Genomic DNA, 230,686 nt, shown 5'->3' with positions numbered 1-230,686 from the left:
CGTCAAACGCTTCAATTGAAACAGCGGGTCCTCGTTGGGTGGGTTTGGTTACGGCCCAGACCTCGGCAATATAATCGGTGCGCAGATGCAGGTTGAAATCCGGGTCCAGCACGTTCAACCAAGGCCCCATCTGTTTCAGGGTTTTGACTGGGCCACCATGGATTTCAATGCAACCGCGATTGCCGACAAAGACCATGACTTCAAGCCTTTGGTCGCGCACCTGTTCGAACATTTGCGGAATTGTGTCTGGGTCAAGCGCCCGAACCAGAGGCGCACCGGCAATACGATATGCCCCCAACCGGTTCATCTTGAGCTTCGACGTCAAGCGCATGAACTGATGCGTGTCCGTCATCTTAGCCCACTCATTGCGCAGGACTTCAGTTTTGTCTGGATTGGCCTTGGGTGCCTCGGCTGGTTTGCGCTGCTCGACAGTCATCGTCTGTGATTGATCGTCTGCGGCCAGCATCTGTACCAGATGTGTCCAGTGATCCAGATCCGAGCCGTCTCGGAGGAAAATCTTGTGAACCGCGTCTCCGGCCGCATCAAAGACCTGAATCGAGCGGCGTGTTCCGGTTTCTGTTTCACGCTCGACCGCGAAGGCGTGAACCCAATGACTGGGGAATATGCGCATGTCAATCTCTTGGGTTAGGACCATCGCGGCATGAGCGCCTGGATGGTAGTTGTCGTACTGCCCGACTTTCTCGATCACGCAGGACGGGTTGCGAGTCAGCGCCATGACTTCGCCCAACCCGTTCAACTGGCCAAAAAGCGCATCCATGTCTGATCTCAGCCTTGTTGCGCCATGCCCAGTGAAGGCCGCCACCAGCTGCCCTTCGGACAAACCAAGTGATTCCGCCAGATCGCGATCACGTTTGCCAGCCTTCTCTGCATAGGCGGCACGAATATCCTGAGGGGCCGTAAGCACCTGTTCCATAGTGGATTTCCCATCTTCGAGTGGTTTTGTGAAGCGCTGGCCTGGCCCATGATCGCGTCATTGGCCCGCTGGCAGTGACTGCAAACTCAGTCACGGAAATATGTTGACTGTTTTAGTAAGCTTTATTAACGAGCACAAGTCATCGCTGAAAGGCGATTCCAAAAAACACCAAAAAAGACTGACCTTAGCCAGCGAACTGCAAGCATCTCCGGTCCTCAAACCACTCGAAGGGACAGAAATGCGTGCTTCAATTCGAAAGGCGGGCCAACTTGGCACCGCTTCTTGCCTCAGTTTGATCGCAGCGGCCTCTTGGGCGCAGGAACAGGATGATGGGTTCCTGGGCACACTTGAGCTGGGCGAAAGCAAACGGGAAATCCAGACCGACACCGCAGTACCTATTACCAATATCGATCAGGAAGAGATCAACGACCGTCAGGCCAACACGGTTGCAGAGCTGATCGATACGGTGCCTGGTGTGACTCTGGTGAATGGCTCGACACCGCAGGGGTCAGGTATCAACATTCGCGGCTTCGGTGCCAACAGCACCTTCGGCACCGACCAGAAGGTTCTCATTCTGATCGACGGGGCAACAACCGGTTCGGAAGAGCTGTATCGGATCGGCAACCAACTCTTCACCGATCCACAACTTTACAAAAGCGTGTCGGTGATCCGGGGCACTGTCGGGTCGTTTGAATTCGGCTCGGGCGTCGTCGGCGGTGTGGTTCAATTGGAAACCAAAGACGCCTCGGATTTCACCGGCGGTGAGCCCGGCTTCCGGTTCCGACAGACGTTGGAAGGGTATTCAAACGGCAACGGCTTTGCCTCGTCGTCGATTCTGGCGTGGCAGCCGAACGAGCAGACCGAGTTCCTGTTCAACTACACCTATCGCGATCAGGACGATCAGAAAGACGGGAATGGCGATACAATCGGCAACAGCGCCTTTACCCTGCCTTCCCTGTTGGCGAAGGGTAAATACAGCTTCGGCGACAACCTGGAGCATTCGATTACCGCGTCCTGGAACCAGTCGACCTCGGAAGAGCGCGACGTTCCATATGACTCATTCGGTACATCCGCAGACGCATTTGGCAATGTGGATCGTGATATCGAAACCCGGATTGGCATACTGCGGTATCAATACCGGCCAGCGGACAACGATCTGATCGATTTGGATGTGAACCTCAGTTATTCCGAGCAGTCCATCGACAGCAGCTATGTTCCTGGCTCCTCTAGCTTAGAGGGAACTCCGTTTTTCCCAAGCATTCGGGCTCTGGCGGACGCGTCACATAACTATGAAACCACCAAACTGACGATCAAGAATACCTCGTATTTCCAAACTGGAATCGCTTCGCATGATCTTCGAGCCGGGATCGAGTTCATCAATCGAGAGCGTCTGGATGCCCCGTCAGCTCCTGGTGGGACCGATCGTCGGATTGCCTTGTTCGCTGTCGATGACATTCAGATCGGCGATCAACTGACCATCACACCAGCGCTGCGCTACGAAACGCAGGACATCGAGGGGGATGGCGATACAGCAGCTTTCAATGAGAGCTACGATAACGATGCTCTGATGGGGGGTCTGTCGGCGCGGTACGAATTCGCAAATGGTTTCGGCATCTTTGGCGGCGGTGCATACACTGAAAGCCTGCCCATCATCGACGACCTTGGCACCCCGGTATTCATGACCCAACCCGAGAAATCGCGCACCTGGGAAGCAGGGTTTTCGTTCAATCGCGGAGATATCTTTGCCGAGGGCGACGTCGTGCGCGCCAAGGTGAATTTCTACGACACCAACTTGCGGGATGTCACATCGTACAATCAGTCGAATCCGATTACCGGAGCCTTAGTCCTTTTGGACAAGGTCGAAACGCGTGGTGTGGAAATCGAAGCCTCATACGCGAACGCTGGCGGGTTCTATGTCGATTTTAACGCCAATGTCGTAAGCGGCACGGAAACCAACGAAAATGGGCAGGAGTCCCGCTGGCGCAACGAACCGTCGGATTCGGCGCGGATCACATTCGGCAAACGGTTTGGCGAAACGCTTGATGTCAGCTGGGAACTTTTCGGAGCCAGATCTGGCTTTGATTCCTCAGGCGACCCGGTTGCCGGATATGGCGTGAACACATTGCGCGCGTCCTACTTCCCGCAAGAAGGCGCGCTTGCAGGGTTCGAAGTTAGGGCAGGTATCGAGAACATCTTCGACAAAAACTACCTGCCGAACCTGTCGACGCGCAATGCGCCGGGTCGGAACTTCAAGCTGACCGTGGCCAAAACCTTCTGATCAAGAAAAGAAAGGACCAGTTATGCGAATGGCGTCGAAAAGAAATGCTCGGTTGGTCCTGCTGGCCTTGCTCCCAATTCTGGGGGCAGGCCTTGCCTCTGCCGAAGAGACCGGTGGCGTTTCGGTAGAGCTGAGTTCTGCGGAAGAACGAGACCAAAGTTGCCTCCTCAGCTTCTTAGTCGAGAATACCTATAACGCCGATATCGAAAGCGCCGTCTACGAAATGGTCTTATTCGGCGCCGAAGGTGGCGTTGCTCTGCTCACGCTTCTGGATTTCGAGGATATGCCCGCAGGGCGTCCTAGGGTCCGCCAATTTCAGTTCGATGGAATGGCCTGCAACCAAATCACTCGTATCCTGATCAACGACGCTCAGGAATGTGCGCATCAAGGAGGCATGCAGAATGCCTGCATGTCGAACCTGACACTCAAAAGCCGCCTTGAAACGGAAATAATTGGATAGGCCAATGGATACGATCATTCAGAAATTGACAGACGTCCTTGCGCTTGGCGGGCCGGTTGTTGCGATCCTGATCACAACCTCGGTCGCAACCCTGTCGCTCGTAATTTACAAGCTTTGGCAATATGCGGCCGCCGGCGTCGGTCGCCATTTCGAGCTGTCTTTGGCGATTGAAGCCTGGGACCGCCGGGACCGGGTTGTTGCGATGGCGCATCTGGACAAAAGCCGCAGCTATCTGGCCCCGGTGATCGCCATGTCATTCAGTGGAGATAGCAGCACGCTGTCCGAGCGTGCCGATGCCGAGGCCGAAGCACGCTTTGCCGGGCTTGAACGGGGCCTCAACGTGCTTGATGTGGTGTCACAGCTTGCACCGCTACTGGGGCTATTCGGCACTGTTCTTGGCATGATCGAAGCCTTCCAGACCCTGCAAGGCGCAGGCAATTCGGTAGATCCTGCACTGCTTGCTGGCGGCATTTGGGTTGCCCTGCTAACAACGGCTGCGGGGTTAGCCGTCGCCATGCCAACCTCGCTTGTGCTGACTTGGTTCGAGTCACGCATGACGCGTGAGCGCATCTTTACCAACCGTGCCTTACGCACCGCTTTCGCACCTGGTCACGCCGCAGAATGCAAAGCGACCGAGATGCCAAAGGCAGCTCTTGCCCATGGCACTTGAGACCCGCACCAAGCGGCGCAAGCACCTGTCGATGACCTCGTTGATCGACGTTATCTTTTTGCTGCTGCTGTTTTTCATGCTTACTTCAACCTTCTCGAAATTCGGCGAGATTGAGTTTTCAACGGCTTCGGCAGGAGGGGCTAACCAAGACATCCCGATCCGCTTTGTGAAGCTTGAACAGGATCGTCTTCTGGTCGACGGGACCGTAACAACCCTGGATAGCGTTACAGAGCTTTTCGACGGGACTTCTGAACAAATGGCACTGATCAGTCTCGGCCAGAGCGCAACCTCGCAACAACTGATTGACCTGCTGACGGCTTTGAAAGGTGTGGCGCAGTTGCGGACACAGGTGATCGGATGATGCAACTGAAGCCAAGGGCGAGGCGAACCCGAGAACCCACAATTGCTCTGATCAACGTCGTCTTCCTGATGCTGGTTTTCTTTATGATTGCGGGTACGCTTGCCCCACCGCTTGGCAACTCGGTGCAACTGGTCGAAACGCAGAACCTTGAAGGGCGCGAGCCGCCAGATGCGCTCGTCATCCGTGCCGATGGTGTGCTCGAGTATCGCGGGGCCGAGCTGACAGATGTTGAAGCCTATGTTGAACGCGCTTCAATTGACCTGCCGCTGGAAGTAGTACGCTTGGTTCCCGACCGCGCGCTTCCAGCGGTACGGCTGAAAGCGGTTAGTGATGCCCTTCGTGCCTTGGGCGCAAACAAGGTCTTTGTGGTGACACAAAGGGCTCTGCAATGATCCCCAGTTCTCGCGCCATAGCCGTATCTGCTATCGTGTTGGCCGCCGCGACCCATGGTCTTGCTTTGCATGACTTTGGCACACAAACGACGACGCGAATCGAAGGTGGAAGCTCGGTCGACACTGCGGCGCTTGGGACGTCCTTTAAGGATTTCACTACTGGAACTATTGCATCTGCGCCGACCGTGGCACGGAAAACGACTGTAGAGCCTGATCAACCAGTAAAACGAGCAAACTCCGAGGTGCAGACAGCGAAGACCGCAAAACCTATCGCAAAACAGGTTGTGCCTTCGGCGAAAGGAGCATTGAAAGCGACGGTTCCTCAAAAGGCAAGCCGGCCCGAAGTGACCCAAGCCAAACAGTCTGAGTCTGAGCCCAAACGCAAACCTGCAACGCCTCCCGTGCAAACCTCAGAACTTGAGAAAAAGAAAGTCGCCCAGCAAGCTACGAAAGCAGGCAATGGTGAACGCACTCGAAAAAAGGGCAATACAACGGGCGAAACCAACAAGGGAGAAGCCGCCGCAGAAAAGACAGCCCGTACAACCTCGGCCCAGGGCAATGCCGATGCAAGCAACTACGCGGGCAAGGTCAAACGCAAGATCCTTCGCGCGAGACGCAAAAGCGTGAACATCCGCGGCGTGGTTCTAGTGACGTTTCGCATCGCTGACAGCGGAGCTTTGGTATCGGCCAACATTGCCCGCAGTTCAGGTTCAAAGCGTTTGGACCGGATCGCCTTGTCACAGGTGCGCGCGGCTGCACCTTTTCCAATTCCGCCTGCCGGGGCCCGTCGAGAATACACTATAGAAATTTTGAGCAAGTAGTGGTGAATGCACGAGGCCGGAAGGTTTCTGAGTACCATGAGATCAGCACCAGATCGCGACACCGCGAGTGTGAACGGTAAATTCAAATGCCCCACAGCACGCGTTAGATAGACTACGCAGCAGCCGTTCTGACGTTTCCGACAGGGGAGTTTTGCGAGCTTAGTTTCGCGTCATCCTTTTTGCTCAATCCTTTTGCAACTACAGCGAACGATCACTTGAATCCGTGGAGTTTTTTGTTTCGATTGAAGCGGCCGATTTGCCAGCAAGTGTTAACGGTGGTTTTAGTCCGCTGCGCGTAGGTTTAACCCACTACACATTTAGCTTCTGCATCGAATGTCGGGAAAGCAAATTGCGACCGCAGTTTCTAGTCAGGCCGTCGAGAATCTAGTTTGGGCCGTTGATAGGTGGTGGGAAAGCAGGGCAGGGGCTTATGCTGCGCCTGCTCAATGGTTCGCAAGGATCCAAAATCAGTATTTTTTATAAATACTTATAGAGTTTAAGCATCGCAGGCGGGCGGTCAGCATAAGCGCGATGATAGCTGCTTTAGGTGACCCCTAGATTTTTGAAAGTAAGCAAATGAGATTGTACTAGAGCTTGATGCGGAAAGCTGCGAAACCGTCTGTGCCATCTCCGGCGTCTTCGATTGAAACGCCTTTGACTTCGCCAATGTAGTCTCGGGCCTTAGGACCGGTCTCGAAAAGCACGGTTGTGTTCTCAAGAGGTGCAAAAGACCAATTGGCGTCCGCTTTTGGGTTGATCGTTCCCTGTTCAACAATATAGCGCACAATGACGTCGCGATTTGTGTCCGGGGCCTCGAATACAATTGTATCACCCAGTGCGCCGGGGAATGAACCTCCGCCCGATGCACGATAATTGTTGGTGGCGATGATGAACTCCATGTCATCAGTGACCGGTTTACCTTGGAAGGACAAATTCACAATTCTGGCTGCGTCTGGATTCACCTCTTCGCCCTTTGGTCCAAAGCGCGACGGTTGTGAAAGGTCGATCTGGTATGTCACACCATCCATTACATCGAAATTGTAGGACGGAAACTCAGGGTTCAGTAGAACCGCGTCCTCTGAGCCTGGCTCGATCTTGTTGAACATTCCGGCCGAACGCTCCAGCCAACCACGCAGTTGAACACCGTTCACGCGCACTGCGCGCACCGTATTTGGATAGAGATACAGATCAGCCACATTTTTGATAGCAACATCCCCGACCGGGACGTCGGTGTAGTAGTCGGGGCCTCCGCGACCACCCGCCTTGAACGGCGCCGCCGCTGACAGGATCGGCAAACCTGCGTGCTCGGTACCTTTCAGCATTTCTTCGACATACCATTTCTGTGCGATTGAAACGATCTGCACAGACGGATCGTCAGCAACCAGCGCGAAATAACTATGCAATGGAGCAGATGTCTTGCCGACTGCTCGACGGACATAGGCGAGCGTTTCGTCGTGATCCTTCGCAACCGAGTCGAGAACCTTCCGATCGTCTCCGACCAAAGCGGTGATTGAACGGTCTTCATTGCGTTGAGAAATCGCACGGGCCTCGGACGTCGTGGTAACCACGCGCCACTCGTTTCCGTCTCGTTCCAGCAACAGATCCAGCAAACCAAGATGTGATCCCCAGAAGCCGCCCATGACAGCAGGTTTGCCCATCAGGGTGCCCTTTTCGACATCGATACCGGGTCGGTCCGAAAATGTCGGCGAGGGGAAAACAAGGTGATTGTGGCCCGTGACCAACGCGTCGATCCCGTCAACACCCGCCAAAACGACGGATGCGTTTTCCATACCGTCGACATGATTGGCGTCGCCGATCCCAGAATGTGAAAGGGCGATGACTAGGTCACACCCTTGTTCTTTCATCTCTGGCACGTATGCGCGCGCGGTTTCGACGATATCGCGGGCTTGAACACTGCCTTCCAGGTGCTTTCGATCCCAGTTCATGATCTGCGGCGGTGTAAAGCCAATTACGCCGATTTTGATTGAGTGCTTGGCCCCGTCGCCAGTTTCGATTTCACGGTCGATCATTGCGTAAGGTTTGATCAGCGTTTTGTCGTCACGTGGAGTTGCGCCTTGTGCCTTTGAAACGTTAGCCAAAACGACCGGGAACTCCGCGCCCGCGAGTGATTTTTCCAGAAAATTCAGTCCGTAGTTGAATTCGTGATTGCCCAAAGTGGCGGCATCATAGCCAATCGTGTTGAACGCGGTGATAATCGGGTGGGCGTCCCCTTCTTTCATACCACGCTCATAGGCGATGTAGTCGCCCATTGGGTTCCCTTGAAGAAAATCGCCATTGTCGACCAAGATCGAGTTCGTCGCCTCAGAACGAATTTCGTTGATGATTGAGGCCGTACGGGACAAGCCCACGGTGTCACGGGTTTTGTCAGCATAGTAGTCATAGGGGAACACATGAACATGGATGTCCGTTGTTTCCATAATGCGCAGATGCGCTTGGTTGTTGGCAGCAAAAACTGAAAAAGGATGCAAGGTGATGGCCGCTGCACCGGCAGTTGTTGCAAGAAAGTGGCGACGCGAAATTGACGAGCGGCTGGAAAATGACATGGGTGACCTTTCGAATTGGCTGGCAACGAGAATTGTTGCCGCTTTTGCATAACGATCTTATGACAGTTTTTCCTACCACATTTTGCAGGCTTATTTCAGGGGGTTTGGACGAGCACCATGCACCTGCTCCCGAGAAGTTGCTCAGTGATTGTCTGAGGTGAAACCAAGCCAGAAATGTTTTGATAGCTTGTGGGTAACTTGCTCGGTGCTTCGCACCATTGTCCATGCTGCATTGACGGCGCAAAACTATTCTGAAGGTGATTGCTGGAGCCTGTTCTGGCCGGTGCGTTGCCCAGGCCTGCCAGTGACGTACACTAACCGATAGTCGGCTTAAGCGACATTGCCGGTGTTGCCTCCGCCTTGACCCATGAAGAACCCACTGACATGCGCCTCTTATTGTCGCTCGAACTCTGAACTTGAGACCCCGTGAAAGTTGTCTGTGAGCATTCGCCATCCGTCGATCCAGAGCAGGGGGCGGAACAATGTTTGGAGCCGCCGCGACACTTAGAATTTCTGGCGTTACTGACGGTGAGTTATGATGTTGAAACCTTCTACGGGTGATGGTGGCACGAAATGCCGCGCAATTCGGCGATATTGATCTTCCGTTGCTGCAAAGGCATGAGCGCCTTCTCTGTTGCGCTCGCGCAGCCGGTGCAGACAAACCTCATCTGGCACATCCAAAAAGTGAAGGTGGTGCTTCACGGCAGTGTCTTCCAGCAGGTCGCGCATCCAAGCTCTATTTTCAATTGTGTTCGCTGGGAAATCGAGAACGACGGAAACGCCAGCCTTCAGCAGAGAAGCTACGTGACCACCCATGACCGGCCGCAGTTTCAAAGCGCAATTCCTGTAGTCCTGAAGGGACTTCATCTGGTCGCCAAACAGGGCGCTGAGCCATTCATCTTCCGAAATGAGCACGGCCGCGTCTCTTTCCGCGAGTTCCGCTGCCAGAGTTGATTTCCCAGAAGCAACTTTGCCGCATAGCAAGTGAAGCGTTGGAATAGCCTGTGACATTAAGCGAACTCCCGGATTACCTGATGGTCCCTGCGCTAAGTTGGTCCGCCAGTTGATCAAACACCAACCTGATCCTTCTTGCGGTGTGTAACTCGGAGTGCGTCGCCAGCCAAATCGGGAACTTAAACGGCTCACGCTCGGGGAGCACGCGCTCCACACCCGGCGTTAAGGCAGCCACATCATCCGACATTACACTTATGCCAAAACCTTGGCGTACTAGTTCCCAGGATACAATCCCACTTTGTGAGCCAATCCTGAAGCTTTTTCGGGTGACTTTAATGCCCGCCGGATCGAGAAAACCGATCATCGTGTCGATGTCCCCGAACCCGACAAAGTCCAATTTCGCAAGTTCATTTTCATTTTTCGGCCGTCCCACCTGATCAAGATACGAAGGTGCTGCGTAAAAATGGGCGCTGGCCTCGGCGACAAGCTTTGCTGTCAGATCCGGCTGAGTTGGGCGTACATGTCTGATGGCGATATCAGCCTCACGACGCTGTATGTCTCTTATGTCATTTGCAGCAACGATGTCTATCTCTAGTCGCGGTGCCGCAAGTCTGATCTTTTTCAGTATCGGCGGCAGCTGGTAGGCAGACATCACATCGGATGCAGTAATCCTGACTTGCCCCTCAACAGCTTGCGACAGGCTTGTCGCAGTAAGAGAAATCCTGTTTGCTACATCCGCCATTTCTCTGACATGCAACAAAAGCTCGGCGCCAGCGGTCGTCAAATTAAGCGACTTGCCAACTCTTTCAAACAGGGTGATGCCAAGCGCCGTTTCCAGTGCCGCAACTTGACGACCGACAGTGGGTTGAGTTTGCTCAAGAACGCGCGCCGCTGCGGAAAATGAGCCTTCTTCGGCTGTCGCAAGAAAGGACCTTACTTGATTCCAGTCGAAATTGATGGCGTTCCAATTCATGCATTTATGCATAACAGTTCTGCGGATTGTGGCAATTCCATAAATGATTGTTTGGAAGTAAAGGGTACGGCAACAACCTTGTAAGAGAGAAATGAAATGACTGCTTTGTCCAAGGATGCGGCGTTCTGGAGCAAAATTTCGAAAAAGTATGCGGCAGACCCAATCCGCAACATGGAAGGGTATCTGAAAACGCTCGAGATTACGAAATCGTACCTGAAAGCGGACGACAACGTACTGGAAATCGGGTGCGGGACGGGTTCAACCGCGCTGCTGCTTGCACCGCATGTTGCCCATATCACCGCGACGGACCTCGCTCCGGGCATGATCGAGATTGCCGATGAGAAGCGTGCGAAAGAAGGATTGGAGAATGTCACTTTCAAGGTGGCCGAAGTTCTTGAGCACGGTCTTGACGAAGGGTCTTACGACGCGGTCCTGGCGCACAATTTGCTTCATCTCCTGCCCGATTTGGACCAAGCGCTTGAGCACATTTCCGCACTTACAAAACCCGGTGGGTTTTTCATATCCAAAACCGTTTGCGCACCTGAGAACGGTGGTTTTAAGTATGCGATGATCAGCCGGGTCGCGATCCCAATCCTGCAGGCTATTGGTAAAGCCCCATTTGTGCATTTTGTGCCTGGATCAGTGCTTGAAAGTAAAATTGCGTCCGCAGGTTTCGATATCCTCTATACGTCTGATCAAGCCTCAATGCTCCAAAGCCGCTATATTGTCGCGCAAAAAAAACTTGAAGGTTAAGTTCGTTCAGCGGCATCCATTGAACGATCTTTGCGTCACATTGCGCGTTACTTTCTTACTGGAATGAACGGAGTTACTTGGTTCTGCTACTGCCTAAAGAAAGATATTGCGAAAGGCTGTTTTGTCCGCCCCAACGCCATCTAAGTTCTTGTAGCCAGGGTTGGCTAATAGCCCAAAGTGGGTTCCTGTCGCTGTCGCAATTAATAGTCAGATAGGACAAAGTACTAGCGCGATGATCGAGTTGGCTATTTCGAAGCAAAAGTAGTGATGGGTGCTACGGTGTTTGTGACAACACCTGACCTCGACTTGTAAAAGAGATTCCTTGAGTGCCGCTTCCACCGACCATGATTGCTTCAACGATGGGGGGCTGTACTGGCACTTCTGCCGACCAGGTGACGACGAAGTTCGCGCCAATCCCGTCTCCGACACTACCAATAGGAACAAGCGCATTGATCGACCCAAATGGCATCAGTTGAACGGGCTCATTGATGAGAGTTTCCAGAAGCTGCCCCGCTCTGTCGTAATAGTCGACACGCTCAACTTTGATCTCTGATTGAGCACTAATGTTGTGCACAACAAGGGTAGAAGCGAGCGGTTCGCTGCGACCCTCCTGCGTGAAAACTCGCGAGTAAGATGGAACATAAATGACTTGAGAGGTTACAGTCTCTGCAACCTGTGCGAATGAAAGGCTTGGTACGGTCATCAACGAAGCCAAAACCATTGAGAATGCACAGAAAGTTCTGCGGGAGAAAAACTTCATGTAGGCGAATGCTCCGTTTCTTCTGTTGTCAAAATGAGCATACGGATGACAAGATTCGGCGCAAGAATATGTCTGCTTTGTCCCCCACCCCGTCATCTACGGGTCTTGCTGCTAAGGTCCTCACTTGAGCCTTTGTTGTAGTTGTCGGCATCGGAACATCAAGTGCTTTGACGGTCATCGAGGCACAGAAAGGGAATTGATTTGAGACGTAGGTTTGTTCTGCTGACAGGGTGATCTGGCGGCGGAAAATCAACCCCGCTAAAGGCTTTGGAAGAGCGTGGGTTCGATCCGGGTAATGGTCATGTTTTCTGTTCTCCCAGTATTGGAAATTTTTTGGGGGGGATTTAGGATAGGCCGCTTGCCAACTCGTTTTGGTACCCAAAGAGTGCAGGCAATCCACCCGTGTGCACCATGACGACTTTCTGTCCGGGTTGGATTTTCCCTTCGCTTACCAAATGCAACAACCCTGCGAAGGTTTTTGCGGTATAGACGGGATCAAGGAATATTCCTTCTTTGCGAGCCATCTTGTCCAATGCAGCCCGCGTGCCTCCACTGAGTTTGCCGTAGCCGGGAGGCAGCGCTTCGTCCATGACGTTAAGCCTGTCATGCAACGGCGCTGCGTCGATATCCAACAAATCCGCTAGTTTCTGCAGAACGGTTTTCATGCGGGCCATTTGCTTATCGCGATCGCGGCGTACGCAGACGCCAAACACAGAAGCGGTGTTTTCTTCCAAGGCTACTCCAGTCAACAAGCCGCCATGTGTGGCTCCACTACCTGAGGGTACAACAATCGCATCGATATCAGGCATCTGCTGACACAATTCTTGTCCAGCGACGACGTAGCCCAAAGCACCCAACGGCGGATGGTATAATCCCAGATGAATGACATAAGGTTTGCGCCCTTCTGCTTTCAACTCGTCGGCGCGAGCTTGCAACGCAGCGTCCGCACCGACTTCGTCCTCGCCCTCGGGGTAGGTCATGTGTTCGGCACCCAGAATTTGTGCCAAAAACACATTCCCAGAGCTGTAATACGCCTCGCCCATATCCGACACACGCTCTTCCAGTTGCAGGACGGATTGCATGCCCAGTTTTGCTGCGGCGGCTGCCGCAGACCGAACAAAGTTTGACTGAACTGCGCCGGTGATCAGAATGGTATCCGCACCTTTCTGAAGGGCATCACCGAAATAGAACTCAAGCTGCCTCGTTTTGTTTCCGCCAAACCCAAGCCCGGTTAGGTCATCGCGTTTCAGCCAGAGGTCGATGCCCAATTCCGAAGACAACCTGTCCAACCGCTCCAATGGGGTTGGGCCTGACATGAATTGGGCGCGAGGAAATCTGTCCAGTTTGTTGTCTTGTGTCATCGTCTGCCCTTCGAGTTTACGCGATCGCGAATGCGCGATGAAAGAGAACGCCACAGGCTATCAGAGATACCACGCGGATAGCGGTTGTGACCAAGGTCTGAGGCAAATAGGGACCCACTGCTCGACCAAAAAGGCTGCCGATCAAGGTGAGTGCCACGAAACCCCATAGCTGCGGGCCATAGGCCAATGCTTGCGTCTCGGACAGGCTGTGCAACAGGAATGCGATGCCGTACGCCACCAGCGCAATGGGTTGCACCAACTTGGCAACCTCTTTGGCGGTGCGGCCTTTCGCAATCAATCCAAAAACCATTAGCGGGCCGGGCGTCGCTACCCAAACAGTCGCCAGCCCGGACAAGCCGGAAACGGTCGAAAACCCTGCTGTTCCAAGTGAGCGACGCAGGGGCAGCAAGGTCGTCACAAACCCGATCAGCAACAGGCTGGCTGTTAGGGCAAGGACAAACGCTTCGCTCAGCCAAGGGTATACGACAAGGCCCGCGACCACTCCGATGAGGCATCCGATGATTGCCGTTCGAATGGTCTGTCGGTCGGCCTTCAGCACCTGCCGGTCTGTCGCGACCGCTGAAACGACAGTATTCAAAAGCAGCAGTATTGGAACGGCGGTTGATGTACCAAGCAAGATCATCATAGGCGGTCCGGCAAGGATGCTAAACCCGATGCCGACACCGACTTGCAGCATTGCGCCAAGGCCGATGGCAACCATCAGGATGGTTAGGTCGACGGACACTAAAATCCTCCAAGTCCCGCGCGATACTGCTGTTCCTTTAGGTCCAAGGCATGATGCCAACATAGGAATTGCGCGTCGCAACGGTATGCGCCATCTGCGCCAGTGTCGTCAAATCGAAGACGGGAAGTTGCAACTCGTCCTGAAGGCGCGCCGCATAAGGCGGCAGATCGGTACACTCCAACACAAGCGACCGTATGTCCGGCGCTTGGCGTTTAAGTCGCCGCGCCGCCTCAAGGACTTCTGCCTCAATGAGATCAGTGTCCATGCGGGTGCGCGTGTTTCGTAGGATCACCTCAGCGAATTCGTTGGTGTCCTCTAGGCCTTGTACCGCGACGGGAATGCCCGCCGCGCCGACGCCTTCGAAATGCTTCGGCGTCAGGGCAGATGCATCCGCGGTCAACACGCCCACCGGCGCATTCGCCCCGGACATGTGAAAGGCCAAAGGCACCTGTATCAAGCTGGATGCAAAGACGGGAACGGAAACCGCCGCAGCCAGTTCCTTTTGAAACAAAGCCAGAAATCCGCAGCTTCCCGTGATTGCCCGAACGCCCTCGGCCTCAAGCCGTTGCGCGCCCTTGATAAAGGGTGCCAGTAGATCGGGTGTCGGGTTGTTGAGTAGGGTCGGTACGGTGATGCCGTCGATCATTTCGTAGAGAACGGGAAACGGAAGGCTGGACGGATTCTTGATGTGCCCGGGCGGTTTGGGGAAATAGCTTTCAAGGCACAAAACCCCGATCGAAGCCCCACATATGTTTTGGCCACCTTCGTAAATTGGCATGGTGCTCAGGTCCTTTCGAATAGGAGATTTAGAAACGGGCCAGCGAGAACGGGTCCAAGTTGATATTCGGGCTGCGTCCGGACACCAGATCCGCCACAAGTTCTCCGGTCTTTGGCGCCATCATCAGCCCGTAATGAGAATGGCCGAAGGCGGCAAAAAGCCCGCCATTTCCGTTCAGCGGCCCAATCGCTGGCAGGCTATCGGGAAAAGAGGGGCGCCGGCCCATCCAGAACTGTGCCTCACCAGTGTTGAGGTCCGGCACCAAAGATTTTGCTTGATCGGTGAGTATTTTTTTCTTGCGCGGATCTGCTGGGGCATCGACACTGCCAAACTCCGCCGTACCGGCAACCCTGAGGCCGCCCTGCATCGAACTTGCGACAACCTTTGCGTCCACATCCATGACCGAGTTGTTCAGCACAGCCGAAGGGGCCGGGAATTCGACGTGGTAACCCCGCTCGGCCACCAACGGCACAGGTATGCCAAGGGGTTTGAGCAGGTCGGCAGACCACACTCCGGCCGAGAGGACAACATTGCGCGCGTGCAGCGTGTCATGTGACGTGGCAAGCTTCCAAATACCGTCTTCGGTGTGGCTCAGCTTGGTGACTTCGGACCGCACAAACTCGGCCCCTTGCGCACGTGCTTTTTCGGCCAATACAGCGCCCAAACGCCCGGGAGACGTTGCGCGAGCCTGACCTTTGATCACAATCGCAGCCTTGAGGTCTTTTGACAGCGCTGGTTCCAGGCGCCGCAATTCAACGCCATCGACACGCTCCAATTCACCGCCTTTTTCCTGGCGGATTAGATAGCCAAGATCATCGAGGTTGGCTTGTTCAGGGTTCCGGAATGCGTGGATATAGTAACTGTCCACGATCAGCGATTCGTGGCCCGTGCCCTGCAGGTGCCGACGGTACAGATCAATGGACGGACGACACAAAATCTCCATCGCATCCGAGATTTCGCGAACCGTCTTTTCGCCGGACTTACCCAGAAAGCGCAGCCCCCACGGGATCATCTTCGGCCAGAAGGACGCCCTGACCGAAAGCGCGCTTTTCGGGTCCAACAGCATTTGGGGCAGCTTTTTCCAAATCCCCGGAACGGCCTGCGGAATAATGGACCAAGGCGACACAACCCCCGCGTTGCCGAACGAGGTTTCCTGCCCGGGGTCGCTCCGGTCGATTAAACGGACCGGTATACCCCGCTCCTGCAGCGACAGCGCGCAACAAATGCCGACGATCCCTGCGCCGATGATAGTTACTTGCTCTGTCATCGTATCAGGCCGGGGAATGGCTGCGATTGCGCGCGATCAGTTGGCTGACAATAACCGGCGAGGCGACAGCAAGCGCGATTAGGTCAGCCGTCAGGCTGGGCGCAACAAAGATCACCCCCGCGATGGCCATCAGTATACGCGAAGCGATGTTCAGTGGTTTCAGCCAGTATCCGACCACAGCTGCGGACAGGGCGATGACCCCGGCGATACAACTCGTGGCGGTGTAGGTGAACTCCCACAGGTTGAACCCGGTTGAGGACACGAACAATAGGACAGGCGCATAAACGAAGGCCATTGGCGCGATCACCTTGCCCAACCCTAGGGTAAAGGCAGAGAGACCAGTTCGGAACGGGTTGGAGTTCGCAATGGCCGCTGCCGCATAGGCCGAGGTGCAGACGGGCGGCGTGATCTCGGACACCACACCGTAATAGAGTACGAACAGGTGGCTTGCGATCGGCGGGACACCCAGCTGCGCCAACGCGGGCTGTGCGACAGAGACTAGCATAATGTAAAGCGCAGTGGTGGGGATGCCGGCGCCCATCAGGATGCAAACAATGGCAATGAAGACCAGCGAGATGAACAGTTGCAGGTCTTCCATCGCAAACAGCTGCCAGCTGCCAAACGAGATCATATTGTAGAGGTCTGAGGCCAGGTTGCCTGCGCCCTGAGTGACCATGAACCCGATACGGAAGCCAATGCCGGTTGTGTTGATAACACCGACGACAATGCCGACGGCGGCAGCCGCGGCGCCCACGGCCAGCGAGTATTTCACTCCCAACTCAACCGCTTGCAGCATCTCGGGCACTTCGATCCGTTTCTGCGGGTTCAGCGTGGCGATCACCGACAAGGCACAAAGGATCGCCGTCATCGTCAGATCGAACCCGCCATCCGAGAATTTCCACAGCACGAAGGCTAGGAACGCCGCGGCATAGATCAGCGTGGGCGGTTGTTTGATGCGCGACATGCCTGCGATCACTGCCAGAGAAATCCCGCAGAAGGCGGACATGAACGGCGTATATCCTGTGAACAGCACGACCAGCAGACCGATCAGCGGTACAATGTTGGCCCAACCTTCGGCCCAGACGGCCTTGAGCTGCGGCAGTTGCTCTTTCGCCAAGCCCTGCAGGTTCAGCTTGCGTGCCATCAGGTGCACCACGGCAAAGACGCCGACATAGTGAAGGATCGCTGGGAAGATCGCGGCGATGACGATGGTGGTGTAGGGCACCTCAAGGAACTCTGCCATGATGAAGGCCGCTGCCCCCATGATCGGCGGTGTGATTTGCCCTCCGGCTGACGATGCGGCTTCGACGCCGCCCGCAAAATGGCCGGGGTACCCAAGGCGCTTCATGTTGGGAATGGTCAGCGCGCCGGTCGAAACGGTGTTGGCCACCGAAGATCCCGAGATCGTGCCGAAGAATGCCGAGGATACCACCGACACTTTTGCCGGCCCGCCGGTATAGCGGCCCGCCAAAATGGTTGCGTTGTCGATGAAGAGTTGCCCCAATCCGGTGCGCTGCGCGATCACGCCGAACAGGACGAAATGGAACACGATGGTCGAGACGACCCAGAGGGTGACGCCATAGATGCCTTCCTGCGGGAAATACATCGACGACACGAATGTTTTGAAGTTCACACCGGGATGCTGCAGCAAGCCGGGGAAGTATGGGCCCAACAGAGCGTATGAGATAAACACACAGATGATCAGCGGCAGCACCCAACCCAGCGTGCGGCGTGCGATGTCCAGAACCAGCAGGATGATGATTACGCCCAAAACCACGTCATAGGTGTTCGGGTTGCCCATTCGGAACGTCTGTTCCTCGATCCCCAGAAACGGAATGCCGCGCCATGCGACCCCAACATACAGCGCAGCGATGATCCCCAGCGCCATAAAAACCAAGTCGTACAGAGGGATGTTGCCGATACGGAACCGGCTGACCTTGAGCGCATAGAGGTTTTTGGAGCCGATGATAGGAATTGTCGCGTAGACCAGAATGAACAGCAACGCCAGATAGATACCCATGTGCCAATGGTCGGCGGGCAGGCCGAAACCGGCTGTGAAGAATTCGTAGAACGCAAGGATCAGGGCAACGACGCGCAGTACCTTGCCTGCGGTGGGCGTGACCTGCCGGACGGCGGCGCCTTCGTCGAACTGTTCTTCGATGGCGGCCAGTTCCTCGGCCGTCAGTTCGTGGTCATCAAGTTTCTGGGTCTCGGACATGATGGCCCCCCGATTTCGCATAATTCCAGAGTGCGGTGCCCCGCGCAGGGGCACCGACGACAATTGTCAGTAAGCTACGATTACTGAAGCAGACCGGCTTCCTTATAGAATTTCTCGGCCCCAGGATGCAGAGGCACACCCAGCGCCTCGACACCATCCAGCGCCGTATCGGGCGTGATCTGCTTGCCTTTGGCGTGACCATTGTCCAACAGCTTGCGGGTATTGTCGTTCCACAGCGCCTTGGTCAGGCCGTAGACCAGTTCGTCGGACAATTCCGAAGACACTACCAACATCGCGCTGACCGCCGGGGTTTTGGTTTCACCGTCGATACCTTCATAGACGCCACCCGGGATGGCCGAGGGGATGTATGCCGGAATGATCTCGTTGATCTTCGCCATGTCCTCGTCGCTGAAGGAATGCAGGTTCATGCCCTTGGTTGACGACAGCTGCACCATCGCGGCAACAGGCCAGCCTGCAGCGTAGAAATAGGCATCCAGCTGTCCGTCTGCCAGACGCTCGGCGCTTTGGCTGTTGTTCAGCTCGGCCTCATCCATGTTGTCACGGTTGACGCCCCAAGCGTCCAGCATCTGCAGCACGGCAACCTGTGTACCGGAACCGGCTTGCGCGATGCCGACGCGCTTGCCTTCCAGATCGCTCAGATCGTTGATCGTCTCACCGGCAGGCAGAACCAAGTGCAGGTCTTCGGGGAACAGGTTGGCCACGATGCGAAGATTGGGGTGAGGTTTGCCCTCGAACTTACCCTCACCCAGATACATCGAGCGGGTGACGTCGGCTGCGGCCAGACCGGCCTCAAGCTCTCCGTTCTGAACGGCGGCGTTGTTGAACACCGATGCGGTGGTGGATTGAGCGATAGCAATCAGTCCCGGTACGCCGCACTGGCCGCCCTCTTCGCAGGGGCGCGAACCTGGAGGGGCGGAGATTCCGTTTGCGATGGTGCCGCCAATGGGGAAGTAAGTTCCGCCTGCGCCGCCGGTGCCGATGCGGAAAAAAGTTGGGTCCTGTGCTAGTGCCGGGGCGGCAAGTGCGCCTGCCAGGGCCAGTCCCGTCAAACATTTCACAAATTTCATCATCATCTCCCTTGTTGGATCGTCGGATTCGGTTCGGCCGAATTTCGATCCTGCAAGCGTAGTAGCAATTTTCATAAATACAAATTTGTTATATTTCATAAAACTAAGGTTTAGCTTATATATTGACCATGAACCTTATGCAGTTGACCGTTTTTCGCGAAGTGATGGAGACCGGCTCTATCTCTCAAACAGCCAAAAAACTGAACCGCACCCAGCCTGCGATCAGTCTGGCCTTGAAGAACCTTGAAAAGACCCTTGGCCTGACACTGTTCGAGCGTAAGGGACGGCGATTGGTCCCGGTTCCCGAAGCGCATTACCTTTTGGCCGAAACAACAGGTATTCTGGATCGCCTCGCGACGATTTCCAGTACAATGGAAGGGTTGATTAAAGGGCATTCCGGCAGTCTGAATATCGCTACAATGCCGGGTCCATCCGCTTTCTTGTTCCCGCGTTTTATCAGCCAATCAGTCGGCGAAAACCCCGAGATACGTATCACATTGTCTACACGCAGTTCGCCTCAGATTATTGAGCTTGCAGGCACGCAGAATATTGATTTCGGCTTTGCAGACTTCGATCATTCAACCGGGAAAGAGCCTCAGTATTCAACAGAACTGATCCGGGCAGATTGTTTTTGTGCCGTCGATCGTGACAGCCCACTTGCTTCACGTGGGACCATATCCATTTCCGATCTCGACGGAGCGCCTATGGGTGGATTGCATGCCACGCACCCGTTCCAGCGTAAAATTCGGCAAGAGTTTCAAGATGTTTCAGCTGACTACAACCCAACAGTGACCTGTCAGTACTTTCTACCCTTGATACCCTTTGTGAGCTCAGGTCAATGTTATTCGATCGTGGATCCTTTGACCGTAGCGACTGAACAAGAACTAAACCTGTCCAACGGAAAAGTCGCGTTCGTGCCCTTCGAAAAGCCGCTCAGATATGAGTACGCGCTTCTTGAGCCAGACCACCGACCACCGTCTCAACTGGCATTAAAGATCAAAGCGGGCTGGAAAGCTGAAGTTTTAAAGATGTTGGCAGGGGTGAATGCCAACCCTCATGCAATTGGGATAGATGAAACAGGAAGAGAGCAAACCTGAATGGCATTGTTTTACATACAGAAAACTGATCGGAGGGAATGCCGACTTGGATCGACTTGCGACAAGTATACGAATGTTAGCTATGGGGCCGGAACCTCAAGTTTCTTGGACCGGACCAAAAGTTGGCTTTGTCCCGTACGCCGGACATTCGCATCAGATATCAACTGTCACCTTATTGCAAATTTGCGCCCGTCATGAAACGCATTGCTATTGGCGGCGGACGTTGCAGATCTGTTCGGTGATCAGCTATGCTTTGGCGCATTGCATGAGTTTCCTTTTAACTAAGTCATGAGATTTTACGCTCCCCACAGATCCTCCCTTACCCTGCCTTCCGGACATCGGTTTCCGCAGGACAAGTACAGAATGCTCCATACGCTACTGCTGAAAGACGGTGTTCTTCAGGAGGCGCAGCTGGCGGAGTCTTTGCCAGCCAGCGATGAATCGATACTGCGCGCGCACGCCCCCGATTTTGTCGCGCAGTTTGAAAACGGGGAACTGGAAGAAAAAGCCATGAAACGGATTGGGTTTCCGTGGAGTCCGGAACTCGTGAGGCGGGTTCGCGCCACAGCCGGTGGCGCAATTGCTGCTGCTGAGACAGCTCTGGAGTACGGTATCTCAGGGCAGCTCGCTGGGGGCACGCACCACGCCCATCCGACTTTTGGATCTGGCTATTGCGTCTACAACGATCAGGCCGTCGCGGCGCTCCAAATGCTTGCGGCTGGCATAGTCAAAAGAGTCGCGATCATCGATCTTGATGTCCATCAGGGCGATGGCAGCGCCGCCATTTTCGCTACCAACCCATCGGTCTTCGTCTTTTCGATGCACGGCGAAAAGAATTTTCCGTTCCGAAAGTTTCCGGCGGATCTCGATGTTGCCTTGCCGGATGGCACCTGCGACGAGGATTACCTTCGCGCCTTAGCCGATAACTTGCTGGTTGTGTTTGGATTTCGCCCCGATCTCATTCTATACCAAGCGGGCGTTGATCCGCTGGCAGAAGACAAACTAGGGCGGCTTGCGCTGACCCATGATGGCCTTATCCAACGCGATCAGGCGGTGCTGCATGCCAGCAAAGTTCGCGGCATCCCGGTCTCGATGGCAATCGGCGGCGGCTATGCCGATCCCATTGAGGCTTCCGTCACGGCTTACGCCAATACCTACCGGGTCGCAAAGAAGCTTCACCGATTTTGATGGCAGATATGATCACTGTGATTTGACATTTTTGCTGTATTTCCATGGACGGTTGTGAACCCAAAGTAAAATTGGATGCAAACGGCTCTTAGGTCAGCAATGCAAGATGTGCGTCATCAAATGCAGCTCAAACTGAGTTGGTACGAATAGTCACTATGCGCGCACCAACCCCAGTTGAATCTTGTCACGCCTCCACTATGACCTTTCCGACCGCAGATCCATTCGTCAGGTGCCCATAAGCTGCACCGACATCGGCCCACCCAAACTTATGTTCGTCAACGATCGGTTTGAGCGCGCCTTCATCCGCCAGATCCGCCAGTATCCGCAGGATGTCGCCATGTGTTTGACGCCCGACATCGTGCATCATCGGGATCAGCATGAAAACGACGTGCAGAGACAGACCTTTGAAATGCACAGGCGTCAAATCAATCTCGACCAGCGCGACCGTTGAGGCGACATGGCCATTGAGCCTGGCGGCTTCAAACGAGTTCGTCATGTTCGGACCGCCAACGCTATCGAACACTACATCGAAGCCCAAACCGCTGGTGTGCTCAGCCACGTAGTCCTGGACCTTTTGCGTTGTGAAGTCTATCGGCCGCGAGCCCAGCTCTTGGATCAGGGCCATCTGATCCGCGCCGCGACCCGTTGCGGACACTTTGGCGCCAAGATGGCGGGCGATTTGGATGGCAATGTGACCAACGCCACCGGCACCACCTTGCACCAGCACGGTCTGCCCTTCGCCAACATCAGCGCGGGTCAGCCCTTCGTAGGCGGTGATGCCGACGAGAGGCAGTGCTGCGGCTTCCCGCATGCTCAGTTTCTTGGGTTTGTGGGCAATCAGGCGCGCATCTGCATTAATGTACTCCGCCAAAGCGCCCGGGAGATCCATCAATCCACCTGCGCAGCCATATACCTCATCACCTACGGCGAAGTCTGTCACGCCTTCGCCAACTGCGACGACCGTCCCAGCGAAATCCATGCCAAGTACGGCGGGCAATTGAGGGGACAGAGGCAGGTCCGCGCCCATGCTTCGGATCATTGTGTCGACGGTGTTGACGCTGGTCGCGGCCACTTTGACGACAACATGTCCGGGTGTCGCGACCGGATCGGGAATTTCAGCAAGCTCGAACAGCGCATCGGGTCCGTAAGAGTTGAGAACCATTGCTTTCATTGGGATTTTCCTTTTGTGAGATGCTGTCAGGCCCACGTCGGAACCACGCACGCCTGACGAGATTATTGTCTTGGGGATGGTCAGTTGATGTCCTGCACCTGCATCACCAGATCGCCCCATTTGCGCTGGTTCTCGATGTCGTGTTCCAAACCTTGTTCATCCGCGATCATGAAACGTTTTACTGCCGGAGTTTTGCTGGTCGCCTGATACAGCCAATAGGCTTCGGCCTTCAGCGCCTCATCAATGGGCTTGTCGATGGATTCATAGGCCATCTGCTTGCAGGCATTTATCGACTCTGCAGGGAATTGGGCGATCCGTTCGGCCAGAGCAGTCACATACGGGCCGATTTCATCCGCTTCCAAAGCCTTGTTGATGGTGCCCAAACGTTCGGCGTCATCCGCGTCATAGTCTTGCGCGCTCAGGATGATCTCAAGCGCTTTGCCAAGGCCGGTTTGACGGGCCATACGCGAGGCGCCACCGCCGCAGGGCAGGATGCCCATTCCGACCTCCATCTGCATAAACTTGTATTTTCCCCGCGCGGCAAATCGCATATCCAACGCCAAGGCCAATTCGTGTCCGCCACCGCGCGCAAACCCTTCCAGCTTTGCGATGGTAGCCTGTGGTACCTTGCTGATCCGCTCGCAAACCGATTGCAGGTCCAGAAGCTGAGCGTCCTCGCGGGAGACGGCTGCGGTCGACATGTCCTTAAGTAGCTCGGTATCGTAGTGGCAAACCCAGATTTCCGGATTGGCCGACTGAAAGATAACGACCTTGGTGTCGCGGTCTCGCTCTAGCCGCATTGCCAGACTGTTGAGGTCGGCCAGCATTTCCTGGCCTTGCACGTTCACGGAGCCAAAGTTGAAGGTGACCGTGGCGATGCCGTTCTCAACAGCTACGTCAAAGGTTTGAAAGTTCTTGTATTTCATCAGGCAGTCCTTTCTTGGGCCTCGACGCAGGACGCGTGAGGGGTAGGGGAGTGTTGAAGGTGGAAGTGCTCGGCGTTTTCGCGCCGGATGGTCAGCCCGTCTGGCTGATCAAGTCTCTGATGGCGTTCATGACGTCGGCAGCGTGGTTTTCGTCGAGCGCTGCGGCATGGGGATCAGCGAAAGCCCCACTGTCATTGTCGAAATAGGCTCCTGCGGCATCCGCAAACCGCACACCCAAGGCTGCGTCAATCAAGATATCAGCGCCAATATTCATATCGTTCCCTGCGAGGCCAAAGCCTTCTTTCACCATTTTTGATGCCAAAAGAGATCCGGGATTCACCGCGACCATCACTGGTGCATTCGAAAGCGATTTGGCCCATTCGCGGGTCCAGATGGTGATCGCCAACTTACTTTGGGCATAGGCTTCCATGTCAGCCATTGGCACATAGCCCTGCATGGCCTTGAGGTTTACCGGGGCCTGTGCCGCCGATGACAGATTCACGACCCGCCCGTCAGCAGGAATGATCGGCAAAAGCAATTCGGTCAGCAGATATGGCGCAAGCGTGTTCACCACAAAGCGAATGTCCTGACCATTTTCAAGCACGGCTTGCGGGGCTTTCAGCACACCTGCGTTGTTGATCAACACATCCAGTTTGTCATGCTTGGCCCGAACGTTCTCGGCCAGTTTTCGAACCGCGGACAGATCGCTGAGATCAGCAGCATAGGTTTCAACATCGCCTCCGACGGCCGCTGCCGCGCTCTCCAGTTTTGATGCGCTGCGTCCATGGAGGAGCACCTTGTGCCCACCGGCAGCCAGCTTCTTCGCTGTCAGCAGGCCAATGCCGTCGGTTGAACCTGTAATGAGAATAGTCTTGGTCATCGGTCTGATCCTTCAGGAAAAGTCAGGCAGCAGAGTGTCCGCCAGATGTTCGAGGGTTGTGTCGATCGGTGCTTGATTGAACCTTAGGTTCAGCGCGACGTGATTGACCCCGAGCGTTTCAATCTCGCGCAGATAACTGCGCAGGAAGTCGGTGCCCGACTGAAACCCAAGATGGATTGGGCGTGGTGGTGCGGCAGCGTCGGCTACAACATCGACATAGAGCGATTGCATCACAGGCTTATCCGGTTGACCTGCAGCTTTCACGCGTCTGCGGTAATCTGCGATGACTTGACCCTGAGCCGCCGCATTGCGCGGATATGTCATCCAGCCATCTCCGTTCTGCGCGACCCAATCAGGTGATTGTTGGCTGCCACCGGTAATGAGCATAGGCAGACGCGTTCCATGCGGCTTTGGCAATAGATCAATCCCACCATGCAGTTTGCCCTGTGCATTTTCATGCGTCGGGTAAGCCGATCCAACGGCGCGGATGTACTCAACACTATCGCGGAAACGTGCCCCGCGATCTTCAAAGCTCTGGTTCATCGCCGGGTACTCCTCGGGCCGGTCGCCGGACGCGACACCCAACAACAACCGCCCGCCCGAGAGCACATCTGCGGTCGCTGCCGCCTTGGCAACATGAGCGGGGTGACGCAATGGCAGGATCACGCTCGACGTTCCAAGGGCAATCCGATCCGTCGCCGTTGCCAACGCTCCCAGATAGACAAATGGATCGAAAACCTGCCCGGGGTCGCCAAAGCTTGGAACATTGAAGGGCACGTCCCGCAGCCAAAGTGCTGCGAACCCAAGCTCCTCGGCTTTCTGAGCCGCTTCCAAATGCCCTCGTAGCGTCGGTTCTGCCCCGACGGCATAGGCTTCGAGAGGCAATACAAGGCCGACGCTCAGTCGTCCGGGACGGAACACCTGGTTGTAGGCCAAATTGATTTGCTCAAACCCAGCCGGCTGCGTTTCATCCAACATATCTGGCCCTCCTTTAATAGCGCACCAAAGTGCGGCTTTCGATGCTTTTGCGAATGGTAGTGATGTTTGGATCCTCGACCATATCGAGTGCGCTATGAGCAATCGAAGCCAGGCCTTGATTGTCATATATGTTGAAGACCGCGACCTCATCCGGTGTCATTTTGGATTGATAGATCCACTCATGTTTGGGGTTTCCCGCCAGCCCCATGATTTGCCCCACGCGGTCAGGATAGATCAGGTCCAGTAGAATCCAGTCAGACGGGTCGACAGACGACGGCCGTACAAAGCCCAAGGGTGCCGAATTGATCGCATGCTCTACAGGACGCCATACGTTGACAAAGGCAAAATGACCTTGCGCCCACTCCGCTGCGGTCTCGGCACCCAGCAAGTCGACAAGCCGTTGTTCGGCTCCGTCTTTGCTGTAGTCGCTATGAACATTGCGCGCCGGTTTACGTATTGCGTCGGGGTCATCCACCCGAACAGTGTGATCAAAAACCACGACCTCTCTCGCACCCAGCTTGTCCTTCAGCATAGCCTTAAGTTCCGCATCGTAATTCGGTTTCCAGCTGTCGCCTGCAAAGTCTCGGACCTGCGTTTCAAGTGGCATGATTTCAACAGCATCACATGCAAATGAAACTGATGAGGTCGTTGTGCGGTTGTCTGCTAGCACAACGGATGTCGCGACCAGCTCAGGGGAAATCAGGTTGCCAGCGACCCCGCCAGCATCAAGCTCGAAGGCTTGCCGGTAGGATTTGTGAACATGGTATTTGACGGTGGCTGTCCGTGTCATGTGCGCTTCCTGCCTAAGCTTTGCTGTCTCTGTGAAAGAGATTTAATCTCGATCAAATTGAAGATAAACAGCCCAATAATGTATTGATAATTCGGGAAATGAATATAATGGGTTTAGACACAGACGCTCTTCGATTGTTTATAAGGGCAGCAGACATGCTGAACATCAGCGCGGCGGGGCGTGATCTGGGCATGGCCCCAGCAGTCTCCAGCGCAAGGCTTGCCAAGCTAGAGCAGAACCTCGGTTTCGAGCTTTTGCACCGCACGACACGCAAAGTGTCGGTGTCGGTGGAAGGAGCGGATTTCCTGCCCTTCGCCCGTGAGATCATTGCACAGGAAGAGGCGGCATTTGCTGCCTTGGGCAAGCAAATGACAACGATCAAGGGTACATTGCGTTTTGCTGCGCCAAGCAGTTTTGCACAGCTTTACATCGCGCCAATCCTGCCAATGTTCCTTGAACAGCACCCCGATCTCACGCTCGATCTGCGCCTGTCGGATGTGCAGTTCGATCTGATCGAAGGAAGCTATGATCTAGCGCTCAGGAACGCGCCATTGGTCGACACCAGCCTGAAAGGCCGCAAGTTGGCTGATGACCAACGTATTCTTTGTGCTGCGCCACACTACCTCGACACGCATGGCGTTCCTGATACACCAGCCGATTTGACAAACCACCGTCTGATCGCTTTCCAAAACCTCCAACCGCGTTCACTGACAGGACCGGCGGGCGAAAACGCTGTTTTCGATCCCGCATCCGCCAAAGGCCAATTGATTATCGATGACGGTCAAAGTCAGGTTCGCGCCACATTAGCCGGAGCCGGTATTTCCTTGAACGCTCGATGGAGCGTGCATGACCAACTGAAATCAGGTCGTTTGGTACGGGTTCTTCCAAACTTTGAAGCCAGCGAAGACAATGTCTTGTGGCTGATCTATCCGAAGTCCAACGTACTGTCCCCCAAAGTGCGGGTTTTCATGGACTTTCTGGTTGCAGAGATAGGCGCTAAGCCTCCTTGGGAAACATGAGCGCTTTAGGATAATGCGCATTTAGACACTATTACACTAAAATTGGGGACAGGTGCCAAGCTGAAATGCCTTGTCCGATCGCAAGTTTCTGGATTGTCCCGTCCAGCCGTTTTCGCACCTTATCGAATTGCTGCACGGTTTCTGAATGACCGGTACGCGGGCTGCACCACTCCTTTCGAATAGAATTGCCACGCCCGCTCACGCGTTCGCCACGTGGCAGATCAGTCGGAAGCGGCGGCTTCGCCGTCTGGTCTACAAATCAACTGTGATTTCCGTAAGGAAGGTCAGATCGAACGCAACTGTCTTCGGGAGTATGAAAAGTTGGGGTTGGGTCAGTTTTTGACGCAAAGGTCAAATTCGTCTGACATCTAACAAGAAATGTAGAACGTCACCGACAACTGCCTAACCAAAACTCCCAAACCTCAGAAAATTGGTGAATCTCGTCATTCAATTCTGACCCAAACGTCAAGCATCTCTGACCTAAAAACAATGAAATATACAGAGGTTCACTAAACCCAATAAGACCCCTGAGGCAGCGCGCATTGAACAACATGCGTCTATGACCTCGTCCGGGCTTTACAAAGTTACTCAATCTCTAGGGTTTTTCAGGCTAGACCAGTCAGAGAGATCATCCCGCGCTACAAATCAACCGATCAAGCATTTCGAACTTCTGCTTTATGAACTCAAGCACGCGGTTCGACGAAGCAGGCATGCTTCTAGCGCTGAGCGTAACGCATCCCAAGTGTCGGTCGGGATCACCGATTTTTATCGGCAGTGCTGTCAGAGTTTTTTGCCGTTGCATCATAAAGACCACTGAAAAAGGTAAAACGGTCAAGGAGTCAGAACCCGTCAGAACGTTCACAACCGCACTCAAAGACCCGCCTGTGAAACTGATTTTGAGATCTCGCATACCAATACCGTCCAGCGTGTTTCTCAAATCACGAAACAGCGGGCTATTTGCAGGTGGCGCGATCCAGGAAAACTCAGTGATATCTTCCAGCTTCACCTCTTTTTTGCGCGCCAATGGGTGCCCAACACGGCACGCAATGACGTTTCGACCAGGCAGGATTTGACGAAATTCGTACTCATCAGACACGTCTGCCGGGCGCATGGGGAGAATGGCCAAGTCCAGAGTTTCAGCGGACAACTGGGACAAAAGTTCAGTGGGGTATCCATAGGATTGGTCGATCCGAATATTGGGATATTCGGCTTGAAACTCTGCAATCACGTTCGAGATGACACCGTCCATAAAGATCGGCGTACCCGCAACCCGCACTGCACCGGCAATGCCCTGACGGTGTTCGTCCACAACACGACTTGCATGGCGACCTGCGCTTAGGATTCTTTGACCTTCCTGAGCAAGCGCAAGACCAAGCTCAGTGGGTTGCAATGGCCTTCGGGTTGGCAGGAATAGGGGCTCTCCTACCCTATCCTCCAAGAGAGAGACGCTTCTGGAGACACTGGGTTGAGATTTCCCAAGTAAAGCAGCGCCTTCGGTCAAACCTCCGGCCTCGACAATGGCGGCAAGAATCTCGAGATGTCTTGGATCAAGCTTCATAACGCAAAGTTATATTGATGGTCGATAATTCGATCAAGAGTGCTGTCTTTGCCTGCTAGCTTTCCCTCCAGACCCGCAATCCATCGCTTGTCAGGAACGCGCCCAATGGCTCTCAGCACCACCAGCATCAATGGCCAGAAAGTCCGGTTCGGCGCAGGTTTGCGCAACGACATCTGCGCGGAGTTGGCGGAGCTGGGATTGAATAAGGCGCTGATCCTGTCGACACCTCAGCAAGTCGATATGGCAATGGAGCTTGCGACAACAGTTGGGGATCGTGCCGCAGGCGTCTTCACTCGGGCAACAATGCACACCCCGGTCGGCGTGACCGAAGAAGCGGTTGAACACGCGTTGTCAGTCAATGCCGATAGCATTGTCTCTATCGGTGGAGGTTCGACGATTGGCTTAGGCAAGGCGATTGCCCTTCGGACCGGTTTGCCACAAATCGCCATCCCGACCACATATGCCGGCAGCGAGGCTACTCCGATCCTGGGCCAGACTGAGGATGGCATCAAAACTACCCTGACAGACCCGAAGGTTCTGCCGCGGGTCATTCTGTACGATCCCGAACTTGTGGCGTCATTGCCGCCCGCAATGACCGTGACCAGCGCCTTGAACGCAATGGCTCATGCAGCCGAGGCGCTTTATGCCAAGGATCGCACGGATCAGACCACGGAATTGGCGATCGACGGCCTCAAGGCGTTTGCAGAGGGCCTGCCAACCGTTGTCGAATACCCCGACGACCTCAAAGCCAGAGAAGAAACGCAGCGTGGTGCATGGGCCTGCGGCACGGTACTTGGTCTGGTCGGAATGGCGTTGCATCACAAGCTTTGCCATACGCTGGGCGGGTCCTTCAATCTGCCGCACGCGGAAACCCACGCGGTCATTCTGCCCCATGCCATCGCCTACAACGCGGCGGGTGTACCGGATCTGTTGGCACCCGTGTCGGACATTCTTGGAGGTTCTGAGCCCGGCCAGGTTCTTTGGGATTTTTCCAAATCCATGGGCGCACCAATGGCTCTTAAAGACTTTGGCCTGTCAGAGTCCGATCTGGATCGCGCCACCGAAATCGCACTCAAGAACCCGTATTGGAACCCGCAGCCGATCACCGCTGATGGGCTGCGGGCGCTTCTTCAAAACGCGTGGGCGGGTAACGCCCCCAGCGTTTGACTTCACCGTGTCAAGGGAGGGACACATGATCACACGACGCAAATTGCTGCAATCCAGTGCTGCAACTGGCCTTGGCCTAGCCGCCGGCACGCTCGCCGCGCCCGCTATCGCTCAGGGTGCCAAGATCAAGCTGGGCTATGTCAGCCCGCAATCAGGTCCTCTTGCTGCCTTCTCTGAGGCCGACAAGTTTATTCTCGACAATTTCGCCGCATCTGAGGCCGGTGCGAATTTTGAAGTCATCGTCAAAGACAGCCAGTCGAACCCGAACCGGGCAGCAGATGTCGCGGGCGAGCTGATCGTGGATGATGAGATCGACCTGATGCTGGTCGCCTCGACACCAGAAACGACCAACCCGGTTGCCTCGACCTGTGAGGCCGAAGAAGTTCCGTGTATTTCCACTGTTGCCCCGTGGCAGCCGTGGTTCATCGGCCAGCAGGGCAACCCCGGCGATCCAGCCAGTTGGGAGCCGTTCTACTACGCCTATCACTTCTTCTGGGGCCTTGAGGACGTTATCTCAGTCTTTACGGCGATGTGGGGCCAATTGGAGACCAACAAGCAGGTCGGTGCATTGTTCCCGAATGACGGTGATGGCAATGCTTGGGGCGACGCGAATGTAGGATTCCCGCCAGTATTGTCAGAACTGGGCTATTCACTGACAGATCCCGGACGGTACCAGAACCTGACCGACGATTTCTCGGCCCAAATCAACGCATTTCGCCAAGCGAATGTCGAAATTGTAACCGGCGTGCCGATCCCGCCTGACTTCACCACCTTCTGGAACCAGGCCAAGCAGCAAGGCTTCACCCCCAAGGCGGCTAGCATCGGCAAAGCCATCCTGTTCCCGCAAGCGGTTGAGGCCCTGGGCAACGCAGGCAACAACCTGAGTTCCGAGGTGTGGTGGTCGCCAACCCATCCGTTCTCGTCATCGCTGACCGGCGCAAGCTCGGCTGAATTGGCGCAAGGGTACATGGCCGCCACAAGCCGCCAATGGACCCAGCCTATCGGCTTTGTACACGCGCTGTTTGAAATGGCCGCCAACGTTATGGGCCGCGTTGATGACGCGGGTGATGGCGATGCCGTAGCCGAGGCTATCGCAGCGACGCAGTTGGATTCCATTGTTGGCCGGATCGCCTTTGATGGTGCGGGCTTGCCACCGTTCGCTGCGCAGAATGTCGCGAAAACACCCTTGGTCGGAGGGCAGTGGAGGCTCTTGGACAATGGCAGCTATGACCTCGTGATCGTCGACAACTCTTCAGCACCCGAAATCCCGACCGCAGGTGTGATGGAAGAAATCTCCTGATCGCAATGAAACCAGCGCCCCGGACCCTGTCCGGGGCAGGAACTCCGGTATGACCATTCTTTCGCTCAAAAACGTCTCGAAAAGCTTCGGTGCGCTCACCGTCACTGACGATGTCAGTTTTGATGTCGCTCAGGGGCAGGCCCTTGGGATCATTGGCCCCAATGGGGCGGGCAAGTCGACGCTGTTCAATCTGATTACCGGCAACCTGACCTCTGATGCTGGATCAATCCATTTCGACGGGGTTGACGTGACGCGCGTGCCGCCCATGCAGCGCTGCTTGTCGGGCATAGGGCGTTCGTTCCAGATCCCTCAGCCGTTTGATCATCTGACAGTGTTCGAAAACCTGCTTGTGGCCGCGACACATGGGCAGAGCAAATCCGAACATGAGGTCGAACAGGACTGCGCCCGCATTCTCGAGAAAACGGAACTTTTGGATGTGTCTAATGACACGGCCGGTGGATTGCGGCTGTTGCAACGCAAACGGCTGGAGTTGGCCCGCGCGATGGCAACCAATCCAAAGCTATTGCTGCTGGACGAGATTGCCGGGGGGCTGACCGACGCGGAATGCACAGCACTGATCAACACGATCAAAGGACTGCACAGCAGTGGCGTCACGATCATCTGGATTGAACACGTTCTGCATGCACTCACCTCGGTCGTCGAACGGCTGCTGGTTCTGGATTTCGGCAAGGTCATCGGCCTCGGCGAACCGGATGAGATCATGAACAGCCGGGAAGTCAAAGAAATCTATCTGGGGATCGAAGTCTGATGAGCCTGTTAGAGACCCACGCGCTGACCGCCCATTACGGAGATTTCCAAGCCCTGTTCGGCGTGGATATCCATCTGGACGAAGGTGAAACCGTCGCCATCATCGGGGCAAACGGGGCCGGGAAATCGACACTCATGCGCTCGATCTCGGGCGTTCTGACCAACGGGTCGGATCAAGTGCGCTTTGACGGCCAACCCATTGGGGGCTTGGCTGCTGATGAGATCATGGCGCGCGGCGTGGCCATGGTGCCCGAGGGGCGCCGGCTGTTTCCTTCCCTAAGCGTCGAGGAAAACTTGCTGATCGGCACCTATGGCCGCAAGGTATCGGGCCATTGGTCATTGCAAACAATCTACGACCTGTTCCCGATTCTGAAAGAGCGCCGCAACCACCCCGGCACAGCCCTGTCTGGCGGGCAACAGCAGATGGTTGCAATCGGTCGCGCGCTGATGAGCAACCCCCGTGTTCTGCTCTGTGACGAGATCAGCCTTGGTCTTGCGCCAGTGGTCATCAAAGACATCTACGATGCCGTCCCCTGCATTCAGGAGGCCGGGGCCAGCCTGATCGTGGTGGAGCAGGACATTGGTCAGGCGATGAACGTCGCGGATCGCGTCTACTGCATGATGGAGGGTCGCGTCACGCTGGAAGGCACCGCCGAAACGCTCAGCCGTGAAGCCATTCACGACGCCTATTTCGGAGGAGCCGCCGCATGATCTGGATCGACACCATCATTCAGGGCGTTCTGTTGGGCGGGCTCTATGCGCTGTTCGCCGCAGGACTTAGCCTTGTGTTCGGGATCATGCGCTTGGTCAATCTGGCCCATGGCGATCTCATCGTCTTTGCCGCCTATCTGATCCTTCTGCTGGTCTCGCTGCTTGGGCTCTCGCCGTTTCTGGCAGCGATCATTGCCGCACCAATCATGTTTGGCGTGGGGTGGGCTTTGCAGAGACATGTGCTGAACCGCGTGCTGGGGCCTGATATCCTGCCGCCTTTGCTTGTGACATTCGGTCTGTCGGTCGTCTTGCAGAATGCTCTGCTCGAAGGGTTCTCAGCCGATAGCCAACGTTTGCCGGCGGGTGAGATTGCAACCGCTTCCGTTCAAATGGGCGGGCTAAACTTGGGTATTCTGCCGTTGCTGACCTTTGCCTCAGCAATCCTTGTGATCGTCGGTCTGAACCAGCTTTTCTACCGCACGGAGCTGGGCCGGGCGTTCCGCGCGACCTCGGATGATGCGGTGACAGCGGGTCTAATGGGTATCCGGCCAGAACGTATCTTCGCCACTGCGACAGCCATCGCAATGCTGGTCGTGACCTTGGCGGCGCTCTATCTGGGAATGCGGGCGAACTTTGACCCGAATATCGGCCCCGCACGCCTGATCTACGCTTTTGAGGCCGTGATCATTGGTGGTCTTGGCAGCCTGTGGGGCACGCTGATCGGAGGCATAATCATCGGCGTCGCGCAGACCGTTGGCGCGGCGATCAACCCCGAATGGCAAATCCTGGCTGGCCACCTGGCGTTTCTCATCGTGCTTCTGATCAAACCCAGAGGCCTGTTTCCGAGGGCGGTGGACTGATGGCTGATACTTCAATGTACCGCGTCCAAACTCAGACTCGCGCGTCCTACAGTGCAGGAGCCGTCTGCATCGCCCTGATCATCCTGTTCATCCTGCTGCCGACCTTTGCCAGCCGAGGATTGATTCAAGACCTGTTCTTCATCTTCACCACGCTTGTACTAGCTCAGTTCTGGAATTTGCTGGCGGGATATGGTGGCCTTGTGTCCGTCGGCCAGCAAGCCTTCGTGGGCATGGGGGCCTACGCCATGTTCGGCGGTGTCATCCTTTGGGGTATGGACCCGGTTCCGGCGATCCTGCTGGGCGGCGTTGCAGCCCTGATTGTCGCCATACCCACGGCCTTCTTCGTGTTCCGCTTGCAAGGGGCCTATTTCGCCATCGGAACATGGGTCATCGCCGAGGTCATGCGCCTTCTGGTGGCCCAATGGAAAGTGCTGGGAGGCGGCACCGGAACCTCTCTGCCGCGCGCAGCAACGCGTGAGATGTGGGCCACCGAGTGGATCCAGACAACGTTTGACGTTCGCGGAGCTGCAGCGCGCGATATCCTGACCTATTGGCTGGCCTTGGCGCTGGTGATCGCAACGATTGCGGGCATCTACTGGCTGCTCAGAACAAAGCGCGGGCTGGCATTGGCTGCGGTACGCGACAATGTCGAAGCAGCGAAATCCGTCGGCGTCGACGCGGTGCGGATGAAGTGGTTGGTCTACCTCGTCTCAGCCGCGGGAACCGGGCTGACGGGCGCTCTGATTTACGTTCAGAAACTGCGCATCTCTCCGGATGCGGCGTTCTCGGTCACCGACTGGACGGCTTACGTGATCTTCATCGTCGTGATCGGAGGCATCGGGACCATCGAAGGCCCGATCCTGGGCGTGCTGATCTTCTTCATCCTGCAAAGCCTGCTCGCTGACTACGGCTCCTGGTACCTCATGGTGCTCGGGCTGATCGGGATCGCCGTCATGCTCTTCGCACCGCGCGGACTGTGGGGGCTGATCACGGAAAAAACCGGACTTCAAATATTCCCTGTGCGCCGACGGCTGGTGATTGGCGCGCAATCGAACAAGGAGGATTGATCCATGAAAACACTCGCACTGACGGTCGCAGTCACAGCATTGGGAACTGGCGCATTTGCGGGCAGTTCCCTGCCGGGAATGACGGGCACAGACCACGTGGGATTTACAGTCCCGAGTGTCGATGAGGCCGTCACCTTCTTTCAGGACGTCATCGGTTGCAATGTGTTCTACCCGTTGGGACCGTTCTCGGGCGGTGACAGCACTTGGATGGCGGACCATCTAAACGTGGACGCCAAGGCCGAGATCCCGACGATGCGGCTGGTACGCTGCGGCAATGGCGCAAATTTCGAGATCTTCGAATATACCGCGCCGGATCAGGGTACGAAACTGCCGCGAAACTCAGATATCGGCGGGCATCATATCGCGTTTTATACCACCGATATGGAAGGTGCCGTCAGCTATTTGCAGGATAAGGGCATTGAGGTCCTGGGCAACCCGACCACCATGACTGACGGGCCAAGCGCTGGCGAGACCTGGGTCTATTTCCTCGCCCCCTGGGGCATGCAGCTGTAACTGGTCAGCTACCCGGACGGCAAAGCCTATGAGGCCGAATATGACGGCCGCCTCTGGGATCCGCGATCCTGAGAAATTCAAAGAACAAGGGAGAGAGCTTATGGCCACCATCACAACGGATGTCTTGATCATCGGGACCGGCCCGGCGGGGTCTGCAACGGCGGCTTTGCTGTCGAGCTATGGCGTCGAGAACATGGTCATCAACCGCTATCGCTGGCTGGCCAATACGCCGCGGGCGCATATCACCAATCAGCGCACGATGGAGGTGCTGCGTGACCTTGGTCACGAGGTCGAGGCCGAAGCCTATATGCATGCCGCGCATCAGGATCTGATGGGTGAAAACGTGTTCTGCGAAAGCCTCGCCGGTGAGGAAATCGGGCGGATGAAAAGCTGGGGCAATCATCCACTGTCCAAGGCAGAACATCTGCTGTCCAGTCCGACATTGATGAATGATCTTCCACAGACATTCATGGAACCGATCCTGTTCGGCACCGCTTGTCGCCGTGGCACGCAAGCGCGCATGAGCACCGAATACTTGCGACATGAGCAAGACGCAGATGGCGTGACGACGACGTGTTTGGATCGCTTGTCGGGCGAAGAAATCACGATCCGCTCCAAATACCTAGTCGGCGCGGATGGGGGCAATTCTCTGGTCGCCGAACATGCCGGTCTGCCTTTCGAAGGTCAGATGGGTGTCGGCGGATCGATGAACATCCTGTTCCGTGCGGACCTCAGCAAATACGTCGCGCATCGCCCATCGGTGCTCTATTGGGTGATGCAACCGGGTGCGAATGTCGGTGGCATCGGCATGGGTCTAGTCCGCATGGTCCGCCCATGGAACGAATGGCTCATAGTCTGGGGCTATGACATCAACCAACCGGCCCCCGAGGTTGACGAGGCCATGGCCACTCAGGTTGCACGGCAATTGGTTGGCGACCCCGAGCTTGAGATCGAACTGATCAGCGCAAACACCTGGACCGTCAACAATATGTACGCGACCCATATGCAAAAGGATCGCGTCTTCATCATGGGTGACGCGGCACACCGACACCCGCCGTCAAACGGGCTGGGGTCGAACACCTCAATTCAGGACAGTTTCAACTTGGCTTGGAAACTGGCCGCAGTCCTGAAAGGCCATGCCGGAGAGAACCTGCTGGATAGTTACAGCGAAGAACGCGCGCCTGTAGCAAAGCAGATCGTAACACGGGCCAATCAATCCATCGGTGAATTCGGTCCCATCTTTGAATCGCTCGGAATGGCCGAAGGCGTCGACCCAGAGGTCATGCAAAGCAACCTTGAGGCTCGAACAGGATCAACGCCTGAAGCTGCAGCACAAAGGCAGGCCATTCGCGAGGCGATTGCTTTCAAAAAATATGAGTTCGATGCGCATGGCGTTGAAATGAACCAGCGCTACGACTCCTGTGCGATTGAAACGGATGGTCAACCCAATCCCGGTTTTGATCAGGATGCTGAGCTGCACTATCAGCCGACGACTTGGCCCGGCGCGCGCATTCCACATGTTTGGGTGTTTGATCATGATACAGGGAACAAGCATTCAACTCTGGATTTGTGCGGTCGTGGGGAATTCACTGTGCTTACCGGCATCGGTGGTGAGGCGTGGGTGAATGCGGCGGAAACCGTCTCGAAAGAATTGGGTATGCCCATTCGCTGTCACGTCATCGGTCCGCGCCAGACCTATGTCGACCACACCGGAGATTGGGCGCGCGCGTCCGAGATTTTGGATACGGGCTGTTTGTTGGTCCGTCCCGATCAACACGTGGCGTGGCGCTCAGCCGATATGGCCGCGGATGCCGAAGCCGAACTGCGTCGCGCGCTGACCACAGTACTTTCGCGATGAGCCAATCTGGAGCAAACTTACACAAGTCAGGAGGCCACAATGGACTCGCATGAGATGGGATACTTTACCGAGGAAAACTCGGCCGAGGTCGTCACGGCACGCAACAAAAACGCAGAAAGCGAACGGCTGAAGCAGGTGATGGAGGTCATTACCAGAAAGCTACACGAAGCCGTTAAGGAAATCGAACCCACGCAGCAGGAATGGTTCGAGGCGATCATGTTCCTGACCAAGGTTGGGCATATGTGCGATGACTGGCGGCAAGAATACATTCTTCTGTCCGATGTTCTAGGCGTGTCGATGCTGGTGGATGCGGTGAACTCACGTCGCCCCACCGGGGCCTCCGAGAACACGGTGCTGGGGCCGTTCCACGTGGGAGGTGCCCCGGAATACGAGATGGGGCACAACATTTGTCTCGACCAAAAGGGTGAGGACATGGTGGTGCGGGGTCGTGTCACCGATGTTGAGGGCAACCCGCTGGAAGGTGTCAAGATTGATGTCTGGCAAGCCAATGATGACGGGTTTTACGACGTGCAGCAAAAAGGTATTCAACCTGATTTCAACCTGCGCGGCGTCTTCACGACCGGCGCTGATGGGACCTATTGGTTCCGTGCGGTGCGGCCAAAGAACTATCCAATCCCAGATGATGGGCCAGTTGGCGATCTGTTGAAGCGTCTTGGTCGACACCCGTACCGACCGGCGCATCTACACTACATCGTTTCAAAAGACGGATACGACGACCTGACCACGCATATCTTTGATCCCGATGACCAATATATCAACTCGGATGCTGTATTTGGCGTCAAAGAAAGCCTGATCGCCGAATTCAATCGCGTCGATGATCCGGCGCGATTTGCGGAAGTTGGCTTTGAAGGTCCCTATTGGGATGTCGAATTCGACTTTGTCCTCGCACCGAAAGAGGCCTGAAATGTCCGAACCCTGCATCATCTGCGTTGCAATAACCGGGTCGTTGCCAACCAAGGCCAACAACCCGGCTGTGCCCATCACAGTCGAAGAACAAATCGAAAGCACACAGGCCGCTTTTGAGGCAGGGGCATCCATCTGCCATGCCCATGTTCGAAATGATGACGAGACGCCTTCGAGCGACCCGGAAAAGTTCGCAAGGTTGAAAGAGGGGCTCGAGAAACACTGCCCTGGTATGATCATCCAGTTTTCGACTGGAGGGCGATCGGGGGCGGGCAAGACGCGGGGCGGCATGTTGCCGTTGCGGCCGGATATGGCGTCGTTGTCCGTGGGGTCGAACAATTTCCCCACGCGCGTCTACGAAAACCCACCCGATCTTGTCGACTGGCTCGCGGCTGAAATGGCGACATATGACGTCAAACCAGAGATCGAAGCGTTCGATCTGAGCCACATCCTGAAGGCGGCCGAGATGCACAAGAAAGGGCAAATCAAAGACACGCCTTATGTGCAATTTGTCATGGGTGTGAAAAACGCAATGCCTGCGGATCGGGACGTATTCGATTTCTACGTGAAGACCGTTGAACGACTGTTTCCGGGTGCGCCTTGGTGCGCTGCAGGCATTGGTGCGCAGCAGGAGGTTCTGAACCACTGGGCCATTTCCTCCGGTGGCCACGCGCGAACCGGCCTCGAAGACAACATGCGCCTGGATCGCAGTACGCTGGCACCGTCAAACGCGGCGCTTGTAACGCGGACTGCAGAGATCTGTGCCCAATACAACCGCCCGGTTGCGACTGCCAACCAGGCGCGTGAGATACTCGGGCTATGAACCGGAACTAGCTGTCTAATACAGCCGCCACACGTTCCGGCGTAAACGGCATGTGGCGCAGGCGCTTACCTTGCGCGGTATAGAACGCGTTTGCGATGGCCGCAGGCACCATCGGAGTTCCAACTTCGCCAACACCAACAGGCGGCGCATCGACCTCTGCGATGTAGATCTCGATTTCCGGCATCTGCGCCGCGCGTGTGATCTCGTAGTCCCAGAAGTTGCTCTGCACCACTTCGCCGTTTTCGATGTCGATCTTTTCGGAAAGAGCCATCGAGATTCCGAACACGATGCCACCTTCGATCTGATTGAGTGCGTTGTCTGGCGTGACGATCAGGCCCGCATCGATTGCGGCCCAGAAGTTGGTGATCTGGATCTCTCCACTGTCCGCGTCGACTTCAACTTCCGCCACACCTGCGGCCATGGACGAGCTGTAGCCTGCAAAAGAAAGCCCTAGGTTTCGATCTCCCCGATTTTGCCAATCGGACATCTCGGCCACCTTCTCAAGCAGGTGCCGCCCACGCGGGTTTTCGGAAACAAGGTCCAGCCGGAACTCCAATGGGTCCCGCCCGGCCTGTTCTGCCAGTTCGTCCATAAAACACTCTGCCGCAAAGGCCGTATAGGACGCGCCAATACCGCGATAGGGGGCAAGGCGGGCGTGCCGGTCCATGATGAGGTGATCGGCGCGGAAATCCTTGATCCCATAGAATTTGCTCTCTGCACCCCGCATCGAGATCACATCGTTCGGGTTCACCGCGTCCCAACGCAGCGGGTTGAAGAAACCAATGACCGTTGGTGTTGCGACCTTGTGATACCACCCGTCCAATGTTCCGTCCGCTGTCAGCCCTGCCTCAAGCTTTTGGGCCGCAGCGGGGCGGAAAGTCCCTTGCTTCACGTCATCTTCACGCGGCCAGATCACTTTTACAGGGCATCCAACGGCCTTAGAGCACAGCACCGCATCCCGCACATAGTTCTGCATCAGGGCTGTGCGTCGACCAAAGCCTCCGCCCATAGTCATCATGTTCAGACGAACGTTTTCGACGGGGATGCCCAACACCTCCGACACGGTGCGCGCGGTCCATGACTGCGTTTGCGTGCCTGCCCAAACCTCGGCACCTTGTCCGTCCGCGTCGACATCAGCGACAGCCGCCATCGGCTCAATCTGAGCGTGGTAGGCGTAGTCCGACAAATAAAGCTGCGAAAACTGACGGTCAGCGTTGCCAATAGCTGCAGCGGCGTCGCCTTTTTCAGCCCAGGTTGCCCCTGACGCGTCCGGGGCGCTGACAGCGGCGGCGTATTCGGCCAGCGTGTCTTCGCTGTTTGAGGTCCGGAAGGGTGAGGTGGTGGACCATTCGACCATAAGCAAACCTCGTGCTCCCAGGGCAGACCACAAGCTTTCCGCGACGACGGCGACACCGTCGGGTACAGTCACGATATCGATGACGCCCGGTACCTCGCGTGCGGCGTGGTCGTTGATGGAAAGAGGAATTTCGTCTTCGACTGGTGCGCGCAGAACAGCCGCATAGGCCATATTGGGCACTTCCACATCAATGGCATATTCAGCCTGACCTGTGCTCTTGGCCGGAACATCGCGACGCGGCAGGTCTTGCCCGATGATCCGAAACGCGGACGGGTCTTTCAGCGGCACGGTCTCAGCGTCTGGTACCGTCACATCCCTTGAACCAAGCGCCGCCAGTTCACCATACCCGGCCTGTTGGCCATCGGGGCCCAAAACAACACTTGGTTCCGTCCTGAGGCTGGCTTTGTCCACACCCCATTCGCGCGCTGCAATTTGCAGCAATACGTCGCGCGCCTGCGCGCCTGCCTTGCGCAGCGGATCGAAGTAGAACTGTGTTCCGGTGCTGCCAGCCGTATACAAAATCCCGCCAAACAGCTGATTTCCAAAGCGTCGATCATCAGCGTTTAGCTGTTCGATCTCAACGTCGTCCCATGCTGCATCCAACTCCTCAGCAAGGATTTGGGGTAACGTGGAGTAGCTGCTTTGCCCCATTTCGGTCGACGGGAAGACTACGCGGATGCTTCCATCAGCCCGGATCGTCAACCAGTGATTGACATCCAGCGTGCCGACCCCTGCCTCAGCACGCACGGAAGAGATGCCACCCGCACCGATGAAAAATGTCAATCCAGCTGCGCCTTGTAGAAACCCTCGGCGGTTCATGTTAATCGTCATCTCAAACCTCCCTGGCTGCGCGTTCGATGGCTTTGAAAATTCGGTTGTACGTTCCGCATCGACACAAGTTCGAACTCATCTCATCGACGATTTCTTCGCGCGTCGGGGATGGATTGTCCGCCAGAAGTGCTGCCGCGCGCATGATCTGACCCGACTGGCAATAGCCGCATTGGGCAACCTGCTCTTCGATCCAGGCCCTCTGAACAGGATGCGAGCCGTCTTCGGACAACCCTTCGATCGTCGTGACTCGCGCATCCTCCACGTCGCTAACCGACATCTGACACGCGAAGCTCGCCACACCATCCACATGCACCGTGCAGGCTCCACACATGGCAGCACCGCACCCGTATTTCGTACCCTTGAGTTTGAGCGTATCTCGAAGGACCAGCAGCAACATTTCGTCAGGGGGGTTATCAACCTCTACGGGTCGGCCGTTCAATTCGAATTTGATCATTTGGAACAGTCCTTGTGATGCCTGATGTTGAGGGGGTCTTGTGGGGTGGATTTCGTCATGGCCTGACCATGGAGTGGTCCTGCTCGGCGCCTGTGACTGGCTGGACAAAGGGCGTGACACGAACTTTCATTCCCGGTCGCAACGTTTGGTCGGGGTTTTCTAGATTTGCCCACACGCGAATTTTTCCGCTGTTTTCATCGAACCAAACCGCCGATCCGGTGAGCGGAATTGCATCAGCCAGAACCCGACCAATTTCCGTTTCAACACGGAACCAGCCAGAATTTGATAACTCCTCTGAGCGCGTATTGGTCCTGTTCAACCCTGAAACCCATTGGGCATAGGGAAGCTCGAACACAACGCGGAGGCGGTTCAGATTTACGAGTTGAAACAGGGGCGGGTCGCCGGAATTGAACTCAACCAGCGAACCCGGTCCAACACGCGGGTCTTCAACATTTCCCGAGATCGGCGCACGTATGAGGGTGTCTTCGTAGTTGGTTTGTGCGATCTCCAACTCGGTTTCCGCCAAGGTCCTTTCAGCCTCAGCCAAAGCTAGATTGGTTTCAGCGTCCAACAAAGCAACCTCTGTTGCCGCTCCACGCGTTGAGAGTTGGGCGGCGCGGGCCAACCTATCTTGGGCTTGAAGCAACAGAGCCTCGGCTTTGGCCAACTCTGCACTCGCGGCATCGACCGCCAGTTTCTCCAGATCGTTTCGAAGCTGCAGCAATGGCGTGCCCGCTTGGACATACTCACCTTGCTCAACCAGCACTTCTTCGACGATGCCCTCCGCCCGGCTATAAACGTCCGATCGGTCGACTGCTTCGATACGGCCTTCAAACTCCGCTCCAACCGCAGATGCCTGCTCAGGCGCATGGGCCCAGAACAGAGCCGCAAAGACTGTGGCCGAAAGAATGCGCCTTTGGGTGACCAAAATCGATAGCACCACAAACACTCTCATCATGGTGCGATCAGATGGCGAACGACGGGCCCGCTTTCACGAATGTCGAAGGCTGCGACAGTCTGTTGAAGGTCCCGATCCTGATGTGACACACGCTCATGCTGGGCCACATGTTCTTCCCAGGAAGAAACCATGAACGCTTCGACCCATAGCTCAGGCTCTTCTGCGCTTTGGAAAACGCGCCATTCATAGGCTCCGTCGCGCCAGCGCTCGCCTGACCATTCTTGAATCGCGGACAGGAACGCAGCTTCGTCCTCGGGTCGGATGCGATACTCAACTTCGACCATGACAGGACCGCGGGATGCCAAGCCGTCTTCTTCCAAGGCAACTTGCGGCGCAGGCCAATGCATAGAGGGCGTCAGTTCCAGATCTTCGCCCTGACCAAGCTGAAACTTGCGCGTAAGAAGCAAGCCGACGATCAAACCGCCTGCTGCGATCAGCAAGGTGACTGAAACAGATGTTGACGTTGCCACCTGGCCCCAGATTGCTGATCCAAACGCCATGGACCCGAAGAAAACCATCAGATTCACAGACAATCCTCGGGCCCTGACCCAATTGGGCAGCGCGGTCTGCGCCGACACATTGAACGTGGTGAGAACGGCAATCCAGCTAAAGCCACCCAACAATGCGGCGATATAGGCCAGTGGAGGGGTTGTCGCTGTTGCAAGAACAGCCATGGCAACGGCCGTGCCGATGGTGCCGCCTGCTGCTGTCGTGCTTGCATCAAGCCTCGCGCGGAACTGCGGAAGTGTCAAAGCACCCGCAACAGCGCCTGCACCGATCAAAGTCAGCAACAATCCATACAGCGTCGCCCCGCCACCTTCGATTGTCCGGACGACAAGTGGCAGCAGAGCCCAATAGGCAGAGGCAAAGATGAAGAAGGCAAAGGATCGGATCAACGTAGCCTTGAGCGGGCTGTTATGTGCGACGTGACGCATGCCGGTCATCATCGCGTTGAACATAGGCTGAGATGTCTTCGAAATGCCGACGTCGTGCTTCCACATCAACAGAGCGCCAATGATCACGAGATAGCTGACCGTGTTGACTGCAAAGGGGGCTGCCAAACTGACAGATGCAATCAAAACGCCCGCCAAAGCAGGGCCGATCGCGCGGCTGATGTTGATGCCCATTGAATTCAAGGCAATGGCTGGCTGCAACGCGTCACGCGGCACCAGAGTTGGCACGATCGCTTGCCAGGCCGGAGCCATGAAAGCCGTGCCAGTTCCGATGGCCAACGTGAACAGGATCAGGAGCGTCGGTGTTACCAGTTCAAGCTGAACCAGCACGGTTAGCACCGAAACCAGTACCAGAAGCACCACGTTCACTGTGATCAACAGCTTACGTTTGTCCAACCGGTCCGCCAGCGTACCAGCGTACAAGGCGAAGATGAACACTGGCAGGGTTGTTGCCGCCTGCACAAGTGAGACAACCGCCGGAGATGAGTTGAGCGTCGTCATCAGCCACCCAGCGCCCACATCATGCATCCAAGTGCCGACATTAGAGATTAGGGTCGCTACCCAAAGAAGCGCAAACGCCCGATGTTTGAACGGGGCCCAAGCCGAGTTTGATGCCGCAGGTGTTGGTTTCGCGATACTACCACTGGATGACATCTGCCAACTCCTCGCGGTTTCTTTCGGCGTAGGACCGCACAAACGGGCAAAGAGGCACAATGCGGAGACCCTTGTCGCGCGCGTCCGCCACAAGTTGCGCGGCCAAGGTCCGAGCCAAGCCGCGACCACGCAACTCTTCCGGGACAAACGTGTGGTCGGCGATAACGAGGCTGGGCGTAACTATTGACAGTGTCAGTTCTGCCTCGCTCACGATCCCGGACACCGAAGCGCCATACCGCGCTTTTGTATCGCTTTCGCTGTAAGTGATTTTTAGCTTTTGGTCGTCCAACATGGGAAATCTCCTAAGGTCTTGCCGCTATTCAGCGGCAAGGCTGCCTTGGCTTTGCGTCGAAGCGCCGGGTGCACCGAAAATTGGAACGGGTGACCAATCGGGAAGCTCCGGCAGAGGGGTAGGTGCATGCGCCGCAAATCGAGCCTTGGCATGCACGATCGTGCCGCCCGTCAGTGTCAGGTCGGCCTCGATTTCGGTGATCTCATCCTCGGCGATCGAGAAATAATCCCGGTCGAGCACGGCGATATCCGCCCATTGCCCCGCTTTGATCTGACCTTTCTTGCCCTCTTCCCGGCTGAACCAAGCCCCGGCGGCGGTCCAATGACGCAGCGCGTCGTGCCGATCCATGCGGTTCGCTGCACTCCAGATGACGTCTCCGCCACGACCTTTGCCAGAAACGGCCCAGTGAATGGCCAACCACGGATTATAGGACGACACCCGCGTCGCATCCGTGCCAGCAGCCAGAGGCACACCCGACGCCATCATCTTCTTGACCGGCATGACCTCGCGTAGGGCGTCTTCACCGTAACGGTCACGATAGGCTGTGGTCTGAAAAGCGATGCGGTTTTGATAGCTGATCCCGCCGCCCAGGCGGGCAACCCATTCCATGGTGGATTCTGAGATCGTCTCACCATGATCGAAAATCCAGTTCAGCTCTTCCAACCCTTTGTCACGACCGACCTCCTCAATAAGGCTCAGCAACCGGTGGGCGCTTTCCTCGTAAGTACAATGGAAACGGATCGGCCAGCGGTTTTCGAACAGAAACTCGAGTACCGGCCTGAGGTCCCCCTCCATCCGCTTGGGCAGATCGGGGCGTGGGTAGCTGAAATCTTCGAAATCATAGGCAGACGCGACCAGCATCTCGCCCGCGCCCACGCATTTCAGGTAGTCGTTTCCTTCGTCTGGCTTGACGATGTCATTCCAGCGTTTGAAATCGTCCAGCTCAAACATCGGACGCTGCGCAAAAAGCTGATAGCCGATGCGCACGGTTTGCTCGCCGCGTTTGTTCAACTCGGTGATGACGCCGTAGTCATCTGGATAGTTCAGGAACCCACCCGCGCAATCCAAAGCCGAGGTCAATCCAAGACCATTCAGCGCCTTGAAATAGTGCTTGGTCGAGGTGACCTGCTGTTCGAAATCCAGCTTGGGGGCCATATCCAACAACGCGTAAAGCGGTTGCGCGTTGGGGCGCGCCATCGCGAGACCAGTCGGGTTGCCCTGATCGTCCCGCTCCAGACGTCCTGAGACAAAGGGCTCGTAAAAGTGTTTGTCGATGCCGATTGCACGCAGGGCGGCTTTGTTCAGCCACGCCCGATCATAGAGGTGCAACACGTAGACAGGCACATCTGGCGCGACCGCATTGATCTCATCAATCGTCGGCAACCGCTTTTCGGCGAATTGATCAACAGACCAACCACCAACCACGCGGATCCATTGCCCGGCAGGAGTACGCTCTGCCTGAGCCTTCAGCATGCGCAGACCGTCGGCAAGCGACGGAACGTGGTCCCAGCGCAGCTCCATGGCGAAGTTGTTGCCTTGTCGGATGATGTGCGTATGGCTGTCGATCAGGCCGGGAATTACACGCTGGCCGCCCAGATCAATGGTTTCGGTTTCGGGTTCCGCAAGCCCAAGCATGTCCTTGTCCGTTCCAACGGCGGTGATCTGATCCCCTGAAATTGCCACGGCCGCTGCTTCGGGCCTGTCGGGATCCATTGTCGTGATCTTGCCGTTGAAGAGTATCGTGTCTGGGGCGGCCATGGTGCTCATCCTTTGGCAAAGCGGGAGTTGTCGGTGCCTACTGCTGGGGCACAGATTGAGAGAGGTTTGGAAATTCTCCCGCTCGGTTTCATGGGGAGGGATGAAGGGACCGAGCGGGCTTTGCGCGACAGACTATTCTGCGGCGACTTTACCGGCGGGCACCGCTTCCAGCGTTGGTCCAGTATGGAGGGTGCGCGATGGCGCCTTGTGGACCATCGTGTATGCGTAATCGACGCCCATGCCGTAGGCGCCGGAGTGTTCACGCACCAAGTCCATGACAGCATCGTAGGTATCGCGGCGCGCCCAATCTCGCTGCCATTCCAGCAGAACCTGCTGCCAGGTCACCGGGACGACTCCGGCCTGAACCATCCGGTCCATCGCGTATTTGTGGGCATCAATCGACGTACCGCCCGACGCGTCCGCAACCATGTAAATTTCGTAGTCCGTATCGGCCATGCAGCTCAGCGCAAAGGTGATATTGCAGACCTCGGTCCAAAGACCCGAGACAACGATTTTCTTGCGACCTTCCGCAGCTCCTCGTGCCAGTGCATCCCGGACTTTCTGATCGTCCCAGGAGTTCATGGACGTGCGTTCCAGCAAAGGCGCCTGTGGGTTTACATCCAGAAGTTCAGGATAGGTGTGCCCGGAAAAACTGTCCGTTTCGACCGTGGTGATGATAGTGGGCGCGTCAAAGATCTTGGCGGCTTTGGCCAAGGCAACGGTGTTGTTCTTCAGCGTCTGACGATCAATCGACTGCACGCCGAACGCCATCTGCGGCTGATGATCGATGAAGATGATCTGGCTGTTCTCAGGTGTAAGGACTTCAAGTTTGGACATTTTTCATTCCTTTGTTGAGGTTAGATGGGGCTAAAGGGTTTTGGGTTTGGTTGGTTGGCTCGTCTCTTCAGCCTGCGTGACGGCGAAGGATTTCAGATGCAGGGCCTGTGACACAGCGTCGGAATGACCTCGGATCCATTGCACTGCAGCTTCTCCGGCGAGCATACCCAAGAGGCCCAAAAGCGCGATGATTGGCGGGGCGGGACTGCGGACTGCGATCAGGCCATAGATGACCCCAATCCCGAGGCCCGCTGCGAGCGATATGAGATATGGTTGCCAAGTCACGTCGGGTCTCCTTGCAATTCTGGTTCGATTGATCTGATTTTGAGGATTTTAGGTTCTTTCCTTGCCACGGGGCTTGGCATATCGAAAACCAGCGCAGCCCCGTCAGTGTGCAATTGCATAGTGACCTGTTCAGATCGCGGAACTTGTACTCCGTCACCCGCGCTCAGACGTTCGTGCTCGGCATAGGCAAGGCCATCCAGCAGATGAACGAAGCGGTCACTTTCGCCATTTGCAGAAAGCGCAAGTTCTTGTCCTTCGGTGAACCGACGAAGCGTCAGTCGCGCCCTTGATCTCAACGGGATCAAAGGGTGCAATGTGGCGGGTCCAGCGAGCAGGACATCCCCTTCGTTCGGAACCGAGGCTTGTGTGTATGCAGGTTGACCACCTACCTGATCCGGGATCAGCCAGATTTGCAGGAATTTTGCGGGCTCCGACGTGGACCCGTTGTATTCGGAATGACGCACGCCAGTGCCTGCCGACATTCCCTGCACTTCTCCTGCGCTTATACTGGCGACATTGCCCTGATCATCCTCGTGGCGCAGTTGCCCATCCAGAACCAGTGTAATGATATCCATATCCGCATGATCATGCGCCGCAAAACCACCACCTGGGATCAGGCCGTCTTCGTTGATCACGCGCAGATTGGCGAACCCCATGCGCGTCGGGTCTTGGAACTGGCCGAACGAAAACGTGTGATAGCTATCCAGCCATCCGTTTTGCGTGCGTCCCCGCGATGCTTTTTCGTGAATCTTGATCATTTCTCTCAGTTCCAAGTTCTGTTGTTCTTCGATGTGGGGCGTAGTTTGAACTCGACAACGCAGAAGTTCTGCGGGTATGCATTAGTTAGGCTAAACTGTTTTTCTGAATTGCCATGCCGCTGTCCCGATTGCCTTCCTTGCTAAGTTTGCGCGCCTTTGAGGCCGCGGCGCGGCGCGGCTCGATCAAGGAAGCGGCCTATGAGCTCTCGGTGACGCCGGGTGCGGTTAGCCAGCAGATCAAGGCGCTGGAGGCCGACCTTGGGGTGGCTTTGTTCGTGCGAAAGACCCGTGCGATTCATCTGACACCGGAAGGGCAGCGCTTGCAGCCAACGATCAGCGAAGCGTTCTTGCAGATCCGTCAGGTCGTCGATGAGGTCCGACCCAAGAAGACGCCCAAACTGCGCATCAGTTCCAGCAATGCGTTGATCAGCAAGTGGCTTTTGCCAAGGCTGCACAAGTTCACCAAGGACCACCCCGACGTTCAGGTCCACATTGAGTCTGAAAACCCTTCGGACCACAAAACCCACGCGACCGCCGATATCGAAATTCGATACACCAGCGAACCGCCAGAGGACCGTTATACGGAGTTGCTTCACCGGGAGTTGATGCTGGTGGTCGCCAGCCCAGGTGTGCTCGACGCGTTCGACATAAAGTCCCCTGTCGACATCAAGGCCGCGCATGTTCTGTACGATACAACGCCGATGCTGGACGGGTCGGTTCCCAGTTGGGTTCTTTGGAGCCAACACGCCGGGCTTCCGAATGCGGTTGATCCTTCGAAAGCCATGCGGTTCGAAAGACCTCCGGGTGGCCAGATTGTGGACGCTGCGATCGCAGGCGCGGGTGTCGCGCTCTGCGGGTCGCTGCTGGTCTATTCCGCGCTTTCGGACGGTCGGCTTGTTTGCCCGTTCGGCCCGGTGGTGGAAACCGGGTTCAGCTATTTCATATGTTGCCACCCGGGCCGGGAACTTGAAGAGCATATTCATGAGTTCATGTCCTGGGCGCGCAAAGAAGCCGCCGTGTTGTCTACGTTGAATGCAATGCGTGAACCTTCACCCGGGGCCGACATTCCCGTTGAAGTGGGAGGCTAAAGCCGTCAGTTCAGAGTTTCGCAGCTCGTGTCCGCCTTCATGGACGTCCGAAGTGACCTCGGCACCATGTTCAGAAAGCCAACTGATAAGGCGTTCCGTCATTGGCCATGGCGTGATTGGGTCGCGTCGTCCGGCGGTCACCAGAACTTTCCGCCCCACCAGCTTAGGATGCGCGTTCGGTTCCCACGTAACCATCGGATGCAAAAGGCCGACCCGCTCGAACAAGTCAGGGCGTTTTAGAAGGACCGCCGCCAAGATGTTTGCCCCGTTCGAATAGCCGAAGCCATAGACCGGATGACCGGGATGAGACGCGCGATGGGCCTCGATGAACGCAGTCATCTTGTCTGTCGCACGCGCAAGGTCCTCCATGTCATACACTCCTTCGGCCGTGCGGCGGAAGAACCGCGCGGCCCCCATTTCAGAGACATCGCCGCGTGGTGATACGACCCCGGCGCCAGCAACAAGAGTGCCGGCCAATTCAACAAGCTGATGCTCATCCCCTCCGGTGCCATGAAAGGCAAAGACCAGCGGACGGGCGGGTTGCGGCGCATGCACAAGCGCCTGATAGAGATCTTTGGACATTTCAACCTCTGAAATCATGATGCAAGTGGGGGCAGGAGACTTTCGATCTTGCTGCGATGTGGCTCGTAGCGGGTAGGCAACTTAAGCGCCTTACCCAGATGGGCCGTGTCTTCATCGCGGTCAAAACCGGGCTCGTTGGTAGCGATCTCAAACAGCACACCACCCGGCGTGCGGAAATAGATCGCCCAGAAATAGTCACGGTCGATAACCGGCGTGACCTGATAGCCTGTATCCAGCAAGGCCTGCCGAACACGCAGTTGCGCGGCGCGGTCGTCGACGGCAAAAGCGATATGATGAACGGACCCAGCGCCCTGACCAGCGGTCGGGGAACTTGACGGTAGCTGCTGCAGATCGATCGTGTCTGCAGCGTTGCCCCCTTCGATCACATAGCGAGTGACGTCACCTTCGGTTTCAGCCTTCTGGTATCCCATGAAGGTCAGCAGTTCACCCGTCGCATCGACATCCTTCAGAGAGAACCGAGCGCCCCGGAACCCAAGAATCCCGGCCTCATCGGGAACACCGCCCTGGGTCCAGGCTGCCCGACCCCGCGCATCAGACTCGACCAAGGCAAAGCTGTCGCCATCGGGGCCGTCAAAGGACAGACGTTTTTCTCCGAAGGCCGTGCCATCGGTCAGCCCAGTCACGCCCTCAGATGCAAGACGTTGTTTCCAGAATTCGACACCACCTGTGGGGATGGCAAACTCGGTCACACCTACCTCGCCGGCACCTCTGCGTCCCTTTGGCATCTGACCAAAAAGAAAATAGGTCATGACCGAGCCCGGCGTTCCAACCTCGTCCCCGTAATAGAGGTGATACACCTCAGGTGCATCGAAATTGACCGTCTTTTTCACTCGGCGCATGCCAAGGGTGTTGGTGAAGAAAGCGTTGTTGGTGCTGGCGTCCGCAGCCATCGAAGTGACGTGGTGCAGCCCTTTGATGTCTTTGATCATGTTCCGCTCCTTGGCGAGTGTTCAACTTGCATCAAAGATGGCGCATCGATTATTAAAGTTAATAGACAACTATGAGGCTTTATTATTGTCGAAAACGGAATTATTGAACTGAGATGATCGAGCTGAAGCCCATCCGCGTTCTGCGCGCCGTATCAGACCTGAAAAGCTTTTCCCTAGCAGCGCGCGAACTGGGCATCGCGCCGGCATCAGCAACACGCATCATAGCGCAGCTTGAGAGAGACCTCGGCACACAGCTTCTGGTGCGTACGACACGGCAAGTTTCACTAACCAGCGCCGGAGCGACTGTCCTTGCGCAGTACAGACCGCTATTGGAGGGGTTTGAAAAGGTCACACGCAGTCTTCAACGGGCCAACCAACCTGACAAGGGCCATCTACGTCTGACCGCGCCGGTATCGCTGGGCGTCACGTTGCTGCCGCAAGTGATCTCGGGGTTTCGTCTCGCCTATCCGAATATTTCAGTCGAGATCAACTTCACCGACACCCTACTTGATGTGATTGAGGAAAACTGCGACCTCGCTGTACGTGTATCGGGCCCGCCTACCGACAAATCGACAATTTGGCGCAAACTGTGCGAAGTTCCGCGGCATATGATTGCTGCGCCATCTCTGTTTGAACACATACCCCGGCCTGATCATCCGCGCGATCTGAATCCAGACTTTCTGATGTCTTACAGCGCGCAAGGCCGCTCGGAAACTTGGGATTTCTCGCATGCAGGTAGCAACGTTTCAGTTCAAGCAGGCGGAAAGATAATCTCCAACAATGGAGACTTTCTCTACGCTCTTGCGGTCGCAGGAAAGGGCATATGTGTTCTACCGGATTTCATTATTGACAAGGGATTAGCTGGCAGGCAAGTCGTACAGGTCATGTCAAACTGGTCTATCACGTCGTTATGGTTGACGCTGTACTACCCCCCATACGAACAACTCCCACCGATCGTCGGAACGTTTGCCGAGTACTTTGAAAAATTTGTGCAGGACCACCCGAACCTGGAAACACAAGTTTGAAGCCATTTGGGCTGCAAATTGGCGCTGGTTCTCCGCAGGGCAAGTCAGATTGAACGACACTGCTTACGGTAACATGAAATGGGGGTGCTTATGGTCATAAATGCCGCCACCCATCACGGTCGTCATTTCCAAGTTTACCGCGTAAACGTCGACATACTGAGTTGACACCTTACCGCCTGCTTCAGACAACGGGTGAACTTTGTTGTTTGGTCAGCGCCGAGGCTTTCGCAAGGTTTTCTTCGGTGGCGCCGCCGGCAAGGATCGGACGAAGCACGGCAAAGCTGAAGTTTGTGTCCTGTTCATAGACCAGAGTGTTCGGAAGCGGAGGGACGTTGTATCCCTGCTGCACCAGCATTTACCTTGCTCCTGAACCGCGGTCCCGACTGTTGGAGCCGACGTCGTCCAGAGGGCATTGCCATGCATCCACAATTGTGCCGAAGATTCCGATACCCTCTTCGGACGCAGGCATTTCAATAACGATCGGGCCGTCTTCGATAGTCCAATAAGCGTGTAAGTAGGGCGTCGTGTTATTCGGTGTTGCAGTCTGGAAACGCCAATCCTGGGCTTCTGAATTGTACCCAATGTCATTGGAACCAACCCATGCATTGGCAAGTGCATCACGATAAAATTTGAAATTCATCAGCGGCATCGCCCAAACGGCTGTGTCGGCAGCTCGATGATAGGTCATCTGCTCGGCAGTGGTGGCATTCGCTAGATCGAACTCACTTCATCGGCGGTTCTTGTAGCAGCTAGGCCGAAAGCAAGTGCCTTTGCAATTGTGATATCTTTCAAGCGCATCATGGAGGAAATCTTTCCAAAATTGTCCAAATCAGATGAAGCCCTTTCCCTTTTTGGGTCGACCTTAGAACGGCTGCAAAAATGAATTTTCTATACTCGGAATGCAGTAACATCGGCGAATTGGAGTGACTGCCATTTTCTACCACGAGGCGGGGTTAGCGAAGTCGTTACTTGCACTTAAACATGCAAAAATAAACATAAGTCTAGATTTGATGGGTCCTCCTATGCTCTCCTCAAGCGCTATAGGAGTAGGGGACTTCAAATGAAACGACTGAGCAGATTTAGACTGGTCTGGTTATTACTTTGGTGCGTTGCGGTGTCGTCGAATGGATTTCCTGTTGTCGCTCAAGTCACTGAACCTGAGCAGGAAGTTGTTGTGCTGGAAAACAACAACTTGTTGGAAGAGGTGGTTGAAAAAACAATCCCGGCAGATGACTTGGAAATCCTGCTCGTCCCGTTAACGGCGGAAGAGTTATCCGACGTCGCAGGTAGTTGGCAGGGTTACGTGCGATCGCAACTCGAAGACGTCGCGCAAATCAACCTTCAGCTTCGGTCAGCAAGCGGAGAGCAAGAGGCTAGCTTGCGGTCTCAATTGTCTTCCTTAAGTGAATCTGGATCAGATTTTCTGAACAACTACCGACTGGTGCTTGAAGCCTGGACTTTGAAGGGAGCAAAGGCGGAAGAACTAGAGCCTCACACCGACTATATTCTTGCCTTGAAAGCTGGCGCTCTTAAGACAACCGATCTTCAAACACTTTTTCAGAACGCCTGGACTTGGCTGTTTTCCTGGGATGGCGGCGTTGGCGTGCTGATGGCCGCCTTGGGCGTTTTGTTGGCTGTCTGGGCCATGATGTTTGTCGCAAGAATGATGCGACGGATCACCGAACGCGGCCTGGGCAAAATCCCGACGATTTCCAGGATGCTCAAGCGCTTCATAGCCACAACGGTTTACTGGGTTGTCTTTGTGCTTGGCATACTCGTCGTCTTAGCTCTTTTCGGAGTCAACGTCACGCCGCTGTTTGCGGTGCTTGGCGGTTTGTCGTTTATTCTCGGCTTCGCTTTGCAGGAAACTTTGGGCAACCTTGCAAGCGGTTTAATGATCATGGTTCTCAAGCCGTTTGATACCGGCGACTATATTCAGGTAGGGGGCTCATCAGGTTTTGTGGACGAGATGTCAGTTGTTTCGACCAAAATCAGAACGTTTGACAACCAGATCATAGTGGTGCCAAACAGCAAGATTTGGGGGGATGTGATCACCAATGTGAGCGCATCTGAAGAACGTCGGGTCGATCTGGTTTTTGGCATCGCCTATTCGGACAACGCTGCCGAGGCAATTGACGTTCTGAAAGACTTGGTAGCCCAACATGCGCTGTGTTTGAAGACGCCGGAGCCGGAAGTATTTGTGGGCGAGTTGGGTGACAACTCTGTCAATATCTTTTGCCGACCGTGGTCCAAATCAGACGACTATTGGACAGTCTATTGGGACCTAACGGGTCAAGCAAAGGAGCGGTTTGACGAAGAGGGTATTTCGATCCCGTTCCCACAACGGGATGTTCACTTGATACCTGTGGAAGGAGCAAACTCATGAGAGCTTTTTCAGTTTGGTTCGTATCATTTCTTCTCTTGTGCAATGTCGCGTTTGCCCAGTCCGAGGAGATCCTCGTTGCACCCGAAGAAAGAGACGATCCCGAGTTCATAGCGCCGGTTGTTATCGACGGCTCGGAGTTGTTCGTGGTTCGAGGATCGAGCGCGTTGCCTGCCATTGAAAGGGCGGCAAAAATTGAGGAACGAATTGCTCAGGTCGCAGATGCGTCTCAACGAAACACGGTCCAGATGCAGATTTCGGATGCCGAGTTCGGAAAATTAATCCGCGCGGATGGACAAATGGTTTCGATCACCACGCAAGCAGACGCTGAACACGAACAAATGGCCATTGAGGTTCTTGCTGGGCTTCAATCCGAAGCGATCGAGGCAGCAATCCTCCAATACCGAGAAGGTCGGTCCAATGAGGGCAGAGTGGGCAGTGCCATGGCGGCATTTGCTTGGACGGTAATCTTTGCTTTGGCTTCGTATGGGTTTTTTGCAAAACGTAAAAAGTTATTGAAATACATAAGAAAAATCTTGGAAAAGAGGGCGGAAGGCGTCGAGGAAGCCACCAAGTCCATCTTAAGGAGCAGGGCTATCGCGTCGATCATCGTCTATTCAATTCACGTCTTGATGTGGGTCCTTTTTCTGTTCTTCTTCTACTACTATCTTTCTCTGGTCCTGCTTTCTTTCGCCGAAACACAGGGTATTGCTCAAATCCTTTTGAAGTATGTCAGTGAGCCGCTCATCAGCGTTGTCTTGGCAATCATGAGCTACATTCCAAACCTGATCATGCTCGCCATCATTGCCGCTGTTACAAGAATGGCCATTCGTGGCATCGATCTATTCTTTGAAAACCTCGAGAATGGTGCTTTCAAGATTAAGGACTTTGAAGACCATTGGATTGCACCTACAAAAATGCTGGTCAGGGCATTGATCATCGTGATCGCGCTCGTATTCGCTTACCCTTACATTCCAGGGTCTGATTCACGAGCTTTTCAGGGTCTGACCATTCTCGCAGGTATCATGGTTTCGCTCGGGTCAAACACGGTTGTTTCAAATATGATGGCGGGCCTGTTTGTTATCTATAGACGCAGTACCAACATTGGCGATCGCATTCAGGTCGGCGACAAGATAGGGGATGTCACCGAAATCAAACTGATGGAAACACTCATCAAGTCGATAAAAAACGAGATGATTAGTATTCCAAACTCGCAATTGTTAAATTCCGAGGTTGTGAATTACTCGCGCAAAGTGGATGGGCGAGGACTGCTGGTTCACACCTCAGTCGGGATCGGATACGAGGAGCCTCCGAAGAAAATCAAAGCTATGCTTGTGGAGGCAGCGCTTCGAACTCAAGGCTTGAAAAAGTCGCCGGAGCCCTTTGTCCTTTGGACGCAACTGGCTGACTACGCGATCAATTATGAGATCAATGCGTATACGTCGCGTGGATCGAGCTTGCCCAAAATCCTGTCTGATCTTCGTGAGAACATAGTTGAAGTGTTCAATGAAAACGGAACACAGATCATGACGCCGTCCTACATAGCAGATCCGCCTGAACCCAAAGTTTCGACAGAAGAATGGAACGGCAGGCTTGCTCATGAAGTTGAATAGGGTCTTTAGCCAAACGGCGATACGCGATTCATAATAAATTCTAAAACTGCTATGTAATTATGTGTTAGTTGCTAAGGTAGTCCAATGAACGCGCTTACCAGAATCACCAGAGGCATCCGAACCGCCTTTAAGGATGGCAGAGTGAAAGGCCTTTTGGCCTTCACGGTCGGAATGATTTTATGGGCCTCGGTCTTTTACCACTTTGTAGAAGGTTGGAGTTGGCTCGACTCAATCTACTTTTCTGTCGTTACAATTTCGACCGTAGGGTTTGGTGATTTTTCACCTGAAACCGCAGTGGGGAAAATCTTCACAATGTTTTACATCATTGTAGGGCTGGGCGTTTTTGTGACTGCTGCGACCACCGTGGCTGATACGATCTTATCCCAAGACGACAAGAAAACAGACGAATAAACTGCACCTGGTTTCGTCCAATCGAGTTTGTGCGCAGGCATTAGATTGTCTGCGCATTTCAAACCGTGTTGCGGATTCACTTTTGTCTTCAAATCGATAGGTCATCACCCCAATCTCAAAAAAATATACATATAACGTTTTTTGAGTATAATATTCAGAAAACAAACCCAGGGGGATGGAATGGAAAAAACTCAGGACGCGAAGATTGTCGATCTAGCGATACGACTGCTGTTTCTCGGACTATTTCTCTATAGCGCATTGGTCATGGTGGCCCCGCTCGCAAGCGTGGTCATCTGGGCAACGATCCTTTGCGTGGCGCTCTATCCGGTGTTTGATTGGCTGCAATCCAAATTGGGAGGGCGAAAGAAGCTTGCAGCGACGATTTTGGTTTTGTTGGGCCTTGTTCTGACCCTGGGGCCAGTCGCAACTGCGGTTTCCGGTGCTGCGGAATTAGGGTCCGATTTTGCGGAACAGGCCGACAAAGGTGAATTGAAAATCCCCCCTGCGCCAGAAGGTATCAAGGAACTACCGCTGGTCGGCGGAAAAATTGCTGATGTTTGGGGTATGTTCGAGCGGAATCTGGATGGTGCGCTTGCAAAATACGGCGCTCAAATTCTTGAGATCACGAAGTCCCTTTTTGGAAAAGTGTTGGGTATCGGAATTGGGCTTCTTGGCCTCGCCCTGTCGGTATTGATAATGGGGGCTCTGTTCAGTCCCGGGCCAAGTATGGTTCAGGGCCTTCAGCGCTTTGCCAACCGTGTATTTGCACCGCGTGGTGGTGAATTCGTTACGTTGGCAGGCGCAACAATCCGAAATGTAACAAAGGGTGTAATTGGCGTTGCCGCCATTCAGGCCGTCGTCGTGTGGATATTGCTGGTTCTGTTTGGGATTGGCTCGGCCGCGACGCTGGCGTTTGTCTGCCTGATCCTTTCGATCATCCAGATTGGACCCGGTTTGGTGCTCATACCAGTGATCATCTATGCATGGAGCTCCATGTCCGGAGGTGCGGCTTTGATATTCACCATCTTGGCCATTCCCGTGACCATAATGGACAGCTTCCTACGCCCCGTCTTCATCTCAAAAGGCCTTGAAACGCCAATGCTTGTGATCCTCATCGGGGTTCTGGGGGGTATGATGGCCTACGGCTTGATCGGCATTTTCATGGGACCCGTGTTGTTTGCGGTCTTCTATGAGTTGTTCAAAGTTTGGATTGACGCACCACCGGGTAGCGAAGACGCCGCTGAAGGAGCTGCAGAATGAGAAAGACGATCTGGTCGACATTAGCCGTCATTCTCATTTTTCTCGTTTGGTATCTGGTCGCTGACAGAAAGACACCGTTCACAGGAAATGCCAGAGTAAAGGCCGTGGCGACCCAGATCGTTCCGCAGGTCACTGGGACGGTGACCGAGGTTCTTGTTCAAAACGGTCAGGTGGTCTCGGCAGGGGATGTTTTAGTTCGGATTGATGCCAGACCGTACGAAATTGATCGTGACAAAGCGCAAGCCGATCTCGAGGCAGCCACTCAAGAGGTTGGAGCCTCGTCAGCCGAAGTAAGCGCTGCGCAGGCGAAATTGGCGAGGGCGCAGAGTGATCTCGACACGATGCGCCTTCAGACAGAGCGCGTATTTGCGCTCGAAAAGAAAGGACTGATTGCCGTCTCAAAGGCTGATGATGCGCGAGGGCAACTGGCGGAATCTGAGGCAAACTTTGAGAACGCAAAAGCGGATCTGGAAAAAGCAAAGCAGAGGCTCGGTGACGACGGGGTTGAAAACCCGAAGATCCAGCGCGCGTTGGCTGCTTTGGCGGATGCGGAACTGAACCTTGAATGGACTGAACTGCGTGCTCCGGCGACTGGTGTCATCTCAAACTTGCTGATAGCCCCCGGTACCTATGCCCGATCCGGGCAAGATCTATTGACGTTTCTGGATGCAACAGACGTCTGGATCGAGGCGTATTTTACTGAGAACAACCTGGGAAGAGCGTCGATAGGGTCTCCGGTTGATGTGGTATTGGATATGCATCCCGGTAAGATTGTCCCTGGCGTCATTGAGAGCTTCAGTGCCGCTGTGTCTTTGAGTGGTGGTGATGAACCCGGGCAATTGGCAAGCGCACCAAGTACCAAGGGGTTCTTGCGAGAGCCTGAAAGGTTCCCGGTCAGGATCGTCTTACCCGGTTATGAAGCTGGAAGTGCTGAAGATGACCTTCGCTTTCAGCTGAACGGGCAGGCCGATGTGATTATGTATCTAAGTGACAACTCGTTGCTGAACCTCGTCGGCCGTACCTATATCCGCGTGGTTTCAATTCTGTCCTATGCGTACTGAGGACCAGCGCTCTGTCGCCCGGCTTGCGCTGGGTGTGACCGGTGTCTTTTCGTTGGGCTTGTTTCTTGGTTGGCCACTCGCAGTCGTCGGGGCGGTATTCACTGCACTGTTTCTGCAAGCGCCTGCCGCATTGCCTTTGGCGGCATTTGGCAAGCTGTTTGTCTTCTCAATTGGATTGATGTTCATTTCGTTCCTGCTGTCCTCAATTTTCTCACCATATCCTGTTGTGTTTCTCATCCTCGTGGCGATTGGAATAATCCTGTCTTTCGTTTGGTCGGTTTCTGGTGCCGGAGTATTGCCGGGTGTTATCGCTCTCATGGGGGCGTTGATGATCCCGAACTTGGTTCTGCAATCGCAGGATTTGGCCTTGGTGCTCGTGTACTGGATACCGCTGAATTTGTTTTTTGCGGGCTTTGTTTCAACGCTGATGTTTGTGCTAATTCCCGCTGAACCTCCGACGGCCGCTCAGAAGAAAGCAGCAACGTCGTCAGACTTTGACCCACATCGCCGCATCGTCAGGATGTCACTTGTCACAGTTCCGTTTGCTATGGCGTTCTTTGTTTCAGGTGCATCTGCACTACTGGTTCTGTTTTTTGTCGCGCTGCTGAGCCAGCAACTCGCGGCGATGCCTGCGGCGGGCAAAACCGTAGCGAAAGCAATGCTGACGGCTAACCTTCTTGGGGCGGCAGTCTCCATCATTTGTTACGAAGTAAACGTAATAGCCCCGGTCATTCTCACCTCTATTCTGCTGTGTTTTTTCTTTTGTCTGACCCTCGGAGCACTTGGAAAATCACAAGCCCCGCTCGCCGCCGCCGCTGGCTCTGCAATTACGACTGCTTTGATCGTCTACGGTGGGTCAATTGCGCCCTTTTCCGACGAAGCTGACGTAAAGAGTATTACGCGAGTTCTGCAAGTCGCCAGCGCTGCGATCTTCGTAATTGTTGCCTATGTCGTGGTTGACGAATTCTGGCCTGAAAAGAAACGACAGCCTGCATCAGAAGCCTAAGGTGGAACCGTTAGACAATTCACTCCACAGAAGGTTTGAAAGTTTTGCTGTTCTAAGTCGCGTATCATGACACAGAATGCACACTTCAAGGATGCATCCAAAATCGGGAAGTTTACTTTCCGCTTTTTACGAATTGCCACCGGACCGCTTCGCTTGCTGGCTACTCTGGACCTGAAAGTTGCCGTTCGTTCAAGGTGCTGCCAAAGTTCTAAGCGAGCCCTTAGAAGACGGTCATTTTCGCCCGCAGGCATCCAACTTCGCCAGTCTCGAACGAATGATATCTATAGGGAGCGTCATCATGAAGCGGTTTTCGCGAACATTCCTACTGTTGCTTTCTCTTCTAATTGGCACTGTCGCCTCAGCTCAGGACAAGCCCAATATAGTCTTTATTTTTCTCGATAACTTTGGGTGGGGTGAGCCAGGGTTCAATGGTGGAGGAATAATTCGCGGCACCGCCACTCCGGAAATGGATGCACTGGCCGCTGAGGGCTTAAGGCTTACGAACTTCAACGTCGAGAGTCAGTGCACGCCGTCCCGCGCAGCGACCATGACAGGACGATATGGCATTCGGAGCGGAAACCATACAGTCCCACTGGGAGGCGGCGTTTACGGTCTGACCCAGTGGGAAATCACGATGGCCGAAATGCTCAGGGAAGCAGGATACAACACGGCCATGTACGGAAAATGGCACCTTGGATGGACCGAAGGGCGCTATCCAACGAATCAAGGATTCGACGAATTTTACGGTGTTGAAACCACGGACGTTACAGTCTGGCGCACGCTTCCGGGATTTGCTGAAGCCAACATGGAAGAGCCTGTTGTGATGCAGGGTATTGCGGGCGAACCGGCGACCGTTGCGCGGGACTATGACTTGGACTACCGCGGCGAGATAGATGGCGACCTGACTAAGAAAGCCATCGATTTTATCGAAGCTAAGAGTGCCGAAGACGCGCCATTCTTCATCTATCTTGCTTACACGCAGACCCACTATCCAAATATCGCGTCGAAGGAGTTTGATGGTGTCACTAGAAACGGCGTCTGGGCCGACATTCTACTTCAAACAGATAGTTATATCGGACGTATCGTAGATGCGATCGAGGCGGCAGGCGTATCCAACGACACCGTGGTGATATTTACTGCAGACAACGGCCCCGAAGCTCTTCCGGTTGGAAACGCCAATGTCTCGCCGGTTCCTGCGGTACATGGTACTGCGGGGCCATGGCGCGGCACTCTGTTCACCAGCCTCGAAGGAAGCATGCGCGTGCCCTTCGCCATCAAGTGGCCGGGGAAGATCCCCGCTGGTTCAGAAAGCAATGACGTTGTCCACTCGATGGACCTTTTTCCAACACTTGCGGCATTCGCAGGCGGCAAAGTGCCGGACGACCGGGCATTTGATGGCATCGACCAGTCCCAGTTCTTTCTGGGCGTCCAGCCGAGATCGAATCGAGAAGGCGTGATCGTCTACATGGGAGAACAGATATTCGGTGTAAAATGGAAGGACTGGAAAGTTCTGTTCAAAGAGAACACAACCGCCTTTGGCGCGACGGAGTCTTTCGACACACCAAGGGTCTACAACCTTCTGAACGATCCGCATGAGCGCGAAAGCGTACTCTTCCCGCACACATGGGCGGCCGAAAAGGCGCTGCCGCAGTTGCAGGAGCACATTGCTACATTCGAGGAGTTTCCTCCGATCCCCCCAGGAACGCCGGATCCCTACGAACCACCCACTGACTGAAGGGCGGCTTTGTCCGCTCTGCCGACCTCTGAAAGTGACGCAGCTTTGCGCTTGTAGCGAATGGCTAGTTCGAGGGGCCGCATCCCGGCGTACTCGCGAACGGTAGTAATGGGCCGGGAAAGTCAGGCCACATTTCTTGCACCGCCTTAACGGCTATTCCCAACTTACCCATTCGGTCAGGTTTTTCCTACCGTACTCCCAGGAATAAGCCGAAATCCGACGTCCTTGGTGGACTTCGTTGGCTCTCCATTGATTTGGGCCAGAACCATCTCGGCTGCGATCTGTCCAATCTTAAGATGGGGTACAGCAATCGACGTCAAACGATAGGGTTGAATCGCTGAAATCGGCAAGTCGCCCCATCCGGCAATTCCAATATCGTTCGGGACGCTCAATCCGATTTTTTGAGCATAGTGAAGCCCGCCAATCGCCATGTTGTCATTCTGGTAGAAAACAACTTCGATATCGCGGTGGGAGGCAAGCAGTTGCTCGGTGCCGTAGAACCCGGTGTAAAAACCCGGTGTGTCCTTCAACAGCAATTGTTTTTCCAACCGTCCGTTTGCATCTTCGATGGCTTTGGAAAAGCCGTTCAGACGCGCGGTTGCGGCATTTGCGACGTCATGTGAAGTGCCGACATAGCCGAATTTTTGATACTCCATTCCAGCCAGATAACGACCCATACTGTAGCCGCTGTCAAAGTGGTTGAGCCCCACGCACATGTCCAACGGGCTTGAATTGAAATCCCAGATTTCGACCAACGGGATACCCGCGCCGCGTAGCATTTGAATCGCTTTTTGGCTGTGCGAGCGACCGGTGATGATAAGCCCGGCGGGTTGCCAGGACAGAACGGTCTCGATCCATTTTTCCTCATGGTCGATTTCATGCTCGGTTAGGCCAAGCACAGTTTGGTGCCCGAAAGCGCCGAGTTTGCGGTCGATGCCCTCCAGAACCTGCGCGAAGATTTCGTTGCCCAATTCGGGGATGCTGACCCCGACAAAAGTGGACTTCTTGTCACCCGCGAAAACGGTCGCCAAGCGATTCGGCAGGTAGCCCAATCTGTCCACTTCGGCCATGACCTTGTCGCGCGTTTTTTCCGAAAACCCACCTTCGTCACGCAGAACCCGGCTTGCTGTCATCTTCGACACTCCCGCAGCCTTCGCTACTTCAGCAAGGCTTACTTTGTTGTTTTTACTTGATTTATCAGTGTCACTGCTCATTTACGTTACGGGTAACTCTTTTTTATTGACAATGGCCGGGTCTGTGCGAATGCTAGCGTAACGTTACGGGTAACTCAATACGATGTTGAGGAGCATTGGGGTTACCTAAGTCTAGGAGGAGGCGGCCTGTGCCCGGCACTGCGCAAAACAATCTGTTCTTTGACGGGATAAAGAAGCATTTTGGAGGCACCTATGCGTTGCGGGATGTTTCGCTAAACGTTGAGCGCGGTGAAATTGTCGCTTTGCTGGGCGAAAACGGCGCGGGCAAATCGACCCTCATCAAAATCCTTGGCGGCATTCACAAGGCGGATGAAGGGCGGGTTCTGATCAACGGTGAGCCCTACGAACATCGCCCAGGTGGGTTTGGTGAGCGCCAGTCAGTTGCATTTATCCACCAGGATCTGGGCATGATCGAATGGATGACCGTAGCCGAGAATATCGCGCTCGCTCTGGGCTACTCCCGCAAAAGCGGTCTGATCAATTGGAAATCGGTGGAGAGCTTTGCACAGGACGCGTTGGACAAAGTGGGCTGTGAATTCGACCCAACCACGCGGGTACAGGACTTGTCGCGGACCGAGAAGTCTCTTGTCGCGATTGCCCGTGCTTTGGCCGTGGATTGTGACTATCTGGTGTTGGATGAACCAACCGCATCGCTACCAGCGGATGAGGTTGAACGGCTGTTCGAAGCGTTGCGCCCCTTGAAGGAACAAGGCGTCGGCATGATTTACGTGTCGCATCGGCTGGACGAGATATTTCAGATTGCTGATCGGGTTGCCGTTCTACGAGACGGCGAGATGGTCGGTCTGCGCAGCATCGACCATACTACTCCCGAAGAACTGGTTTACATGATCGTCGGTCGCAAGACTCGGCAGGTGATGAAACCAGATACGCCTCCGGGTGCGACGCTGCTTGAAGTGTCTGGCCTGAACATGGAAGCGGCGCACAACGTCAGTTTCCAGTTACAGACAAATGAAATCGTTGGGCTTGTCGGGCTGCGCGGGGCAGGGCACGAGAATGTATCGCGCGCGCTGTTCGGGTCGGAAGGTTTTAGTGGCCAGATAACCCTGCATGGTGAAACGCCTGACCTGAGCTCTCCGCAGACTGCGATGGCCTCTGGGATTGGTTTGGTGGCACGGGACAGGACCGAGGAATCGGTCGCCATGTCGCTGACCATCCGCGAGAACACCTTCCTGAATCCGGCAGCCATCGGGCGGTCCTTGCTATCGTTCATGGGCCACCGGGCCGAGACAGAGAGCGCCGCGCGGATCGGTGCCGATGTGGCCTTGTCTCCCAATGATCAAAGCATGACGATTGAGAGCCTGTCGGGCGGGAACCAACAAAAAGTTGTCATCGGGCGCTGGCTTGAAACAAAACGCAAGCTTTTGATCTGCGAAGACCCGACCGCGGGTGTCGATGTAGGGGCCAAAGCGGAAATCTACGCGCTGTTGAATCGTGCGATGGAGGAGGGCGTTGGCATCATCGTCGTTTCAACCGACTTCGAGGAAGTCGCTGCCATCTGCCACCGCGCCATTGTCTTCAGCCAGGGTCAGATCGTGCGCGAATTGACCGGTACCGAACTGACCACTGAAAACCTGATACAGGCTGCCTCGGCCTCGAACGCCGTGGCAAGTTAAGGAATACGACTATGCAATCGCTTGAATCCAATGCGCTGGAACCGACCAAAGCCGAGTTGAAAGACGCCTCGTTAAAAACGCGAATGCTCAGGTTCTTGCCGGTTTACGGGTTGGTTCTGCTGACAGGTTTTCTGATCATCCTATTTTCGATTCTCCTGCCAAACACCTTCCCAACGCTTCTGAACCTACGGGCGATTATCTCGGACAAGGCGATCATTGCGCTTCTCTCATTGGGTGCGATGATACCGATGGCGGCAGGCCGTATCGACCTCACGGTCGGGTATGGTATTGTGCTATGGCATATCCTGGCGATCTCTCTACAGACCTTGTACGGCATTCCGTGGCCGATTGCGGTGGCGATTGTTCTGTTGCTGGGCCTGCTGACTGGTTTCCTGAACGGTCTGCTGGTCGAGGTCGCCAAGATCGACAGCTTTATTGCCACGCTTGGCACAGGCACGGTCCTGTATGCGCTGGCGCTGTGGCACACAGGCGGACGTCAGATGGTCGGCGCGTTGCCTGACAGTTTCTATGCCATCAACGGCACCTTTGTATTCGGTCTACCTATCACTGGCTTCTACGTTTTGGCGATCACTGTCGCGATGTGGCTGATCCTGGAATACACGCCAATCGGTCGGTACCTCTACGCGATCGGCGCCAATCAGCGTGCTGCGCAGTTGAACGGTATTCCGACCCGGAAATTCGTTATAGGCGCTTTCATGTCATCAGGCCTGATCACCGCCTTTGCCGGGGTGTTGCTGGCGTCGAAATTGCGGATCGGGCAAGCCTCGGTCGGTCTTGAATTCCTGTTACCTGCTTTGGTCGGGGCCTTTCTTGGGTCCACCACCATCAAGCCGGGACGCGTGAATGTTTGGGGAACAGTCGTGGGTGTCGCGATCCTGGCTGTTGGTATCTCGGGCATTCAGCAATTCGGTGGATCCTTCTGGGTCGAGCCGATGTTCAACGGTGTCACGCTTCTGATCGCAATCGGTATCGCCGGTTACGCTCAGCGTCGCAAAGGCGCCAAAAAGTAAACAGCATAAGGGAGGAGATTATGCTGAAACGGACTTTCATGGCGGTATCCGCTGCCGCGCTGCTCACAGGTTTGGGGTTTCCGGTGACCGCCGAGACAGCGTTTGACGGCCCCACCAGCGGACCCAAAGCCGCCGAGGGCAAATCAATTGTCGTCGTTGCTGGCGATCTGAAAAATGGTGGCATTCTTGGGGTGACCAATGGCGTCGAAGAAGCAGTTGGCACCATTGGCTGGGACTTGCGCGTGCTGGACGGGGCGGGGTCCATTCAGGGCCGAACTGGAGCCATCGGCCAGGCGCTTGCGCTGCAACCCGACGGGATCATCATCAATGGCTTTGACGCAGTTGAACAACAGGCAGCACTAGAGGGTGTTGTCGGAGCGGGCATTCCAATGGTTGCTTGGCATTCCGGCCCCAAGATCGGATGTGACGCGCCCGGAGGCATCTTTGCCAATGTCTCGACAGACGCGATGACCGTGTCCGAAGTGGCTGCCGAATGGGCCATGGAAGACGGCGGCGACGGGGTGGGGGCGATCATCTTCACTGACTCGACTTATCAGATCGCCATCGACAAGGCTGACCGCATCAAGGAAACCATCGAAGCTGCGGGCGGTACAGTGTTGGAATATGTCGACACGCCCATCGCCGATACCTCGGCCCGAATGGGACCTTTGACCACGAGCCTGCTGCAGAAGTACGGCGACCAGTGGACCCACGCGCTTGCGATCAACGATCTGTATTTTGACTTCATGGGACCTGCATTGGCGGCGGCGGGTATCTCGTCCGATGACGGGCCCCAAGCGGGCTCGGCTGGTGATGGCTCGGAGGCTGCGTTTCAGCGTATCCGCAGCGGCAACTACCAGAAAATCACTGTGGCCGAACCACTGAACCTGCAAGGTTGGCAACTGGTGGACGAGTTGAACCGCGCCATTCAGGGCGAGGCGTGCTCGGGCTATGTCACGTCGCCCGCACTGGTGACCGAGGAAGGTCTGGCCAAACTGGGCGACAGCAATCAGTTCGACCCTGACAGCCCCTATCGCGAAGCCTACGCAAAGATCTGGGGCAAATAACCGATCCGGTGGTCTTTGCCTAAATTGGCAAGGGCCCCGCTCGAAAAGATGACACAGCGCAAAGCCAACTCAGCGGTCTTTCGACCGCCATGGCGGAGCTTTGCGCAAAGGAGGAAACCATGAGCGAACAGCCATTGGTTCAAATGCTGGGAATAACCAAACGCTTTGGCGGGGTGACCGCCCTGCAGGATGTCGATCTGACGGCCTATGCGGGCGAAGTGCTCGCCATCGTCGGGGACAATGGGGCGGGCAAGTCCACCCTGATCAAGATCTTGACCGGAGTCTATCAGCCCACCGAAGGCCATATCCTGATGGATGGAAAACCGTTGGAGATGACCAGCCACTCTGACGCAATCGCAAACGGGATTGATGCGGTTTACCAGACCCTCGCGCTGGCCGATCACCTTTCCCCTGCGGCCAATATGTTTCTGGGCAATGAGCTGACCAAAAACGTGTTCGGCATTCCGTTTCTCGACAATAAGCGGATGAAGACCGAAGCCGCTCGGGTTCTGGAAGAACGTCTTGGTGTGCGGCTGCGGTCGATGGATGTGATGACGGAAAGCCTGTCGGGTGGCCAACGTCAGGCGGTCGCAATTTCACGCGCGGTCTATCACGAAGACCTGCGCCTGTTGGTGATGGACGAACCGACTGCCGCACTTGGGCCGCAGGAAACCGCAAGAACACTCAAGCTTATCAAGACGCTGCGTGAACAGGGCCTTGCCGTGATCCTGATCTCGCACTCGCTGGATGACGTGTTCGAAGTGGCCGACCGCGTTCACGTGCAACGCCGGGGCCGCGCCGTTGGCGTTGTCAAAACGGCGGAGAGTTCCGTTCAAGATGTTCTGGGCCTGATTGTCGGTGCCCAGGATGCAGCTGCGTGAAGGAGAACGATATGTCCGCGGCGATGACAAACACTGAACAAAGAACCATCATGGACCGATTGGAGCCTTATCTGGCCTTTATCGGGCCGATGGTGATGATCCTGGCCATTCTCATCTTCATGGGGATTGCGGAACCGGCCCGGTATTTCCGCCTGACTAACCTCAATCTGATCCTGCTGGATGCGGCGCTGTATATGCCGATGGCGATGGCGATGACCTTTGTCATCACCCAGCGCGGGATTGACCTGTCGATCGGCTCGATTGCAGCGCTGTCGGCCATTCTCATGGCCTTTCTGGTGAAGCAATATGGGTTCCCGGCCTGGGTAGCCGTACCTCTGGCGATTGTGCTGGGTGCGATCATGGGATTGATCAACGGTCTGGTAATTACCCGCTTCAAAGTTCCGGACCTGATCGGAACGCTGGCGATGGATCTTGTCTATCGCGGCCTGGCGCTGGTGATTGCAAAAGGTCTGGTACTCGCGCGGTTCCCCGACTTGATCACCGAAATCGGACGTGGCCAGATTCCGGGCTTTATTCCGGTGCCTGTGGTGCTGGGCTTGATCACAATGGCCATTGGCTATGTCGTGCTGACCCGCACCTATTTCGGGCGCTACACGATTGCTATAGGCTCAAACCCGGAAGCCAGTGAAATGACCGGTGTGGCCGTCGATCGGCACAAGATCTATGCCTATGTGCTGATGGGTGCCGCTGCGGCAATGGCTGGTGTCATGCTGACCGGAAAGCTGAATGCTATCCAGGCGACCTCGGCCCCGTATTTCAACCTGCATGTGATTGCGGCGGTTGTCGTGGGCGGCACGTCCCTGTTCGGTGGGCGCGCTTCAATGCTGGGCTCTCTGGCAGGTGTGTTGCTGCTGTCGATGATGATCAACGCACTGGTGACTCTGCGGATCGAGTTCTTCTGGCAATCCGTCGCCTCGGGCGTGGTGATCGTCAGCTCGGTCGCGCTCTACACCTGGATGCAAAAGAAAGATCGGGACGGGGCACATGGCCTACTGGCGGGTTTGCGCAGCAAAGAGGCGCAAAAACTCATCCGCTTCTCGGCCGCTCTTATCGGCGCATTGATCCTGTTGCTTGCCCTTGGGGCAGGACTGGCAACTGAGCCTACGCCAAGCGGCTAAGGCAAACAAAAGTGGTGCGCCCGGAGGTAGGAGTCCTGGCGCACCTGCAAGGCCCCACAATGTTCGCGAAAGGGAGGACTCACCGTGAAACAATTGAACAAAGCACTACTGACGACAAGCGCATTTTGCCTTTGTGCCACTGCAGCCTTTGCTGATGGGCACGGAAAGCTACCGCTTAAGGAACTGCCGGGTATCGAAGATCGGGACTACTGGGTTCCGGGCGAGGTAAATGCCGACGGGAAGTTGGAAGCCTTGCAGGCGATGACAGGGGCCGAAGCGGTAAAGTACGAGGGCACTCAGGATGCACCTTTGCAAATCGCTCTGATATATCCATCCGCGGATACGTCGGACTTCTGGGCGCGCAACTATCTGGCGATGACTAAACGTCTTGACGAGTTGGGCATCGAATATGAAACCACCGAATTCGCCAGTCGTCAGATCGAACACAGCCTGCAATCGACCTATGCCAATCAGGTGGTTCAAGATGCGGACTTGTATGACTTCGTGATCTTCGGCCCGTCGGAACTGGCTATTCAGGCTGACAATATCGACAAGATGGCCGGAAATGACGGGTTTGCGACCTTCGTCTGGGCCTTCCACACGCCGCCAAAAGAGCTGACAAATCAGCCTGATGCGTGGTTCGACTTCAGCTCTGCCGCCGGTGCTCTGACCATGTGCGACTATATGCTGGAACGGCTGGGCAGTGACGTCACGATGGCGATGAACCGCGGAATTCCGGGCATCACCGACGACCAGCGTTCGGGTGATTTCAAGGCCTGTGTCGAAGAGAAAGGCAACTGGACCACGGTCTATGAACATTACGGTGAGTACCAGCGAGAAGGCGGCTTTGAGGGCACCAGCTTGATCCTGCAAGCCTATCCCGAAGCCACGATCATCCACAACGCCAACACCGCGATGGCCATGGGATCGGTCGAGGCTCAGCTTGCGGTCGGGAAAGAGAAAGACGTGTTCTCGACCGGTTGGGGCGGCACCGGGCTTGAGCTGGACGCCATTCGCCGGGGCGAGCTGGACGCAACGCCCATGCGCATGGGTGACGATGTGGGCGCGGCGACAGCCGAAGCAATCAAGGCGCATATGGAGGGCCGGCAGGACGAACTGCCCTTTGTGTTCTTGGGCCGGATCACCGTTGCGCATGACCAAATGAGCGCTGAAGAGATCGATGCGCTGGAACAGGAAGCGTTCCGCTTCTCGGGCGTGGGCGCATTGGAGCGCTGACAAACCCGCTTGTGGCTGGCCCTAGCGGGACCGGCCACAGGCACCTGAAGTAACCAAAGACGGAGAGAGCCCGAATGGCGCAATCCATGATGTTGATTGAAAAATGCAGCCATTGCGTAAGCTGGTATGACATCGAAACCGGTGCCCGGCAGGGGCGGTTGGATCTGCCGCATTTCCCTCATGAGTTCGTGGTCGATGACGAGTTTCACTATGCCTATGTCGGTCATTACGGCGTGCAGAATTCCGGTATCGAAGGCACCAATGGCCGGTCCGTGATCGTGATCGACATCCGCAAACAGGAAATCGTGCACAGCTACGATCTGGGTGAGCATGCCCGCCCGCACGGGATTGGGCTAGACGGGCGAGGGCGTCTCTACGTGCTGTCCGAATGGACAGGCCATCTGCTGGTCAAGGAAAACCCCCGTGCCTTCGATCAAGGCTGGGATCACATCACGCCAACCGGCGGCACCAAGTGCCATCTGTTTGCGCTGACCAGAGACGGGCGAACAGCGTACTCAATGAACCTGACCTCAGGCAATGTGACCGTGTTCAATCCCTATGATGCGTCGGTTTCGCCGATCCCGATCAAAACCGGAAAGAAACCTGAAGGGCGCTGTCTGCGTGAACAGGCACAGACGCTCTATACCTCTCAGCGTATCTCCAACACCGTCGCCGTGGTCAACACCGATACGCTTGAGATCGAGCGCACCTTTCCAACGCCAGATGATCCCTGCCGCATCTACTACGACGAGAAACGCAACCGGTTGGTGACGATGAACCATTTCGGGGGGTCGTTCTCGGTATTCGATGAAGCCACGGGCGAGATGCTGCACGAACAGAAAACGCCCGCGAACCCGCTGGCACTGTGCATCGATGATGAGGCTGCCTTTGCCTATATCGCTATCGATTGCGAACAGGTGCAGCGGTTCAACCTTGATACGTTCGAGGTGGTGCAGACCTTTGACACGGGCAAGGAACCGGACGTGATGGTCATCCTGCCTAACGGATTTTCGAAACACTGGGAGAACGCGGCATGACCAAGCCTCGTATCGCTATTGTGCCCGGCGACCCTTCGGGCATCGGCCCGGAACTGATCGCCAAACTGCTTCATCAGGAGGGCGTGCAGGAGGCCGCAAATATAGTGCTGGTGGGCGACAGCCACCTCTGGCAGCGCGGCGCGGAACAGGCTGAACTGGACGTGCCGCTGAACACAGTGACCGAGGTGGCAGATCAACCCGGGCTGACTCATCTTGAGCTCGACACCATCGCGCCCGAGGACGTGAAGATCGCCGAGGTCACCGTCGAGGGTGGCACCACATCTCTACGCTGTCTCGACAAAGCGATGGATCTGGCGATGGCGGGGCAGGTGGACGGCATCCTGTTCGGCCCGTTCAACAAGGCCGCAATGACCGCAGCCGGGCTGAATGCCGAGGATGAGCATCGCTATATGGCGCGCTACATGGGGCATACCGGTTATCACTCGGAACTCAACGTTCTGGATGAGCTGATGACGACCCGCGTGACCTCACATATCGGGTTGAAGGATGTGGCGGCCAATATCACCGAAGACGGGATCCTGAAGGCGGTTAACCTGGCCAATGACACGCTGCGCAAAGCGGGCAACGCGCGTCCCAATATCGCTGTAGCGGCCTTGAATCCGCATGCAGGCGACAACGGAAAATTCGGCCGGGAAGAGATCGACATTCTGGAGCCCGCCGTGCGCAAGGCGCAGCAGAAACAGTTGAATGTGACCGGCCCGTGGCCCTCGGACACGGTCTTCCTTAAGGCGCAGCGCGGCGAGGTCGATGCGGTAGTGACCATGTATCACGACCAGGGCCAGATCGCGATCAAGCTGATGGGCTTTGAGCGCGGCGTGACCGTGGCCGGCGGCTTGCCCATCCCGGTCGCAACCCCCGCGCATGGCACGGCCTTTGATATCGCCGGGCAGAACAAGGCCAATCCGGGCGCAATACGGCAGGCATTCGATCTGCTGGTGCGCATGGCGAAAACGCATCGCGCCGAACGCAGCGCGGACTGAGGAGACCAAGATGACCAAAATCAAATCCGTGCGCACGCGCGTCTGGAACTGGACTGGACCAACCGTGCCGCCGACGGGCAATTTCTGCACCAACGCCTCAGACGTGCTTTACGAAAAAGGCGATGCGATGTCGTCTTTCCGGTTCCATCAATGGCTAACCTGCGAGGTCGAGACCGAAGACGGCACCATCGGCATCGGCAACGCGGCATTGGCTCCTTCGGTGGTCAAGGCTGCCATTGACGAATGGTTTGCTCCGCTGGTGATCGGCGAAGACCCGTTCGACTATGCCTATCTGTGGGAAAAGATGTACCGTCGCAGCCATGCCTGGGGGCGTAAGGGCATCGGGATGACGGCGATCTCGGCTGTCGATCTGGCGATCTGGGACCTGATGGGCAAGCTGACGGGCAAACCGGTTTTCAAGTTGCTGGGCGGTCGCACGAAAGAGAAAATCCCCGTCTACTACTCCAAGCTCTATTCCGGCCCCATCGAAGTGATGCAGGCCGAGGCCGCAGAGGCGCAAAAGAACGGCTATTCCGCCTACAAGATGCGGTTCGGCTGGGGCCCCAAAGATGGTATGGCCGGGATGCGCGAGAACCTCAAACGGGTCGAGGCCGTGCGAGAGGTCATCGGTTATGACGTCGATCTCATGCTCGAATGCTACATGGGCTGGAATCTCGATTACACTAAGCGGATGCTGCCCAAACTTGTCGAATATGAACCCCGCTGGCTGGAGGAACCGGTGATCGCCGATGATGTCGAAGGCTACCGCGAACTGAATGCGATGAATATCGTGCCAATCTCGGGCGGTGAGCATGAATTCTCGGTCATCGGCTGCAAGGACTTGATCGAGAAAAAGGCCGTTTCGGTTCTGCAATATGACACAAACCGGGTGGGCGGGATTACGGCAGCGCAGAAGATCAACGCGATCGCCGAGGCGTTTCAGGTGCCCGTGATCCCCCATGCGGGCCAGATGCACAATTACCATCTGACTATGGCAAACGCCAATTGCATGATCAGCGAGTATTTCCCCGTCTTCGACGTCGAGGTCGGAAATGAGCTGTTCTACTACATCTTCGAAGGGGATCCGGAAGCCGTGGATGGGTTCCTGGATTTGGATGACGACAAGCCGGGTCTGGGGATTGAAATCACCGATAAACATCTGAAACATTTTGACATTACGGAGTAGATGATGACCTACACCGGTATCTGGCCCGTTGCGCCAACACCGTTCAACGAGAACGGAACGCTTGATCTGGACGGGATGAAGCGCGTTCTTGATTGTCTGATCGATCAGGGCGCGGATGGGATCTGTGTTCTGGCGAATTTCTCGGAACAGTTCCTGATCTCTGATGCCGAGCGCGAGACTTTGACGCGACTGAGCCTTGAGCACGTCTCGGGACGGGTTCCAATGATTGTGACGATCAGCCATTTCGCCACTCAGATTGCGGTGGAACGGGCGCAATTTGCCAAGGATCTGGGTGCGGACATCGTGATGATGATGCCGCCCTATCACGGGGCGCTTCTGAAGGGGAATGCACAGCAGACCTTCGAGCAGTTTGCTGCCGTGGGCGAGGTCGGCATTCCGATCATGGTGCAGGATGCGCCGTTGTCGGGTGTCGACCTGCCGGTGCCTCTGCTGGTGCGCATGGCGCAAGAGATCGAGATGGTGAAGCTGTTCAAGATCGAATGTCCCCGAGCAGCCAACAAGCTGCGCGCCCTGATCTCCGAAGGCGGAGACGCGATTGAAGCGCCGTTTGATGGTGAAGAGGGGATCACCTTGCTGGCCGATCTGGATGCGGGTGCCACGGGGTCAATGACCTCGGGTATGATCGTGGACCAGATCAAGCCGGTCATCACCCATCACCACGCGGGTCGCATTGACGAGGCAACCGCCGCCTATGGGCGCGTGGCGATGGTGATCAACCACGAAAACCGCCAATGCGGCTGGCAATCCTGCAAGGCGGCGATGGTCGAAGGCGGCGTGATCCGGTCTGAGTTCTGCCGTCACCCGATTGATCCGCTGCAACCGGCTATCCGCGACCGTTTGATCGACCTTTTGAAACCTTTGGACCCGATGGTCCTGAAGTGGGGAAAATAAGATGATCCTTGGACAAAACCTGATCGACGGAAACTGGGTCGGCTCAGACAACCTGCGTGCTTCAGATGATCTGGAAGGGCAGAACTTCGCTCAGGCGACAGCTGCGCAGGTCGACGAGGCCTGTCGCGCCGCCCGCCGTGACTTCCGTGCTTATGTGGGCAAATCGCGGGCCGAGCGGGCCGCGTTCCTACGCACGATTGCTGAGCAGATGGATGTTCTGGGAGAGGAGATCACCCAGACCGGCATGGCTGAGACTGGACTGCCCGAGGCGCGCCTGGTGGGCGAGCGTGGCCGTACCACCGGTCAGTTGCGCATGTTTGCCGATCTGATCGAAGAGACCGGGTATCTCGATATCCGTAAAGTCGGCGCACTTCCTGATCGGACGCCACTCCCCCGTCCTGATCTGCGCCTGACGCACAAAGGCATCGGCCCGGTGGCCGTCTTTGGCGCGTCGAACTTCCCGCTCGCCTTTTCCACGGCGGGCGGGGATACCGCCTCGGCTTTGGCCGCTGGATGCCCGGTGATCGTCAAGGGCCACAGCGCCCACGCGGGTACTGCCGAATTGGTGGCACAGTCCATCGCCAAGGCGATTGAGGTCTGCGATATGCCGACGGGCACGTTCCAGATCGTGCAGGGATCGGGGCGCGAGGTCGGTTCGGCCCTTGTACAGCATCCAGATATCTGCGCGGTTGGCTTTACCGGATCGCTGGCTGGGGGCAGGGCGCTTTATGATCTGTGTCACGCGCGCCCGAACCCGATCCCGTTTTACGGCGAGCTTGGCTCGGTCAACCCTATGTTCTGTCTGCCCGCCGCTATGGACAAGCGTGCGGCAGAGATCGGCGCGGGCTGGGCCGCGTCTCTGACCATGGGGGCCGGGCAGTTCTGCACCAACCCCGGCGTCGCGGTCATGTTAAATGGGCCAGATGCCGACGCATTAGAAACCGCCTGTGTGGCCGCACTGAACCAAACGGCGGAACAAAAGATGCTGACCGACGGTATCCTCGATGCATACGAAGAGGGCGTCCGCGCCTTCCGTGATCTGATGACCGAGGTCACGTCCTCCGGTTCTGCCGTGGGCAAACGCGCAGCCCTGCCTGCGTTGTTCAAAGTCAGCGCTGCAGAGTGGATGGCAAACCCCAAATTGCAGCACGAAGTGTTTGGCGCAGCGGGTATCATTGTTCTGTGCGACGACACGGATCAGATGGTGGCTCTTGCCGAAGGACTGGAAGGCCAACTGACCCTTACGTTGCACATGGATGACGCAGATCATGACTTCGCCGGTACCTTAATGCCCATTCTCGAAGAGAAAGCCGGACGTTTGTTGGCCAATGGCTTTCCCACGGGTGTCGAGGTGTGCTCGGCGATGATGCATGGCGGGCCTTACCCGGCCAGCACCGACGTGCGCGCGACTTCCGTCGGCACTCTCGGTATTGCGCGATGGCTGCGCCCGGTCAGCTATCAGAACATGCCTGGTGCTTTGCTGCCGAATGAACTGCAGGGCTGAGGATCCACGTCAGGCCATCTGTGGCCTGACCCCAAAACGCCACGAACGCACAGGTTCGGCGGCGGCTAAAGGACAAATAAAGGAGCAAATGGATGTACGGCGTTCTGGACGGCACCGGATTTGAGGTCCTCGAAAAAGAGTTCGAAGCCTGTTTCATCGGCCACGCGCGGGTCGAAAGGTTGTGGACCGGTGCGCGCTGGTCCGAAGGGCCAGCCTGGTTTGCCGCCGGGCGTTATTTGGTCTGGTCTGACATCCCCAACAACCGCTTGATGCGCTGGGATGACACCGATGGCTCGGTCTCAGTGTTTCGGCAGCACTCGAACAATGCCAATGGTAACACGGTGGATCGCGAGGGTCGGTTGGTGTCATGCGAACATCTGACCCGGCGTGTCACAAGGACTGAACATGACGGCTCTATCACGGTTCTGGCGGACGCATGGAAGGGAAAGCGCCTGAATTCTCCCAATGACGTTGCTGTCAAATCCGATGGCTCCATTTGGTTCACAGACCCTTCATACGGGATCATGATGGACTATGAAGGTGAGCGCGCCGAAAGCGAGATCGGGGCGTGTCATGTGTTTCGTGTAGATCCGATGTCAGGCGAGGTGACAGCTGTCGCCACCGACTTCGTGAAACCCAACGGCTTGGCCTTTTCGCCGGACGAGAGCGCTCTCTACATCTCCGACACGGGCATAACCCATGACCCGGACGGTCCTGCCCATATTCGCAGGTTCAGTGTCTCTAGCGATGGAAAAACTCTGACGGGGGGCGAGGTGTTTGCGAAGTGTTCCGCAGGGCTGTTCGATGGCTTTAGGCCAGACCGCGAAGGCCGCATCTGGAGTTCCGCCGCGGACGGTATTCATTGCCTGAACCTGCAAGGAGATCTAATCGGCAAGGTGCACATACCCGAGATGGTAGGAAATGTTTGTTTTGGCGGGGCCAAATTAAACCGGCTCTTTGCGGCGGGTACAAGCAGCCTTTACGCGATCTATCTCAATGTGAACGGTGTCTCACCGGTTTGATTTTACTTGCTAAAGTAGAGTTGTAAGCTGGGGAGACATCAGCAGAAGTAGACGCAAATCCCAATCGAACGTTTCTTGAACTAGTCACAGCACAAGCTTATGAAAGGACTGCTACTTTTTTAAGAAACCGCTTTTAAAGCGTTCTTTGTGCCTGCCGTGCAAATCGTAGTGCCCGGGTCTGCAAGGCATTTTTAGATGAACCTAGCGAATGTCCACAATTTGAGTAAGACTGCAGCATTCAAGCACGCAGTCGAATGGCATGATTGAGCCGGAACTGACCAACCTGCCAGGCGCCCGCACTCCCACCCAATTCTTTTCCAGATGAAAGATACGGAGACGCGATAAGCCTCAAACCCGCGTCGTATTCTGGAACTAAGCTGACATTCTTCACAACCGTTTAATCTGTAGCTTTGGGGCTCGCTCATGGCATTCTCTATGTGTGTCCCGACTGAAAGCAAAAGCGCATGCCGGCCATTAATCGTGCTTTGGGATTTTGCTCATGCAGCAGGTCGCGAACCAAGTAAGCCGGACTTCGCCTGGTCGGACGTGACTAGATCCACAGCACAGGCCTGATCCGACAGACCGAAGGCTTTCAATAGCGGACTGAGCCAGAACAGCGACACCGCAGAGTTTGCGACAATCCTTAACGGGGCGCGCAGCGTAGGCTCTACCAGACCGCGCCGCGGCAGGTATATCACAACATGTCCATCCTGCGGGCGGGTATGAGTCTTCGAGACTATGCTGAACAGGCCTTGGATGTTGCGGAGAAATACTATGCCAACCGTTTCTACCTGTCGTCGCATGATTGCGGGATGACCGGCGAATTTCCCTATCTCTACCACCGTGGTGACTCCCGCGATGCGGGCTATGACGGTGTGATCGAGGCGGGCGTGACCATTTGTGTCGAAAGCTATATCGGTGAGGAGGAGGGACATGAGGGTGTTAAGCTGGAACAACAAGTGCTGGCGACAGAGACCGGCGTTGAACTTCTGTCGGAGTTTCCCTTCAAAGAGAGCCTGATGGACCTTAGTTTTCAACCCGCATTTCCTCAGCCGCGGATCTAAGAGCGTGCAGGCAGTGATAGCGGAGGGAGTTGACGTCAGCTGCACCACAAACCCGGCGCAGGCGTTTTTCAAGGTTATCGACTGGGCGGCTCCCGGTGCGAAGGTGACCTATGCTCTGGACTTGTTCCTGACCGACGCAGCGCTCGAAACAACAACCCGCGGACGTTTTGATCAGAGGCGGGCCGATCTGGTCAACAACGTATCTGGATCCGTCGAAACACCAAGTTCGCTTAAACCGCGATTAAAAGTAAATCACCTGCTGCCAACAAGCCGATCAATGTACCCAACGCTCAAGCACTTCAGTTGATTCCTTACGGAGGACATCGAATTTCGGAAACTCTAACGACAGCTTTGGCTCGTATGGCTCCAGTTCCATGTTTGTTTCCCGTATCATGCAGAAATCTGTGCAGATTACAGCATCCGTGACTTTGAGCTCTGACCAAATCATCCCCACGCGACTTATCCAAGGGAAAATCCGTATGGGAAATAAGGAAACAGCGACAGGAGGTTTGCGCCTGAACGAGTTTGCCACGGTTGGCTCATGTGGAAGCACGGGACGCGACCAACACGAGTATCTCGCCTCGGATAGAAACGCTGAATATTTGCGACACCACCTTTGATCTGACGGTGTTCGAATTGGTCACTGAATACGATGCGAACTTCATTTTTTTTTGCGTTTGTCACCAAACTGAATCCAAACCGTCACAAAACCGCAATGACCCGGGTTCATCCCCTTCTCATCCAAGTGAGAGAGGATACCACCTGATGTCGTTGCGCTTTGCCTGCCTGACATCTGCCCTTGCCCTGACCGCCGGCCAGGCTTCGGCAGAAATGAATTTCAACCGAATTGCTTCTTTCCCCGTCGTTAAGAATATGGCCGAGGGAACTGATACCGAACGTGAGACCTCACCCGAGATCATCGCTGCGACCGCAGACGGGATGACGTTGGTCTATACAGATAGCCCGTTGGGTGTAATCGGCATGGTCGACATCACCGACCCAGCGAACCCGGCACCTCTGGGCGCGATGGAAGTGGGCGGCGAGCCGACGTCAGTTGGGATCGTTGGTGGGACGGCTTTTGTGGGCGTGAACACTTCGGAAAGCTACACCGCCCCGTCGGGCAAACTGATCTCGGTCGACATCGAACGCAAGGCGGAAACCGGCGCCTGTGATCTGGGTGGTCAACCCGACAGCGTCGCGGTTGCCCCAGATGGCAGCTTTGTAGCCGTAGCGATAGAGAACGAGCGGGACGAAGACCTGAACGACGGCGTTATCCCGCAACTGCCCGCCGGATCGCTGGCGCTGGTGCCTCTGAAAGACGGTGCGTTGGATTGCGGCGGCATGAAGATGGCCTCGCTGACTGGTCTGGCAGACGTCGCGCCCACCGACCCCGAGCCTGAGTTTGTGGACATCAACGCTCTGGGCGAAACCGTCATCACTCTGCAGGAAAACAACCACATCGCGGTTGTTGACAAGGACGGGAACGTAGTCAGCCATTTCTCGGCTGGCGCGGTTGATCTGGAAGGTATTGACGCCACGGACGAGCGCGGCGCGCTGATCTTCACAGAAAGCCAAAAGAGCCGTCTACGCGAGCCTGATGCGGTGAAGTGGATCGACGACAACCATTTTGCCACCGCCAACGAAGGTGATTACAAAGGTGGCTCGCGCGGCTGGACGATCTTCCACAAGGACGGCACCGTTGTTTACGAGAACGGCACCGATTTCGAGAAAGCCATCATCCAGATCGGGCACTATCCCGACAAACGCTCAGACGCAAAAGGTGTAGAACCAGAAAGCGTAACTGCAGCGACCTTTGGTGGTACGCCGATGATCTTTGTGGGTGCCGAACGCGCCTCGGTCGTGGGTGTTTACGACGCCACCGATCCGGCCAACCCGGTTCTGAAACAACTGCTGCCCTCGGGCGTGGGGCCGGAAGGCTACGTTGCTATCCCTGAGCGCAATCTGCTGGTCTCGGCCAATGAAAAAGACCTGATCGAAGATGGTGGCCCGCGTGCGCATGTGTCGATCTTTGAATATCAGGATGCACCCGCCGCTTATCCGCATCTGACCTCCGCCGGCGCGGATGAGTTGATCGGATGGGGCGCGCTGTCCGGTCTGGTCGCTGATGAGGACGGCATGATCTATGCGGTCAATGACAGCTTCTACGGCTTCCAGCCCTCGATCTTCAAGATCGATCCCAGCCAGCAACCTGCCCGCATCATGGACGTCATTCGTATCCACCGTCAGGACGGCAACCCGGCGCAAAAGCTGGATCTGGAAGGAATTACGCTGGACGGCAAAGGTGGCTTCTACGTCGCCTCTGAAGGCCGAACCGACCGTGTCATCCCCCACGCGATCTACCATGTCTTGGCCGAAGGCAAGATCAAGGACCGCAAGGGTGAGATCGGCCTGCCGCCGGAACTGATGGCCGTCGAAAAACGCTTCGGGTTCGAAGGCATTACCAAGGTTGGAGACACTCTGTGGATGGCAGTTCAGCGCGAATGGAAGGACGACCCCAAAAACCACGTGAAACTTGTCGCCTATAACCTTGAAACCAAGGAATGGGGCGCGGTGCACTATCCCAAAGCTGACCCGGAAACTGGTTGGGTAGGTCTGTCGGAGATCACCGCATTCGGTGACCATGTTTATGTCATCGAACGCGACAACCAGCACGACCACCGTGCAGTTACCAAGAAAATATACCGCATCCCGCTGTCTGAAATGACCCCGGCCCCGCTGGGTGGTGAGCTGCCCGTGGTCAGTAAGGAAGAGGTCCGTGACTTGCTGCCCGACCTGACTTCGACCGGCGGCTACGTACTGGACAAGATCGAAGGTCTGGCCATCCTGCCTTCGGGCGAGGCATTCGTTATGACCGACAATGACGGCGTCGATGATGCCTCGGGCGAGACGATGTTCTGGTCGATCGGCTCGGTTTCGGCTGGGAACTAGACTAAACATCAGAAATCAAAAGCCCCGCGCAGAGATTGCGCGGGGCTTTTGCATTCAAAGCCAGTTTTGATCCCTTTGGCCGTATGTTTTCTAATGAACTTTTACACGCAGCCTGATTGGAAAGTTGTTTTCGTCTGTCGCTTTCTTCGGGGATCTACTTCGAGTTACCACCACGCCTCGACAAAGTTGAAGAACTCCGACCTGTCATCATCGCGGCCAACAGGGGTGATCTTGTGGTAGCGCATCCTGCCATCCCATTCGGTGCCGAACCACTTCGCATTGTGGTGGTTAACCTTCACGGGCCATCAATTGTACTTGGCTCTCATACGCAAGAAAAACCGGCGACCTAGCATGTCATCTCAGGTCTGCCGAGTCGTTCGCACATGTGTATTTTGGCGAAGATTGTGGAATTTTTGGTGTATGACGAAGTTAGCAACAGCGCATCTCGGTACCCTAACGCTCAAAGACTAAAATGATGTCGTGAAAATTCGACTCAGAAGGACCGTATCACCATTCTGTTCGCTGAATCTGAACAGACCTTTTGAACCCCAACCAGCCTGTGCCGATTTGAGAAAGGCGGCCTTTCAGATCGCTGGCATGTAGGGGAAATATTTCTTGCCCAAATGAGCCGAATGCGAATTCGACCGACAGGCATTCTTTAAACAGCGACTAACAGACGACACGTGTTGGTCCTGATCGAAATGATAGTCTTGACCAATCCCGACGCCCATTTAACCTAGATGGCCTCATGGCGTCTCAACCAAACAACATTCTGACCCTTCTTATCCTGGTAACACCAAACTTCAACATGGCGGCGACAGTGGGTTTCATCGACCCGTTCCGCGCCGCAAACTACCTGGAAGGCAAAGCACGGTTCCAATGGCAGATCGCATCCCTGCACGGTGGTCCTTGCACTGCAAGCAACGGGATGACCATCGACACGATTGCAATGGCCGAAGTTCAGGAAGGGCGCAAGGATTTCGTGATCGTCTCGTCCAGTTGGGCGCCGGAAGCCTACAACTCAACCCCGCTTCATACGTCGCTATGGCGTTGGGCCGGTCAAGGGAGCACGCTGGGCGGGCTGGATACCGGGGCTTTCATCCTCGCCGAAGCTGGTTTGCTCAAGGGGCGTCGGGCCACGGTGCACTATGAGCATATCGACGCGATGAAAGAGCTCTATCCCAATGTCGAGGTCAGTGAGGAGTTGTTCGTATTCGACAAGGCCCGCATCACCTGTTGCGGCGGCGCGGCAGCCTTGGATTTTGCCTTGCATATCATCAAGGGCACCAAGGGCGACGCTTTGGCCAATGCGGCAGCACGATACGTTTTTCACCAGACCGTGCGCCCCCAAGGCGCTATGCAAAGTCCGGGACTGGCCGAGCCGATGGGTCAACTGGCCCCCACAGCGGTCAAACGGGCGATAGCGTTGATGGAGCAGAACCTGGAAACACCGCTAAGCATTCCCGAGATCTGTGATTCCATAAACCTGTCACAACGCCAGTTGAATCGGCTGTTCGCGCGGCACGTCAAGAAAACTCCAACCATGTATTATCGTGACATCCGGTTGGACCGTGCACGCGGGCTGGTGACACAGACGGATATGTCTTTGCTTGAGGTTTCGGTGGCCTCGGGTTTTGCCAGCCAGGTTCATTTCAGCCGCGCATACCGCGAACGGTTTGGGTTGTCTCCGCGCAATGATCGAGTGGAAGGTCGTGTGCCCTTCGAATTTCGCGCTTGGCCCATGCACCGCAAGACCGATAGGCGGGTGGCGAATAAAGTTAATTAGATGGCGATCTACGCACAATGGTAACGTGTGAGAGACGCGATCCTGTACCTATGACCGAGTCACTCGGCAGGGTTTTGTTCATAGGAGACGCCCGCAATGACTGAACAGCCAACGTCCCAGCAATTCGCGGATATTTCCAAGGGCTATCACGAAAACCCATCCAGTTCGTTTTCGCTGCGGGCCGAGGCCTATACGGATCCAGCCTGGCATGCTGTGGACTTGCGCGAGATCATCGCCAAGACGTGGCAATGGGTCAGCCATGTCGAAAAGCTGCGCAAACCAGGCAGCTTTGTCACGATCGAGATCGCTGGTCAGCCGGTAGCTGTGGTACGTGATCGGGAAGGCGTTCTGCGTGCGTTTTACAATGTCTGCAAACACCGCGCCCATCAGCTTTTGTCGGGCGAAGGTAATACGACCCGCATCATGTGCCCTTATCACGCCTGGGTTTACAAGTTGGATGGACAGCTGGTGCGTGCCCCGCATACCGAGAATCTGAATGGATTCGAGCCCAAAGAGATTTGTCTGGATGAGGTGCAGGTAGAGGAATTTTGTGGGTTTGTTTATGTAAACCTTGATCGAGAGGCCCCACCCCTGTCGGAGCTGTCCGGCGATCTGGAAACCGAAATCCGCCACTGGGCGCCGGATATCGAAGAGCTGACATTTGCTCACCGACTAACCTATGACATCATGTCCAACTGGAAGAACGTGGTCGACAATTTCCTGGAGTGCTATCACTGTCCGACCGCTCACAAGGATTTCTGCGAACTTGTCGATATGGACACCTACAAGGTGACCACGCACGGCATCTATTCCAGTCATATGGCCGACGCGGGCAACACGACCAACGGCGCTTATGACGTGTCGAATGCCACGGTGAAAACCCATGCCGTTTGGTGGCTATGGCCCAACACTTGCATCATGCGGTATCCTGGTCGGTCGTCGATGATCATCCTCAACATCATCCCTGCAGGCCCCGACCGGACGCTGGAAACCTATGACTTCTTCCTTGAGACCAAGGAGCCCAACGAGGCCGAGGTCGAAACGATCCGCTATCTGGACGAAGTGTTACAGGTTGAAGACATCAACATCGTTGAAAGCGTGCAGAAAGGGATGAACACTCCAGCCTTCGACGCGGGCCGCATCGTGAACGACCCTGATGGCTCGGGCATGTCGGAACATGCGGTGCACCATTTCCACGGTCTTGTTTTGGACGCATACAAAAGGGCCGCCGGGTGAGTCAGTTTTCCAAAAGAATGCAGTTCCAACCTCCTCCCCGCCCGTGACTGAACGCGCGCAGTCACCGAATATTGGCAGGCAGGGAGGAACAGCATCATGCCAGCAACACCAAATATCGTCGTCGTGATGGCCGACCAATTGGCACCGCAATTTTGCGGGGCCTATGGCCACCCGGTCGCCAAGACACCGCATATCGATGCGCTGGCCGCGCGCGGGATGCGGTTTGATGCGGCCTATTGCAACTCACCACTTTGCGCACCTTCCCGGTTCGCCTTCATGTCCGGCCAGTTGATCAGCCGTATCGCCGCCTACGACAATGCCTCCGAATTCCGCGCCAGCGTGCCAACATTCGCGCATTACCTGAAGACGTTGGGCTATCACACCTGCCTGTCGGGCAAGATGCACTTTGTCGGCCCCGACCAGAAACACGGGTTTCAGGACCGCGTGACCACCGACATCTACCCGTCCGATTTCGCCTGGACGCCCGATTGGGAGGCCCATGATGAGCGCATCGACAAGTGGTACCACAACATGCAGACGGTCAAGGAAAGCGGCGTGGCCGTCGCCACCTTCCAGACCGACTATGACGACGAGGTCGGCTTTGCCGCGCGCCGCTGGCTGATAGATCGCGCGCGCGATCGGGCGCACGGATCGGAAGTGCCTTTCTGCATGGTCGCCAGTTTCATTCACCCACATGATCCCTATGTTGCGCAGCCGGAATGGTGGGACCTCTATGACGATGATGACGTCGACATGCCCGAGTTCACGTTATCGCCTGAAGACCAAGACCCGTTCTCGCGCCGTGTCATGGATGGGATCGAAGCCAGCTATGTTCTTCTGACAGACGAAGAAGTCCGGCGCGCGCGTCGTGCCTATCTGGCCAATGTCAGCTTCTTCGACAGCCAGGTAGGCAAGATCGTCAAGACGCTCGAAGACATTGGCGAACTCGACAACACCATCGTTATTGTTACTGCAGATCACGGCGACATGCTGGGCGAACGCGGTCTGTGGTACAAGATGAACTTCTTCGAACACTCGGCTCGGGTGCCCTTGATCATGGCCGGGCCGGGGGTGGCCAAAGGCCGCGCGCCCAACGCCTGTTCGCTACTGGATTTGTTACCCACCTTTGTTGATATCGGAGGCGGCCCCCCGGACATGTTTGGCGAAACGGTCGACGGCCGATCACTGATGCCGCTGGCGCGCGGTGAGGCCGACCCGTTGGACGAGGCGATCAGTGAATACTGCGCCGAAATGACCCCCTGGCCGGTCTTTATGATCCGGCGCGGGCCACTGAAATACATCCATTGCGACATCGATCCACCGCAGCTTTTTGACTTGTCGGTTGACCCGTTCGAGAAGGTGAATGTCGCTGCTGATCCAGCCTATGCCAAAGCCGCCGCAGGCTTTGCCGCCGAAGTCAGAGCCCGCTGGAACAGCGACCAGCTGCGCACAGATGTGATCGCTACGCAGAAATCCCGCCGCGCGCTTCATGCGGCGATGGAAGCCGATGCCGGGGAGCATTGGGATTACAACCCACCCTCTGATGCCAGCCAGCAATATGTGCGCAACCATATGGATTGGACCGAGGCCGCAGGCCGCTATCGGTTCCCGCCGCAAAAGGACGACTGATATGAAACTACAGGGAAAAATCGCCCTCGTAACTGGTGGTCGTGGAGGGATTGGTCGGGCAATCGTAGCGCGCTTTCTGTGTGAAGGGGCGATCGTCTATGCCGCCGATCTGACACCGCAGGGATCATTGGCCGAACATGACGATAATGGTAGCCGTTTTGTTGCGATGAACGTGGCAGACGAGGCTGCGGTAAAAGCTGCGATGGCGCAGATCGAGGCCGACGAAGGCAAGCTCGATATTCTGGTGAACGCAGCCGGGATCGAGATCGAGAAGACCATCGAAGACACCACGCTGGAGGAATGGAACCAAAGCTTCGCTGTAAACTGCACCGGCACCTTCCTGACCTCGAAATACGCCTTGCCCCTTATGCGCGCGGCGGCGAAAACCGGCGCTTCGGCCAGCATCATCAATTTTGGCAGCTATGATGGGTTCATCGCCGATCCCGGCCTTGCGGCTTATTGTGCCACCAAGGGCGCGGTGCATGCGCTGACCCGCGCCATGGCTTGTGACCACGGCCCTGAGGGCATCCGCGTAAACGCGATCTGCCCGGGCTTTATCGACACACCAATGCTGCAAAGTTTCTTCACCGGCGACGGGTCCGGCGGCGGAGGCAAGTCGATTGACGAGCTGCAACAGGCTGTTCGCGACGTACACCCGATGCGCACCTATGGCACGCCCGAGGATATCGCGAACCTTGTCAACTGGCTCGCCTCGGACGAGGCCCGCTATGCGAGCGGTCAACTTTGGGTATTGGACGGCGGACTGTCTGCGCAAGTCCAGCAGATGAGACTGTGATGTCAGAAGCGCTGCGCTCTCAAGAGCCGGAGGTCGCTGCTGGGATGCCTCTGTTCGCGTTTAGAGAGATGGCTTGGCGAAAGCCGATCTGGGGCATGCCAGAGAACCCACGCCACCTCTTAGTTGTCCCTAAGACCTTCGAGGAGCCAATCACATGACCAAGCCCGTCATCGTCACCTGCGCCCCTACAGGCGGCATTCACACCCCCACCATGTCGGAGCACCTGCCGATCACTCCGACCGAAATCGCAACCGCCAGCATCGAGGCCGCCGAGGCCGGCGCCTCGATCATCCACCTGCATGCGCGCGACCCGGAAACCGGCAAGCCCGACCCGAACCCCGACCTGTTCATGGAATTCCTTCCGCGCATCAAGCAAGCGACAGATGCGGTTATAAATGTCTCTACGGGCGGTGGGTTGGGCATGTCGCGCGAAGAACGCCTTCGCGCCGCGACGGTCGCCAGCCCGGAAATGGCAAGCATGAATATCGGGTCGATGAACTTCGGCATTTTCCCGATGAAGGACAAGTATTCGAACTGGAAGCACGATTGGGAGCCCGAATTCCTGGACATGACCCGCGATTTCATCTTCCGCAACACCTTCGCGGATATCGAATACTGCCTAAAGGAACTGGGTCAGGGCCACGGTACCCGGTTCGAGTTCGAATGTTATGACCTTGGCCACCTTTATAACCTGGCGTGGATCATTGATCAGGGTTGGATCGAGGGGCCGATTTTCGTGCAGATGGTTTTTGGCATCTTGGGCGGGGTGGGGGCCGATCTGGACAACCTGATGCACATGCACACGATTGCCAACAAGCTGTTTGGCGATGACTATGAATGGTCGGTGCTGGCCGCCGGTCGCCACCAGATGCCGTTCACCACACAAAGCGCATTGCTTGGGGGGAACGTGAGGGTGGGTATGGAAGACAGCCTATACATCGGACCCGGAGAGAAAGCTGTGTCCAGCGCTCAGCAAGTTCGCAAAATTCGGGAGATCGTCGAAAATTTGGGGCTTCAGGTTGCCACCCCCGCCGAGGCGCGCGCGCGTCTGGGTCTGAAAGGCGGCGATCAGGTGGCATTCTAAGGAGGGGAGCACATGCAGACAAAGATGTTGATCAATGGTGAGCTTGTAGAAGGAGGCGGGGCAGCGATCCCGGTCCTGAACCCGGCAACCGGAGAAGAGATTTGCACCATCAATGCCGCCACCTCGGAACAAGCAGACGCTGCAGCCGCCGCTGCGCATGAGGCGTTTGACACGTTCGGGCAGACCAGCCCGGCGGAACGGTCGCAGTTGTTGACAGATATCGCGGATGTCCTCCAAGCCAACATCAAGGAGTTGGCCGAGTTGGAAAGTCTGGACGCAGGCAAGCCTTGGCCCTCGGCGCTGAACGATGAAACCCCGCTGACGCTGGACACCTTCCGCTTTTTCGCTGGTGCCGCGCGCACGATGTCCGGGGTGACGGCGGGCGAATACGTAGCCGGCCACACTAGCATGATCCGCAAAGATCCGGTCGGACCGGTGGCGGCGATTGCGCCCTGGAACTACCCTTTGATGATGGCCGCCTGGAAGCTGGCTGCGCCTTTGGCGGCGGGCTGTCCCGTGACGCTGAAACCCTCTCAAATTACGCCACTTTCCACATTGAAGGCCGCCGAGTTGATTGCAGACATCGCCCCCAAAGGCGTCGTGAACGTTCTACACGGTTCGGGCCGCGAGATCGGGAGCCAGATGATCAACGACCCGCGCATCGAGGCGATTTCGATCACCGGGTCCAATGCGACCGGGGCCGAGGCGATGAAAGCGGCCTCTCGTCAGATCCGGCACGTGCATCTGGAGCTGGGCGGCAAGGCCCCCGTGATTGTCTTTGACGACGCCGATATCGACGCGGTTACAGAAACCGTGCGCTATGGCTCGTTCTTCAACGCCGGTCAGGACTGCGCGCAACCCTGTCGCTTGCTGGTGCAGGATGCCGTCTATGACAAAGTGGTCGCCGCTGTGCTCGATCAGGTTGGGCAGATCAAGGTTGGTGCGCAAAAGGCTGAGGGTACGGAAATGGGTCCGATCATCTCGGTCGGACAACGCAACACCGTGGCCGGATTTGTCGATCGGGCGCGCGACACTTGCGCGGTTGTCGCCGGTGGAAGGATGATCGACGGCCCCGGCTTCTTCTATGAACCCACGGTTCTCGCCAATGTACCCCATGATGCGGAAGTATTCTGCAACGAGATCTTTGGCCCCGTCGTTACGATCTCGCGGTTCAGCGACGAGGACGAAGCGCTGCGGGTTGCCAATGCCGGAACGTTCGGGCTGGCTTCGTCGGTCTGGACCAACAATACCGGGCGGGCGATGCGGATGTCGGCGAAGCTGCGCTACGGATTTACCTGGGTGAATACCCACGGCGTCGCGACCCCGGAGATGCCCTGGGCGGCGATGAAGTCTTCGGGAACCGGCTGTGATATGAGCGTCTTTGCGCTCGATGCCTACACCGCCGTCAGACATGTGATGATCGCCCATGGATAATTGCGCGACTGTTACCGGCGGAAGCCGGGGGATTGGCCGGGCCATTGTGAACCGGCTGTTGGCAGACGGTTTTGATGTGGTCACATGCGGACGTGGCGCCCGGCCTGAGGACATGCCGGACACGGTGGTTTGGGTCACGGCGGATGTGTCGAAATCCTGCGATGCGGCGATGCTGATCAAAGCCGCAAACAACGCATTCGGTCGCGTCACCTTGTTGGTCAACAACGCCGGCGTTCAGGTCGAAAAGACCGTGGCCGACAGCGATGATGACGATTGGGATCTGGTGATGAACGTGAACTGCAAAGGCGTGTTCAACATGTGCCGCGAGGCCTTGTTAGATATGGCCGAACATGGCGGCAACATCATCAATATTGGGTCAATCTCCGGCATGGTCGCGGACCCAAGCATGGCGCTTTACAATGCGTCCAAGGCCTTTGTTCACGGGCTGACTCGATCGATTGCCGTTGATCACGGGCCAAAAGTCCGCTGCAACGCGATCCGCCCGGGCTGGATCATGACGGAGATGGCCGAGGACGGGTTTGCCTTGGCAAAAGACCCGGAGAAAGCCATGGCCGACGCATTGGCCCGCCACCCGGTGGGCCGGTTCGGGGAACCCGCCGACATTGCCAACATGGTAAGTTGGCTGGCCTCGGATCAGGCGGCTTACGTGTCTGGCGAATGTTTCACGGTCGATGGCGGCATGACTGCTGCCTCGCCCCTAAATCCGGGATTGTTCTGATGGAATTTGCACATACGGCCTGCCTTGGTGGTGGTGTCATCGGGGCCAGCTGGGCGGCGCTTTTCTTGGCTTCTGGACGTTCGGTTGCGATGTTCGATCCGGCGTCGGAGGTGGAAAAGCATGTGCGCGACTATGTCGAGATGGCCTGGCCAACCCTGACCGAGCTGGGGCTGACCGAGAACGGCGCTCCTGACGCAATCAGCTTTCACGACAGTGCCGTCAAGGCGGTCGCCGGAGCCGCGTTCGTCCAGGAAAACGTGCCTGAACGCCTGCCCATCAAACACGCCACCTTTGCCGAGATCGAGCCAGTTCTGGACCCGCAGGCCATTGTCGCCAGTTCGGCCTCGGGCCTGATGCTGAGTCAGATGCAGGGAGGCTGGAAAGATCCAGCGCGCTTCGTACTGGGGCACCCGTTCAACCCGCCCCACCTGATCCCGTTGGTAGAGATTCTGGGCAATGACCTGACCGACCCGGCGGCAGTGCACGGGGCCGAGCGGTTTTACGAAGCTGTGGGCAAGGTAACCATCCGGGTGAACAAGGAAAAGAACGGCCACGTCGCGAACCGCCTGCAAGCCGCAATCTGGCGCGAAGCGATTTCATTGGTGGTCGAAGGCGTGGCGAGCGTCGAAGACGTGGACAAGGCAGTCTGGGCAGGACCCGGCCTGCGTTGGGCCGCGATGGGGCCAACCATGCTGTTCAACCTGGGCGCGGGCGCAGGCGGGCTTCAGGCGTTTTGCGACCATTTCACCGACACGTTTAACAGCTGGTGGGATGATCTGGGACAGGTGCATCTGGATGACGATGTTTCGCGCATCTTGATCCAAGGTGTGCGCGACGAGACACGCGGGCAAAGCCCAGCCGAGCTGTCGGCAAAACGCGACGCGTTGATCCTGGCGATGCAGAAAGCCACTTCAGGTTTGCGTTAGTTGATGAACCACGTTGTGGCTATTGGCCCCGGGCGGGCCGGGTTTTCGGTCTGCGCTGACCTGCGTGAGCGCGGGCATTAAGAGCCGATCACGCTGGTCGGAGAGGAGCCGCGCTGCCCTATCAACGCCCTCTGGTGTCAAGGTGCTTCTTCTGGGCGGGATGGCGCGCGCGTTTGCTTCTGCGGTCTGAAGGGTATTGCGGTGAGAATGACATCACTCTGCGCACAGGCTGCCGTGATGTGGAAATAGACCGGGTAAACAGTTAGGTGCGCACCGAAACAGACGGCTCCGTCTTCGATGATCATCTGGTGCTGACAACTGGCTCTCCCTCGCCGCGCTTGCCAGATGTCGTTGGGCGTAACCTGAACGGCGTGTTGACCATGCGCGATCCGACAGATGCCGAGGCAGCAAGTCGACGTTTGGATGTCTTGGTGCCGATTAAGTAGTAGTCTACAGAGAAAAAGTCGGACGGATGCGGACTTGAAGAACCTACGATTTTAGCGTGAGGGAGATCGCCTTAAGGCTTTGCTTTTGACAATCGTGCAGATTTCAATTGTGAGGGGCGCTTCACGGAGAAATAATTTTCATAATTGAGACGGTTTTTATTTTCGTGCCATCCCAGCGCAGCGCGAAACAATAGGCAACTGCAATTAGATTAAAGTTATCGCGGCAACATTCTGTAATTATTATGAAAACTGGTCGAAGTGAGAGGATTCGAACCTCCGACCCCTGCCACCCGAAGGCGAGCTCCTGGGGTGAAAGTAAATAAAGTAAGGGCCTTGAGTGCCAACCATTGCACTTCAGTAGCAGATAGCGCTGCGATAACGTTGCGGTTTCATTGCGAGTAAACCCGGCCCCTGTCGTATCTTGGTAAGCTCTTGTTTTTCAGTAGGTCATCCAGCTCTCTATGTTCGATGCTAGTTTGTTCTATGCATTGTTGCCCAGATCAAGCCCACTTATGCACGGTGAAGAGTTCTGCCATGGGTCAGTCCATTCACTTTCTCTAGGATAGCGTCTGCGTCAATGCAGTGGTGGCGATATAGATCGCCGATTGTTCCGGTCTGACCAAAGTGCTCGACACCCATTGGAATAGTTTGATGTCCAAGCACTGCCCCGAGCCAGGATAGAGTTGCAGGATGACCATCGATAACGGTGACGAGCTTGCAGTGTGGCGGAAGGTCGGACATAAGGGTTTCGATGTGGGAGCGTGCCGCTTGGTTGCCGCGCGAACGTGCCCGTTGAGCGGCGGTCCATCCGGCATTCAGGCGATCTGCGGATGTCACGGCCAATACACCTATGTCGCGACGGCCTTCACCAATCATACCGGCGGCCTTGATTGCCTCCGGCGCGACTGCTCCTTGATAGGCAATTACAACTTCGCAATTGGGCCCGGGTTTTCGCAACCAATAGGCCCCATCAATGGCACCTTGGCGGAACTCTTGGTCGACACGTTTCCCGGGCTGTTCAATCGGGTTGGTGGTCAGGCGCATATAGACGGAGCCTCCGGTTTGATCACGTAGCCATGTGCGCTCATCCGGTTGCCCTTCGCCATCGCGCTGCAGGTAATCGAAGGCCCATTCCATAATCACCGCCAGCTCGTCGGCAAAGGCGGGTTCAAAAGCGGCCAAACCGTCTTGGCTCATACCGATGAGCGGTGTTCCAACGGATTGGTGTGCTCCACCTTCCGGGGCGAGTGTGATGCCCGAAGGTGTGCCAACCAGCATGAAACGCGCGTCCTGATAACAGGCGTAATTCAGCGCATCGAGACCGCGGCTGACAAACGGATCATAGACGGTGCCAATTGGGATCAGCCGCTTACCGAACAGGGAATGCGACAAACCCGCAGCTCCCAGAAGCAACATGAGGTTCATTTCGGCGATACCAAGCTCGATATGCTGCCCTTCCGGAGTGAATTCCCATTTTGCCGTCGAAGGGATCCGGTGTTCTATGAAGGCGTCGGATTGCTCGGATCGGGCGAACAGTTTGCGCCGGTTAACCCAAGGACCAAGGCTTGTTGTGCCTGTCACATCTGGGGAGGTCGTCATTATGCGTTCGGCCAATGGGCCGTCGCCTTTTGATAGATCGTCAAGAATCTTGCCAAACGCCATCTGGGTCGAGATTTCGCGACTGGTGTCGATTTCGATTGGCGGCACATCCAATTTGTCATCAAAATAGCGGCGCGGACCTTTGGCAAAGAACGGGGTGCTGGCCAGAAAATCTTTGAATGCGTCTGGATCTTGCACCGTCGCAAGCGGCTCCCATTCTTCGCCCTTCGGCACACCCATATGCGATTGCCACGCGGCAAACTGACTATTGTTCATCAGCCCGCCGTGATTGTCCTTGTGGCCTGCAATGGGAGTGCCCCATCCTTTGACTGTGTAGGCCAGGAAACATGTTGGGCGATCATGATCGATGTCGGCAAATGTTTGGGCCATGGTCTCGACGCAATTGCCGCCGAGGTTCTCCATAAGGGCAGCGAGCTCTGCATCCGTGCGCCGTTCGATCAGAGCGGTTACATCCCCCTGATCCCCCAGATCGTCCATGAGACGCTGTCGCCAATTCGCACCACCCATGAAAGTCAACGCCGAGTAGTCCTGGTTGGGGCAAGTGTCGATCCAGTCACGCAGGCGGTCGCCGCCGGGTTCTTCAAAGGCCGCGCGTTGAAGAATCCCATATTTGACACGAACCACATCCCAACTGAACGCGTCGAAGATTTTCTCGATCCGTTCAAACAGTCCTTCCCGGACGATACCGTCCAGCGACTGTCGGTTGTAATCGATGATCCACCACGTGTTTCGGAGGTCGTTCTTCCATCCTTCCTGTAGTGCCTCGTAGACATTGCCTTCATCCAGTTCGGCATCGCCTACCAGGGCAACCATACGTCCCATTGGCGCGTCTGACCCCCAGCTTTTGGCCTCGATGTAGTCTTGAATGATCGACGCAAACGAGGTGATCGCGACACCTAAACCCACAGACCCGGTCGAGAAATCAACATCATCAATGTCCTTTGTCCGGCTGGGATAACTTTGCACACCCCCAAATCCGCGGAAATTCTCCATCTTCTCGCGGGTCTGATTACCCATGAGATACTGCATTGCATGAAACACCGGCGACGCATGGGGTTTGACTGCAACCCGGTCCTCAGGGCGTAAGGCTGAGAAGTAGAGCGCGGTCATGATCGATACCATCGAAGCAGACGAAGCCTGATGGCCACCGATCTTGATCCCATCCACCTTTGGTCGGACATGGTTGGCATGGTGGATCATCCAATGAGACAACCACAGCAGGCGCTGTTCGACGATCTTCAGTTGGGTGGGATCAATGTGCATGGTGGTCTCCGGGTTCAGGCGGCGCTGCGGGCAGGGTAGGGCAAAGCTTGCTCCAGGTCTGCAAGGATATCTTCGACATCCTCCAGCCCGACGGACAGGCGGATTAGGCCATCACTGATCCCATGCTCGGCCCGTTCTTCGGGCGTATATGTCGCATGGGTCATCGATGCTGGGTGCTGGATCAGTGTTTCCGCATCGCCCAACGATACCGCGCGCTGGATCATGTTCAGGCGGTTCATGAATTCAATTCCACCAGACAGACCGGACTTGACCTCGAACGCTATCATAGCGCCCGGTTGGGACATCTGTCGCTGCGCTACTTCGCGCTGTGCGAAGCTCTCAAGACCGGGATAATAAACCTCACCAACGGCGGGGTGCCCTTCGAGGAAGTCCGCGACGACTTTGGCAGAGTCACAATGACGATCCAGACGAAGGTTTAGTGTTTTCAGGCCACGCAGGATCAGCATCGCGTTGAAAGGGGCCATTACCGCGCCGGTCATGTCCTTCATCCCAAAAAGGCGGATCTCCGCAATCTGTTCGGCGGTTCCTACAACTAGGCCTGCGACCACGTCTCCATGCCCACCGAGATATTTGGTAGCCGAGTGCAGAACGATATCTGCGCCGTGCTCGATCGGGCGGGTCAGATACGGGCTGGCGTAAGTGTTATCGACGACCACCGTTGCGCCGACTGAATGCGCAATTGCGGCGCTCGCGGCGATGTCCACCAAGCGCATGTTCGGATTGGCCGGAGTTTCGAAATAGACAACGCGGGTTTTGTCAGAAACGGCCGCTTTCAGGTTCTCAGGGTCTGTCATGTCAACATGTGTTATCGTGACCCCCCATTTCGCTAAACCATGACGCATAAAGGCGAAGGTGCAGCCATAGAGCGTTTTGTCCACGATGACTTCGTCACCTGGCGACAGAAGGGTCCAAAGCACTGCCGTGATCGCCCCCATGCCGCTTGAGAGAGCTAGCCCGGCCTCGGCCCCCTCAAGCACGGCAATGCGTTGCTCAAGAAGGTCGCATGTGGGGTTTGAAATACGGCTGTAGATATGACCTTCACGCTCGCCGGCGAACATCTCTCCACCAGCCTCTGCGGTTTCAAAGGTAAACGTGGACGTCAAATGCAGCGGTGGTGTCAGCGCACCGTCATTTTCCAGAGGGTTATAAGCGTGGTGAATGGCGCGGGTGGCAAATCCGGTTGAACGAGTCATTAGAAGCTCCTGAATCATGCTGAAGCTAGTTTGCTCCTTTACTTTGGGCTAATGGTTGCGAAATATTCCAAAATTGGTAGCAATATTGGCACATTCTGCTAAGCAAGAGGGTGAAATGGACGCTAAGGACAGGCAGATCATTCGAGCGCTGCAGCGGGACGGACGCATGACGAACCAGGATCTTGCTGACGAGGTGAACTTGTCTCCCTCACCGTGTTTGCGTCGGGTCAAAAACCTGGAAGCCACCGGAGTGATAAGGGGATACAGCGCCGAAGTTGACGCTGCCGCGTATGGGATGGCCATTACCGTCTTCGTGCGTATCAGATTGGAGCGTCACAATGAAACGGATGTTCAGAACTTCGAAAAACGCGTTCGGATGATCGATGAAGTTCTTGAATGCCACGTATTGACAGGGGCAATGGACTACCAGTTGCGGGTTTTGGTATCGGATCTCGAGGCCTACGAGGAGTTTATTCGTCACCGGATTCATCCGATCGGTGGGATAGCCTCGATCGACACCAGCTTTGTCTATGGAACAGTAAAAAAGACTTCTGTTTTTCCGCCCGAATAGATGGACCGCGTTAGAGTGGACTATCTCCGAGTGCCTACCTAAAATTTTGTATGCTCCGTTGCTTCTAAGTGCTCTTTGGATAGCCGGTAATTAGCGGTGAAGCGTATTGAAGGCTGTACTTTGATTGTATGTTCTGTTGTTCCTTTGGAAGTTCGTATGGCGACTTCAAGAGAGAAGCTTGATTGAACCCTTGAGGCACCTTTCTGCATCTTCTGCAATCGCCCGGAAATCAACGCTAGCAACACAGGCGCGTCGCCCCTTCGCACCAGTGACACGGTCGTATAACTTGCGTTTTACTACGCCCTACTGGGCGGCTCAAAAAAATGCTCGGGGGCCTGGAGTTGGACAAACTATCAGTCATGCAAGCTTTTCGCCGTATCGTTGAACGCGGCAGCTTTGCTCGTGCGGCGGAAGACCTTGGTGTTTCTCCTGCGCTTCTCAGCAGAGAAATCAAGCTTCTGGAGGAAAGTCTGGGAACCGTCCTTCTGACCAGAACGACCCGATCCATGTCACTGACTCACACAGGCAGCCTTTATTACCAAGATGCAATTGGAATTCTCGACGCGGTCGAAAAAACGGAACAGACCATTAGGGATGGTTCAAAAGCAGTGCGCGGGCACCTTCGGGTGAATGCGTCAAGCTCCTTCGGCCAAACCGTTATCGCACCGATGCTGCCCGAGTTTTTGGAAGCCTATCCCGATTTGCGATTTACGCTTTCGATGGACGACAAGGTGATCGATATGGTCGAGGGCGGGTTCGATCTATCGATACGCATCCGCGCTGCCATGCCGGATTCGGCCCTTGTTGCGCGACGGATCGGCGTGATGCGACAACGGATTTTTGCGTCTCCTGACTATTTGGAGCGATGCGGGACGCCGACCCAGCCGGCGGATCTGAAAAATCACGCGATGATCGGCTTTTTGCTTGCTGATCATTTGACGAGCTGGAAGCTCTCGGCTGCCGAAGGTGTCACCGCATTAGAGCTTGATCCGCGCGTTCGGGTCGGCAACAGCCTCGTTTTGCGCGATCTGCTGATAGCGGGGCAAGGCATCGGAACTCTGCCCGAGTTCGTTTCTGATGCTCCTGAAGCTAGCGGGGCCTTAGTGAGAGTTCTTCCTGACCATGAACTGCCTGCGCCGGAAGTATTCGCCGTTACAGCATCTCGCTTGGGAATGGACGCCAAGGTCACAGCCTTTCTTGATCATCTGCGCCTGGCTCTCAGGTCCTGACATTATTCAATACAGGTAAAGAGTGATGTCAAAGAGCGCGCCTTAATTGGCGGCGCAACAAATTCCATTCTCTTAGGGAACAAGTCGCAGCCCTGAGAGGTATCCTATGTCACGTATTCTCGTTCTCTACTATTCAAGCTATGGCCACGTCAGCACATTGGCCGGTGCCGAGGCTGAAGGCGCCAGAAGTGTTCCCGGCACCGAAGTTGACGTTCGGCGTGTGCCCGAAACTGTCCCTGAGGAAGTCCGCCAGCAGGCTGGTTATATCTTCGATGATACGCCTATTGCCTTGCCGACAGATCTGGAAAGCTATGACGCAATCATCATTGGAACGCCGACCCGATTTGGCATGATGGCAGGCCAAATGAAGTCCTTCCTGGATCAGGCCGGAGGGCTTTGGGCCAGGAACGCACTGGTTGGTAAGGTCGGAGCTGTCTTTGCATCAACAGGTTCACAACATGGCGGGCACGAGGCCACCCTTCTGACAACGCAAGTCCCGCTTCAACACTTTGGAATGCTGATTGCCGGAATGCCCTACACATTTGCTGGCCAGACTATATCAGAAGAAATCATTGGCGGCGCACCATATGGTGCCGGAACGATCGCCGGTGCTGATGGTTCCCGCACGCCAACCGAAACTGACCTAGCCGGGGCGCGATTCCAGGGCGCTCATGTTGCAAGGGTTGCAGCGTGCCTCGCTGGATCAAACCTGCAAGCGGAAGCAGCGTAACCTGCGCTGCTCTGACGTTTCACTCAAATTCTCAAACGCCTTAGCCGGGAGACATACCATGTCGCGCTTAACCGATATTCTTCTCACCTCACTCGCCCCAGCGGTATGGGGAAGCACTTATCTGGTAACTACCGAAGCGCTCCCGGCTGGCTATCCGATTACCCTGGCTGCGTTACGAGCTCTGCCTGCTGGCTTGTTGTTGCTTGCAGTGACGCGCTGCGTTCCACCGCGCGAATGGCTCGGTCGAACTTTCGTCTTAGGCAGCCTTAATTTCGCTCTGTTCTGGGTGCTCCTCTTCGTTGCTGCGTATAGGCTGCCTGGTGGTGTGGCCGCCACCCTAGGATCGTTGCAAGCGATGATCGTGATTTTGATGGCGTGGGGATGGCTGGGAACCCCAATCCGACTTGGTGCACTTGGCGCCGCCGCGACTGGCGCAATGGGTGTGTCTCTGCTGCTGATCGGACCTGCAGCACAACTTGATTGGATCGGTATCGTAGCGGGTTTGGGAGGAGCCGCGTCAATGGCTGCTGGCACTGTTCTCAGCCGTAAATGGCAACCTCCGGTCTCGGCGCTGAGTTTCACTGCGTGGCAATTAACGGCCGGTGGTTTGATACTGTTGCCAATCGCACTGTTCCTTGAGCCGCCTCTACCTGCGCTCAGCGCGACAAATGTCGCCGGCCTTATTTGGCTCGGGTTGATCGGTGCTGCAGCAACATATGCTCTTTGGTTTCGCGGCATAGCGCGCCTGGAGCCCAGTGCAGTCTCGATGCTTGGCATGATGAGTCCTGTTACAGCTGTCGTGCTCGGCTGGGTATACTTGGGACAAACGCTTAGCCTCACTCAGTCGATAGGATCAGCCATAGTTATTGGTTCTGTTGTGGTTGGCCAAAGCGTGAGTCGAAGGGACAATTCGGGTTTGAAAAAATGGAGACGAGCATGCGCGGCATGACACTGGAGGACGCCACGGCCTATTTTGCAACCTCGCGCGAAACCCTGGAAAACGTCTATAGGTCCTACAGTCCAGATGCGCTTAAGAACGCAGCGGGAATTATAAATTAGAGGATATTTAGTGCCAATTCAGTAGTTGGTGGATGTCGGTAGTGAACGAACTGAGCACATCTATCGAACGAAACGTTGCGGATATCGTTTTGGCCATTCCTCTGAAAACAACAAAGGCGCCCTTGGGCGCCTTGTTTCATTGGTCGGAGTGAGAGGATTCGAACCTCCGACCCCTGCCTCCCGAAGACAGTGCTCTACCAGGCTGAGCTACACTCCGACCGTGGCGGCGGGTCTATACGCGTGGGTTGGGATGCGCAAGGGGGATTCTTGCGCGTGAAATTGGAAAAGTCCTGGCGCGCTCGGCTAGGTTGGGCTGAACGCTCTATTGTAGAATCTCGGTTCTATACAGGCGAATTTTCGTGCCGCCGTGATCGACGAACGGACCAGTCGGCAGAAAAGGCAGGCGCGTCGCGCGGGCGAGTGCAGGGGCGCTGGTGATGACGCCGACGCGCCAACCCTGAAAGCGGGTCATCAGCGTTTTGCCAAGGCTGCCATATAGCGACCGCAGACGTTTTTCGTCACCGATCCGCGCGCCGTATGGGGGGTTCACGATGACCAGACCAGCGGGCCCAGGGGGTGGTTTGATGTCGCTAACGGCACGATGCTGAAAACGGGTATGCTGCGCCACACCAGCCTGTTCGGCATTGACAGAGGCGGCCTCGACAGCGCCTGTGTTTCGGTCGGAGCCGTAGAAATGAAGGGGGCTTTTGGATGGGTGGCACGCGCTCCGCATTGCCTGCCATGCCGCTATGTCGAACCCGGACAGCTGCTCGAAAGCGAAGGATCGCGAACGTCCCGGCGCCAGCCCAAGGGCGATCTCGGCGGCCTCGATCACAAAGGTGCCCGAGCCGCACATTGGGTCAAGAACCGGCTCTGTCCCTTCGAACCCGCAGTCTCGCAGGAACATCGCGGCCATGGTCTCGCGCATCGGGGCCTTGGCAACAGCGGTTTTGTGACCGCGCTTGTGCAGCGGCTCGCCTGAGCTGTCGATCGACAGCGTGCAGAGATCCTTTTCGATGCGCAGCAGAACGCGCAGATCGGCCTCGGGAGAAATTGCTGCACCCAAGGTGTCAGAGATTGCGCGCTCAATGCGCTGGCGCGCGGCCCCGGCATGGTAAATGCGAGACTTGCGGCTTGTAGCTTCGACCTTGACGGGCACGTCGGGGCAGAGAAAGTCCGACCAGGGAAACTTGCGCGCGCGTTTGTCCAGCTGGGCCAGATGGACGGCAGGAAAGCTGCCGATGCGCACAAGGACCTTGTTGGCACCGCGCAGGACAAGATTGGCCCGCCAGACCTCGGACCAGTCGCCCGTACAACTGACGCCGCCGGGCACGACACGCGCGCCTGCGAATCCGTGTTGGGTGGCCTCGGCGCAGAGCGGGGTTTCGAGGCCCGGTGTTGCCACCAGGAAGATATCAAGGTTGTGAGTCATGCTCATTTTTGTTGCTTACACCGGATGCGGCAGAGGTGCGACCGGCAAAATATCGGTGTGTTAGCGCCAATATGAACATTCGATTAAGACAAAGTGACAAACAATAGATAATTTCGAGCCTAACGGGTTTGCGTTTCTGGTCGTCGGCGCGTAAAGGACCGACATCAGACACACGCCTGCGGATTCCGACCAGCAAATAGCTCTTTGCGACCCGGTTGGTTTATCATCCGCGCTATCACATGCCCCTTCCAATTGGGCTATGATAGCTGGCGCAGGAGAGAGGCTTGGAAGACAGTAGCGAGATGCAAACTTTCAAACTGAAAAAAGGGCTGGAATTGCCGATTGAGGGTGCCCCGGATCAAACGATCCAGCCAGGGCCGGAATTCAGCAAGGTTGCGGCTTTGGGCGGCGATTATTTGGGGTTGAAGCCCCGCATGCTGGTGCAGGAAGGCGATGAGGTGCAGCGTGGCACTCCGCTGTTCTGCCACAAGGACGTCGCCGAGGCGATGATGGTTGCCCCGATGAGCGGCAAGGTCATTCAAATCAACCGGGGTGCGCGCCGCGTTTTGCAGAGCGTTGTGATCGAAATCTCCGACCCGAATGACGCGGGCGTCGATTTCTCGGGCGTGGGCAATGGCGACACGGCCGAGGGCGTGGCAGAAAAACTCTGCGCGGCGGGTCTTTGGACGGCGTTCCGCACACGGCCCTATTCGAAAATGCCGTCCTCAGGCACCAAACCAGCAGCAATTTTTGTCACCGCGATGGACAGCGAGCCGCTGGCTGCGGACGCCGCCGTGATCATCGCCGATGCAGGGGAAGCTTTTGCCGCCGGTCTTGCGGCGGTTGCCAAGCTGTCGGAGGGCAAGACCTACCTTTGCCACAAGGATGGCGACAAAATCCCCGGTGCAGACGTTGCCGGAGTGGAAGCGGCGGCCTTCGCAGGCCCGCACCCTGCCGGTCTGGCTGGTACTCACATCCACTTCCTGGAGCCGCTCGCTGGCGACAAACAAGTTTGGACCATCGGATATCAGGACGTTATCGCGATCGGCCGCCTGATGCAGTCCGGCCATCTGGATCCGAATATCGTGATCGCTCTGTCTGGGCCAGGCGCACGTCAGCCGCGTTTGATCCGCACCGCCATGGGTGCCTCGACAGATGAGCTGACGAAGGATGAGATCAACTTGGAGGGAACACCCCGGATTATTTCGGGCTCGGTTCTGTCGGGTACTCAAGCCGAGGGACCGACCGCCTATCTGGGCCGGTTCGCGCGTCAGATCACCATCATCCGGGAAGACCACGATCAGATTCCGATGGGCTGGATTCGTCCGATGCCGTCGAAATACTCGGTCCAACCGGTTCTGGGTTCGGCATTGTCCAACAAATTGTATAATCTGACCAGCAACCTGAATGGTGGCCGTCGCGCGATGGTACCGACAGGCGTGTTCGAACGGCTGATGCCGCAGGATTACCTGCCCACGCAGCTGCTGCGCGCCTTGCTGGTGATGGACACCGATACCGCTCAGGCACTGGGTGCACTGGAGCTGGACGAAGAGGATCTGGGCCTTGTCAGCTTTGCCTGTCCGGCGAAATATGAATATGGGCTGGCGCTTCGCGACTGCCTCGCCAAGATTGAAAAGGAGGGCTGATCCAAATGGGTTTGCGCAGCTTCTTTGATCGGATCGAGCCAAACTTTACCAAGGGCGGCAAGTACGAGAAGTACTTCCCCATCTACGAGATGGTGGAAAGCTTCATCTACACTCCGAAAACTGTAACCACCGCCGCGCCGCATGCTCGGTCGTATATCGACATGAAGCGGATCATGACCTACGTCGTGATAGCGACGATCCCCTGTATCCTGTGGGGGATGTACAATACCGGCTATCAGGCGAACTCGGCCATTGCGCTGCTGGGGCCTGAATCGGCCACCGGCTGGCGGATTGCTCTGCTGCAGATGTTTGGTATCTCGCTGGATCCCTCCAGCGTCTTTGCCAATGTGATGCACGGGCTCACTTATTTTCTGCCGATCTACATCGTGACACTTGTCGCGGGTGGTATCTTTGAGGTCATCTTTGCCACTGTGCGCGGTCATGAAGTAAACGAGGGTTTCCTTGTTACTTCAATGCTTTACACGCTGATCATGCCCGCAACCGCGCCTCTTTGGCAGGTGGCCTTGGGCATCATCTTCGGCGTCGTGATCGGGAAAGAAGTCTTTGGCGGCACCGGCAAGAACTTCCTGAACCCGGCTCTGGTTGGTCGTGCGTTCCTGTATTTCGCCTATCCGGCGAGCATGTCCGGTGACACAGTCTGGACGCCGGTTGATGGGTTCTCGGGCGCGACTGCCCTGTCCGTCTCTGCGTCGCAGGGCTTCCAGGCGTTGGCGGCTGATGGCATCACCTGGTGGAACGCGTTCTTCGGGTCGATCCAGGGCAGCTTTGGTGAAACCTCAACGCTGGCCTGTATGATCGGTCTGGCCTTCTTGCTGGCCACGCGGATCGCCAACTACCGCCTGATTGTCGGCTGTCTGGCCGGTACGATCGGCTTTACCTTGCTGCTGAACCTCATTGGTTCGGACACGAACCCGATGTTCGCGATGCCTTGGTACTGGCACGTGGTCATCGGTGGGTATGCCTTCGGTCTGGCCTTCATGGTGACCGAGCCTGTTTCCGCCAGCCACACCAACATGGGCCGCTACATCTATGGCGCGCTGATCGGTATCATGGTTGTGATGATCCGTGTCATCAACCCAGCTTTTCCAGAAGGCATGATGCTGGCCATTCTGTTCGGCAACGTCTTTGCTCCGCTGATCGACTACTTCGTCGTCCAAGCCAACATCAAACGGAGGGCGCGTCGCCATGTCTGATACGCAATCCCCAGATCAAAACGAGGCACCTAAAGGCGCGATCGCCAAGTTCCTGGCAGCCTCGCCGGACTCTGTCGGCAAGACGATTATCATCGCGGTTGCCGTCTGTCTGGTCGCTTCGATGGTCGTGTCCGCAGCCGCCGTTAGCTTGCGCCCGGTGCAGGAGACCAACCGCCTGAAGGACAAGCAGGTCAACGTTTTGCAGGTAGCGGGTGTCTATGAGCCTGACATCGACGTCACCGAAGCCTTCGCCGCGTTTGAACCCCACGTGCTGGAGCTGTCCACCGGCGATTTCGTCGATGATCAGTTCGACCCGGCCACGTTCGATGACATCGCCGCGGCCAGTGATCCCGACCTCAGCGTCGCGCTGGACAATGACCCGGCGGGTATTGGGCGCAAGGCCAAGTATCGGGTGATCTATCTGTTGCGGGATGATGCGGGCGCGCTGGACAAGGTGATCCTACCGCTGCACGGCTACGGCCTGTGGTCCACGCTCTATGGCTTTATCGCTTTGGAGAACAACGGCAACGACATTTATGGCCTGCAGTTCTATCAGCACGGTGAAACCCCCGGCCTTGGGGCTGAGGTGGACAACCCACGCTGGAAGGCGCTGTGGAATGGCAAGAAGCTGCGTGACGATAATGGTGATCTGCAAATCACCGTGTCGAAATCCCAGCCCGCCGCAGGACCCGACTTCTATATCGACGCGCTCGCGGGGGCGACCCTGACCTCGGTGGGTGTCGATAACCTGGTGAAATTCTGGATGGGCGATGCGGGCTACGCACCGTTTCTGGCCAAACTGCAAGCAGGAGAGCTCTGATGTCCCAGACCAAGAAAGAGATGCTGGTCGACCCGCTTGTCGACAACAACCCGATTACCTTGCAGGTGCTGGGCATCTGTTCGGCGCTGGCGGTGACCTCGTCGCTGCAGGTGTCGATGGTGATGGCGCTGGCGGTGATTTTCGTGACCTCGTTCTCGTCCTTCTTCATCTCATGCCTGCGCAACCAGATTCCCGGCTCGATCCGGATCATCGTGCAGATGGTGATCATCGCCTCGCTGGTGATCCTAGTGGACCAGATCCTCAAGGCTTATGCGTTTGAGATCTCGAAAACCCTTTCGGTTTTCGTCGGCCTGATCATCACCAACTGTATCGTGATGGGCCGCGCCGAGGCGTTTGCCATGAAGAACCCTCCGGTTGCGTCCTTTATCGACGGCATGGGCAATGGTATGGGCTACGGCCTGATCCTGCTGCTGGTCGGCTTCATTCGTGAGCTTTTCGGTGCAGGGTCGCTGTTCGGTGTCACCATTCTGGAGACCGTCAACAACGGCGGCTGGTACGTGCCCAACGGCATGTTGCTGCTGCCCCCGTCGGCGTTCTTCATCATCGGTCTGATCATCTGGGCCTTCCGCACATGGAAGCCGAACCAGGTGGAAGAGCGTGAATACAAAATTCAGCAGGTAGAGGCCCACTGATGGAAGGTCTGATCTCACTGGCCGTAAAGGCCATCTTTGTCGAAAACCTTGCGCTCAGCTTCTTCCTGGGGATGTGTACTTTCATCGCCGTGTCGAAGAAGATCTCGACCGCGCTGGGTCTGGGAATTTCGGTCATGGTCGTGCAGGCCATCACCGTTCCTGCCAACAACCTGCTGCTGAACTACCTTCTCAAGCCGGGTGCGCTGTCCTGGGCCGGGTTCCCCAATGTTGATCTGACCTTCCTTGGTCTGATCTCGTATATCGGCGTGATTGCGGCGATGGTTCAGATCCTCGAGATGGTTTTGGATAAGTATTTCCCGCCGCTCTACAACGCGCTGGGGATCTTCCTGCCGCTGATTACGGTGAACTGCGCCATCCTGGGTGGTTCGCTGTTCATGGTGGAACGGGATTACAACTTTGCCGAGGCAACCACCTATGGGCTGTCTTCAGGCTTTGGTTGGGCACTGGCCATCACCGCAATGGCGGGCGTTCGTGAAAAGTTGAAATACTCGGACATTCCCGACGGCCTGCAAGGTCTGGGGATCACCTTCATCACCGCGGGTCTGATGGCGATGGCCTTCATGTCCTTCTCGGGCGTGAAACTGTAAGGAGGGCAGAATGGAAACTTTTGGTTTAGGCGTTGCCCTTTTCACAGTGATCGTCATCGCGCTGGTGACGATCATTCTGGCCGCCCGTTCGAAACTGGTCTCGACCGGTGATGTGAACATCACCATCAACGGCGAAAAGACCATCTCGGTCCCTGCCGGTGGCAAGCTGCTGCAGACCTTGGCGGCCGAAAAGCTTTTCGTTCCGTCTGCCTGTGGTGGCGGTGGTACCTGCGCGCAGTGCCGGGTGAAGGTGCATTCCGGTGGCGGATCGATCCTGCCGACCGAGGAAAGCCACATCACCAAGCGTGAAGCGGCCTGTGGTGACCGTCTGTCCTGTCAGGTTGCGGTCAAGCAGGACATGGACATCGAAGTCCCCGAGGAAGTCTTTGGCGTTAAGAAATGGGAATGCACCGTTCGCTCGAACGAGAACGTGGCGACCTTCATCAAGGCTCTGACCCTGGACCTGCCCGAAGGCGAGGACGTGAACTTCCGCGCTGGTGGCTACATCCAGATCGAAGCTCCCGCGCACCAGTTGAAATATACCGATTTCGATGTGGAAGAGGAATATCGCGAAGACTGGGATCGCTTCAATCTATGGCAGTACGAGTCCGTCGTCGCTGAACCGATTGAGCGTGCCTATTCCATGGCGAACTATCCGGACGAAAAGGGCATGATCATGCTGAACGTCCGTGTTGCCTCGCCCCCTCCTGGGTCCGATGGCATCCCTCCGGGTCAGATGTCGTCATACATCTTCAACCTGAAACCGGGTGACAAGGTCACCATCTCGGGTCCGTTCGGAGAGTTTTTCGCCCGCGAAACCCAAAAAGAGATGGTCTTCATCGGCGGTGGTGCAGGCATGGCCCCCATGCGCAGCCACATCTTCGACCAGCTCAAGCGTCTGGAAAACCGTGATCGCAAGATCAGCTTCTGGTACGGTGCGCGGTCGAAGAAAGAGATGTTCTTTGTCGAAGATTTCGACCAATTGGCCGCAGAATTCGACAATTTCGATTGGCACGTTGCCCTGTCGGACGCGCAGCCCGAGGACGATTGGAAAGGCTATACCGGCTTCATCCACAACGTTCTGTTCGAAGAATACCTCAAGAGCCACCCCGCGCCCGAGGATTGCGAGTTCTACATGTGTGGTCCTCCAATCATGAACCAGTCGGTCATCAACATGCTGCTGGATCTGGGTGTGGACCGCGAAGACATCATGCTCGACGATTTCGGCGGGTAAGAGACAAAAAGCCGGCGCATGGTGCGCCGGCTTTTTTCGTATCCCTATTTCACAAGCAGGTATTCGTTTCACCCGCTGATGTTTGAATTAAGCTATTTTGACAGAATTAGACCCACGTGAAACTACTAATTGTTGCCCTTTTTCTTGGGGTTATCGTCGGTTTGTTTGCGACTATGTACTTCTTTCTTATGCTGCTCGCATCGCTGCATAGTCTCATCTTTGCGACCTTGGATGCCGGTCGAGATCGGCCTCGTGAATACTCTTTCTCAGGCGGCTTCTTCTCGATGTGGCGAGTTCTCCGCAATAGAGGGAATGCCAATGCAGTCAAAACAATGGGACGAAATGCAATGTTTACTTGTGCGTCATTTGCGGCAACGGTCGGAGCGTTGACGCTGTTGTTCCACCTGGATGCAAAACACTGTGCACCGGACGTTATTCTCAAGACTGAAATCGGATTGGTTCCGCAAGACTGTGGTCAAGTTGAATAGTTCTAGCTACGAGCAAGTAGACCCGACCGTGACTTTCAAAGTCACTACAGCCTCAAGTCACTCGCGTCCCTTGGCAGGCAGGACTTGATGTCGAACACCACGCTGTTGGGTTTGCCGTAAGCTCGAAGCGTTGACGGATCAGCGTCTTTGTATTCCTGATGCGCGACGGCCAGAACGACTGCATCATAAGCTCCGTCCTGAGGGGAACTTGAAAGCGAGAGGCCGTATTCAGCCTCGGCTGCGGCAGGGTCGGCATGGGGATCGTGGACATCAACGCTGATGCCATAGCTCTGCAATTCCTCAATGATATCAACGACGCGTGTGTTCCGCAGGTCAGGACAGTTTTCCTTGAAGGTCAGGCCCAGAACCAGAACCCGTGCCGCACCGACATTGATGCCGTTGCGGGTCATGCGTTTGACCAGTTGAGACACCACATAACTGCCCATCCGATCGTTCAGTCGTCGACCGGCCAGAATGATCTGAGGGTGATGCCCCACGGCCTCGGCCTTATGGGTCAGGTAGTAGGGGTCCACGCCGATACAGTGCCCGCCGACCAGACCGGGGCGGAAGGGCAGGAAGTTCCACTTGGTTCCCGCGGCGCGCAAAACGGCCTCGGTGTCGATCTCCATCCGGCCAAAGATCATCGCCAGCTCGTTTACCAGCGCGATGTTCAGGTCGCGCTGGGTGTTTTCGATCACCTTTGCAGCCTCAGCCACGCGGATACTTTCAGCTTTGTGCGTTCCCGCTGTGATGATCCGCGCATAAAGCGCATCGACCAGATCCGCCACCTGCGGGGTCGAGCCCGAGGTCACCTTGCAGATATCCGCGATCCGATGGGTCTTGTCGCCGGGATTGATCCGTTCGGGGCTGTAGCCGGCAAAAAAATCAGTGTTGAAGCTCAAGCCCGAGGTGCCTTCCAGCACAGGTACGCAGTCTTCCTCGGTCGCGCCGGGATAGACGGTGGATTCGTAGATCACCAGGTCGCCGGGTTTCAGGACCAATCCCACGGTTTCCGAGGCCGCGAGTAGAGGTGTCAAATCAGGTTGTTTGCCTGCGGTGATTGGTGTGGGCACCGTGACGATGAAGGTGTCGCATGCCGCAAGGTCGGAGGCTTGCGTCGTGAAACTCAGGCCCGATGCGGCGGCTAGGTCTTCGGGTTCGACCTCTTGCGTTGCGTCCTTGCCATTGCGCAAGGCGTCGATCCGTGCGGCGTTGATATCAAACCCGACCACGGGGCCGATTTTTCCAAAAGCGACCGCCAGCGGCAGGCCGACATAGCCCAACCCAATCACGGCGATTTTGCGGGCGTCAGGATTGGTCTCCAGCATTCCGGTCTTGGCCCTTTACTTGCCGTGATAGTCGCGGAACCACGCAACAAACTGCGCGATCCCGTCTTTGAAATTGGTTTCCGGGCGGTACCCTGTCAGACTTTGCAACAGGTCAGTATTGGCCCATGTGGCGGGGACGTCGCCCATTTGCATGGGCATGTAGTTGCGGATGGCCTTTTTTCCGATCGCGGCTTCGATGGCTTCGATGAAATCCATCAGGCGCACCTTGTCACCATTGCCGATATTGACAACCCGGTACGGCGCGACGGGGGACAGACTGTCGCCGTCCTCGATCTCATCGGCGCCGGCGGGCCGCACCGGAGGCACGTCGATCAGCAAACGGATGCCACGGACCAGATCCTCGACATTGGTAAAGTCGCGATACATGTCGCCGTGGTTGTAGATATCAATCGGGCGGTCTTCGAGGATCGCGTCGACGAACTTATAGAGCGCCAGATCGGGCCGTCCCCAGGTGCCATAGACCGTAAAAAACCGGAACATGGTGGTCGGCAGGTCCCAAAGATGGGCATAGGAGTGCGCCATCGCCTCATTGGCTTTCTTGGTGGCCGAATAGATCGTCAGCTGCGTGTCGGCTTTTTCGACCTCGGTAAAGGGCAGATCCTCATTGGCGCCGTAGACCGATGACGTCGAGGCCATCAGAAGGTGCTGCACCTTGTGCTGACGCGCGACCTCCATCACGTTGAAGGTGCCGACAACGTTCGAGTTGATGTAGCTGCGCGGCTCTTCAAGGCTGTAGCGCACACCGGCCTGCGCGGCGAGGTGGATGATCACCTCGGGCTGAAACTCATCCGCGACCTGCATCAGCCGTTCATGGTTTTCCAGCATGTCTTCAGTGGTGGTAAAGCCGGGATTTTGCAGCAACATCTGATGGCGGCGTTGCTTGAGGGCGACGTCGTAATAGTCGGTCATCCCGTCATAGCCATGCACACGGAACCCTTCGGACAGCAACAGCTTCGCCAGGTGAAAGCCGATAAATCCGGCCGTGCCCGTGATCAAAACCCGCTTCATACATCCCTCACGCTTCGGCGACCCGTCTGCATTGTCTATCAAGGTTGCGCGCCCATTGGTCAACCGCCCGTTTCCGGACCGATTGCCGATTGTCCGTCGCAGCCGGTCAGAGTAGAGGTCTTTGCATGGTGACGGGCTGGATCAGAGGGCTGCTTGGACCGGGCGGAATGCGCGGCGCGGATGTGTCGGGCATAAGGCCCGAGGCGCGCTTTGTGGCGGTCGGAGATATCCACGGACGTTTGGACCTGTTGCAAGCCCTGCTGCCGAAGCTCGACGAGGGCCTGCCCTGGGTGTTTGTCGGTGACTATATCGACCGGGGCGATTACAGCGCGCAGGTGTTGCGGCAGTTGAAACATCTGAGTTTGACCTCGAATGGGCGCGTAACCTGCCTGCTGGGCAATCACGAAGAGATGTTACTGCGGTTTCTTGAGGATCCGTTCGGCATTGGCCCGCTGTGGATGAACAACGGGGGCGCCCAGACGCTTGCCTCCTTTGGTATAAAGGATGTCGACGTCGACAAGGGCGATTTGGCGGAGCGTTTGCTCATTGCCATGGGGCAGGAGCTTGTGGATTGGCTGATCGAGCGGCCCCTGATGTGGACCAGCGGCAATGTCTCGGTCGTTCATGCCGCTCTGGACCCTCGGGCATCAGTGGAAAAACAGGACCGAAGAACCTGTCTTTGGGGCCACTCAAAGTTCGGACAGCAGCCGCGCTGGGATGGTCAATGGGTGGTGCATGGGCACACGATCGTGGATCAGGCCGAGGTTCGGGACGGGGTCATTTCGATCGACACCGGCGCTTTCGCCACCAACTGCCTGACCGCTGCCGAGCTATTTCCCGGAGGGGTCACATTCACGGCAACGGCTTAGGTGGTATGGCCCAAGGCGTCAGGCCGCCGCGGGCCGGGTTGCTTTAGCCAACGATCATCTGCTTCATACGGAGCGCTTCGTATTCCAGCTCTTTCAGACGGAAATGCACGACGTCACCGATGGTGATCATACCGCACAAAAGTCCATCACGGACAACTGGCATGTGGCGGAACCGGCCTTCGGTCATGGTTTTCAGAACCGCATTCAGCGTGTCGTCGGGCGAGCAGCTCTGAACCTCCTTGGTCATCAGATCCTCGACCGATTGCGGCAGGGTCTGGCCGGGCGTATCAGCCATACGGCGCACGATGTCACGCTCGGACAGGATGCCCTGAAGCGCTCCGTTCTGATCGGTCACCAGAACGGCACCGATGTGTTTTTCCTTGAGAATATTCACCACCGTGTGGATCGTCTCGTTCGGGCGGACCGAGAACACCGCGTCGCCTTTCCCCTCAAGCAGTTTCGCCACGGTCGTCTGCGACTGCGACAGGTTCGATCCCGTCGACTGGCTGTAGGTGGACTTGTCCTGCTTGTCGCCGCGTGTGGGGGCCTGGTATGAGGTTGGGGCCATGGGCAATCTCCTTTTTGGTTCTTGCAAAGTCTTTCCCTTTCACCTTAGCGCAGCTAAATGGCCTGTATAGGGTGCAAATGCCCGCATCGGCGAAAACCCGGAGTCCAATCCTGTGAGTGACATCTATCTGACACCCCCCATTGCTGCGTTGATTTTCTTTGTTGTGGTGGTCTGCGGCCATAATTTTCGCATGGTGTGGAAACAGCAGCCGGACGGGTGGCAGAAGCGGGCGTGGCTGTTCGGACTTCCCGCCGGGATCGGCCTTTTGATGTTGGGCTTTTTGCCGCTAAAGCTGTGAAGCCGGTTTGACTCTGACCGGGGTGGCTGGCATATGCCGGGCACTGCTTTTCCCGGAGACTGATCCATGCGTCTACTGCCTGCGCTGGCCCTTACCACCCTTTTGACTGGCTGCCTGTTCGACAAGGAACCCGATGTGGTGCGCCTATCGGGTGAGACCATGGGCACGACCTTCAATGTCACTGCGATTGGCGAGGATCTGGACGAAAGCGCGTTGGCTGCATCGGTTGAGGAGACTCTGGCCGCGGTTAACGCCAAGATGTCGAACTGGGATCCGAATTCCGAGGTTTCGACCTTTTCGGCGTCCGCCAGCACCGACCCTGTTGCGGTATCCGACGAATTCGCACTGGTTTTGGCGGCCGCAAATGACGTTCACGACAAAACCGATGGAGCCTTTGACGTTACCCTCGGCCCGTTGATCGAGCTGTGGGGTTTTGGCCCGCGCAAGCCCGAAGACCCCGTGCCGTCCGATGCTGATATCGAGGCCGCGCTGGCAGGCGTTGGACAAAAGCGGCTTTTGACGCTGGATGCTGAAGCAGGAACTCTGGCAAAATCCGAACCTGGCGTTGGGATCAATCTGTCGGCTATCGCCAAAGGCTATGGCATTGACGCCGTCGCCGAGACCTTGCGGGACGCAGGCATAGAAAACTATCTGGTCGAGATCGGCGGTGATCTGGTCTCGAAAGGCCAGAACGACAAGGGTGAAACGTGGCAAATCGGGATCGAAAAGCCTCAGGCCGGGTCCCAGAGCTTGCAGTTGATCGTGTCGCTGGACGATCGCGGTATGGCCAGTTCGGGCGATTACAAGAACTACTTCGAACAAGACGGCGTGCGCTATTCGCATATCATCGACCCGACAACCGGGCGTCCGATCACGCACCGGACGACCTCGGTCACGGTTCTGGCGGAAACCGCCATGATGGCGGATGCCTGGGCGACTGCAATGCTGGCGCTTGGTCAGGAAAAGGGTATGCAACTGGCCGAAGAGCATGAACTTGCCGTATATTTCATCTCGCGGGATGTGACAGGCGGCGATGATGCCTATATAACTTCGCACAGCAGCGCGTTCAAAGACGCACTGGGCACCAACTGATTGGTAGGAACCGAAATGAGCACATTCATTCTGGCCTTTATTCTTCTGTCTCTGGTCATGGTCGGCATGTCGCTGGGTGTGATGTTGATGGGTAAAACCATCAAAGGCAGCTGCGGCGGTTTGAACGCGATCTCGGGCGCGGATAAATGCGTGGTCTGCCAAAAGGACATCGACCCGGACAGCCCTCTGCGGGACCAGCTGCAATGCAAACGCGCCAAGAAGATGCTGGAGCAGATGGAGCGTCAGGCCTAATCAGCATTTGCACCACCTGCTGGGAATTGGCTAGATAGCCTCCGGACCAGATCGGAGGCGCGTGTGGCCAAAGCCAAGAATATCCTGTTCATCATGTTCGACCAGCTGCGCTGGGATTACCTGAGCTGCTACGGGCATCCGCACCTCCACACGCCCAATATCGACCGTCTGGCGGCTCGGGGTGTGCGATTCAATCGCGCCTATATCCAATCGCCGATTTGCGGCAGTTCGCGCATGTCGACCTATACGGGTCGGTACGTACATTCGCATGGTGCCTCGTGGAACGGGATCCCCTTGAAGGTTGGCGAGATGACCATGGGCGACCACCTGCGCAAGGCGGGGATGGAATGCTGGCTGGTTGGCAAAACCCATATGCGCGCGGATGCAGAGGGCATGGCGCGGCTCGGCCTTGAACCGGACAGCCTGATTGGCGCTCGTGTGGCGGAATGTGGTTTTGATGTCTTCGAACGCGACGACGGGATGCGCCCCGAAGGGCCGGACGGGTTTTATGACCCCGATGGGGCCAAGGCCTACAATGAATACCTGCGCGACAAAGGCTATGAAAGCGACAACCCCTGGCATGACTTCGCAAATTCTGGTTTGGACGCGCACGGCAATGTTCTGTCCGGCTGGTTCCTGAAAAACTCGTGCGAGGCTGCGAACATTGCCGAAGAAGACAGCGAGACTCCCTATCTGACCGGGCGCGGGATCGAGTTCATGGAAACCCATGACGCCCCATGGTGCTGTCACCTGAGCTTCATCAAACCGCACTGGCCCTATATCGTGCCAGAGCCATATGCCTCGATGTACGGACCTGAGCATGTACTGCCGGTGGTGCGATCCGATGAGGAACGCCAAAATGCGCATCCGGTGTCGAAAGCGTTCATGGAGACCAAAATCGGTGAGACCTTCTCGCGCCAGGATGTGCGTGAGGCGGTGATCCCGGCCTATATGGGCCTAATCAAGCAGGCCGATGATCAAATGGGCCGGTTGTTCGACTGGATGGAGCAGACCGGTCGGATGGACGATACGATGATCGTCCTGACATCGGATCACGGGGATTTTCTCGGCGACCATTGGATGGGCGAAAAGACGTTCTTCCACGATACCTCGACCAAAATGCCACTGATCATCTATGACCCTTCGCCCGAGGCCGACGCGACCCGAGGCATGGTGAGCGATGCGCTGGTCGAATCCATTGATCTTGCTCCGACGTTCGTCGAAGTGGCCGGAGGCGACGTCGCCAATCATATCCTCGAAGGTCATTCCCTGCTGCCGATCCTGCATGGGCAGGCGCAGGAGCTGCCTCGTGATGTTGTGATCTGCGAATACGACTATTCCGCGTCGCCAATTGCCGAGCGCATGGATGCCTCGGTCCGCGATGCGGTGATGTTCATGGTCGCCAACAAACGCTGGAAGCTTATCCATTGTGAGGGCGGGCACCGTCCGATTCTGTTCGATCTTGAAAACGACCCGGAGGAGTTGGTTGATCTGGGCAACAGCGAAGATCATGCCGAGGTGATCAGTGAAATGTATGACCAACTGTTTGCATGGGCGCGCCGCCCGTCACAGCGCACAACGCGGTCTGAACAGCAACTGATCGAGATGCGAACCAAAAGCCGGGGCAGGGGGATCGTGTTGGGGATCTACGACGAAAATGACATGCCGCTGGAACTGACGGTCAAATACCGAAACCGCAAAGCCAAGCCTTACAAGAGTTACCTGAAGGACTAACTGCGCCGCGCTTTCCACTGAACATATCGGGCCATGCCGCGCTCCAACAGGTTCGGGGTCTTGCCGTCATCCAGATGCAAATCTCCTCCACCAGCCCGGTACATCTCGGCAAACACATCCAACACCTTGGATTTCACCATGCCGCGCAGCGGGACATGGGCCATCATGCCATAGGTCGCAGCCCCTCCGGTTTTGGCGAGCTCAGGGTTGGCGCGAACGGTCGCAACCGCCTGGGCGAGATCGCTCAGGTATTCATCGGTGACATGCCGGTGTTTGGCAGTGACCATGCAATGGATGCCATCTGGGTTTTGAACGCGATTGATGCTCCAACCGGCGCGCTCCAGTTGATCCGCCACGGCATAGATGTTGAGCTTCGGATCAGTTGAGCCATGGGCCAGCAACGGCCCCTGCGGGTTCCCCAGAATGCGCAGGCCGTCTATCGCGACTATGCCTGCCTTCAACGTCTCGACCGCTTCGGTCGTGTCTTTCGCCAACCGGCAGTAGCCGTCCTCACCGATTTTCTGCATTACAGCCCAGGCGGCGGCATAGGCTCCGCCCGGTCTGGTGCCCAGCAAGGCGGGCGAGGCAAAGACCCCTCCGGGCCAGTCCTGGCAGACGAACATCTGGTGCTTCAACAGGTCCAGATTGCGATAAAGGATGGTCGACGCCCCCTTGGCCGCATAGCCGTATTTGTGCAGATCAGCCGAGATGGACGTCACCCCCGGCACCCGGAAATCCCAATCGGGCAGGTCAACGCCGTTCCGTTCCATGAAGGGCAGGATCAGCCCGCCGACGCAGGCGTCGATATGCAAGGGAATGCCTTTTGACTGCGCGATTGCGCCCATCTCGGCAATCGGATCAATGGTTCCATGCGGATATTCAGGCGCGGAACCAAGGATCATCACAGTGCCCGCGTCAATCATCCTTCTAAGCTTGGAGATGTCTGTGGCGTAGTCCGGCGTCATCGGCAATAGGCGCGCCTTAACGCCGAAATATTCGGCCGCCTTGAACCAGGCGACATGGGCGGTCTTGGGCAGGATCATGTTCGGACGGGTCACCTTACGCTTTTTGCGGGCCATGTCCCGATAGGTTTTGACCGCCATCAGGCAGCTCTCGGTGCCGCCCGCAGTGACCACGCCACAGGTCTCCGGCCCACCCTTCAGCAGCCCGGCCATGGTTGAGATGATCTGCGTCTCCATCCGCTTGAGGCTTTGGAACGCGGCTGGATTCAACCCGTTGGCCGATGAGAACGCGCCATAGGCCTTGGCTGTGAAGGCGTCGTGATCATCGTCCAGATGATACACAAGGCTCCATGTCCGGCCCTCACGGTAATTCGGGTCGTTTTCGGCAAAGGATTTTAGCTGGTCCAGGATCTCGCCTTCGGGGCGGCCCGTTTCCGGTAGTTTTTGATGATCCATATCCTATCCTTTCCCGGCCAGCAGCAGCGCCAGTGAAATGCCCAGATAGTTCCCGATGGCAAAACCCAGAATGCCGGTTGCCATGCCCGACATCAAGATCGCAGGGTTGCGCAAGCTGCGCGCGACCATGGGCACAAAGGCAGGCGACATAACGGCAGCGACCGAGGTGATCAGGAAGGTATCCCGGTCGACCCCGGCGGTGCGTGCAAGCAGTGCGTGCAGACCGAAGCTGCCGAAGGTGGCGATCAGCACAAATCCCAGAACGGACAGATCCATATCGCGCAACTCTGCCAGATCCATCGACGCCGCAACGCTGAACGAAAACACGTAAAGCAGGTACATGCCCATATGAGGTGCGGCCCGGTTCTTGCGCAAAGACGGCGTGACCGAGCCGAGCAGACCCAGCGACGTTAGAAGAACCACGGTCATGACCTGCGATGGCGCAAAGCTGAACAGAGGGGTCAACAGCACCGCTGCGGCCACGCAAAATGTGCTGACCAGAAAGGCCAACACCCCCTGACGGAGCATATTCGGCGCATTGGCCTCGCCCGCGTCGGGCACTTGCGTGTCGCGATCACCCGGGAACGGCTTCAGAAAGCGGGCGAAAACCAACGGGGCGAGCGTCAGCACGAACAGCAGGTAACCTGCACCGACAACAGTATCGACGGTTGCAAATAGCAGATATCGGTTCTCGGGGATATCCAGCGCCAGTTTGATCGCGCCCATATTCGCAAGGCCGCCCGTATACATCCCCACGGCCATGCCGGACAGCTGCTCACTCTGCGCGGTGCCGCCTGCTTGAAACGCAAAGAACAGGCCCGTTGCAACAAGCGTGACCGAGACAACGGCCAATGCCATCGACAAAAGCGCAGAACCTGCGATGCGCCCCCAAGCCCCAAGGTCTACTCCAAACAGCAGTAAAGGCAGGGCCAGTCCTAAACTGGCCTCCATGACCCCGTCACGGACCTGACCCGCCGCGTCAGGTTGCAGACCAGATAGCCCCAGCGCCAATCCGGCCATATAGCACAGCACAATCGGCCCCAGCCGTCCGGCCAAAGTCGAATGCCTCGCTAGCAGCACCATCGCGGCGGGCGCTAAAAGGTATATCAGTGCGAAGACTGCGATCTCTGGCTGCATAGGTTCCCTCTCCCTGAAGGTGAGACTAGGCAGCACGACGCCGTTCGCACAAGGTGGTCTTACGTAAGGTTCACGTTCCTTTCGGGTAAGGAAATCCGGGTGTCTGGGTCGGTTTACGAAACGATTAAATCTGCGCCGATGGGCGTAAAGGCGGTTCACCCCAAAGCGGTCAGGCGATAGAAGGTTCGCCAAGAGCAGTTACCGGAGACCAAAATGGCCACGCCCAAACCCGTAGTTCTGTGTATTCTTGATGGTTGGGGATTGTCCGAAGACACTCAGGCCAACGCGCCATATTTGGCCAATACACCTACATTCGATGCGATCATGCAGGGCCTGCATGCCACGCTGATTACGCATGGCCCGGATGTGGGCTTACCCAGCGGTCAGATGGGTAATTCCGAGGTTGGGCACACCAATATCGGCGCGGGCCGTGTGGTGGCGATGGACCTGGGCCAGATTGATCTGGCGATCGAGGATGGCTCATTTTTTAACAACGCAGCGCTGCAAGCTTTCATTGCTAAGGTGAAAGCGACGGGCGGGACGGCGCATCTGATGGGGCTAGCCTCGGATGGCGGTGTCCATGGGCATGTGAACCATATCGTTGCAGCGGCCAAAGCGATCACGGATGCCGGCGTTCCGGTGGCTCTGCATGCAGTGACCGACGGGCGCGATGTCGCTCCGAAATCGGCTTTCACCTACATCTCCGAGCTTGAGGAACGTCTGCCCGAAGGCGCGCGTATCGTCACCGTCTGCGGGCGTTACTTCGCCATGGACCGCGACAATCGGTGGGAGCGCGTCAGCCAAGCCTACAACGCCATGATCAAAGGTCAGGGCCGAACCGGTAACTCGGCGCATGGAGCGGTTGACTACGCTTACAACCAATCCGAAACGGATGAGTTCATCGTGCCGACCGTGCTGGAAGGCTATGATGGCGTCAAAGATGGTGACGGGTTTTTCTGTCTGAACTTCCGCGCCGATCGGGCGCGGGAAATTCTGCGCGCGATTGCCGAACCGGGCTTTGACGATTTCGAAACCGGCACACGTCCAGCGCTGTCTGCTTTACTTGGCATGGTTGAATACTCCGACGGCCATAACGCCTATATGACGACCGTGTTCCCCAAACGGGCCATCGCGAACACTCTGGGCGAGTGGGTGGCCAAGCAGGGATTGCGCCAGTTCCGTCTGGCCGAAACCGAGAAATATCCCCATGTCACCTTCTTCCTGAACGGCGGCAAGGAGGTCCCCGAAACTGGCGAAGATCGCTTCATGCCCAAGTCGCCCAAAGTGGCCACCTACGATCTACAGCCCGAGATGTCCTCGGCCGAGGTGACGGACAAGTTCGTTGAGGCCATCGAAGCGGGCTATGATCTGATTGTCACAAACTATGCCAACCCCGATATGGTCGGCCATACCGGAGACCTTGGCGCTGCAATCAAAGCCTGCGAGGCCGTGGATCAAGGTCTGGCTCGCGTGGTTGCCGCGCTGGAAAAAGCCGGGGGGGCGATGATCGTCACCGCCGATCACGGCAATTGCGAAGTGATGATAGACCCGGAGACAGGCGGCCCGCATACCGCGCATACATTGAACCCGGTTCCGGTGGCTTTGGTTGGCGGTCCTGAGGGGGCGACGCTCCGTACCGGGCGTTTGTCGGACCTTGCGCCCACTTTGCTGGCACTGATGAACCTGCCCAAACCGCCTGAGATGACTGGGGAAAGCCTGCTGTCATGAGGGTTCTGGCCGCAGCCTTGGCGGTGGTTTTCTGTGGCCCGGCGGAGGCGCAGAACACGCCTTCTCAGGCGGCGCTGGCGGCGGCCGAGATGTTGGAACAGGCGTCCATCTCGCTGTCTGAGGCAGAAAGCGCGCGCGACCGGGTGCGTGCTCTAACAGAGACGATCCAAGCTTACGAGGCTGGGTTGTCCGCCATGCGGGACGGGTTGCGCATGGCCGCCACGCGCGAGGCGCAGCTGTCGGCCGAGCTGCGCGCACGGGAACAGGATGTGGCGCAGTTGCTGGGTGTATTGCAGACCATAGAAACGACCACCCCGCCGGTGCTGATGTTGCACCCTTCTGGCCCTTTGGGGGCTGCGCGGGCCGGGATGATGCTGTCCGAGGTGACACCGGGCCTGAATGCCAAGGCGCAGGCTTTGGCGCGGGATTTGCAAGAGGTTCAGACCTTGCGAGTACTGCAGCAGGATGCGGCGGAAACCCTGACAGAAGGTCTGACCGGGGTGCAGTCCGCCCGTACCCGCCTGAGCGAAGCCATCGCGGATCGCACCGGGTTGCCGCAGCGCTTTGTTGAAGACCCGATCAAAACGGCAATCCTGATCTCTTCGACCGAAACACTGGATGGGTTTGCTACAGGCCTGTCGGAAATTTCGGAAGGGGAGATTGCGGAACGCGACGACAATATTCAAAGCCGCAAAGGCGACGTGCCTCTGCCGGTCCAGGGCGTTTTATTGCACCGGGCCGGGGAAACAGACGCAGCAGGCGTAACGCGGCCGGGGCTTGTGCTTGGTGCGCGCCCGCGTGCCCTGGTAACAACGCCCACGGCGGCCACAATTCGCTACCGAGGGCCGCTTCTGGACCTGGGAAATCTGATCATTCTTGAGCCTCAGCCCGGCCTCTTATTCGTCTTTTCGGGCTTGCAGGAAGTCTACGGAGACATAGGTCAAGTGATACCAGAGGGCACTCCGGTCGGTTTGATGCCCGGTGAAACGCCGGAAATCGGTGCTATTTTGTCAACTCGTGGTGATGGCACTGGAACTGACCGGTCAGAAACGCTCTATATAGAGGTCAGAGAAGATAACAGCCCCGTGGACCCCGAGTCGTGGTTTCGGACCAGCAAGGATGGATAAACGAGTATGAAGAAATTTGTGATGGCCGGACTGGCCGGAACGGTTGCAGGCATCATTGCAACAACTCAGATCGCAGGACCCCTGCTGGCGCAGGAGGCCGAGAGCAAGGCCGATGTCTACCAACAACTCGACCTGTTCGGTGACATTTTTGAGCGGATCCGCGCGCAATATGTCGAAGAGGTTGAGCCGGAAGAGCTGATCGAAGCCGCGATTGACGGTATGCTGACCTCACTTGATCCGCATTCAAGCTACCTGTCGCCCGATGATGCCGAACAGATGCGCGTCCAGACCCGGGGTGAGTTTGGCGGGCTTGGTATCGAGGTCACGCAAGAGGAAGGCTTTGTCAAAGTCGTCTCTCCGATCGACGACACGCCTGCCGATGAGGCCGGGATTGAGGCCGGAGATTTCATCACCCATGTGGATGGCGAAAGCATTCTGGGCCTGACGCTGGACAAGGCGGTTGAGCTGATGCGCGGCCCTGTCGGCTCGGAAATCGTGATCACCGTTGTGCGTGAGGGCGAGCCTGATCCGTTCGATGTGACCATCATTCGCGACACGATCAAACTGACAGCTGTACGCGCCCGGACCGAGGGCACCAGCGTTGTCATGCGAGTGACCACGTTCAACGATCAGACCTTCCCGAACCTGCAGGCCGGAATGGAAGAGCAGATCGAGGAAGCGGGCGGGATCGACAAGGTCAACGGCTTTGTACTGGACCTGCGTAACAACCCCGGCGGCCTGCTGACGCAGGCGATCAAGGTTTCGGATGCGTTCCTGAACGAAGGTGAGATCGTCTCGACCCGCGGGCGTGACCCCCAGGACGGCGAGCGGTTCAACGCAACCCCCGGTGATCTGGCCGAAGGCAAACCGATTGTGGTGCTGATCAACGGCGGCTCGGCCTCGGCCTCGGAAATCGTGGCCGGTGCCCTGCAGGACCACCGCCGCGCAATTGTTGTTGGTACCAAGAGCTTTGGTAAAGGCTCGGTGCAGACGGTGATGCCGCTGCGCGGTGACGGTGCGATGCGTCTGACCACCTCGCGGTATTACACGCCGTCTGGCCGCTCAATCCAGGCGTTGGGTGTCAGCCCGGACATCATCGTGGAACAACCGCGCCCGGCTCCGGAAACTGAAGAAGAGGATGATCGTCCGGCACGCTCCGAGGCGGATCTTCGCGGCAGTCTGAATAACGACAGCCTCAGCGAGGATGAAATCCGCCAGATCGAAGAAGACCGCGCCAAAGCTGAAGCCACCGCTGAGCTGCGGGAAGAGGATTACCAGCTGGCCTATGCCATCGACATCCTCAAAGGTCTGTCGGCGTTCAATCCTGACGGCCCGTCTCAGTAAAATCAAAAGGGCCGCGCCAAGCGTGGCCCTTTTCAGCTTTCGATCTTGTGCAGCTTGGCTTCGTCTAGCATCAGTGCCAGAAGAATACCCAACGAGACCGAGATCGTGGAAAAGATGAACGCCATGCTCATGCTGCTGTCAAAGGCGGTTGTGAGCGCGGACTTGACCGCCTCCACTTGATCCGCATTCAGCTTTGCCATCACCGCTTGTGCCGAGTCCGTGCTGAGCGAACCGCCGTTGATCGCCCGTTGCTCGGCGTCGGTCAGATCAATCCCGGCGGCGGCAAGCTTGTCCCGCAAGGTAGACAGGGACACCGCATACATGATGGCCGTCGCACAGGCGACCGAGATTGCCCCGTAGACCAGATGCGTCATGAAGCTGAGGCCACCAACCAGCCCGGCGCGCTCGGGTTTGACCGCGCAGACCGCAGCGGTTCCGGACGGCCCGACCGTCAGGGTCGCACCCAGCCCGATCATGGCCATACCCGGTAAGATGTGGAAGTAGCCTAAACTGCTGGGCAAGATGACGATGCTGGCCGACCCAACGGTCGCCAGAACATAGCCCCAAAACAGCAGGCGTTTAGGCCCGAAATCATTGTAGAGCGTGCCGGAGACGATCGACCCCACCGCCAACAGGATAGTCAGAGGGGCCAGCCCAAGCGCCGATTGGAAAGTCGTCCAGCCCAGTACCTTTTGCATGTATTGCGGAAAGTACAACAACGCGACGAAGGCGGCTGAGACGTTGAACATATTCAGGCCAAGCGTGATCAGAAACTCTCTATTCTGCATTAATTGCGGCAATAGGAGCGGCTCTTTCACCCGCTTTTCAACGCGCGGAAACAGCAGGAACAGAATGGCGCTAACAAAGAATAGCAGCAAAAGCGGGATCGACGACCAGCCCCAATCGGCCCCCACGTCCAACCCATAGAGCAACAGAAGCACGGCAAAGGACAGGATCCCCATCCCGGCAAAGTCGATATGTTCGCCCTGTTTGTGCTGGGTCTCCCGTTCCATCAAAATCAGCGCGGTCGCCATCGAGATGCAGGAGAACACGACGTTGGCGAGGAAGAAGTATCGCCATTCACCGAAACTGACGGCAAGTCCGCTGATCATTGGGCCAAATACATTGCCCGTGGTCACGCCCGCCAGGATCAGACCCATGACAAGCGCGCGGTGTTCCTGTTTGGAGACTTTGGTGGCCCCAAAGGCCAAGGTGCAGGGCCAGACGCATCCTGCACCAATGCCTTGCAAGGCACGCGCGCCGATCAGGAAATCGAGGCCGGGGGCGAAGAAGCACATCACCGAGGCAAACAGAAAGATCGACAGGCCGATGATCATCACTCTGCGGTGTCCGTACATGTCGCCCAAACGACCTCCGGCGACCATGGTCATGGCGAAGAACAGTGCGTAAATGTTCAGAACCCACTGGGTGCTGGTGATATCGCTGTCAAAGCTGCTTTCGATTGACGGAACCAGCATCAGAGCCCCGGTAAAGTCGATGCCGATGCCAAATGCGGTCACCATCAAGGCAATGACTTTGATGATACTTTTGCGATCCATGGCGGCTTCCGGAGTGTTGCGGCTGTCTCAATGATGCATGTAAATGGCGAAAAAGATAGGAAAACCCGGGTAGTGGCTCAGCTCGAGTCCCGGCAAATTCTGCGAAAAGCCCGCTTGAGCATGTCAAGCTCACCGCGCAATAGCTCGACTTCGGCGCGCAGATCATCGGCGGCAGGTTCGCCCGATATCACCGTAAAATCACCCAGTTTCCGGGCCGTTGAGCGCTCGGATATGACAAAGCTATGGACCCCGTCCGACAGAGCTGCGACCGGCACAGGGATGGTCACGATCCAACCGTCCTCGACATCCGAGAGGGCAACGCCATCGACGTCCTCACCCCGGTACAACACCTCAATATCCGGCTTGGTCTGGGCGCGCAGATGCCCTTGCCAAATTCCGTTCTCAAACCGGGTCCGGGTCAGTAGTGGCTCAGTCATACCCTGGGACCTCACAAATCAGCGCGATGGTGGCGGCACAAAGTCAGATCGCGCAGAGTGACGCTGTTCATGCCGGGGTTTTCAAGGATTAGGTCCAACCAGACCTTCTCGATCCGTTTTTCGTTCAACGGCAGATGGGCCAGATCGAAATCGACGCTGGGCGACGGGTTGGTCAGATCAAGCTTGCGCAGAACCTGTTCGGTATTCGGGCCGCTTAGGATGTTGAGCCGGGCAAAGAGGTCGATCTCCTGCTCCGCGTCAATATGCGTGTCCAGGCGGATAAGGTGCTGCAGGCTCAGGCCCTGAGAGGCATCGCTTGGCAGTTGGATCGAAAGCGAGAGGAAGCTACCTTCGAAGCCAAAGACCTCCACGCCCATGTTGAAGGGGGCCAGATCACTGGGCAGACGGTTGCGGTTCTGGCGCATAGCGATCTCGGCCTGTGGGCAATCATGAAACACCTGCACCTGATCATTGAGGGACGCTTTGCGCGGAGGGGAGGCAAGGCCGGGCGTCGCAAGGGGCCAGCGCCACAGATCCGGGCGCCAGCTCCAATCCGTGCCGATCGGTTTGGGAAACTGGTTCGAGCCGATTTGAGGGTCGCGCAGCCGCATATCCGCCGTATCAATCACCTGCCTCAGCTGTGTTTGCAGGGCGCGCGCGCTATCGCGCTGGCGTCGCAGTTCGGCCTGAGGGGCGTCGGCCGCCATCTGCGCAGCCCTGCGCCAGCGGTCTAAAACCCTGCGGTGAAAATAGCGTTCGAGAATCCTGCCCATGGTCCATTCGTCCGACGTAGCACCTCTTTAGTCAAAGACCGGGCGGGGGACAAACCCGGAATTTAGATCTGTCGGTTTTCGGTGCGTGAGGCGACCGTCGGTTCTTGCATTACGTCAGGTCTGTGCTTAGGGTCGGGCCTCTTGAAAAAGCGGGTCGCCAGCAACCACGCCACGCATCAGTTTTTCATTCGACAAGGCCCGGCCATGGAACCCACCCTGTTTTCGTTCATTTGGAAACACTCCAAAAAACAACAGCTTGTGCTGTTGGTTCTGACGGTTCTTTCGTTTCCGTTCCTCTATGCCTCGCTTGAGCTGCCCAAGCAGATCATCAACGATGCAATTGGTGCACCCGCGGATACGGTCACGATCTGGGGGGTGACCGTCACGCAGATTCAATACCTTATGATCCTGTGTTTTGCCTTTCTGGCCACGGTGATCGCCAGCGGCCTGATGAAGATGCGTATCAACACGATGAAGGGCGTTTTGGCGGAACGGATGCTGCGTCGCTTGCGATTTACGCTGATCAACCGGTCGATGCGCTTTCCGAAATCGTATTTCGCCACCACCAGTCAGGGTGAACTGGTTTCGATGATCACCTCCGAGGCCGAGCCGATGGGCGGTCTGATGGGCGACGCTATCGCTCAGCCGGTGTTCCAGTTCGGTCAGATGATGACCATCGTCACCTTCCTGTTCATGCAGAGCGTCTGGTTCGGGCTCGCCAGTATCGCCCTAATCCCGCTACAGGCGTGGTTGATCCCGAAACTGCAACGCCAGATTAACCTGCTAAATAAAGAGCGCATTCAGGAGGTCCGTCACCTGAGTTCCGAGATCGGCGAGAGTGCCGCTGGGATCAGCGATCTGCGCACCAATGGTGGCTGGCGCTACCGGTTGGCGCAGTTCAGTTACCGTCTGGGGAACCTGTTCGAGATCCGCTTCAAGATCTACAACAAAAAGTTCTTCATGAAGTTCCTCAACAATCTGATCACTCAGATGACGCCGTTCCTGTTCTACTCGGTCGGCGGGTATTTGGCGATCACTGGAGAGGTGACGGTAGGTGCTCTGGTCGCTGCCTTGGGGGCGTACAAAGATCTGAGTGGCCCGTGGAAGGATCTGCTGACCTACTACAATCAGGTGCAGGACATGTCGCTGCGATGGGAGATCGTGACCGAACGCTTCGCCCCATCCAACATGATCCCCGAACACCTGTTCGAAGGCCGGCCCGAGGTCATTCCGCACCTCACCGGTGATATTGAGCTGCGGAACATCACCGTTCGCGATGATGACGGCAAAACCATTCTGGAAGATATCGATCTGAGAATTCCCAAGGGCGCGCGGGTGGCGATTCAGTCAACCAACGCGGCCGAACGCACCGCCTTGGCGCAGCTTCTGACGCGTGAGGTGGTGCCGGTTCAGGGCGAGGTCCTGCTGGCCGGGCACAATCTGAACGAACTGCATCAGGCGGTGATTGCTGCTCGGATCGGATACGCCTACTCGCGGCCCTACCTGTTCGATGGAACTCTGGGTGACAACCTGCTGATGCCGCTGCGCCCATATCCTCAGCACGAGACTGAGGCCAAGAAGGCTCCGACCCACCGCCAGATCGAGGCCGTTCGGTCCGGCAATCCGATAGATTCGCTCGAGGATGAGTGGGTCGATCCGGGGCTGGCCGGGCTGGACGATATCGACGACATCCGAGCGTGGTGGTTCCAACTGGTCGAGGCGATGGGCATTGACGAGTTCATGTTGCGACGCACCCTGCGCACGCAGTTTGACCCGAAATTGCATCCAGGCTTGGCGCAAGAGCTTGTGAAACTTCGCGAGACAGTGGCCCAGAAATTGCAGGACAAGGGCCTCGATCGCTATGTCTACCGGTTCGACCCGGATCAGTTTAATCCGGCAGTGCCTTTGGGTGGCAACTTGCTGTTTGCAACGCCCGCGCGGGATATCACACCAGAGTCGTTGGCTGGTGATCAGCGGTTCCGCAACATGTTGCGCAGCCATGATCTGGCCGAGGAAGCAATGAACATGGCCAGCACCGTGATCGAGACGTTGGACCAGGCCTTTGGTCGCGATGGCACTGATCACCCGCTTTTCCTACGGTTGGGCATGTCCAAAGACATGTATCACAGGCTTTTGGACATCAAGGATCGCCTGAAAACCAAAGGAGCTGATGCGGTTTCGGAGCCGGATTGTGCGTTGATGCTGACGGTGCCGTTCCTGTTGACGGCCGAGCAAATTGGTCCAGACTTTCCGGATGAATACAAGGACAAGATCCTGGCGATCCGAAAACAGCAATCCGCCGCCATGCATGAGGCGCTGGATGGGATGTTCGTTCCATTGTCGCCTGACGCCTACTTCCCGCGCTTGACCGTGATCGAGAATGTCCTTTATGGGCGCGTTTCTCTCATGGCGGGTGCGCACGCCGAAGAGATTGAGGATCTGGTTGCCCAGGCCGTGAATGAGGCCGGTCTGCGCCGCCGCGCTGCGGCTACCATGTTTGACCTGCCCTCGGGTTTGGGGGGGAACAACCTGCCTACGGTGTTCCAAGAACGCGCATCTTTCTCGCGTGCGGGTATCAAGCGCCCCGATATCCTGATCCTCGATAAGGCGCTGGCCAGCCACGATTCGGAAAGTCGCCTGCGCACCCGGCTGCGCCTGCGGGAATTGCTTCCCGAGTCGATCATGATCTTCATGGAGGATCACTTTGCTCATCCCGAAGCCTATGACCTGTTCGTCGAGGTCAAGGATGGCCGCATCGATGGTGTCTCACGCACGCCCGTTCTGCATCAGGAGGGGGCTACTGCCGACCTCAGCAGAAAGCTCGAAATCATCTCGACCACCGAGCTTTTCTCGGGCATCGACGCGCGAAACCAACGGCTGCTGGCGTTCTCGGCGCAATGGTATGACGTCGCCGCGGGGCAGGTGATCTTCTCGCGCGGGCAGACGGCGGACGCAGCCTATCTTTGCATCCGGGGTCAGGCCCGGTTGGACTGGTCGGATGAAGATGGCAACAAACGCCCCATATCGATTGTTGAGCCGGGTCGCTTGATCGGGGATCTGTCGATCATTACCGGTGACCGCCGGCAACTTGATCTGGTCGCTAACACAGATTGCGCCTTTCTGCGTATCGGAGCCGAAGAACTGCGCGCCGTTGTCGAAAGCGACGCCTCGGTCGCGACGCAGTTGCTGCAGACCGTTGCGGGATACCTGACCACGCTCGCCACGCGCGTGAACACGGTTGCAAACCCGGCGGATGTCTTCCCGGACGTGGTGCAGGAAACCATTCTTGACGAGGCCGATGACAATGATTGAACCCGCCGCCTATGCCGCTCATGAACATTTGGTGCGCGACGCCCGCGCGCGCCCTGATCTGTGGCGGCTGCTGGTCGGGCTGGTGATTGTTTGCACGCTCTATTTGGCGGCGAACACTGTTCTTTTTGCGGTTATAGGCGCCCTCATCCCCCCCTCTCAGGCCCAAGGGTTTTTGCGCGGCACGTCCCCCCTCGCGACATTTGTCCTGCTGGCCAGCTTTGGGTTTCTGACGATTGGCGTTGCTGTTGCTGCAAAACAGATGCAGCAAAGGTCGCTCTGGGCGATTCTCGGAGAGCGTCGTTTGGCGATCAGTCAATTCACACAGGTTTTGGTGGCCTTGGTGGTTCTCGGTCTGGCACTGGCAGCCCTACCGCCTTACGGAATGGGGGATCCGCTGACCCAGAACCTGGCGTTCTTGACCTGGATCGTACTGCTGCCGTTCGCGGCAGGCGCCGTGCTGATTCAGACCAGCGCCGAAGAGATCCTGTTTCGCGGCTACCTGCAGCAATCTCTGGCCGCGCGGTTTCAGTCACCGCTGATCTGGGTAGGCGTGCCTTCGGCCTTGTTTGCAGCGGGTCACTATGCGCCGGGGATTGCTGGCGACAACGCGCTGCTGGTTGCAGTCTGGTCCTGTGTGTTCGGCGTTCTGGCGGCTGATCTGACGGCTCGTTCTGGCACTTTGGGCCCAGCTATCGCCTTGCATTTCTTCAATAATGTGATCTCTCTCCTGATTATCTCATTGCCCGATACGCTCAGTGGTCTGGCCCTTTTCGTGCTGCCCTACGATATGTCGGACGGTGGCGTGCTGCGGCAGTGGTTGTGGGTGGATTTCGGCTCAATGATGGTTTGCTGGCTGACAGCACGCCTCGTCATCAGGCGCTGATTGCATTTCTTTCCGTAGCGTCTTATTTGACGTCAACGCCGCACAATCCAAGGCTCTGATATGAACTGGATCACAAACTACGTCCGCCCCCGGATCAACTCGATCTTCTCGCGCCGAGAAGTGCCAGAAAATCTGTGGCACAAATGCGATGAATGCGGAACGATGCTGTTCCATCGTGAATTGGCCGAAAACCAGAACGTCTGCACCCAGTGCGGTCACCATATGGCAATCACACCGCGTGACCGCTTTGGCCACCTGTTCGATGGCGGGATTTTCACCGAAGTTGCGGTGCCTGCGCCCAAAGATGACCCGCTGCAGTTCCGCGATCAGAAGAAATACCCCGATCGCATGAAGGCGGCCCAGAAGAAAACGGGCGAAAAAGAAGCCATGCTGGTCGCTACGGGCGAAATCGGGCGTACCCCGATTGTTGCGGCGGCGCAGGATTTCTCGTTTATGGGCGGTTCGATGGGCATGTATGTTGGCAACGCGATCATCGCCGCCGCGCAAGAGGCGGTTAAGCTAAAGCGCCCGCTTATCCTGTTCTCGGCCGCCGGCGGTGCCCGGATGCAGGAAGGCATCCTGAGCCTGATGCAGATGCCGCGTACCACCGTGGCCGTCGAGATGCTGAAAGAGGCGAACCTGCCCTATATCGTCGTTCTGACCCACCCGACCACCGGAGGTGTGACTGCGTCTTATGCGATGCTGGGCGACGTGCATATCTCGGAACCCAACGCTCTGATCTGCTTTGCCGGTCCCCGCGTGATCGAGCAGACCATCCGTGAAAAACTGCCCGAAGGGTTCCAGCGCGCCGAATATCTGCTGGACCACGGTATGCTCGACCGCGTGACCAAGCGCACCGAGCTGCGTGAGGAACTGATCACTATCACCCGCATGCTGATGAACCAGCCTCCTGCGATTAAAGGTGATTTGCCCGCGCCGGAACCGGAAGAGGCCGCCGCAGACGCACCTGCTGAAGATACGGATCAGAAATGACCGCCCAAACATCGGACGCCATCCTCGACCGGATGATGGCGCTGCACCCCAAGATCATCGACCTGACCTTGGATCGCGTCTGGCGTTTGCTAGAGGCATTGGACAACCCGCAGAACAAGCTGCCACCAGTGATCCACATCGCCGGGACCAACGGCAAGGGTTCGACGCAAGCGATGATCCGAGCCGGGCTTGAAGGGGCAGGGCTGTCGGCCCACGCCTATACCTCACCGCATCTTGCACGGTTCCATGAACGCATTCGTTTGGCCGGAGAACTGATCTCGGAACCCGACCTCACGGCGGTGCTGGATGAGTGCTACGCGGCCAACGGCGGCGAGAACATCACCTATTTCGAGATCACGACCTGCGCGGCCCTTCTGGCCTTCGCGCGGGCCAAAGCGGACTATACCCTGCTTGAGGTCGGCCTCGGCGGGCGTCTGGACGCGACCAATGTGATCGAAAAACCTGCCGTGACGGTGATCACTCCGATCTCCATCGACCATGAGCAGTTTCTGGGCAATACCCTGGCGAAAATCGCCGGTGAAAAGGCCGGTATCATCAAACGCGGCGTGCCTTGCATCGTCGGCCCGCAACCTGATGAGGCGATGGAGGTGATTGAACAGACCGCCGCATGTCTCGGCGCGCCTCTTGTTGCATATGGTCAACATTGGCACGTCACCGAAGAAAACGGCCGCCTGATTTATCAGGACGAAACCGGGTTGCGTGACCTGCCTCTGCCCAACATCTTGGGTGCCCACCAGATCCAGAACGCAGGAGCGGCCCTTGCCGTTCTGCGCCACCTCGACCTTGGCGATGCCGCCTATGAGGCCGCCGTGACCAAGGCCGAATGGCCCGCACGGATGCAACGCCTCAAAACCGGCCCGCTTGTGCAAGTCGCAAGTCAGGCCGAGCTTTGGCTGGATGGGGGGCACAACGCCGCAGCCGGGATCGCTCTGGCCGAGGTTCTGTCGAACCTGCCGAAACGCCCGACCCATATGATCTGCGGTATGCTGAACACAAAAGACGTAACAGGCTACCTCGCGCCGCTTGCCAAACAGGCCCTGAGCCTGACCGCCGTTTCCATTCCGGGTGAGGCTGCAACCCTCAGCGCCGAAGAAACAGCCGCCGCTGCCGCCAAGGTCGATCTGCCCGCATCAACCGCCAACAGCGTGGCCGAGGCGCTCGACATAGTCGTCGCCAAAGACCCGCATGCACGTATCCTGATCTGCGGGTCCCTCTACCTTGCGGGCAATATCCTGCGCGAAAACGGCTAAGATCCGCCCACAGGGCTTCATTTTGCTGAAGAAATCCCGCAGGAGCCGACAGGAGTGGCGGCGGCAGGTACGATAGCCCGTTCGATAGTCGCACTTTCAATTGTGACCGAGAAGTTATTTCCCCTGATTGCGATCTCTGTGGCAGGGCCCAAGCACGAAAGTCAAAATTGGCTCGAAGCGGCTATTTGCGTCAGCGGCATCGAAGGTCTGGTTCGAGTGCAAAAGCGACCAATGCGATTAGCGCAGCATTCATCGAAGGGCGGAAACCGTCCATTCGCCGCGTGCGCGAGCTTGTCAGGCCGAATAGTCGGGGGCAGGCATTCAAGTGATCTTTAGTCCGGATTTCAATCTGCGCGACTGAAGGACACCGGAAACTGAAAATATAGATATTGTGCAGAGAATTCCGGATTGTGATTTTGGTCTTGTGCGCAGCGCTTCGTTATCTGGTCGAGTAGATGGCTATTTTGATGATTTTTTCGTATTCTAGCCAATATGTTTGAAACTATGCCACTAACGTTCGCCGCGTCGGTAGGGTGCCATCAATGCCGCGGGGACTTCGGCTCTGCGGGCGACAAGGACGAGCGCAACGATCGAAAGTACATACGGCGCCATAAGGAACAATTGATATGGCACACCCTCAACCGTTGTCTGTAATCGCAGTTGGTAGGCATCGAAGAAAGCGAACAACATCGCGCCAATCAAAGCCTTGCTGGGCCGCCAGCTAGCGAAAACTACCAATGCGATGCAGATCCAACCGCGCCCTTGCACCATGCCCGGGAAAAAGCTGTTGAACGCCGTTGTGGTCAGGAAGGCTCCGCCGACCGCCATCAAGGCCGACCCGACAACAACTGCGCCGATACGGATACGGATCGGGTTCAGCCCCTGCGCCTCAACCGCATGAGGGTTCTCTCCGGTCATACGAATAGCCAACCCCAAGGGCGTGCGGGCAAGAACATAGGCCATCACAACCACCGCAGCGAGCGCCAGATAGGTCGGCAAAGCTTGGTTAAAAAGGATCGGTCCCAAAACGGGAAGATCTGACAGGACCGGAATATCGAGCGGCTTAAAAGCCTCGATCGTAGGGGGCAAATCTCCCACCTCAACAAGCAACCTGTACAAGTAATAGGCTAAAGCGGATGCAAAAAGCGTTATGCCCAGCCCTGAGACGTGTTGCGAAAGCCCTAGTGGAACTGTCAGCATGGCATGAAGCAATCCCATCACCGCGCCGCAAAACGCTGCAAAAATGAGGCCTGCAAGCAATGGTGCTCCCATGTAGACGACAAGCCAACCGCTCATCGCCCCCATGGTCATGATCCCCTCGATTCCCAGATTAAGCACGCCCGAACGTTCGCAAAGCAACGCACCCAGAACACCAAATATGAGCGGTGTCGCAATACGCAGCACGGAAGCCCAAAGACTGGTATTCAGCAGCAGGTCAATTGCATCACTCATCTGCGCACCCGGTAGGTTGTGAAAAGAAGGGCCACGATCATGGTGAGTAGGCAAAGCGCCACAATCACATCGGCAATGAAACTGGGAACACCCGTCGCACGGCTCATGGCGTCGGCCCCGACAAAGACGGTGGCGACGAAAACAGCGGCAGCGACCACTCCGGCCGGATGCAAAGCGGCGAGCATGGCGACGACAATGCCTGCATAACCAAATCCGGGGCTCATAGTGGTGGTGACACCCGCAGTGACCCCCATGACTTCGACAGACCCGGCAAGCCCAGCCAGCGCGCCCGAAAGCAGGGCCACACCCATGATCGTTCGGGGCAGGGAAATTCCGGCAAAAGCAGCAGCGCTGGCATTTAAACCTGCGGCGCGTGTTTCAGCACCAAAAACAGTGCGCGCAAGGATCAGCCAAACAGCACCTGCCGCAGCGATAGCAACAAGCAGCCCGATATGGAGACGTGTACGGGGGATCAGATCCGGAAGGCGGTATTCACCGTCTACGGGCACCGAAGAGGGCCACCCAAAGGCCAGCGGATCGCGCATAGGACCCTCAATCATGAGACCAACGAAAAGGATCACGATGAAATTGAGTAGCAGGGTTGTCACCACCTCATCTACGCCGAAACGCAAGCGTAGAAAGGCAGGCCCTGCCAACAGGGCCGCGCCTGCCGCCATGCCTGACAACATCAAGATCGGAATACCTATCCACCCTGGAACCCCGAGTGAATGACCGATCCAAGCGGTGATTAGCGCCCCAACAAAGAACTGTCCCTCGCCCCCGATGTTCCAAAGCCGCGCTCGGAAGGCGACAGCTGCGGCAAGCCCCGTAAAGATAAGCGGAGTGGCGCGGGTCAGCATCTCGGCGATCGAAAGGCGCGAGCCGAATGCGCCATTCACCATTTCACCATAGGCTGCTAGCGGATTTGCGTCAGCAGCAGCGATGAGACCTGCGGCCAAAAGCAATGCAGCAAAGATCGCGGCCAGTGGTGCAATGATCGCGAGGTGCAGCGGCACATGTGAGCGTCGTTCAAGCCGCATCGTCGTTTTCCTTCCAGACACCTGCCATCATCAAGCCAAGGCGTTGTGGGTCGGCTTCATCCGCCGATATCGGTTCTGACAAGCGACCTTTTACGATGGCCTGTATTCGGTCTGACAGGGCCACAGCTTCTTCCAATTCTTCCGAGATGAGCAGGATTGCGGCACCTTCCGCCCGCGCTGCCAAAAGCTCGGCATGAACTGAAGCAATTGCCCCTTCATCAAGACCACGCGTCGGCTGATTTGCGAGCACAAAGCGCGGCCCATTGGTCAGAACCCGGCCAAGGATCAGTTTTTGCATATTGCCGCCGGACAGCAGCCTTGTTCGCGTGTCGGGGCTGGCGCCGCGGATATCAAAACGCTCGATTAGCCCCGAAGTGTAATCCCGGGCGGCGCGTTGTCGAACAAAGCCGCGGTGCGAAAATTCCGGTGTGCGCAAGCGCTCAAGCACCGCGTTTTCCCACAAACTCAATTCGCCCACAACGCCTTCAGCATGCCGGTCTTCAGGCACCCTGCCTGCCCCCGCGCGGATCATGCCGCGCGGACCCAGATGGCCGATATCTTCGTCCAAAAGTGTTAACTGACCCGCACTCGGGTGTGCCAATCCTGACAGCAGCGCTCCGAGGGAAGACTGACCATTGCCTGAAACGCCAACGATACCAAGGATTTCACCGGCATGGACAGCGAAAGACACATCATCCAGCCGCAATTCACCATCTTCTTCTACGCTCACATCCTTTGCGATCAGGACTGGCGCTCCAATCTCATGGTCTTGACGCACAGGACGCTCGACCTTGCGGCCAACCATCAGTTCCGCCAATTCTTCTGGTGTGGTTTCGGGTGTTTTGCGTTCCGCGACCATCCTGCCGCCACGAAGCACCGCCACACGGTCAGAGGCTGCCATGACCTCATGCAGCTTGTGGCTGATGAAGATAAGTGAGAGACCTTCTTTCGTCATATCGCGCAGCGTCTCGAACAGGCGCATCGCCTCGGGCCGGGCCAGAACCGCAGTAGGTTCATCCAATATCAAAATACGCGCGTCGCGATAGAGCGCTTTCAGAATCTCGACTCTTTGTCGTTCACCAACAGATAGCGAACGAACCTTGGCCTCTGGGTTTACAGGCAGGCCGAACCGCTCTGAAATCTGCAACAGTTTCTTGCGTGCCTCACCACGAGCGGAACGCGTGCGCGTCAGCGGTTCAGAACCCAGCATTACGTTTTCAAGAACCGTGAGGTTGCCCGCAAGCGTGAAGTGTTGGTGTACCATTCCCACACCCACCTCGATCGCTGCGCGTGGTTGACCCGGGGGCAGCTCTTTGCCAAACACCCTGACCGAGCCTTCGTCGGCTGCGTAATGGCCGAACAGGATATTCATTAGCGTGGTCTTACCCGCACCATTTTCGCCCAGAAGAGCAAGAATTTCACCTTTTTCTAGTGTTAGGGTCACATCGTCATTGGCGGTGAGTGTTCCGAAATGCTTGGTTATGCCGTTTAGTTCCAGAACCTTGTTCATGTGGTCAGGCCTGCGATTGCGTGTGGAAAAGGGATTGCGGGCGCGCGGGCTTCGATAAGTGCGCCAAGTTTCAGCAGAGCAAAATCCGAGCCGGGGGGACCAATCAGCTGAACGCCGATTGGAAGACCATTTGCCATGCCAAAAGGCAGCGCCAAAGCTGACAAGCCCGCTACATTTGCAAGTGCTGCGTTCGGGGCAAAAGCCTCGAGCCGCGCCATGTGATCGTCTGGGGAGGAGCCGGACAGATCCAAAGCGCCAACAAAGGGCGGCGCAGACGAGAGGATCGGCATCAGGACAGCATCGGCAGACTTAAAAAGCTTGCGAGATCGATTTGTCAGACGTGCGAGTTGTCGCGAGGCCGCAAAAAGCGCCGTGGCGGATGTCGCACGGCCCTCGGCAGCCATGGCTGCGGCAAGTGGTGGAATCTCATTATCAGTGATCTTGAGCGCAGTCAGCCACTCGGCCAAGGAAACAGCGAGCATGGTTCGGGCGATTGCGTGAGCCTCATCCCCCAATTGGTCGGGGGCACGAATATCGCGCACCTCACAACCTGCATCGCGCAGCACGTCGGCAGCACTTTTCGCGGCCTTGCACTGGTCGGCACCGCACCGCTCCGGCAAGGCCAATGCGACACGGGGGCGTTCTGGCAGATATACCGGGGCCATGGGCTGGGCTACCGCGTCAAAGGCGGTCTTCACATCGCGGACCGACCGCGCAAGGACCAGCTCAGAGGCTATGCCCATCAGGTGATTAGCAAAATCGGGGCCTCCGGGCACCGCGCCACGAGAAGGCTTGAGCCCGGTCAAGCCGCAACATGCAGCGGGAACCCTGATGGACCCGGCGGCATCCGTGGCATGAGCAATTGCAACAATACAAGCCGCAACCGCGGCTGCTGCGCCGCCGGATGAACCACCGGGTGACAGTGCAGGGTTCCATGGATTACGGGTCACAGCCGCGTCATCGGGTTCGCATGTTAGTGAAAGGCCAAAGGGCGGTGTTGCGGTCAAGCCGAAAGGGATCAGGCCGGTTCGGCGAAGACGGTGCAGCAGGTGGCTGTCGCTTTCGGGTCTACGACATCGCGCACGGATTGCTGCAGATCCTGCCGCCGCAGGAAGCCCTTTTGCGAAACCCCCTAGGTCTTTCACCAAGAACGGAACCCCATGAAATGGCCCGCGCTGGTCTGGTGGCAAGGCGTCTGCCACCTTTGCCCCATCGCGGGCCATTTCTTCGTCCAGATATACCACGGCCCCCAAATCCGCCCGTGCGTGGCAGGCGGCAAGGCTGGATTCCATCAGTTCGCAGGCAGAGATCTGCCCTGCCGTGATGGCAGCTGCAAGAGCCGTGGCATCGGTCACGTCAAGACCCTCTGGATCAGGAGGGCTCGCTTTCATCAATCGGAACGTCCCATTCACCGGATTGAATCGCGGCCTGTTTGGCCTCCATCCCCGGAATGGCGTCGGCCGGCACTTCATCGGCGACATAGATCAGTTCATTGCCGCCATGGGCCATAAAAGAATATTCCGTGTAGTTACGACCTGTTGGATTGCCGGCCTGAACATCCGCCACGATGGCCTCGATTGTGGGACCGTAATTCCAGATCGCATTGGCAAAGACGGTGCCCGGGTAGCGTGGAGTATAGTCGATCAGCGAACCGATGGCCTTTACACCTCGCGCTTGGGCCGCATCCGCAGTGCCAATGCGCTCACCAAACAGTATGTCCGCGCCCGCATCGATCTGGGCAATCGCAGCTTCCTGCGCGCGGGCCGGATCGAACCATGCACCGATAAAACCGTTGACGAAGGTGGCGTCTGGGTTCACTTCGCTTACGCCCATGCGGAAAGCATTGATCAACAGGTTCACCTCGGGGATCGGATAACCACCGACCGAGCCATAGACATTGCTTTCGGACATTTGACCCGCGAGCATACCGGCCAGATAGGCTGCCTCGTGGTTGCGTGTGCCAAAGACACCGAAATTGTCACCTTCTGGCCCACCGGAAGACCCCATCAGAAACGCGGTGTCGGGGTAGTCGCCCGCCACTTCGCGTGCTTCACGCTCCACAGCATAAGATTCACCCCAGATGATTTGCGCACCTCCCTCGGCATATTCGCGCATCGCGCGGGGATAGTCGGTCGGAGCTACTCCTTCTGAAAACTCATAATCTATCAGGCCAGCGTCAGCAGCTTCCTGCATCGCCAGGTGAATGCGGCTGTTCCACGCATTTTCAACCGGAGACATGTGCACTCCGGCGACGCGGATCGCAGATTGCGCATTCACGCGACGGATATAAGCCGGCAGGGCCAGCGTGGCCGCAGCGCCTACCATCAGTTGACGGCGGGTTGTGGTGAGTTTCATTGGTAGATCCTCTTCTGTTGGTGGCAATTCTTCTTGTTATTGAGCTTCCTAAGTCTTTGGCCTGGGCGCGTAATCTGCGGGATCCAGGGTCGTGGGACGGCCAGGCAAAGAAAGCGCGGCCATTCGTGGTTCCGTGCGGGCCAACACCTTTCCGTTTTTGATAACGGCAAGCCGGGTGGCTTTCATGCGAACTGCTTCAATCGGGTCCTTCGCTTGCAGCACAACCATATTGGCAGGGCCGCCTTCGCGGATCGTCGGGTCGGGCAAGCCCATTGTTTTGGCACCATTCTGAGTCACGGATGTAAACGCCCACTCCATCGCCTCGCGGGATGTCATCGGCACGGCATGCACGCCCATATGAGCCACTTCCAACATGTCGGCGGAGCCAAGCGAATACCACGGGTCCATCGTGCAATCCTGCCCAAAGGCGACATTTACACCTGCCGCGCGCAGCTCTGGCACTCGGGTCAGCCCCCGACGACGCGGATAGGTATCCGAACGGCCTTGCAGCGTGATATTGATGAGAGGATTGGGCACCACGTTCATGCCACTTTCTGCGATTAGCGGTATGAGCTTCGATGCATAGTAGTTGTCATACGAGTGCATAGCGGTGACGTGACTTGCCGTTACCCGCCCGCCAAGCCCAAGGCGCGTGGTCTCATGGGCTAAGGTTTCCACGTGGCGCGACATTGGATCGTCACTTTCATCGCAATGCAAATCCAGCATCAGACCTCGGTCTGCCGCTATCTCGGCCAGTCTTCTGACGGACCGGGCGCCTTCCGACATTGTACGTTCAAAATGCGGGATGCCGCCCACGACATCGACACCCATATCAAGCGCTTGGATCAAGTTTTTTTCTGCGTTCTCTGCGCGGTAAAGGCCATCTTGCGGGAATGCCACCAGTTGCAGATCAATATAGGGAGCGACCTGCTTGCGGACCTCCAACAGCGCTTCGACGCCAACCAAAGTTGTGGATGAAACATCCACATGCGATCGGATGGCCAGTAATCCCTGCGACACGGCAAGGTCGCAATATCGCATGGCGCGTTCAATTACTGCTTCGGGTGTCAGCAGGGGCTTCAATTCGCCCCAAAGCGCGATGCCTTCCAATAGTGTACCCGAGACATTCATGCGAGGCGTTCCGAGGCTCAAGGTCGCGTCCATATGGAAGTGCGGGTCGGTAAACGGGGGCGAAACCAAGCGCCCAGCCGCGTCAATGTCTTCGCCTGCTTCAGCCTCGATCTTGGGGGCAATCTTTGCGACGCGGTCGCCCATGATCGCAATATCCACCGGCCCTCGGCCATCCGGCAGTTGGGCTTGTTTAATGATGATGTCGAGCATTCATCTTCCCCCAAATTTGACCACAAGGTAAAAGTATTCTGATAAAATGCTACATTTTTTTGCTGTGTTTCAGGAACCAGCGCTTCGGATTGTCTGACGCAATTCGGATGCCTGCAAGGCGGAATGCGAACGCAGCAATTCGTCGTGTCGATGGACGGCGGCTATAGAGCCATCCGCGCCGTCCAAATGTCCTGACCGCATTAAATTGATAGCGCGGTTGTCGTCTTGGCACCAATCAAATTGCTGCGGCATCAAGACATTTGGTCAAAACTGACAAGTGCGACGTGTGCCAACCAACAGTACGATCGACGACTTGGCAACGCCCCTACTTCCCCCAATCCTGATCCTGCATTTCTCGTAGGCGAGAAGCGGTTCGCTCAAATTCAAAAGTACCTTCGCCCTCGACATACAGCATCTCGGGCTCAGCCGCAGCAGAACAGATCAACCGAACCTTGGCCTCATAGAGCGCGTCGATCAACGTCACAAAGCGTTTGGCCTCATTGAAGTTGTTGCGGGACAGACGGGGAATATCCTCTAGCACCAGAACCTTGACCGTTTCAGCGATGGCCAGATAGTCCCCAGGCCCCAGCATCCGTCCACACAGGTCGTAAAACGAGGCCCGCGCAACCCCATTGCGAAAAGCTGGGAGCTCAACAGCGCGACCTTTGACCTGCAAGATCAAGGGCTCTGCCGTGCCGCCTGACAGATCCGTCCAAACGGCGCGTATCTTCTCACGCGCTTCCGGGCCAATTGGCGAGAAATAGACCGGCGCGCCCTCAAGGCGGTTTTGGCGGTAGTCGGTCGGTGAGACCAGCTCCCACACCTGAAGCTGCTCTTTGATATGGGCAATGAAGGGCAAAAACAGCTGTCGGTTCAAACCGTCCTTGTACAGTTCATCCGGATGCCGGTTCGAGGTCGTTACGATGACCACCCCCCCCGCATGCAGCAGATCAAACAGGCGTCCGACGATCATGGCATCGGTGATATCGGTGATCTGCATTTCGTCAAACGCCAGCAGCTTGACAGATTTCACGACCTCCTGCGCGACCGGGGCCAGCGCGTCTTCAACACCCTCCTTGCGTGCCTTGTGCATACCCGCATGGATTTCCTGCATGAACGCGTGAAAATGTACCCTCCGCGCCGGTATATCTTCCAGCGCATCGACGAACATATCCATCAGCATGGACTTCCCACGTCCAACCCCGCCCCACAGGTACAACCCTTTGGGCGGCGGCGGAGCCTTGCGGAACAATCCCCGCTTCACCGGCGCGCTCAACTCGGCCCGGATACGCTCGAAATGCGGCAGAACGGCTTCCTGCGCGTCATCCCGCGTCAGGGACCCATCGGAGATACGTTCGTTATAAAGCGAAATCAGATCCGTCATGGGTTTGAGCCATAGCGCCCGCACTACGCGTTGAAAAGCAGGCATTTTCAGGCACGCATCAATTTTCCTTATGTCGAACCGCAAATCTACTGAATTGACGGGCCGACGAAAAACAGTAGCGTCGCAAGACTTGTTTGTCTGAGGTCCTAATGCCGCACTCCGCACGTCTGCTGAATCCAATTCTGATCGTGGGCTGTATCATCATTACAGTCAGTTTCGCGGTGCGCGCCTCGTTTGGGGTGTTCCAGATTCCGATCGCCTCTGAGTTCGGCTGGCTGCGCACCGATTTCTCAATGGCAATTGCGATCCAGAACCTGGCCTGGGGGATCGGGCAGCCGATCTTTGGCGCTATCGCTGAAAAGATCGGCGACCGAAAGGCCATCGTTCTTGGTGCGTTGACTTATGCCGCTGGTATGGTGCTTTCAGCCTGGTCCGTCACTCCGTTTGAACACCAGATCTACGCATGGTTGGTCGGGTTTGGCATTGCAGGGACCGGCTTCGGCGTGGTTCTGGCTGTGGTTGGTCGGGCGTCCTCTGACGAAAACCGATCCATGTCTTTAGCCATCGTCACGGCTGCGGGCAGTTTCGGTCAGGTTCTAGGTGCGCCTACGGCCGAATGGATGCTGACCTTCCTGCCCTGGCATCAGGTTTATATTGTGTTCGCCGTCGCAATTCTCTGCCTGGTGCTGATCCTGCCTTTCATGCGCGCGCCTCAGCCAAGCAGTAAAGCAGAGTTGGAAGAAAGCATGGGCCAGATCTTGGGGCGTGCTCTCCGAGATCCGTCTTACACGCTGATCTCACTCGGCTTTTTCAGTTGTGGCTATCAGCTCGGCTTTATCACAGCTCACTTCCCAGCATTCGTGACCGAGATGTGCGGCCCCATCCAGCCGGGTGGCGTGCTGCATTCGATAGGCATTACGACCACGTCCGCCTTGGGTGCGTTGTCCATTTCGCTGATTGGGCTGGCTAATATCGGCGGCACGCTTTTGGCAGGCTGGGCTGGGAACCACTTCCCTAAGAAATACTTGCTGGCCATCGTATATACGGCGCGCACGCTGGCTGCTGTCGTGTTCATCATGTTTCCGATCACCCCAATTTCGGTCATCGTTTTTTCGTTGGCTATGGGCTCTCTCTGGCTGGCTACAATACCGCTGACATCCGGTCTGGTCGCGCATCTCTATGGTCTGCGCTACATGGGTACGCTGTATGGAATTGTCTTCCTCAGCCACCAACTTGGAAGTTTCCTTGGTATCTGGCTGGGCGGTCGGATGTATGACGTCTATGGCGACTACACAATGGTTTGGTGGATCGGTATCGCCGTGGGCGCGTTTAGCGCGATTGTCCACCTGCCCATTCGCGAGAACCGAGGTCCAACCCCCGCCGCTGCATAGCTGGGCGCACCCTCAGCGCGGCACGCGCTGCTTGGCCCAACAGGCGAGGGCGCATCTTTGATGCGTCCTTGACTGACGGGAGGGTCAGCCGCGCAGCGCTGCTCGTAATTCCCGCTCCAGAGCGTCCAAGAACCGCGAGCGATCGGCCTTTCCAAACGGTTTGCCGCCACCTCCTGAGCCCAGAGGGTTTGCAGCCCGAAGATCCGCCATCAGGTCGCGCATCGCCAGTTGCTGGCCGATATTGGCAGCTGTGAAAGCCTCTCCATTTGGCCGCAGCACACGAGCACCGGCCTCGACGCACTTAGCCGCCAGCGGGATGTCCGAGGTAACCACCACATCGCCGGTTCCGCAACGCTCGGCGATCCATTTGTCCGCCTCATCCGCGCCCTCGGCCACAATGACGACCTGCACCAGAGGGTTTGCCGATGGCCGCAACCCGCCATTCGACACCAGCGCCATAGGCACTTTGTGTCGGGTGGCGACCCGCTCAGCCTCGGCTTTCACAGGGCAGGCGTCTCCATCGACATAGAGCGTTGTCACGCCTTCTTTGCCTCTTTCTTTGCGGGTTCAACAGGCTTTTTCTTGACCTTGAACTCTTCGGGGATCGGCATCCGATTGAAGGCATCCAAACCCGCGATCTTATAGGCCTCGGCCAGCGTCGGATAGTTGAACGTGTTTTGCACGAAGTAGTCCACGGTGCCTTTCAGGTTCAGTACGGCCTGCGCGATATGGATCAGCTCCGTCGCGCCTTCGCCCACGATCTGCACACCAAGCACCCGGCGGGTTTTCAGGGAAAACAGCATCTTCAACATGCCATGTTCCAACCCCATAATATGCCCGCGCGAGGTTTCGCGAAACCGCGCTACGCCGACCTCGTATGGGATACCGCGCTCCTGCAACTCTTCCTCGGACATGCCGCAGGTTGAGATTTCGGGCACGGAGTAGATCCCGTAAGGATACCAAGGGCTTTCCGGCAAGGTTGGGGTTTCAAGCGCGTGACAGGCCGCCACGCGCCCCTGTTGCAGAGAGGTTGAGGCCAGCGAAGGGTGCCCGATCACGTCGCCAGTAGCGTAGACATGCGGCACTTCGGTTTGGTAGGTCTTGCGATCCACGCTAATCCGGTTGCGGTGATCGGTTTCCACGCCCACAGCTTTCAGATTCAGCGTCGAGGTCGCGCCCATCCGACCGGCAGCAAACAACAGCATCTCGGCCCGGACGTGACGACCGTTTTCAAGAGTGACCTCGACATGCTCGCCCGCATCTTCGATCTTTTCGACGGCCGAGCCGAGCCGCAGATCCACCCCATTTTCGCGGATCTGATGGGTGAAATCGTGGATCAGGCGTTTGTCGATGAAATCAAGGAAGGTGTCGCGCGGCTCGATCAGGGTGACACGGACATCCAGGGCCGAGAACATAGTGGCGTATTCTACGCCAATCACCCCGGCACCGATCACGACCAACGACCGAGGGATCTCGGCCATTTCAAGGAATTCATCGCCATCCACAACGGTTTTGCCGTTGAAAGGCACATAGTCCGGGCGATAGGTTTTGGTTCCGGTCGCAATCAGGAACTTTGCGGCGGTCAGGCGGGTTTTCTCACCGCTATCCGTCGCCACCTCGATCTCATGCGGGCCCGTGAACGAGGCCAGCCCGTTCAGGGTATCCACATGGTTTCGGTTGAACTGATGCTCCAGCACGTCAACTTCGTGGTCCAGCGTCATGTGCAGCCGGGCCTTCAGATCCTCGGCGCGGATCTGCTCCTTGACCCGGTAGGAGCGGCCGTAAAAGCTGCGCTCACGCCAGCCCGAAAGGTTCAGCACGGTTTCACGCAGGGTTTTGGACGGGATCGTGCCGGTATGCACCGATACGCCTCCGAAACGATCGTGCCGGTCGATGACCAGCACCCGACGCTTCAGCTTGCCCGCCTGAATCGCTGCCGACCGGCCCGAAGGGCCAGACCCGATGATGATCAGGTCATAGTCATACTTGCTCATGCCTCAGTCTCCGTACAGCGCTTCGGCGTGGAACGTGATGTGGTCTTCCATGAAGGTGGACACAAAGAAATAGGAATGGTCATAGCCTGGTTGCAGACGATAGGTCGCCTGCTGGCGGCGCTCAGCGATGGCCGAAGCCAAAGTTTCAGGGCGCAGGAGGTCGATGAACTGGTCGTTGGCACCGGTGTCGATCAGGATAGGGCCGTCAAAACCGACCTCTTTCATCAGGAGCGAGGCGTCATGCTTGGCCCAAACAGCCTTATCATCGCCCAGATAGGCGCTCAGCTGTTTGCGGCCCCAATCTGCGCCTGTCGGGTTCGAGATTGGCGCAAAGGCCGAGACCGAGCGATAGCGCCCCGGCAGGTTCATCGCCAGTGTCAGCGCACCATGGCCGCCCATCGAATGGCCGGTGATAGCCTGACGGTCCGTGTCGATGGCAAAATTCTCAGCGATCAACGCGGGCAGTTCCTCGGCCACATAGTCCCACATGTTGAAATGTGGGGCCCACGGGGTTTGCGTTGCGTTGACGTAGAAACCCGCGCCTTGGCCAAGGTCATAGTCTTCGTGGTCCGCGACGCCTTCGCCGCGGGGCGATGTGTCGGGGAACACGATGGCGATGCCCTGTTCGGCGGCCCAGGCCTGTGCACCGGCCTTGGTCATCGCGTTTTCATGGGTGCAGGTCAGGCCAGACAGGTACCACAACACCGGAACGGGGCCGTCCTTGGCCTCGGCGGGCAGGAACAGGCCAAAAGTCATATCGCATTGGCAAGGGGTTGAGGCATGGCGGTAGACACCTTGCACACCACCAAAACAGGCATTTTCCGAAAGGGTTTCCATCTGGTCGAGTCCTTAAACTAGGGTCGCGCCATGGCTATCGCCCTAAGGACGCCGCGTAAAGTGCGGCAGTCGCCCTGTGCGTGACTTTTTGGTGGGGTTGCGCGCTCACAAAGCGGTAAGCCATCCGATGATCAGCGGAACCGTCAGAATACTGGCCGCCGTAGACAGCAGGATCGCCGCCGAGGCGCGATGAGGTGCAACCCCGTAATGCGCCGCCAGCATGTAGACATTGCCCGCAACCGGTAGTGCGGCGGCGGCAATCGCAACCGTGGCCGAGAATGTATCAACAGGAACCAGCCACAGCAGGGCGACGGCGACACAGGCGGGGTGGACGATGAGCTTGCAAAAGCTGAGCCAGCCCGCGATTTGGATCCGCTCCGCCGATTTTCCGGCTAGCGAGGCGCCGATTGCAAACAGTGCTCCGGGCGTTGCGGCCCCACCCAGAATGGTCAGAAAATCGTTCATCGGGCTGGGGATCGGGATCTGCAGCGCCGACCAGATCAATCCGGCCGAGATCGACACGATCATCGGATTCTTAAGCAACCCGACCCCGATCAAACGCAGCGTTTTGACCGTCAGCTTTCCGTCCCGGCCGCCATTGATCAGGATTACGATGAGCGAGGAAAACACGACCAGATCCACCGCAAGGATCAGCATGACGGGTCCGATCGCGGCCTCGGACAGCAGCATGGCCAGCATGGGCAGGCCGAGAAACCCGACATTTCCGATGGCGGCACACTGGGCCTCAACGGCAGCGGTCGGGATGTCGAGGCCCCGTATCCAAGCCACCAGCGACGCCAGAGCATAGACCGCCAGTGTGCCGATCAGATAACCGATGATCAGCCGCCCATTGAAGATCTCGGCAAAGGGCAGGGTGGCGGCAAAGCGAAACAGCATAGCCGACAGGGCAAAGAAAAAGACGAATTTCGTCAGATAGGCGGTGGCTTCCTCTGTGAAGAACCGCGTGCGCCCGGCCCAGTAACCCAGGCCGATGATCACGAAGAAGGGAAGGGTACGCAGAAAGATCTCGACCATGGGTACCCTCCTAACATGGATTGCGCGACCTGCAAGTCACGGATCGAACAGCGTTTTGGGTGACGGCCCGTCAGAAAACACCAAGAATCCTTGTGTCTGAACAGATCGGTTTATAAATTCGATCCACAACCCGCTGAAGGAGCCATCATGACCCAGACCGCCACCATCCTGCGCACCGGCCGAAAATTCGACCAGGTTCTGCGCGGGGCCCGAGAAGTTTTTCTCGCGGATGGGTTCGAGGGGGCAAGTGTGGATGACATCGCGCGGGCGGCGGGTGTCTCAAAAGCGACGCTGTATAGCTATTTCCCCGACAAGCGCCTGCTGTTTATTGAGGTGGCGCAAACCGAGTGCCGCCGCATGGCCGAGCGTGTGATCTCGATGATCGACGAAACCAAACCCGTGCGCGAAGTTCTGACGATTACCGCGACGCAGTTGGTCAGCTTTTTCGTGTCGGATTTCAATCGCCAGATTTTCCGCGTTTGCGTGGCTGAACGGGATCGATTCCCGGAACTTGGACGCGTTTTTTATGAAGCTGGGCCTCAGAACGGTCAGCGCAAGATGGTCGAGTATCTGGAAAAGGCCGTTGCAAAGGGTGAACTGGTAATCGAGGACGTGACGATCGCGGCCGAACAATTCGCCGAGCTGTGCAAAGTTCGCCTGTGGCTGCGCGCTGCCTTTGGTATTCAGGAAGAGTTCTCTCAGGCCGAGATCGATGAGGTTGCCCTGCAAGCTGTCGACATGTTCATGGCCCGCTACGGCGTTTGACAAAGTGAAATGGTCTGCAGCCCCATCTGCAGACCATTCCCACTCGTTAAAAACATACTCGTTACCTGAGTACCCACTCACTCAATAAAAGTTTTGGCCAACCGGTCACTGATGGGCTGTGACAGATAGGCGATCACGGCCCTCTCGCCGGTATTGACGAACAGATCAGCCGGCATACCGGGCACCAGATCCAGCGCGGCCACCGCTTCGGGCTGCTGGGCATCCAGTTTGACCCGCGCCTTGTAGTAGGGCTCGCCCGTGCGTTCGTCTTCTAAAGCGTCGGCCGAGATGTCGAAGATCTTGCCGCTGGCCTCGGGGACGTCTGCCTGTGCAAATGCCGACAAGCGGATGCGGGTGGACTGGCCGATCCGCAGCTTGTCGATGTCACCGGTCTTGACCCGCGCCTCGACAATCAGCGCCTGATCCGCCGGGACAATGTCCATGATGTGTTCGCCCGGACGAATGACGCCGCCCGTGGTCGAGGCCGCCAGATTGACCACCCGCCCGCTGGTCGGGGCCAACAGCTCGATCCGCTTGCGGCGCTCGGCGGTGCCTCCATATTGCGGGCGAACCAGATCAAGCTGCGCTTCGACCACCGCCAGTTCCCCCGCGATCACCTCATCCCGCAGCTTTTGCTGGCTGATCAGCGTCAGCTTCAATTCCCTGACCTGATTTTCCGCCTGTGCAATTTGGGTGCGCAGTGAGGCATCGACGCCGTAAAGCCGCTGCAGCTCAATCTGGCGCGAGCTGACGCGGGTGGCTGCCACCAGCCCTTTGTCCAGTAGGGTCTGCAGGTTGGTCAGTTCGGTCAGCGTGATCTCGATCTGGTTCTGGGTCCTGACACGCTGTTCGGCCAGCCCCTGCGCTTCGTCTTTAAGGCCCGAGATCCGCTGCTCATTGATCCGGGTTTCTGTCTGACGGGCGCGGGCTTCGGCGTCAAACAGCTGCTTCTGCGTCAGATAGGCGGAGGTCCAGTGCAGCCGCTCCATTCCCGCCTGAAAGCCTGCCATGGCCGAAGCCTCATCAAACCGATCCTGACCGCTCATCTGTGCCAGCAGGCGGGCGCGGCGGACCGAAAGCTCACCCATCTGACTGCCCAGCACATTCAGGTCGACGTCGATATCGGTGCTGTCCAGCCGGATCAGGGGTTGACCTTCTTGAACGAAATCTCCGTCGGCAATCAGGATGTCGCGGATGATGCCGCCGTCCAGATGCTCGACCGTTTTGCGATCGCCTTCGACCACAAATGAGGCCGGGGCAACCACCGCCCCGTCCAGTTTCGAGGCGAAGGCCCAGTAGGCGCTGCCTCCGACAAAGGCCATCAGGGTGATCATGCCAACCCAGACATAGTGCCCGATCCGGGGGGAGGCGTCCGAGATGTCTATGAACTCTGCCTCATTCAGCGACAACGCATTGCGAGAGGCGTTGTGCGGGACAATCTGTGTCATTGGGCTGCTCCTGTGATTTGCGTTTCCGGGACGGGCTGAGGGGTCGGGCGGGTGCCCTTGCCCGAACTGTCCAGAACATTGCGGCGATTGACTTTCAGCACGTCATCTTTGTCGCCAAACTGGGTCTGGGACCCGTTGCGCATGACCATGACCTTGTTGGCGACCTGCAGGGTTGCGGGGCGGTGAGTCATGACGATGGCGATGGAGCCGCGGGCCTGAGTGGCCAGAATGGCATCGCGCAAGGCCTGTTCCCCTTCGGCATCCAGATCCGAGTTCGGCTCATCCAGCACCAGCACAAACGGGTCACCATAGAGGGCGCGGGCCAAGGCCAGACGCTGCCGCTGACCGCCGGACAGAAAGAACCCCTGACCGATGCGCGTTTCATAGCCTTCGGGCAGGGTGCTGATCATCTCATGAATGCCCGCCTCCTGCGCGACGCGGAAAACCTCAGCGTCGTCGATGGCGACCGAAAAGCGCGCGATGTTTTCGCGGATCGTGCCGTCGAATAGCTCGACATCCTGCGGCAGGTAGCCGATCTGTTTGCCCAAATCCTCGGCGTTCCATTTCGACATCGGGCTGCCATCCAGCAGAACCTCACCCCGTTGCGGGTGCCAGATCCCGGCCAGCATCTTACCCAGCGTCGTCTTGCCAGAGCCGCTATGGCCAATGACAGCCAGAACGTCGCCCGCGGCCAGATCGAAGTCGATACCCCGAATGGTGGCATTGATCGCGCGCGGCGGCCCGGCTTGAGCGATTTTCGCGTCCAGCGTTTTGAAGGCGCGCGGCAGATGCAGATTGGGAGTGTCTTCGGCGAACTCCTCTGTCAGCGCATTGATCTTGGCGTAGGAACCGCGCGCGGCCAGAAAACCACGCCATTGGCCGATGAGCTGATCAATCGGCGCCAGCGCGCGCGCTAACACGATGGTGGCGGCGATCATGACGCCAGCGGTGGATTCGCCGGTAATGGCAAGGGCCGCGCCCAGGCCAAGAATGGCTGATTGCAGGCCCATGCGAATGGTCTTCGACAATACCGAAAAACCGGCGATACGATCAGCTGCGCGTGTTTTGTGCGCGTGGGCGTCGATTTGGAGGGCGGTCCAGCGGCGCACCAGATCAGATTTCATACCCAGCGCATGAACCAGTTCGGCATTGCGATCCGAGGTCTTGAATAGCGCGTCCGAGCGCCCTCGGGCTTCGGCGGCGTTTCGCATTGGTTTCTGCGCGCGGGCGTTGTTGATCAGCGCCATGACGGTCAGGGTGACGGCTCCGGCCAGTCCCAGCAGACCCAGCAGAGGATGCAGGACGTAGAGGACCAGCAGGTAGATCGGAATCCACGGCGCGTCGAAAAAGGCGGTCAGGGTCGAGCCCGAGATGAACTCGCGAAATCCGTTGACGTCATCGACCAGATTCTCGGCGCTCTGCGCTTCGCCCTGAACCCGGCGGCGCATGGCGGCCCCAAGAACAGGCGCGCCGACGGCCATCTCGAACCGGGCGGCCAGGCGACCCAGGATGCGCATCCGCATCAGGTCGAGACAGGCGATCACGACAAAGACACCACCTAGCAAAAGGGTCAGCGCGATCAGCGTGTCGACATTCTGGCTGGTCAGGACCCGGTCATAGACCTGTAGCATATAAAGCGGCCCGGCCAGCATCAGCAGGTTGAGAAACAGGCTGAAGAAAGCGACGGCAACAAACCCTTTGCGCAACGAGGCCCATGCGGTTTGTACGGGGTTGGATTTCTGAAACATCGTCTTGCCCTTTTCCGGTTTGGCAAACGGGGCGGTCAAAGCCGCCCCGTCCGTTTTCGATTAAGCGACGAAGTCGTCTTCGGTCAGGTCGGTGGTTTTGACGCCCACCAGACGGACCGAACCTTCGGTGCCGAACGAGATCACAGCGTCGTTGCCATCCTGAGCAACATTCACAGCGACGCCGAAATCGGGGCCGAAGTCACCGAATTGCAACTGGTCGAGGCCGACTTCGAAGTCCTGGATCACGTCGTTTCCGAAATTCGCGCCGAAGGTGAAGGTATCCGCACCTGCACCGCCGATCAGGATGTCATTGCCACCCCCACCCGAGATCAGGTCATCGCCGTCACCGCCGCTGAGTTTGTTGTCCAGATCACTGCCGATGATGATGTCACCATCGCCGGATCCGATAACATTCTCGATCGACTGCAGAACATCGACTTCGATCTGGTTGTCGATGACGTCCTGACCGATGACACCCGTGCCGCCTGTGGCGTTCACGTCCAGAGTGGCGCCAGCATCTACCAGCGTGTCCTGCACGACCGGGCCATTGTTGCCGGCCGGTGCGTTGTGCAGATGGATGGCCGAGACAACACCCGGGATCGGGGTGTTCAGGTCGGCCTCGCTCAGGCCCACAACGCTCAGCTCGCTGGAGTAGGTCACCTCACCTGTGTTCAAGTTCTGGGTGATGACCACAGTGGCTTCGCCGGTGGCTTCGCTGTCGGACAGCGGGCCGGGCTCTTGCGCTGCGTCTAGACCTCCGCTCAGGGTGACGGTGCGGATGCCGTGCTCGGTCACGTCGCTGTCAACCAGCAACTGGCCGCGGATCTCACCGCCCGGGAAGTCCGAGGTGTGGATGTTGTAGTACAGGTTGCCCTGTGCTGCCTGCTCCACGAACTGGGCCCCATTGGCGATGTTCGAACCGAACTGATCCGGTGCTGCAACAACCGCGTCCACAACCGATACGTTGAAGCCGGTATCGCGAGTGGCGGTGCCGTTGCCATTGGCGTCCAGACGCACCTCGACCGCGACATCCAGATCCGAGAAATCGGCAGTGTCGATGCCTTCACCACCGTCGATGAAGTCATTGCCCAGACCACCGGTCAGAACATTGTCCGCATCGCCAGCGATCAGAACGTCGTCGCCCGCGCCACCAACGATATTGCCGTTGGTGGTGCCCAGATCGACAAAGATGTCATCGCCAGCGCCCAGCAGGACGTTGCCGTTGATTACACCTTCGTCGTCATTGACGATGGTCACGTCACCCGCATCCGAGGCGTCGATTGCATTGACCGTTCCGCGGATCTCACCTTCGTTCAGGATCGCCCCCAGAAGGTTCAGGCCACCGTCAACGCGGATACCTGCGGCTGCGTCCGAGGTCTCGGATCCTGCGATCAGGCCTTCGTTGACAACCACCCCGGCAAATCCGGCCTCGGACTGGCTGGTAAACAGGCGCAGACCGTCACCGACCTGATTGCCCTCAACCGCGTCGCCGCGACCTTGCAGGGAGCCTTCGTTCAAAACCGCAGCCGACACGATATCACCTTCGACATCGCCGGTTTGCAGCGACACGGCTGAGCCGTTATTGCCCAGACCCGCATCAACCAGACCGGTGTTGTTGAAGGTGTAGTTGTCGGCAGTGCCATCGGCATAGACGGTGCCGTTGCGCTGGTTGCCGGTGCCGAGGATTTCGCCTTCGTTGACGACCTCAAGCCCCTCACCGTCGATATTCACCGCACGGCTGTCCGACGTGACGGTTCCACGGTTCACAAACGAGCTGCCGGTATGATCACCGGTCCCGAAGTAGACGCCGTTTTGCACGCCTGCGAACACGCCGCCTTTTTCGTTGACCAATTGGCCTTGGAAGTTGACGTTGTTCACCGCGCGGAACGCGCCGACGGTTCCGTTTGCACCTTCCGACAGGACGGTGCCTGCGTTGGTGATGGAGCCGGTGAACGTGCCAGCGTTGCCGACATTACCGATGCGGATACCGTCACCTGCGGCATTGGTGCCCGCTGCGGCATTGCCGCGACCCTGGATCAGACCGTCATTGTTCAGCGAAAACGCATTCTCGCCTGCGATCTCGGCGCCAAAGCCCGAACCTTCATTGCCTTCGCCCGCGTCGATCGTGCCTGTGGACAGGTTGTTGACTGCGAAATCATCGGCGGTGCCGTCGGCATAAACGGTGCCGTTGCGCTGGCTGTCCGTGCCAAGGATATCGCCGCCGTTCACTAGGTTCACACCCGTGCCGTCGATATTCACCGCGCGGCTGTCGGACTGGATCGTGCCGAAGTTCAGAACATCCAGATCATGCGTGCCCTGACCGATGTAAAGCCCGTTTGCAGCACCCTCGATCACCCCGGTCGAGGTATTCAGGATCTCGCCCTCGGCGCTTGCGCCATCCGCGATGCGGATACCAGCTGCGGTGCCTTGCGTGCTTTCCGATGTGATCAGTCCGCTGTTGAGGATCTCGGTCTCGAGGATCGTGCCCTCGGCCCCGTTGTTGATCCGGATACCGTCACCGGCCAGACCGGTGTTCGATGCCGCCTGACCACGGCCCTGAATGGTGCCGCCGAAGCCGTTGAAGATATCGGTTTCCACACGGTCACCGACTTCATCCCCGACCTGAAGCGAGATGCCAACACCCTGATTGCCTTCGCCAGCATCCACGGTTCCGCCCGTGAAGTTCGAGATCGAGATATCCTCGGCGGTGCTGTTGGTGTAGATCGTGCCGTTGCGCTGATCTCCGGTGCCAAGGATGTCGCCGAAGTTGCGCACATCAATGCCCTGGCCCTGAATGTCCACAGCGCGGCTGTCGGAGGAGATCACGCCGCCACGGAAATTGTCCAGGCTGCCCGAGCTGTCGGGGCCTGCAAACTGAACGCCGTTAAAGTCGCCTGAGATCTCACCGAAGTTGCGCACGGCGGCACTGCCGGTGACCTGAACGCCGGTCGCCAGTGCATCGGGGCCACTATTGGCCTCGATCACGCCCGAGCGGAAGTTGAATACGTCGACATCCTCGCCCAGGGCCTGAACGGCTGCGACAGCGTTATTGGTGACGATCTCGCCAAAGTTCAGCAGGCGGGAAAAGTCATTGGCCAGAACAAAGGCGGGCGTGTCATCCACGATCGTGTTCTGGAAGAAGTTGTTGAAAAGGGTTTGGCCGTCACGTGTGGTCTCTTGCGCCAGTGTTGACGTGGTCAAGAGACGGGCGCGCAGGCTTTCTACGAATTGGGACAGCATGGGTCACTCCGTCTGGTTTGTTGCGTGGTGCAGGTGGCCCGTTCGATCGGGCAATCGACGCAACAAATCAGTAGGCCCCGCCCATTGCCGGCGGAAATTCATGGTCCAAATTAGGGGTATAACCAACGCAAATACTCACGAATTTCGTGAAGTCTTCACGAGCTGCGGCCTTGATTTTAACGGCGATGCGATGGGTGAACTCGGGTCGCTTACTTATTTGATGACGACGTTTCACCTATTTGTGACGGGATGTGGGGGTCAAATTCACCTCAAACCGCTGTCCGGGCTTCTGAAGCAAGGGGGCAGCGCGTAGTGTCACAGGTACCTTGGCCTAGCTGTTTGTTTGAATTGCCCCACCATGAACCTGAGAGACTTGGAATACGTCATTGCCATCGCCAAACACGGCCAGTTCAGTCAGGCCGCATCAGCCTGCAACGTGTCCCAGCCGGCGATGTCCAACCAGATCAAGAAACTCGAACAGGAGTTGGGGGTCGAGCTGTTCCTGCGCCTGAATAATGAGGTCCGCCCAACGGCCTGCGGTGCGCGGATCGTCGACATCGCAACCCGGATACTGAATGACGCGCAAAAGATCCGCGACACAGCGACCGAGTTCCGCGACCCTGAGGCGGTGCCCTTCACCATCGGCATGACGCCCACGCTGGCCCCATATTTAACGCAGTATTTCTCAGAGCTGTTCAGCACTTTGTTCCCACGGATGCGGGTGACGATGATCGAAGACCTGCCGCAAAACATGTTGCAGATGGTCGAAGATCACACGCTGGATCTGGCGCTGGTGGCCAAGATCAACAATAGCGACGCGCTGGATTTCACCTCGATCTGGTCCGAGCCTCTGTTTCTGGCGCTGCGCGAGGGGCATCCGCTGCATACTCTGCCCTCGATTTCTGCCGATGAGGTGCCAGTGCATGATTTCATCCGTTTGCCCCATAGCTTCGGCTATGCGCTGGAAGATCGGTTGCCCAAGCAGGATCCCTCCAGCCGTATCAGTAAGCGCTTTGATCTGACCGCTTTGCGGTTCGAGACGATCTGCCGTCATATCTGCCACTCTGACGATTGCACGATTGTTTCCGCCCTGGCGGCCGAGCAGTTCAAGCGGGACAACTGGCCGCTTTGCTTTATTCCGTTCGAAGGGCCAGGCCATCTGCGCGATCTAGGGGCGGCGACGCGTCCCAATTGCCCGCGCAAACCGATGCTGGCGCGGATCGGAGAATACATCCGCGAAAAACCCCCAATCGGAGTGATCCCGACCTATCAACCCGAGCATGTCAATCCGCCAAAACAGCCTGCGACGACCTGATCGTGTCCGGCCAAAGGGTTAGTAGGTTGTCCGCATCTGATAACCTTGATGGAAGGTCATTCTGACGAATGTGACCGGTTTGCTTTGGAACCATGTCGTGCGTTCCAGTTGGAACAGCGGTGTGCCGGGTGGCACAGAAAGAAAGTCTTGCAACTGCCCGGTGGCTGGAACCGCCGAGAAGGCGATCTCAGCATTGGAAAAGGGAACTTCGGACAGCAGCCATTCATTGGGGCCGGTGGTCACAAAGCTCTCATTTACCACGTGAGGTACGGCATCGAAATTGATCCAGCGCTCTTCGAACTGAAAGGGGCGGTTGTCGGCGTGATGCATGCATTGCAGATGCAGGATTTGTGCGCCTTCCTGCAGGCTCAGCTTGGCCTGTAGCCACGCGGGGCAGTCGATCTGCGTGCGGCTGACAAGCGCATAACGGTATTCGGCATTCATATCCTCGATCGTCTGGCGGACAACGGTGATCGGCAGTTTGGCCTGTTTGACCGGGGTGGTGACGACCCGGGTGCCGCCTTTTCGCTTACGGGTGATGATGCCCTGTTCCGCCAACTCTCGAAGCGCACGGTTCACGGTGGCACGCGCGCAGCCGAACTCGGCGGCCAGTTCCAGCTCGGTTGGAAGCAAACTGCCTTGAGGCCAGATGCGGCTTTGGATACGGTAGATCACCTCGTCACGGATATCCTGAAAACCGATGTTCTTCTGTTCCGTCACGATCTGATCCCGTTTCCTCAATAAGCTTATTCATAATATGTATGGCAGGCGACCCTCGCGTAAAGAGGATGCCGAGCGTTACAAGTTAGGCAGTATCTCGGCTATGGCTTTTCTGTACCGCGTCACGATCTGGTCACGTGCCACGTGTTGACCCTCCTTGACCTTGTGTCGCCCAGCGGACCAGAGGTCGGTCACCACTCTGTCTTGTGCGGCAAACACAAGCCCGTCCAGCAACTGTTCAGGTCGCAAAGCGCACAGCGCCGGGTCGCTGCTGTCGATGGCAATAAGGTCGGCCAAAGCGCCCTCAGCGATCTGCCCCGCGTTGCGACCCAGCGCTTGCGCTCCACCCGTCGCGGCGCCGCAATAGAGGGTTTGTCCAACGGACCCTTCGCCAACCACCAACACATTGCGTGACAAGTCGCGCAGGCGTTGGGAGTACTCCAGCGTCCGAAGCTCCTCGGTTAGTGAAATCTGGATATTGGAATCTGATCCCACACCGAATGCTCCGCCTGCGGTCAGGTACACAGCGCCGTTGAACGGGCCGTCGCCCAGATTGGCTTCGGTAATTGGGCAAAGGCCTGCGACAGCGCCGGAGGCCGCCAATGCGCGCGTCTCTTCATCCGTCATGTGGGTGGCGTGGATCAGGCACCAATGCCTGTCGACAGGGGTATTGCCCAGCAGCCATTCGACCGGGCGCGCGCCCAAACCAGCCTGTACTTGCGCAACCTCCTTGGGCTGCTCGGCTATGTGGATATGGACCAAACCACTGTGATGGCTCAGCACTTCATTGAGATCCGAGGGCGAGGTCGCGCGGAGAGAATGTGGGGCAATACCGACCTGGACGTCCTCGGGAAGTGCAGCGGTGGCCGCTTTGGCCTCGTCCACCAGTCGGAGGAAACGAGTCACGTCGTTGCCGAACCGCTGTTGCCCGGGTTCCAACGGCACTTCTCCTACCCCGGCATAGGAGTAGAGGACGGGCAGATGCGTCAGGCCGACGCCTGTTTCGATGGCGGCGGCCATGATGCGGTCGGACAGCTCGGCCAGCCGCTCATAGGGCGCGCCGCCGGGTTGATGGTGCAGATAGTGGAATTCTCCGACGGAGGCGAACCCAACCTCCTGCATCTCCATATAGACAAGTGCGGCGATGGCCTGAATCTGATCGGGCGTCAGTTGTTCAGTGAAGCGATACATCACATCGCGCCACGTCCAAAAGCTGTCCCGCCCGGCGCGCCGATATTCGGTCATGCCAGCCATGGCCCGCTGAAAGGCGTGACTGTGCAGGTTGGCGAGCGCAGGCAACAGGGTGTCGACCGTGACATCTGCGTCCTGCGCTTTGGCGTCGGCTGTCAAAGCGGCGATATGCCCGTCTTTCAGTTCCAGCCTGACATTTTCTGCCCAACCTGTTGGTAGCAATGCGCGCGTCGCGAAGATGGTCATTCGGCTCTCCATTTTATGGATAGACATAAAACATATTGGAATGTACTAGAAAAGAGAGAATTGCATCCACTGCGAGAATCAAATGCCCACAACTCACATCCTGAAGGACTTGAACGCCGCAACCATGGCGGAGAATGGCGCGCCCTATGGGGTGATCGAGTCAGCAGCGATTGTGATCGAAGGCAATAAAATCGCATGGGTTGGGCCGCAGGCTGCATTGCCTGATAGCTATGCCGGGTTGTCTGAGACGTCTTTCGCCGGGCGCCTGGTGACGCCCGCTCTGATCGACTGCCACACGCATGTCGTCCACGGCGGCCACCGCGCGGTCGAGTTCGAGATGCGCTTGAATGGGGCGAGCTATGAAGAGGTTGCGCGCGCCGGTGGCGGCATAATCTCAACGGTAACGGCCACGCGTGATGCCAGTTTGGATGACCTGATCGCTCAGGCGCTGCCGCGTGTGGATGCGATGCTGGCCGAAGGTGTCTCGGTAATCGAGGTGAAATCCGGTTACGGCTTGGATCGCGAGACCGAATTGAACATGCTGCGCGCCGCGCGTGCTCTGCAAGACCACCGTCCGGTGCGGGTTGTAACCAGTTTTCTTGGCGCCCATGCGGTGCCGGCGGAGTACAAGGGCAATCCGGACGCATATATAAGTGAGATTTGCATTCCAACTCTGCGCGCCGCCCATGCCGAGGGGCTGGTTGATGCCGTGGATGCCTTCTGCGAAGGGATTGCCTTTTTGCCCGGCCAACTCGTGCCGTTGTTTGATGTGGCGCGTGAGCTTGGCTTGCCGATCAAACTGCACGCCGAACAGCTGTCCAATTTAGGCGGTGCAAAGCTGGCGGCCAGCTATGACGCGCTGTCAGCGGATCATATCGAGTATCTCGATGATGAGGGCGCAGCGGCGATGGCGCGCGCGGGCACGGTTGGTGTGATCCTGCCTGGTGCTTTCTATACCCTGCGCGAAACGCAATCTCCGCCCATTGAGCTGCTGCGCAAGAACAAGGTCCCGATGGCTTTGGCGACGGATTGTAATCCGGGTTCTGCCCCAATGACCTCTCTGCTCTTGGCAATGAACATGGGCTGCACCCTGTTCCGTATGACACCCGAAGAGGCGCTGAAAGGCGTGACCCTCAACGCGGCCCGCGCGCTGGGTTTGCGCGATTGCGGCCAGATCGCAACTGGCATGCGCGCTGATCTGGCGATTTGGAACGTCACTCACCCGGCCGAGCTATCTTATCGCATCGGCTACAACCCGCTACACACTCGCATTTTCGGAGGCGCAGTTTGACCACCCTGACCCGTACACCCGGCGCTGTTTCGCTGGCGCAGTTGGAGCAGGTGTTCCGAGACGAATGCGCCGTGCAGCTGGACCCGGCCTGCCATCCCGGCATTCAGGCTGCCCACGCGCGCATTGCGGATGCCGCTGCGGGTGAGGCGGCAGTCTACGGCGTGAACACGGGCTTCGGCAAACTTGCCAGTGTCAAGATCGCGGCCGAGGATACGGCGACCCTGCAACGAAATTTGATCCTGTCGCATTGCTGCGGTGTCGGCCCAGCGATCCCGCGGGCACATGCGCGGTTGATGATGGTCCTGAAATTGCTCAGCCTCGGGCGCGGAGCATCGGGCGTGCGGCTGGAATTGATCACGCTGCTTGAAGCCATGCTGGCCAAGGGCGTCACCCCTGTGATCCCCGCGCAGGGCTCGGTCGGGGCCTCTGGTGATCTGGCGCCGCTGTCCCATATGGCCGCTGTCATGATGGGCGCGGGTGAAGCTGAATATGGAGGCAAGGTCATGCCGGGGTCTGAGGCGCTGGCGGAAGCTGGCCTGACGCCTGTGGAGCTTGGCCCGAAAGAGGGCCTGGCGCTGATCAACGGCACCCAGTTTTCGACCGCTTTTGCTTTGGCGGGCCTGTTTGGGGCATGGCAAGCGGCCCAGTGCGCGCTGGTTACTTCGGCGCTGACCACGGACGCTATCATGGGATCCACGGCACCGTTGCAGCCTGAAATCCACAGCCTCCGCGGCCATCGCGGCCAGATTGAAGCCGCAGCCACCATGCGCGCCCTGCTGGCCGGATCGGTGATCCGCGAAAGCCACCGCGACGGCGATACCCGCGTGCAGGACCCGTATTGCATCCGCTGCCAACCACAGGTCGTCGGTGCGGCAATGGACGTGATCCGACAAGCTGCCACGACGCTTGAGCTTGAGGCGAACGCCGCCACCGACAACCCTCTGGTTCTGTCCGAGGCCGGGCTGATCGTCTCGGGCGGTAACTTTCACGCCGAACCGGTTGGGTTCGCCGCCGATATGATCGCGCTGGCTGTGGCCGAGATCGGAGCCATCGCCCAACGCCGCATCGCGCTGATCGTGGACCCCGTCCTCAGCTTTGATCTGCCGCCGTTCCTGACCCCCAATCCCGGGCTGAACTCGGGCCTGATGATTGCCGAGGTCACAACGGCGGCTTTGATGAGCGAAAACAAACATCTCGCCAATCCCTGCGTGACGGATTCGACGCCGACCTCGGCCAATCAGGAGGACCATGTCTCAATGGCGGCCCATGGCGCGCGGCGTCTGGGTCAGATGGTCACCAATCTGGAGCGTATTCTGGGGGTCGAACTGCTCTGCGCCACGCAGGGGATCGAATTCCGCGCGCCATTGCCCACTAGTGAGACGCTACAAGGCGTGATGGCCCGGTTACGCGCTGTGGTGCCGCCTTTGGGGGAAGACCGCTATACCGCGCCGGATATTGAGGCAGCCTCGACCCTGATTTCCAGTGGTGAGATCGCGCATAGCACACGTGTTGCCATGCCGGAGCTGGGCGCGTGACGGATCCGGTTGAGGTCACCCGTGGCGATAGCCCCATCGTTCTGGGTCTGCCCCATACGGGCACTCACGTACCGCCAGAGGTTCAAGCCAAGCTGAACGCGAGGGGCAGGACGCTGACGGATACGGATTGGCATATCCACACGCTCTACGACGGGTTGCTGCCCGGGGCGACGACGGTCCGCGGGACCTTCCACCGCTACGTGATTGATGCCAATCGCGATCCGTCGGGCGTGTCTCTCTATCCCGGTCAGAATACGACTACACTGGTTCCGCTGACCGATTTCGATGGGAATGGAATCTGGGATCAGCCGCCATCCGACAAAGGCATCGCAGATCGCCTCGCCGCGTTTCACGCGCCTTACCATGCAGCGCTAAACGCCGAATTGGATCGGGTTAGGGCGATCCACGGCATTGCGGTCCTCTATGACTGCCACTCGATCCGCAGCACCATTCCATTTCTGTTTGACGGAGTTTTGCCCGATATGAATCTGGGCACAAACAACGGCACGACCTGCGCACCCGAGATCGAGTCAGCGGCCCATGAGTTTGCCGCCTCATCACCCTACAGCACTGTTTTGAACGGGCGGTTCAAAGGGGGGTGGACGACGCGCCACTATGGTCGCCCGTCCGAGGGTCTCCACGCCATTCAGATGGAACTGGCGCAATCTACCTACCTGACAACCGAGCGCCCGCCATGGTCCTATGACGACCGCAAAGCCGACCGTCTGCGCCGCTGGCTATTCGATATTCTGGACGCCGTCCAAGAAACTGCATTGGAGCTTGCATCATGACCGACCCTCGCAAGAACACCCGCGACATCTATCCGCCCACCGGCCCGGAGCTGAACACCAAAAGCTGGATGACTGAAGCGCCGCTGCGGATGTTGATGAACAACTTGCATCCGGACGTGGCCGAAAACCCGCATGAGTTGGTCGTTTACGGCGGCATCGGGCGCGCGGCCCGGACTTGGAATGATTTTGATACGATTGTTGCCAGCCTCAAGGATTTGGAAGAAGACGAGACATTGGTTGTACAATCCGGCAAACCTGTCGCCATTGTGCGGACGCATACGGATGCGCCACGGGTGCTGATCGCGAACTCCAACCTCGTGCCGCATTGGGCCAACTGGGATCACTTCAACGAGCTCGATAAGAAGGGCCTGATGATGTACGGCCAAATGACCGCTGGCTCGTGGATATATATCGGCACGCAAGGTATCGTGCAGGGCACCTACGAAACCTTTGCGGAGGCCGGACGTCAGCACTACGGCGGCGACCTGACCGGAAAGTGGATTCTGACCGGCGGTTTGGGCGGCATGGGCGGCGCGCAGCCCTTGGCCGCGGTCTTTGCCGGGGCGTGCTGTTTGGCGGTCGAGTGCAACCCTGATAGTATCGAATTCCGCCTTCGCACCAAGTATCTGGACGAAAAGGCCGAAACGCTGGACGAGGCGCTTGAGATGATCGACCGCTGGACCAAGGCGGGTGAGGCGAAATCGGTCGGCCTGCTGGGCAATGCGGCAGAGATCTTCCCCGAAATCTACCGCCGGATGCAGGCCGGTGGCATGCGCCCCGATATCGTCACCGACCAGACCAGCGCCCATGACCCGGTCAACGGCTACCTGCCGCTGGGCTGGACCATGGCGCAGTGGAAGGACAAGCGCGAAAGCGATCCAAAAGCGGTGGAAACCGCAGCGCGCGCCTCAATGAAACAACATGTTGCTGCGATGGTCGATTTCTGGAACGCGGGCGTGCCAACGCTGGATTACGGCAACAACATTCGCCAAGTGGCGCAGGACGAAGGGCTTGAGAACGCCTTTGCCTTCCCCGGTTTCGTGCCCGCCTATATTCGCCCTCTGTTTTGCCGCGGGGTCGGCCCATTCCGTTGGTGCGCCCTTTCCGGTGACCCAAAGGATATCTATAAAACCGATGCCAAGATGAAAGAGCTGTTCCCCGAGAACACCCATTTGCACAACTGGCTCGACATGGCGCAGGAGCGTATCGCCTTCCAAGGCCTGCCCGCACGGATCTGCTGGATCGGTCTTGGGGATCGTCACAAGGCCGGGCTGGCCTTCAACGAAATGGTCCGCAACGGAGAACTAAAAGCCCCGGTTGTCATTGGTCGGGATCACCTCGACAGCGGGTCCGTCGCCTCGCCCAACCGTGAGACCGAGGCGATGAAGGACGGCTCGGACGCTGTTTCGGACTGGCCGTTGCTGAATGCGCTGGTGAATACGGCTTCGGGCGCCACATGGGTGTCTTTGCATCATGGCGGTGGGGTCGGCATGGGCTTTAGCCAACATGCGGGCGTGGTCATTTGCGCCGATGGTACCGATGCAGCGGCCAAACGGCTGGAGCGGGTTTTGTGGAACGACCCGGCCTCGGGCGTGTGGCGTCACGCGGATGCGGGGTATGAGGATGCCAAGGCTTGTGCCCGCGAACACGGGCTGCGGTTGCCGGGTATTCTGGGATAGACCTCGGTCAGCGATCAGCGAATTGATGCGTCATATTGAACTTGTGATGCATGCCGGGTTGCGTCGTGACATTTTGTAGATAATAAACTCGACGCAACGCAAGCTGCCGAAAGTTTTATAGATAAAATGATCATCCCTCATTCCGGCTGGACCAAAAAATCCGCGCAAGCTGTTCATGATCTTCCGCTGATGGATCTGTTGTTCCGGGCGCAAACCGTCCATCGTGAGCATTTCGACCCCAACAAAATCCAGACCTCGAAACTGCTGTCGATCAAAACCGGAGGCTGCGCCGAGGATTGCGCCTATTGCTCGCAATCGGCCCGCAACGGCTCAACCCTGCCTGCCTCCAAACTGATCGAGGTGCAGCGTGTTCTGGCCGAGGCCAAGAAGGCCAAGGATGGCGGCGCGACGCGGTTCTGCATGGGGGCCGCCTGGCGTGAGCCCAAGGCGCGCGACATGGCAGCTCTGGTCGCGATGGTCGAAGGAGTCAAGGCCATGGGGATGGAGACCTGCATGACGTTGGGCATGCTGGACGACACACAGGTCGTGCAGCTGCGCGATGCAGGCCTTGACTACTACAACCACAATATCGACACGTCCGAGCGCTACTACTCCGAGGTCATCACAACCCGGACCTTCGCCGACCGGATCGATACGATGAACCGGGTGCAAGAAGCAGGAATCAAGGTGTGTTCCGGCGGCGTTCTGGGCATGGGTGAGCATACGGGCGACCGCATCGATATGCTGCTGACGCTGGCCAATATGCAGCCGGCGCCGGATTCGGTTCCGATCAACATGCTGATGCCGCAGGCCGACACACCCTTGGCCGATGCCGAGCCAATCGACCCGATTGACTTCGTGCGCATCATCGCGACGGCGCGTATCCTGATGCCAACCTCTTACGTTCGCCTGTCCGCTGGCCGCAGCGAGATGAGCGACGAGATGCAGGCGATGTGTTTCTTCGCCGGTGCGAACTCGATCTTCGTGGGTGAAACGCTGCTGACGGCCGAAAACCCCGAAGAGGATACCGATATGGTCCTGTTTGCCAAACTTGGTCTACAGGCCGAGAAAGCCGGCGATCAGGCGGGCCAGGAAGCCGCTGAATGAAGGCTGCTGCTCGGCTCGGATCCATGCTCGACACCTTGCAGGCCCGGCATCGCCGCCGGGTCCTGACACCTGCGTCGGGATTGGATTTCGCGTCGAATGATTATCTGGGCCTCGCCGGATCGCAGCTTCTACAGGAGGCCGCGCAAGAGGCTGTGGCGCGCGGTGTTCCGGTTGGCTCTGGAGGCTCTCGGCTATTGCGCGGCAATCACGCCGAGCATGAAGCGCTGGAGGCCGAGGCAGCCACCTTTTTCGGGGCCGAGGCTGCCTTGTTCATGGGTGGCGGGTTTCAGGCCAATCAGGCGATTTTCTCAACCCTTCCTGCGGCCGAGGATTTGGTTCTCTATGACGCTCTGGTCCACGCCAGCGCGCATGAAGGCATGCGCTCTTGCCGGGCCGATCTGCGTTCGTTTCGGCACAATGATGTCGGCGACGCGCGTGAAAAGGCGCGGCAGTGGCGGGCCGAGGGCGGCGCGGGCCAAATTTGGATCGCAGTTGAGAGCGTCTATTCGATGGAAGGGGATCTGGCCCCTCTGACCGATCTGGCGGGTTTGGCGCGGGAACAGGACGCCGCTTTGGTGGTCGACGAAGCCCATGCGACCGGCGTCTTCGGGCCTCAGGGACGGGGGCTGGCGCATGACCTCGACTGTCCTCTGTTGACGCTGCACACCTGCGGCAAAGGTCTGGGCGTTGCCGGAGGGTTGATCTGCGGCCCAAAAGTCATGATCGACACGCTGATCAACCGCGCACGCCCCTTCATCTTTGCCACCGCGCCGTCGCCTCTGAATGCTGCTTTGGTTCGTGCGGCCCTCGCGGCGCTGGCTACTCAGACAGGTCTGGTCGACGCTGCCCAGCAGCGCATTGGCCATGCCCATGATGCGGCGCGCGCAATTGGGATACCCGAGGCTGCGCTGAACAGTCAGATCATTCCGATCATTCTGGGTGATGATGCGCGCACGATGACGATGGCTCAGGGCTTGCAAACGCAAGGGTTCGACGTCAGGGGCATCCGCCCGCCAACCGTACCGCGCGGGACGTCGCGCTTGCGGATTTCCATCACCGGCAATGTCGATCGCGCCGATATCTCGGCCCTGTTCAACGCCTTGGCCGCATATCAATCGGAGGCCGCATGAGCGCGCTGATCATCACCGGAACCGACACCGGCGTCGGCAAGACTGTATTCTCCGCCGGTCTGACGGCCGCCCTTGGAGCCACCTATTGGAAACCGGTGCAATCCGGGCTTGAGGATGCAACCGACACCGACGTCGTGCGCACCCTGTCGGGGGCCGAGGTGCTGCCTGAGGCGTATCGCCTGAACATGCCAGCTTCGCCGCATCTGTCCGCCGAGGATATGGGGGTCGAGATCGACCTTGCCCAACTGGCATTGCCGCGGGGCGAAGGCCCTCTGGTCGTTGAAGGGGCAGGGGGGGTGATGGTCCCTCTGAACCGGCAGGTGTTCTATCTGGACCTCTTCGCGCAGTGGAAAGCCCCGGTGGTTCTAGTTGCGCGCACCGCGCTTGGCACGATCAACCACACGGCTTTGTCCCTGATGGCATTGCGCAATGCGAGGTGCGATGTCGTTGGCGTTGCCTTCGTTGGCGACCCTGAGCCGGATGTCGAACAGACCATCGCACAGATGTGCAAGGTGCGGCATTTGGGGCGTATACCCTATCTCTCGGACCTGACCCGTGAAAACCTGGCCGATGCGTTCCAAAACATCGACCTTGATGCGATCCGGAGGGCTCTATGACCCCGCTGGAATTTGACGCCCGCCACCTGTGGCACCCCTACACTCACGTGCTGGATCCCGGCCCGATGCATCTGATCACCGGCTCCGAGGGCGTCTGGCTGACGCGTGAGGACGGCGGGCAGATGATCGACGCCATGTCATCCTGGTGGTGTACCGTTCACGGCCATCGTCACCCGGCCATTATCGAGGCGATGCAGGCCCAACTGGCGCAACTGCCGCATGTCATGTTCGGGGGCCTGACACACGCGCCTGCGGTCGAGCTGGGTCGCAGGCTGATCGGAATGCTGCCCGAGGGTCTGGATCGCATCTTCTACAGTGACAGCGGCTCGGTCGCCATCGAAGTCGCGCTGAAAATGGCGGTGCAGTACCAGATCGCCAAAGGCCGCGGCGCGCGGTCAGAGTTCGCCACCATCCGGGGCGGTTATCACGGCGACACGTGGAAAGCGATGAGCGTTTGCGACCCGGTGAACGGGATGCACGGGCTGTTCAAGGGCGCTCTGTCCATCCAGCATTTTCTGCCGCGTCCGACCATCCGGTTCGATCAGGACTGGTCGGAGGATGGCGCCGAAAACGGGTTGATGGCGCTCGAACAGCTTTTGGAGGAAAAAGGCGATAGGATCGCAGGGCTGATCCTGGAGCCTGTCGTGCAGGGTGCGGGTGGCATGTATTTCTGCCACCCGAACTGGCTGAAGGGGGCACGGGCGCTGTGTGACGCGTATGATGTTCTCCTGATTTTCGATGAAATCGCCACGGGCTTTGGCCGCAGTGGCGAGCTGTTTGCCATGGATCACGCGGGCGTGGTGCCCGACATCCTGTGCCTCGGCAAAGCCCTGACCGGAGGGCACATCACACTGGCCGCCACCATCGCGACCGAGGCGGTTGCGCAGGGCATCGGCGAAAGTGAGGCCGGTGTGCTGATGCATGGCCCGACCTATATGGCCAACCCTCTGGCCTGCGCCGCAGGTGTTGCCAGCCTCGATCAGTTGGTCCAACGCGACTGGCGGGCCGAGGTCACAGGGATTGCGCAACAGATGCAGGACGAACTCGCTCCGGCTCGTGACTTGCCCGGTGTTGTGGATGTGCGGGTTCTGGGCGCCATTGGCGTGATCGAGATGAAAGACCGTGTCGACCCCGCCGTGGCCCATGGCCTCGCCCCCAAAACCGGCGTCTGGTTGCGTCCGTTTGGCCACAATATCTATTGCATGCCGCCCTACATCATCTCGCCAGATGAGCTGAGCCGCGTCACCGCGGCCATGGTCGATCTCGCCGGAGGGGCTGGATGAGGCATCGCTGGCTGGCACGTTCGAATAACCCCGATCTGATCCTCGTCTTCGGGGGGTGGGCGTTGGGTCCTGCGCCATTCTCTGGCCTCACAGGTGGGGAAAATGTTCTGTTCGTTGAGGGTTATACCCGGCTGGATGACCCGCTGCCGGACTTGTCGCGGTTCGACCGTGTGAATTTGCTGGCCTTCTCTTTCGGCGTCGCCTCAGCCGCGCATTGGCTGAACCAAACGGGGATGCGCCCAGACCGCTTGGTTGCAGTCAGCGGCACGCTGAACCCTGCAAGTGTCGAGCATGGGATCGCTCCCGACATGATCCGAGCAACGGCGGATCAATTGTCTCTGGCCAGCTTTGCTAAATTCTGCCGCCGCGCGGGCGTGAACGGAGAGGTTCCCGAACTGGATATCCCATCCGCTCGGGCCGAGTTACTTGCGGTGATCGACCGTGGCCCAGCCGAAGATCCGGGTTTTGATCGTATTTGGATCCCCACCCGCGACCGTATCGTTCCTACCAACGCACAACAGGCCGCATGGGCCTCGCATGCTGATAGTATTCGAACTGTCGAAGGTCCTCATGTCCCGTTCCGCGCAGAGCAAAGCTGGGCGGAGTGGCTGGCATGACAGTGCAACTCTCGGACCGGGTTCAGCGTAGCTTCAGCCGTAGCTTTCAAAGCTATCACGACACGGCCTGCCAACAGGCTTGGGTGGCCCAGAAACTGGTGGAAGAGATGCGCCGACACGGTGCCCCGACCAAGTTTGAACGCGGATTTGAGTTGGGTTGCGGAACTGGGCATTTCACGCGACTTCTGTGTCAGGCTCACTGTTTTGAAGGCCTCACCCTGAATGATATCGCACCCGAAGCCCGCCATACCGCAGATGAACTGGGTGCGCAGTTTATATGCGGCGATGCGCGGCAGGTGATCTGGCCCGAGAGGGCCGATCTTTTTGCCTCGGCGTCGATGATCCAGTGGATGGAAGACCCACAGGCGTTTTTGGAACGAGCAGCGAGGTCTCTGGCGCCTGGCGGCTGGTTGGTGATTTCGGGCTTTGGGCCGCAACAATATAGGGAACTGAACCAAATCGGCACCTCGGCCCGTGCCCCCGGTTTGTGCGGCCCTGACCAGATGGCCGCCGCCGTTAGGGCGCATCTGGAGGTGCTTTCGACAGGCGAGGCCCTTCGTCCCTCGTACTTCGCCACCCCGCACCACGTTCTGCGCCATCTGCGTAAGACCGGCGTCAACGGGCGCGCGAAGAGTGTCTGGACCAAATCCACACTCGCCCTGTTCGAGGCAGAGTACACACGCCGGTTTCAGACCGAAAACGGCGTCTCTCTCAGCTATCATCCCGTCTGGATCGTCGCGCGCAAGCCGCAGGTCTGAGGCCTCGCGGTTAGTACCTCGCGTCCGTCTTTTCAGCGTTTGCAGGCACTCAGGCGCAGATTGTGAAATCTCATACCGAAACGTCGCAATGATCTGTTGCGTTCGCGGTCACAGGTCGCCACGGTAGCATTTGAGATTTTGGCGTTGCTGTGGCCCGCCATCAGGAAATTGAAGGAGGGGCAGAATGACCGCGACACTTACATTCGAACATCTCAAAACGCAGGTCTCAGCGGGTGAGGTAGACACCGTTCTGGTGTGCTTTGTTGACATGCAGGGCCGTCTGATGGGCAAGCGCTTTCACGCGGGTCATTTCGTGGCTGGCGCGTGGGAAGAAACCCATTGCTGCAACTACTTGCTGGCCACCGATCTTGAGATGGGCACACCGGATGGCTACGCCTCGACCAGTTGGGAGCGGGGGTATGGCGACTACGTCATGAAGCCCGATCTTGCGACCCTGCGCCCGGTTCCGTGGCTTGAGGGCACTGTGATGGTGATGTGCGATATTCTCGACCATCACACGCATGAAGAGGTGCCGCATGCGCCTCGGGCGATGTTGAAGGCGCAGGTCAACCGCTTGAAGGCCATGGGCTATGAGGCGATGTGTGCGACAGAGCTGGAGTTTTTCCTTTTTGAGAAGAGTTTTGACGAAATCCGCAAAAACGGCTTTCGCGATCTTGAGCCGATTTCCGGCTACAACGAGGATTATCATATCCTCCAGACCACCAAGGAAGAGCATGTGATGCGCCCGATCCGCAACCATTTGTGGGATGCGGGGATACCGGTTGAGAACTCGAAAGGTGAGGCCGAAACCGGGCAGGAAGAGCTGAACATCAAATACGCGCCTGCGATGGACACGGCCGAGTACCACTCGATCGCCAAGAATGCGGTGAAAGAGATCGCCTGGCAGCATGGTCATGCGGCAACGTTCCTGCCGAAATGGCATCACGACAAGGTCGGCAGTTCCAGCCATGTGCATCAATCCCTTTGGAAAGACGGCGCGCCTGCTTTCTATGAGGAAAATGATCCGCTGGGCATGTCGGATGTGATGAAAAGCTACTTGGCTGGCCTGTTGAAATACGCCCCAGACTACACGTATTTCATGGCGCCATGTATCAACAGTTACAAACGGTTCATGAAGGGTACCTTTGCGCCGACACGGATCATTTGGTCCGTAGACAACCGCACGGCTGGCTTCCGCCTTTGCGGCGATGGGACCAAGGCCATTCGGGTGGAATGTCGGATCCCCGGGTCAGACATGAACCCGTATCTGGTGATGGCTGGAATGCTGGCGGCGGGAATCGCCGGCATTGAAGAGAGACTAGAGTTGCGACCTGCGGCAACCGGTGACGTCTATCAGGGCGATACAGGGATGATCCCCGGCGACCTGGGCGCGGCATTGGGTGCTTTGCGTGGCTCAGCCATGTTGCGGGCCGCAATGGGTGATGAGGTGGTGGATCACTACGCTCGGGCCGCTGAGGTGGAAATCGAAGAGTTTGCGCGTGTTGTAACCGATTGGGAAGTTGCCCGAGGATTTGAGCGCGCGTAAAGGACGGGAGTGAGGGGCCAGCCCCTCACGCTCCCCGGGATATTTTTTAGCCAGATGAAGCAGGGATCCTGTTTATTCGGAAATGGAGTGACTATGGGGCAGATGTTGAAGTGTGTCTCGCCGATTGATGGGTCGGTTTTTGCGGAGCGGGAGGTGCTATCTCGGAACGCGGCGTTTGAAGCGGCGGCTCGGGCGCGCGCCGCGCGGTCGACTTGGGCGACGCGGTCCTTGCAGGAGCGGGTTGATCTGGTGATGGCCGGTGTGGCGGCTGTTGGTGCGATGAATGATGAGATCGTGCCGGAGCTTGCCCATATGATGGGTCGCCCTGTGCGCTATGGTGGTGAATTTGGTGGGTTTAATGAACGCGCCAGCCATATGTCGGGGATAGCCGAAAGCTCTCTCGCCGATATTGAGGTGGGTGAGGATGAGACATTTCGGCGGTACATCAAGCGCGTACCGCATGGGGTGGTCTTTGTGGTGGCCCCTTGGAACTATCCCTATATGACGGCGATCAACACGGTGGCTCCGGCGCTGATTGCCGGGAATACCGTGATCCTGAAACATGCCACCCAGACTTTGTTGGTGGGCGAGAGGATGGCGCAGGCGTTCCACGCGGCTGGTCTGCCCGAGGATGTGTTTCAGAATGTCTTCCTCAGCCACGATGTGACCAATGATCTGATTGCCGGAAATGCGTTGGATTTCGTGAACTTCACTGGCTCGGTCGGCGGCGGGCAGGCGATGGAACGTGCAGCCGCTGGCACCTTCACAGGCGTCGGGACCGAGCTTGGCGGAAAAGATCCGGGCTATGTGATGGAGGATGCCGATCTGGATGCCGCCGTGGATACTCTGATCGACGGGGCGATGTTCAATTCGGGTCAATGCTGTTGCGGGATTGAGCGGATTTATGTGCATGAGAGCCTGTATGACGATTTCGTTTCAAAGGCGGTTGAGATCGTGAAGGGCTACAAGCTGGGTAATCCTCTGGACCCTGAGACGACGCTGGGTCCGATGGCCAATGTGCGCTTTGCTGATGAGGTGCGCGCTCAGATTGCCGAGGCTGTAGCGGATGGCGCGATGGCCCATATTGAGACATTCCCCGAGGATGACGGTGGCGCCTATCTGACGCCTCAGATCCTCACCAATGTCACCCACGACATGCGCGTGATGCGGGATGAGAGTTTTGGGCCGGTCGTGGGGATTATGAAAGTGTCCTCGGACGAAGAGGCCATCGCTCTGATGAATGACAGCGAATTCGGCCTGACCGCCAGCCTGTGGACCCGTGACGTGGACCGGGCCGCGCGGGTGGGAGATCAGATCGAAACCGGCACTGTGTTCATGAACCGGGCGGATTATCTGGACCCGGGCCTGTGCTGGACCGGCTGCAAGAACACAGGGCGGGGTGGTGGCCTGTCGGTCATTGGCTATCACAACCTGACCCGTCCAAAATCCTACCATTTGAAGAAGGTAACATCATGAGCCTTGTTGGAAACTGGTCCTACCCGACCGCGATCAAATTCGGTGCTGGCCGCATTAAGGAACTGCCCGAGGCTTGTGCGGCGGCAGGGATGAAGCGCCCTCTGCTGGTGACGGACAAGGGGTTGGCGGATTTGCCGATCACCACGGCGACGTTGGATATTCTTGAGGCCGCCGGGCTGGGCCGCGGTCTGTTCAGCGATGTGGACCCGAACCCGAATGAAAAGAACCTCGATGCTGGTGTCGCGGCCTATAATTCGGGTGGGCATGACGGGGTGATTGCCTTCGGCGGCGGCTCGGGTTTGGATTTGGGTAAGATGGTTGCCTTTATGGCGGGTCAAACGCGGTCCGTTTGGGATTTTGAAGATATCGGTGATTGGTGGACCCGTGCTGATGAGGATGTGATTGCGCCGATCATTGCGGTGCCGACCACGGCCGGGACCGGGTCCGAGGTGGGGCGCGCCAGTGTGATCACCAATTCCGAGACCCACGCCAAGAAGATCATCTTTCACCCAAAGGTTCTGCCGACCGTGGTGATCTGTGACCCGGAACTGACCGTGGGCATGCCGAAATTCATCACAGCAGGCACAGGGCTGGACGCCTTTGCCCATTGTGTCGAGGCCTATTCCAGCCCGCATTACCACCCGATGAGCCAGGGCATCGCGCTTGAGGGGATGCGGTTGGTCAAAGATTATCTGCCGCGCGCTTATGCGGATGGCACTGATATAGAGGCGCGCGCGCAGATGATGAGCGCGGCGGCCATGGGGGCGACGGCGTTCCAAAAGGGGCTCGGCGCGATCCACGCCATGAGCCATCCGATTGGTGCGGTGTTCAACACCCATCACGGCACGACCAACGCGGTCTGCATGCCCGCTGTGCTGGAATTCAACGCACCCGCCATTGCGGGTCGGTTCCAGCAGGCTGCCGCTTATCTGGGGATCGAGGGCGGCTTCGACGGATTCTGTAACTTCGTGCAGGAGTTCAATAATGCGCTTGGGATCCCGCGTCAGTTGTCGGAACTGGGCGTGACTGAGGATCGTATTCCGGAACTGGTCGAAGGTGCGATCATTGACCCCTCCTGCGGGGGCAATCCGATTGAGCTGACGAAAGACAACCTGACGCAACTGTTCCACGCCGCGCTTTAGGTGAGACGGCCCGGCGGATTTCCTCGCCGGGCCTCTTAGGTGTTACTCAGCCGCCATGGCGCTGATCTCGGCCCGCGCCATCGCGACCCATTCCAGATCCTTGGTGTAACGCCATGCCAGATCGCCGTTTTCATCCATCGCGATCAGGTGCAGCCAGCGATTGTCGAACAGCTCTTTCACGGTTTCGTTACGTCTGAGGGTCTCGTTCATCGCCTCCCGTGGGGCCTCAATGATGACCGACAGCCGCAGCGGATCGTGCTGGAGCGCTTCTCCGTCATGCACAGATTGCCAGGGCAGACCGGGGCGCAGCGCGCCGCCATTTCCCTCGACCACGCCGATGCCGCCAACCACGTTGTGCAGCAGTTTGTTGCCGCCGCCAAACAGGCTGGGCGCAACGGTTGAGCCGTAGTACTGCAGGCTGATCCAGCTGGCGACTACGACCGGGGCGGTCATGATCAGTTCCAACACGCCAAAGCCCTCATCCGCGCGCCAGTCATAGCTGTGCAGGAAGGACTGACCCGCAAGACCCGTGCCATCGGTCCGAGACCGCGGCGCGGCAATGAAGGCGCGGCATCCGGCCAACCCCCATTCGGGGCGCAGCTCAGCCCAGTCGGTGGCGCGGCGGGCGATGTCATTGGCCCCCTTGGCACGCGGCAGACGCGCGGCGCGCTCGGACCGGGCCAGCTGTCCGGCCGAGGTCAGCCATGTTTTCAATTGCGCGATCTGCGCAGCCCACTGACCCGTCGCTTGATCCTGATCGAATAGAGAGACCTTATCGGTCGTAGTGTGGTGCATCGCCGCCAGAAACAGCGTGTCCGCCGGGATGTCGATCCCCTCGGCGCGCAGCCCTTCACGTACCGCATGATCGTTCAACAAACCGGCCAGAAGGCGGGCGCTGACGTCACCGGCATGACCGCCACATGCGCCACATTGCAGGGCGCTTTCATGGGGGTTGTTCGTCACATCCGCGCCATGACCGGCGAGCATCACGATACGAGCGAAGTTGCTAGTCAGAGACATCGCCCCAAGGATGGCTTTGGCCGAGGCAACACGTGTCGGCAGGTCGATCCCGTCGTCAAGCTTCGGCGCAGGGTCGAACTTTGCGGCCCCGTAGCCCTTGCCCAGAGCGTCGCGCAACAGTTTGCCCGCATAGACGGGACCCGTTGCCTCGACAAAGGCAAAAGACGAGACGGCGGCCAGTTTGAACCGGCCCCAGGCCCGTTTGGCCCGTGCGGTGTAACGGCGGTTCAAGTCGGCCTGCGCGCCCTCGGCCGCGTGGGAGCATACGTTCGGGTTCAACAGGACCGGCCCCCGTATCTCGGTCACGTCTGACCCGGCTGCCTTGTGGGCGCTGGCGAGGCCGAAGAAGCCAGCAAAACCAATGGTTTCAATCCCGCTGTCCTGGGATTCTAGCGCGCGGCGCAAGACTTCGGAGCGGACGTCGATGCAAAAGGCCGCTTGCACCTCGGGGCGGCCTTCGACCTTGCGCGGCTGACCTGCGCTGAGGGTTTGCGCCAGCTTGCGTTGTTGCGCGCGCTCCGAGGCGTCCTGTAGCATCGCGTCGATCACCAGATCGCGGGTCGGGGTGATGGGGGCCTCATGCTGGGCAATGGTTTCAGCCCAGCGATCGGCAATCTGATCGTGGTAGAGGCCAAACAGAGCCTCTTCGAACACCATGCGAATGGCCAGCAGTTCGGTTGTGCTCGTATCCGTCTGCCCTTCCAATTCGGCCTGCCACAGCAGATATCGGGCATATTGCGCCCAACCGCCCAGTGTCATCAGCCAACGATGGAATGCCGTGCTGGCCGCCTCTGGGGTGACACCCAGTGCCTCAGAGGCGCGGCCAATCGCCCGCCATTGCGAGCGGTTGGTGCCAGCCACGAAGGCTCCGAACCCTTTCAGGCCGTGGATTTCCGGGGTCAGATCGCGTGAGGCGAACTCGCGCCACGCGCTATAGGCACCGCCTGTGCGGTTGGGTTGCCACAGGGCCTGACCCTGATCGAAATGGCTGGCGGCCCAGGCCCCGATCCGTTCGTCAATCAGACCGGGCCAGTCGATGCCGGAAACCTCGGCAGCCAGATCGGCAACCGTGGGCAGAGGGGACAGCTTCGCGGTCTCGGACCCAAGCGCGGCTTGCAGATCTTCGAAACTGGGCGTGTCAAAGCGGCTTTCGACACTGGCGAGGGCATCCCGCAAATCGGCTTCGGTGATCTCTCCGCTTGCCAGCTTCTGCGCAAATGCAGTCCGGTCCGGCGTGATCCGGGTGCCCGCAACCCGTGCCAACCGGGCCGAGGTTACGGCCAGCGTCTCTTGCGTTTGTCCCAGAAACGGGTTCACTGCGACGTTGGAGGCAAGCGGGAACAGCGGCGGGATTTGACGCACCGCGTCATTGGCCAGCGCGACCAGTTCCAGAAGGGCTGCGGGATAGCTTTCGTGCTTCATATACATTTTGAGAAACCCCTCTTAAACAGTCTGGCGCTTGGACCATCCGTCCAGCAGCCGGTCAAAGATTGCGTTGGCATAGAGCCCGTTTGAAAGATGCACCCGAATGCCTGCCGCCGCCGGGTGCGAGGCCCAAAGCGGGAAGGTGGATTGCGCCAGAGCAACCGCGCCAAAGCTGATCAGGGCGAGAATGATCAACGTCCACTCCAACGGCCCGGGCGCAGGCGCTTCGGGCAAGGCGCCCTTGGTCAGATGCACGGCGATGATCTGCAAGACGAAGTAGCTGATTGAGGTTACGCCAGCATAGACAACAGTACGACGGGTCAACGCGCCGGGCGCGGCATCGGCAAAACCCTGCGCCAGCAGATAGGCGACGCCGAAGATCAGGATCACGCCAAGGGCAATGGCCTGAACGGATTTGCCGTCTACTCCGAAGGTCATGGCGACGATCCCGTAGATCAGGATGCCGGTGGCAAAGGCCAGCAACACGTTCCGCGCGCTTGGCACAGCGACTGGGCCGGGCCTGCGGATGGCTGCTACGTTGCGCACGGCCTCACCCGCGCTGAGGAAAGCGTGTGCTTTGTAAAGCGAATGCGCCACGATATGCAGCAGCGCCAGCGGGAACAGGGCCAGCCCGCATTGCATGATCATGAAGGCCATCTGCGCAATGGTCGACCACGCCAGCGAGGTCTTCACGGCCGGTTGCGTCAGCATCACCAGACCGCCGAACAGCGCGGTGAACCCACCCAGCATCACCAGCAGCGCCATGATGCCCGGTGCCGCCAGCATCACGTCGGCAAAGCGGATCAGCAGGAACCCTCCGGCGTTGATGACGCCCGCATGTAGCAGGGCCGAGACGGGGGTTGGGGCCTCCATCACCTCGGTCAGCCACCCGTGGACCGGGAACTGGGCCGAGGCCATGATGGCGGCCAGCGCGATCAGCAGGGCAGCGACGATGGTCAGCCCGTTAGGTTCTGCCGAAGACAGGATCGAGGCAATGTCCGTGGTGCCATAGGTTGCGATCAACAGGACCACCGCGAGGGCCAGCGCGCCTTCACTGATACGCGCCACAACAGCCTTTTTCCGCGCTGCCCGTCGGGCGGTAGTCCGCTCGGGGTAGAACAGTAGCAGCTGGTGCAGCAGCAGGCTGGTCGCAATCCACGCGGCAAGCAATTGGATCAGGTTGCCCGACATCACCAGCAACAGAACCGAGGCGAGTGTTGCTGACATCCAGCCGGTGAACGCACCCTGACGGGCCTCTCCATCCATATAGGTGGCCGAGTAGCGTAGAACGATCCATCCGATGAAGCTGACGAGAACCAGCATGATGGAGCTGACCGCATCAAGTCGCACGGAGAGGCCAACACCCCAGAACCCGATCAACCCCGAGGTGCCGGGGCCGTGAAGAACCAGCATCAGGGCCGACAGTGCGGCGCCTCCGAAAGCCGCCAATGCTGCCCATTCCGACAGTCTCGAGACATGGGTTGGACGCAGTCCCGGATTGCGGCTGGCATAGTAGGCCGATGCCAGCAGGATTAGTGGGCTAAGCAGGGGTAGAAACAGGTAGGTCATGATGGGCGTTCCTTGTGAGTCCAGCCTGATTTGGCCGGTTGAGCAGGACATATTGCGCATTCGTCTGTATGAAAAATACATTGTTATAGAGATTACGTTCTACTAAATAGAACGATATGCCACTTAACTATCATCACCTTCGTTACTTCTGGGCGGTCGCCCATGATGGCAACCTTACCCGGACAGCCCAACGGCTGAACCTGTCGCAATCCGCGCTGTCGGTTCAGATCAAAGAGCTTGAGGAACGGCTGGGTCACCCCCTGTTTGAACGTCGCGGGCGCAAGCTGCATCTGACCGAGGCCGGGCTTATTGCGCTGGACCATGCGGACGCAATTTTCGCGACAGGACAAGAACTTGTGGCCACTCTGCAGGATGAGGGCAACGCGCGCACGGCGCTTCGGGTTGGCGCGCAAGCGACCTTGTCACGGAACTTTCAGATTGGATTTCTGCGCCCGATGCTGGCGCGCTCAGATGTCGAGGTGATCCTGCGATCAGGTAATCCCAGCGAGTTGCTTGAAGGGCTGGAGACCCTGAATTTCGATCTGGTTTTGATGAATCATGAGCCCGCCAGTGACAGCCTGACCAGTTTTGAAACGCACCATCTGGCGGAACAATCTGTCAGCATCGTCGGCACGCCGGCGCGACTGGATCCAAAGCGCCCGATCCGGGATCTGTTGGAGGAGCAGCCCTTTATCCTGCCCACTACCAATAACAGCGTCCGCACGGCGTTTGATTCGATGGCCAGCCGTATGTCGGTCCGGCCTCAGATCGCGGCCGAAGTGGACGACATGGCGATGATGCGCTTGCTCGCGCGTGAGGATATCGGGCTTGCTCTGGTGGCCCCGATCGTGGTGCAGGATGAGCTGTCCTCGGGCCGTCTGGTTGAGGCTGAGGAACACCCCCGCATCAAGGAAAGCTTTCACGCCGTCACCTTCAAACGCCGCTTTCCCAACCCGCTGGTGCGAGAGTTGCTGACCTATAGCCTGCCTCAGTAGAAGTGGGGCAGGTTTTTTGCGCGCGCGACGCGAACCCAATTGGGCACGAAGGGGATGATCTTGTCTTGTGAGGGCACCATCATCTCGATGAAATTCGCGCCGGGATTGGCGATGGCGTCTGACAGAATGGGTTCAATATCGGCCTCGGAGGTGATCCGAGCAGTCTTGAAGCCGAACCCTTCGGCCACCTTGCAATAGTCGACGCGCCCGAAATCGGTGGTCCAAGGCTCATCCACATCGTCGAGCAGGATCGCCTCACCTCTGATCCAGCCAAACGTGTCGTTGCGGGTCAGGATAACGGTGATGTTTTTGCCGCTGCGCTTGAGGGTCTCCATGTCACCGATGACAAACCCAAACGATCCGTCTCCGGTGAAGGAAATGACCGGGCCGTCATGGGCGTAGATCGCACCAACACCCGCTGGTACCGAATACCCCAGTGCCCCCATCGAGTAGTTGGTGATATAGCGCCGCCCCGGTTTGCGGAAGGTCAGCAGCGCCGAGGGGTAGATCGCGCTGACGCCGGGCTCAGACGTGACAATCGCGTCATCGGGCATGATCCGGTCCAACACCTGAGACAGCTTGACCGGTGAGATCGTGCCTTCGGGCATCGGGATGTTCGAGTTGAAGACCTTGTCCAGCGCGGTTTGTTTTATCGGGTTCAAATCCAATGGCGTCCGTTGAAGGCCGGGATGCTCAGCCTTAAGAATTTCAACCATATATTCGATCGTAGCGCGGGCATCACCAACAAGGCCAACCTTCAGCGGGAAGGTGTTTCCGACATGAGCCTCTGCAATATCAAGGTGCAGGAAGTTTTTGGTATGGGGATCGCCATAGAGTTTCCAGTGATCCGTTCCGGCGCTGTCGGTATTTGAGCCGACGAAGAAGATTGTGTCGGCCTCAAGCAGGTACTGGTTCGAATACTCCATACCTCCGCGGCCACCGATGACGCGCAGGGCCAGCGGGTGATCCTCTGGGATGGTGCCTTTGCCAGGTGTGGTGGTGCCGACCGGGATTTGCAGCCGTTCAGCCAGTTCAAGAATCGCATCCGAGGCTTGTGAGATCAGCGCGCCCTGGCCACAGACAATCGCAGGTTTTTGCGCCGCCAACAGCACGTCGATTGCAGCGCGGATCTTGCTGTGATCCGCGACCGGCCGGTGCGCGGGATAGGTGCTGTAGTCGGGTTCGGCATACAGGTCGGTGATCTCGGCCTCTTCGCCGAAGATGTTGATCGGCACGCGGATGTGGACAGGCGCCGGACGGCCCGAGGTAGCTACACGAAAGGCCCGCCGGATCAGGAACGGGATGTCGCGCGCATTGGTCAGCACGAAGCTTTCCTTGCAGATACTGTCATAGAGGCGAGTTTGATCGACACCGGTCAGACCGTGCTTTTTGTCCTGATTGATCGGAATGTCCGAGCTGAAATAGATCACCGGCACCGAGCTGAGGAACGCCTCAGTAATGCCCGGGGTGCAATGGGTCACACCGGGGCTCGGCGCTTCAAGTACGGCGGGGCGACCTGTGATCTTTGCATAGGCCTCCGCAGCGAAAGCCGCAGTGCGTTCATCGCGGGTCAGCACAAACTCAATCCCGCTATTGGCGCGCCATTCCTTGTACCAGCCAATCGTTGTCTCACCGGGCAGACCGAAAACATGGGAAACGCCGTGAAGTTCCAGCATTTTCAGGATGATCTGCGCGCCATTCATGCGCGTCGTTTGGGGCTGGTTCATCAGGTGGACCTTCGTTGGTGGCATGTTTCGGGCAATCCCTTTTGAGGGGGTTTACACACACCGCCACCATGTCTAGGCGAGGATCGGAAGTCCAGAATTTGCTTAGCCGACAGCGCCCTTGGTGTTCACGTGAACTGCGTAGACGCTGGTGGTTGCCGTGATGAACAGCATATTGCCGCGCGGGCCTCCGAAACACAGGTTCGCGACGGTCTCGGGCGTCTTGACCTTGCCAAGCAGTTCGCCGTCGGGCGAGAACACATGCACCCCGTCCGCCGCTGAGCACCAGACGTTGTCGTATTGGTCTACGCGTAGCCCGTCGGGCAGACCCTTATCAATTGCGGCGAAATCGCTGGGTTTGCCAAGCCCGCCGTCCGGCTGGACATCAAAGACCTTCAGTAAAGAAGGAACGTCCGGGTCATGGCTGCTGCCGGATTCGGCGACGTACAGGCGGCCTTCATCTTTAGAGAATGCCAGCCCGTTCGGCTGCACGAAATCGCGTGAAACAATGGTGGGTTCCGGACTGTCCGGATCAAGGCGGAAGACAAAGCTGCCTTCCTGTTCGGGTTTGGCTTTGTGACCTTCGAGATCAGAGAGGATGCCGTAAGTCGGATCCGAGAACCAGATCGAGCCATCCGACCGGGTGATCACGTCATTGGGCGAATTCAATTGGCGGCCATCATGGTGGTCAGCCAGTGTTGTCAGCTGCCCGTCATGCTCGGTCCGCACAACCGAGCGGGTTGCGTGCTGGCAGGTCACCAGCCGCCCTTCGCGATCACGCGTGTTGCCGTTGGAAAAGTTCGAGTTCTGGCGGAAGAGGCTGGTGCCGCCATGCGGGGTCCAGCGATACATGTGGGCATTCGGTATGTCCGAGAACAGCAACGTTTCATGCGCGGGAAACCAAACCGGCCCCTCGGTCCAGACATGGCCCGTTGCGATCCGTGCCAGCGTGAGGTTGGAATGGATCAGGTCCCGAAACACGGGACGGATGACCTCATATGTCTGCGAATGAATCATGCGCTATATCCTTTTCGGCTGGCCAGAGTGACAACACCCACAATCACGAGCCCGGTCAAAATCAGGCGAATTCCGGCGCCCAGACCGTATGAATTCAGCATCGATACGATCAGGAACATGAACAGCGCCGCCCCCCAGATGCCGGGTACGTTCGAATTGCCTCCGCCGATGGACGACCCGCCAATGACGACGACTGCAATGGACATCAACATGTATTCGGTGCCCATGTTCAGGTTGGCCCCGCCCGAGAAGCTGGCCAGCAGAAACCCCGCCAAGGCGGCAAAAACGGCTGAATTGACATAGATGCTAAAGCGCACCGCGTTCACCGGGACCCCGCTGAGCCTTGCCGCGCGTAGGTTTTGCCCGATGGCCGAGATCCACCGCCCTGCGATCGCGCGTTCCAAAAGCAGCCACGCACAGACGGCCAGCGCAATGCCGACCCAGGCGACATTCGGAACCCCGAACGTACCGCCCGAGGCGAACTCGGCTAGGGGTTCCGGTGGCTTGATACGCAGCCCCCGGTTCGACCAGATCGCCAGCGATTGGTACAGGAACGAGGAGGACAGGGTTGCGATGATGGGCGGGATACGCAGTATCAGGATCAGCGCAAAGTTCACTATACCGCAACCAATGCCTATCCCGATTGCAACCAGCAGGCCGGGCAAGATCAACGCGGTTTGCGTGTCCATGAATTTTAACGCCAGTGTTGCGGCCAATGTCATGGTGGCTGGAACAGACAGGTCGATATTGCCGGGTCCAAGCGTGATCACGAGCATCTGTCCTATGCCTACAATGGCCGAGAAGGAGGCAAAGGTCAGCGCCGCATAGAGTAACGACCCCGCCCCGGACCCGGCCAGCAGACTGGTGGCGACAAAGGTAATCCCTGCAGCCAAATAAGCCCAGAGCCACGGTTTCTGCACGAGTGCCCGCAAGGGGTTGGATCCCGCGTCAGAGGTGGTTTGGTCGCTCATGCCGAGACCTCCTTGCGGACAAAGAAAAGGCGCACGGCCAGAACGAGGATCAAGATCGCGCCCTGTGCACCGATCTGCCAATCCGGAGAGAGGCGCAGAAAGGACAGGAAACTGGCGGCGAGGGTCAGGGTCAGCGCCCCGATAACGGCCCCGAAGGGCGAGACGCGGCCGCCGACAAATTCGCCTCCGCCCAGGATCACGCCCGCAATCGACAACAGCGTATAGCGCAACGCGATATTGGCATCTGCCGCCGTGGTCAGGCCGACGAGGCACATGCCGGCCAGCACTCCGAACAGGCCCGCCAATCCATAGGCAAAGGCCCGCAGGCGGACGACGGACCAGCCAGCGCGCTCCATCGCGCGTTCATTGCCTCCAACGCCCTGAAGAACCACTCCCACCCAGGACCGCTTGATCAACAGATGCACGGCAAAAGCCACGACCAGCGGAGCAATCACGGCAACCGGTACCAGCGGGGTTTTGAAATTCATCAGGGTTTTTAACCATTCGGGCGACGCTCCGCCGGGTGAGGGCAGAATCAGCACCGCCAGACCGCCCCAAACGAAAGACATGCCGAGGGTTACGACGATTGCGGGCAATCCGCGCAGTTGGATCAAGGCCCCAAGTGCGGCATATGCCAGAACCGCCGCGGCCAGAATACCATAGCCCAGCAGAGGCGTGTCGTGCACGAATGTGGCCGTGACACAGGCGCAGAAACTGACGAAGGTGCCGATGGACAGGTCGATGTCGTTGACCATGATGATCATCATCTGCGCGATGGTTGCCAAGGCCACGGGGATCGCCAGATTGAACAGCAGGTTCAGGCCAAAATAGCTCATCGCGCGGGGTTGCAGGTAGAACACGGCCCCCAACAAGACGGCCAGAGACAGAACGGGTAGCAATAGGCGCAAACGGTCGCTGGTCATCTCAGGCCTCCTGCATCTGGAAAGAGGCGTGTAGTATGTTCTCCTCGGTGATCTCATCACCTTCCAACTCGGCTGCAATCTGACCGGCACGGAATACGAAGACCCGGTCACATTCGAGGATTTCGTCGGTCTCGGTCGAGTACCACAGGAAGCTGCGGCCTCTTGCGGCTTCTGACTGGATCATCTGATAGACGTCTTTCTTGGTGCCCACATCCACGCCGCGCATCGGGTCATCCATCACAACAATCGGCGCTGAGGAGGCCAGCGCGCGGGCAAACAGAACCTTCTGCTGGTTGCCGCCCGACAAGGACAGGATCGGGTTCAACAGGTTGTCGGTGCGAATGCCGATACGGTCTTTCCAAGTCTGAACCATGTCCGTCTCGCTGCTGCGATCCACCATCACTTTCCGGCTGAACTCGGGCAGGGTGGTCAGCGAGAGGTTTCGCAGGATCGACCAGAGCGGCATGACCCCGTCGCGAGCGCGGTCTCCGGCGACAAAAACCACTTCGGGCTGGCGCGCGGATTTCCATTTTGGAGCGTGGTCGAAATAGATTTGCGCCAGCGCTTCGGCCTGTCCGTGACCCGCAAGCCCGGCAAGCCCGACGATTTCACCCGCGCGGGCGTTCAGCCCATTTGCCGCCCGTACAACCTCGGTCCCGAGGGTCCGATCTGCCCGCCCGGCGCCCGAGTTGTCGTCATCAGGCGCGACATGCCCCATCGCATCCACAATCGAGGCGCGGGTGAACTGGCTGGCAGGTTGGTCATCAATGATTTGGCCATCTTTCATGACGATGATCCGGGTCGAGACTTCGAAAATCTCACCCATCATGTGCGAGATGAATAGCACCGCACCGCCCTTGGCGCAGAACCGTTTGATATGGTCCAGCAATTGTTGCGCGATGGCGGCGTCAAGGGACGAGGTTGGCTCATCCAGAATAACAAGGCTAGTTTCTCGGTCACGGTCGGCAAAGGCGATGGCGATTTCTACCATCTGACGCTCGGCTATGGTCAGGTTTCCAACCGTTGCGCGGGCGTGGATGCCATGACCCGGAAAGACAAGGTCCAGCACGTCGAGCATCTTTTGCCGCGCAACCCGCCGCCAGCCTGCGCGCGGCATGTTGCGATAGGGAATGCGCAGGTTCTCCAAAACGGTCAGGTTCGGGCAGAGCGACAGCTCCTGAAACACGCTACGAATACCTGCATTCTGCGCGTTTTGGCTATTGCGCAGGGCGGGATCTGCGTTCCGATGCTGAACGGTCCCCTGAGTTTGCGTCAGACGGCCGTTGACTACATTCGCTAGTGTGGATTTCCCGGCCCCATTGTGGCCGACCAGTCCGACGCATTCTCCTGCGCTGATGCTCAACGTCGCACCGCGTAGGGCAAGAACAGGCCCATAGGACAGATGGGCCTGCTCCAGAGAGACAACCGGAGCGGCGGTGGCTCCGGGTCCCGTATTCTCGTCAGACTTCACGCGCTTACTGGGCCGACGCGATGACGTCTTTGGCCTGATCCTGCGTGTATTCTACGTTCGCGACCGAGCCTTTAGGCGTTGTTTTCAGGGCGTCCTTCAAATCTGCCTGATCGATTCTCAGGAAGGGTACGGTCAGGTCCTTCGGAACCTCTTGCCCATCCAGAATCTGCTGGGCGACCCAAAAGGCCAGCGTGCTGACGCCTGGTGCAATCGACAGAGAGGTTGTCTGATATCCGTTTGCGTCCTGCTCATCTGACCACCACTGAAGTTCGTCCTGACGGTTGCCCATCACGATGGTTGGCATTGGACGATCCGTGGCACCGATGGCCTGCGCGGCCCCATAGCCGTCACCACCCTGGGTTACGACGCCCACGATCTCGGGCAGGCTGGGCAGGATACCGGCGACGGCCTTCTGAGCCACATCCTGCGCCCAATCCCCATGGACCGAGCCGACTATTTCGAAATTGGTGTTCTTCACCTCATCATGAATACCTGCGCTGATCTCGTCATCGACGAACACTCCGGCCAGACCGCGGATTTCCAGCAGGTTCCCGCCATCAGGATAGCGCTCGGCCAGGTATTTCACCTGCTCGCGCCCCATCTGCTGAAAGTCGACCGCAATGCGCCACGCGCAGGGTTCCTGAACGATGCCGTCGAAAGATACCACCGTGATACCCGCATCGCACGCAGCCTTGACCGCGCCATTGATTGCGGTGGGTGAGGCGGCGTTGATCACGATCGCATCATAGCCTTGCAGGATCATGTTCTGAATCTGAGCCGCCTGCTCGGTGGCCTGATTTTCCGAGGTCGTAAAGGCGTCAGCAGCGGCGACAACACCATCCGCGACGGCCTGATCTCCGTTTTTCTGCCAGCTTTCCAGCATGGCTTGCCGCCACGAATTACCTGCGTAGTTGTTCGACAGGGCAATGCGTTTGTCGGATGTATCCGCTTCGGCAGCCGGGGCTGTCAGGGTGATGATCCCGGCCGCAGCGCCGAGCAATATGGCCTTAAGTGTCATGTTTTCCTCCCAAAGCGGCCCAAGCGCCGCACGATTTTGGTGCCAGCCTGACGGGGCCGACTTGCCTAAAGTCTCTGAAGGGCACGCGCAGCGTAAGAGTAGGACGCGCGCATTCCTTGCGGGTTCCCGCAAATAGGCTGCGGCGACCCGCATGACACTCGATCCGCTGGTCGATATACTCGCCCGTGCCGGTTGCGGCAGGCTGGCGCTGCGAAAGAGAACACATGGCCGATCTTGCCTATTACTTGCGGATTTCGAACCATCTGGCGGGCAATCTGGATATCAAATCCGCATTGCGGTCGGTCAAATCCGAGATCGTGCGCATTCTGGAAATTGACCATCTGGATGTCTGCCTGATCGACGAGGAAGGGCGGCTTAACACAAGCTATGAGGTCGGCCTGCGCACCAGTTGGAGCCGCACCCGCGCCCCGGTCGAGGTCTCGCCCGTGCGCGATATCCTGCGGGGAGATTGCGACTACATGTTGACCGGAAACGCGCCGGAGGACCCGCGATATGTGTTCGAAGGCGGGGACTATGATCCCATCCTCAAACACAATATGCGCAGCCGCGTGAATGTGGCGATGAAAGTGCTGGGCCGAACGATCGGGTCCTTGAACTGTTCGTCACAAAAGTTTGATTTCTATGATGAACAGGCTGTCGAACAGGTTCGCAATATTGCGGATATTCTGGCTCCGTATTTCTATGCTCTGCGTGCGAACGAACAGGCTCGGCGTGAGGCGATCATGCGGACCGAGGTACAGGCGCGAGAAGAGGGGCTGCGGCTTGGGGCCCTCAGCCTGACAGACGCGCTAGAGCTGGAACGCCAACGGATAGGGATGGATCTGCACGATCAGACTCTGGCCGATATGACGCGGATCAGTCGGGATTTGGAACGGTGCGAAACGCCTCTGGATCTGGACGGGCTGCGCAGCAGTATGAGGAACTGCATTCAGGGATTGCGCGAGATAATCGATACCTCGATTCCGTCTTTGCTGGAGCTGTTCGGCTTTCAGCACGCCGTGCGAACCCATCTTGAACGAGCTATTGACCCGGATGAAGGGGTCGAGATTGACGTTCGTGACCTGTCCGGCGGGATGGTCGACCGGCTGCCACAAACCAAACGCATCGCCTTGTTCCGTATCGCACAAGAGGCCATCAACAACGCAGTCCGACACGCCTCGGCCAGTCGTATTGAGGTCGAGATTGAATGCGTGGACGGGCTGCACCTTCGCGTGCGGGACAATGGGCGTAGCAGGGGAGCTATTGAAATCCGGCAGGCTTCAGGCGGGTTGACGCATATGCGAACCCGCGCCCGGCTGATCGCGGCGCAGTTTGATATTCGCTACAATGGCGGGACCGAGATTGCGGTCTGTCTTCCGGCCTCCGAATGCCCCAAAACCGAGGTGTTGGCATGAAGGTTCTGCTGGTCGAAGACGATGCAATGCACGCGAACTACCTGCGGGAGCTGGTTCAGGATGCCTTGCCTGAGGTGACCGACCTGAGCCTCGCCTCGAACGGCCGGGAAGGGGAAGAGCAGGCCCGGCAGAACGGTGTCGAGGCCATCGTCATGGACCTGCGCATGAAAGAGCGCAACGGGATCGAGGCCGCGCGGACCATTTGGTCGGAACGCCCCGCGACCCGCATTCTGTTCTGGTCCAACTACTCGGATGAGGCCTATCTGCGCGGCATTGCGCGGATCGTTCCGAAAGAGGCCGCCTATGGCTATGTTTTGAAAACGGCCAGCCCCTCACGAATGCATCTGGCCTTGCGCGCCGTTCTGATCGAGGCGCAGATCATGGTGGACCGGGAAATCCACCAGATCCAGCGGGAGCAGAGCCGCTCAGGCGAGGCGCTGACGGAGGTTGAGCTGGCAATCCTGTCCGATCTCGCCCTTGGTTTGCCCGACAAGACCATCGCGCTGCGTCGCAAGCTGGCCCTGAGGACGGTGCAGAACCGACTGCTGTCGATCTATGAAAAGCTGGATGTGGGCGATCTGCCGGTGGATGGCAACGATATCGCGATCAACAAACGCGTGCGTGCGGTTTCCAAGGCCATGACCTCTCAGATACTGAACCGTGAGAGCATCTTTTCGGCGGAAAAAGAGTTGGGAAGCTGGCTTGAGCGTCGGCAAAACTTGGGATGACGGCCGTGCTAGTCAGATCGTGAGGATTTGAACAGGTAGAGGAACACGAATAGCGACCCGATCGAGGTTGTAACGATCCCCACCGGCAACTCTTGCGGGGCCAGAAGCAGCCGAGACAGAATGTCTGAAAGCGTCAGCAGGATGGCTCCGACGACGGCGGATGTGATCAAGAGATTGCGGTGGAGCGTTCCGGCAATGCCTCGGGCGATATGCGGAACCATCAGGCCGACAAAGCCGATCACGCCTGCCACCGACACAAAGCTGGCCGTGGCCAAGGCGGCGACCAGAAACATCCGAAACCGCAGGCCTTGCACTGGAATACCCAGTGTTGAGGCCGTAAAATCCCCCGTCAGAAGCGCGTCGAGCCAGCGGCTGCGATAGAGGGAATAGCCCAGGATCAGGGTCAGCCCTAGCACGACAAGGGGGAAGGTCTCCCACCGGGCCAGACCAAGGCCGCCCAGCATCCAGAAAATGACGGAATGCGCGGCGCGGCTGTCGCCTGCGAAAATCAGATAGTTGGTGATGGCAGAAAACAGGAACGATACAGCCAGGCCTGCAAGGATCAGTTTCTCTGGCGCACTGGTGCGCAGGCTTTGAACCAGGGCCAGAACAATGCCGGACGCGATCAGGCCTCCGCAAAAGGCCGCAAGTGGGAGGGTCCAGATGCCAAGAACATCGCCTGTTACAGTGATGACCAAGACGGCACCCGCAGCGGCCCCGGACGAAAGGCCAAACAGAAACGGGTCAGCCAAGTCATTGCGCGTTGTCGTTTGTAAAACGACCCCGACAACACCCAGCCCGGCCCCAATCACTGCCGCAAACAACGCGCGGGGCAGGCGCAGGTCAAAGACGATCCGGTGCAGAGGGGACATGTCGCCCTCAGTCGCACCAGTACCCAGTCCAATCGCGGTGAAAACCTCGGCCAAGGGGATCGGGGTAGTTCCGTAGATCGTCGACAGCAGCAAAAGGGCGGTCAGAATGACCGCCCCCAGTAGGACCGCCTGGCCCGTTTTCGTCATCTCAGCTATTTCCCCGGTGCATCGCCGTTGCCATCTTCTCGATCGCTTCGATGTTTGCCGGTCCCGGTGTCAGCTCTTCATAGCGCAGTCCGATCCAGCGCTCGTTTTTGACTGCATCGGTCTGCGACATCACCGGATGCTCCTGCAGGAACTTGAAAGTATCCGCCGCGCCGTTGCCGGTTTGATAGTCCAGCAGGACAAGGAATTCGGGGTTCGAGGCGGCGACGGCCTCCCACGAGGTGCGGCCCCAGCTGGTGTCCATGTCGTGGGTAACGTTGACGCCGCCCGCTGCTGCGATCATCGCGTCGGGAATCGCGTATTTGCCTGCGGTAAACGGCGCATCGGCCGGACCATCCAGCAGGAAGACACGGGGTTTTTCCAGATCGGCGGTTTTGGCCTCGATCGTGGCCAGTTGGTCTTTCCAGCCCGAGACCAGCGCGTTCGCTTTGTCTTCGACCTGCATGACTGTGCCGAGACGCAGAACGTCGTCAAACAGAAGATCCATGCTGGCTTCGGGGCGGTCTTTGTTCAGGTGGATGCAGCTTTCGGTCAGCACCATGGTCTTGATGCCAAAGGGCTCCAGCGTGTCGGGGGTGACGTCGCCGCCGGGTTTCATGCCGTAATACCACCCGGCAAAGAACATGTCGGGTTCAACCGCGACGAGGTTTTCAACCGTCGGGTATTTCGGAGCGAGTTCGGGAATGTCACCGCGCTGCGCGTCGAAATCGGGGCTGGTCTTGTACCAGCCGGTGATGCCGGTCAGACCAACGATGCTGTCCTGAAGACCCAGCGCAAAGGCCATGTCGGTCATGTTCATGTCATGAACCACGATCCGCTCGGGCTTGGTGTCGAACACCAGAGGTTCACCGCAATTGTCGACGGTGATCTCTTGCGCGGCAGCGCCGCCCGCCAGCGCGCCTAGGACCGCAGCGGACAAGAGTTTCAGTTTCATCAATCTCTCCTGTTAAGATGAAAGCTTTCGTTTTCGGATGTCCAGCGCGGGGATCACGCGCCCTTCATGCTGGAAACACAAATAGTCAACACCAAAAGTCTCGCGCACGCGGTCTGGCGTCAGTACCTCGGCGACCGGGCCGAAGGCCGTCAGCTGAGCGTTCTTCATCAGGGCGACGTGGCTGGCGAATTCGGGGATCATGACCAGATCGTGGACGATCATCACAACCGTCACACCCAACTCGGCGACCAGAGACAGCATGTGCCCTTTGGCATCCGGGTCTAGGTGGTTGGTCGGTTCGTCCAAAAACAGCAGCGAGGGGTTCTGCGCCAACGCCCGCGCGATATGGGCGCGCTGACGCTCACCGCCCGACAGTTTTGCCATCTGTTTGCCCGCCAGATGAGACAGTTCAGTGGTGTCGAGCACGCGCTGCAGGTCCGTTTGCAGTGCCTCGGCAGATTTGTCGGCCCTGATTGGGATTTGTCCCAGCGCCACATAATCGCGCAGTTGCAGCCGCCCGTCGGGCATTTCCTGCTGGCCGACAACGGCAATTCGTCTGGCCCGCTCCAGCGACGACAGTTTCCGCAGGCTTTGCCCCTGAATACGCACATCGCCTAAAGCCAGCTTTGCGACACCGCACAAGAGGTTGAGCAGCGTCGTTTTGCCTGCCCCGTTCGGGCCAGCGACGGCCAGGATCGCGCCTTCCTCAAGGGTAAACGAGGTGTCGCGCAGCAGCACGTCGCCGTTCAGGGCGTAGTATTCCAGATTTTCAGCGACCAGAAAGCTCATGCCATGTCCTCCGGTGGCAGGCAGGGCATGCGCGACAGGGTTTTGGTATAGAGCGCCAAAGGACGGGTCGAGGCGCTGGTCCAGCCATCCTCGCTGTCCCGGAATTGATGGGCGAACTCCGCCAAAGCGCTCAGATCGGCAGGGGATTGAATATCGCCAAACAGGTATTGCGCCTTGCCTTTGGCCTGCAGTCCGACCGTCATCGGGCGGTTGCAACCGGCCATGCAGTCGATCAGGCGTGTAGAGAACCCCTCGGGCAGCTGGCTATCCAGCGTTTCCTTCGCCGCATGCGCGGGTATCGGCCCATTGCAGGTGCCGCATATCAGGACGAAATGGTCAGCCATGGCACGGGTCGCCAACTTGAACAAAAACCAAGTGAAGGCAAAAGCCATGAATTGCATTAGCACGCGGATGTGCCATCGAGCCTCCTTCCGGGACACCCCGCCCCGGGTTGGTTAAACTGTGATGGCAGGTCTCCTGACTTGCGGGTCGTTGCTTGGCCAACCTTCCCGACCTTAGGGGCCAGTGGTTTTGTGGCGTCGCTCTCCGCTTACAGTTGCGGGGGCAGTCACGGCATTGGCCCTCGGGCCGCACCGTATTCCCATTTTCATCCCTCAGGCACAGGCCGTCGGGAACCATCCAGAGCAGCTAGTCTGCTCACGCTCCTATTGTCAAGCGCCGGAATCGCGCTAACGGACCACGCGCAGGGTCGGCCTGCGCGCGCTTTGGCCCGGTCCGACGCCATCGGTCGGGAACTGGCTGGCCAGGGTCAAACCAGCCTGTATCAGATGGGCGTCCGTGTAGCCTCCGGTCAATTCGTTCAAGGCATCGCGCGCCGCCGGAGTTTCGTCGCGGCGCATGTGATGCAGCATCCGGAGCAGCGCACGTTCGTCAGATGTAAGTTCTTGCCGTGTTTCAACACAAAGCGGGTCGTTGAAGGCTAATCCACTAGGCCGGATGTGCAGCGTGGCCTTGATGATCTTGAAGACCAGATGCGCCAGAACCAGCCCCTGATCGCGCCCCCAACGCTCGGTCGCTACCGAAAAGGCATGTTGCCACGCCTGCGTTTTCGGCTGTGTTAAGCTTAGGATGAAGTGCCGCATGACAGGCAGCAAACCGCGTTCGAATCCGTCAAATTCGGTGAAGGGCAGTGTGTGGTTAGATGCCGAGTGTTTCATGCGCGTTCCCTATTGGGTTTTGGGGGCTTTCACGACCAAAGGGTGGACGTTTTGCGGAAGGATGTTTGGGTCAACCGGCGTTTCAGGACACGGTGATGCAGCGCGGACGGAAAAGCTGAGATCAGCCTCAATCGCCTGACTCTGTTTCGGTTTCAATGCGCAGCTATAGCGGCTGGCAACGGCGTCCATGGCCAACAGATCTGCGAGGGATTTTCGCATGTCAGGTTATCTTTCGGTCGCAAAAATGGGACCGGGCGATGATTCCAAGGAATCTGACTGGGTCGGCCGTTAACTGACTAAATTAGTCAGAAAATGCAAGCGCGAAATTCCAAATGAAGTCAGTAGTCGGCAACCAACAGGAAATCCGGGGCTGTGTCTTCTTCGATTGTTGAAAAGCGGGGGATCGGGTCTTCGAATACGTTGTCCGTCCGGTCGTCATTTACGGTTGAAACTTCGCCAATCAAGCAATCCCCACGTTCCGCCCAGAAGGCATGCCAGATGCCGGGCATCAAGGTCACGCTCTGACCTGGCTTCAGGCGCAGATGCTCTCCGGGCTGTATGGTAACAGGGCAGGCATCGCTGGGAACGGTGACCGGGGTATCGCGGTCGATACCGCCATCAGGGTCCGAGGCATAGATTTCCATAACCAGATCGCCGCCCCCTCGGTTGATGATGTCCTCGGCTTTGACGATATGGCGATGCATCGGCGACAGCTGTTTGTCGCGAGAGATCAGCAGCTTTTCGGCATAGAGCATACCGCGCCCCCGGCTCAGATCGCTCACGTTGCCGTTGCGCAGGGTGAACAGGAACAACCCAAGCTCATCAAACTTGCCTTGACCGTAGTCGGTGATATCCCAACCTAGCCCATGGGCACGGATGCTGTCCGCCTGGGCGCTGAGCATCTGCTCAGGTGTCCAATCTGCGAAAGGCGGCAGAACGGCACCAAATGAACTGATGAATGCCTGGGCTTCGGTCTTGATACGGTTGATTTCGGATCGTTTCATCTCAGACTCTTCGTAGGGCTATAATTCATGCGACCAGGGCGGGTTGGCTCCGGCGCGCGAGACGGTTACGGCAGCCACCTCTGCGCCCAAGGTCAAAGCGTCGCGTAGTGCATCCGGGGACATTGCTTTCATGCCGGGCTTTGTCAGTTGGCCAGCCCGTTCCAGCGACGCCAAAACCCCGGCATTGAACGTGTCCCCCGCGCCAACGGTATCCACAACTTGCACCGGTTTGACAGGGACTGAGACCACCGCGCCGTTGGCCAGATAGCCCGAGGCGCCCTCACTCCCACGGGTGACGATGACCGCGGAGGGGCCTGCTTGAAGCAGCAAAGGGACTTTCTGATCGTGGTTTTCCGGGCCGGGGACGATCCAGTCCAGATCCTCATCCGAGACTTTGACGATATCGGCCTGTTCGATCATCTGGTTCAACCGCGTGCGGTAGCGGGTCTGATCCTGTATGAAACCGGGTCGGATATTGGGGTCCAACATCACAGCACAGTTCGTGCCATGTTGCGCCAGCATCGCGGCATAGGCATCCGCGCAAGGCTCACAGGCAAGGCTGATGCCACCAAAGTACAGCGCTGAAACCGCGGGGAGTTGGCGCGGCATGTCCTCTGCACGTAGCATCCGACCCGCAGTGTTTTCATCGACAAACGTGTAAGTCGCGTGGCCGTCCTTCAGTTGAACAAACGCCAGCGTGGTTGGTCTGTCCGAGGCAATCACATGTGTCGTATCCACGTGGCTGGCCCGCAGGTCATCGGCCAATTGATGCCCGAACATGTCCGAGGACAGGCCAGTCAGCAGCCCAACGGGCGCGCCCAACCGGCCCAAAGCGATAGAGGTATTAAATATAGCTCCGCCGGAATGGGGAACGAAACCGTCCCGCCCGGACAAAGTCGGTTCGGCAATCATGTCGATCAGGGCTTCTCCGCAACACAGGATCATCCCACATCCTCTTCCAAAATACGCTCAGTTATCGCTGAAGCGCATTTTTACAGAAGTTGTTAGCGCCAACAATGCCAAATTCGGCCTGTTCCGAGATATAAAGGTTCATCGACTGCCGCAACTCGCTGAAGCGCCCGCCTGCATTGAACGCGTTACGGAAGGTTTCGCCAAACATCCAGCGGTTTTTCTCGGCGACGCCGCCTACAAGGAACACGCCACCGGCAGGCATCACGGTGACGGCCATGTCACCCATCAAAGCACCCAGATGGCTGATGAACAAATCTGCGGTGCGACCGGCGATCGGGTCTTTGCCGTCGCGTGCGTCCTGCAGAATATCTCGGGCGGTGCGAACCGGAGGCTGAGCTTGCCCGGCCGCCATGCCGGCGGCCTGATACAGGATTGGCAAGCCGGTTCCGCTGAGGAACATCTCAGCCTCAAGCACAAGGCTGTTGTCGAAAAAGCATTCGGGTGCCAGATCGCGGGCGGCTTCGAAGATATCGACCTCATCCCGCGTGCGCGGGGACAGGCCCACATGGCCGCCTTCGCCTGACACGGTGTGGAAATGCCCTTCCGAATAGAGCAGCGCGCCGACACCCAAACCGGTTCCAGGCCCCACGACCAATCGCGTACCCATCGGCGGAGTGGCAGAGCCTTGCAGTACTGATACCTCAGCTTCTGTCACTTCGGCCACGGACCACGCTGCTGCGGTGAAGTCATTGATCACATAGGTGTTGGCGGCCCCTGTCGCCTTGGCCAGCGCCTCCTCGGACAGGTCCAGATTCGCGTTGGTCAGTTGGATGCGCCCGTCGCGCACCGGTCCGGCCCCGGCCGCGACCACGGCTTGTGGCGCGGTGCCAATTTCATCGCGTATATGATGCAACGCGTCCAGCAGATCGGGCAGGGTGCCCGTCGGGTGTTTGTGCAATGCGGTCAGCTTACCATCAGAGACAATGCCCAGCCGCGTATTCGTTCCGCCGATATCGGCCACCAATGTCCAATGTGGGCGCAAAGACCCGGACGGCTGGCGATAGGCCTGCCGGTCGGCGGCACCCTCGGAAAGTGCGGCCTTTACGGCAGCGAAGGAGGCTTTGGGGCTGCGGTCCAGCGTCTCAAAATCCACGTCTACCAATCCAAACCGTTTTTCATAGCCATAGGCCCACTCGTAGTTATCCAGCAAAGACCAGATGAAGTACCCCTTCACGGGAACATCCGCAGCCAAAGCCTGTTGCACCGCCGTCAAGTGATCGTCCAGATAGGCGATGCGCTCATCGTCCTGCTGGCGCTCGGCGCTCGCCATGCCGTTCTCTGTAACATAGATCGGAAGATCACCGGTATAGTCTTCTGCGGTTCTTTTCAGGAAACGGGTCAGGGCGTCGGGGTCGATTTCCCAACCCATCTGGGTTTTGGACAGATGGCCGGGCACTTCGGTCAGGCTTGGCCAGGTGCTGTCTGCCGAGGTAATCAACTTGCGGGTGTAGTAGTTCAAGCCGCACCAATCGACCGGTGCCCCGATTGTGTCGAAATCATCTTGCCAACCCTCGGGCAAATGAGGCTCCAATCCCTGCAGCACGTTGTCGGGATAGGCTTTTTTAAACACTCCGCCCAAAAAGAACCTGTTGTAGATCCCGTCATAGAGTGCTGCCGCGCGTTGAGCAGCAGCACTATCATCAGCGGGCTCCGCCCATTCGAGGTTGAAGACAGCACCCAGATTGGACATGCCCAAACTACGCATTGTTTGAATGGCGCTGCCATGGGCCAGAAGGACATGATGCATCGAACGTGCGGCCGCACGAATATCGCGCAAACCCGGTGCGTGAAGGCCTTCGAAATGGCTGAGCCAGCTGACGCACCAAGGCTCATTGATCGGCGCGACCGAATACATGCGGTCTCCGATACGGCCCATGATCACCTGAGTGAAATCGGCGAACCATCCGGCGATATCCCGATTGCGCCAGCCCCCCAGATCGGCAAGCGTCGAAGGCAACTCCCAGTGGTAGAGCGTCGCACAGGGGCGGATGCCGCGTTCAAGCAGCGCGTCCGCCAGGCGGTCGTAGTAGTCGAGCCCGGCTTGGTTTACTTGCCCTCGACCTTCGGGCAATACACGCGCCCAGCTGGTCGAAAAGCGATAGCAGTCAAATCCTGCATCCTGAACCAGATCAAAATCTTCTTCGAACCGATTCAGGTGATCGCAAGCGAGTGCGCCATTTTCCGCGCCGACGACATTGCCTGGCGTGGCTGCGAAACTGTCCCAATGCGTCCGACCCGCACCGCCCTGTGCGTGGCCTTCAATCTGGTAGGCGGATGTTGCGACGCCGAATAGAAAATCGTCGGGGAAGTCGTTGCGTGTATATTTCATTGTCGAACCCCACTGGGCGCAGGCCCGGTTGATCGCCCGACGACCAACTCGGCCTCAAGTAACCTCTTATTTACCGGCGCACCCGGAGACTTGATCCGTTGGATCAGCATCTCGGCCGCCATTTCGCCAGCGTCCCGAACGGAGGACCGCGTTGCTGTGAAGATCGGCACATCCTGACCATTTTTCAGGTAGGAAAGATCATCGTCATGGGCGATGACCGAAATATCCCGCCCCATCTGCAGCCCGGCTTCTTCCAAGGCGCGGCGCACGCCTATGGCTGTGATCATCGACGAGGCTAGAATTGCGGTCGGTGGCTCTGCGATCTGCAGCATCTGATGTGTTTCCTGGTGACCATAGACCTCGGTCATTTCAGCGCTGCGCATTAAGGCGGCATCCGGCGTCAAGCCGGCTTGCTGTAGAGCGTCCAGATATCCGGCGCGACGGCGTTGGGCAAAGTCCATATCCTCCAGCCCATTGATCAGGGCGATGCGACGATGGCCCAGATCAATCAGAAACTGCGTCGCGCGCTGGAACGAACTTTTGTTGTTCACATCAATCCAGTCATATGCAGCCTGCACACCGGTTGAGCGGCCATGAACGATAAACGGCACCGCCATCCGCGTCAGAACCTCGATCCTTGGCTCGTTGACCTTTGGGCCTTGAAGCACGACACCATCGACCGCCCCGCGTTGAAAGAGATTGCGATAAGCCGCCTCGATCGAGGTGTCATCGGCGTTGGTGAACATCATGTCATAGCCGTGCTCGGCATATGTTTTTGACGCTCCGGCGACGAAATCGCCGAAGATCGGGTTCACCATTTCATGCCTTGATGAGCTGGGGATGACGTGACCGATGACCATGGATTTGCCTGTCGCCAACCCCTTGGCGCGACTGTTGGGGCGGTAGCCATGTTTGGCAGCTGCAGCCTCGACCCGCAGACGTGTTTCAGCGTTGACCTCAGGATAGCCGTTTAGTGCCCGGCTGACCGTGGTTTGCGAAAGACCCAGTGTTTCAGAGAGCTGCTTGAGGTTCATAGGTAGTCAAAGCGCCTTCAAATCGAAGGCTTTACTGGTGAGGTCCTGTTTTGTGCGCCGGCCAACCTGTTGTGATAACAGGCAAGCATGTTTTTCTGACTTATTCGAAAATACGACTCATTGACAGAGTAAAAATGTTAGCGGATAACAATAATCATTCAAAGCGCTTTGAAAATTGTAACGCGAAGGCGCTGGAGAGTATTGGGAGGAGATTTCATGAAACGCACGCTGTATGCAGGTGTGGCCACGTTTGCCCTGACTGCCGGGGCAGTTCACGCACAGGGTCAAATGATCCACCCCGTTGGAGAGGGTGGCTTTGACTGGGACGGGTTTCAGGCTTTTGCAGACGCTCATGATCTGAGCGGTCAGGACCTCACCATTTTCGGCCCTTGGCTTGCAGGTGAAGGGCAATCCTTCGAAAATCTGGTCGCCTATTTCGATGAGGCAACGGGCGCAAACTCCAGCTATGTCGGCTCGGACTCGCTGGAACAGCAGATTTTGATCGACGCAGCAGCCGGATCAGCGCCAAACCTGACGGTTTTCCCACAGCCTGGCCTTGCGGCGAACATGGCCAAGAACGGCTATCTGACGCCGCTTGCCGAAGGATCGGCGGATTGGATCAAGAACAATTTCGCAGCCGGTCAGTCCTGGGTCGATCTGGGGACTTTTGAGAACGCAGACGGAGCCAAGGATTTCTACGGCTTCTTCTTCAACGTGAACGTCAAGTCTCTGGTTTGGTACATCCCTGAGAACTTCGAGGACTTCGGCTACGAGGTCCCTGAGACCATGGAAGAGTTCAAAGCGCTTATGGATCAGATGGTCGAAGACGGTGAGACGCCGCTCTGCGTCGGCCTCGCATCCGGTGGCGCGACCGGTTGGCCCGCAACGGATTGGGTTGAGGACCTGATGCTGCGCACGCAACCGCCAGAGGTTTATGACCAGTGGGTATCGAATGAGATGAAGTTCGACGATCCGCGCGTGATTGCCGCGATCGAGGAATATGGCAGCTTTACCCGCAACGATGACTATGTGGTTGGGAATGCAGACGACACGGCTGCAATCGATTTCCGTGACAGCCCCAAGGGCCTGTTTGACAGTCCGCCTGCCTGCATGATGCACCGCCAGGCCTCGTTCATTCCGGCCTATTTCCCGGAAGGGACAGAGCTGGGCGTGGATGCCGATTTCTTCTATTTCCCGGCCTACGCTGAGAAAGATCTGGGCACACCGGTTCTGGGCGCGGGCACCTTGTTCACTATCACAAACCCAAGCCCGGCGACTGAAGTGTTTATGGAGTTCCTCAAAACTCCATTTGCGCATGAGATCATGATGTCTCAGGACGGGTTCCTGACGCCGCATCTAGGGGCAAACCCCGAGAACTATGCCAATGACACCCAACGCGGTCAGGGTGAGATTCTGACCAACGCCACCACGTTCCGCTTTGACGGCTCAGACTTGATGCCGGGTGCGGTCGGCGCGGGGACGTTCTGGACCGGCATGGTCGACTATTCCTCGGGCGCGAAGGACGCGGGCACTGTTGCGGGTGAAATCCAGTCGTCGTGGGATGCCGCGAAGTAACTGACGTTATGGGGCGGCTATGCGGCTGCCCCGTTTCCAAACCGACGAGGGCATCATGACACCGGCACTTCAGGGCCTGCTGACCATCATCATCGGTGTGTCGGGTTGCGTGGGCTACTTCTATATCTCGAACCAATTTCTGGACAAAGTCCTGTTCCCGCCGCGCGGGCCGAACGCAGGGCGCAATATCAACCGCGCGAACATGATCCGGCCCTGGCTGTTCCTGTTCCCTGCGCTGGCGGCGCTTGGCCTCTATCTGGCTTATCCGGTGGTTGAGACGCTGCGCCTTTCACTCACGGAGCGCGTGCCTGGCGGCGGGTACAGATGGGTTGGTCTGGACAACTACACCCAGATGGCGGCAGAGCCGAAATTCTGGGAAGCCATGCGCAACAACATGTTCTGGCTGATCGTGGTGCCCGCGATGTCAACGGGTTTTGGTCTGCTCGTAGCGCAGCTGACCGATCGCATCCGCTGGGGCAATTTTGCCAAGTCGCTGATCTTCATGCCTATGGCGATTTCCTTCGTGGGAGCCTCGGTGATCTGGAAACTGGTCTATGACGCCCGCCCGGCGGAACAAGATCAGATCGGTATCCTAAACGCCCTCTATATCTTTTTCGGCGGGACTGAGCCGCAAACGTGGCTGACCGTTCCGTTTTGGAACAGTTTCTTCCTAATGATTGTTCTGGTTTGGATTCAGACCGGATTTGCCATGGTGATCCTGTCGGCTGCCTTGCGCGGCATCCCCGAGGAAACGGTCGAGGCCGCCATTCTGGACGGTGCCAACCCGTTCCAGATTTTCTTCAAGATCAAAGTGCCTCAAATCAAGACCACCATTCTGGTGGTCTGGACGACGATCACGATCACCGTTCTCAAGGTCTTCGACATCGTCTTTGCCATGACCAACGGTCAATGGGAGACGCAGGTGCTGGCCAACTACATGTACGACAAGCTGTTCCGCGCCAATGATTGGGGGGTGGGGTCGGCCTCGGCCATGGTGATCATGTTGCTGGTCACTCCGATCTTGATCTGGAACGTGCGCAATGCGCGCAAGGAAATGGAGTGAGGCCATGAGCGATATTGCAGGAACCAAACCGGCACTGCGCTGGGTCGTCCATGCCTCGGTTGTCTTTCTGGTGGTGCTTTGGGTGATTCCGACCCTCGGCCTGCTGATTTCATCTTTCCGGACTGCGGATCAGATCTCGGGAAGTGGCTGGTGGCGGTCGATCTTTCCGTCCGAGCAGAACCTGACCCTGCGCAGTGCTGCACCTGATAAACAGGTGCTGGAGAATGGCCTTTACGTGATCGAAGGCCAGCTTTTCGGGGATGACGAGCAGGTCAAGATCTCGAACTGGGGTATCAGTGCCCGTGAGGTTGATGCCTTTGTCCCCGGCGACACGGCCGAGCTGCGTCGAGGGGGCACGATCACTGTTGATGCGGACGGCGCCTACAGGATGGAGAACACCGAGGAGTTCACCGGAAACCGAGGCGCGCGCGTGTTCGTCACAGCCGAATTGCCGCCCGAGTTCACCTTGGACAACTATCGAAAAGTCCTGCTGGATCAGAGCAGTTCGGACAGTATGGCCAAAGCCTTCTTCAACACGTTGACGGTGACGATACCAGCGACGATCATCCCGATCCTCGTTGCGGCCTTCGCAGCATATGCGCTGGCGTGGATGGAGTTTCCGGGCCGTGCACTGCTGATCGCGGCCGTCGTTGGACTGTTGGTTGTGCCCTTGCAATTGGCGCTGATCCCGCTGTTGAAATTCCACCTGAACATCGGGATCGGGAAAGGCTATCTGGGCGTCTGGCTGGCCCATACTGGCTTTGGTATGCCACTGGCGATTTACCTGCTGCGTAACTACATGGCCGGGTTGCCTCGGGATCTGATCGAGAACGCCCGTGTCGATGGCGCGACCGAGTTTCAAATCTTCACCAAACTGATCCTGCCGCTCAGCTTCCCGGCGCTGGCCTCTTTCGCGATCTTTCAGTTCCTGTGGACATGGAACGACCTGCTGGTCGCTAAGGTCTTCCTGATCGATGCGACCGGCCAGACCACAGTTATGACAAACCGCATCGTCGAGCTTTTGGGCACACGAGGCGGCAACTGGGAAATCCTCGCGACGGCGGCTTTTGTGTCGATCTTTGTGCCGCTGGTCGTGTTCTTCGCAATGCAAAAATACCTGGTCCGGGGCCTGTTGGCCGGATCCGTCAAATAGAGGCGTCTGATGAACGTGCAAAACACCGTAGAGCTTTCGAACTCAACCAAAGCGACATCCGAGTGGTGGCGCGGCGGCGTGATCTACCAGATATATCCGCGCAGCTTTCAGGACAGCAATGGCGATGGGATTGGAGATCTGAAGGGTATCACCCAACGGCTCGACTATATCGCCTCGCTCGGCGTCGATGCGATCTGGATTTCGCCTTTCTTCAAGTCGCCGATGAAGGATTTCGGCTATGACGTGAGCGATTATCGTGATGTCGATCCGATGTTCGGCTCGCTTGAGGATTTCCAAGAGCTACTGGATCAGGCCCACGCAAAGGGTCTGAAAGTGATGATTGATCTGGTGTTGTCACATACATCGGATCAACACCCGTGGTTTACCGAAAGCCGCGCGTCAACGGACAACCCGAAGTCCGATTGGTACGTCTGGGCCGACCCCAAACCGGATGGGACGCCGCCGAACAACTGGTTGTCAATTTTTGGGGGGTCTGCCTGGCAGTGGGACCCGCGCCGCCTGCAATACTACTTGCACAACTTTCTGACCTCGCAGCCGGACCTGAACTTCCACTGCGAAGAGGTTCAGGACGCGCTGCTGGATGTGGCCCGGTTCTGGCTCGAGATGGGGGTCGATGGCTTCCGTCTGGACACAATCAACTTCTATTTCCACGACAAGCAATTGCGCGATAACCCCGCGCTGCCGGTTGAAGAGCGCAATGCCTCGATTGCGCCTGCGGTGAATCCGTATAACCACCAGAATCACCTCTATTCCAAAAGTCAGCCGGAAAACATCGCCTTCCTGGAACGACTGAGGGCGCTGACCAACGAATACGAAGGCCGAGCCTGTCTGGGTGAGGTCGGTGACGCGCAGCGCGGGCTTGAGATCATGGGGGAATACACCTCGGGTGATGCGCGTATGCACATGTGCTATGCGTTCGAATTCCTGGAAAAACGCGCGTTGACAGCAGCTTACGCGAAGCAGGTGTTTGACCAGCTTCAGGCCAAGGCGGGAGATGCCTGGCCTTGCTGGGCGTTCTCGAACCATGATGTTCAACGCCATGCCTCTCGCTGGGACCTCAGCGATGCAGCAACGCGCCAACACGCGGTTCTGATGATGTGCCTGCGCGGTTCGGCCTGTTTGTATCAGGGCGAGGAATTGGGCCTACCTGAGGCCGACGTGCCCTTCGAACGCTTGCAAGACCCCTATGGCGTTGAATTCTGGCCTGAGTTCAAAGGCCGTGACGGATGCCGGACGCCAATGGTCTGGGCAACTCAGGATGAACAATCGGGCTTCAGCACCGGCGAGCCATGGTTGCCTGTTAGTGATACGCAGTCCGAACGTGCGGTTGATCGTATGGAGGCGGACGACCAATCCATGCTGCACCACTATCGCCGCGCGATTGCTCTGCGACATGAGCATCCGGCGCTGGCTGCGGGGGCGCAATCAGAGATGGTGCAAGTCGGCCCGATCCTGATGTTCCGCCGCGAAAACGCCCGCGAAGAGGTGTTCTGCGCCTTTAATCTGGGACGAGGGGCGGGGCAGGTCGATCTGCCCTCGGGCAGCTGGCAGGCAATTGGTGAGGACATTGGCAGTGTCACGGGTGAAGGTCGCGTCACGCTGCAACCTGCCGAATTCTGCCTGATGCGCAGGGACAAGGGGTAAGTCATGTCGGAACTCAAACTCACAGATGTGGCGAAATCCTATGGACCAGTTGATGTCCTGAAACACATTGATCTGGATATCGAGCAGGGCGAGTTGATCGTCTTTGTCGGCCCGTCCGGATGCGGAAAATCCACTCTGCTCCGGATGATTGCGGGGCTGGAGAAGATCACCGGCGGTACGCTGGAGATCGAAGGTCAGGTCATGAATGACGTGCCGCCCGCGCAGCGCGGCATCGCGATGGTGTTCCAGTCCTATGCCCTCTATCCGCATTTGACCGTGCGCGAGAATATGTCTTTTGCGCTTAAGATCGCCAAGCGACCCGCCGCAGAGATTGACGCTGCTGTTGAGCGCGCGGCTCAAATTCTGCAATTGGACCCATATCTTGATCGCCTACCCAAAGCCCTTTCTGGTGGTCAGCGCCAGCGCGTCGCGATCGGGCGAGCGATTGTGCGAGACCCCAAGGTCTATCTGTTTGATGAGCCGCTCTCGAATCTCGATGCAGCGCTGCGCGTCGCCACGCGGATTGAGATTGCGCGCCTCAAAGAGGCGATGCCCGACAGCACCATGATCTATGTGACCCATGATCAGGTCGAAGCGATGACCTTGGCCAGCCGCATCGTTGTGCTGGCCAACAAAGGTATTGCCCAGGTTGGCACCCCGCTTGAGCTGTATGAAACCCCGGACAATGAGTTCGTGGCCCAATTCATCGGCTCGCCTTCAATGAACCTGTTACCCGGAACTATCACAGGCACTGGACAGATGACGACGATAGCTTTGGAGGGCGGAGGCTCAGCGATTTCCTCGATCCCGACCGGGCCCGAGGATGAAGGCAAGCAGGTAAGCATCGGCGTCCGGCCCGAAGATTTCACTTTGACGGATAGCGACCCGCTCCTGAGCGGTGAGGTTGATTTCACCGAAGCATTGGGTGAGGTGACTCTACTCTATTTTGCCAAATCCAACGACGCGGATCAGGTCATCGCCAAACTGCCTGGTATTCAAAGAAACCTTCGCGGGCAGCAGGTTTCGGTCACAGCACGACCGGAAAAAGTGCACCTGTTCCATAACGGCCTGTCTATGCGCAAGTGATTCAGCGCGCGCGGCTTCAAGCCGCTTGACAACTCATACAACCCCGTTCAACCATTATTGAAACGTTTCAATGGTGGTAAATGCGGGTTTCTGCGCAGCTATATACTGTCCGGAATTGTGGTGATCTAGGCGATCAACTGCAATTGGCGGTGGCCTGTGGCTATGCAGATGTCGAAACGACTGGGTTGCACGACCTGACGGCGCCTCAGATGGCCCGGATCGTTGCGCAATCGGGCCTACGGGTGCGTTCGGCGCATTTCGACTGGGAAGAGTTCGAGGGGCGTTTACCCGAAATTCAGGACCTTCTGGAACGATTGGAGTGCCCGGTTGCCGTCATGCCTTGGCTGGCACCAGAGGCGCGGCCCGACACTGCCGAGGGATGGAAGGCTGTGTCGGGCCAGTTATCACAATTGGCTGCGCAACTGTCAGGCTCGGGCGTTCGGCTGGCCTATCACAACCACGATTTCGACCTGGTCGGGTACCCCTCGCAGACGCCGTTGGAGATGATCATGGAGAAGGGAAACGTCTTTTGGCAGCCCGATATCGGTTGGCTAGGGGCGGCCTACCTGGACCCGGTTGAGATGATTGAGCGCTATGCCGACCGTGTGGTCTCAGTGCATGCTAAGGACGTGGATTCCAGCCAAAAGGGCGACGCTAGGTGGCGGGATTTAGGGCAGGGCGACATAGACTGGAGCGCGGTTCTTAACGCGCTGGATCGAACGGCCTGTTCAGATCTTTTCGTTGAGCATGACGAGTCGCCGAGCCCGGCGACGGCGCTTACAACAGGCAGGCGCTTTCTGACCGACCTTTTGAAAGGTCGTATCTAGATGGCCCGCGCAACGATCAAGTCTATCGCCAAGCAGACAGGCTACTCCGTCGGGACCGTATCCAATGCACTTCGCGGAGAGGACTCGGTCAAACGCGAAACCCGTGAAGAGATACAGAAAGTGGCCTTGGAGCAGGGTTACAAAGTGAACCTTGCCGGGCTGAAGCTTCGCACGAACAAATCCTACCGGATCGCGGTACTGGTGGGCGTCTCCACCGACGCCACCGAGGAGTGGGAGGGCGTAGAATTCACCCGAATTGTGGCTGGTATCTCAACCGCATTGCAGGGGTCACGCTATGAGCTGAGCGTGTGCAGCGTGGCCGATTTGGACGACGCGATGGCCGCCCTACGCGCGATCGTACAGGAACGCTCGGCGGATGGGGTGATCTTTTCGGGCACTCGACATAACGACCCGCGTATCGCCTATCTACAAAACCAGAATTTCCCCTTTGTAACCTATGGCATGAGCGACAGTTCTGAACCTCATCCCTATGTCGATTTCGATAGCAAAAGCGCGGCGCGCGACGCGACAGAGCGGCTGTTGCGTTTAGGTCATCGACGAATTGCTCTCATCAATCCACCCGCCGAATTGGTTTACACTGGACAGCGTCAGACTGGCTATGCCGCCGCACTACAGACGGCGGGCGTGCCCGTTCAACCCTATCTGATCTACAACGGCCCCACAACGGCGCAAAGCGGCCAAGAGGCTTTTCGCAGCCTGATGCAACGCGCAGACCGCCCGACCGGCATCATCTGCGCCAACGAGGCGATGACATTGGGCGTTTTGTCAGCCGCCGCCGAAGATGGCATCAGGGTCGGGCGCGATGTTGTGGTCATTTCGACCGATGACCTCCAACTCAGCAAGTATTTCGTACCGGCGCCCAGTGCCTATTACGTGCCGATTGACAAGACCAGCCGGTTGCTGGGCGCGTTCATGTTAAAATCACTGGACGGGGCCGATCCGTCTGAAATTCAAAAGAAGATCAGGGCCACGTTAATCGAGCGGCAACCTGACACACCTCCGCCGAACCCGGCGATCTGACCTGACCCAACAAAGGAGAATCCGAACATGTTCAAACATCTACTTGCCGCTGCAGCCGTTGCCACGATGACGGTCCCGGCCGCTTTTGCCGCCGATTTGGAAGGACGCGTTCTGAAGATCGGAACAGATGCAACCTATCCGCCGATGGAGACCGTCGATGAGACAACGGGCGAGATTGTGGGCTTTGACGTCGACGTGATGAACGCCATTTGCGAGCGCGTGAACTGCGTGCCGAATTTCGTCAACACCGCGTGGGACGGCATCTTCGCAGCCCTTCAGCAAGGTGAGTTCGATCTGGTCATCTCGGGTGTTTCGATCACGCCTGAACGGGAAGAGACCATGGATTTCTCAGAGCCGTATATTGTGGTCAGCCAGGCCATCCTATTGCAAGTCGACAAGGGCGACACGACCTTGGATGACTTCAAAGCCGGAGGTCTGAAACTGGCCGCTCAAACCGGAACAACCAACGCGCAACTGGCGGAAGAGCTGGTCGGGCGCGAGAATGTCAGCCTCTATGACAACTTCTCAGCCGCCATTTTGGCGTTGCAGAACGCCGACGTCGAAGGTGTGATTATCGACGGAACTTCCGCCACCGCGTATGAGCAAGAGTTCGCGGGCGAGCTGACCGTGGGCATAACGGGTCTGCAATCCGACCCTCTGGGCATCGTGTTTCAGGAAGGCGATCCGACCGTCGATGCGATCAACGAAGGTCTAGCCGCAATTCAGCAAGACGGCACTTTGGATGAGCTGAAAGCCAAATACTGGGGCACCAACTGATCCTTTGAACCCCTTCCAGCCCCGGCGGGTTCTGCCGCCGGGGCTTTGACTTAGCGGAGAACCCCATGTCGCGCCTCAGCTCGATCCGCCCGAGCAACCTCGTGTTGCTCGCAGCCGCGCCGTTTATCATCTATCTGTTTGCCACCTCATCCAAATACCTGCGATCTCTGGTCGCCATTCTGGGGATCGGCAACAATGCGGGGCCGATATTCGTGGGGTTCCTGCTGGTCCTTGCGACGGCGATCCTCGGTTATCTTTGCGCCCGCCACACCCGGTTCGAAGCGCAAGCGCCCGCATGGCTTCGGATTTCCGCTTTGGTGGCGTTTCCGGCGGCGGTTGGCCTGTCCATTCTGGCTTTTGTTGCCCCGGATGTCCTGATGCCCTTTGCCGAGTCCGTCTTCTTTCATGCGCTCAGCGAGAATACCTCGACCCTGATTGACCGCTCCAACCAAACCTGGGTTCTGTTTCCCGAAGTAGTGGCACAAGTTCAAAGCGGCCTGCAGATCCTTCTAGCGGTCTATGCCGTGATCGTCGCGCTATGCCTGATCTCTATCCGTTTGGCGAAACCTTTGCGCGGACGCGTGCAGCTTGGGTTCGAAATTCTGACGGGCGCCGCGCTGTTCTACCTGATGTTTATGGCCCATTGGCAGTTCGCAACAGGCGTCGCCATCACGTTCCGCGCGGCGATCTTTGCCTATATCTTCGCAGCGATCCTTGGCCTGATCTGGGTCGGGCTTCAGTCATTCAAGCCAAAGGCCCGGACAACGATGGTCTATGGCGCGATCAGTCTAGCGTTGCTTGCAGTATCCACCTTTTTCTTCATGCAGCCCAAAGTCAGCTATGTCCTTGTCGGCAATACCGAGGGCCGTATTGCCATTGTGCGCGGTACCCCTCAGGCGCAGGCCGATGTGATCCGCTTCGGCGAATTCGAAGGCGGCGGCGATCAGCAAGTCCGAATCCGGAGCGCCCCGGACGCTGCATCCGCATTGGAACAGATTGAGACCGTCGACAGCGTCTCGGGCGCGTTTGTTCCGGTTGAGGCCCATACGCAGGGCTATCCGGTGATCTGGCAAACCAGCTTTCTGCCGGACAAGTTCCGAAACCCGGGTCTGGCCTTTGCCGTTTTCGGTTTCCTTTTGCTTACACTGACGGTGGGTGGGGCTCAGCACAAACTGCACCCACTTGCGGTCGGGGCCGAGTTTTTCGTGGACACGATCCGCGGAATTCCGATGCTGGTGATCATCCTCTATATTGGCCTTCCTCTGGCAGGCGCGGTCAAGGATGCCACCGGCGGTGGTATCGACATGACCAACATGACCCGCGGGATCATCGCCATTTCGGTTGGGTATTCCGCCTATATGGCCGAGATTTTCCGATCCGGCATCGAAGCTATACCCAAAGGCCAGCTCGAGGCTGGCAGCTCTCTGGGCCTGTCGCGCTGGCAAACCGCGCGGCTGATCGTACTGCCGCAAGCCTTGCGGATCGTGACACCGCCCCTGGGCAATGAGTTCATCGCGATGATCAAAGACACCTCTCTGCTGTCGATCCTGTCTGTGCGCGACATGACCCAACGCATGCGCGAGTTTCAGGCCTCCAGCTTCCTGCCATTTGCACCCTTTAACACAGCGGCGATCCTCTATGTCGTGATCACTCTGGGCTGCGCCAGCTTCCTGAAATGGATCGAGCGGCGAACCGCGAAGGACACCAGATGAGCAAACTTGAACTGGGGGTTTGCTACTACCCCGAGCAATGGGAGCCGTCCCAATGGCGAGACGATGCTGCGCGTATGGTCGAAATGGGCCTCGATTGGGTGCGGATTGCAGAGTTCACCTGGGGCCTGATCGAGCCCCGGCGCGGTCACTTCGAGTGGGGTTGGTTGGATGAGGTGATCGGGATATTGGGTGAGGCTGGCCTGCGGGTCATGATGTCTACTCCAACGGCTTCGCCCCCCAAATGGCTGATCGACGCGTACCCGGAGATTTTGCCCGTCGGCCCTGACGGTCGCGTGCGCGGTTTCGGATCGCGTCGGCACTATTGCTTCTCCAGCGATGTCTACCTTGAGGAGGCCAAACGGATCGCCACCGAATATGCCCGGCGCTATGGGCAAAACCCGCATGTTCACGCATGGCAGATTGATAATGAATACAATGACCACGACACCGTCCTCAGCTACTCCGACGCTGCCCGCAGCGGGTTTCGCCGCTGGCTGCAAGATCGCTATGGCATGATTAAAGAATTGAACCAGAGATGGGGTACGGTCTTCTGGGGCACACAATATGCAAGCTTTGACCAGATTGAGCTGCCAAACAGCCTGGTTGCGACCCCGAACCCGACGCAGTCTTTGGATTTCGCGCGCTATTCCTCGGACCGGGTCCGGCTGTTCAACAAGGCGCAGGTGGATATTCTTCGGGCGCATTCGCCGGGCCGGGACATCACGCATAACTTCATGGCGGGCAGTTTCGAGTATGATCACCACGCGGTGGCCGCCGATCTGGATATCGTTGGCTTCGACAGCTACCCGCTGGGCAATCTGCTGGGATCATCCCTTTCTGATCAGGACAAGCACCGCTACTTGCGAACCGGGGCACCGGACTATCAGGGGTTTCACTGCGATCTTTATCGCTCTCAAGGGCGCGGTCGTATGTGGGTGCTGGAGCAGCAACCCGGTCCCGTCGATTGGGCGGAAAAGAACCCGTCACCCGCAGATGGAGCAGTCCGGCTGTGGACCTGGGCGGCCTATGCCCATGGCGCGCAGGCGGTGATGTTCTTTCGCTGGCGGCAGGCCAAGTTTGCTCAGGAGCAGTTCCACACCGCTCTCTTACGGTCAGATGGCAGTCCGGATCAGGCAGCGGTCGAGCTGGCGCAGGTGGTGAAGGATCGCGCGGCTTTGCCGCCCGCCAAAAGACAGAAGGCCCAAGTTGCCATGTTGATCGACTATATGTCGATCTGGGCTGCAGAAATCCTGCCGCATGACGATGAGTTTCCTAATACGAACATCCTGCGCGAGTGGTACACGGGTTTGCGCGGTTTCGGCGTCGATCTGGATTTTGTCGGGCCGGAAGATGACCTTGATGGCTATGCTTTGATTGTTTTGCCGCAGAACATGATTGTCAGCGACGACTTGGCCTCAAGACTTCAGGCGACGTCAGCGAAACTGTTGATCGGCGCCCGGTCGGGCAGCAAGACGCCAGATATGCACAGCCCGGACACACTCGCACCGGGAGTGTTGAGCGATTTGACAGGTGTTCGTGTTTTGCGTGTCGAGTCCTTGCCCGATCTTGCGGAAGAAGCGGTACAGTTGGGCAACCAAAACCCGCTTCCCTTCACGGGTTGGCGCGAAATTATCGAGACAAGTGAAGACGTTATCGGTCAATTTGTCAGCCGATATCAGAATGGCAGTCCGGCGGTCATTCGCTCGGACCGGGCGACCTATCTTGCGATGGTCCCGAGCGGCGCGTTGTTGCAGGACATTCTGCGCGACGTGTTGGATTGGGCGGGGCTGGAGGTCGCTGAAACGCATCAGGACCTGAGGCTCACCCGACGCGGGGACCTGCGCTTTGCCTTCAATTTCGGCGATCAAGATCAACCACTGCCTGAGAACTCAAAGCGCAAGCTTCTGGTCGGAGAAGACCCGGTCGCCCCTCACAACCTTGCGATTTGGACGGAATAGCGCGCCCGGTTCAGCCTTTCGATGACGCGCTGTTTTCGAGGACTACAACGTCGCAGCCCGCAATGGTGTGCCCGTTCCATTCAACCGGATAGGCATTATAGTTGATCAGGAACGTATGCTCGGCCGTTTCCCGAAGCCGTAGGCCCTCGGGCAACGGCTGCAAATTCAGCCCGGTGTGGTGCGCCGCAAGTCCGATGAGTCGATCCCAGAGCGCCTCGTCGGGGAAACCCGCCAGATACCAAACACCGTCCCCCGCTTTCACGGCCGGAGTCCCGTCCTCAAATCGCAAGAGGTCTGCCCCGTCTCCGGACAGACGGTCGATCCAGTGCTGCGTCGCTCCGCCCCCTTCGACCGGGCGTTTGACACTCGGCGGCAAGGTTTCAACCAGATCGACATGGCAATCGACCGCATCAAGGCCGGGGCGACCTGACAGTGGGATCTGAAAATCGCGGGTGATTGCGCCGCTGCGCGGGCCAATGATGGCAAGGTCGCAGGCCTCTGCCAAACGCGCTTCCAACTCGGCATCAATTGTGGCCAGCCCTGGCGCAAGGATCACCTCGTAACCTTTCGGCAGGTCCTGAGGTGAAACGATATCTACCGACAGCCCGGCCCGACGCAGAGCGCGATAGGCCGAGAATACCAGCCGGAAATAGTCAAAACCTGCGCCCTGCGGCTGCGTGGTCCACGCCCAATCTGAGGCATAGTCGAACAGGATCGCAACCTGCGCCTGTTTCTGGTGCACCGGACCGATGGCCTTCAGTTCGTCCGCCGTCTGGCGCGCCTCGGCCAGACCGGGGGCCGCGCGGCTGTCTGGTGTCAGCAATCCGGCGTGCATCTGCTCTTGCGCAAATGGTGCTTGGCGCCAGCGGAAATAGCTCACCACCTCGGCCCCGTGGGCGACGGCCTCAAGCGACCACAGCCGGACCATGCCGGGCAGGGGGGCGGGGTTGTAAGGGGCCCAGTTCACAGGGCCGGGCTGTTGCTCCATCACCCACCAACGACCACGGCCAACTGCGCGATAGAGGTCATGGTGAAAGCCCTGCATATCCGGATCGCCCTGTTGCAGGAATTTGGCCCTGTGTTTGGCGTCATCCTCCAACCGGTCCGACAAGAAGCCGATCGGGTAGCTGTCCCAGGTAGCGATATCGAGGTCCGCACCGACATCGAAATGGTCGAACTCAAGCACACGTCCCATGTAGTTATGCGACAGCGGTGCATCGGTCAGCGGGCGCAACACATTGGCCTGAGCCTTGTTGAAGGCCACCACCTGATCCGAGCTGAAGCGTCGTAAGGCCAGAACATGGGCTGGGTTCGGCTCGGTCACAGTCAGGTTTGGCAGGTCGATTTGGTCAAAGTGGTCGTATTCCATCGACCAGAACACATTGCCCCAAGCCTCGTTCAGGGCGTCGATACTGCCATATTGATCCGCCAACCACCGCCGAAACGCTGCGAGCGCAGGGGCGCTGTAGCTGATCGTGGTGTCGTGGCAGCCATATTCATTGTCGATTTGCCAAGCCGCCACATGCGGATTGTGGCCGTAGCGTTCGCCAAAGATCCGGGCGATGCGGACGCACTCGTCGACATAGCCCGCATGGCTGAAGCAATAGTGCCGACGCGACCCGAATTTACGCGGCTGACCTTGGGCGTCGACGGCCAGCATATCGGGGTGTTTGTCCTGCATCCAGCGCGGAGGCGTCGCTGTGGGTGTCCCCATAACCACCTTCAAACCGGCCGATCCCAATACCTCGACCGCGCGATCAAGCCAGTCGAATTGCAGATCTCCGGGCGAGGGTTCCAACCGGCTCCAGGCGAATTCGCCGATGCGTACCCAGCTCAGGCCTGTTTCGACCATGCGCGCGGCATCTTCGGCCCAAACAGCCTCGGGCCAGTGTTCGGGGTAATAGCAAACGCCAAGTTCGGGGGTCATAGAAGGACTCTGTGTTCCGGTTGACCCTGGCCTGCGTTCGGCTCGGCAAAGGTCATTCCGTTCGTGGGTTGTGTTTCAAGCGTTTCCGCGCTCAGCCCTTGGCGGGCGGTTGTGCAGAGCAGCGTCGTCAGGTCGTCTCCGCCAAAGGCGGGGCAGGATGTATGGGCGGCGTCAATGGTGACTGCGCACAGGAACTGGCCCGCCTGATCATAGGCCGCGACCCGGCTCGCGCCCCATTGAGCGATCCAGATGTTCCCGGCGGTATCAACCACCGCGCCATCCGGGTTCAAACCGTCTTCGTTCAGATCCAGAAAGACCGAAGGCTCTCCTTCGGGCCAGCCTGTTTCGGAGTTCAGACCCCACCGCATCACCTGTCGTCTTGCGGTGTCAGCGTAGAAGGCGGAGGACCGGTCCGGAGCGAAACAGATCGCGTTCGAGATGGTGATACCCGGCACCAAACGGCGCAATTCGCCCTTGTAGAACCGGTAGATTGAACCAGCACCGGGTTCCGCGCTTTTGCCCATCGTCCCGATCCAGAACCCGCCCCACGGATCGGCGCGGCCGTCATTCGAGCGGGTGACGGGATTTTCAGCCTCTAGCGGGACAACCAGTGATTTCTCACCCGTGACCAGCGAAAACCGCCACAGCCCGGTTTCGGAGGCCATCAGCAGAGTGTCACGCTCCACCCAGCCTGCGGCCGAGACATATTCGTCGAAATCCCAGCTTTTCTGCGCCTCGCCTTCACGGGTCAGAAGGCGTTTGCCGAGGATGTCGAACCAGAACAACTGCTTCCGCTCGGGATGCCAGAGGGGGCCTTCGCCCAGCATACACGGGCGGTCGTCGAAAGTGACGCTCATGCAACGGCCTCGTCATAGGCGGCTACGATCCGGATGGCGCGTTCCGAGATTTCCGCGATCTCCATGTCGGGCTTGAACAGTGCCGACCCGATGCCGAACCCGTCCGCGCTGGCTGCGATCCATTCGTCGAAGTTGTCTGTGCCCGCGCCGCCAACCGCGAAGACCTGCGTGCCTTCTGGCAAGACCGCCCGCAAAGCAGACAGGCCTGCGGGGCCTGCCAAGGAACCGGGGAACAGCTTCAAACCGGTTGCACCCGCTTTGAGGGCCGAAAAGGCCTCGGTCGGGGTGAAGATGCCCGGCCAGGATTGCAGCCCCAGTTCACGGCTGCGCCGGATCACATCAGGATCGGCATTGGGCGAGACAATCAGCTTGCCGCCCATATCCCGTACGGCCTCAACCTGTTCGGGTGTCAACACCGTGCCCGCGCCGATTAGGGCGCGATCGCCGAAAGCCTCGACCAGAATCCCGATGCTCTCAAGAGGATCCGGTGAGTTCAGCGGCACCTCGATCCGGTCGATCCCGGTTTTGATCAGAAGTCGACCGACTTTCTCGGCGTGCGAGGGGGTCAACCCTCGCAGAATGGCAATAATAGGGCGGCTCATACGGTTTCTCTTGTCATATTGCGGGCTTTGTTCAACCCGGCCAGAGTGGATGTGGTGGCGTCGGCCATCTCCACAAACGCGCCTTGCGGTTGCAGCGCTTGCGCGTAGGCGGCCGATAGCCCCTCGGCCCCGATGATCGCGATCTGCTGACCCAGCCAATAGGGGCGTGAGGCCGCAAGTTCGGCCCCAATCAATAGCCCAGACAGACGCGCGCGGGCCGTGCTGCCATCCTGCCCGTGCAGCAGATCTGCAGCACGCAGACTGAACAGGCGTGCGGCAAGCTGTTCGGGTTTGGACAGAGTATCTTCGACAGCCTCAGCAAATGCGGCCTCATCCCAACCTTCGCGTACCGAGTGTCGAAGGACCGATTGACCGCTCAGCAGGTCGAACAGTTCTCCGGTCATGAATGTGCGGAAGCTGACGACCTCGTTCGCGCTGACCTGCACCCATTTTGTGTGAGTGCCGGGCAAGCAGATTACACCATCCCAGTTGGGGTGCGTATCCAGAAATCCCGCGATCTGCGTTTCTTCGCCGCGCATCACATCCGGCGGGGACACCTGTTTCAAACCAGGCACGACAAAAGCACGGATCCGAGGGTCGGTGGCGGGCACGCGGATCGGAACGCCCTGCACAGGCGCGGTTGGAACAGCAGCATAGGGTGCTTCAACCCATCCCTGACGGGCGCCGACCATGCCGCAGGCGACGACATCGACAGGGGCATTGTCCAACCAGCCCTCGATCAATGCCAACAGGGCGTCTTCAAACCCGCCTTTGGAGACGCGCGCCATGCCCATGTCTGACTGGGCGTGGTCAATAGGGGTCGACCCCTCCATCGCCCAGACGCGCAAGTGCGAGGTGCCCCAGTCCGCTGCGATCCATTCTGGTTTCATAACTCTACCCCGTTACCACGACGCCACCATCAGCAACCATGCATTGTCCGGTCATGGCGTGGCTGGCGTTCGAGGCCAGAAACAAGGTGGGTCCGATCATGTCGTCGGGCTTTAGATGTTCTTTCAGGCATTGGCGATCCAAATGTGCCGCCAAATCTTCGGGCGTGGCCCACATGTCCATCTGCTTTTGCGTCAGAACCCAACCGGGGGCCAGTGCGTTGACGCGGATGCGTTTCGGTCCAAGCTCGCGCGCCAGCGAGCGGGTCATCCCGGTGATGCCCGCGTTAGATGTCGTGTAGATCGGATAGCCCGCGTTGCCCATCATGTAGCTGATCGAGCTGAAATTGATGATCGAGCCGCCATTCTCCATCTGCCGCGCGGCTTCCTGACAGGCGAAATAATAGGCTTTGAGGTTCACCTCGATCATCCAGTCCCAGAATTCAGAGGTCGTCTCATCCAGTGAGTGGCGCTGATCGTTGGCGGCGTTATTGACGAGCACTTTGATCGGTCCATGGGCCTCGGCGGCCTTCTGCATTGTGGCGTGCAACAGTTCCGTATCGGTCATATCCCCCTGCATGAACAAGGGCGCGCGACCGTGTTTGGCACGCATTTCTTCCACAAAGGCACTTGCGTCCGAGCGGCCGATGAAGGCCACGTTGGCCCCTTGCGCCATGAACCCGTCGGTCAGCGAAGCGCCAACGCCCGAGCCACCACCGGTGATATAGACTGAGGCCCCTTTGAGGTCCTGGAATACAGCAGGTTGGTCCATTAGTGGCTCTCTCTTGTAACGAGGCGTGTGTCTTTGCCGACAAGGAAATCAAGGTCAGCGCCCTGATCGGCTTGCAGCACGTGGTCGATGTAAAGTCGGGCGTAACCGCGCGTGTAATGCGGCGCCTCCGGCTGCCAAGCCGCGCGGCGGGTGTCGAGTTCCGTGTGGTCAACCAGCAGCTCAAGCTCTCCCTTACTGGCTGAGACGCGGATGCGGTCGCCGGTCTTGACCAATGCCAATGTGCCACCGGCCTGCGCCTCGGGGCTGACATGCAGGATGACAGTACCGAAGGCGGTGCCGGACATGCGCGCGTCCGAAATGCGGATCATGTCGCGCACGCCTTCTTTCACCAGTTTCGCCGGGACCGGCATGTTGCCGACCTCGGGCATGCCGGGATAGCCCTTGGGTCCACACCCTTTGAGAACCAGAATGGTCTCGGCCGTCACAGGCAGGTCTTCGCGGTCGATATTGGCCTTCAGGTCTTCGATGCTTTCGAAAACAAAGGCTTCTGCTTCGGTTTCCAGCAACTCATCCGTCGCTGCCGAGGGTTTCACGATGGCTCCGTTCGGGGCAAGGTTGCCGCGCAGAACGCGCAGACCGGCTGCGGGCTTCACCGGGTCACCGAAGGGCCTGATCACGTCGCGATTGTAGCACTCTGCCCCCTCGTAGTGAGCCGAGATATCTTTGTTCAGAACCGTTTTCGCAGGGCGTAAGAAGGGCTTGAGTTCATTCAGAACCACAGGCACGCCGCCCGCGTAGCAGAAATCCTCCATCAAGTATGTGCCAGACGGCATGCAGTTGACCAACAGGGGAATCTCGGAGCCGATTTCAAAGTCCTTTAGCGTCAGATCCACACCAACCCGACCTGCCAGCGCCAGCAGGTGAACCACGGCGTTGGTCGAGCCGCCCACGGCGGCATTGGCTAGAATGGAATTCTCAAATGCTTCCTTGGTCAGGATGTCAGAGGGTTTGAGGTCTTCGTCCACCATCTCGACAATCCGCTTGCCGGTCAGGTGTGCTAGCGCCATGCGGCGGGCGTCAACTGCGGGCAGGGCGGCGTTGGTGGGCAGAGACATGCCCATCGCTTCGACCAGCGAGGCCATGGTCGAAGCCGTGCCCATCGTCATGCAAACCCCGGCGCTGCGTGACATGCCGGATTCAGCGTTCATGAAATCCTGCAGCGTCATCTCACCTGCGCGGACCTCTTCCGAGAATTTCCAGACATCGGTGCCCGATCCGATATCCTTGCCCTTGAACTTGCCGTTCAGCATCGGCCCGGAACTTACCACGATCGAGGGCAGATCGACCGAGGCGGCGCCCATCAGCTGCCCTGGCGTGGTCTTGTCACACCCGCCCAGAAGAACAACGCCGTCAATGCCATAGGCGCGGATGGATTCTTCGACATCCATGGCCAGCAGATTGCGGAACAGCATGGCGGTGGGTTTCATCTGGGTCTCGCCCAGTGACATGACCGGGAATTCGACCGGGAAGCCCCCAGCCTCCCACACACCGCGCTTCACGCCTTCGGCCAGATCTCGCAAGCCCGAGTTGCAGGGCGTCAGTTCAGACCACGTGTTGCAGATGCCAATGACGGGGCGCCCGTCAAAGGCGTGGTCAGGGAAGCCTTGGTTTTTCATCCAGGAACGGTGGATGAACCCGTCTTTGTCGAGTTTTCCGTACCAATGAGATGAGCGGCGTTTCTTTGTCATTCTGGCTTTGGTTCTTTGGCTGAGGCTGGAATTGAGGTTCGTGATGAATTGAAGATCATGCGGCGCGAAGTGGGCGGCACCAGTCGGGCAGCCAGTCCGAATGCGCGGTCAGAAGGTCCGTGACAAGGCTGCGGATTTGGCGCAGGTCCAGTTCGGCCGCGGTATGCGGATCCATCATGGCAGCATGGTAAATGTATTCGGTGTTTTGCTCGGTCAGCGCTCGGACGGTCAGCTCTTGCACGTTGATTTGGGTGCGCATCAGCGCCACCAGTTGCGGCGGGATGTCGGTAACGACCGAGGGCTGAACGCCGTTTGAATCGACCAGACAGGGGGTTTCCACCGCAGCGCCCATGGGTAATTGCGGGATCTGACCCGTATTGGGCAGGTTTCCATAGGCCGTATAGGGCGTGTCTGTAACGACGGCGTTCATCAGGTCCGCCGCGAATTCGTGACTGCGAACAACCGAGACATCGCGCCCGTCTGTTAGTGTCTTGGCCTGTTCTTTCCAATCCGCGACCTGCTCGACACAGCGGGTTGGGTATTCATCCAGCGGGATCGAGAATTGTTCGATCAGGTCGGGCCGACCGTCCTTGATGAACCACGGCACATATTCTGCCAGATGTTCCGAGCTCTCAGTACAGAAATAGCCCAGATGGTCCATCACCTCATACCGAACCTTGTTGGGGCAACGTGGCATCAACAGAGGTGGTTTGGGCAGAGTACCGTGCGCATAGCCCCTGCGCAACGCCGGGTAGAGGTCGCGACCCAGATGATCCAGCCGCAGGAAGAAGGCCACATGGTTCACGCCTGCCACTTTGTAGCGGATTTCATCCTTGGGCAGGTCTAGGTCGTGAGCGAGTTCTTCGACCGTATTCTGTACCGAATGGCATAGGCCGACATGTTTCAGGTCCGGGAATTGCTCGGCCAGAGCCCAGGTGTTGATCGCCATCGGGTTCACATATTGCAACAGCGTCGCATTCGGGCAGAGCTGCATCATATCCTGAGCCACACCCCACAGTACTGGGACGGTGCGCAGACCGCGCATGATCCCTCCGATCCCGAGCGTATCTGCGATGGTCTGGCGTAAACCGTATTGCTTGGGGATCTCGAAATCCGTCACCGTGCAGGGTTCATACCCGCCGACCTGAAAGGCGGTGATGACGAAATCAGCCCCCTCCAACGCCGCGCGGCGGTCAGTGTGGGTGGTCACCGTAGCTCCGGTGCCGACTGAACGGATCATGGCTCGCGCCACGGTTTCGCTTTCGGCCAGACGCTGCGGGTCGATATCCATGAGCGCGAAATGGCTGTCGGCGAGGGCAGGGGTCAGCAGCGCATCGCCCACGATATTGCGCATGAAGATCGTGGAACCCGCGCCGATAAAGGTGATTTTGGTCATTTTGCAAAACTCTCGTTTGGCGTTATTTAACAGCTCCAAGGGTCAAACCCGCGATGAAGTGTTTCTGCATCAAGAAGAACATGGCCACCGGCGGCAAGGCGGCAACGAGGGAGCCCGCGCTCATCAGTTGATATGCCGCGCGATACTGAGCGTTGAAGCTGGTGATTCCGGCCGTCACAGGTTGGCTTTCGGCCCCTTGTGTAAGGACCACGGCCCAGAAATAGTCATTCCAGATGAAGGTGAAGATCAGTACGCTCAGCGCCGCGATGGCGGGTTTCATCAGGGGCAGGACCACGTACCAGAAGATACGGACCTCGCTGATGCCCTCGACCCTTGCAGCTTCGATCAGCTCAAAAGGCAGAGCGCGGATGAAGTTGCGCATGAACAGCGTGCAGAACCCGGTCTGGAACGCGATGTGGAACAGAACCAGCCCGGTTTTGGTATTGTAGAGGCCAAGCTCCAAAGTAAGGTCGCGGACCGGAACCATAAGGATCTGGAACGGGACAAAGTTGCCCGCCACGAACATGAAGAAGATCCACAGGTTAGACTTGAATTTGTAGATCCCCAGCGCGAACCCTGTCATGCAGCTGAGCGCAACTGCCCCGATCACCGTTGGGATTGTGATCATGAACGAGTTCAGCAGATATCGCGGCATGTCCGAGTTGAAGAAGACCTGCCCGTAATTAACCGCGCCCTCAAAGCGGGATGGCAAGCCCCAGTAGTTTGCGTTGGTGAAATCCGCCTCAGGCTTGATTGAAAACAGGGCGACAGCAAGCAAGGGACCGAGCCAGAGCAGCAGGGCAATGGGCAGCATGGCCTGATAGGTGATCTGCGCCGCGCGGGGTTGTTTTTCGATGGGTTTGGGAAACATCTCAGTGCCCCCTTTCTTCGCGGTACATCGACCACAGGAAGTAGGCGATGAAGCACAGCATGATGAGGAACAGGATCACAGCGATGGCGGCGCCATATCCCATGCGGAAGCCGTATTCGGACAGGGCGACCTCAAACATGTAGTAGGCCAGCACGCGGGACGAACCGAACGGCCCACCCTGCGTCATGATCGAGATCAGGTCGAAGGACCGCAGAGCGCCAATGATCGTTACGACAAAGGCGATAAACGTCGCCGGGCGCAATTGCGGCAGGATGATGTGCCACAGCATCCGTCCACCTTTTGCGCCGTCCAAACGTCCGGCCTCAATCTGTTCGGGGTCCACGGCGTTCAGGCCGGTCAGATACAGGATCATGCAATAGGCCGTTTGCGGCCACAGCCCGGCGGCGATGATGCCGTATGTGACCAGTTTTTCATCTCCCAGCACATTCAGCGGACCAAGGCCAAAGAAACTGAGGAATTCGTTCAGCAACCCGAATGTCGGATCGTAGAACCATGTGAAAACCAGCCCGACAACGACCTGAGAGATCACGAACGGAAAGAAAAATAGAGACTTGTAGAGTCGAATGCCCCAGACCGTCTGGTTCAGGAACAGGGCGATGAACAGGCCCGCCGGGATCGCTGCCAAATACAGGATCAACCAGATCAGGTTATTCTTGAGCGAGACATAGAACGCATCGCGATCCACCCACTCCCAATACAGGTCCTCGTAGTTGCGGAACCCTACGTATTCCGCGGCGCCCAGCCCATCCCATTCGTAGAGTGAAAGGTTAAACGACTGGAAGACCGGGATGATCACATAGACCATGAAGAACAACAGGCCCGGCGCAAGGAAAAGCCAGGGCGCGATGCGTTGTTGGTTGCGATGGAACCAGCTTTCCTGTTCCGGTGTGTCGACGGCTGACATGGGCTATCTCGGATCTGGGGGCGAAGGCGAGTTGAAGCTCGCCTTGCATTTGAAGAAGGCGTAGGCCGGGTCTTACCCGGCCCCTGCCAGATCAGTTGTCGTATATACGGCTACGTGCGCGTTCCAGTTTGGCCAGAATCTTGTCCAGATTGTCCGGCTTGACCATGAATTCCTGGAAGCCTTCCATAGAGACCTTGGCCATTTCAGCCGGTGCGTCGCGGTCCCAGAACTGGGCGACACCGCCGGGGCTGTTCGAGGACAGCATGGTGAACCCTTGCTGGAGGAACTTGTCATCATCCACCGAGGATTGCGCGTTAACCGGAAGCTGGCCCAGGTTGGAACCGTTGTTGATTTCGGTCTGAACGTCCGGAGACACGACGAAGCGCAGGAACTCGCGCGCGGCTTCCTTGTTCGAAGCGTTGGCCGGGATGTGGAACGTATCGGTCGGGGCGTCCTCGGCCAGTTCAACATCGGGGTTGATCGCGACGAACTGGTAGAAGTCCAGTTGATCGTCGCTCAGACCCGCTTCGCGCAGAGGAGCAACAGCGAAGTTGCCCATCAGATAAGCGGCCGCATCTCCGTTCACCATGAAGGGCAGCGCTTCCTGCCAGCTATAGGTCTGGTGGTTGTCGATGAAGGCACCCATGTCGACCAGCTGTTTCCAGTTGGCGAAGGTCTGCTTGACCCGATCGTCTTCCCAGCTGATTTCGCCATTGGCGAGCTGGTTGTGGAAGTCGAACCCGTTGGTGCGCATGTTCAGATAGTCGAACCAGCCACCGGCGGTCCACAGGAACTTGGTCCCGATGGTATAGCAGGCACGGCCCGAGTCGATGATCTTTTGGCAGTTCGCCAGCTCTTCTTCCCAGGTGGTCGGCTCGGTCAGGCCCAGTTCGTCAAAGATGTCTTTGCGGTAGTAAACGCCCCACTGATAGTAGGTGTAGGGCACGCCCCACTGCTTGCCATCAAGGGTCATCGCTCCTTTGGTCGAGGCCAGGTTCTCGGCGATCTCAGGCTCGGCCCACAGGTCCGAAACGTCTTCGAACAGACCCGCCTCAACATAAGGCTTCATGCGGTTTGCGGCATACCATGTAGCAACATCCGGCGTGTCAGCCGTCAGGAAGTTGCGGATCTGCGTCTTATACGCCTCGCGGTCGATCACTGTGGTTTCGATGGCCAGATCCGGGTGCTGGGCCTGAAACTGTTCGATCATCGCTTCCATCGTCGCACGAGGCGCCGGGTTCGAGGTGTCAAGAAAGATGCGCAGTTCGCCGGTCAGTTCGGCGGCAACGGGTGCAGCTAGTGCCACACTCGCCGCCAGTGCGGCAGCGGTGCGCTTGAACATGGAATGCATGGTGTCCTCCCTTAGCTTCCATTTTAGTTCCAAATAGTGAAACCGTGTTTTATATATTGAAAACTACACATCGACTCGGCTAGTCTTGTCAAGACCCTCGTGAAAACACCGTGGTTGAACGGGGGTCAAACGGAGGAGAACACACACCCGTGGCTGGTGACGGAACAATAGGCAAAGCATGCGATGTGCTGGAGCACGTGGCCTCGTTCGAGCGCCCCGTGCGGTTCGCGGAACTGTTAGAGAGCAGCAGTTTTCCCAAAGCGACGCTCTATCGCTTTCTGCAATCGCTGACCAATCAGGGCATGCTGGCCTATGAGCCAGACCGCCAGACCTATTCGCCGGGTCTCCGGCTGGTCCGTCTGGCGCATACAGCGTGGACGCAAAGCTCTCTGGCCCCTATCGCGCGGCCGTTTCTGGATACGCTCAGTTCCGAGACGGGGGAAACGGTGCATTTGGCGCAGCTGGATTCCAATCAGGTTCTGTATGTCGACAAACGCAACGCTGCGCAGCCGGTCGAGATGTATTCTCAAGCCGGCAAGGTCGGCCCGGCCTATTGCACCGGCGTAGGCAAGGCGATGATGGCGTTTCTGGATGGGCCCGCATTGGACCGCGCCGTATCCCAGCAAAGCTATCACCGTTTCACGGACAAAACGCTGACCTCGGAGGCGGCGTTGCGGGCGGATCTGGAACTGATTCGCAGACGCGGCTACGCGATTGACGACGAAGAACATGAGCCCGGCATTATCTGCGTTGCCTGTCCGGTTCTGACCTCGGGCGGGCGCGTTTTGGGCGCGATTTCGATAACCGGTTCAACCGGGCGGATGGATTTCAATCAACTAGAGGCCTGGGTCCCTCGGGTGCGGCGCGTTGCCGACCAGATCGCGACCGAGGCGCAGGCTTGGCGGTTCCCTGAAACCCGCCCGAATGGACAGAACGACAGGATGCAATCGACATGACAGGTGTAACGCTCAATCAGGCGATCAAACGCTACGGCCAGACTCAGGTGATCCACGGGATCGATCTGGAAATCGAAGATGGTGAATTCTGCGTGTTCGTCGGCCCCTCGGGCTGCGGCAAGTCCACCTTACTGCGGATGATTGCGGGGCTTGAGGAAACATCGGAAGGGCAAATTCATATCGGCGCGCGCGAAGTCACCCATATGGACCCGGCAAAGCGCGGCGTGGCGATGGTATTCCAGACCTACGCTTTGTACCCGCATATGACAGTTGCCGAGAATATGGGTTTTGGCCTGCGCATGAATGGCGTTCCCAAGGCAGAGATCGACCAGAAGGTTCAGGACGCCTCCGGAATTCTTAAACTAGATCAATATTTGAAACGCAAGCCCAAGGCCCTGTCCGGTGGTCAACGCCAGCGAGTCGCCATCGGGCGTGCGATTGTGCGCGGTCCCGAGGTGTTCCTGTTCGATGAACCGCTCTCCAACCTAGATGCCGAGCTTCGGGTTGAGATGCGGGTCGAAATCGCACGCCTGCATCAAGAGATCGGCGCCACCATGATCTATGTGACCCACGATCAGGTCGAAGCGATGACAATGGCCGACAAAATCGTCGTGCTACGCGATGGCCGGATCGAGCAGGTGGGCGCGCCGATGGACCTGTACCGCGATCCGGACAACCGCTTTGTTGCGGGCTTTATCGGCTCGCCAGCGATGAACTTTCTGGAATGCGATTTTGCAGACGGTCAGGTCACGCATCCTGCCCTTGGTCAACCGTTGCCGGTATCGGCCCAAGTTCCGGCTGGGGTAAACAAGGTGACCCTTGGCATGCGGCCCGAACACATCCAGATCGACCGCAGTGCCGACACCTGCACCGTTGATTTGACCGAGGCGCTTGGGGGCGTGTCCTATTCCTATCTTCTGACCCCGAATGGCGACAAGCTGATCGTTGAAGAACGGGATGACCAACGCAGCACTACAGGCGAGAAGATCGGGATCACGGTCCAACCCGAACGTGCCATGGTGTTCGACCCTGAGACTGGCGTTCGGTTTAGGTAGCAGCGATTCAAGTTCAACTGGGGTGTTTTGAGCGCAGGTTTAGGCTTGACCGAAACGGGGTCGTTCTCTGAACTGGTCCAAACGAGGCCAGTCGGCCCGACTCATTTCGAGTAGAGAGGCCTCATGCGCAGCGTCAAAACCGTCCACGTGATCTCGGCCCATGCGGAAGGCGAGGTGGGCGACGTCATCGTCGGTGGCGTGCAACCACCACCCGGAGAAACCCTGTGGGATCAACGCACATTCATTGCGCAGGATCAGAGCTTGCGCAATTTCGTGCTGAATGAACCCCGAGGCGGCGTCTTTCGCCATGTCAACCTGCTGGTCCCTCCGAAACATCCGCAGGCGGATGCGGCGTTCATTATCATGGAGCCGGAGGACACGCCGCCCATGTCGGGGTCAAACTCGATCTGTGTGTCCACTGTCCTTTTGGACAGCGGCATCATTACCATGCTAGAGCCGGAAACGCATATGACACTCGAGGCTCCCGGCGGTTTGGTGCGTGTCCGGGCGGAGTGTCGGGACGGCAAAGCCCAGCGTATCCATGTGCAAAACCTGCCAAGCTTTGCAGACAAGATCGCGGTCCCTCTGGAAGTGCCGGGCGTGGGCACCCTTACCGTGGATACGGCCTATGGAGGGGATAGTTTCGTGGTGGTTGATGCCGAGGCCTTGGGGTTCGAAATTGTCGAGGCCGAGGCCCGCGATATCGCCCGTCTGGGCGTTGCCATCACCAATGCCGCCAATGATCAGCTTGGCTTTGCCCATCCGCAAAACGCGGCTTGGAACCATATCTCTTTCTGTGCTTTTTGCGGGCCTTTGAAGACAACCGAAACCGGACTCACAGGGAAATCCGTCGTTGCGATCCAGCCCGGCAAAGTTGACCGCTCGCCAACCGGAACGGTGGTCTCGGCGCGCATGGCCCTGATGGCTGCGAAGGGCCAGATGAAGGTTGGTCAGACTTTTGAGGCCGTCTCGATCATCGGATCGCGTTTCACCGGCCGGATTGTCGAGGACGCCAAGGTCGGGGGCCGCGCGGCCATAATCCCCGAGATCAGCGGCCGAGGCTGGATCACCGGCGTTCATCAGCACATGCTGGACCCGGATGACCCATGGCCCGGCGGATATCGGCTAAGTGATACCTGGGGCGTTGGGCGCTGAAAGGCGAGCAATCACAGGCCCATCGGCTTGTTTTTCCCCAACCGTGGCAATTTGCGCCCCCAGTAGACGATTGATCCCAACGCAAACCTGATTTAAGGGAAGCCCTGTCAAATCAGAGTCACTCAGGGGTGTTATGTCATTCGCGCCCCTCCCGCGCCGCAATGAAGCGGCCCAAACTCTTGCAGCGATTGCCCCTTAAAGGCTTAAAAAAGGTGAAAGAATATGGCAGATAAATCGAACTTCGACATATTGTATACCATTGTAGACGAAGCGCCTGAGCTGGCCAGCGCGTCATTCCTGCCCATCATTCGCAAATTCGCCTCGGCGGCGGGTGTCAGCGTTGGCACCAAGGATATTTCTCTTGCAGGCCGTATCATTTCGACCTTCCCAGAAAAGCTGACCGATGCGCAACGCATCACCGATGATCTGGCCGCATTGGGCGATCTGGTAAAAACACCCGACGCCAACGTGATCAAACTGCCCAACATTTCGGCCTCGGTTCCTCAGCTTGTCGCCGCAATTGAAGAGCTGCAGTCGCAGGGCTACGACATCCCCGACTACCCCGAAGAGCCTTCGAATGACGAAGAAAAGGCGATCCGTGCCCGCTATGATGCCATTAAAGGCTCGGCGGTGAACCCGGTTTTGCGCGAAGGCAACAGTGACCGCCGTGCGGCGCGGGCGGTGAAGAACTACGCCCAGAAGAACCCTCATTCGATGGGGGAATGGGTGTCGGACAGCAAGACCAAAGTGTCCTCGATGTCCGGCAACGATTTCTACGCCAATGAGAAATCGGCGACGATTACAGCGGCACAAGCCGGTGACGCGAAGATCGAATTCGTCGGCAAAGATGGCAGCGTGACCGTGCTGAAAGACGGCTGGCCGCTGGAAGAGGGCACAGTTGCCGACGCGACCTTCATGTCGGTCAAAGCGCTGTCGTCCTTCCTGGCCGATGCCATTGAGGACACCAAGAAAGACGGCACCATGTTCTCGCTGCACATGAAAGCGACGATGATGAAGGTCAGCGACCCGATCATCTTCGGCTATGCCGTACGCGCGTGGTTGGCCCCTGTGTTCGAAAAATTCGGCGCAGAGCTTGAGGCGCTGGGTGTCAACCCGAACTCGGGTCTGGGGGATCTGCTGGACCGCGTGAAGGACAATGCCGACATCGTGGCCGCCATCGACGCCCTCAAGGGTGACCGTCCGTCCATGTATATGGTCGACTCGGACCGTGGCATTACCAACCTGCACGTTCCGTCCGATGTGATCATCGACGCTTCGATGCCCGCCGTTATCCGCGCAGGCGGCAAAGGCTGGGATGAAACCGGAGCCAAAGGCGACACCAACTGCGTGATCCCTGATCGCTGCTACGCGTCGGTTTATGACGAATCTATCAACTTCTTCAAAGCCAATGGCGCGCTGAACCCGGCCACTGCCGGTGCGGTTGCCAACGTTGGCCTGATGGCGCAAAAGGCCGAAGAGTACGGCTCGCACCCGACCACGTTCCAGGCACCTGCAGATGGCACAATTCGCGTCGTTCTAGCCAATGGCGAAACGCTGCATTCGCATGAGGTCGAGGCCGGAGACATCTGGCGAGCCTGCACAGTTAAGAAAGCGCCCATCGAGAACTGGATCCAACTGGCGATGGATCGTCAGCGCCTGACCGGATCCGAGGCGATCTTCTGGCTGGACGCGAACCGCGCCCATGATGCCGAGTTGATCCAATATGTTAAGCCCGCGCTGGAAGCGGCTGGTGTTGCTGATAAATTCCTGATCATGGCTCCGCGTGAGGCGACACGCCAGTCGCTGGAGACGATCACCGCTGGAAATGACAGCATTGCCATCACCGGCAACGTGCTGCGGGACTATCTGACTGACTTGTTCCCGATCCTTGAACTGGGCACCTCGGCCAAGATGCTGTCGATCGTCAAGCTGATGAACGGCGGTGGTCTGTTCGAGACCGGCGCAGGCGGCTCCGCTCCGAAGCATGTGCAGCAGCTGGTCGAAGAAAACCACCTGCGGTGGGATTCGATGGGTGAGTTCTGTGCGCTGGGTGAATCGCTGAACTTCCTCGCCGACAGCAAGGGCAACGCCAAGGCGGGTGTTCTGGGTGCGGCGGCCGAGGCGGCAACGCAGGGCATTCTGGACAACAACCGATCCCCCAGCCGGAGGGTTGGTCAGCCGGACAACCGTGATAGCCACTACTGGTTCGCGCGCTATTGGGCAGAAGCTCTGGCCGCGCAGTCGGAGGATGCGGAGCTGGCAGCTGAATTTGCCCCGCTTGCAAGTGCTCTGGCCGACAAGGAAGAGCAAATTCTGGGTGAGCTTGCCTCGGCCCAGGGTGGGGCTGCCGATCTGGGTGGATACTACCACACCGACCATGCCAAAACCGCGGCTGTAATGCGCCCGAGTGCAACGCTGAACGCCATCATCGGCTAAGAAAACGACCCGCGCCTTACTGGCGCGGGTCTTTCCCACTGGTGCGAAAACCCAACCAGTTTTTCCTTTTGCTTCAAACTGTTGCGAAGCTTTGCCCGCAAGACATGACTAAAACTGCATGATCTACGGGATTCCCCCAATACACTGATCCGTCCCCGCTTGATAACTTGTCCGAGACAAGAGATTCACCGGTGAGGCCTTCGGGCCTATCACTCACTCAAAAAATGGCCAGCATTTGGGGTGCTGGCCATTTGTTTGTCTGAAGTCTGCTTGAGCGTAGCTGGGTCGAACGCGCCTTTGCAGTGCCACGCGACTTTGATGCAGAAATGAAAAAGCCAGCCCAGAGAAGGACTGGCTTAAACATGATTGTTCGACGTTTAGCCCCGAAGGACTTTGCCTGCTGCGTCAAAGGGCGGCTCGTGCAGGATGGTGGCTTTGTGAGGTTGACCCAGAACCATCACTTCAACCTCGTCCCCAGGTTGGGCGTTTTTGACGTAACCCAAGGCCAGCGACATACCGACGGTATAGCCATAGGTTCCCGAGGTGACACGACCGATGCCTTCGCCGTCCTTGAAGATCGGCTCACCGCCAGTGGCGTCCGCGTTGGAGGCCGTCACGTCGGACTCATCCAGATGAAGCAGGACGAGCTGTTCGCGTGCAGGGTTTTCCAGCACTTTTTGCGCGGCATCTTTGTTGAGGAAGTCCTTCTCGAACTTGCACAGACGGTCCAGACCCACCTCATGCGGCCAGTATTCGGGGCTGTATTCGCGGCTCCACGAGCCATAGCCCTTTTCCACGCGCATCGACATCAGGGCACGGCTGCCAACCGGGCCTGCGCCGAACTCTTTGCCCGCCTCAAGCAGAGCATCGTAAAGGTGCGCCTGATCTTCTGTCTTGCAGTGCAGCTCCCACCCCAGATCGCCGGTGAAGGAGACACGGAGGGCCAGAAGCTCAACGCCTGCCAGCTCGATCTTGGCGGAACGCATGAAGGGGAAGTCCTCATTCGCCAGCGACGTGTTGGTCATCCGCTGCAGGATCTCACGCGATTTCGGACCGGCGACGTTGAAGCCGCACATGGCCTCGGTGTGGCTTTCGAATGTGGTGCCTTCGGGCAATGGGACCTGTTTGAAGAAGCGCTTGTGATAGCGCTCTGCCATGCCCGATCCGATGATCCAGAACTCATCCTCGGCGACGCGGGTGACGGTGAAGTCCCCGGCAATGCCACCGCGTTTTGAGATCAGCGGAGTCAGGCAGGACCGGCCAACCGCTTTGGGCATGTTGTTAGCGAAGACGGCATTCAGCCAATCTGCAGCGCCGGGGCCTTTGCAGATGTATTTGGCAAAGTTCGAGATGTCGATGATGCCCGCACGCTCGCGCAACATTTTGCATTCTTCGCCAACCGGGGCCCACCAGTTCTGACGGGTGAAGCCGTTTGTATCGACGACGCCCGGCTCATCTGCGAACCACAGCGGGTGTTCCCAACCGACGTTCAGGCCAAAGACGGCGCCCATGGCTTTCTGCGTCTCGTAGATGGGGCGCACGCGGGCGGGGCGGCCTGCGCTGCGTTCTTCGTTCGGGAAGTGAATGGCGAAACGGTGCGCGTATTGGTCCTGCACCTTGGCCTTGGTGAATTCCTTGGTAGCCCAGGTGTCAAAGCGCGCCATGTCCCATGCGAACATGTCGTATTCGGTTTCCCCTTCGATGATCCACTGCGCCGCCATCAGGCCCATGCCACCCGATTGCGAGAAGCCGGGGATGATGCCGTTGCAGCAGAAATAACCATCAACCTCGGGTACTGGTCCCATCAGCACGTTAGAGTCCGGAGACCAGATCATCGGGCCGTTGATAACGCGCTTGATCCCGGCCTCAGCCACGGCGGGCAGACGTTCGATCGCGTTCATCATGTTCTCTTCGATCCGCTCCAGATCGTCGGGGAACAGGTCATGAGCGAAATCCAGCGGTGTGCCTTCCTCGGCCCAGAACTTCATGTCCTTCTCATAGGCCCCAACGAGCAGGCCGTTGCCTTCCTGACGCAGATAGTACTCGCCATCGCGGTCCGATACAGAGGGCAGGCGGGTGCCGTGGCCTTCGACGTCAGACATCGCCTCGGTCACGAAATACTGGTGTTCGGTGGGCTGCAGCGGCAACTCGATGCAAGCCAGCTTGGCGACTTCGCGGCCCCAGAGGCCTGCCGCGTTCACGACCCAAGGCGTTTTGATGTCACCTTTGGGCGTTTTGACGATCCACGTGCCGTCTTCCTGCTGTTCGGTCGCGGTGACGGGCGTGAAACGATGAATCTCGGCCCCGCGCTGGCGGGCACCGACCGCATATGCGTTGGTCACGCCCGACGGGTCAACGTTGCCTCCATCGGGTTCGAACATCACACAACGTATGCCTTCGTAGTTAACCAGCGGGTTCAGTTTTTGCGCCTCTTCAATGCTGATCTCGTAGAAATTCATTCCATAGAGCTTGGCCTTTGCGGCCTGCAGTTTCAGCTGGTGTTCCCGCTCTTCGGTCTGGGCCAGATACAGCGAGCCGGGCTGGAAGACACCGCAGCTTTGGCCGGTTTCTTCCTCCAGCGAGTTATACAGGTTCATCGTATAGTGCTGGATGCGGCTGATATTGGTGCTGTCATGCAGACCGTGAATGTTGGCTGCCGCATGCCAGGTTGAGCCAGAGGTCAACTCATCCCGCTCCAGCAGGACCACATCGGACCATCCCAATTTGGCCAAATGGTAGAGGATCGAGCAACCGATCACCCCGCCGCCGATAACTACCGCCTGTGCTTCTTCGCGCATTTCATCTTCCTGATTTGCTGTGTCATGTCAGAACCGGTCTTTCGTTAAGAATATGTCGATTCAGACCCATAACTGTTCTAAACGCGTCAACTGAGAACCCGGTTTGACCAGAGACACAGCCTGCATTCACTTCTTGGGGATACGGGGCACCGCCGGGTACCGCGTTTTATTTCACTTGGACTTTGCCGACATTGCTCAGAACTCCAGTCTGTGGGCGCGGCCATAATCAGCCAGCCGTTTGTTCAGATTGCTTGCTTCTGGGTGGCCGGATTCCAGTGCAAAGACGAAGGCGTGAGTTAGATAGAAACAGGCGGCATCAATGTCCTGTGCCAGCTCTCGTTCGTCGGCAGCAATCGTATACAGGCGCACAAGCGCCTCTTGGTCGCAATTGGCATGTGCCTCTAGCAGTTCACGGTCTAAGGCTTCGCGATCCATGGCTATCCCTTTAGCGAAATGGCGATGTTTTTGGTGCGAACATAGTTGTAGAGCGCCTCAAGTCCCTTTTCGCGACCGAAGCCGGATTTGCCGATGCCACCAAACGGGGTCGAGACCCCTCCGGCGAACCATTCGTTGACAAAAACCTGCCCCGCCCGCAATTTGCGCGCCACCCGATGGGCACGGGCGAGATCGCGCGTGAAGATGCCCGCAACCAAACCGAATTCGGTGCCATTAGCCATGGCGACGGCTTCCTCCTCGGAATCGAAAGGCGTGAAACAGGTGACGGGGCCAAAGACCTCCTCCTGCGCGATGCGGCTGGCGGGGTCGACATCGGCCAGAATGGTCGGAGCCATGAAATACCCTTCGCGATCCAGTCGCGCACCACCGGCTGCGACCCGCACACCGTCCTGACGGGCGTTCGAGGTGATCTCTTCCACGCGCTGCAGCTGCAGGCTGGACACGACCGGCGTGTGATCAGGGTTCTCGAGCCCGTGACCGACGCTTAGGCCATTGGCCAGCGCAGCTGCACGTTCTACGGCCTGATCGTAGATCGAGCGATGCACCAACACGCGGGCTATGGCAGAGCAGACCTGACCGGCATTGTAGAAAATACCGCTTTGAAGGCTGGACATCAGTGTGTCCAGATCCGCGTCGTCAAAGGCGACGGCTGCGGATTTACCGCCCAATTCCATCAACGAAGGCACCACGTTGTCGGCAGCCGAGCGCAGGATATGCTGGCCGGTCGGCACCGATCCGGTGAAGACGATCTGATCCACCTGCGAACTCGCCACCAGTTTCGCGCCCAGATCCGAGCCGATTCCGTTCAGGATCGATACCGCACCGGCAGGCACCTCGGCGCGTTCCAGCGCAACACCCAGCATGGCCAGCGCAAGCGGGTCCAGCTCGGGCGATTTGATGATGGTCGAGTTTCCCGCCGCCATAGATGGCGCCAGCGAACGACCGGCGATCGAAACAGGGAAGTTCCACGGCACGATCTGCGCCGACACGCCGTAGGGTTCAAATACGGTGAAATCAGCATAGTCGGGGCCCAACGGGATCGACTTGCCTTCGATCTTATCGGCGACGCCGCCGTAATATTCAAAATACTGAGCCGCCTCGATGAACTCATCCCGAGCCGCATCCAGCGTTTTGCCGCTCTCACGGCACAGCAACTCAGCCCCTTCATCCGCGAGGTTGCGGATTTCCTGCGCGATGCGGATCATCAGGCGGCCACGCTCGGCCGGTTTCATGTCTGCCAGATCACCGCGATCGAACGAGGCGCGTGCGGCCTCAAGCGCCTGAGCCAACGACCCTTCACCGGCTTGCGCGCAGTCCGCCACGTGATCCTGATTGCCGGGATCTTCCACCGCGATGGAGGCGCCCTTGTCGCCCTCCACCCACGACCCGGCCAGGAAATTCCTGGCCAAGCCGTCGTTCAGAAAAGTGGTCATGCCTCCGCGCGTGCCTTTTCGATCTGCGTTGCAACCCAATGGTGGAAGCAATGGGTGGGGCCGTCCATTGCGGGCGAGAAGCGACCACCATCGAATTTGACGCCATGGCGACCTTTCTGCATGCCTTCGACAACGAAGACGTCTTCTTCAAACACGGTTTTCCAAAGCGCCGCGTTTTGCGCGCGCAGGCCTTCGTGCTCGGGGCTGTCTTCGGGTTTCTGGGCATAGTACAGCTCAATCCGCTCGTTCGACCGCTCGTGAGTGATCGGGTCGATGATGAAGGCAAAACCGTGGTCGCGTTGAACGCCCAACAGGGTATTGGGGTAGACCACGATATACTCCGCGCCTTCGTGCCACTTCTCGCTCAGGCCATCAAAATCAGCCAGTTTCGAGCCGTCTTCCCCTTCGAACTGACGATACACAAGGGTGCCCTGACCCGAGTATTTGCCGAGCTCGTTGATGTTGTAGTGGTCTTCCAGACGGGAATAGCTATTCAAACCGGGGTGAACCCAGGGCAGGTGGTAGCTTTCGCAGAAGTTTTCGACCGCCAGTTTCCAGTTCGAATCCAGCTCAAGCTGGACCGACGCGCCAGCGCCGCCGTGATACATAGGTTGTTCGAACTCTTTCCAACGCTCCATCAGCTCGCCGTGAACTTCTTCAAACTCGGGGGCGTTGCCGTCGACGTTAACAAAGATCACGTCGCGCCAGACGTAGGAACGGATGCGGATCAGACCCAGTTCCGAGAAATCCAGATCTTCGTGGGTATTCTGACCAGGGCCACCGACATGAGGGGCGGTGCGCAGCTCACCGTTCAGGCCGTAGCACCAGCTGTGGTAGGGGCAGCGGATGGCGCCGCGGATTTTCTGAGGCTTGTCGACCAAGATCATGCCACGGTGGCGGCAGGTGTTCTGGAATACGCCAATCTGACCGTCGCGGTCACGGACCATCAGCAGGGGCATGCCAAGGAAGTCAATCGGATAGGCGTCGCCAGCGTCGGGGATGTCCTTGCCGAAGCCGATCCCGGACCAGTTCGCAAACAGGACCGAGTCGCGTTCCTCGGCAAACACTTCAGGGTCGATATAATGCGCGTTCGGCAGCCCCTTTGCTGTGTTTACCGGGGTCAGAACAGACGAAAGCGGTGCATGCTTGTTCATCGGTCACTCCTAAGACTTTTGAATTGGCGTTTTTCTAGGCTCCCATTGGCAGCGCAGAAGCCCTGCATTCAATACTAAAAATCCTAACCGCTAGATGAGGGAAACTAAACCGAATTCTCCTGAAGCTCATTCAGCAGCCATTCCTTCAAGGCCAGCGCCCCTTCTGACAGGCTGTCGTTCTCCCGTTCAACCAGATAGAAGTTATGCGGCGCAGGTATGGTGAAGTCCTCTAAAGCCACAAGTTTTCCGGAATCTAGCATGGGTTTTAGCAAACGCTTCCAGCCGAGAGCGACGCCGGCTCCTTTTCTCGCGACCTGCAAAGCCAGCGCATAGCTGCTGACGCGTGCCTGCGTCTGAATACTCTCATTAAACCCTAGCGCCTGAAACCAGTCCGTCCATGTGGTCCAGTTGCTGTGTTTGGTTGCAAGGTGAATCAGGCGGTGTTCTGTCAGGTCCCGGAGACTGGCCCCTTTAAGCTCTTCCGCCAGTTCGGGGCTGCAAACCGGTGTCAGGATATCCCGATACAGCTTGGTATGCGGCAGAGAGGCATTCGGGTCTTTGCCATACCGAATGAAAAAGTCCACGTCAGAGCGATCTGCGAAATATGCATCCTCGGCCATTTGGTTCACTTTTACGTGCGGATAGTCCTGCCAAAACCGAATGACCGACGGGGACAGCCACAAGGCGGCAACCGCCGTTGTGGACCCCACGGTGACATGATTGTCGGAATCCCCACTGCGAATCTGCTCAAGAACTTTTGAGATCTTCAGGAAAGAGCTTCCCAGTGCCTCTAGCAGCGCCGCGCCATCCTCGGTCAGTTCAACGCCGCGATGTTTACGTATGAAAAGCGGGGATGCCAGCTCGGTCTCCAATGCTTTGATCTGATGACTGACAGCGCCGGGCGTGACGGACAATTCGCTTGCAGCAACCTTGAAACTGAGGTGCCGGGCGGCAGCCTCGAAGGCAGAAAGCGAGGCAAGCGGAGGTAGATTGTAGTGGCGTCGCGACATGAGGGATACGTGGCTCTGAGGTTTTTGATTGAGCTACCTTCACCTGAGCGCGAAAAATATTGCAATTGAAAACTATCTTTTTTTCTGCAGTTTTGCGCCCGATAAAGTTCCGCCTTTCTCGAAGGGCGGTATTGCAGTTCTTTGCCCTCCCTCCGAGGCGCGCCCCGACCCAAGCCAGGTAGTAGTCAAAACCAAGGCCGACACTATGACCGCCTTTCTGCGGTTCTTTTCGGCGCAAGATAAGATGAGTAGCCCGATGAACACTCAGAAAGCGCGTCTGATCCGAAAAATTGAACTCAGCTCGGACACTTCGGATTTCTGTTTCGAAATCGAACAGGGGCGTTTCACCGGACTTGAACCCGGCGCGCACGTGGATATTCACCTTGGTGACGATCTGGTGCGTCAGTATTCTCTCTGGAGTTGGAGCCAAGACGGTCGCACCCTCAACGTCGCCGTCAAGCGTGAGGATGGTGGTCGCGGGGGGTCGCTGACCATGCACGCATTGGACGAGGGGGTCGAGGTCGCCATCGGAGGTCCGCGCAACCACTTCAAGCTTGAAAGCCATGATCGCCACGTAACCCTTATCGCGGGCGGTATTGGTGCCACCCCGATGGTCGCAATGGCCCGAGAGTTGCTGAATCGGGGTCAGGATTTCCGGGTTTATTACTTGGTCCGATCCAAGGACCTTGCCGCGATGGATGACAAGTTTCGCGATTTGGGTCTAGATGAGTGGTACCATCTTCATTGCGACGACACAGACGGGCAGTTCGATTTGACCGCTGTCATGCAATCCATGCCGATGGGCGCTGATGTCTACACTTGCGGTCCGGAACCGATGCTGAACGCGGTCCTCGAGTCTGGCAGCGCTCTGCGCGGTGGGGCCATCCACTTTGAGCGTTTTGCGGCTGCTTCCGATATCGAGCACGCGCCCAACGACAGCTTTGAAGTCGAGGTCCAGTCGACGGGAGCTGTCTTCAAAGTGTCCAAGGATGAAACCATTCTCGACGTCCTAAGAACCAACGGAGTTCATGTGGATTTCGGTTGCTCCGAAGGTCTGTGCGGATCGTGCATGGTGGACGTCGTCGAAGGTGAGGTGGATCACCGGGACGGCATTCTGACTCCCGAGGAACAAGCCTCGAACAGCTTTCTATGCACCTGTGTATCCAGAGCAAAATCCGACCGTCTGGTCCTGGCACTCTAAGAAAACAACCTGACAGAAAGCCGGATTTTTTCGGTGCGCAACGTCTACAAGAAACGTGAAAATGGGAGGAAATTGATGTCGATTAAAGAACCGTTTACGGATTTGGACATTAAGACCGCGGATAGCGGTTTTTATGAGAATAACAGCGTTCCGATTGCGCTGATCAGTAAGGGCGTGATGGTCGCCCTTGTGCTTTGGGCGCTGATCTTTCCGGCGAATGCGAATAGCA

202 protein-coding genes, 1 tRNA gene, 2 pseudogenes and 1 riboswitch (1 of these 206 cut by a window edge) are annotated in these 230,686 nt (G+C 57.7%); of the genes and pseudogenes, 111 read left to right on the top strand and 94 right to left on the bottom strand.

The genetic code is table 11. The annotated features are described in order from the left end of the window. A protein-coding gene (locus ACR0IP_RS08570; protein ID WP_170640041.1) for a ChuX/HutX family heme-like substrate-binding protein crosses the window boundary here: on the bottom strand, nt 1-934 show its 5' portion. The gene continues 119 nt to the left of window position 1, outside the view; only the first 934 of its 1,053 coding nucleotides appear in the window; its start codon is at nt 932-934; its stop codon lies off the left edge, out of view. A gap of 238 nt (nt 935-1,172) precedes the next feature. On the opposite strand from ACR0IP_RS08570, the gene ACR0IP_RS08565 reads away from it, so the two are divergent. Genes ACR0IP_RS08565 through ACR0IP_RS08540 form a run of 6 tightly spaced genes read left to right on the top strand, consistent with a single transcriptional unit; the run spans nt 1,173 to nt 5,916 of the window. Beyond that, complete coding sequence (locus ACR0IP_RS08565) at nt 1,173-3,212, top strand: TonB-dependent receptor domain-containing protein (protein ID WP_170640040.1); 2,040 nt, start codon at nt 1,173-1,175, stop codon at nt 3,210-3,212. Nucleotides 3,213-3,240: 28 nt separating this feature from the next. After that, on the top strand, nt 3,241-3,672 hold the full coding sequence (locus ACR0IP_RS08560) for a hypothetical protein (protein ID WP_480524985.1): 432 nt from the start codon (nt 3,241-3,243) through the stop codon (nt 3,670-3,672). Between the two features lie 4 nt (nt 3,673-3,676). Continuing rightward, complete coding sequence (locus ACR0IP_RS08555; RefSeq protein WP_170555951.1) at nt 3,677-4,342, top strand: MotA/TolQ/ExbB proton channel family protein; 666 nt, start codon at nt 3,677-3,679, stop codon at nt 4,340-4,342. Further along, nucleotides 4,332-4,703 carry a biopolymer transporter ExbD gene (locus tag ACR0IP_RS08550; protein ID WP_170377098.1) on the top strand — a complete coding sequence of 124 codons (372 nt, stop codon included), beginning with the start codon at nt 4,332-4,334 and terminating at the stop codon, nt 4,701-4,703. The genes ACR0IP_RS08555 and ACR0IP_RS08550 overlap by 11 nt, the downstream gene beginning before the upstream one ends. Then, a complete protein-coding gene (locus ACR0IP_RS08545; RefSeq protein WP_170690293.1) occupies nt 4,700-5,095 on the top strand; it encodes an ExbD/TolR family protein in 396 nt (131 codons plus the stop codon). Before ACR0IP_RS08550 ends, ACR0IP_RS08545 begins: the two co-directional genes overlap by 4 nt. A gap of 38 nt (nt 5,096-5,133) precedes the next feature. After that, nucleotides 5,134-5,916, top strand: coding sequence for a TonB family protein (locus ACR0IP_RS08540; RefSeq protein WP_170377102.1), 783 nt, complete (start codon nt 5,134-5,136; stop codon nt 5,914-5,916). 587 nt (nt 5,917-6,503) lie between these two features. On the opposite strand, the gene ACR0IP_RS08535 is transcribed toward ACR0IP_RS08540, so the two are convergent. After that, nucleotides 6,504-8,354 carry a bifunctional 2',3'-cyclic-nucleotide 2'-phosphodiesterase/3'-nucleotidase gene (locus ACR0IP_RS08535; protein WP_480524982.1) on the bottom strand — a complete coding sequence of 617 codons (1,851 nt, stop codon included), beginning with the start codon at nt 8,352-8,354 and terminating at the stop codon, nt 6,504-6,506. 22 nt (nt 8,355-8,376) lie between these two features. Here ACR0IP_RS08535 and ACR0IP_RS08530 point away from each other — a divergent pair, with 22 nt between their 5' ends. Then, nucleotides 8,377-8,532 (top strand): hypothetical protein, encoded by a 156-nt coding sequence (locus ACR0IP_RS08530; RefSeq protein ID WP_480524980.1) that lies wholly within the window; start codon nt 8,377-8,379, stop codon nt 8,530-8,532. A gap of 467 nt (nt 8,533-8,999) precedes the next feature. On the opposite strand, the gene ACR0IP_RS08525 is transcribed toward ACR0IP_RS08530, so the two are convergent. Together ACR0IP_RS08525 and ACR0IP_RS08520 are read right to left on the bottom strand one after the other, a co-directional pair. Further along, the gene (locus tag ACR0IP_RS08525; protein WP_170718644.1) at nt 9,000-9,491 is read right to left on the bottom strand and encodes an ATP-binding protein; all 492 of its coding nucleotides are present in this window, start codon (nt 9,489-9,491) and stop codon (nt 9,000-9,002) included. Between the two features lie 16 nt (nt 9,492-9,507). After that, nucleotides 9,508-10,407: a LysR family transcriptional regulator gene (locus ACR0IP_RS08520; protein WP_480524978.1), complete on the bottom strand. Its 900-nt coding sequence runs from the start codon at nt 10,405-10,407 to the stop codon at nt 9,508-9,510. A gap of 96 nt (nt 10,408-10,503) precedes the next feature. On the opposite strand from ACR0IP_RS08520, the gene ACR0IP_RS08515 reads away from it, so the two are divergent. After that, on the top strand, nt 10,504-11,160 hold the full coding sequence (locus tag ACR0IP_RS08515; protein ID WP_480524977.1) for a class I SAM-dependent methyltransferase: 657 nt from the start codon (nt 10,504-10,506) through the stop codon (nt 11,158-11,160). A gap of 274 nt (nt 11,161-11,434) precedes the next feature. On the opposite strand, the gene ACR0IP_RS08510 is transcribed toward ACR0IP_RS08515, so the two are convergent. The 7 genes from ACR0IP_RS08510 to ACR0IP_RS08480 all read right to left on the bottom strand — a co-directional run bounded on the left by ACR0IP_RS08510 (nt 11,435) and on the right by ACR0IP_RS08480 (nt 19,377). Then, nucleotides 11,435-11,920: a DUF3124 domain-containing protein gene (locus tag ACR0IP_RS08510; RefSeq protein WP_170377112.1), complete on the bottom strand. Its 486-nt coding sequence runs from the start codon at nt 11,918-11,920 to the stop codon at nt 11,435-11,437. Between the two features lie 344 nt (nt 11,921-12,264). Further along, complete coding sequence (locus ACR0IP_RS08505; RefSeq protein ID WP_480524975.1) at nt 12,265-13,281, bottom strand: D-cysteine desulfhydrase family protein; 1,017 nt, start codon at nt 13,279-13,281, stop codon at nt 12,265-12,267. A 16-nt stretch (nt 13,282-13,297) separates the two neighbouring features. After that, complete coding sequence (locus ACR0IP_RS08500; RefSeq protein ID WP_480524973.1) at nt 13,298-14,026, bottom strand: TSUP family transporter; 729 nt, start codon at nt 14,024-14,026, stop codon at nt 13,298-13,300. A gap of 37 nt (nt 14,027-14,063) precedes the next feature. Next, entirely contained in the window at nt 14,064-14,804 is a 741-nt protein-coding gene (locus ACR0IP_RS08495) for an aspartate/glutamate racemase family protein (RefSeq protein WP_170690309.1), read from the bottom strand. 28 nt (nt 14,805-14,832) lie between these two features. Next, entirely contained in the window at nt 14,833-16,071 is a 1,239-nt protein-coding gene (locus ACR0IP_RS08490) for an FAD-dependent oxidoreductase (protein WP_170690311.1), read from the bottom strand. Between the two features lie 4 nt (nt 16,072-16,075). Next, the gene (locus ACR0IP_RS08485; RefSeq protein ID WP_170690313.1) at nt 16,076-18,289 is read right to left on the bottom strand and encodes a TRAP transporter fused permease subunit; all 2,214 of its coding nucleotides are present in this window, start codon (nt 18,287-18,289) and stop codon (nt 16,076-16,078) included. 80 nt (nt 18,290-18,369) lie between these two features. Further along, on the bottom strand, nt 18,370-19,377 hold the full coding sequence (locus ACR0IP_RS08480) for a TAXI family TRAP transporter solute-binding subunit (protein WP_170377124.1): 1,008 nt from the start codon (nt 19,375-19,377) through the stop codon (nt 18,370-18,372). 137 nt (nt 19,378-19,514) lie between these two features. On the opposite strand from ACR0IP_RS08480, the gene ACR0IP_RS08475 reads away from it, so the two are divergent. Beyond that, nucleotides 19,515-20,474, top strand: a complete 960-nt coding sequence (locus tag ACR0IP_RS08475; RefSeq protein WP_480524970.1) for a LysR family transcriptional regulator — start codon at nt 19,515-19,517, stop codon at nt 20,472-20,474. A 288-nt stretch (nt 20,475-20,762) separates the two neighbouring features. Further along, the gene (locus ACR0IP_RS08470) at nt 20,763-21,662 is read left to right on the top strand and encodes a histone deacetylase family protein (protein WP_480524968.1); all 900 of its coding nucleotides are present in this window, start codon (nt 20,763-20,765) and stop codon (nt 21,660-21,662) included. Between the two features lie 184 nt (nt 21,663-21,846). Here the strand turns inward: ACR0IP_RS08470 and ACR0IP_RS08465 are convergent, their stop codons facing one another. The 5 genes from ACR0IP_RS08465 to ACR0IP_RS08445 all read right to left on the bottom strand — a co-directional run bounded on the left by ACR0IP_RS08465 (nt 21,847) and on the right by ACR0IP_RS08445 (nt 26,407). Next, nucleotides 21,847-22,833, bottom strand: a complete 987-nt coding sequence (locus ACR0IP_RS08465) for a zinc-dependent alcohol dehydrogenase family protein (protein ID WP_170377130.1) — start codon at nt 22,831-22,833, stop codon at nt 21,847-21,849. Nucleotides 22,834-22,913: 80 nt separating this feature from the next. Then, on the bottom strand, nt 22,914-23,759 hold the full coding sequence (locus ACR0IP_RS08460) for an enoyl-CoA hydratase/isomerase family protein (RefSeq protein ID WP_480524966.1): 846 nt from the start codon (nt 23,757-23,759) through the stop codon (nt 22,914-22,916). 91 nt (nt 23,760-23,850) lie between these two features. Further along, a complete protein-coding gene (locus ACR0IP_RS08455; RefSeq protein ID WP_480524964.1) occupies nt 23,851-24,639 on the bottom strand; it encodes an SDR family NAD(P)-dependent oxidoreductase in 789 nt (262 codons plus the stop codon). Nucleotides 24,640-24,651: 12 nt separating this feature from the next. Then, the gene (locus tag ACR0IP_RS08450) at nt 24,652-25,617 is read right to left on the bottom strand and encodes an LLM class oxidoreductase (protein WP_170768162.1); all 966 of its coding nucleotides are present in this window, start codon (nt 25,615-25,617) and stop codon (nt 24,652-24,654) included. Between the two features lie 13 nt (nt 25,618-25,630). Further along, a complete protein-coding gene (locus tag ACR0IP_RS08445) occupies nt 25,631-26,407 on the bottom strand; it encodes a CmcJ/NvfI family oxidoreductase (RefSeq protein ID WP_170718624.1) in 777 nt (258 codons plus the stop codon). Nucleotides 26,408-26,514: 107 nt separating this feature from the next. Between ACR0IP_RS08445 and ACR0IP_RS08440 the strand changes: the two genes are divergently transcribed. Beyond that, a complete protein-coding gene (locus tag ACR0IP_RS08440) occupies nt 26,515-27,426 on the top strand; it encodes a LysR family transcriptional regulator (RefSeq protein WP_480524961.1) in 912 nt (303 codons plus the stop codon). A 628-nt stretch (nt 27,427-28,054) separates the two neighbouring features. Here the strand turns inward: ACR0IP_RS08440 and ACR0IP_RS08435 are convergent. Further along, on the bottom strand, nt 28,055-28,984 hold the full coding sequence (locus ACR0IP_RS08435; protein WP_170377141.1) for a LysR family transcriptional regulator: 930 nt from the start codon (nt 28,982-28,984) through the stop codon (nt 28,055-28,057). A gap of 105 nt (nt 28,985-29,089) precedes the next feature. On the opposite strand from ACR0IP_RS08435, the gene ACR0IP_RS08430 reads away from it, so the two are divergent. From ACR0IP_RS08430 to ACR0IP_RS08385, 10 genes are read left to right on the top strand one after another with little or no spacing between them, the layout of a single operon-like run. Then, nucleotides 29,090-30,151 (top strand): maleylacetate reductase, encoded by a 1,062-nt coding sequence (locus ACR0IP_RS08430; protein ID WP_480524959.1) that lies wholly within the window; start codon nt 29,090-29,092, stop codon nt 30,149-30,151. Nucleotides 30,152-30,176: 25 nt separating this feature from the next. Then, nucleotides 30,177-31,451: an ABC transporter substrate-binding protein gene (locus ACR0IP_RS08425; protein WP_480524957.1), complete on the top strand. Its 1,275-nt coding sequence runs from the start codon at nt 30,177-30,179 to the stop codon at nt 31,449-31,451. 49 nt (nt 31,452-31,500) lie between these two features. Further along, nucleotides 31,501-32,220: an ABC transporter ATP-binding protein gene (locus ACR0IP_RS08420; protein WP_170556311.1), complete on the top strand. Its 720-nt coding sequence runs from the start codon at nt 31,501-31,503 to the stop codon at nt 32,218-32,220. Next, nucleotides 32,220-32,930 (top strand): branched-chain amino acid ABC transporter ATP-binding protein, encoded by a 711-nt coding sequence (locus tag ACR0IP_RS08415; protein WP_170690335.1) that lies wholly within the window; start codon nt 32,220-32,222, stop codon nt 32,928-32,930. The genes ACR0IP_RS08420 and ACR0IP_RS08415 overlap by 1 nt, the downstream gene beginning before the upstream one ends. Beyond that, entirely contained in the window at nt 32,927-33,790 is an 864-nt protein-coding gene (locus ACR0IP_RS08410; RefSeq protein WP_480524954.1) for a branched-chain amino acid ABC transporter permease, read from the top strand. The genes ACR0IP_RS08415 and ACR0IP_RS08410 overlap by 4 nt, the downstream gene beginning before the upstream one ends. After that, nucleotides 33,790-34,857 (top strand): branched-chain amino acid ABC transporter permease, encoded by a 1,068-nt coding sequence (locus tag ACR0IP_RS08405; RefSeq protein WP_480524952.1) that lies wholly within the window; start codon nt 33,790-33,792, stop codon nt 34,855-34,857. The genes ACR0IP_RS08410 and ACR0IP_RS08405 overlap by 1 nt, the downstream gene beginning before the upstream one ends. 3 nt (nt 34,858-34,860) lie before the next feature. Further along, entirely contained in the window at nt 34,861-35,370 is a 510-nt protein-coding gene (locus ACR0IP_RS08400) for a VOC family protein (RefSeq protein ID WP_480524950.1), read from the top strand. Nucleotides 35,371-35,410: 40 nt separating this feature from the next. Continuing rightward, nucleotides 35,411-37,228: an FAD-dependent oxidoreductase gene (locus tag ACR0IP_RS08395; RefSeq protein WP_480524948.1), complete on the top strand. Its 1,818-nt coding sequence runs from the start codon at nt 35,411-35,413 to the stop codon at nt 37,226-37,228. A 39-nt stretch (nt 37,229-37,267) separates the two neighbouring features. After that, nucleotides 37,268-38,152, top strand: coding sequence for an intradiol ring-cleavage dioxygenase (locus tag ACR0IP_RS08390; protein WP_480524946.1), 885 nt, complete (start codon nt 37,268-37,270; stop codon nt 38,150-38,152). A gap of 1 nt (nt 38,153) precedes the next feature. Continuing rightward, nucleotides 38,154-38,975 (top strand): 3-oxoadipate:acetyl-CoA acetyltransferase, encoded by an 822-nt coding sequence (locus tag ACR0IP_RS08385; RefSeq protein ID WP_170668339.1) that lies wholly within the window; start codon nt 38,154-38,156, stop codon nt 38,973-38,975. 7 nt (nt 38,976-38,982) lie between these two features. Here ACR0IP_RS08385 and ACR0IP_RS08380 read toward each other — a convergent pair whose 3' ends face one another. From ACR0IP_RS08380 to ACR0IP_RS08340, 9 genes are all read right to left on the bottom strand, one after another. Next, nucleotides 38,983-41,163, bottom strand: a complete 2,181-nt coding sequence (locus tag ACR0IP_RS08380) for a molybdopterin cofactor-binding domain-containing protein (RefSeq protein ID WP_170690343.1) — start codon at nt 41,161-41,163, stop codon at nt 38,983-38,985. 1 nt (nt 41,164) lies between these two features. After that, nucleotides 41,165-41,617: a (2Fe-2S)-binding protein gene (locus ACR0IP_RS08375; protein WP_170690344.1), complete on the bottom strand. Its 453-nt coding sequence runs from the start codon at nt 41,615-41,617 to the stop codon at nt 41,165-41,167. A 55-nt stretch (nt 41,618-41,672) separates the two neighbouring features. After that, the gene (locus ACR0IP_RS08370) at nt 41,673-42,575 is read right to left on the bottom strand and encodes an efflux RND transporter periplasmic adaptor subunit (protein WP_480524943.1); all 903 of its coding nucleotides are present in this window, start codon (nt 42,573-42,575) and stop codon (nt 41,673-41,675) included. Further along, nucleotides 42,572-44,182, bottom strand: coding sequence for an MFS transporter (locus tag ACR0IP_RS08365; protein WP_480524941.1), 1,611 nt, complete (start codon nt 44,180-44,182; stop codon nt 42,572-42,574). Before ACR0IP_RS08365 ends, ACR0IP_RS08370 begins: the two co-directional genes overlap by 4 nt. Next, complete coding sequence (locus ACR0IP_RS08360) at nt 44,166-44,474, bottom strand: GNAT family N-acetyltransferase (protein WP_480524940.1); 309 nt, start codon at nt 44,472-44,474, stop codon at nt 44,166-44,168. The genes ACR0IP_RS08365 and ACR0IP_RS08360 overlap by 17 nt, the downstream gene beginning before the upstream one ends. Nucleotides 44,475-44,498: 24 nt before the next feature. Continuing rightward, nucleotides 44,499-46,232: an amidohydrolase gene (locus tag ACR0IP_RS08355; RefSeq protein WP_480524938.1), complete on the bottom strand. Its 1,734-nt coding sequence runs from the start codon at nt 46,230-46,232 to the stop codon at nt 44,499-44,501. Between the two features lie 132 nt (nt 46,233-46,364). Further along, nucleotides 46,365-47,069: a hydrolase gene (locus ACR0IP_RS08350; protein ID WP_480524936.1), complete on the bottom strand. Its 705-nt coding sequence runs from the start codon at nt 47,067-47,069 to the stop codon at nt 46,365-46,367. Nucleotides 47,070-47,099: 30 nt separating this feature from the next. Further along, nucleotides 47,100-47,354 carry a DUF1427 family protein gene (locus ACR0IP_RS08345; RefSeq protein WP_068333920.1) on the bottom strand — a complete coding sequence of 85 codons (255 nt, stop codon included), beginning with the start codon at nt 47,352-47,354 and terminating at the stop codon, nt 47,100-47,102. After that, nucleotides 47,351-48,112: a pirin family protein gene (locus tag ACR0IP_RS08340; protein ID WP_170377175.1), complete on the bottom strand. Its 762-nt coding sequence runs from the start codon at nt 48,110-48,112 to the stop codon at nt 47,351-47,353. The genes ACR0IP_RS08345 and ACR0IP_RS08340 overlap by 4 nt, the downstream gene beginning before the upstream one ends. A 113-nt stretch (nt 48,113-48,225) precedes the next feature. Between ACR0IP_RS08340 and ACR0IP_RS08335 the strand changes: the two genes are divergently transcribed. Continuing rightward, entirely contained in the window at nt 48,226-49,200 is a 975-nt protein-coding gene (locus ACR0IP_RS08335) for a LysR family transcriptional regulator (RefSeq protein ID WP_170680872.1), read from the top strand. Here ACR0IP_RS08335 and ACR0IP_RS08330 read toward each other — a convergent pair. Both ACR0IP_RS08330 and ACR0IP_RS08325 read right to left on the bottom strand, forming a co-directional pair. Next, a complete protein-coding gene (locus ACR0IP_RS08330; protein WP_170690357.1) occupies nt 49,162-49,782 on the bottom strand; it encodes an alpha/beta hydrolase in 621 nt (206 codons plus the stop codon). The genes ACR0IP_RS08335 and ACR0IP_RS08330 overlap by 39 nt on opposite strands. 14 nt (nt 49,783-49,796) lie before the next feature. Continuing rightward, a complete protein-coding gene (locus ACR0IP_RS08325) occupies nt 49,797-50,732 on the bottom strand; it encodes a VOC family protein (protein ID WP_480524933.1) in 936 nt (311 codons plus the stop codon). Between the two features lie 113 nt (nt 50,733-50,845). Here ACR0IP_RS08325 and ACR0IP_RS08320 point away from each other — a divergent pair, with 113 nt between their 5' ends. Beyond that, the gene (locus ACR0IP_RS08320; protein WP_480524931.1) at nt 50,846-51,757 is read left to right on the top strand and encodes a LysR family transcriptional regulator; all 912 of its coding nucleotides are present in this window, start codon (nt 50,846-50,848) and stop codon (nt 51,755-51,757) included. Nucleotides 51,758-51,938: 181 nt separating this feature from the next. On the opposite strand, the gene ACR0IP_RS08315 is transcribed toward ACR0IP_RS08320, so the two are convergent. Further along, complete coding sequence (locus tag ACR0IP_RS08315) at nt 51,939-52,112, bottom strand: hypothetical protein (RefSeq protein WP_170377185.1); 174 nt, start codon at nt 52,110-52,112, stop codon at nt 51,939-51,941. After that, nucleotides 52,113-52,445, bottom strand: a complete 333-nt coding sequence (locus ACR0IP_RS08310; RefSeq protein WP_480524929.1) for a DUF1254 domain-containing protein — start codon at nt 52,443-52,445, stop codon at nt 52,113-52,115. It lies immediately after the preceding gene. 372 nt (nt 52,446-52,817) lie between these two features. On the opposite strand from ACR0IP_RS08310, the gene ACR0IP_RS08305 reads away from it, so the two are divergent. From ACR0IP_RS08305 to ACR0IP_RS08275, 7 genes are all read left to right on the top strand, one after another. After that, nucleotides 52,818-54,143: a mechanosensitive ion channel family protein gene (locus ACR0IP_RS08305; protein WP_170377189.1), complete on the top strand. Its 1,326-nt coding sequence runs from the start codon at nt 52,818-52,820 to the stop codon at nt 54,141-54,143. Next, on the top strand, nt 54,140-55,753 hold the full coding sequence (locus ACR0IP_RS08300; protein WP_480524927.1) for a mechanosensitive ion channel family protein: 1,614 nt from the start codon (nt 54,140-54,142) through the stop codon (nt 55,751-55,753). Before ACR0IP_RS08305 ends, ACR0IP_RS08300 begins: the two co-directional genes overlap by 4 nt. Nucleotides 55,754-55,837: 84 nt before the next feature. Next, a complete protein-coding gene (locus ACR0IP_RS08295; protein ID WP_170377193.1) occupies nt 55,838-56,164 on the top strand; it encodes a potassium channel family protein in 327 nt (108 codons plus the stop codon). A gap of 180 nt (nt 56,165-56,344) precedes the next feature. Continuing rightward, entirely contained in the window at nt 56,345-57,424 is a 1,080-nt protein-coding gene (locus ACR0IP_RS08290; protein WP_480524924.1) for an AI-2E family transporter, read from the top strand. Then, nucleotides 57,421-58,485: an HlyD family secretion protein gene (locus ACR0IP_RS08285; RefSeq protein WP_170377197.1), complete on the top strand. Its 1,065-nt coding sequence runs from the start codon at nt 57,421-57,423 to the stop codon at nt 58,483-58,485. Before ACR0IP_RS08290 ends, ACR0IP_RS08285 begins: the two co-directional genes overlap by 4 nt. Next, complete coding sequence (locus ACR0IP_RS08280; protein ID WP_170473361.1) at nt 58,475-59,491, top strand: DUF2955 domain-containing protein; 1,017 nt, start codon at nt 58,475-58,477, stop codon at nt 59,489-59,491. Before ACR0IP_RS08285 ends, ACR0IP_RS08280 begins: the two co-directional genes overlap by 11 nt. A 298-nt stretch (nt 59,492-59,789) precedes the next feature. Continuing rightward, nucleotides 59,790-61,226 (top strand): arylsulfatase, encoded by a 1,437-nt coding sequence (locus tag ACR0IP_RS08275; protein WP_170690367.1) that lies wholly within the window; start codon nt 59,790-59,792, stop codon nt 61,224-61,226. Nucleotides 61,227-61,402: 176 nt separating this feature from the next. Here the strand turns inward: ACR0IP_RS08275 and ACR0IP_RS08270 are convergent, their stop codons facing one another. Further along, nucleotides 61,403-62,440 (bottom strand): LacI family DNA-binding transcriptional regulator, encoded by a 1,038-nt coding sequence (locus tag ACR0IP_RS08270; RefSeq protein WP_170377202.1) that lies wholly within the window; start codon nt 62,438-62,440, stop codon nt 61,403-61,405. Nucleotides 62,441-62,568: 128 nt separating this feature from the next. Between ACR0IP_RS08270 and ACR0IP_RS08265 the strand changes: the two genes are divergently transcribed. The 15 genes and pseudogenes from ACR0IP_RS08265 (at nt 62,569) to ACR0IP_RS08195 (ending at nt 80,103) form a co-directional block, all read left to right on the top strand. Then, on the top strand, nt 62,569-64,074 hold the full coding sequence (locus tag ACR0IP_RS08265) for a sugar ABC transporter ATP-binding protein (protein ID WP_170377204.1): 1,506 nt from the start codon (nt 62,569-62,571) through the stop codon (nt 64,072-64,074). Nucleotides 64,075-64,085: 11 nt separating this feature from the next. Further along, nucleotides 64,086-65,105, top strand: a complete 1,020-nt coding sequence (locus tag ACR0IP_RS08260; RefSeq protein WP_170690370.1) for an ABC transporter permease — start codon at nt 64,086-64,088, stop codon at nt 65,103-65,105. A 20-nt stretch (nt 65,106-65,125) separates the two neighbouring features. After that, nucleotides 65,126-66,172 carry a substrate-binding domain-containing protein gene (locus ACR0IP_RS08255; RefSeq protein WP_480524921.1) on the top strand — a complete coding sequence of 349 codons (1,047 nt, stop codon included), beginning with the start codon at nt 65,126-65,128 and terminating at the stop codon, nt 66,170-66,172. 119 nt (nt 66,173-66,291) lie between these two features. Further along, complete coding sequence (locus ACR0IP_RS08250; protein ID WP_480524919.1) at nt 66,292-67,053, top strand: ATP-binding cassette domain-containing protein; 762 nt, start codon at nt 66,292-66,294, stop codon at nt 67,051-67,053. A gap of 11 nt (nt 67,054-67,064) precedes the next feature. Further along, complete coding sequence (locus ACR0IP_RS08245; protein ID WP_170644351.1) at nt 67,065-68,192, top strand: ABC transporter permease; 1,128 nt, start codon at nt 67,065-67,067, stop codon at nt 68,190-68,192. A gap of 84 nt (nt 68,193-68,276) precedes the next feature. After that, the gene (locus tag ACR0IP_RS08240) at nt 68,277-69,428 is read left to right on the top strand and encodes a substrate-binding domain-containing protein (protein ID WP_170556669.1); all 1,152 of its coding nucleotides are present in this window, start codon (nt 68,277-68,279) and stop codon (nt 69,426-69,428) included. An 86-nt stretch (nt 69,429-69,514) separates the two neighbouring features. Further along, the gene (locus ACR0IP_RS08235) at nt 69,515-70,465 is read left to right on the top strand and encodes a YncE family protein (protein WP_480524916.1); all 951 of its coding nucleotides are present in this window, start codon (nt 69,515-69,517) and stop codon (nt 70,463-70,465) included. After that, complete coding sequence (locus ACR0IP_RS08230; RefSeq protein WP_480524914.1) at nt 70,462-71,466, top strand: 4-hydroxythreonine-4-phosphate dehydrogenase PdxA; 1,005 nt, start codon at nt 70,462-70,464, stop codon at nt 71,464-71,466. Before ACR0IP_RS08235 ends, ACR0IP_RS08230 begins: the two co-directional genes overlap by 4 nt. A gap of 10 nt (nt 71,467-71,476) precedes the next feature. Further along, nucleotides 71,477-72,652, top strand: coding sequence for an L-rhamnonate dehydratase (locus tag ACR0IP_RS08225; RefSeq protein ID WP_480524912.1), 1,176 nt, complete (start codon nt 71,477-71,479; stop codon nt 72,650-72,652). Beyond that, a complete protein-coding gene (locus tag ACR0IP_RS08220; RefSeq protein WP_480524910.1) occupies nt 72,653-73,564 on the top strand; it encodes a dihydrodipicolinate synthase family protein in 912 nt (303 codons plus the stop codon). Nucleotide 73,565: 1 nt separating this feature from the next. Further along, nucleotides 73,566-75,068, top strand: a complete 1,503-nt coding sequence (locus ACR0IP_RS08215; protein ID WP_480524909.1) for an aldehyde dehydrogenase (NADP(+)) — start codon at nt 73,566-73,568, stop codon at nt 75,066-75,068. 92 nt (nt 75,069-75,160) lie between these two features. Further along, nucleotides 75,161-76,090 carry an SMP-30/gluconolactonase/LRE family protein gene (locus ACR0IP_RS08210; protein WP_480524907.1) on the top strand — a complete coding sequence of 310 codons (930 nt, stop codon included), beginning with the start codon at nt 75,161-75,163 and terminating at the stop codon, nt 76,088-76,090. Nucleotides 76,091-76,755: 665 nt separating this feature from the next. Next, a pseudogene (locus ACR0IP_RS08205) lies at nt 76,756-77,154 on the top strand (M24 family metallopeptidase); the annotation flags it as partial. A gap of 4 nt (nt 77,155-77,158) precedes the next feature. After that, nucleotides 77,159-77,461 carry a hypothetical protein gene (locus ACR0IP_RS08200; RefSeq protein WP_480524905.1) on the top strand — a complete coding sequence of 101 codons (303 nt, stop codon included), beginning with the start codon at nt 77,159-77,161 and terminating at the stop codon, nt 77,459-77,461. Between the two features lie 458 nt (nt 77,462-77,919). Continuing rightward, a complete protein-coding gene (locus ACR0IP_RS08195) occupies nt 77,920-80,103 on the top strand; it encodes an esterase-like activity of phytase family protein (protein WP_480524903.1) in 2,184 nt (727 codons plus the stop codon). A gap of 164 nt (nt 80,104-80,267) precedes the next feature. On the opposite strand, the gene ACR0IP_RS08190 is transcribed toward ACR0IP_RS08195, so the two are convergent. After that, on the bottom strand, nt 80,268-80,402 hold the full coding sequence (locus ACR0IP_RS08190) for a hypothetical protein (RefSeq protein ID WP_480524902.1): 135 nt from the start codon (nt 80,400-80,402) through the stop codon (nt 80,268-80,270). A gap of 449 nt (nt 80,403-80,851) precedes the next feature. Between ACR0IP_RS08190 and ACR0IP_RS08185 the strand changes: the two genes are divergently transcribed. The 9 genes from ACR0IP_RS08185 to ACR0IP_RS08145 all read left to right on the top strand — a co-directional run bounded on the left by ACR0IP_RS08185 (nt 80,852) and on the right by ACR0IP_RS08145 (nt 90,179). Further along, nucleotides 80,852-81,889, top strand: a complete 1,038-nt coding sequence (locus ACR0IP_RS08185; protein ID WP_480524900.1) for a GlxA family transcriptional regulator — start codon at nt 80,852-80,854, stop codon at nt 81,887-81,889. A gap of 96 nt (nt 81,890-81,985) precedes the next feature. Further along, entirely contained in the window at nt 81,986-83,125 is a 1,140-nt protein-coding gene (locus tag ACR0IP_RS08180; RefSeq protein WP_475220070.1) for an aromatic ring-hydroxylating oxygenase subunit alpha, read from the top strand. Between the two features lie 96 nt (nt 83,126-83,221). After that, nucleotides 83,222-84,754 carry a choline-sulfatase gene (gene betC / locus ACR0IP_RS08175; RefSeq protein WP_480524898.1) on the top strand — a complete coding sequence of 511 codons (1,533 nt, stop codon included), beginning with the start codon at nt 83,222-83,224 and terminating at the stop codon, nt 84,752-84,754. A 1-nt stretch (nt 84,755) separates the two neighbouring features. Beyond that, the gene (locus ACR0IP_RS08170) at nt 84,756-85,550 is read left to right on the top strand and encodes an SDR family NAD(P)-dependent oxidoreductase (RefSeq protein ID WP_480524896.1); all 795 of its coding nucleotides are present in this window, start codon (nt 84,756-84,758) and stop codon (nt 85,548-85,550) included. A gap of 154 nt (nt 85,551-85,704) precedes the next feature. Further along, a complete protein-coding gene (kce, locus tag ACR0IP_RS08165; protein WP_480524894.1) occupies nt 85,705-86,634 on the top strand; it encodes a 3,5-dioxohexanoate:acetyl-CoA acetone transferase in 930 nt (309 codons plus the stop codon). Between the two features lie 12 nt (nt 86,635-86,646). After that, nucleotides 86,647-88,068 (top strand): aminobutyraldehyde dehydrogenase, encoded by a 1,422-nt coding sequence (locus tag ACR0IP_RS08160; protein WP_480524892.1) that lies wholly within the window; start codon nt 86,647-86,649, stop codon nt 88,066-88,068. Next, nucleotides 88,061-88,807 (top strand): SDR family NAD(P)-dependent oxidoreductase, encoded by a 747-nt coding sequence (locus tag ACR0IP_RS08155; RefSeq protein ID WP_480524890.1) that lies wholly within the window; start codon nt 88,061-88,063, stop codon nt 88,805-88,807. The genes ACR0IP_RS08160 and ACR0IP_RS08155 overlap by 8 nt, the downstream gene beginning before the upstream one ends. Beyond that, nucleotides 88,807-89,733 (top strand): 3-hydroxyacyl-CoA dehydrogenase NAD-binding domain-containing protein, encoded by a 927-nt coding sequence (locus ACR0IP_RS08150; protein WP_480524888.1) that lies wholly within the window; start codon nt 88,807-88,809, stop codon nt 89,731-89,733. Before ACR0IP_RS08155 ends, ACR0IP_RS08150 begins: the two co-directional genes overlap by 1 nt. 266 nt (nt 89,734-89,999) lie before the next feature. After that, nucleotides 90,000-90,179, top strand: coding sequence for an NAD(P)/FAD-dependent oxidoreductase (locus tag ACR0IP_RS08145; protein ID WP_170377249.1), 180 nt, complete (start codon nt 90,000-90,002; stop codon nt 90,177-90,179). Between the two features lie 510 nt (nt 90,180-90,689). Here the strand turns inward: ACR0IP_RS08145 and ACR0IP_RS08140 are convergent. Together ACR0IP_RS08140 and ACR0IP_RS08135 are read right to left on the bottom strand one after the other, a co-directional pair. Beyond that, on the bottom strand, nt 90,690-93,062 hold the full coding sequence (locus ACR0IP_RS08140; protein ID WP_480524886.1) for a 1-deoxy-D-xylulose-5-phosphate synthase N-terminal domain-containing protein: 2,373 nt from the start codon (nt 93,060-93,062) through the stop codon (nt 90,690-90,692). A 14-nt stretch (nt 93,063-93,076) separates the two neighbouring features. After that, nucleotides 93,077-94,276: a methionine gamma-lyase gene (locus tag ACR0IP_RS08135; protein ID WP_480524885.1), complete on the bottom strand. Its 1,200-nt coding sequence runs from the start codon at nt 94,274-94,276 to the stop codon at nt 93,077-93,079. 115 nt (nt 94,277-94,391) lie between these two features. On the opposite strand from ACR0IP_RS08135, the gene ACR0IP_RS08130 reads away from it, so the two are divergent. From ACR0IP_RS08130 to ACR0IP_RS08115, 4 genes are all read left to right on the top strand, one after another. Continuing rightward, complete coding sequence (locus tag ACR0IP_RS08130; protein WP_480524883.1) at nt 94,392-94,847, top strand: Lrp/AsnC family transcriptional regulator; 456 nt, start codon at nt 94,392-94,394, stop codon at nt 94,845-94,847. A gap of 341 nt (nt 94,848-95,188) precedes the next feature. Beyond that, nucleotides 95,189-96,076, top strand: coding sequence for a LysR family transcriptional regulator (locus ACR0IP_RS08125; protein ID WP_480524881.1), 888 nt, complete (start codon nt 95,189-95,191; stop codon nt 96,074-96,076). 106 nt (nt 96,077-96,182) lie between these two features. Beyond that, entirely contained in the window at nt 96,183-96,806 is a 624-nt protein-coding gene (gene wrbA, locus ACR0IP_RS08120; RefSeq protein ID WP_480524879.1) for an NAD(P)H:quinone oxidoreductase, read from the top strand. 58 nt (nt 96,807-96,864) lie between these two features. Continuing rightward, the gene (locus ACR0IP_RS08115; RefSeq protein ID WP_170554950.1) at nt 96,865-97,755 is read left to right on the top strand and encodes a DMT family transporter; all 891 of its coding nucleotides are present in this window, start codon (nt 96,865-96,867) and stop codon (nt 97,753-97,755) included. Nucleotides 97,756-98,005: 250 nt separating this feature from the next. On the opposite strand, the gene ACR0IP_RS08110 is transcribed toward ACR0IP_RS08115, so the two are convergent. After that, nucleotides 98,006-98,082, bottom strand: a tRNA-Pro gene (locus ACR0IP_RS08110). Nucleotides 98,083-98,187: 105 nt separating this feature from the next. Then, nucleotides 98,188-99,303: a THUMP domain-containing class I SAM-dependent RNA methyltransferase gene (locus ACR0IP_RS08105; protein WP_480524877.1), complete on the bottom strand. Its 1,116-nt coding sequence runs from the start codon at nt 99,301-99,303 to the stop codon at nt 98,188-98,190. A 296-nt stretch (nt 99,304-99,599) separates the two neighbouring features. On the opposite strand from ACR0IP_RS08105, the gene ACR0IP_RS08100 reads away from it, so the two are divergent. The 7 genes from ACR0IP_RS08100 to ACR0IP_RS08070 all read left to right on the top strand — a co-directional run bounded on the left by ACR0IP_RS08100 (nt 99,600) and on the right by ACR0IP_RS08070 (nt 105,960). Further along, the gene (locus ACR0IP_RS08100) at nt 99,600-100,943 is read left to right on the top strand and encodes a Na(+)-translocating NADH-quinone reductase subunit A (RefSeq protein WP_480525147.1); all 1,344 of its coding nucleotides are present in this window, start codon (nt 99,600-99,602) and stop codon (nt 100,941-100,943) included. 5 nt (nt 100,944-100,948) lie between these two features. After that, a complete protein-coding gene (locus tag ACR0IP_RS08095; protein ID WP_170472437.1) occupies nt 100,949-102,157 on the top strand; it encodes an NADH:ubiquinone reductase (Na(+)-transporting) subunit B in 1,209 nt (402 codons plus the stop codon). Beyond that, the gene (locus ACR0IP_RS08090; protein ID WP_170377271.1) at nt 102,150-102,977 is read left to right on the top strand and encodes a Na(+)-translocating NADH-quinone reductase subunit C; all 828 of its coding nucleotides are present in this window, start codon (nt 102,150-102,152) and stop codon (nt 102,975-102,977) included. The genes ACR0IP_RS08095 and ACR0IP_RS08090 overlap by 8 nt, the downstream gene beginning before the upstream one ends. Next, entirely contained in the window at nt 102,977-103,630 is a 654-nt protein-coding gene (locus ACR0IP_RS08085) for an NADH:ubiquinone reductase (Na(+)-transporting) subunit D (protein WP_152460184.1), read from the top strand. The genes ACR0IP_RS08090 and ACR0IP_RS08085 overlap by 1 nt, the downstream gene beginning before the upstream one ends. Then, a complete protein-coding gene (gene nqrE / locus ACR0IP_RS08080; protein WP_170377273.1) occupies nt 103,630-104,238 on the top strand; it encodes an NADH:ubiquinone reductase (Na(+)-transporting) subunit E in 609 nt (202 codons plus the stop codon). Before ACR0IP_RS08085 ends, nqrE begins: the two co-directional genes overlap by 1 nt. A gap of 10 nt (nt 104,239-104,248) precedes the next feature. After that, complete coding sequence (gene nqrF, locus ACR0IP_RS08075) at nt 104,249-105,472, top strand: NADH:ubiquinone reductase (Na(+)-transporting) subunit F (RefSeq protein ID WP_170377276.1); 1,224 nt, start codon at nt 104,249-104,251, stop codon at nt 105,470-105,472. Between the two features lie 116 nt (nt 105,473-105,588). Next, a complete protein-coding gene (locus ACR0IP_RS08070) occupies nt 105,589-105,960 on the top strand; it encodes a hypothetical protein (protein ID WP_170377278.1) in 372 nt (123 codons plus the stop codon). Between the two features lie 44 nt (nt 105,961-106,004). Here ACR0IP_RS08070 and tviB read toward each other — a convergent pair whose 3' ends face one another. Both tviB and ACR0IP_RS08060 read right to left on the bottom strand, forming a co-directional pair. Next, complete coding sequence (tviB, locus tag ACR0IP_RS08065; RefSeq protein WP_480524874.1) at nt 106,005-107,288, bottom strand: Vi polysaccharide biosynthesis UDP-N-acetylglucosamine C-6 dehydrogenase TviB; 1,284 nt, start codon at nt 107,286-107,288, stop codon at nt 106,005-106,007. Nucleotides 107,289-107,303: 15 nt separating this feature from the next. Further along, on the bottom strand, nt 107,304-108,317 hold the full coding sequence (locus ACR0IP_RS08060; protein ID WP_170377282.1) for an SDR family NAD(P)-dependent oxidoreductase: 1,014 nt from the start codon (nt 108,315-108,317) through the stop codon (nt 107,304-107,306). A 125-nt stretch (nt 108,318-108,442) separates the two neighbouring features. Here ACR0IP_RS08060 and ACR0IP_RS08055 point away from each other — a divergent pair, with 125 nt between their 5' ends. Further along, the gene (locus tag ACR0IP_RS08055; protein WP_170377283.1) at nt 108,443-109,186 is read left to right on the top strand and encodes a metallophosphoesterase; all 744 of its coding nucleotides are present in this window, start codon (nt 108,443-108,445) and stop codon (nt 109,184-109,186) included. 43 nt (nt 109,187-109,229) lie between these two features. On the opposite strand, the gene ACR0IP_RS08050 is transcribed toward ACR0IP_RS08055, so the two are convergent. Then, the gene (locus ACR0IP_RS08050) at nt 109,230-109,754 is read right to left on the bottom strand and encodes a CBS domain-containing protein (RefSeq protein WP_170472451.1); all 525 of its coding nucleotides are present in this window, start codon (nt 109,752-109,754) and stop codon (nt 109,230-109,232) included. A gap of 112 nt (nt 109,755-109,866) precedes the next feature. Here ACR0IP_RS08050 and ACR0IP_RS08045 point away from each other — a divergent pair, with 112 nt between their 5' ends. From ACR0IP_RS08045 to ACR0IP_RS08030, 4 genes are all read left to right on the top strand, one after another. After that, entirely contained in the window at nt 109,867-110,052 is a 186-nt protein-coding gene (locus ACR0IP_RS08045; protein WP_170377287.1) for a hypothetical protein, read from the top strand. Nucleotides 110,053-110,118: 66 nt separating this feature from the next. Continuing rightward, nucleotides 110,119-111,144, top strand: a complete 1,026-nt coding sequence (locus ACR0IP_RS08040; protein WP_480524871.1) for an FAD:protein FMN transferase — start codon at nt 110,119-110,121, stop codon at nt 111,142-111,144. A 15-nt stretch (nt 111,145-111,159) separates the two neighbouring features. Further along, nucleotides 111,160-111,396, top strand: a complete 237-nt coding sequence (gene nqrM / locus ACR0IP_RS08035; RefSeq protein WP_170377292.1) for a (Na+)-NQR maturation NqrM — start codon at nt 111,160-111,162, stop codon at nt 111,394-111,396. A 93-nt stretch (nt 111,397-111,489) separates the two neighbouring features. Continuing rightward, complete coding sequence (locus ACR0IP_RS08030; protein WP_480525145.1) at nt 111,490-113,130, top strand: sulfatase-like hydrolase/transferase; 1,641 nt, start codon at nt 111,490-111,492, stop codon at nt 113,128-113,130. Here ACR0IP_RS08030 and ACR0IP_RS08025 read toward each other — a convergent pair. Further along, nucleotides 113,127-114,548, bottom strand: coding sequence for a pyridoxal phosphate-dependent decarboxylase family protein (locus ACR0IP_RS08025; RefSeq protein ID WP_480524869.1), 1,422 nt, complete (start codon nt 114,546-114,548; stop codon nt 113,127-113,129). The two genes, ACR0IP_RS08030 and ACR0IP_RS08025, sit on opposite strands and share 4 nt — an antisense overlap. Before the next feature lie 3 nt (nt 114,549-114,551). After that, complete coding sequence (locus ACR0IP_RS08020; RefSeq protein ID WP_480524867.1) at nt 114,552-115,685, bottom strand: DUF819 family protein; 1,134 nt, start codon at nt 115,683-115,685, stop codon at nt 114,552-114,554. Between the two features lie 213 nt (nt 115,686-115,898). On the opposite strand from ACR0IP_RS08020, the gene gpmI reads away from it, so the two are divergent. The 3 genes from gpmI to ACR0IP_RS08005 are packed head-to-tail and all read left to right on the top strand — an operon-like array spanning nt 115,899 to nt 119,884. Continuing rightward, entirely contained in the window at nt 115,899-117,413 is a 1,515-nt protein-coding gene (gpmI, locus tag ACR0IP_RS08015) for a 2,3-bisphosphoglycerate-independent phosphoglycerate mutase (RefSeq protein WP_480524865.1), read from the top strand. Beyond that, the gene (locus tag ACR0IP_RS08010; protein ID WP_480524863.1) at nt 117,410-118,540 is read left to right on the top strand and encodes a murein hydrolase activator EnvC family protein; all 1,131 of its coding nucleotides are present in this window, start codon (nt 117,410-117,412) and stop codon (nt 118,538-118,540) included. Before gpmI ends, ACR0IP_RS08010 begins: the two co-directional genes overlap by 4 nt. A 6-nt stretch (nt 118,541-118,546) precedes the next feature. Then, on the top strand, nt 118,547-119,884 hold the full coding sequence (locus ACR0IP_RS08005; RefSeq protein WP_170377303.1) for a S41 family peptidase: 1,338 nt from the start codon (nt 118,547-118,549) through the stop codon (nt 119,882-119,884). Between the two features lie 32 nt (nt 119,885-119,916). Here ACR0IP_RS08005 and ACR0IP_RS08000 read toward each other — a convergent pair whose 3' ends face one another. The 3 genes from ACR0IP_RS08000 to ACR0IP_RS07990 form a co-directional block, all read right to left on the bottom strand. Further along, nucleotides 119,917-121,443, bottom strand: coding sequence for an MFS transporter (locus ACR0IP_RS08000; protein WP_480524861.1), 1,527 nt, complete (start codon nt 121,441-121,443; stop codon nt 119,917-119,919). Between the two features lie 77 nt (nt 121,444-121,520). Continuing rightward, nucleotides 121,521-121,880, bottom strand: a complete 360-nt coding sequence (locus ACR0IP_RS07995) for a hypothetical protein (protein ID WP_170377307.1) — start codon at nt 121,878-121,880, stop codon at nt 121,521-121,523. 11 nt (nt 121,881-121,891) lie between these two features. Beyond that, nucleotides 121,892-122,653 carry a DUF6478 family protein gene (locus ACR0IP_RS07990; RefSeq protein ID WP_480524859.1) on the bottom strand — a complete coding sequence of 254 codons (762 nt, stop codon included), beginning with the start codon at nt 122,651-122,653 and terminating at the stop codon, nt 121,892-121,894. A 204-nt stretch (nt 122,654-122,857) separates the two neighbouring features. Between ACR0IP_RS07990 and ACR0IP_RS07985 the strand changes: the two genes are divergently transcribed. Genes ACR0IP_RS07985 through ACR0IP_RS07970 form a run of 4 tightly spaced genes read left to right on the top strand, consistent with a single transcriptional unit; the run spans nt 122,858 to nt 129,112 of the window. Continuing rightward, nucleotides 122,858-125,965: an ABC transporter transmembrane domain-containing protein gene (locus ACR0IP_RS07985; protein ID WP_480524857.1), complete on the top strand. Its 3,108-nt coding sequence runs from the start codon at nt 122,858-122,860 to the stop codon at nt 125,963-125,965. Then, nucleotides 125,958-126,848 carry a CPBP family intramembrane glutamic endopeptidase gene (locus tag ACR0IP_RS07980; RefSeq protein ID WP_480524855.1) on the top strand — a complete coding sequence of 297 codons (891 nt, stop codon included), beginning with the start codon at nt 125,958-125,960 and terminating at the stop codon, nt 126,846-126,848. Before ACR0IP_RS07985 ends, ACR0IP_RS07980 begins: the two co-directional genes overlap by 8 nt. A 60-nt stretch (nt 126,849-126,908) precedes the next feature. Beyond that, a complete protein-coding gene (gene accD / locus ACR0IP_RS07975; RefSeq protein WP_170641235.1) occupies nt 126,909-127,841 on the top strand; it encodes an acetyl-CoA carboxylase, carboxyltransferase subunit beta in 933 nt (310 codons plus the stop codon). Beyond that, nucleotides 127,838-129,112 (top strand): bifunctional folylpolyglutamate synthase/dihydrofolate synthase, encoded by a 1,275-nt coding sequence (locus tag ACR0IP_RS07970; RefSeq protein ID WP_480524853.1) that lies wholly within the window; start codon nt 127,838-127,840, stop codon nt 129,110-129,112. Before accD ends, ACR0IP_RS07970 begins: the two co-directional genes overlap by 4 nt. A 510-nt stretch (nt 129,113-129,622) precedes the next feature. Here ACR0IP_RS07970 and ACR0IP_RS07965 read toward each other — a convergent pair. The 7 genes from ACR0IP_RS07965 to zapE all read right to left on the bottom strand — a co-directional run bounded on the left by ACR0IP_RS07965 (nt 129,623) and on the right by zapE (nt 138,194). After that, complete coding sequence (locus ACR0IP_RS07965; RefSeq protein WP_170377319.1) at nt 129,623-130,564, bottom strand: ABC transporter permease; 942 nt, start codon at nt 130,562-130,564, stop codon at nt 129,623-129,625. Beyond that, complete coding sequence (locus ACR0IP_RS07960) at nt 130,561-131,604, bottom strand: ABC transporter permease (RefSeq protein WP_480524851.1); 1,044 nt, start codon at nt 131,602-131,604, stop codon at nt 130,561-130,563. The genes ACR0IP_RS07965 and ACR0IP_RS07960 overlap by 4 nt, the downstream gene beginning before the upstream one ends. Next, nucleotides 131,594-133,114 (bottom strand): ABC transporter ATP-binding protein, encoded by a 1,521-nt coding sequence (locus ACR0IP_RS07955; RefSeq protein WP_480524849.1) that lies wholly within the window; start codon nt 133,112-133,114, stop codon nt 131,594-131,596. The genes ACR0IP_RS07960 and ACR0IP_RS07955 overlap by 11 nt, the downstream gene beginning before the upstream one ends. Next, a complete protein-coding gene (locus ACR0IP_RS07950) occupies nt 133,111-134,505 on the bottom strand; it encodes an amidase (RefSeq protein ID WP_480524847.1) in 1,395 nt (464 codons plus the stop codon). The genes ACR0IP_RS07955 and ACR0IP_RS07950 overlap by 4 nt, the downstream gene beginning before the upstream one ends. Then, the gene (locus ACR0IP_RS07945; RefSeq protein WP_480524845.1) at nt 134,486-135,469 is read right to left on the bottom strand and encodes a BMP family protein; all 984 of its coding nucleotides are present in this window, start codon (nt 135,467-135,469) and stop codon (nt 134,486-134,488) included. The genes ACR0IP_RS07950 and ACR0IP_RS07945 overlap by 20 nt, the downstream gene beginning before the upstream one ends. 48 nt (nt 135,470-135,517) lie before the next feature. After that, the gene (locus ACR0IP_RS07940) at nt 135,518-136,810 is read right to left on the bottom strand and encodes an amidohydrolase family protein (protein ID WP_480524843.1); all 1,293 of its coding nucleotides are present in this window, start codon (nt 136,808-136,810) and stop codon (nt 135,518-135,520) included. A gap of 325 nt (nt 136,811-137,135) precedes the next feature. Then, nucleotides 137,136-138,194, bottom strand: a complete 1,059-nt coding sequence (gene zapE / locus ACR0IP_RS07935; protein WP_480524841.1) for a cell division protein ZapE — start codon at nt 138,192-138,194, stop codon at nt 137,136-137,138. A gap of 149 nt (nt 138,195-138,343) precedes the next feature. Between zapE and ACR0IP_RS07930 the strand changes: the two genes are divergently transcribed. Further along, nucleotides 138,344-139,585, top strand: coding sequence for an MFS transporter (locus tag ACR0IP_RS07930; protein WP_480524839.1), 1,242 nt, complete (start codon nt 138,344-138,346; stop codon nt 139,583-139,585). An 84-nt stretch (nt 139,586-139,669) separates the two neighbouring features. On the opposite strand, the gene ACR0IP_RS07925 is transcribed toward ACR0IP_RS07930, so the two are convergent. The 4 genes from ACR0IP_RS07925 to ACR0IP_RS07910 form a co-directional block, all read right to left on the bottom strand. Continuing rightward, on the bottom strand, nt 139,670-140,125 hold the full coding sequence (locus tag ACR0IP_RS07925) for a YaiI/YqxD family protein (RefSeq protein ID WP_170690455.1): 456 nt from the start codon (nt 140,123-140,125) through the stop codon (nt 139,670-139,672). After that, nucleotides 140,122-141,579 carry a Si-specific NAD(P)(+) transhydrogenase gene (sthA, locus tag ACR0IP_RS07920; RefSeq protein WP_170377338.1) on the bottom strand — a complete coding sequence of 486 codons (1,458 nt, stop codon included), beginning with the start codon at nt 141,577-141,579 and terminating at the stop codon, nt 140,122-140,124. The genes ACR0IP_RS07925 and sthA overlap by 4 nt, the downstream gene beginning before the upstream one ends. A 3-nt stretch (nt 141,580-141,582) precedes the next feature. Beyond that, nucleotides 141,583-142,416 carry an S-formylglutathione hydrolase gene (gene fghA / locus ACR0IP_RS07915; protein ID WP_480524837.1) on the bottom strand — a complete coding sequence of 278 codons (834 nt, stop codon included), beginning with the start codon at nt 142,414-142,416 and terminating at the stop codon, nt 141,583-141,585. 105 nt (nt 142,417-142,521) lie between these two features. Next, complete coding sequence (locus ACR0IP_RS07910) at nt 142,522-143,451, bottom strand: AEC family transporter (RefSeq protein ID WP_480524835.1); 930 nt, start codon at nt 143,449-143,451, stop codon at nt 142,522-142,524. A gap of 147 nt (nt 143,452-143,598) precedes the next feature. On the opposite strand from ACR0IP_RS07910, the gene ACR0IP_RS07905 reads away from it, so the two are divergent. Then, nucleotides 143,599-144,216, top strand: coding sequence for a TetR/AcrR family transcriptional regulator (locus ACR0IP_RS07905; RefSeq protein ID WP_480524833.1), 618 nt, complete (start codon nt 143,599-143,601; stop codon nt 144,214-144,216). Between the two features lie 77 nt (nt 144,217-144,293). Here ACR0IP_RS07905 and ACR0IP_RS07900 read toward each other — a convergent pair whose 3' ends face one another. The 3 genes from ACR0IP_RS07900 to ACR0IP_RS07890 are packed head-to-tail and all read right to left on the bottom strand — an operon-like array spanning nt 144,294 to nt 150,652. Then, entirely contained in the window at nt 144,294-145,664 is a 1,371-nt protein-coding gene (locus ACR0IP_RS07900) for an HlyD family type I secretion periplasmic adaptor subunit (protein ID WP_480524831.1), read from the bottom strand. Then, nucleotides 145,661-147,451 (bottom strand): type I secretion system permease/ATPase, encoded by a 1,791-nt coding sequence (locus ACR0IP_RS07895; protein ID WP_480524829.1) that lies wholly within the window; start codon nt 147,449-147,451, stop codon nt 145,661-145,663. Before ACR0IP_RS07895 ends, ACR0IP_RS07900 begins: the two co-directional genes overlap by 4 nt. 21 nt (nt 147,452-147,472) lie before the next feature. Then, a complete protein-coding gene (locus ACR0IP_RS07890) occupies nt 147,473-150,652 on the bottom strand; it encodes a beta strand repeat-containing protein (RefSeq protein WP_480524828.1) in 3,180 nt (1,059 codons plus the stop codon). A 358-nt stretch (nt 150,653-151,010) separates the two neighbouring features. On the opposite strand from ACR0IP_RS07890, the gene ACR0IP_RS07885 reads away from it, so the two are divergent. Continuing rightward, on the top strand, nt 151,011-151,967 hold the full coding sequence (locus tag ACR0IP_RS07885) for a LysR family transcriptional regulator (RefSeq protein WP_480524826.1): 957 nt from the start codon (nt 151,011-151,013) through the stop codon (nt 151,965-151,967). A gap of 18 nt (nt 151,968-151,985) precedes the next feature. Here the strand turns inward: ACR0IP_RS07885 and ACR0IP_RS07880 are convergent, their stop codons facing one another. Together ACR0IP_RS07880 and ACR0IP_RS07875 are read right to left on the bottom strand one after the other, a co-directional pair. After that, nucleotides 151,986-152,687: a GntR family transcriptional regulator gene (locus tag ACR0IP_RS07880; protein WP_170690479.1), complete on the bottom strand. Its 702-nt coding sequence runs from the start codon at nt 152,685-152,687 to the stop codon at nt 151,986-151,988. 78 nt (nt 152,688-152,765) lie between these two features. Then, a complete protein-coding gene (locus ACR0IP_RS07875) occupies nt 152,766-154,124 on the bottom strand; it encodes a formimidoylglutamate deiminase (protein ID WP_480524824.1) in 1,359 nt (452 codons plus the stop codon). 82 nt (nt 154,125-154,206) lie between these two features. Between ACR0IP_RS07875 and hutI the strand changes: the two genes are divergently transcribed. From hutI to ACR0IP_RS07810, 13 genes are all read left to right on the top strand, one after another. Further along, nucleotides 154,207-155,415 (top strand): imidazolonepropionase, encoded by a 1,209-nt coding sequence (gene hutI / locus ACR0IP_RS07870; RefSeq protein WP_480524822.1) that lies wholly within the window; start codon nt 154,207-154,209, stop codon nt 155,413-155,415. Continuing rightward, the gene (hutH, locus tag ACR0IP_RS07865; RefSeq protein ID WP_480524821.1) at nt 155,412-156,950 is read left to right on the top strand and encodes a histidine ammonia-lyase; all 1,539 of its coding nucleotides are present in this window, start codon (nt 155,412-155,414) and stop codon (nt 156,948-156,950) included. Before hutI ends, hutH begins: the two co-directional genes overlap by 4 nt. Next, the gene (gene hutG, locus ACR0IP_RS07860; RefSeq protein ID WP_170718505.1) at nt 156,947-157,741 is read left to right on the top strand and encodes an N-formylglutamate deformylase; all 795 of its coding nucleotides are present in this window, start codon (nt 156,947-156,949) and stop codon (nt 157,739-157,741) included. Before hutH ends, hutG begins: the two co-directional genes overlap by 4 nt. Then, complete coding sequence (hutU, locus tag ACR0IP_RS07855) at nt 157,738-159,420, top strand: urocanate hydratase (RefSeq protein ID WP_480524818.1); 1,683 nt, start codon at nt 157,738-157,740, stop codon at nt 159,418-159,420. The genes hutG and hutU overlap by 4 nt, the downstream gene beginning before the upstream one ends. A 126-nt stretch (nt 159,421-159,546) precedes the next feature. Beyond that, nucleotides 159,547-160,527: a biotin synthase BioB gene (bioB, locus tag ACR0IP_RS07850; RefSeq protein ID WP_480524817.1), complete on the top strand. Its 981-nt coding sequence runs from the start codon at nt 159,547-159,549 to the stop codon at nt 160,525-160,527. Continuing rightward, entirely contained in the window at nt 160,524-161,657 is a 1,134-nt protein-coding gene (locus tag ACR0IP_RS07845) for an 8-amino-7-oxononanoate synthase (RefSeq protein ID WP_170690489.1), read from the top strand. The genes bioB and ACR0IP_RS07845 overlap by 4 nt, the downstream gene beginning before the upstream one ends. After that, nucleotides 161,654-162,274, top strand: a complete 621-nt coding sequence (gene bioD, locus ACR0IP_RS07840) for a dethiobiotin synthase (RefSeq protein WP_170377370.1) — start codon at nt 161,654-161,656, stop codon at nt 162,272-162,274. Before ACR0IP_RS07845 ends, bioD begins: the two co-directional genes overlap by 4 nt. Continuing rightward, nucleotides 162,271-163,557 carry an adenosylmethionine--8-amino-7-oxononanoate transaminase gene (gene bioA / locus ACR0IP_RS07835; RefSeq protein ID WP_170377372.1) on the top strand — a complete coding sequence of 429 codons (1,287 nt, stop codon included), beginning with the start codon at nt 162,271-162,273 and terminating at the stop codon, nt 163,555-163,557. The genes bioD and bioA overlap by 4 nt, the downstream gene beginning before the upstream one ends. Then, nucleotides 163,554-164,174 (top strand): pimeloyl-ACP methyl esterase BioG family protein, encoded by a 621-nt coding sequence (locus ACR0IP_RS07830; protein WP_170377374.1) that lies wholly within the window; start codon nt 163,554-163,556, stop codon nt 164,172-164,174. Before bioA ends, ACR0IP_RS07830 begins: the two co-directional genes overlap by 4 nt. Then, nucleotides 164,171-164,932, top strand: a complete 762-nt coding sequence (locus tag ACR0IP_RS07825) for a methyltransferase domain-containing protein (protein ID WP_480524814.1) — start codon at nt 164,171-164,173, stop codon at nt 164,930-164,932. The genes ACR0IP_RS07830 and ACR0IP_RS07825 overlap by 4 nt, the downstream gene beginning before the upstream one ends. 184 nt (nt 164,933-165,116) lie before the next feature. Next, the gene (locus ACR0IP_RS07820; RefSeq protein ID WP_480524813.1) at nt 165,117-166,478 is read left to right on the top strand and encodes a glutamine synthetase family protein; all 1,362 of its coding nucleotides are present in this window, start codon (nt 165,117-165,119) and stop codon (nt 166,476-166,478) included. A 93-nt stretch (nt 166,479-166,571) separates the two neighbouring features. Beyond that, nucleotides 166,572-167,954 (top strand): aldehyde dehydrogenase family protein, encoded by a 1,383-nt coding sequence (locus tag ACR0IP_RS07815; protein ID WP_480524811.1) that lies wholly within the window; start codon nt 166,572-166,574, stop codon nt 167,952-167,954. Further along, on the top strand, nt 167,951-169,096 hold the full coding sequence (locus ACR0IP_RS07810; RefSeq protein ID WP_170690500.1) for an iron-containing alcohol dehydrogenase: 1,146 nt from the start codon (nt 167,951-167,953) through the stop codon (nt 169,094-169,096). The genes ACR0IP_RS07815 and ACR0IP_RS07810 overlap by 4 nt, the downstream gene beginning before the upstream one ends. Before the next feature lie 42 nt (nt 169,097-169,138). On the opposite strand, the gene ACR0IP_RS07805 is transcribed toward ACR0IP_RS07810, so the two are convergent. Both ACR0IP_RS07805 and ACR0IP_RS07800 read right to left on the bottom strand, forming a co-directional pair. Next, nucleotides 169,139-171,544: a YbcC family protein gene (locus tag ACR0IP_RS07805; protein WP_480524809.1), complete on the bottom strand. Its 2,406-nt coding sequence runs from the start codon at nt 171,542-171,544 to the stop codon at nt 169,139-169,141. 15 nt (nt 171,545-171,559) lie between these two features. Continuing rightward, entirely contained in the window at nt 171,560-173,110 is a 1,551-nt protein-coding gene (locus tag ACR0IP_RS07800; protein ID WP_170690504.1) for a proton-conducting transporter transmembrane domain-containing protein, read from the bottom strand. Nucleotides 173,111-173,226: 116 nt separating this feature from the next. Between ACR0IP_RS07800 and ACR0IP_RS07795 the strand changes: the two genes are divergently transcribed. Next, complete coding sequence (locus ACR0IP_RS07795) at nt 173,227-174,105, top strand: LysR family transcriptional regulator (RefSeq protein WP_480524807.1); 879 nt, start codon at nt 173,227-173,229, stop codon at nt 174,103-174,105. On the opposite strand, the gene ACR0IP_RS07790 is transcribed toward ACR0IP_RS07795, so the two are convergent. The 6 genes from ACR0IP_RS07790 to ACR0IP_RS07765 all read right to left on the bottom strand — a co-directional run bounded on the left by ACR0IP_RS07790 (nt 174,099) and on the right by ACR0IP_RS07765 (nt 181,229). Further along, a complete protein-coding gene (locus ACR0IP_RS07790; protein ID WP_170767781.1) occupies nt 174,099-175,832 on the bottom strand; it encodes a thiamine pyrophosphate-binding protein in 1,734 nt (577 codons plus the stop codon). The genes ACR0IP_RS07795 and ACR0IP_RS07790 overlap by 7 nt on opposite strands. Nucleotides 175,833-175,934: 102 nt before the next feature. Beyond that, nucleotides 175,935-176,846 carry an SMP-30/gluconolactonase/LRE family protein gene (locus tag ACR0IP_RS07785; RefSeq protein WP_480524805.1) on the bottom strand — a complete coding sequence of 304 codons (912 nt, stop codon included), beginning with the start codon at nt 176,844-176,846 and terminating at the stop codon, nt 175,935-175,937. Further along, complete coding sequence (locus ACR0IP_RS07780; RefSeq protein WP_170690511.1) at nt 176,843-177,817, bottom strand: ABC transporter permease; 975 nt, start codon at nt 177,815-177,817, stop codon at nt 176,843-176,845. Before ACR0IP_RS07780 ends, ACR0IP_RS07785 begins: the two co-directional genes overlap by 4 nt. Beyond that, a complete protein-coding gene (locus tag ACR0IP_RS07775) occupies nt 177,814-178,740 on the bottom strand; it encodes an ABC transporter permease (RefSeq protein ID WP_170690513.1) in 927 nt (308 codons plus the stop codon). The genes ACR0IP_RS07780 and ACR0IP_RS07775 overlap by 4 nt, the downstream gene beginning before the upstream one ends. A 1-nt stretch (nt 178,741) precedes the next feature. Then, complete coding sequence (locus ACR0IP_RS07770; RefSeq protein ID WP_480524803.1) at nt 178,742-180,211, bottom strand: sugar ABC transporter ATP-binding protein; 1,470 nt, start codon at nt 180,209-180,211, stop codon at nt 178,742-178,744. A gap of 4 nt (nt 180,212-180,215) precedes the next feature. Beyond that, on the bottom strand, nt 180,216-181,229 hold the full coding sequence (locus tag ACR0IP_RS07765; protein ID WP_170641301.1) for a substrate-binding domain-containing protein: 1,014 nt from the start codon (nt 181,227-181,229) through the stop codon (nt 180,216-180,218). A gap of 224 nt (nt 181,230-181,453) precedes the next feature. Here ACR0IP_RS07765 and ACR0IP_RS07760 point away from each other — a divergent pair, with 224 nt between their 5' ends. Further along, entirely contained in the window at nt 181,454-182,644 is a 1,191-nt protein-coding gene (locus ACR0IP_RS07760; RefSeq protein WP_170690519.1) for an ATP-binding protein, read from the top strand. Further along, nucleotides 182,641-183,372, top strand: coding sequence for a response regulator transcription factor (locus ACR0IP_RS07755; protein ID WP_170377404.1), 732 nt, complete (start codon nt 182,641-182,643; stop codon nt 183,370-183,372). Before ACR0IP_RS07760 ends, ACR0IP_RS07755 begins: the two co-directional genes overlap by 4 nt. Nucleotides 183,373-183,380: 8 nt before the next feature. Here the strand turns inward: ACR0IP_RS07755 and ACR0IP_RS07750 are convergent, their stop codons facing one another. The 11 genes and pseudogenes from ACR0IP_RS07750 to ACR0IP_RS07700 all read right to left on the bottom strand — a co-directional run bounded on the left by ACR0IP_RS07750 (nt 183,381) and on the right by ACR0IP_RS07700 (nt 192,649). Continuing rightward, nucleotides 183,381-184,391 carry an iron ABC transporter permease gene (locus ACR0IP_RS07750; RefSeq protein ID WP_170377406.1) on the bottom strand — a complete coding sequence of 337 codons (1,011 nt, stop codon included), beginning with the start codon at nt 184,389-184,391 and terminating at the stop codon, nt 183,381-183,383. A 1-nt stretch (nt 184,392) separates the two neighbouring features. Continuing rightward, on the bottom strand, nt 184,393-185,343 hold the full coding sequence (locus ACR0IP_RS07745; protein ID WP_170377407.1) for an ABC transporter substrate-binding protein: 951 nt from the start codon (nt 185,341-185,343) through the stop codon (nt 184,393-184,395). 12 nt (nt 185,344-185,355) lie between these two features. Next, nucleotides 185,356-186,132 (bottom strand): ABC transporter ATP-binding protein, encoded by a 777-nt coding sequence (locus tag ACR0IP_RS07740; protein ID WP_170377409.1) that lies wholly within the window; start codon nt 186,130-186,132, stop codon nt 185,356-185,358. Next, nucleotides 186,129-186,476, bottom strand: a complete 348-nt coding sequence (locus tag ACR0IP_RS07735; RefSeq protein WP_480524800.1) for a DUF1636 family protein — start codon at nt 186,474-186,476, stop codon at nt 186,129-186,131. The genes ACR0IP_RS07740 and ACR0IP_RS07735 overlap by 4 nt, the downstream gene beginning before the upstream one ends. Nucleotides 186,477-186,582: 106 nt before the next feature. After that, a riboswitch (cobalamin riboswitch) is annotated at nt 186,583-186,787 on the bottom strand. A gap of 34 nt (nt 186,788-186,821) precedes the next feature. Beyond that, nucleotides 186,822-187,310, bottom strand: coding sequence for a hypothetical protein (locus tag ACR0IP_RS07730; protein ID WP_480524798.1), 489 nt, complete (start codon nt 187,308-187,310; stop codon nt 186,822-186,824). A gap of 9 nt (nt 187,311-187,319) precedes the next feature. After that, nucleotides 187,320-187,529, bottom strand: coding sequence for a hypothetical protein (locus ACR0IP_RS07725; RefSeq protein ID WP_480524797.1), 210 nt, complete (start codon nt 187,527-187,529; stop codon nt 187,320-187,322). A gap of 119 nt (nt 187,530-187,648) precedes the next feature. Then, nucleotides 187,649-188,314 carry a D-lyxose/D-mannose family sugar isomerase gene (locus tag ACR0IP_RS07720; protein WP_480524795.1) on the bottom strand — a complete coding sequence of 222 codons (666 nt, stop codon included), beginning with the start codon at nt 188,312-188,314 and terminating at the stop codon, nt 187,649-187,651. An 18-nt stretch (nt 188,315-188,332) separates the two neighbouring features. Further along, on the bottom strand, nt 188,333-189,259 hold the full coding sequence (locus tag ACR0IP_RS07715) for a carbohydrate kinase family protein (protein WP_170377415.1): 927 nt from the start codon (nt 189,257-189,259) through the stop codon (nt 188,333-188,335). Between the two features lie 28 nt (nt 189,260-189,287). Further along, a complete protein-coding gene (locus ACR0IP_RS07710; protein WP_480525143.1) occupies nt 189,288-190,247 on the bottom strand; it encodes a glucokinase in 960 nt (319 codons plus the stop codon). Between the two features lie 66 nt (nt 190,248-190,313). Continuing rightward, nucleotides 190,314-191,615: pseudogene (locus ACR0IP_RS07705) on the bottom strand (GH1 family beta-glucosidase); the annotation flags it as partial. Further along, on the bottom strand, nt 191,612-192,649 hold the full coding sequence (locus tag ACR0IP_RS07700) for a substrate-binding domain-containing protein (RefSeq protein ID WP_170481250.1): 1,038 nt from the start codon (nt 192,647-192,649) through the stop codon (nt 191,612-191,614). The gene ACR0IP_RS07700 and the pseudogene ACR0IP_RS07705, both read right to left, overlap by 4 nt. A gap of 216 nt (nt 192,650-192,865) precedes the next feature. On the opposite strand from ACR0IP_RS07700, the gene ACR0IP_RS07695 reads away from it, so the two are divergent. The 10 genes from ACR0IP_RS07695 to ACR0IP_RS07650 all read left to right on the top strand — a co-directional run bounded on the left by ACR0IP_RS07695 (nt 192,866) and on the right by ACR0IP_RS07650 (nt 205,506). Then, the gene (locus ACR0IP_RS07695; RefSeq protein WP_480524793.1) at nt 192,866-194,224 is read left to right on the top strand and encodes an ABC transporter substrate-binding protein; all 1,359 of its coding nucleotides are present in this window, start codon (nt 192,866-192,868) and stop codon (nt 194,222-194,224) included. A gap of 55 nt (nt 194,225-194,279) precedes the next feature. Next, complete coding sequence (locus tag ACR0IP_RS07690; RefSeq protein WP_170679951.1) at nt 194,280-195,287, top strand: carbohydrate ABC transporter permease; 1,008 nt, start codon at nt 194,280-194,282, stop codon at nt 195,285-195,287. Nucleotides 195,288-195,291: 4 nt separating this feature from the next. After that, nucleotides 195,292-196,440 (top strand): carbohydrate ABC transporter permease, encoded by a 1,149-nt coding sequence (locus ACR0IP_RS07685; protein ID WP_170690529.1) that lies wholly within the window; start codon nt 195,292-195,294, stop codon nt 196,438-196,440. A gap of 9 nt (nt 196,441-196,449) precedes the next feature. Then, entirely contained in the window at nt 196,450-198,105 is a 1,656-nt protein-coding gene (locus tag ACR0IP_RS07680) for an alpha-amylase family glycosyl hydrolase (protein WP_480524790.1), read from the top strand. Nucleotides 198,106-198,108: 3 nt separating this feature from the next. Beyond that, on the top strand, nt 198,109-199,191 hold the full coding sequence (locus ACR0IP_RS07675; protein WP_170690531.1) for a sn-glycerol-3-phosphate ABC transporter ATP-binding protein UgpC: 1,083 nt from the start codon (nt 198,109-198,111) through the stop codon (nt 199,189-199,191). An 80-nt stretch (nt 199,192-199,271) separates the two neighbouring features. Continuing rightward, nucleotides 199,272-200,018, top strand: a complete 747-nt coding sequence (locus tag ACR0IP_RS07670; RefSeq protein WP_170690532.1) for a sugar phosphate isomerase/epimerase family protein — start codon at nt 199,272-199,274, stop codon at nt 200,016-200,018. After that, complete coding sequence (locus ACR0IP_RS07665; RefSeq protein WP_170690533.1) at nt 200,019-201,059, top strand: LacI family transcriptional regulator; 1,041 nt, start codon at nt 200,019-200,021, stop codon at nt 201,057-201,059. It begins immediately after the preceding gene. A 27-nt stretch (nt 201,060-201,086) separates the two neighbouring features. Then, on the top strand, nt 201,087-201,836 hold the full coding sequence (locus ACR0IP_RS07660; RefSeq protein ID WP_419740815.1) for a basic amino acid ABC transporter substrate-binding protein: 750 nt from the start codon (nt 201,087-201,089) through the stop codon (nt 201,834-201,836). 65 nt (nt 201,837-201,901) lie between these two features. Continuing rightward, complete coding sequence (locus ACR0IP_RS07655; RefSeq protein ID WP_170690534.1) at nt 201,902-203,548, top strand: amino acid ABC transporter permease; 1,647 nt, start codon at nt 201,902-201,904, stop codon at nt 203,546-203,548. Continuing rightward, on the top strand, nt 203,545-205,506 hold the full coding sequence (locus ACR0IP_RS07650; RefSeq protein WP_480524787.1) for a beta-galactosidase: 1,962 nt from the start codon (nt 203,545-203,547) through the stop codon (nt 205,504-205,506). The genes ACR0IP_RS07655 and ACR0IP_RS07650 overlap by 4 nt, the downstream gene beginning before the upstream one ends. A gap of 10 nt (nt 205,507-205,516) precedes the next feature. Here the strand turns inward: ACR0IP_RS07650 and ACR0IP_RS07645 are convergent, their stop codons facing one another. The 10 genes from ACR0IP_RS07645 to ACR0IP_RS07600 form a co-directional block, all read right to left on the bottom strand. Further along, nucleotides 205,517-207,433 carry a beta-galactosidase gene (locus ACR0IP_RS07645; RefSeq protein WP_480524786.1) on the bottom strand — a complete coding sequence of 639 codons (1,917 nt, stop codon included), beginning with the start codon at nt 207,431-207,433 and terminating at the stop codon, nt 205,517-205,519. Next, nucleotides 207,430-208,290, bottom strand: coding sequence for an SMP-30/gluconolactonase/LRE family protein (locus tag ACR0IP_RS07640; protein WP_480524784.1), 861 nt, complete (start codon nt 208,288-208,290; stop codon nt 207,430-207,432). Before ACR0IP_RS07640 ends, ACR0IP_RS07645 begins: the two co-directional genes overlap by 4 nt. Further along, complete coding sequence (locus ACR0IP_RS07635) at nt 208,287-208,892, bottom strand: 2-dehydro-3-deoxy-6-phosphogalactonate aldolase (protein WP_480524782.1); 606 nt, start codon at nt 208,890-208,892, stop codon at nt 208,287-208,289. Before ACR0IP_RS07635 ends, ACR0IP_RS07640 begins: the two co-directional genes overlap by 4 nt. After that, nucleotides 208,889-209,782 (bottom strand): 2-dehydro-3-deoxygalactonokinase, encoded by an 894-nt coding sequence (locus ACR0IP_RS07630; RefSeq protein ID WP_480524780.1) that lies wholly within the window; start codon nt 209,780-209,782, stop codon nt 208,889-208,891. The genes ACR0IP_RS07635 and ACR0IP_RS07630 overlap by 4 nt, the downstream gene beginning before the upstream one ends. A gap of 4 nt (nt 209,783-209,786) precedes the next feature. Further along, the gene (locus tag ACR0IP_RS07625; protein WP_480524778.1) at nt 209,787-210,551 is read right to left on the bottom strand and encodes an SDR family NAD(P)-dependent oxidoreductase; all 765 of its coding nucleotides are present in this window, start codon (nt 210,549-210,551) and stop codon (nt 209,787-209,789) included. Continuing rightward, the gene (locus tag ACR0IP_RS07620; protein ID WP_480524776.1) at nt 210,551-212,260 is read right to left on the bottom strand and encodes an IlvD/Edd family dehydratase; all 1,710 of its coding nucleotides are present in this window, start codon (nt 212,258-212,260) and stop codon (nt 210,551-210,553) included. The genes ACR0IP_RS07625 and ACR0IP_RS07620 overlap by 1 nt, the downstream gene beginning before the upstream one ends. 55 nt (nt 212,261-212,315) lie before the next feature. Beyond that, entirely contained in the window at nt 212,316-213,656 is a 1,341-nt protein-coding gene (gene melA / locus ACR0IP_RS07615) for an alpha-galactosidase (protein ID WP_480524774.1), read from the bottom strand. A gap of 22 nt (nt 213,657-213,678) precedes the next feature. Then, nucleotides 213,679-214,527, bottom strand: coding sequence for a carbohydrate ABC transporter permease (locus ACR0IP_RS07610; protein WP_170377452.1), 849 nt, complete (start codon nt 214,525-214,527; stop codon nt 213,679-213,681). A gap of 1 nt (nt 214,528) precedes the next feature. Continuing rightward, a complete protein-coding gene (locus ACR0IP_RS07605; RefSeq protein WP_170377454.1) occupies nt 214,529-215,452 on the bottom strand; it encodes a carbohydrate ABC transporter permease in 924 nt (307 codons plus the stop codon). 91 nt (nt 215,453-215,543) lie between these two features. Next, nucleotides 215,544-216,803: an ABC transporter substrate-binding protein gene (locus ACR0IP_RS07600; protein ID WP_170377456.1), complete on the bottom strand. Its 1,260-nt coding sequence runs from the start codon at nt 216,801-216,803 to the stop codon at nt 215,544-215,546. A 149-nt stretch (nt 216,804-216,952) separates the two neighbouring features. On the opposite strand from ACR0IP_RS07600, the gene ACR0IP_RS07595 reads away from it, so the two are divergent. From ACR0IP_RS07595 to ACR0IP_RS07580, 4 genes are all read left to right on the top strand, one after another. Beyond that, entirely contained in the window at nt 216,953-217,759 is an 807-nt protein-coding gene (locus ACR0IP_RS07595; RefSeq protein ID WP_480524771.1) for an IclR family transcriptional regulator, read from the top strand. Continuing rightward, the gene (locus ACR0IP_RS07590) at nt 217,756-218,814 is read left to right on the top strand and encodes an ABC transporter ATP-binding protein (protein WP_480524769.1); all 1,059 of its coding nucleotides are present in this window, start codon (nt 217,756-217,758) and stop codon (nt 218,812-218,814) included. Before ACR0IP_RS07595 ends, ACR0IP_RS07590 begins: the two co-directional genes overlap by 4 nt. A gap of 123 nt (nt 218,815-218,937) precedes the next feature. After that, a complete protein-coding gene (locus ACR0IP_RS07585) occupies nt 218,938-219,969 on the top strand; it encodes a trans-3-hydroxy-L-proline dehydratase (RefSeq protein ID WP_480524767.1) in 1,032 nt (343 codons plus the stop codon). Between the two features lie 222 nt (nt 219,970-220,191). Beyond that, nucleotides 220,192-222,405 (top strand): NADP-dependent isocitrate dehydrogenase, encoded by a 2,214-nt coding sequence (locus tag ACR0IP_RS07580; RefSeq protein ID WP_480524765.1) that lies wholly within the window; start codon nt 220,192-220,194, stop codon nt 222,403-222,405. A 377-nt stretch (nt 222,406-222,782) separates the two neighbouring features. On the opposite strand, the gene ACR0IP_RS07575 is transcribed toward ACR0IP_RS07580, so the two are convergent. The 5 genes from ACR0IP_RS07575 to ACR0IP_RS07555 all read right to left on the bottom strand — a co-directional run bounded on the left by ACR0IP_RS07575 (nt 222,783) and on the right by ACR0IP_RS07555 (nt 229,256). Further along, on the bottom strand, nt 222,783-225,203 hold the full coding sequence (locus tag ACR0IP_RS07575; protein WP_170690552.1) for an FAD-dependent oxidoreductase: 2,421 nt from the start codon (nt 225,201-225,203) through the stop codon (nt 222,783-222,785). A gap of 195 nt (nt 225,204-225,398) precedes the next feature. Beyond that, the gene (locus tag ACR0IP_RS07570; RefSeq protein WP_170463900.1) at nt 225,399-225,638 is read right to left on the bottom strand and encodes a hypothetical protein; all 240 of its coding nucleotides are present in this window, start codon (nt 225,636-225,638) and stop codon (nt 225,399-225,401) included. Between the two features lie 2 nt (nt 225,639-225,640). Beyond that, nucleotides 225,641-227,092, bottom strand: coding sequence for an aldehyde dehydrogenase family protein (locus tag ACR0IP_RS07565; RefSeq protein ID WP_480524763.1), 1,452 nt, complete (start codon nt 227,090-227,092; stop codon nt 225,641-225,643). Next, nucleotides 227,089-228,246, bottom strand: coding sequence for an aromatic ring-hydroxylating oxygenase subunit alpha (locus tag ACR0IP_RS07560; RefSeq protein ID WP_480524762.1), 1,158 nt, complete (start codon nt 228,244-228,246; stop codon nt 227,089-227,091). Before ACR0IP_RS07560 ends, ACR0IP_RS07565 begins: the two co-directional genes overlap by 4 nt. A 104-nt stretch (nt 228,247-228,350) precedes the next feature. After that, nucleotides 228,351-229,256 carry a LysR substrate-binding domain-containing protein gene (locus tag ACR0IP_RS07555; protein ID WP_480524760.1) on the bottom strand — a complete coding sequence of 302 codons (906 nt, stop codon included), beginning with the start codon at nt 229,254-229,256 and terminating at the stop codon, nt 228,351-228,353. Nucleotides 229,257-229,512: 256 nt separating this feature from the next. Between ACR0IP_RS07555 and ACR0IP_RS07550 the strand changes: the two genes are divergently transcribed. Then, complete coding sequence (locus tag ACR0IP_RS07550; protein ID WP_480524758.1) at nt 229,513-230,457, top strand: PDR/VanB family oxidoreductase; 945 nt, start codon at nt 229,513-229,515, stop codon at nt 230,455-230,457. Nucleotides 230,458-230,686 lie beyond the last annotated feature (229 nt).

The organism is Ruegeria sp. AL11 (assembly GCF_056540865.1).
Note: the sequence above shows the minus strand (reverse complement) of the source record. Positions and strands in the feature narration are given on the sequence as shown.

Excerpts from the sequence above, each read along its gene's own strand:
- ACR0IP_RS08565 (WP_170640040.1), top strand. The coding sequence starts at position 1,173 with ATGCGTGCTTCAATTCGAAAGGCGGGCCAACTTGGCACCGCTTCTTGC.
- ACR0IP_RS08560 (WP_480524985.1), top strand. The coding sequence starts at position 3,241 with ATGGCGTCGAAAAGAAATGCTCGGTTGGTCCTGCTGGCCTTGCTCCCA.
- ACR0IP_RS08555 (WP_170555951.1), top strand. The coding sequence starts at position 3,677 with ATGGATACGATCATTCAGAAATTGACAGACGTCCTTGCGCTTGGCGGG.
- ACR0IP_RS08550 (WP_170377098.1), top strand. The coding sequence starts at position 4,332 with ATGGCACTTGAGACCCGCACCAAGCGGCGCAAGCACCTGTCGATGACC.
- ACR0IP_RS08545 (WP_170690293.1), top strand. The coding sequence starts at position 4,700 with ATGATGCAACTGAAGCCAAGGGCGAGGCGAACCCGAGAACCCACAATT.
- ACR0IP_RS08535 (WP_480524982.1), bottom strand. The coding sequence starts at position 8,354 with ATGGAAACAACGGACATCCATGTTCATGTGTTCCCCTATGACTACTAT.
- ACR0IP_RS08525 (WP_170718644.1), bottom strand. The coding sequence starts at position 9,491 with ATGTCACAGGCTATTCCAACGCTTCACTTGCTATGCGGCAAAGTTGCT.
- ACR0IP_RS08520 (WP_480524978.1), bottom strand. The coding sequence starts at position 10,407 with ATGAATTGGAACGCCATCAATTTCGACTGGAATCAAGTAAGGTCCTTT.
- ACR0IP_RS08515 (WP_480524977.1), top strand. The coding sequence starts at position 10,504 with ATGACTGCTTTGTCCAAGGATGCGGCGTTCTGGAGCAAAATTTCGAAA.
- ACR0IP_RS08510 (WP_170377112.1), bottom strand. The coding sequence starts at position 11,920 with ATGAAGTTTTTCTCCCGCAGAACTTTCTGTGCATTCTCAATGGTTTTG.
- ACR0IP_RS08505 (WP_480524975.1), bottom strand. The coding sequence starts at position 13,281 with ATGACACAAGACAACAAACTGGACAGATTTCCTCGCGCCCAATTCATG.
- ACR0IP_RS08495 (WP_170690309.1), bottom strand. The coding sequence starts at position 14,804 with ATGCCAATTTACGAAGGTGGCCAAAACATATGTGGGGCTTCGATCGGG.
- ACR0IP_RS08490 (WP_170690311.1), bottom strand. The coding sequence starts at position 16,071 with ATGACAGAGCAAGTAACTATCATCGGCGCAGGGATCGTCGGCATTTGT.
- ACR0IP_RS08485 (WP_170690313.1), bottom strand. The coding sequence starts at position 18,289 with ATGTCCGAGACCCAGAAACTTGATGACCACGAACTGACGGCCGAGGAA.
- ACR0IP_RS08480 (WP_170377124.1), bottom strand. The coding sequence starts at position 19,377 with ATGAAATTTGTGAAATGTTTGACGGGACTGGCCCTGGCAGGCGCACTT.
- ACR0IP_RS08475 (WP_480524970.1), top strand. The coding sequence starts at position 19,515 with ATGCAGTTGACCGTTTTTCGCGAAGTGATGGAGACCGGCTCTATCTCT.
- ACR0IP_RS08470 (WP_480524968.1), top strand. The coding sequence starts at position 20,763 with ATGAGATTTTACGCTCCCCACAGATCCTCCCTTACCCTGCCTTCCGGA.
- ACR0IP_RS08465 (WP_170377130.1), bottom strand. The coding sequence starts at position 22,833 with ATGAAAGCAATGGTTCTCAACTCTTACGGACCCGATGCGCTGTTCGAG.
- ACR0IP_RS08460 (WP_480524966.1), bottom strand. The coding sequence starts at position 23,759 with ATGAAATACAAGAACTTTCAAACCTTTGACGTAGCTGTTGAGAACGGC.
- ACR0IP_RS08455 (WP_480524964.1), bottom strand. The coding sequence starts at position 24,639 with ATGACCAAGACTATTCTCATTACAGGTTCAACCGACGGCATTGGCCTG.
- ACR0IP_RS08450 (WP_170768162.1), bottom strand. The coding sequence starts at position 25,617 with ATGTTGGATGAAACGCAGCCGGCTGGGTTTGAGCAAATCAATTTGGCC.
- ACR0IP_RS08445 (WP_170718624.1), bottom strand. The coding sequence starts at position 26,407 with ATGACACGGACAGCCACCGTCAAATACCATGTTCACAAATCCTACCGG.
- ACR0IP_RS08440 (WP_480524961.1), top strand. The coding sequence starts at position 26,515 with ATGGGTTTAGACACAGACGCTCTTCGATTGTTTATAAGGGCAGCAGAC.
- ACR0IP_RS08435 (WP_170377141.1), bottom strand. The coding sequence starts at position 28,984 with ATGAAGCTTGATCCAAGACATCTCGAGATTCTTGCCGCCATTGTCGAG.
- ACR0IP_RS08430 (WP_480524959.1), top strand. The coding sequence starts at position 29,090 with ATGGCTCTCAGCACCACCAGCATCAATGGCCAGAAAGTCCGGTTCGGC.
- ACR0IP_RS08425 (WP_480524957.1), top strand. The coding sequence starts at position 30,177 with ATGATCACACGACGCAAATTGCTGCAATCCAGTGCTGCAACTGGCCTT.
- ACR0IP_RS08420 (WP_170556311.1), top strand. The coding sequence starts at position 31,501 with ATGACCATTCTTTCGCTCAAAAACGTCTCGAAAAGCTTCGGTGCGCTC.
- ACR0IP_RS08415 (WP_170690335.1), top strand. The coding sequence starts at position 32,220 with ATGAGCCTGTTAGAGACCCACGCGCTGACCGCCCATTACGGAGATTTC.
- ACR0IP_RS08410 (WP_480524954.1), top strand. The coding sequence starts at position 32,927 with ATGATCTGGATCGACACCATCATTCAGGGCGTTCTGTTGGGCGGGCTC.
- ACR0IP_RS08405 (WP_480524952.1), top strand. The coding sequence starts at position 33,790 with ATGGCTGATACTTCAATGTACCGCGTCCAAACTCAGACTCGCGCGTCC.
- ACR0IP_RS08400 (WP_480524950.1), top strand. The coding sequence starts at position 34,861 with ATGAAAACACTCGCACTGACGGTCGCAGTCACAGCATTGGGAACTGGC.
- ACR0IP_RS08395 (WP_480524948.1), top strand. The coding sequence starts at position 35,411 with ATGACGGCCGCCTCTGGGATCCGCGATCCTGAGAAATTCAAAGAACAA.
- ACR0IP_RS08390 (WP_480524946.1), top strand. The coding sequence starts at position 37,268 with ATGGACTCGCATGAGATGGGATACTTTACCGAGGAAAACTCGGCCGAG.
- ACR0IP_RS08385 (WP_170668339.1), top strand. The coding sequence starts at position 38,154 with ATGTCCGAACCCTGCATCATCTGCGTTGCAATAACCGGGTCGTTGCCA.
- ACR0IP_RS08380 (WP_170690343.1), bottom strand. The coding sequence starts at position 41,163 with ATGACGATTAACATGAACCGCCGAGGGTTTCTACAAGGCGCAGCTGGA.
- ACR0IP_RS08375 (WP_170690344.1), bottom strand. The coding sequence starts at position 41,617 with ATGATCAAATTCGAATTGAACGGCCGACCCGTAGAGGTTGATAACCCC.
- ACR0IP_RS08370 (WP_480524943.1), bottom strand. The coding sequence starts at position 42,575 with ATGATGAGAGTGTTTGTGGTGCTATCGATTTTGGTCACCCAAAGGCGC.
- ACR0IP_RS08365 (WP_480524941.1), bottom strand. The coding sequence starts at position 44,182 with ATGTCATCCAGTGGTAGTATCGCGAAACCAACACCTGCGGCATCAAAC.
- ACR0IP_RS08360 (WP_480524940.1), bottom strand. The coding sequence starts at position 44,474 with ATGTTGGACGACCAAAAGCTAAAAATCACTTACAGCGAAAGCGATACA.
- ACR0IP_RS08355 (WP_480524938.1), bottom strand. The coding sequence starts at position 46,232 with ATGGCCGCCCCAGACACGATACTCTTCAACGGCAAGATCACGACAATG.
- ACR0IP_RS08350 (WP_480524936.1), bottom strand. The coding sequence starts at position 47,069 with ATGTCCAAACTTGAAGTCCTTACACCTGAGAACAGCCAGATCATCTTC.
- ACR0IP_RS08340 (WP_170377175.1), bottom strand. The coding sequence starts at position 48,112 with ATGATCAAGATTCACGAAAAAGCATCGCGGGGACGCACGCAAAACGGA.
- ACR0IP_RS08335 (WP_170680872.1), top strand. The coding sequence starts at position 48,226 with ATGCCGCTGTCCCGATTGCCTTCCTTGCTAAGTTTGCGCGCCTTTGAG.
- ACR0IP_RS08330 (WP_170690357.1), bottom strand. The coding sequence starts at position 49,782 with ATGTCCAAAGATCTCTATCAGGCGCTTGTGCATGCGCCGCAACCCGCC.
- ACR0IP_RS08325 (WP_480524933.1), bottom strand. The coding sequence starts at position 50,732 with ATGATCAAAGACATCAAAGGGCTGCACCACGTCACTTCGATGGCTGCG.
- ACR0IP_RS08320 (WP_480524931.1), top strand. The coding sequence starts at position 50,846 with ATGATCGAGCTGAAGCCCATCCGCGTTCTGCGCGCCGTATCAGACCTG.
- ACR0IP_RS08315 (WP_170377185.1), bottom strand. The coding sequence starts at position 52,112 with ATGCTGGTGCAGCAGGGATACAACGTCCCTCCGCTTCCGAACACTCTG.
- ACR0IP_RS08310 (WP_480524929.1), bottom strand. The coding sequence starts at position 52,445 with ATGACCTATCATCGAGCTGCCGACACAGCCGTTTGGGCGATGCCGCTG.
- ACR0IP_RS08305 (WP_170377189.1), top strand. The coding sequence starts at position 52,818 with ATGAAACGACTGAGCAGATTTAGACTGGTCTGGTTATTACTTTGGTGC.
- ACR0IP_RS08300 (WP_480524927.1), top strand. The coding sequence starts at position 54,140 with ATGAGAGCTTTTTCAGTTTGGTTCGTATCATTTCTTCTCTTGTGCAAT.
- ACR0IP_RS08295 (WP_170377193.1), top strand. The coding sequence starts at position 55,838 with ATGAACGCGCTTACCAGAATCACCAGAGGCATCCGAACCGCCTTTAAG.
- ACR0IP_RS08290 (WP_480524924.1), top strand. The coding sequence starts at position 56,345 with ATGGAAAAAACTCAGGACGCGAAGATTGTCGATCTAGCGATACGACTG.
- ACR0IP_RS08285 (WP_170377197.1), top strand. The coding sequence starts at position 57,421 with ATGAGAAAGACGATCTGGTCGACATTAGCCGTCATTCTCATTTTTCTC.
- ACR0IP_RS08280 (WP_170473361.1), top strand. The coding sequence starts at position 58,475 with ATGCGTACTGAGGACCAGCGCTCTGTCGCCCGGCTTGCGCTGGGTGTG.
- ACR0IP_RS08275 (WP_170690367.1), top strand. The coding sequence starts at position 59,790 with ATGAAGCGGTTTTCGCGAACATTCCTACTGTTGCTTTCTCTTCTAATT.
- ACR0IP_RS08270 (WP_170377202.1), bottom strand. The coding sequence starts at position 62,440 with ATGAGCAGTGACACTGATAAATCAAGTAAAAACAACAAAGTAAGCCTT.
- ACR0IP_RS08260 (WP_170690370.1), top strand. The coding sequence starts at position 64,086 with ATGCAATCGCTTGAATCCAATGCGCTGGAACCGACCAAAGCCGAGTTG.
- ACR0IP_RS08255 (WP_480524921.1), top strand. The coding sequence starts at position 65,126 with ATGCTGAAACGGACTTTCATGGCGGTATCCGCTGCCGCGCTGCTCACA.
- ACR0IP_RS08250 (WP_480524919.1), top strand. The coding sequence starts at position 66,292 with ATGAGCGAACAGCCATTGGTTCAAATGCTGGGAATAACCAAACGCTTT.
- ACR0IP_RS08245 (WP_170644351.1), top strand. The coding sequence starts at position 67,065 with ATGTCCGCGGCGATGACAAACACTGAACAAAGAACCATCATGGACCGA.
- ACR0IP_RS08235 (WP_480524916.1), top strand. The coding sequence starts at position 69,515 with ATGATGTTGATTGAAAAATGCAGCCATTGCGTAAGCTGGTATGACATC.
- ACR0IP_RS08230 (WP_480524914.1), top strand. The coding sequence starts at position 70,462 with ATGACCAAGCCTCGTATCGCTATTGTGCCCGGCGACCCTTCGGGCATC.
- ACR0IP_RS08225 (WP_480524912.1), top strand. The coding sequence starts at position 71,477 with ATGACCAAAATCAAATCCGTGCGCACGCGCGTCTGGAACTGGACTGGA.
- ACR0IP_RS08220 (WP_480524910.1), top strand. The coding sequence starts at position 72,653 with ATGATGACCTACACCGGTATCTGGCCCGTTGCGCCAACACCGTTCAAC.
- ACR0IP_RS08215 (WP_480524909.1), top strand. The coding sequence starts at position 73,566 with ATGATCCTTGGACAAAACCTGATCGACGGAAACTGGGTCGGCTCAGAC.
- ACR0IP_RS08210 (WP_480524907.1), top strand. The coding sequence starts at position 75,161 with ATGTACGGCGTTCTGGACGGCACCGGATTTGAGGTCCTCGAAAAAGAG.
- ACR0IP_RS08195 (WP_480524903.1), top strand. The coding sequence starts at position 77,920 with ATGTCGTTGCGCTTTGCCTGCCTGACATCTGCCCTTGCCCTGACCGCC.
- ACR0IP_RS08185 (WP_480524900.1), top strand. The coding sequence starts at position 80,852 with ATGGCGTCTCAACCAAACAACATTCTGACCCTTCTTATCCTGGTAACA.
- ACR0IP_RS08180 (WP_475220070.1), top strand. The coding sequence starts at position 81,986 with ATGACTGAACAGCCAACGTCCCAGCAATTCGCGGATATTTCCAAGGGC.
- betC (WP_480524898.1), top strand. The coding sequence starts at position 83,222 with ATGCCAGCAACACCAAATATCGTCGTCGTGATGGCCGACCAATTGGCA.
- ACR0IP_RS08170 (WP_480524896.1), top strand. The coding sequence starts at position 84,756 with ATGAAACTACAGGGAAAAATCGCCCTCGTAACTGGTGGTCGTGGAGGG.
- kce (WP_480524894.1), top strand. The coding sequence starts at position 85,705 with ATGACCAAGCCCGTCATCGTCACCTGCGCCCCTACAGGCGGCATTCAC.
- ACR0IP_RS08160 (WP_480524892.1), top strand. The coding sequence starts at position 86,647 with ATGCAGACAAAGATGTTGATCAATGGTGAGCTTGTAGAAGGAGGCGGG.
- ACR0IP_RS08155 (WP_480524890.1), top strand. The coding sequence starts at position 88,061 with ATGGATAATTGCGCGACTGTTACCGGCGGAAGCCGGGGGATTGGCCGG.
- ACR0IP_RS08150 (WP_480524888.1), top strand. The coding sequence starts at position 88,807 with ATGGAATTTGCACATACGGCCTGCCTTGGTGGTGGTGTCATCGGGGCC.
- ACR0IP_RS08140 (WP_480524886.1), bottom strand. The coding sequence starts at position 93,062 with ATGCACATTGATCCCACCCAACTGAAGATCGTCGAACAGCGCCTGCTG.
- ACR0IP_RS08135 (WP_480524885.1), bottom strand. The coding sequence starts at position 94,276 with ATGACTCGTTCAACCGGATTTGCCACCCGCGCCATTCACCACGCTTAT.
- ACR0IP_RS08130 (WP_480524883.1), top strand. The coding sequence starts at position 94,392 with ATGGACGCTAAGGACAGGCAGATCATTCGAGCGCTGCAGCGGGACGGA.
- wrbA (WP_480524879.1), top strand. The coding sequence starts at position 96,183 with ATGTCACGTATTCTCGTTCTCTACTATTCAAGCTATGGCCACGTCAGC.
- ACR0IP_RS08115 (WP_170554950.1), top strand. The coding sequence starts at position 96,865 with ATGTCGCGCTTAACCGATATTCTTCTCACCTCACTCGCCCCAGCGGTA.
- ACR0IP_RS08105 (WP_480524877.1), bottom strand. The coding sequence starts at position 99,303 with ATGAGCATGACTCACAACCTTGATATCTTCCTGGTGGCAACACCGGGC.
- ACR0IP_RS08100 (WP_480525147.1), top strand. The coding sequence starts at position 99,600 with ATGCAAACTTTCAAACTGAAAAAAGGGCTGGAATTGCCGATTGAGGGT.
- ACR0IP_RS08095 (WP_170472437.1), top strand. The coding sequence starts at position 100,949 with ATGGGTTTGCGCAGCTTCTTTGATCGGATCGAGCCAAACTTTACCAAG.
- ACR0IP_RS08090 (WP_170377271.1), top strand. The coding sequence starts at position 102,150 with ATGTCTGATACGCAATCCCCAGATCAAAACGAGGCACCTAAAGGCGCG.
- ACR0IP_RS08085 (WP_152460184.1), top strand. The coding sequence starts at position 102,977 with ATGTCCCAGACCAAGAAAGAGATGCTGGTCGACCCGCTTGTCGACAAC.
- nqrE (WP_170377273.1), top strand. The coding sequence starts at position 103,630 with ATGGAAGGTCTGATCTCACTGGCCGTAAAGGCCATCTTTGTCGAAAAC.
- nqrF (WP_170377276.1), top strand. The coding sequence starts at position 104,249 with ATGGAAACTTTTGGTTTAGGCGTTGCCCTTTTCACAGTGATCGTCATC.
- tviB (WP_480524874.1), bottom strand. The coding sequence starts at position 107,288 with ATGCTGGAGACCAATCCTGACGCCCGCAAAATCGCCGTGATTGGGTTG.
- ACR0IP_RS08060 (WP_170377282.1), bottom strand. The coding sequence starts at position 108,317 with ATGAAGCGGGTTTTGATCACGGGCACGGCCGGATTTATCGGCTTTCAC.
- ACR0IP_RS08055 (WP_170377283.1), top strand. The coding sequence starts at position 108,443 with ATGGTGACGGGCTGGATCAGAGGGCTGCTTGGACCGGGCGGAATGCGC.
- ACR0IP_RS08050 (WP_170472451.1), bottom strand. The coding sequence starts at position 109,754 with ATGGCCCCAACCTCATACCAGGCCCCCACACGCGGCGACAAGCAGGAC.
- ACR0IP_RS08040 (WP_480524871.1), top strand. The coding sequence starts at position 110,119 with ATGCGTCTACTGCCTGCGCTGGCCCTTACCACCCTTTTGACTGGCTGC.
- nqrM (WP_170377292.1), top strand. The coding sequence starts at position 111,160 with ATGAGCACATTCATTCTGGCCTTTATTCTTCTGTCTCTGGTCATGGTC.
- ACR0IP_RS08030 (WP_480525145.1), top strand. The coding sequence starts at position 111,490 with ATGTTCGACCAGCTGCGCTGGGATTACCTGAGCTGCTACGGGCATCCG.
- ACR0IP_RS08025 (WP_480524869.1), bottom strand. The coding sequence starts at position 114,548 with ATGGATCATCAAAAACTACCGGAAACGGGCCGCCCCGAAGGCGAGATC.
- ACR0IP_RS08020 (WP_480524867.1), bottom strand. The coding sequence starts at position 115,685 with ATGCAGCCAGAGATCGCAGTCTTCGCACTGATATACCTTTTAGCGCCC.
- gpmI (WP_480524865.1), top strand. The coding sequence starts at position 115,899 with ATGGCCACGCCCAAACCCGTAGTTCTGTGTATTCTTGATGGTTGGGGA.
- ACR0IP_RS08010 (WP_480524863.1), top strand. The coding sequence starts at position 117,410 with ATGAGGGTTCTGGCCGCAGCCTTGGCGGTGGTTTTCTGTGGCCCGGCG.
- ACR0IP_RS08005 (WP_170377303.1), top strand. The coding sequence starts at position 118,547 with ATGAAGAAATTTGTGATGGCCGGACTGGCCGGAACGGTTGCAGGCATC.
- ACR0IP_RS08000 (WP_480524861.1), bottom strand. The coding sequence starts at position 121,443 with ATGGATCGCAAAAGTATCATCAAAGTCATTGCCTTGATGGTGACCGCA.
- ACR0IP_RS07995 (WP_170377307.1), bottom strand. The coding sequence starts at position 121,880 with ATGACTGAGCCACTACTGACCCGGACCCGGTTTGAGAACGGAATTTGG.
- ACR0IP_RS07990 (WP_480524859.1), bottom strand. The coding sequence starts at position 122,653 with ATGGGCAGGATTCTCGAACGCTATTTTCACCGCAGGGTTTTAGACCGC.
- ACR0IP_RS07985 (WP_480524857.1), top strand. The coding sequence starts at position 122,858 with ATGGAACCCACCCTGTTTTCGTTCATTTGGAAACACTCCAAAAAACAA.
- ACR0IP_RS07980 (WP_480524855.1), top strand. The coding sequence starts at position 125,958 with ATGATTGAACCCGCCGCCTATGCCGCTCATGAACATTTGGTGCGCGAC.
- accD (WP_170641235.1), top strand. The coding sequence starts at position 126,909 with ATGAACTGGATCACAAACTACGTCCGCCCCCGGATCAACTCGATCTTC.
- ACR0IP_RS07970 (WP_480524853.1), top strand. The coding sequence starts at position 127,838 with ATGACCGCCCAAACATCGGACGCCATCCTCGACCGGATGATGGCGCTG.
- ACR0IP_RS07965 (WP_170377319.1), bottom strand. The coding sequence starts at position 130,564 with ATGAGTGATGCAATTGACCTGCTGCTGAATACCAGTCTTTGGGCTTCC.
- ACR0IP_RS07960 (WP_480524851.1), bottom strand. The coding sequence starts at position 131,604 with ATGCGGCTTGAACGACGCTCACATGTGCCGCTGCACCTCGCGATCATT.
- ACR0IP_RS07955 (WP_480524849.1), bottom strand. The coding sequence starts at position 133,114 with ATGAACAAGGTTCTGGAACTAAACGGCATAACCAAGCATTTCGGAACA.
- ACR0IP_RS07950 (WP_480524847.1), bottom strand. The coding sequence starts at position 134,505 with ATGAAAGCGAGCCCTCCTGATCCAGAGGGTCTTGACGTGACCGATGCC.
- ACR0IP_RS07945 (WP_480524845.1), bottom strand. The coding sequence starts at position 135,469 with ATGAAACTCACCACAACCCGCCGTCAACTGATGGTAGGCGCTGCGGCC.
- ACR0IP_RS07940 (WP_480524843.1), bottom strand. The coding sequence starts at position 136,810 with ATGCTCGACATCATCATTAAACAAGCCCAACTGCCGGATGGCCGAGGG.
- zapE (WP_480524841.1), bottom strand. The coding sequence starts at position 138,194 with ATGACGGATCTGATTTCGCTTTATAACGAACGTATCTCCGATGGGTCC.
- ACR0IP_RS07930 (WP_480524839.1), top strand. The coding sequence starts at position 138,344 with ATGCCGCACTCCGCACGTCTGCTGAATCCAATTCTGATCGTGGGCTGT.
- sthA (WP_170377338.1), bottom strand. The coding sequence starts at position 141,579 with ATGAGCAAGTATGACTATGACCTGATCATCATCGGGTCTGGCCCTTCG.
- fghA (WP_480524837.1), bottom strand. The coding sequence starts at position 142,416 with ATGGAAACCCTTTCGGAAAATGCCTGTTTTGGTGGTGTGCAAGGTGTC.
- ACR0IP_RS07910 (WP_480524835.1), bottom strand. The coding sequence starts at position 143,451 with ATGGTCGAGATCTTTCTGCGTACCCTTCCCTTCTTCGTGATCATCGGC.
- ACR0IP_RS07905 (WP_480524833.1), top strand. The coding sequence starts at position 143,599 with ATGACCCAGACCGCCACCATCCTGCGCACCGGCCGAAAATTCGACCAG.
- ACR0IP_RS07900 (WP_480524831.1), bottom strand. The coding sequence starts at position 145,664 with ATGACACAGATTGTCCCGCACAACGCCTCTCGCAATGCGTTGTCGCTG.
- ACR0IP_RS07890 (WP_480524828.1), bottom strand. The coding sequence starts at position 150,652 with ATGCTGTCCCAATTCGTAGAAAGCCTGCGCGCCCGTCTCTTGACCACG.
- ACR0IP_RS07885 (WP_480524826.1), top strand. The coding sequence starts at position 151,011 with ATGAACCTGAGAGACTTGGAATACGTCATTGCCATCGCCAAACACGGC.
- ACR0IP_RS07875 (WP_480524824.1), bottom strand. The coding sequence starts at position 154,124 with ATGACCATCTTCGCGACGCGCGCATTGCTACCAACAGGTTGGGCAGAA.
- hutI (WP_480524822.1), top strand. The coding sequence starts at position 154,207 with ATGCCCACAACTCACATCCTGAAGGACTTGAACGCCGCAACCATGGCG.
- hutU (WP_480524818.1), top strand. The coding sequence starts at position 157,738 with ATGACCGACCCTCGCAAGAACACCCGCGACATCTATCCGCCCACCGGC.
- bioB (WP_480524817.1), top strand. The coding sequence starts at position 159,547 with ATGATCATCCCTCATTCCGGCTGGACCAAAAAATCCGCGCAAGCTGTT.
- ACR0IP_RS07845 (WP_170690489.1), top strand. The coding sequence starts at position 160,524 with ATGAAGGCTGCTGCTCGGCTCGGATCCATGCTCGACACCTTGCAGGCC.
- bioD (WP_170377370.1), top strand. The coding sequence starts at position 161,654 with ATGAGCGCGCTGATCATCACCGGAACCGACACCGGCGTCGGCAAGACT.
- bioA (WP_170377372.1), top strand. The coding sequence starts at position 162,271 with ATGACCCCGCTGGAATTTGACGCCCGCCACCTGTGGCACCCCTACACT.
- ACR0IP_RS07830 (WP_170377374.1), top strand. The coding sequence starts at position 163,554 with ATGAGGCATCGCTGGCTGGCACGTTCGAATAACCCCGATCTGATCCTC.
- ACR0IP_RS07825 (WP_480524814.1), top strand. The coding sequence starts at position 164,171 with ATGACAGTGCAACTCTCGGACCGGGTTCAGCGTAGCTTCAGCCGTAGC.
- ACR0IP_RS07820 (WP_480524813.1), top strand. The coding sequence starts at position 165,117 with ATGACCGCGACACTTACATTCGAACATCTCAAAACGCAGGTCTCAGCG.
- ACR0IP_RS07815 (WP_480524811.1), top strand. The coding sequence starts at position 166,572 with ATGGGGCAGATGTTGAAGTGTGTCTCGCCGATTGATGGGTCGGTTTTT.
- ACR0IP_RS07810 (WP_170690500.1), top strand. The coding sequence starts at position 167,951 with ATGAGCCTTGTTGGAAACTGGTCCTACCCGACCGCGATCAAATTCGGT.
- ACR0IP_RS07805 (WP_480524809.1), bottom strand. The coding sequence starts at position 171,544 with ATGTATATGAAGCACGAAAGCTATCCCGCAGCCCTTCTGGAACTGGTC.
- ACR0IP_RS07800 (WP_170690504.1), bottom strand. The coding sequence starts at position 173,110 with ATGACCTACCTGTTTCTACCCCTGCTTAGCCCACTAATCCTGCTGGCA.
- ACR0IP_RS07795 (WP_480524807.1), top strand. The coding sequence starts at position 173,227 with ATGCCACTTAACTATCATCACCTTCGTTACTTCTGGGCGGTCGCCCAT.
- ACR0IP_RS07790 (WP_170767781.1), bottom strand. The coding sequence starts at position 175,832 with ATGAACCAGCCCCAAACGACGCGCATGAATGGCGCGCAGATCATCCTG.
- ACR0IP_RS07785 (WP_480524805.1), bottom strand. The coding sequence starts at position 176,846 with ATGATTCATTCGCAGACATATGAGGTCATCCGTCCCGTGTTTCGGGAC.
- ACR0IP_RS07780 (WP_170690511.1), bottom strand. The coding sequence starts at position 177,817 with ATGAGCGACCAAACCACCTCTGACGCGGGATCCAACCCCTTGCGGGCA.
- ACR0IP_RS07775 (WP_170690513.1), bottom strand. The coding sequence starts at position 178,740 with ATGACCAGCGACCGTTTGCGCCTATTGCTACCCGTTCTGTCTCTGGCC.
- ACR0IP_RS07765 (WP_170641301.1), bottom strand. The coding sequence starts at position 181,229 with ATGACACTTAAGGCCATATTGCTCGGCGCTGCGGCCGGGATCATCACC.
- ACR0IP_RS07760 (WP_170690519.1), top strand. The coding sequence starts at position 181,454 with ATGGCCGATCTTGCCTATTACTTGCGGATTTCGAACCATCTGGCGGGC.
- ACR0IP_RS07755 (WP_170377404.1), top strand. The coding sequence starts at position 182,641 with ATGAAGGTTCTGCTGGTCGAAGACGATGCAATGCACGCGAACTACCTG.
- ACR0IP_RS07750 (WP_170377406.1), bottom strand. The coding sequence starts at position 184,391 with ATGACGAAAACGGGCCAGGCGGTCCTACTGGGGGCGGTCATTCTGACC.
- ACR0IP_RS07745 (WP_170377407.1), bottom strand. The coding sequence starts at position 185,343 with ATGAAACTGAAACTCTTGTCCGCTGCGGTCCTAGGCGCGCTGGCGGGC.
- ACR0IP_RS07740 (WP_170377409.1), bottom strand. The coding sequence starts at position 186,132 with ATGAGCTTTCTGGTCGCTGAAAATCTGGAATACTACGCCCTGAACGGC.
- ACR0IP_RS07735 (WP_480524800.1), bottom strand. The coding sequence starts at position 186,476 with ATGGCTGACCATTTCGTCCTGATATGCGGCACCTGCAATGGGCCGATA.
- ACR0IP_RS07730 (WP_480524798.1), bottom strand. The coding sequence starts at position 187,310 with ATGAAACACTCGGCATCTAACCACACACTGCCCTTCACCGAATTTGAC.
- ACR0IP_RS07725 (WP_480524797.1), bottom strand. The coding sequence starts at position 187,529 with ATGCGAAAATCCCTCGCAGATCTGTTGGCCATGGACGCCGTTGCCAGC.
- ACR0IP_RS07720 (WP_480524795.1), bottom strand. The coding sequence starts at position 188,314 with ATGAAACGATCCGAAATCAACCGTATCAAGACCGAAGCCCAGGCATTC.
- ACR0IP_RS07715 (WP_170377415.1), bottom strand. The coding sequence starts at position 189,259 with ATGATCCTGTGTTGCGGAGAAGCCCTGATCGACATGATTGCCGAACCG.
- ACR0IP_RS07700 (WP_170481250.1), bottom strand. The coding sequence starts at position 192,649 with ATGAACCTCAAGCAGCTCTCTGAAACACTGGGTCTTTCGCAAACCACG.
- ACR0IP_RS07695 (WP_480524793.1), top strand. The coding sequence starts at position 192,866 with ATGAAACGCACGCTGTATGCAGGTGTGGCCACGTTTGCCCTGACTGCC.
- ACR0IP_RS07690 (WP_170679951.1), top strand. The coding sequence starts at position 194,280 with ATGACACCGGCACTTCAGGGCCTGCTGACCATCATCATCGGTGTGTCG.
- ACR0IP_RS07685 (WP_170690529.1), top strand. The coding sequence starts at position 195,292 with ATGAGCGATATTGCAGGAACCAAACCGGCACTGCGCTGGGTCGTCCAT.
- ACR0IP_RS07680 (WP_480524790.1), top strand. The coding sequence starts at position 196,450 with ATGAACGTGCAAAACACCGTAGAGCTTTCGAACTCAACCAAAGCGACA.
- ACR0IP_RS07675 (WP_170690531.1), top strand. The coding sequence starts at position 198,109 with ATGTCGGAACTCAAACTCACAGATGTGGCGAAATCCTATGGACCAGTT.
- ACR0IP_RS07670 (WP_170690532.1), top strand. The coding sequence starts at position 199,272 with ATGCGGGTTTCTGCGCAGCTATATACTGTCCGGAATTGTGGTGATCTA.
- ACR0IP_RS07665 (WP_170690533.1), top strand. The coding sequence starts at position 200,019 with ATGGCCCGCGCAACGATCAAGTCTATCGCCAAGCAGACAGGCTACTCC.
- ACR0IP_RS07660 (WP_419740815.1), top strand. The coding sequence starts at position 201,087 with ATGTTCAAACATCTACTTGCCGCTGCAGCCGTTGCCACGATGACGGTC.
- ACR0IP_RS07655 (WP_170690534.1), top strand. The coding sequence starts at position 201,902 with ATGTCGCGCCTCAGCTCGATCCGCCCGAGCAACCTCGTGTTGCTCGCA.
- ACR0IP_RS07650 (WP_480524787.1), top strand. The coding sequence starts at position 203,545 with ATGAGCAAACTTGAACTGGGGGTTTGCTACTACCCCGAGCAATGGGAG.
- ACR0IP_RS07645 (WP_480524786.1), bottom strand. The coding sequence starts at position 207,433 with ATGACCCCCGAACTTGGCGTTTGCTATTACCCCGAACACTGGCCCGAG.
- ACR0IP_RS07640 (WP_480524784.1), bottom strand. The coding sequence starts at position 208,290 with ATGAGCGTCACTTTCGACGACCGCCCGTGTATGCTGGGCGAAGGCCCC.
- ACR0IP_RS07635 (WP_480524782.1), bottom strand. The coding sequence starts at position 208,892 with ATGAGCCGCCCTATTATTGCCATTCTGCGAGGGTTGACCCCCTCGCAC.
- ACR0IP_RS07630 (WP_480524780.1), bottom strand. The coding sequence starts at position 209,782 with ATGAAACCAGAATGGATCGCAGCGGACTGGGGCACCTCGCACTTGCGC.
- ACR0IP_RS07625 (WP_480524778.1), bottom strand. The coding sequence starts at position 210,551 with ATGGACCAACCTGCTGTATTCCAGGACCTCAAAGGGGCCTCAGTCTAT.
- ACR0IP_RS07620 (WP_480524776.1), bottom strand. The coding sequence starts at position 212,260 with ATGACAAAGAAACGCCGCTCATCTCATTGGTACGGAAAACTCGACAAA.
- melA (WP_480524774.1), bottom strand. The coding sequence starts at position 213,656 with ATGACCAAAATCACCTTTATCGGCGCGGGTTCCACGATCTTCATGCGC.
- ACR0IP_RS07610 (WP_170377452.1), bottom strand. The coding sequence starts at position 214,527 with ATGTTTCCCAAACCCATCGAAAAACAACCCCGCGCGGCGCAGATCACC.
- ACR0IP_RS07605 (WP_170377454.1), bottom strand. The coding sequence starts at position 215,452 with ATGTCAGCCGTCGACACACCGGAACAGGAAAGCTGGTTCCATCGCAAC.
- ACR0IP_RS07600 (WP_170377456.1), bottom strand. The coding sequence starts at position 216,803 with ATGCATTCCATGTTCAAGCGCACCGCTGCCGCACTGGCGGCGAGTGTG.
- ACR0IP_RS07590 (WP_480524769.1), top strand. The coding sequence starts at position 217,756 with ATGACAGGTGTAACGCTCAATCAGGCGATCAAACGCTACGGCCAGACT.
- ACR0IP_RS07585 (WP_480524767.1), top strand. The coding sequence starts at position 218,938 with ATGCGCAGCGTCAAAACCGTCCACGTGATCTCGGCCCATGCGGAAGGC.
- ACR0IP_RS07580 (WP_480524765.1), top strand. The coding sequence starts at position 220,192 with ATGGCAGATAAATCGAACTTCGACATATTGTATACCATTGTAGACGAA.
- ACR0IP_RS07575 (WP_170690552.1), bottom strand. The coding sequence starts at position 225,203 with ATGCGCGAAGAAGCACAGGCGGTAGTTATCGGCGGCGGGGTGATCGGT.
- ACR0IP_RS07570 (WP_170463900.1), bottom strand. The coding sequence starts at position 225,638 with ATGGATCGCGAAGCCTTAGACCGTGAACTGCTAGAGGCACATGCCAAT.
- ACR0IP_RS07565 (WP_480524763.1), bottom strand. The coding sequence starts at position 227,092 with ATGACCACTTTTCTGAACGACGGCTTGGCCAGGAATTTCCTGGCCGGG.
- ACR0IP_RS07560 (WP_480524762.1), bottom strand. The coding sequence starts at position 228,246 with ATGAACAAGCATGCACCGCTTTCGTCTGTTCTGACCCCGGTAAACACA.
- ACR0IP_RS07555 (WP_480524760.1), bottom strand. The coding sequence starts at position 229,256 with ATGTCGCGACGCCACTACAATCTACCTCCGCTTGCCTCGCTTTCTGCC.
- ACR0IP_RS07550 (WP_480524758.1), top strand. The coding sequence starts at position 229,513 with ATGAACACTCAGAAAGCGCGTCTGATCCGAAAAATTGAACTCAGCTCG.